The organism is Nonlabens sp. Ci31, assembly GCF_012974865.1.
GTDB lineage: Bacteria > Bacteroidota > Bacteroidia > Flavobacteriales > Flavobacteriaceae > Nonlabens.
This window is the reverse complement of sequence record NZ_CP043633.1, coordinates 3111887-3342572: the sequence shown is the minus strand read 5'-3', so window position 1 is coordinate 3342572 and position 230686 is coordinate 3111887. Positions and strand designations below refer to the sequence as shown.

Below are 230686 nucleotides of genomic sequence, written 5' to 3'. Positions count from 1 at the left end.
GGATATCGCAGAATTAATAGCAAGCGCAAACGATTTATAATGAAGAATTTATTTATAACAGTAGTAGTATTTTTTACAGCAGCAGCGGTAAACGCACAACAGTTTAATGAAGAAGCTGTTCAAGAGTTAGCAGACAAAGTTTGTGAATGTTTACAAACTAAAGGAGAAATTGATACCAAAGAAAAGGCAGAGATGGAATTGGGAACTTGTATGCTTCAAGCTTATTCTAAAAGTCAAAAGTATTTTGACGAAAAAGGGATCAATTTTCTTGATGCAAACAATGCTGAGAAATTAGGGGAACAAGTAGGTGTTAAACTCGCAGGGTCTTGCCCAGGGGCGATACCTCTTTTCATGCTGTTTGCTGATGACATGAAGGATATGGAAATGGAAGAGGAGAATCTTGTTATTACGGGTAAAATTGTAAAAGTAGAAGATGATAAATTCAAATCTTTTGAAATTAAAGAGGAAGATGGCCGCAAGCGTAAAGTATTATGGCTTACCTATGTAGGTAATGATGAGTTGCTAGAAGATGCCGTTAAAGGAAAGACGACTTATACTTTTACCGCAATGGAATTGGATATTTATGATCCACGTATAGGTGAATACCGCAACATGTTGGTGCTTGATCGAGTAGATATTAAACAAGACTAATTGAAAGAAAAACTAGACTATAAAAGTATTGTGCTTTCTGGATCATTTGGTGGTTTGGTTTACGCTATAATAATGTCTATTTTCTATCAATTTACTGGGGATGAAGGGTTCAGTATCATTAAGTTTGCCGTTGACTTCTTAATGTTTGGGCTTTTGGTAGCCGGAATTATATGGTGGTCGATGCGTAAAGAAAATAAGGATAAGGACAAGGGGAAATGAGTTTATTTGATTTTAAAAAAGCCCCTGTTAAAATGAGACTGGTTTATGCTTTTATAAGCTCCACCGTAACGACTTTTCTTTGTTATATTCTTTTTACATTCTTTGATACGGCAGACTTTGGTTTGGGCTATTACCTGTTCTTCTTAGCCTTTATGTTTATATTCGGTTTTTTTAGTGCTGGCTATATAGTTAAGAACACGAAGGGTAAATAACTTTAATACATAAATAGAATCGTGTCATTCTTTAAAAACTTGTTTGATTTTAAAAAGATCAGCTTTAAAACTAGAATAATTACAGGTTTAGTGATGGGTGTTTTAAATACTATTTTTGTTTATGTAATCGACCTTGTTTTTGATTTGTCCGATTTAGGAATTGATTATTATGGCTTTTTCTTTTTGTGGATGACCATTTTCGGTTTTATCTTTTCAGGGATAATGATAAAAAAGAATTTTAATTAATGTACAAAAATCAAAAAAAACCTATTGTTTAAATCATATTAAGGAACTAAATCCCCTGATTCATTTATTTAAATAGGCAGTGGTATTTGAAAGTGTTTTTTAAGCTACAAAATGATTAAAAGAGACTTTCAGTATTAATAAAATTTATATTTAATCTCATATGCTTTTATTTCTTGACGTCAATTGCATTTAGAAATAAAGTTACAAATAAATAAATTATGCATGCAAATTTTAAAGACCTTCCAGACGATTCTAGAGTATGGATTTATCAAGCAAACAGACCATTTACTAACGATGAGATCAATGAGCTAAAACCTCAAATGGATAACTTTTTACAAAAGTGGACGGCTCACGGAATGAATCTTAAAGCAGGAGTAGATTATCCTTACAATCGTTTTATCGTTATAGGATTAGATCAATCTGAGGCAGGAGCTACAGGATGCTCCATAGATGCTTGTGTGCGTTTTATACAATCCATTGAGAAAGCTTATAAAGTAGATTTGATGGATAAGATGAATGTGACCTACAAAAATGGTATATACATCGCCCACAAGGAATTATCAGATTTTAAAATTATGGCAAAAGCAAAATCTGTTTCTCCAAATACGATCGTTTTCAATAACTTGGTAGAAACAGTAGGAGAATATAAAGAGCATTGGGAAGTACCAGCAAGTGAAAGCTGGCATTCTCGATTTTTCTAGAGCAGTTCATACCATTCAGGTGTTTTCCATACCAGTTGCTTGGTGAGCAAACCAAGACTTATGAGGATTGTAAAAATATCAGTGGGTTCTATTTTAAAAGTGCTTTTTGTTGGATTAATAGGTACATGCGCAATAAATAGTACAAACTCTACAAAATGTACAAACTGTGCAGAAATAGCAAATGAAAAATGTCCTGATGGTATCGCATACTATACTCACGAACCTAAATTTTTTGAGGAGGATATTTGTGAATGTGAGTGAATTTGATAGGATCATTTTAATTATAAAATAGTACAAAAACCAGCTTATTTTAAGCTGGTTTTTGTATGTCATCCCTTGGTTTTTCGGTATCTTTCGATTTATATCAAGGAATCCTCAATAGGGTAAATACATCTGTTTTTGTTTTGTCAAAAAGAAGGTACAACTCATTTTAATATGGGAATGATTCTTGATTTCTAATAGAAAATGCTGGAACTATTATATGAAATTTAAATATACTTCATGGCTTTTGGTAGTACTCGCTTTCGCGAACGCGTACACATCACAAGCACAATTAACAAGTCATCAACCTCTCGTTGCTACTGATTCTATCGCGCAAATGCAATGGGTAGATAGCGTATACCAAAGTCTTTCTCAGGAAGAAAAGATTGGACAGCTGTTTATGGTAGACCTGTTTTCTAATAAGGGAAAAGCACATACAGACCAGGTGCGCGACTTGGTTGAAAAGTATAAAATAGGCGGCATCATCTTCTCAAAAGGAGGGCCAGTGCAGCAAGCTTACTTAACAAACGAGTTGCAAGCCAAATCAAAAACACCTCTATTGATCGCTATGGATGCCGAATGGGGACTTGCCATGAGGTTGGACAGTACTTATGCGTTTCCATGGAACATGACCCTGGGAGCAACTCCTGGAACAAGATCCAGTTATGAGGTAGGAAAACGAATTGGAGAGCATTGCAAAAGACTTGGAGTGCATATTAATTTTGCACCAGTTGTAGACATCAATACCAATCCGCAGAATCCTATAATAGGAAACAGAAGTTTTGGTGAAGACATGAATAATGTGACCGACAAGGCCGGTGCGTTTATGAAAGGTATGCAGAGTACAGGTACACTGGCTTGTGCAAAGCACTTTCCTGGTCATGGAGATACAGATCAAGACAGTCATAAAACCTTACCAACAGTAGACTTTAGTGCTGCACGTATCGATAGCATAGAATTAACGCCCTATAGAAAGTTGATTGATAAAGGAATGGCGAGCGTTATGGTTGCCCATTTAAATATTCCGAGTCTTGAATCCAGGTCTGGCTATCCTACAAGTATCAGTAAAAAAGTAGTCACCGATTTATTGAAAATAAAACTAGGCTTTAATGGATTGATATTTACAGATGCTCTGAATATGAAAGGGGCGAGTAACTTTAGTGCTCCAGGAGAAATAGATCTACAAGCCTTTAAGGCAGGTAATGATGTGTTATTGATCTCTGAAGATATTCCTAAATCTATAGATAAAATAGTTGCTGCGATGGCAGCCGGCGATATTACAGATGAGCGATTAGCGCATTCGGTAAAAAAGATATTGATGTCCAAGTACATCGTAGGTCTCAACCACTATAAACCAGTGCTTATTCCAAATCTTATAGAGGATTTAAATACGGAAAAGGATGAAGTAGTCTACGAAAATGCGATTTCTAAAGCCATTACAGTTTTAAGGAATGAGAACAATACGTTACCTATTACCAATCTAGAAACAAAGAAAATCGCTTATGTAGAATTGGGTGATGATTCTGGGGATGTTTTTTATAAGGAGCTTAATAAATATACCAAAGTTGACAAGATAGTGGCTGATAAACTGGATGTATTGCTTCAAATGCTAGAAACCTACAATACGGTTATCGTAGGTTTTCATAAAGGTAACGAGAATCCATGGAAATCATATAGGTTACAAGAACGCGAGTTGACTTGGTTGTATGAGATAGCAAGAAAGCACTGTATTATTTTTGATGGTTTTGTAAGTCCTTATATGCTGGATCAGATCAAGACTGCAAAGAATTTTGAAGGAATCATTATGTCTTATCAAAATAGTGATTGGAGTCAACAAGTGAGTGCACAATTGATTTTTGGCGGTAGAGATGCGGTAGGGACCTTACCAGTAAGTGCCGGCTTGTTTAAAGTTAAGGAAGGTATGGCGGTAAAAAATGTAAAACGTCTTTCTTATGGCAATGATCCCTCTAGTGTAGGGTTAGATTCTGGGATGCTTGCAAAAATAGATAGTATTGCAAATTATACCATAAATGAAAAAGGGGCGCCAGGAATGCAAATTCTAGTGGCCAGACGCGGTAAGGTGATTTTAGACAAGACTTATGGCTATCACACCTATGATAAAAAGGATCCAGTCACCTATAGTGATATCTATGACATTGCCTCCGTTACAAAGATTCTATCGACGCTTCCATTAGTTATGGAACTGGAAGAAAAAAATGTCATCTCTATAGACGATGTTATTTCTAAACTTGATGCAGACTTAAAGAGTACGAATAAAGAGCAAATAACGGTAAAACAAATGCTTTCCCATTACGCTCGTTTAAAGCCATGGATTCCTTTTTATATCTATACACTAGATTCCCTGACGCACCAGCCTTTGTCTCAATATTACAGCAAAGGATCTAAAGCAAATTACAGAACTCAAGTAGCTGACGAGTTGTTTATCAATTCTATGGCGCAGGATACCATATTTAACCGTATTAAAAACAGTGAGTTAAGAGAAGATCTCGAATACAAATACAGCGACCTTCCTTATTATTTATTAAAAAAATATATTGAAAAACATTATCACAAAAACTTAGATGAACTGACGCAAGATCATTTTTATGAAAGTCTTGGAATGAACAGAACGGGTTACTTGCCTCGTAAAAAGTTCCCTATTTCTCAGATCATCCCTACAGAAAATGATACGACCTTTAGAAAACAATTGATTCATGGTTATGTGCACGATCAAGGCGCAGCGATGCAAGGCGGAATAGGTGGACATGCCGGCCTATTTTCAAATGCAAATGACATAGCAAAGATGATGCAAATGTATCTTCAAGGCGGTACCTATGGCGGGAGACAGTATTTTACACAAGAGACCATAGATAAGTTCAATACCTGCTACTTTTGTGAGAGTGATGTTAGACGGGGTGTGGGATTTGATAAACCGCAATTAGAAGAAGAAGGTCCTACCTGTGGATGTGTGAGCAAAAGAAGTTTTGGGCATAGCGGTTTTACTGGTGCTTACACCTGGGCAGATCCCGAAGAAGAAATAGTATATGTGTTCTTGTCCAATAGAATTTATCCAGATGCGGGAAATAGATTCCTCATCGATAAAAATATCAGAACTGATATTCAGCAAATTATCTATGACTCGATCATAGACTAAAACTAAATTAATGAAACTAGCTATAGTGTGTTATCCTACCTTCGGAGGTAGTGGAGTGGTAGCTACCATGTTGGGTACAGTACTTGCTGAACGTGGTCACGAAGTGCATTTTGTGACCTATAAACAACCGGTAAGACTGGACTTGCTCTCTAGGAATATTTTTTTTCACGAAGTAAACGTGGAAGAATATCCGTTGTTTCATTACCAGCCTTATGAATTGGCTCTGTCCAGTAAATTAGTAAATGTGGTACAGGAATACGGTATTGAACTATTGCATGTTCATTATGCGATACCACACGCTTATGCGGGCTATATGGCACAACAAATGTTGAAAGATCAAGGGATTACATTACCTATGGTCACCACCTTGCACGGTACCGATATTACACTCGTAGGAAACCACCCTGTTTATAAACCAGCAGTCACTTTTAGTATCAATAATAGTGATGTGGTGACTTCTGTTTCCGCTAGTTTAAAACGGGATACTTTAGAGCTTTTTGATATTACTAAGCAAATCGATGTAGTTCCTAATTTTATAGATATGTCTTTGTATAAGACAGAGTTTAAAGATTGTGATCGAACGATTATGGCATTCCCGCAAGAGCGCATTATTACCCATATAAGTAACATGCGACCTGTAAAACGCCTTATGGATGTCGTGAAGATTTTTGAAATAGTCGAGAAACAGATTCCGGCGATATTAATTATGGTAGGAGATGGACCAGAACGTTTTGCAGCAGAGGAATATGCTCATGACGCAGGTTTAAAAATGAAGATCAAATGGGTGGGAAACAGTACAGAAATCGATCGCATTCTCTGTTTTTCAGACTTGTTTTTATTGCCTTCTGAAAAGGAAAGCTTTGGTCTTGCTGCTTTAGAAGCCATGGCAAATCGCACTCCTGTGATTTCCACAAACACGGGTGGTTTGCCTGAGGTGAATGAAGACGGTGTTTCAGGTTACACGAGTGAAGTGGGCAACATTGAAGAAATGGCAGCAAATGCTATGAAGATCTTAAAAGACGATCAGGTTTTAAATGATTTTAAGAATGCCGCTTTCGCGAAAGCGGAACAATACGATATACTAAAAATAATACCACAATATGAAAAGTTATATGAAACTGTGCTTGCTGGCACTAAGTCTTTGTAGTCTCAGCTCTTGCTGTAGTAAAAAAGAAATAGCAAATCAGACCAAACAACCCATAGCCGAAAGCTTTGAAATTCTTATCAATGATAGCCACATAAATATTGTTGAGGAGAAGTCAATGATTATTGATACAGAAGAAAAGCTAAAAGAATTTTATGCGGGTCTCAATGCAAAACGATCCCCAGGTTTTGACATTCCAAAGGTAGATTTTGATACCCAATCAGTAATTGTGGTGGCTATGGGACAACAGAATACGGGTGGGTATAGTGTTTTATCGCCTCGTTATAATCTAGAACTGCGCACCTATGAATTTTCTTATTTAAAACCTTTACCAAATGCACCGGTTACTATGAGTATAACTACGCCAGGAACAGTTGTACTGGCAAATCAAGTAGCAGATGCTATTAGCATTATAGTAAACAAGAAGTAAACAAAAAATGGCGGCCAGAAATGGCCGCCATTTTTTTTATTACTATATGGATTGCTTAGAATTGGTACCTAATTCCTAATGCAATATCCAGATCATTCCCATCTCTAAAATCTCCAAAATAAAACTCTGGACGTACGTCTAGGGAAAGCAATAAGGGAATGTTAAAGTTGTATTCAATCCCTACTTGTCCAGCGGCAAAGAAAAAGGTTTCAGAATCATTATTATAATTATCCCTTCCAGGGAAATCATTATCTAGACTTATGGTTCCTACTCCACCACCAGCACCAGCATACCAGTTAAAGCCACCTTCTAGATTCCATACCCACTGATACACTCCAGTTGCTTTAAACCCGTCAAAGTTTTTACCGCTTTCATAACCCAAATCTATTTCCAATCTATTGTTATTTCCTAAGGCTCGTTGGTAGGATATTTCCGTACCAAAACCATCTCCATCTCCCGCTCGGATACCAATGGCATTTTTAGAAATTTCTTGTGCATTTGTTAAACCGATTCCTCCTATTACTATAAGAAGTGTAAAAACTATCTTTTTCATAAATTATTTATTTTGTTGTAAATGTGATATTAAAATAGGACTGAATCCTCTTTTATTATGTTAATTTATACATATATAATAAAAAAAATATTGTTATTGAAAATCATCGTCATCGTCTTTGTTTTTAGATTTTTTTATTTCCTTTTTTTATTAAATACCTACACAATACGCCACTTCATCTGTCGCTATCTTCATCGATATTCAATAGAGCCTATGGCGACAGCGACAACATTATATTTCACCTTTTTACCACTGTTATAGAGTCCATTACATTTTATAAAAATGCCATCTATCCTTCAAATTCGTATTCTTCACCTTCACCACCACGATCGTTGTTTTTCTTTCTTTGGTTGAATGTGTATATAAATGAAAGGGTTACTTGACGCTCTCTCCATTGGAACCTACTGTTAGAAACAAAACTAGGAGTATTGGTGAATGATTCTCGACGTCTTGCATTTAATAAATCACTCACATTAAGAGTAAGTGACCCTTGTCCTTTTAAAATCTCTTTACTAGCTGCAAGATTTATGGTAGCAATACCGTTTTGAGATCCTTGAGCACTTTCTGATGCCCCGCGGTAATTGATACGTGTTTGAAAATCAATTTTAGCCGGCAGCTCAAATTTTTGATTTAATCTTAAAAAGTAAGTGGTATTTACAAAATCAAAGTTTAGATCTTCAAAGTCTCCATCAGTTTCTACTCTAAAAACATTTACATCGCTATTGATGGTCCACCACTTGAAAGGTCGGTAAGTAAGAGTAAGCTCATAGCCTAATCGCTCTTCTGTAGAAAGATTCACTGGAAATCTAAAAACGGCTTGATTTCCATCTACTAACCTGGTAGTTTCAATAGTTTCTACATTATCAGTACTGCGATTAAAATAAAGAGATGTGCTCAATGTCAATTTTTTCCACCTTCTTAAATAACCTAAGTCCACTTGATTTGAAAAGGTCGGATCTAGATCTACATTCCCTTGATAAAAGGAATTTTGACTCGACCTACCTGAAAACGGATTCAATCTACGTCCTCTCGGCCTTCGTACTCTTCGGTTATAGCCTAAGGTAAAATTCTCACCGTCTTGTATTTCATAACCTAGATTTAATGTAGGGAACAAACTGCTGTATTCTTTTTTGCTGGTCACATCTGTGGTTTCTTGGTGGATAGAAATATTGGTTTGTTCAAATCTTAAACCAGCAAGCATGGAAAATTTACCAAACTCCTGACCGTATTGTCCATAGAAAGCGTTCACAAACTCTTCATAACTAAAGGTGTTGTTTAAAGTTACATCTGGAATTAAAAGTCCACTTGGAAAATCTTCTCTTTCTTCAAAGTAGAAACTGTTAGAGATATCTCTGTAGTTACCGCGATAACCTGCTTCATACTGTATGTCTTCACCAACTGGTTTTTCCCAATCAACCTGTATCAAGGCTTCTGTTTCATCTTCTGTTTCTAGAACACGTTCCAAGTCATTGATCGTATTGGAAATAATTTCAGTTTGTAGGATATTTGATTCCTGATCTTCTACAGAGGTTGAAAATTGTGCACTTGCTTTTAGTTTTTGTCCATTCTTATCTAAATCGCTTTGATAATCTAAAGAAAATTGAATATCATTTTCATCTTCAGCTTCTTGCTCTTCTCTTAAGTTAGTTTCATTAAGGGTCGTATCAGAAAAAAATCGCTGGTTGTTATTTGTAGTTACATCATTATCATTACCTAAGCGATAGACGACATTAGCTAGAATACTACTTTCATCATTTATAAAATATTCAGCTCCAAAACTGGTAAAATAACTTCTTCCTAAACGGTCAAAATCACGACTTTCATTTACCCCTAATAAATCTGTGCCTGTTGGAGAAGTGTCAGGAAATTTGTATTCAATGTTGGTAAGAGCATTTCCAGGAGAAGTTCTGTATCGGTAACCTGTATTGGTAAAAAGATTCCATTTGGTGGTACGGAAATTTAAGTTGGTAGAGGCTCCATAACTTTCAGGGTAACTCGTGTTTAAATTAATAGAGCCATTAAAACCTATAATGCGATTTTTTCGCAGGATGATATTTAAAATACCCGCAGTTCCTTCGGCGTCATATCTTGCGCTAGGTGAAGTAATCACTTCAATCCTTTCAATAGCTTCTGATGGAATTTGACGTAAGGCTTCTGCACCGTTAAAGCCTACCAAGGCACTAGGTCGACCATCAATTAGAATACGCACACTATTATTTCCTCTTAAGGCAACGTTTCCTTCTACATCTACAGAAACTGAAGGTACATTATCAAGAACATCACTGGCTGTTCCACCTTGTACGGTAAGATCTTTACCTATGTTATAGATTTTTTTATCCAGTCTGATATCTACAGTTGTTTTCTCTGCAACGACTATAGCGGCATCAAGCTCTGCGATATCTTGAACTAAAGAAATAAGCCCGTAATCTTTGTCTTCTGTAAGGACTTGATTTTCTTTACTGATACTTTTAAAAGTGATGTATTCCCATTTTACGGTATAGGTTCCTGGAAGAACACTGATGCTGTAATTACCTTCTAAGTCGGTAACACCTCCTTGAGGAAGTTGGTCTGGCTTAGTGCTTATAAAAGAAATAGTAGCAAATTCTAAGGGAGCTCTAGAATCTTTGTCAACTAGTTTCCCTTTTACAGTAATGGGATTTGAATTTTGTGAATAGCTAAATGCCGAGGTTAAGAGCAACAATAAGAGTAGAAAATTCTTCATAACAGTCTTTAGGTTTTCTTCTAAGACCGCCAAACTATTTAAAGGATTAACCTAGCCTCACTAAACTTATGTTAAAGCTCGTCACTAGGGACTTCTTTACCATCTTCCATTAAGAAAGCCTTAAGAAAAGCATCTAAATCCCCGTTAAGAACAGCATCTGTATTACCAGTTTCATGACCGGTTCTTACATCTTTTATCAGTTTGTAAGGATGCAATACATAATTGCGTATTTGAGAACCCCATTCTATTTTCATCTTACCGGCTTCTATTTCTTTTCGTGCCGCATTGCGTTTTTGTAATTCAATTTCAAAAAGCTGAGATTTCAACATTTGCATGGCTTTCTCTCGGTTTTCTAATTGAGATCGCGTTTCAGAATTATGAATAATGATTCCAGAAGGATGGTGTGTTAAAATAGCCTTGGTTTCTACCTTATTTACATTTTGTCCACCAGCGCCACTTGAGCGAGCAAAATCCCATTTGATATCTGCTGGGTTGATATCTATTTCTATAGAATCGTCTGCTAGCGGATACACATAAACCGAGGCAAAAGAAGTATGACGTTTTGCATTAGAATCAAAAGGCGAGATGCGCACTAATCTGTGTACACCGTTTTCACTTTTTAACCAGCCAAAACTATAATCTCCTTCTATTTCTATCGTGACAGTTTTAATACCAGCAACATCACCAGCTTGAAAGTTGAGTTCTTTTACTTTATAACCGTTCTTTTCTGCCCACATCATGTACATTCTCATGAGCATCTCTGCCCAGTCACAAGATTCAGTACCACCAGCTCCAGCAGTTATTTGAAGCACTGCGCTCATGTCATCACCTTCGTTAGAAAGCATGTTTTTAAACTCTAGCTTTTCAATAAGGTCTTTTGCGGCCTGGTGCTTAGCCATGACATCTTCTTCACTAGCCTCCTCTTCTTTAAAAAACTCAAAGAGCACTTCTAGGTCTTCTGTAAGCGTCACAGCGGTAGCATAGTCTGTGGTCCATTGCTTTTTGTTACGCAATAGTTTCATGATCACTTCGGCATCTTTAGGTTTGTTCCAGAAATCTGGAGAAAAGGTTTTCTCCTCTAGATTAGTGATCTCAATTTTCTTGGCATCAATCTGTAAGTAATCCTTTAGTTTTAGGACGCGTTCTTGTAATTCTTTAACCTGTTCGGCAGTGATCATAGGGTCATTTTCAACTACTGCAAAAATAGAATTAAATTAGTTGCTTTTATCCATGCTTGTGTGTGGTATAGATATTATTTTTATAGCGCTTTTATGAATATCGCTTTCGCGAAAGCGAAACACATAAAGTTGATGCCGCACTTGCTCGTAATGAGTTTATCGAAGTAATGCGGCACGAAAGACTAACAACCATAAATAAATGATAGATTTAAGAAGTGATACAGTAACAAAACCTTCCAAAGGAATGATGGAGGCCATGTTCCATGCCGAAGTAGGAGACGACGTTTATAAGGAAGATCCAACGGTTAATGAATTAGAAAGGCGAGTGGCAGAGCTATTTGGGATGGATGATGCATTATTTTTCCCTACTGGAAGTATGGCAAATCAAGCCGCGATTAAAATGCACACACAACCTGGAGAGCAGTTGATATGCGATAAATATGCACATGTTTATAATTATGAAGGTGGTGGCGTTTCTTTTAATAGTGGTGTTTCTTGTAAGTTGTTAGATGGATCCAGAGGTATGGTAACCGCTGCTCAAGTAGAAGCAGCGATCAATCCGCCAGATTTTTATCACAGCCCATTGACTTCTTTGGTATGTTTAGAAAACACCACTAATAAAGGTGGTGGCGCATGTTATGATTTTCAAACCTTTCAAGAAATTAAAGCTGTTTGTATAAAACATGGTCTGGGACTGCATCTGGACGGCGCACGTTTATGGAATGCGCTGGTGGCCACTGGACAAAATCCTAAAGAATATGGAGGAGTTTTTGATACTATTTCGGTCTGTTTTTCTAAAGGAATGGGAACACCACTAGGTACCGTTCTTACCGGTAAGAAAGAGATCATGAAAAAAGCGATGCGTGTACGTAAAGTTTTAGGCGGCGGGATGCGACAAATAGGCTTTATGGCAGCAGCAGCAAATTATGCGCTGGATCACAATTTTGATAGACTGGCAGAAGATAACGCTAGGGCACAAGAATTGGGTAACCTACTCGCTTCTCTTGATTATGTAGTAAAAGTAGAGCCGGTAGAGACTAACATTGTCATCTTTGAGGTGAAAGATGAGAAAGCTGTAATGGATTATTGTGTTTCAAAAAACTTGATCATCAGCAATATGGGGCAAGGCAAGTTAAGGTTGGTGACTCATTTAGATTATACTCAGGACAATCACTTGACGGTCCTTCAATATTTTAAAGAATTTAAAAGCCTGTAGTTTTCAACTTGTTTTATTTGTAGCAGTACGTCCTATGTTTTATATACAAGGCCTAAAATTAGTTATGCATTGATTTAAAGACTGCAGGTTTGTAGGGAAGTTTTAAAGGTAGCGGATTCACTTGTGAGAGAGCGAAGTAATGATGGTGGTTTTTTTAAAATAGGAATTAGGCATATCAATTGGTGTTCTTATATTTCTAATCTGCGTTCTTCCACATGTAATTTCAAATCCTCAAAAAATAGTCTGAAATGCCCTTCCAGTTCTTGGTAGTATTTTAGTAAATCAATAGGAGCAAAGTTCATCTTGCTTTTCCCTTTTGTTCTGTGATTCATTTGTTCAAAAATCCTTGAAATACCTTCTACGGTTGCATAATTATACAACCAGTTTTGTTCTAGCATATAAGGTAAGAACCTTTGAACCCGCTCTGGTAATATAGCATGCTGTTCTTGTAGATCATTATAAAATTCTTGCACATAATCTGCTAAAGGTGTTTTATGAAAGTCAGACCAGTTAGCCGCAAGAAAATGATCGTAGTAAATATCTACAATAACACCGCTCCAGTGTCCGTATTTTTCTCTGATCAAGTCTTTGCTTTGCCTTACGACTGCATGTGTATCTGTAAAGGTATCAATATGGCGGTGTAGTATAATTCCCTGTGCCACACGATCTGGAAACATACTGAAGTCTTTTCCTTTAACAGCATCTGCTATAAAATTACCTATTCTCAATTCTTTGTCTTCTTTGGAAAGGTAAATGTGAGCGAGATAATTCATAGATGTAATTGGTAAAGGTTTTTTAGAAAGATTACTTTTGTCGTAAATGTAAACCAATAATTAATGACTCTTATAAAATCTATTTCAGGAATACGTGGAACCATAGGCGGTGCACCAGGTGATAATCTAACTCCTTTAGACGCGGTTAAGTTTGCCAGCGCCTATGCCATATGGATCAAAGAAAACGTCGGTAAAGCGGCTCCTAAAGTAGTTATAGGAAGAGATGCCAGGTTAAGCGGCTCGATGATACAATCCTTAGTACAAAACACCTTGATAGGTATGGGGTGTCATATCGTAGATTTAGGGTTGAGTACGACTCCAACTGTAGAACTTGCGGTACCTAATGAACAGGCAGACGGCGGTATCATTCTTACGGCTAGTCATAACCCAAAACAATGGAATGCTTTAAAGTTACTGAATAGCAAAGGAGAATTTTTAGATGGAGCAGAAGGACAGAAAATTCTAGACAGTGCAGATAAAGAAGATTTCTATTATTCGGAAGTGGACGATCTAGGAACGGTTCAAATCATAGAAGATTATATAGACCGTCATATTCAAATGGTGCTGGATATGGAAGTTACTCAAATAGAGGCCATCAAAGCGGCTGGATTTAAAGTGGTCGTAGATGGTGTGAACAGTACCGGAGGTATCGCTATTCCAGCATTATGTAAAGCACTAGGAGTAGAAGTAGTAGAGTTGTACTGCGACCCTACAGGTCACTTTCCTCATAATCCAGAACCTCTTAAAGAACACTTAGGAGATTTATGTAAAGCGGTAAAAGAACACCAAGCACACTTTGGAATCACGGTAGATCCAGATGTAGATCGATTAGCATTTGTGGATGAAACAGGAGAAATGTTTGGAGAAGAATATACCTTAGTCGCTTGTGCAGATTACATATTAGGTCACAAAAAAGGAAATACGGTTTCTAACCTTTCTTCCTCAAGAGCTCTACGTGATGTGACTGAAAAGCATGGTGGTACTTACTACGCAGCAGCGGTAGGTGAGGTCAACGTGGTGCAAAAAATGAAAGAAAAACACGCGGTTATAGGTGGAGAAGGAAATGGGGGTATCATCTATCCTGAATCACATTACGGAAGAGATGCCTTAGTAGGTGTAGCGATGTTTCTTTCTTTACTTACTGAAAAGAAAATGAAAGTAAGCGAATTAAGAGCCAGTTACCCTTCTTATTTTATGAGCAAGAAAAAAGTACAGCTGGTTAAAGGAATGCCAGTAGACGCTATTCTAGCGGATATTCATAAAAAATACGAAACTGAAGAAGTAACGAGTATTGATGGTATTAAGATCGATTTTGCAGACCAATGGGTGCACATGAGAAAATCCAATACAGAACCTATTATACGTATCTATACAGAGGCGCCTACTCAAAAAACAGCTGATGATTTAGCAGATCGTTTTATAGCTGAACTCGAGGAGATAGCTCAACAGCACGCGTAGTATTACCTAAATTAGATTTCCATCTTTTATGAGACCATAAATAATATTCTGGCTGCTTGATGATTTGTTCTTCGAGCAGTTGGAAAAATGTATCTGTTATTTCCCAGTCTTTTGTTTCTGCTCCGTTTGGGGTAATAGTGACAAATTCTGTCTCGTAATAGCCTCGTTTTACTTTAGCGACTTTAAGAAAAACAACTGCTGTGTGGTATTCTTTAGCAATGCGTTCGGCACCTTTAAAAACAGCACTAGGTACATTAAAGAAGCTGGTAAAATACTGAGCGCGTCCTGCTTTAGGAGATTGATCTGCCACCAGTGCAAATAAAGCAGCTTCTGTTTCTGCAGATTTGCTCATTACTGCGGTAGCTTTTTTCATAGCGACCAATTCACTATTGAATTTCTTTCTAATGTTAACGATTAAATTATTCAACCTTTTGTTCTTTAAAGGTTTATAAATGGCATAGACTTTATAATCCAATACATTATCGAGTACCATAGTCCATTCATAGCTTGCCTGGTGGCCGAACATAGCGATTATGGGTTGATTCGCTTTCGCGAAAGCGTTTACCATTTCAGGATTGCTACAAGTAAATCTTTTTTTCATCGATTTCTCGCTCATTCCCATGGACTTGATCATCTCTATAAAAATATCGCAAAAGTGTTGTGTACTTTTCTTAGCTAGTCGCGTAATTTCTTTTTCATTCTTTTTAGGAAAAGCAATTCTTAAATTATTTTTAATGACCCCTTTACGATAACCGATGACGTAATAAGTAACAAAATAAAAGAAGTCACTCAACAAATAAACAATAGAAAATGGCAAACGTGAAATGATCCAAAGAATAGGATATATAAGATAAAAAGCAACTGCCTGCATGTACTAATTTTAAGCAAATATACTATCTTGTACCTTATAAATTTATTCATGTACCAACTAGATATTGTCACTATAGTTATTATAGCGGCCAACCTGATTATAAGTTTCAAAGGATTTCAAGATTATGCCTTTAAAAGTAAATACCTTTTTAATATAGCTGGGATTCATCGTGGTGAAAAATGGCGATTTTTCACCAGTGGTTTTCTTCATGCAGACCAGCGACATTTATTCTTTAACATGCTGACGCTGTTCTTCTTTTCTAATGTGGTGGTGAGCAGGCTAGGATCTGTGAGTTATCTTATTATCTACTTGACCAGCTTATTAGCAGCTAACTTTTTAAGCTACCTTTTTCATAAAGACGAGTACCATTACAGTGCTTTGGGCGCAAGTGGAGCTGTTTCTGGAATCATTTATAGCGCTATATTATTAGATCCGTCTATGAGGATCTATTTTGGTATTCCAGGATTTGTGTTTGGGATAGGTTATTTGATCTATTCCTTTTATGGAATGAAGAAACTTAATGATAACATAGGGCACGATGCCCATTTTGGTGGAGCAGTGGCAGGTATTTTGGTTACTTTAATTTATGATTTTGACCTGATCTATACCAACACTATTACTGTGGTCACCTTATCGGCCACTATCGTAGTGCTGTTTATATTAATGAGATTTATAAAAAATTGACTTGATTAAGATGGACCTAGTAATTCTTCCAGTTTAAGGTGCAATTGCTGTCCACGTAAATTAGTTGCTATAATGATACCATTTTCATCCAGTAGAAAGGTAGCAGGAATAGCATTGACATTATAAAGCTTTGCAAGTGGCCCAAAATATTGTAATCTAGAAACATGATTCCAGTCCATTTTATCTTTAATAATGGCGTCTTTCCATGCTTTTTCAGCCCCATTACGATCTAAAGAAACACTGAGGATATTAAAACCTTTATCGTGGTATTTATTATAGGCACTTACCACATTAGGATTTTCTCTACGACAAGGGCCGCACCAAGAGGCCCAAAAGTCTATCAGAGTAACTTTTCCTAGAACTTCATGAAGTCGTATGACCTCACCTGAAGGACTCGCTCCCTCAAAATCGGGTGCTTTGGCACCTACAGCCACAGATTCTGCTTTTTTGAGATAGGCATCTATTCTTTGGGCCATTACAGTCTCTCTTACTCTAGGATCAAATTCATTAAAGATGGCTCTAGACTTTTTTTCATCTAGCATTTTGCTGTTCAATAACTCTCCCAGTATCATAGGTGCAATAACGCTAGAATTATGACTAGTTACCATTTGGGAAGCATAATCTCTGAAGTCATTTTCTGCGGTAGACCATTGATTAGTTACCGACATAGCAGCAGCGTTATCACCACTTTTGAGAGCTGCCGCTCTCTCACTGCGGTACCTTTTAGAGTTGGTAGCATAGGTAGATTGACGTTTTTTGAATATTTTCAAATCTTCATTAGACTTACTTCCCACAACATCGCTATCAAAAAGAGAGTCTTTTTTAATTCTCACTTCTAAATGATCATTTTCAATCAATAATAAAAAATTACCTTGACTACCGTCTAAAGTTAAAAACCTTATTTCTTCATTGTTCAATTCTTCTTTTTTATCAAAATAGAATTTTTCTTCCATCACAATACTGGTGTCTACAACAACAGTTCGCCCGTTTTCATCCAGATCATTAAGGTAAACACGCATGCCATTTGCTACTCCTGGTGCATCACCGTCTATAAAATGTGTTTCTTTGTTTTTTTCATTACATTGATTTACAGCTAGAAAGGTTAAAAAGATAATCAGATACTTCATTACTCATATTTTGAGCTAAAATAATTGACTTATGCCTTAATCAGGTTAAAGAAATCAAAAATTATAACAGCAATTTCCTTGCATTCATTATAACAAGTATCTTTGAAACATGGGAAATAATAGCAGTCGTGATCATATGATAGTCAATCTTACTTTTAAAAAGGTGGTCGATCAATACATTGCAAGGCTAGAGAAAGAGGATAGTAATTTTAAAAAACTATACATTTCTTCTGTATTGAGGTATGTAGATGATCATGAGGAGCTTATCGATGGGATTAAGGAAGATGAAATATTTTTACATAAAGAGTCTATAAGCGTTTTATTATCAGATCTTTTTCCTGCAGCTTTAACGCTCAATGAAATAAAAGCGGCTACAGTTCCTTTCTCTAATATATTATTCAATAAAACAGAACGTCTTAGCAACTTGCTTAGGGACGCTGGAAAGGATTTTCATTTGAATATTACGGCATTCGAATCTTTTGATACTTTTAGGATGTCTTGTGGGATCATTTTAAATAAATACTATAATAAATCTATAGATTTAAGCAGGCCTATTCTTGTTAAAATACCTGATATCAAAGGCTATGAGCGAACTTACCGAGTGACTTATAATGCAGATTTTATAGATATAGAGTTAAATAGTGACGAGTATAGATTATCTCAAGAGGACATAAAAAAGCTCTTACGTTCTCCAAATGACGAGCAATTATGGGAAAACTATTTTCTAAATGAGAGTTATACCTTCGATGGTTTTATTATCGTAACCTTCACAGATGTTACCATGGATGCTGCGATTTCAGACTTGAAAACGCTCTTACTTGACAGTGCCCAATCCACTAAAGATCAAACAGATAAAATAAAAGTGATTTTCAGGAAAATTTTTAATCTTGAAAACTTAAGAGTAGGCTTTACCTCTTTTGATCATTATGAAAGAAATTTTGAATCCATGATTTATAATGATTCAGAAAGTTTTTTATTGGGAAGTAATGTTGAAAAAAAATGTAAAGATGCCCTATGTACTGATAGTTACCAGCATCTGATTAAGGATTTTGAGCCATTGGTAATTACTGATGTAGCAGATTACGCTTCAAAAATTGAAAATACATACCTTACCGACAATCTTTTAAGGAACGATATTCACAGTGCTATTTTTTACCCCATCACAAAATCTAAAAAATTAATAGGGGTGCTTGAAATTGTCAGCAAGAAAAAATTTGCGCTTAACAGTTTTAATGTAATAAAAATAGAAAGTGTTGCCGGTTATATAAAAGCAGCATTAGTAAGAACAGAGCAAGAATACGAGAACAGTATAAAAGCTTTAATACAGACCGAGTGTACCTCCATCCATTCCAGCGTTCAGTGGAAATTTGAACGAGAAGCTCGCCGTATTTTAAAAGCGAGATCTCGTAACTCAAAAAATGAACCTTTTAAAGATGTAGGGTTTCAGGATGTTTATCCGTTGTACGGGCAAATAGATATTGTAGGAAGTAGCGATGCCCGTAATCAGGCCATTAAAAAAGACTTGATCAATCAAATGGATCAAATAGGTGAAATATTTGCTTTTGCAAAAAAATATGAGCATTTACCTATTTACGATCAAATTTCTTATCGTGTATTAGAGTTCAGAAAAGAGTTAGAAAATGGTCCTATTGATGCCAATTCACAGCGGGATATCATTAAGTTATTGAATGATGAGATCAATCCAGTTATAAAACATTTGATGAAGCTTTCTCCTAAAATTGAAAGATTAGTGGCGGAATATCAATCTCAGATTGATGAAACGAGTGGTGTCATCTATCAAATCAGAAATGACTACGATAATACGGTCCAGGCTATAAATGAAGCTTTAGCTAACTGTATCGATAGAAAACAAATGGAAGCCCAAGAAATTTTCCCACATTTCTTTGAACGATTTAAAACAGATGGTGTTGAGCATAATATTTATTTAGGAAGCAGTATTGCTGCCGAGCAGGAATTTAACGTAGTTTACCTTTACAATTTAAGGCTGTGGCAATTGCAAACCATGATTGCGATGGAAAATCAGTTTTATTCTGTTCAAGAAAACTTACCTTCTGTTATCGAAGCAGCTAGTATGATTCTCGTTTTTGATAATACCCTGAGCATCAGATACCGTATTGATGAAAAAAGATTTGACGTTGATGGGACTTATAACGCTCGTTACGAAGTGATCAAAAAGAGGATTGATAAAGCCAATATCAAAGGAACCCAAGAACGCATTACCCAAAATGGTAAAATAGCCATCATTTACACCAATAAAGAAACAGAACGGGAATACATGAGATACATCAATTTCCTACAGCACAACCAGTTGTTAGGAAATGAAGTAGAGCACCTAGAGCTAGAAGATGTTCAAGGAGTAGTGGGCCTCAAAGCCTTAAGAGTTAACGTATTGTATGATATAGATGTGGCAAAAGGCACATTGACTTATGAAGATCTCGTTAGGGAATTACATTTGATACAATAGCTTAACCAATAGTGGCATAGTCTATAGTACTAAACGCAATAATAAATGCTAAGACAGAACCAATGATTCCTATCATAAATATGGTGTAGGTCCAACGCAGTAAAGTATATTTTCTGTTCAACACCACTCCTAAGGACCAAAGATCTTTGGTCAAGGATTCATAAATCTCTTCTTTATCGTCAATCAAGCTCATCAGCGCTTTTTGATACCTTTGATATGGTACTTTATGAAAGTTTCCAAAAAACAATAAATTTACGTCTCTATTTTGAACTTGTTCATCCGTAAACTCACCACTAGTTATATTAGGTCTTGTGGACATGATAGACAGAATGATACTTGCTACAGAGAACAATACCAAGATCAAAGTAGGCCATAATAAATGTCGATTACTTACTTGTTCCAGCTTAGGGATTAAATTTGCCAACGCAAGAGATATAATAATAGCATTTACAGACAGCAGTATGTTTGCCTTAGTATCTGCAATATCACTTAGTTTGATGTGGTTGCGTAGGGTCGTTCTAAAAAGGGTTTGTACCGCTCTTTCTGGACTTTGATTTTTAAGATCAACTTTTACTTTTTCTTTATCAAATTTCTTTTTTCTTTTCTTTTTTGCCTTTATAAGTTTTAGGAGGTTATTATTTTTTGAAGTATTCCAGTTTTTTATAGCATAGGCGCTGTAATAGCGATGTTTCTCTGTGAAAACCAAGATGTTTTCTTTACGCCACTCCTTGTTAGTGTACTCACGACCTCTCAATTTCATTTCTTGTTTGAGTAATTCAGAGGTTTCTTTATAATAGTCTTTTGCAAAGTGAGAAGAATCTGCATCTCTCATAATTTCCTCTAGGGGACATTTAGGAACTCCATTAAATTTAGTAGCAAGTATGAGTCTTTTTACCAAATCAATGTTTTCTTGATCTTCTTTTTGTTCTTTTAAAAACATTTCGGCAATCTTAACGCTTTCTTCTTCATGATTTTCAGCACCATGAATATAGCCTGTATCGTGAAGCCATGCTGCTAAAAGCATTGCATTTTGCTCTTTAACACTGATTTCAGAATTGTCGATTATTTCCTGTGTACTTTTAACAACTCGTTTGGTATGTGTATAATTATGATACACATACTTATCTTCGAGTTGATTTTTTAACAAATTCAACACAAAATCATCAGTAATTTTTAAAATATCGCTCATTCTAAATGTTTCAGCTAAAATTAATATGATTAAAAGACTTACAAAGCAAAATAACATTCTTTTATTACTTACAACAATAATTCTTACTGGATGTGCCAGTTTTAAAGCACAGTATAAAGAAGAGGTTCAGCAAAGCTTTCCTACTGACTTAGAAATTGATAAATCTTTTTATTTGATAGGTGATGTAGGTAAATCTCCTATAGGAGGGAAAAGCGATGGATTACTCGCGCTGGAAAACTACCTAAAGTCTCAAACTACAGATAAAGACCACCTTATTTTTTTAGGAGATAATATCTATCCTATTGGAATGCCAGAAAAGGATTCGGAATTCAGGCCTATTGCAGAAAATCATCTGGACGCACAGATCGATGTTGCCAAATCTTTTAATGGATCTACTATTTTTATTCCAGGAAATCACGATTGGTACAATGAAGGACTTAAAAATGTAGAACGAGAAAAAAAATATATAGAAAAAGAGCTGGATAATAAAAACATCTGGGAACCTAAAGTAGGTTGTCCTATAAACAGTATTGACATCAGTAAGCAAATTCAATTAATCATTATAGACAGTCAGTGGTATTTAGCCCAATGGGATAAGCACCCGACCATTAATGATGATTGCGAGCAGATTAAAACAAGAGACCAATTTTTTTTAGAGATAGAAGGTGAATTTAAGAAAAACCAAGACAAAACTATCGTTTTTGCACTTCACCATCCATTGTTTACCAATGGTGTTCACGGTGGGCAGTATGCGGCGATCAAGCATTTATACCCGTCACAATCGGCGATTCCAGTCCCTATTTTAGGTTCTTTAGCGACTCAAATAAGAACCAGTGGTGGGGTAAGTGCTCAAGATAAACAGAACAAACGTTACCAAGAAATGTCCGATAGAATTACCACTCTTGCTCGAGCATCTGCCGCGCCTAGAATTATTTTTGCAAGTGGTCACGAGCATACCTTGCAGTATATTGTCAATGAAGGCATACGTCAGATTGTTTCCGGTTCCGGATCTAAACAAAGTTATGCTACATTGAGTAACGACGGTTTGTTTTCATATGGAGGTAATGGTTTTGCACGATTAGACGTGATGAGAGATGGGTGCAGTTGGGTGCGTTATTACGGCTTTGAAAATGGAAAAGAAAAACTACTGTTTACCCATAAAGCTATAGAAACTCCTAAAGAATTTGATTTGGAGACATTGCCTGATGCGTTTCCCGCTTTCGCGAAAGCGAGCATATACCAATCAGAAAGAATAGAAAAAAGCAGCTTGTTTAAATCCGTCTGGGGAACAAAATACAGAAACCTTTACGGAACAGAAATCAATGCCAAAGTAGCCATCTTAGACTCCATAAAAGGTGGACTACGAGTAGAACGAGCTGGAGGTGGACATCAGACACGTTCCTTAAGATTAGTAGATAAAAACGGCAAAGAGTACAATTTACGGGCATTAAAGAAAAGTGCCGTACAATTTTTACAAACCACAGTGTTTAAAGAAAATACAGTAGCCGCTTCTTTTGAAGATACTGCTGCCGAAGATTTATTATTTGATTTCTATACCGCAGCGCATCCATATGCAGCGCTTACCTTACCTAAATTAAGTGATGCCATAGGAGTTTACCATACCAATCCAGAAGTTTATTACGTACCTAAACAGAAAGCATTAGGAAACTATAACAATGAATATGGAGACGAGTTGTACCTGTTAGTAGAACGCCCTGAAGACCATCATAACGATTTAGAAAGCTTTGGAAAACCAGATGACATAGAAAGCACTGCAGATATGTTTGAGAAAACACGCGAGGATGAAAAGTATAAGATTGATCAAGAAGCTTTTGTTCGAGCGCGCATGTTTGATATGTTATTAGGAGATTGGGACCGTCACCAAGATCAATGGAGATGGGCGCAGTTTAAGAAAAAAAATGGGAGCAGCCTTTTTAAGCCTATCCCTAGAGATAGAGATCAAGTGTATTCTAATTTTGATGGGGCTTTGTTTGCTACCTTGAGAACCATGATAGGTTTAACTAAGCAATTTGCTACCTATGATGAAGATTTGGATAATGTAAAATGGTTCAATACTGCAGCAACTTATTTAGACCGCACACTAGCTCAAGAAGCAGATAGAGATATGTGGACCTCTCAAGCGCAGTACATTAAAGACCATCTATCTGATGAAGTTATTGAGGCGGCATTTAACGAATTACCTCCCGAAATATATACAGATGCCACCACCCAAAAGATCATTAAGAACATGAAAATACGTCGTTCTAACTTAGTACTGACGGCTGAGCGGTATTACGATTACCTTTCTGATCTCGCTATAGTAACTGGAACAGATAAAGATGATTATGTAGTTATTGATCGGGTAGCAGATGGAAAAACTCGAGTAACTATTTATAGAAATAAAGATGGTAAAAAAGCCGATGTGGTGGTGGATCGATTGTTTCTAAAAGACGACACTAAGGAAATATGGGTCTATGCGCTAGATGATGACGATGTCATTGAAGCGGTTGGAACAGGTAAAAACCCTATTAAAGTAAGAATCATAGGTGGACAGAATAATGATATTTATGATCTTGAAAACGGAAACTCTATTTTAATTTATGATCATAAATCAAAGGAAAATACGTTTAAAAATAAGGGGGGAGCTCGAGTGCATTTATCAGACAGCTATAACAACAACTTTTACAATCCTAAAAAAAGCATTACAAATTCAAATGTGCTGACACCAGCCTTAGGATTTAATCCAGATGATGGTTTTAAGATAGGTATCCAAAATACCTTTACAGTGAATGGGTTCCATCGCAATCCTAATACAACAGTGCATCAAATTAAAGCGGGTTATTATTTTGCTACGCAAGGATATGATATCAACTATAATGGAACTTTTGCAGGGGTCTTTAATACTGTCAATTTCACTGTTAAAGGAAGGTTTTCTGGACCTACGTTTGCAGAGAACTTCTTTGGTTTTGGTAATGAAACGCTCAATAATGATGACGACTTGGGTTTTGATTTCAATCGGGTGAGACTCAGTGAACTTTCTGCTGGAGTAGGTGTTAGTTACATAGGAGAATACGGTTCTAACATCAAAGGAGGCATCGAGGTGCAGAGTTTTCAAGTAGAACAAGATGATGGAAGATTTCTTGAAACTCAATTTGCTGACCCTACAACTGATCCTGATTTTTTTGAACGCAAGTGGTTTGTCGACTTGAACGGGGGCTATAATTATGAGAGTTATGATAATAAGTTAAATCCAACTAGAGGTATGATCTTTGACTTGACCGCAGGTATTAATGCTGATAAAGATGACTTAAGGAATACCTTCGGTTATATAAAGCCAAAATTGGGGTTTTATAATGCTTTGAACCGCAGTAGAACTTTAGTCTTGAAAACAATGACTCAAGCTACGGTAAACATAGGCGATAGCTATCAGTTTTATCAAAGCGCACAACTCGGTCAGAATAATGGCTTGAGAGGTTACCGTACACAGCGATTCTCTGGTGGAAGTGCCCTAGCAGGTACTGCAGATGTACGTTATAGTTTTAAGGAATTTAAGACAGGTGTTGTACCCTTACAAATGGGAGTGTTTGCTGGTGTAGATGTAGGACGCGTTTGGGTAGATGATCTAGACAGTAATAAATGGCATAATAATTTTGGTGGCGGATTTTGGGTCAACAGTTCTGAGGCTATAGGTGCGACGGTTAATCTCTTTAGAGGAGAAGAAGGTCTGAGGTTTAGTTTTCAGCTCGGATTTAGTTTCTAATACCTATTTACAGATATTTTTATAAAAGCCTTCTCAGTTATTATCGAGAAGGCTTTATTTTTGGAGCATGAATAAAAAAGGTTCTATTTATTTGATCGCCTTAGGTAGTATCATTGTTTTGGTTGGGGCAGTCATGTTTCTAACAGAGGTGGTAGGCGCTAAAGGAATGATTCTTATCGGTTTTTTTACAGAGCTAGCTGGCGTATACTTTTACTGGCAAAACAAGAAAACAAAGTAAGCACGGAAGAAGGGCCGTGTAAGGGTACTAACGGTACTGTTTAGGTTAATTAATCCATGCCTAAGAGCTATAAAAATTTAGATTTCAATTCTGGTGTAGGAATCATACAGCTTTCTTTTTTACCAAACCATTTGTAACGGTTTCTCGCAATAAAATCATAGACAGTATCTGAGATCAAGCTGGGAATAATGATCAAAGAGTAGAGTAGTGGCCATAATCCAGTCAAGTGTTTTGAGATGCGTAATGCTGCTCCCGCTTTCGCGAAAGCGGAATCTCCACTAACCAATACGATAGAATCTATTTTAGAAGGATCAATTTGATACTTAGCGAGCAACTTTTTACCTACTTCACTTTCCAATGGAGCAAATCTAAACCGGTCGTTTTTATCGCGCTTTATAATGAACAGAATAGCTGCATTGCACAAATTGCAAACACCGTCAAATAACACTATGTCTTTATTTTCATTCATTTATATGGTATCTAATCAACTAAATAATTTTTTCATAAAAGCGCCTCTGTAAACTTCTAGATCTGTAAGACCTAACTTTAATCAACTCCTCAAAAATAGTACAAATCTTAAATGGAGAAAAGAATAGCCAAGTATTCAACTTATTTTTGAACAGACTGCATAGAGTTTTGATTCTAGTGTCTATAAGTGGAACGAAATATGCTATTTCCCTACTTTTTCCAATTGTTCTATAGGTGCAATGGTGGTGAAAAAGCCGTAGTTTATGGTCACTTTCCCCTTTTCAATACTATCAATAGTCCCAACCGATTTTGAATCGGCTAGTCGTACTTTGTCATTTATTTTAAGAGCAACCTGAGGTTTTTTTTCTGTTTCCTTAACCAGCGCCACTTTAGCTTTGATTTTTTCAGTTCTAATTTCCTGAACTTTTTGAATCACTTCTTGTTCCACCTGTTTTTGTTTTCCTTTTTGTTGTTTTACAACTTTAGGAGCTTCTTTCTTTTTGACTGGTTGGCGTTTTACGTTTTCTGTGATGACCATTTTCATCAGTTCATCAAGTAACAATTTTTTCTTTTTATTGTTTTCAAAGTTTGTTGCTAGACTATCAAACTTCTTACCTAGCTGTATAAAACGCTGGTATCCGTCATAGAGCTCTTGGAAATCTTGCAACTTTTGATGTACTCGTTCTTGGGTATCTTCTAGCTTAGTTGCTCGTTGGGTAGCTTTCACTTCTTTATCGCGCAAGCTGTCGTTATTACGTCTCAAATTAGAACGTTCCTTCTGTAAAGCAGCAATGGACTTGTCAAAACGTATTTTCCCACGTTCTACCTTTTTCTTTGCCTTATTGATCAAAGAATAGGGGATACCGTTTTTTTGAGCTACTTCAAAAGTAAAGGAACTACCCGCTTCTCCTAATTGTAATTGATAAATAGGTTCGAGAGAACTAGAATCAAACAACATGTTAGCATTAGTCATTTCAGGAAGTTCGTTTGCGAGCATCTTTAGATTGGTATAATGCGTAGTAATGATACCATAAGATTTACGGTCGTTGAGTTCTTCTAGCATACTTTCTGCTAACGCCCCACCTAGTTCGGGATCAGATCCGGTACCAAATTCGTCAATTAAGAACAATGTCTTATCGTTTGCTGTTTTTAAAAAGCTACGCATATTTTTCAACCGGTAACTATAAGTACTTAGATGATTGTCAATACTTTGATTGTCCCCAATATCGGTTAGTACATAATCAAAAACACAAATCCGGCTCTTTTCATGAACCGGAATCAGCATTCCTGTCTGTATCATTAATTGAAGTAATCCAATCGTTTTTAGGGTGATCGATTTACCACCTGCGTTAGGTCCAGATATAACAATAATTCTATTTTCTGGCGCCAGTCGTATGGTTTGTGGATAGGTTTTTTCTCCTCGCTCATTGTTGGCCACCCATAATAATGGATGGTAGGCATCTACCAATTCCAATTCTTGATGTTCTACCATCATGGGTAAGCAGCCGTTGATTTTACGAGCATATTTTGCTTTTGCCGCAACCACATCTGTATGAGTAAGATATTCCCTATACTCTTTAAATTCTGGAATAAACGAACGTAGAAAATCGGTTAATTCTTTAAGTATTCTCTGGATTTCTTCCAGTTCTTCTATTTCTAATTCGGAGAGCTTTCGCGAAAGCGTCAATACACGCTCTGGCTCGATGTAGGAAATGCTTCCTGTTCTAGAGCTTCCCATTATTTTACCTTTCACCTTGCGTCGGTACATGGCTTTGACAGCAAGTACACGGCGGTTTTCCACCACACTTTCCCTAATGTCATCCAGATAATCCATCTGTCCATAATGACTCAGCGCCTGACCAAAGCTACCATTGAGCTGGCCTCTAACTGCATTCATCTCGCGTCTCAGATTCCTCAAATGTGGAGAAGCATCATCTTTGATCTCCCCAAACCGGTCCATAACAAAATCTACTTGCGTAGGAATGATTTCGTTGAAAACGATGTGTTGTAGTCGCTTGAATAATTCAGGAAAATATTCTTGTAATTTTTTAAAAAACTTGATGTGTTCATTAACGGTACGTGGCAATACCGCTAATTTTCTAATACTTTCTTTATCTAAAGTGCTGTTTTCTATTCCCAGCAACTGAAGTTCTTTTTCTATAAGGTCAAAACCGTGATTAGGAATTCTATGTTCGCTAGAAAAGGACCAAAGGTATTCATTGGTATAAGCCAGTTCTCGATCTATTAAGAACCTTGTGGTCAGTGGTTCTAAGGCGTTGATAGCAGTTTTTCCATCCTCGGTGACACAATAAGTGCTGGCTTGAGCTAGTACTACGTCGAATTCTAAATCCTGAATCGTTTTTGTTGAAATTTTCTTCATATAAGTGACACAAAAATAAGCTAGGTAGAAATGGATAGCGGTGCATTTTACAAGAAATTAAGGAAAGAAGATGAAAAAGAGGGATGAAGGGTGAGGCATGAGGGAAGAGGGGATCGGGATGTGGGATGGTTGATGCGGTTGATGGATGCGGATGATGGATGTGGCATGAGGGGAACGGGATTTGGAATGGTGGATGTGGCATGAGTGATGTGGCATGAGGGGAACGGGATTTGGTATGGTGGATGCGGTTGATGGATGCGGTTGATGGATGTGGCATGGGTGATGTGGCATGAGGGGAACGGGATTTGGGATGGTGGATGGGGTTGATGGATGCGGATGATGGATGTGGCATGGGTGGATCGGGATGCGGGATGAAGAATGAGTAATGAAGGAGGAGGGATGAGGGTTGGTGGATGCGGGATGTGGAAATACCGCCTTGTTTATGAAAATAGAATCAAGAAAAAGAGTTCAGATCGTTTTGCTGCAGGACCAATAGGAATAGGGAAGATAGATCGCTGTCTCTGTAGGAATATGGATCAGAGAAAGAAAAAAGAAGAAAATGTTTGCTCGAGCGACAGCGATGCACTGAGATTTCCCTTCTCCAACCTTTTCATAAATTTTGGATATCGATTTCAAGTTCAAGTTCAAATTCACTCGAGCAAAAGGCTTCTCGCTAGTACTTGCAGTCGACGAGCTTTTTTGCAAGAGAAATGCACAGGACAGATTTTTTCGCAGCTCCAGTCGTTATAAAATCAAAAGTGGTGGATGTGGCCTTTGAAGTTAACGATTTATCCTTCCATGGTATTTGAAATAAATAAATAAAGAAAAGAATCCTACATTTACTCACCCATTCTTAGAATAAATCTATTAGTGCTTAATCAAGAAAGATAAAAGCAGTTTCCTAATCAACTGCGTAAAATCAGAACTTAAATGATCCTTTTATGCAGCAACCTTATTCGTGATGATAAGGTTCGTTTTTCAAGATGGTAAAAGCTCTATATACTTGTTCTACAGCAAATAAACGCACCATTTGATGGGAGAAAGTCATATCGCTTAGAGACAGTTTAGAATTAGATCTCGAATACACATCTGTAGAGAACCCATAAGGACCGCCTATGACAAAAATCAATCGCTTTAATCCAGAAATACTTCTTTTATTGATCAACTCTGCAAACTGTAGGCTGCTGTACTTCTTACCTTTCTCGTCGAGTAAAGTAACAAAATCACTCTTTTCTAGCTTATGGAGGATCAGTTTGCCTTCTTCATTCTTTTGTTGGTCTTCACTAAGGTTCTTTGTTTTCTTAAGATCAGGAATGATTTCTAACTCAAAATTAATGTAGTGCTGTAAGCGATCTACATACATTTGTGTGAGTTGTTCTATACGGGAATCGTCTGTTTTACCAACGGCTAGAAGTGTGATTTTCATGTTGCAAATTTAGGACATGTGTTTGAATACATAAAATGGGTGTTTAGTGGAGTTCTTTTGACCACCTATTAAAAATTATAGGAATCAAGTATGGTATAGATTACACATAAACCATTCTAAAAAAGCCATGAACAAACAAAAGGAATGCCGTATTTTTGAAAAGAAAACTGATATAATGGATTACAATTCTAAAGAGGCTCAAGAAGAAATCACCCGTATTATTAAAAATGCATTGCGAGAAGACTTGGGTGACGGAGATCATAGTAGTTTGTCTTGTATTCCCGCTACAGCCATGGGTAAAGCGCGATTGCTTGTTAAGGACGATGGGATTTTAGCAGGTGTCGCTTTCGCGAAAGCGGTATTCCACGAAGTAGATCCAACATTACAGATCGATGTAAGAATAGAAGATGGGAGTCCTGTAAAATATGGAGACGAAGCATTTTACGTCACCGGTTCTTCACAATCTATTTTAAAAGCAGAGCGCCTTGTACTCAATGCTATGCAACGTATGAGCGCTATTGCTACAAAAACTAAAAAATTTGTCGCCCTTTTAGAAGGTACCAAAACCCAAATTCTAGATACCCGCAAAACGACACCAGGAATGCGTATGCTTGAAAAATGGGCGGTAGTTATAGGTGGTGGTGTTAATCACCGATTTGGTTTATACGATGTGATCATGTTGAAGGATAATCATATCGATTTTGCAGGTGGCGTTTCTAAGGCGATTCAAAAAACAAAACAATATTTAAAAGATACCAATCGCGATCTTAAAATAATAGTGGAAGCTCGAGATTTAGAAGAAATCAAGGAGATCCTAACAAACCAAGGTGTTTACCGTATTTTGATTGATAATTTTAATTATGAAAACACCAAGAAAGCTGTGGAATTGATAGGAGATCAATGCCTTACAGAAAGTAGTGGCGGCATTACCCTTGACACAGCGAGAAAATATGCCGAATGTGGTGTAGATTTTATCTCTAGTGGTGCACTTACTCATAGCGTTTATAATTTAGATTTAAGCCTTAAGGCAGTACATGAGTAAAATTAAAAAAATAGTCGATCGCATACCGATCATCTCTTGGTTTGTCGCTCTCATTGACAAATGGAAGTTACCAGGTTTTGAGGGTATGACCGCTTGGGATTTATGGGAGACCTATTCTGTAGGAATTGTACAAGGAGCTTTTTCTGCAAGAGCCAGTTCCATTTCTTATAGCTTTTTTATGGCTATATTTCCATTTATTCTCTTTATCCTGAACTTGATACCTTTTATTCAGATTGATAATTTCCAAGAAGAAATCTTGCTTTTTGTAAATGATTTATTGCCAGCACAAGCGGCTGGAGCCTTTGATAATATATTCACAGAAATTGCATTAAAAGAAAATACAGGCCTTTTAACCATAGCCTTTTTAACCTCATTATTTTTAATGGCAAATGGAATAAACGCTATATTTAATGGTTTTGAGCGCAGTTACCACACGGAATTGAATCGTGGTTTTTTCAGACAGTATTTTGTCGCCATAGCGGTATCTGTTATGCTGGTGGTTTTTCTTTTTTTAGGGGTAGTTCTAGCAGGAGTGGTAGAATACTGGATAGCAGAACTTAGAGCACGAGATTTTATGACCCAAGATTCTATGGAAGTATGGTTAAAACTAATTAGATACGTGACCTTAATATTTATGTTGTTTATTTTTGTTTGTACCTTGTATTACACAGGTACTAAAGAAGGTAGAACGACTCGATTTTTATCACTAGGAGCGCTGTTAACGACTGTATTAATCATCTTATTTTCTTATCTTTATGGAATCTATATTGAAAACTTTGCCTCTTATAACGAGATTTATGGCTCTATAGGAGCTTTACTTATTTTAATGGTCTATATATGGCTTAATGCTAACCTGTTACTACTGGGTTTTGAATTAAATGCATCGCTTCGTGCATTAAAGGCACGGAATTTGGAAACAGTTTAGTATATTTAAATCTTAAAATTTATAAAAAATGAAAAAATTACTTTTAGCGGCTATGGCACTTTTGGGTACCTATAGCGCAACTGGTCAAAAAACCATTGAAGGTGTAACTGTAGAAAAGAACCTTACCGTTGCTGGACAAGAATTAGAATTGAATGGAGCTGGCTTGAGAGAAAAACTCTGGTATAATCTTTATGTAGGTGCCTTGTACGTGACTATAAAATCTAGCGACGGGAATACACTTGTAGATGCCGATAAAGCGATGGCAATTACCTTAGATATTACTGATGAAGTAGTAACTCAAGAAAAAATGAAGTCTTCTGTAGAAGATGGTTTTGGTGATAGTTGTAGCACTAAGGAGCGCAAAGCCATTCAATCTGAAATCAATGAATTTATAGGTTTCTTTAGTGAAGCTATCGTTAAAGGGGATCATTTTGAAATCGCATACGTGCCTGGAAAAGGAACCTTAGTTTCTAAAAACGCTAAGTATATTGGTACGATAAAAGGTCTTAAATTTAAAAGAGGATTATTCGGCATTTGGTTAGGAAATGATCCAGTGGATGAAGATCTTAAAGAAGGAATGTTAAATCAATAATTATTTAATTCATTAATATATACAGCCCATGTAATTTGCATGGGCTTTTTAATTGGTAATAATATGAAATATCTAATCACCTTTTTTTTAGTGCTTCTCGCTTTTGCGAAAGTGAGCTCTCAAGAAGTCATAGGTACATGGAAAACTGTAGATGATCAAACAGGAGTTGTGAAATCGCATGTAGAGATTTACAAAAGGGATGGGAAAATTTATGGTAAAGTAGCTCAGATTCTTGATAAGAATGCGCTGGCAAATCCTATTTGTAAAAGTTGCGATGGAGCATTAAAAGAAGCTCCAATTTTAGGATTGGAAATTATACAAGGATTAGAAAAAAAAGGTGGTGTCTATAAAGGTGGAGATATCTTAGACCCAGAAACCGGAAAAACATATTCCTGTAAAATATGGCTCAATGAAGAGGATCCTGATAAACTAATGGTACGCGGTTATGTCGCCTTTTTCTACAGGACGCAGACTTGGGAACGCTTGTAACTTAAGCAGTGGTTACCCTAATATAATGCACTCTTTAGGAGTTTTAGGAGATACTTATTCATGACTGTGAAATCTTTATGTATGAGGCATCTATAGCTTCAATTTGTAATTTTAAACGTTCTAAATCGTGTTTATTTGAAATCGATTCTTGAGCATCGTTCATCATTAGCTTTGCTTGATGATGAAGTACAGCGTAATAAGACTGCTGGCAGGTTTCCCTTTTCATACAAAGAGAAAAGAGCTGCAATAGTTTTTGCATGACTAATAAATCTCCTTTGCAGTACTTGCGATAAGCAGCAAATACGGCATACATCAAGTCATCAAATTCTACTACTTTCAGTTTTATCAACACATTTTTATCGGTATCTAAGACCATGTCGTAATCTTGTTTTAGCATTCTAAGGCGCACAAGATCTGTTAAATAATCTATGGTGTCTATGGCAGTTCCCGGATCATTAATTCCTGGAGACATCGCTTTGATTCCTATTTCAGTAATTTGTTTAAAGCCTAAAACATAATTATCACTCACTAATTCAGATTCTGAATAGTGAAAGTTTTTATAAACTTAGTTGAGTTGATCGTCACTTAATTCTTTTTTAGACCTGAACAGCATTTCGTTGTGAAGAATATACTGACCCTTAATAATAAGGAGCTCAAATTTCGTTTCAAAATTTTGTGCGGCTTCCTTTAAGCCATTGGCACTTATATTTTGAATCGTACCGCTTTTTGTCGTTCTATATACGTACCAGCCTTCGGTACTTGGAAAACTTTCTTTTTGATTTTCCATCTCTATTAAATGCTTTAATCGATCAGCAGATTTATTATAGATGTTTTCAAGAATATTATTGATTTGTATACTCGTAGAAATGCTGTGAATAAAATAAACAAAAGCTGCTAGTGCTATAATGGAAATTAGGATTCCTAATAATACCGAAAAGCCAGGCAATTGATAATCATTCCCATAAGGCTCTATGCCTATTATAGTGATAATGTTATACAGAATGGAGGCTATAAAAGTACCTAAAATGTACTGGTGCTTTTTGTTCGAAATCAAATTAGGTAACACTCTAGGAGAATAATTTGCAGCAGCTTGACTTAATAGCAACATTACCATCGAAAAGGAGAAAACAAGCATGGATATGCCGCCAGCTATTAAGGTAGTGATAATGTTTCTAGCGGTATCCGCATTATTTATTACTAAAAAAGGCAATACTTCTTGAAGGCTTCTAGAAATACCTAACTCTTCAGCCCATTTCATTAGAAGTGCAAAAATAATAGCGCTTATAGCATAAAAAGTAGGGTAAAAGGCAATGCTACCAGTAATGGTGTTAAAAAAAGATCGCAGTCTTATCAATATAGTTTTCATATCCTAAATGTAGAGAAAACTGTTTAAGTTAATCCTAACAAATATGTATTTTTACCATCTATTATAATCAGCATGATCTATACGACCAAAGAAAAGAAACATATTATAAGTGAATTGATCCTGATGGCACACGCAGATAATCGTTTGAAAAAGGAAGAGATAACTTTTATCACATCAGTGGGTAAACGTATGAAATTGAGTGATGAAGAGATAAAATATATGTTGAACCATCCAGAAGAGCTCACTATTAAAGTTCCTAAAGATTATACCAAGCGCATTGTTCATTTCCACAGGATGACGTTAATGATGCATATTGACGGTCATGTAGACGAGCAAGAGTTACAACTGTTGCATGAGGTAGCCTTGCAATACGGCTTTAGAAAAACAACGGTAGACATCTTACTTCAAAGCATGATTAAATATCCGCATGGAGAAATACCAGCGTCAGAGTTGATACAAATACACATAAGGGATAGTAATTAATTACGTTTTGTCATATAAAACAACTGTAAAAAGAGAGATTATGTCTCTTTTTACAGTTGGTACTCTGTTTGACAAGTGGAGTTCATAATACTTAAACTTATATTATGAAATTAGCACATAGAACTTCAAACCACTGGTTACCTTCTTTAATAGATGAAATGTTTACTAATGATTACTTAGGAGGAACGCAGCAAACAAGAAAACCTTTTACTCCTTCAGTAAACGTATCTGAAATGGAAGATCAATATGTATTAAAAATGAGTATTCCGGGATTTAAAAAGGAAGAAGGATTTATAGAGATAGATAAAGATCTTTTAACTATTTCTTCGGAAGTAGATGCTGTAAAACAGGAGTCTACCGAACAATTTTCGAGAAAAGAATTTGGCAAAAAATCGTTTAGAAGAAGTTTTCACTTACCAGGAACAGTACATCTAGAAAAAATTGATGCGTCGTATAAAAACGGAGTGTTAGGTATTGCGTTTCCTAAAAAAGAGGAGGCTTTACCACAGCCTAAAAGAATGATTATCTTGAAGTAAGCACTTCAAATAGTTGGTTTTTAAAAATCCGAGCTGCTGATCGTATTTTTTGTTAAAATATTATGATTACACTATTTTTTTATAGTTAAAGATAGTTAATTGTTAAGAAATAAGGACAAAAGATATGTAAGTTTATACCAAATTAACAATTATGAAGAATTTTTGGGTTTTGGGATTTCTAACCCTTTTATTAGTTGGTTGTGCTGCAACTAACGCCATAAAAGAAACAAAAAGGGCAGTGCTTGGCAATTGGGTGCTGACTACAGTTACCTACGACGGTAATGGAGCGTTTAAATCTACGCTGTTACAAGACGTAAGTGCTAGCTGTTTTGAAGGTAGTGAGTGGTATTTTGTAGCAAATAATAATAGAGGAACTTACACAATTACAGATAACGATTGTAAAAAAGGGGAGAGAAAATTTATCTGGTCCGTACCTGGTAATAAAGAGATGACAGAGGGAGATCTACTTTTAAAAATCACTGATGCAAACTATAGATCAGAAACAAATGCTGGTTACCAACTCGAATTGGCCACAATCAATGAAACAAGGATGTCTTGGAGATTACCAGCTCTCGTAAATGGGAAGACTGTTTATATAAATATGAATTTTACAAAATCAACTAAATAAAAATCAACAAAGATGAAAACTAAATTAATAACAATAGCGATAGCTTTAGCACTGATAGCAAGTTGTCAATCCCTTAAAAACACTAATAAACAACAAAGAGGAACTGTCATAGGAGCCGCTGGAGGAACTGTTTTGGGATTGATAATTGGAAATAATGTAGGGGATGGAGATAACCAGACAGAAGGTGCGGTAATAGGCGCGGCTGTAGGTGGTATCGCAGGAAACATAATAGGTCGCAAAATGGATAAGCAAGCTCAAGAAATAGAGGCAAGTCTTCCTGGGGCACAAGTAGAACGAGTTGGGGAAGGTATTGTAGTCACTTTTGATGAAGGTAGCGGAGTGAAATTTGCAACCAATCAATCTGATTTAAATGCGGGCTCCCAAGCGACTTTAGACAAGTTGTTGAATGTGATGAATCAATACTCAGGAACAGAGGTTTTAGTGGCAGGACATACAGATAGCCAAGGAACAGCAGAGTACAATTTAGAGTTATCTAGAAAAAGAGCTGCAAGTGTAAGAAACTACCTTTCTTCACATGGGATTTCTAGCAACAGAATAGCGATGACTTACAGTGGAGAAACTTCTCCTAAAGTTTCTAATGAAACGGCTGCAGGTAGAGCTCAAAATAGAAGAGTTGAGATAGGTATTGTCGCCGGAGAACAGATGAGAAAAGATGCTGAAATGCAGTCAAAACAATAGGAATAATATCATAAGTATTTTTAAAACCAGTCCCTTAAAGGACTGGTTTTTTTATGACCGCAACTGTCGCAGACCTTCATAAGTGATCACAGCCACAGCATTGGCTAAGTTGATACTGCGTATGTACTGGCTGTACTGAGGGATCTTGTACAAATCATTTTTAAATCGATCGGTGATAGCCTTAGAAAGACCTTCGGACTCTTTGCCAAAAACCAGCATGCTTTCCTCTTCATAAGGAATTTCTGTATAGTCTTTAGTTCCATGACTGCTTAAAAAAGCCATTTTTCTATCCTTATTTTTCTCTAAGAACTCTTCGGTGTTTTCATAAATAGAAAGTTCGATATGCTGCCAGTAATCCAGTCCAGCTCTTTTTAAACGTTTATCAGTCAACTCAAATCCGAAAGGTTTTACCAGGTGTAAATGAGAAGCAGTGGCCAGACTTAGACGGCCTATATTTCCTGTGTTGGTATGAATTTCTGGTTCGATGAGAACAATATGTAAGGACATAGAATTTTTTTAAAGGACAAAGATAGGAGTAAAGAGGTTGGTTAAAGTTTCGCTTTCGCGAAAGCGGAATAATTATCAAAAATTTAGATACTTATAGGACTGCTTTAACTCATAATTAACCCCAACAAGCCGTATTAATGAGTATTTTTAATAAAATCAAATAATGGCTGTATTAGAACATCTTTTGAGTCCGCTCCAAGGAAAATTAAATCTTAAAAATAGAGTTGTAATGGCACCGTTAACAAGGTCCAGATCAACATCTTCACATATTCCCACACCTATCATGGCAGCTTATTACGGAGAACGAGCTAATGCGGGTTTGATCATAACAGAAGGTACCTCTCCTTCTATTAATGGAGTAGGTTATCCGAGGATACCAGGGATTTATAATAAAGAACAAATTACCGCATGGAAAACGGTTACAGATGCTGTGCATGCTAATGATGGTAAGATATTTTTACAAATGATGCACACTGGTCGGGTGTCACATCCAGGAAACATGTCTGAAGATGCAGTAATCCTTGCACCAAGTGCTATTGCTCCCGCAAATACAAAAATGTATGTAGACGGACAAGGGGAGTTGGCAATTCCACAACCAAAGGAAATGACATTTGAGGAAATCGAGGCAACTGTTCAAGAATACGTCCATGCAGCAAAAAATGCTATAGAAGCTGGTTTTGATGGTGTTGAAATACACGGGGCTAACGGATATTTATTAGAGCAATTTATCAACCCTTCTTCTAATAGGAGAGAAGACTTATACGGAGGTACTGCAGAAAACAGATGTAGATTTATTCTAGAAGTAGCACGAAGAGTGGTGGATGCCATAGGATCAGATAAAACAGGAATGCGATGGAGCCCTAATGGACAGATGAACGATGTCCAGCCATTTGAGGGGCAATATGAAACATATGATTACCTCTCCAAAGAGGTCAATAAATTAAATATACTATACGTACATTTAGTCAACCATGCTTCTATGGGAGCACCCGAATTACCAGAAGCTATACATAAGATGATTCAATCTAATTTTGATGGTTTGATCATCTTAAGCGGTGGATACAATAAGGAATTAGCAGAAGAGGATTTGATCGCTGGAAAAGGAGATTTAGTAGCTTTCGGAAGACCATTTATTGCAAATCCAGATCTTGTAGAACGATTCTCACAAGATGCCATATTGAATGAACCTAATGCAGCTCTTTTTTATACTCCTGGTAAAGAAGGATATTTAGATTATCCGAGGCTTGAAAAAGCACAGAAATAACAAAACATACAAATAACCTAAAAATAAAATTATGCAAAATATAAAAGCTTACGGTGCTGTAAATAAAGACGCCGATTTAAAGGAAATGACGATCAAACGTCGTGATCTAAATGATAATGATGTTAAGATGGATATCCTTTATTGCGGTGTATGTCATAGTGATATTCACGCAAAAAACAACGATTGGGGAAATGCAAAATATCCTATTGTACCTGGTCATGAAATTATAGGTAAAGTTACAGAGACTGGTGAAAAGGTTTCTAAATTTAAAGTAGGAGATATAGTTGGAGTGGGATGCATGGTAGACTCTTGTGAGACTTGTAGCGCGTGTGAAGATGATCTAGAACAATTTTGTGAAAATGGTATGACCGGCACTTATAATGGTAAGGATCATATAGGTGGAGCAGATAGTGATCATACTTTTGGAGGTTATTCAACAAGCATTACAGTTAAAGAAAAGTTTGTTTTAAGCATTCCTAAAAATCTAGATCTCAAAGCAGCAGCACCCTTATTATGTGCAGGAATCACCACTTTTTCACCTTTAAACCATTGGAAAATTAAAAAAGGTGATAAAGTAGGAGTAGTAGGTTTAGGTGGATTAGGTCATATGGGAATTAAATTTGCCGCAGCAATGGGTGCAGAAACCATTATGATTACCACTTCTCCAGGTAAAGCAGAGGACGCTAAAAGACTAGGGGCTAACGGTGTGCTTATTTCAAAGAACGCTGATGAGATGAAAAAACATCAAGGTTCTTTTGACTTTATTTTGAATACTGTTCCTGTAAAACATGATATCAATCCTTATTTAAGTTTGTTAAAACGCGATTCTACTATGTGTATGGTGGGAGCTATTGAGCCTTTAGAGCCTATGCACGGCGGAAGCTTGATTCTAGGAAGAAAAAGAGTAGCAGGTTCTTTGATAGGTGGTATGAAAGAAACTCAAGAAATGTTAGATTTCTGTGGAGAGAACAATATTGTTTGTGATGTAGAAATGATCCATATTGACGAGATCAACACAGCTTTTAAGCGCGTGCAAGACAATGATGTTAAATACCGCTTTGTTATAGATATGAAATCTTTAAAAAATTAATTTAATCTATTGAATCGTAAAAAAGACCGTTTATAAAACGGTCTTTTTTTATGCTTCGTTAATAACAGTTTTTTTTGTTACTCGAGATATAGTAGTTTTACCACTTAACAATTCCCTTATTTATGCACTCATTTAACATACAACAAATCAACGACATTCTTCAAGGAGAATTGGTCGGAAATACTACACAAACGATTAGTGGAGTAGAAGAGATAAGAAATGCTTCTAATACTGATCTTACGTTTATAGGTAATAAAAAGTATGCAAAATTTTGGGCAGACTCTCATGCTTCTGTAGCGATTATCAATGAGGATATAGTTTTAGAGCCGGGTAGTAACCGTGCTTTTGTAAAAGTAAAAAATGCAGATCTTGCTATGGCTAAGCTACTAGAAGCTTTTCAACCACCAGCCCCTGTTTTTGATATTGCTATTCACCCTACGGCGGTTATTCATGAAACAGCAAGCTTAGGTGATGGTGTGCAAATAGGTGCTCATTGTTACGTAGGTAAAAACGTAGTTCTAGGCGATGGAGTTATTCTATACCACAACGTGAGTGTGTTTGATGACACTACTATAGGGGCTTATACTACCGCTTGGTCTGGCACAGTTATACGAGAACGCTCTCAAATAGGAGCACAGTGTATTTTTCACAATAATGTAAGTATAGGTGCAGACGGCTTCGGATATCGTCCAGCAGATGATGGTCGGGGACTGGTTAAAATACCGCATATAGGAAATGTAGTGATAGGAAATGGCGTAGAAATAGGAGCAAACTCCTGCGTAGATCGTGCAAAATTCAATTCTACTATTATAGGAGACGGTTGTAAGATCGACAATCTAGTACAAATAGCGCATAATTGTATTATGGGAAGATCTTGTATTATGGCTGGACATAGCGGTCTGGCAGGATCGGTAACTTTAGGCGATGGAGTTATTATAGGAGGTAGTGCGAGTATCAAAGATCATACTACTATAGGTTCTGGTGCCGTAGTAGGTGCTGGAAGTGGTGTTATGAATGATGTTAAAGCAGGTCAGACGGTATTGGGCTATCCAGCGGCCGACTCAAGAGACATGTTAAAGCAATGGGTTGCTTTACGGAGGTTAGCTAAATAAATTTTACTGTTTAATAGCAGCCTTATTCCTTTAGAAGTTAGGCATCCTTATATATGGATGTTTTTGGATTATCATTATTTTGATTGTTTAAGCTGTTTATTTTTAAATCTATCCTAAAGACACATGTAATTTTTAAAGCTATTTTTGGCGGTTAGTTCTGATTTTATAGAGGTTAGTTTAGTAAACAGGTCTGCTTGGGTTCCTTACGGAGTTTGTCGAAGTGAAAAGGTAACAGAAACTTAGCTATAATATTCCTTAAAAGACTTTGACCCGATTTCATTTTCAGATAAGTTGCTCACAGGTATCTAAGGTAGGTAAGAGTTCCTTGATTTATAACCTTAAAAGAGACAGTTAATGATAAAACAAAATAGGACTCAAAGAGTCGTGGTTAGTATACTATTGTCATTGATAGTTTTTCTTTCTTACGGACAGTCTAAAAGTGTCAACGGTTTTAAAGATTACTATCCCATATCTGTAAGACCTGATGCTACAGTTGGTATAGGGAATAACAAGTATGAGCAAATATTACTTGAAGCGAGTCCAGTAGTTTATTACGGTTTTTATAATGATTTACGGGAGGCTTTAAATAGGGATACGATAACTAGTGGAGATGCTATCTATTTGTCTGTACAACCCCAGTTTAGGATATATAATGAGGAATCTAAACCTGTGAAAACTCCGAGTTATAAAGTCTTGATAGGATGGCAACGGATTATTAAAACAGACCAAAATAACTTTTTGACAGCAGCAATAGAATCGGGTCATTTTAGCAATGGGCAATCTGGAAGTGCCTTTAGTCCGGAGTTTGAAGACAATTCTGAGGAAAGTACAACACTTTATGAAGAGTTCACTGATGATACTGACCTGGCGGCATTATTGAATAGAAGTTCAGGCAATTTTTCAACTAACCTAACTAGGCTTAGTTTTAATTACAGGGTCAATACATTTAACAGACTTAACGTTCCTCAAAAGATTCATTCCATAACAGTTACCTATCAATTGTACCATAATAAATTTATGGGTTTTGCAGATTTTGGCGGCTATAATCCTGAGGATATCGATATCTACGGAAGACATCAAATAGAATTAGGGTATGAATTTACATCGCATCTCAAGAACATGCGTTATACATTAAGCCAAGAATTTAACTATATGTTTGGTTCACATCCTTCTAGTGTTCCTCATAGATCAGTAACTCAAGCAATTATCTATCCTTGGGAAAATGACTTGGGCTTTTTTACTAGATTTTCATTCGGTAGAGATAATTACAACTTTAGATTTTTAGATAACTTTCCTCGATTGTCATTCGGTATCACATGGGATTGGTTCACTCCTTTTGTGATAAAACCTTCTGAAAATCAGTTGGATCCTTCCTTTATAAATAATTGATAATGCCTATTGATATTTTAACATTTGTTCCCTTTTAAATGATGTACTTTTGCGCGGCCTTAAAAAGAGGAGCACATGAAGCGTATCAATCAGTACAAAAAGATGTTCAACGTAGAGAAAGACATCAATCTTAAAGAGTTAAAGAAAAGTTACCGCAATTTAGTAAAAGAATGGCATCCAGATAAATTCCAAGATGGGGATGAAAAAAAGGAAGAAGCTGAGGTGATGAGTCGTGAAATTATAGATGGTTACCACTTTCTAGTAAGTATTGCTCCAGAAACGAAGGAAGCAAATATCAATGAGTATACAGAAACAATTACCAATACAGGAATTCAAGACTTTGATCATAAAGGTCGAGTATTAGAGGTAGTTTTTACCGATGGTACTACTTATGAGTATTTTGGAGTAGATGTAAAGATGTTTAAGAAATTAATCAATGCAGATAATCGTTATCGATTTGCAAAACGCAATATCTTCAACAACTTCTTATACCGCAAGTCAAAGAAAGATTTACAGGAAGCATAATTCCTGATTCTAAAATACAATAAAAGCTATTTCAGTACTGAAATAGCTTTTATTGTTTAGGTAGTTTAAAGTCCCGCTTTAATCCAGCACAAAATTATGATTGACAGTCTTTTACAGGACGATTTGTAATTTTATATAAAATTATGTATGTTTTTATTGTTTTTTAACTGCTACTTTAAATAAAATGATTACTTTTGCATTATGATTGGAGTATATGGTCATAAAATTTAGTAGGATTTCTTATTTATTTTTTATCATTTTTCTAGTTATATCGAGCTTATCCATGGTGAATACTCTTGTGGAGCGGCTTTTCAAACTAAATAAGAAGTATTATTAATTTAAATTATTACAGATGAGTACAGGTACAGTAAAATTTTTCAATGACGCAAAAGGATTTGGATTTATCACAGAAGAAGGATCAGGTCAGGAACATTTTGCACACGTAACAGGTTTAATCGATGAGATCCGTGAAGGTGACAAAGTTGAATTCGAACTAAAAGAAGGAAAAAAAGGCTTAAATGCCGTTAATGTTAGAGTAATCGACTAATTCGATTCTTTAAATTTCTTACAGAGCCCATCTAATTTAGATGGGCTTTTTTTATGTTCTATTTTCACAGTACTTATCAATTCTTTTAAGTAATATAAAAAGGTTTGAATACTTTTAGTCTTTGTGCTTTAGATTTATATTTAATTCTAATTTTTTAGAAATACCATCTTATTAAGAAGGACCTTTTATGCGTTGTTCTTAGAGCATCTATTAACTCTTTTTATAGATAGTCTTCTTATTTTTTTAACTGGATATACCACTCAATCTGATTATATTTTTGAAAATAATAATTATGAGTGATAAAAAGATTACTACAATTAATCCAGCCACAGGAAAAGATATCAAATCATACGACCGTATGACCGAAAAAGAAGCTCTTTCTTCTTTAGAGTTATGTCATAAAGCTTTCACTAAATGGAAAAATAAATCTATTGATGAACGCGGCGCTATCATAAAAAAAATAGGAGTGAAGTTTCAAGAGCATAAGCAAGAGCTCAGTAAACTCATGACTCAAGAAATGGGTAAGCTTCTAACACATGGTGAGCAAGAAGTAGATCTTTGTACAGCGATTTGCGAGCATTCAGCTCAGATAGCCCCTAAAGAGTTAGCTGCAGAGGAAAAACACCTTGCTAATGGTGGTAAAGGGATCATCACTTATTCTCCTATGGGAGTAATATATGGGATCCAACCTTGGAACTATCCGGCATATCAAGTGGTACGTTATGCTATCGTAAACTTAATGGCAGGTAACGCTATACTCCTTAAACATGCTGAAAACGTAACTGGAAGCGCTATTAAATTGAAAGAGATCTTTGAAGAGGCAGGACTTCCTAAAGATCTATTCACTGTGTTGATTATTAATCACGATGTAAGTGACGCTATTATTGAACATAAATTAATACGCGGTGTCACTTTCACAGGAAGTGCTTCTGGCGGTGCTCAAGTTGCAAAACAGGCTGGCGCGTCTGTCAAGAAAACTGTAATGGAATTGGGAAGTAATGACGCTTATATGGTTCTTGAAGATGCAGATATCGAACTAGCTATAGAAAAATGCATAAATGGCAGAATCTACAATAATGGTGAAACATGTGTCGCAGCAAAAAGATTTATAGTTGTAGAATCTATTTTTGAAAAATTTAAAAAGGGTTTTGTAAAAGGCATGAGCGAGATAAAATTAGGAGATCCGACAGACAAAGAATCTCAACTAGGTCCTATGGCACGACATGATCTCAGAAAAAAAATACAGGAACAAGTTGAAGAAAGTGTTTCCAAAGGAGCCGAAATATTATGTGGAGGAAAAATTCCAGATGGTGAAGGGTTTTATTACCCATCAACAGTTTTAGGAAATGTGCAGCCTGGCCAACCTGCTTATGAAGAGGAGTTATTCGGACCAGTTGCTTCCTTAATCTTGGCAAAAAACCAAGAAGAAGCGATACGCATTGCAAATGATAGTCGTTTCGGGCTAGGTGGTGGGATCTTCAGTAAAGATACTAATAAAGCAGTACGAATTGCTCAGGATCATTTTGATACTGGCATGATATTTATCAACTCCTTTGGAACTGCACAACCAGATATGCCATTTGGCGGCGTGAAAGACTCTGGTTATGGAAGAGAGCATTCAGGTTTTGGAATGAAAGAATTTGTTAATGTAAAGGCGATTAGTTTACTAGACTAACTTCTAAAATCTTATGGAATTAAAACCGCTATTTATTAGCGGTTTTTTTATGCTATGTATAATAATAACTATCGCAGTAAAGATATAAAACACCTAAAAGATTTAGATTTACCAAATGAATAGAAGCACTTTGCTCATTGTATTAGCCTTTTTCTCCATTTATGTGTTTTGGGGCTCTACTTATCTCTGGAACAAGATGGCGGTTAGTGAGTTATCTCCGTTTATGCTTGCCAGTATTCGCTTTACTTCGGCAGGCACTTTAATTTTTATCATAGCCAGATCATTAGGTTACAGCTTGCGTATTACTAAAAAACAGCTGGGAAACTCTGTTCTAGCAGGTTTTCTCTTTCTAGCCTACGGGAATGGTGTATTTGTCTGGGCGTTAAAGTATGTAGACACTAGTTTTGCAGCTTTAATAGCAGCTTTACAACCATTATTTATCTTAGTCTTAATGAGAACTCTTCAGCGCAAAGCTTTACAACCTAAGTCTATTATAGGAGTCTTGTTAGGGTTGTCTGGAATGTATATTCTAGTAAGTCAAAATGATATCACTACCAAAGATGGAGCAGTAACGGGTATTATAATGATTCTCACTTGTATTCTAAGTTGGAGTATAGGTAGTTTATTTGTTGCAAAGGCTGACGTTCCACAAAACTTTTTTGTTTCTACTGGCTATCAAATGATTGCTGCTGGTGTTATTCTTGCCATTGCAAGTTTAGCCTTTAATGAAGTCTGGGTATCTCTTTTAGATTGGAGTTCTGATGCTTATGTAGCACTGACTTGTTTGATTTTGTTCGGCAGTATAGCAGCATTTACTTCTTTTAATTTTTTGCTTAAGAAAATTTCTACAGAAAAAGTGGCTACCTCTTCTTATGTGAATCCTGTAATTGCGATGCTTTTGGGTTGGTATTTTTTGGAAGAAGAAATAACTTCTCAATCCATGATTGCTGCGGCGGTTATGTTAACAGGTGTCTATTTTATCAATAGTCGCAAACGCGATAAAAAAGACATCAAACCATCTCCAAAAAATAGGTAATCCTTATAATTTAGGATAGTACATACCCTTGTTATAGCTCTACATAAAAACGATAGTATAGAACATCAAATTACTCCATGGAATTAGACGTGTTTTAAATCTTTAGCTATATCGCTTTCCTGCTTGCCGACAGGCACAACGCAAATTCAAAATCAAAACAAGCTTTCACCTAAAATAAATGGCTGTTATGAAAATACTATTAAAAAATAGCCTGTCTAAATCACGCTTTTACCATTAAATTTGCGCCTTTAATAAAAAACTATGAGTGAGCCTAAAGACATGGATTTAAATAAGACTTCTACACAAGAAATAGAGGCCTGTATCCAGACACTTCATAAATTCATAGATGATCCCAAACAAATTTTCGAACTGCCGGAAGAACAGCGAGTGGCCTTAATGAAGGCTGCTGGAAAAATATCTAGGCCCACTAGAGAAGAATACAAGCGTTCTAAAAAAGACGCTAAAAAAGCTATCAAAAGAAAGCAAGTAGAACGGGATAAACACGCTCGTAAAGAAACAGGAATAAGAAGTGTTCGAGAGGATGCCATTTTTAAAGCTCCTAAATTACTTACCGCAGCTGACCTGTCGCAAAAAGACCCTGGAGAGCTTTCTTCACCTCGCAATTGTTACGTCTGTAAAACTATGTTTACTAAACTACACCACTTTTACGATCAGATGTGTGCTGATTGTGGGGATTTTAATTATGCCAAACGTTTTCAAAATGCCAACGTAAAAGACCAAGTAGCGGTTATTACAGGCTCGCGTTTAAAAATAGGATATCACATTACCCTAATGTTATTGCGAGGTGGTGCTACGGTGATCGCTACGACGCGATTTCCTCATGACAGTGCATTGCGTTTTTCTCAAGAAGCAGATTTTAAAGAATGGGGGCATCGATTACATGTTCATGGTTTAGATTTAAGACATATACCTAGCGTAGAGATTTTTTGTAATTACATAGAACAAAAGTACGAGCGTCTAGATATTTTGATTAATAATGCTGCTCAAACCGTTAGAAGGCCATCTGGATTTTACTCGCATTTAATGCCTAATGAAGAACTGAGCTTTGAACAGTTACCCGCTTTTGCGCAAGAAACATTGACAGATCATTATATATGTCTTCAGGAACTCCAACAATTAACTCCTGGAGCTTCTTCAAATAAAAATATGCCGGTTACTTGGCATGGTCCAGAGCCTGGAATAGGACTGCGTGCCAGCGCTAAGCTTTCTCAAATCCCTTATAGCTTTGATAAAGCACTGGTAGCACAAGAAGTTTTTCCCGAAGGAAAATTCGATGCCGACTTACAGCAAGTAGATCTTAGAAAAACCAATAGCTGGCGATTAAAACTGGGCGAGATAGAAACTACAGAGATGATAGAGGTCCAACTTGTAAATTCTGTAGCACCATTTGTACTCTGTAACCGTCTTTCTGAAATTATGAAAAAGGATCAAACGGGTCAGAAACACATTATTAATGTAAGCGCGATGGAAGGCAAGTTCCATACCTTCCATAAGGAAGACCGTCATCCACATACCAATATGGCAAAAGCTGCCTTAAATATGCTAACACATACTGCGGCAGGAACACTTGCTAAAGATGGAATTTATATGAATGCTGTAGACACAGGATGGGTTACTGACGAAGATCCAGCACAGCTTTCTAAACAAAAACAAGAAGTACATGATTTCCAACCACCTCTGGATATTGTAGATGGTGCGGCTAGAGTAATGGACCCCTTATTTGATGGAATAAATACAGGGAAGCATTGGTGTGGAAAGTTCTTGAAGGATTACAGACCCATCAGCTGGTAATGTATATTAACATCTTATAACATACATTAATATAGAATTGGGCAGCAGACTTCTTGTTAATTATTATCTTCGGTAAAAAGAAACATGAGACTGACAGCAACCTTTTTATACCTTCTTTTTGCTTTGGCATCAGCGAGTTGTCAAAATAAATCCAACCACGAAGCTCCACAAGTGGTTCTTGATGCTTTTGAACTAAAATATCCAGGTGAAAATGATCCAGATTTTGAGCAAGATGTTCACGGATACTGGGAAGCTCATTTTAAAAAAGGCGGAGAAAAATACCGTGCAGATTTTCATGCAGATGGTACCTGGAGGGAAACAGAAAACTCTATAAAGGACAAAGAAATCCCTGAAGCGATTCAAAAAGCGATTCAAAGAGAATTTCCAAACCTGAAAATAGCAGAAGCAGAGCATGTTATAAGCGCTACTAAAGGTGAATTTTACGATATAGAGTTCAAGCAAAAAGGCAAGAATAAAGATGTCGAATATAGACGAGACGGCTCTAAAGTATAGGGTCGAGAACCACTTGCGCAAAAAGCCTTTTGATTAAAGTCAAAAGGCTTTTTCTTTTTGGGACATCTAATGGATGGATTAAGATATTTTTACCTTCTTAGCAAGATGTACTTTAAATTCTGTCCATTCTCCTAATTGGGATTCAACAGTTATATGCCCATCCATATGCTCTAAAAGTCTGGCCACTGTAGCAAGTCCTATTCCGGTTCCTTGTTTGCCGTTTCTATCTTGTTTTGCTGCCACATAGAACAACTTGAATACAGAATCGATATTCTCTGGAGCAATACCACTTCCATTATCTCGTACGCTTATTTCATACTCTTCTTGATGTGTGATCAGTTTTATATCGATCTTAGTATGGTCTTTATCGCTGTATTTTACGGCATTAGAAATCAAATTGATAAGAATTTGCTGTAATGCTATCTCGTTAGTTATTAAGCTGGTTTCTTTTTCAGGAGTATAGCGTACTTCTACACTTTCATCTACTACAGTCATTGCGACCACCTCTTCGATAAGATCAACATAACTAACTTCATCATAATCTTCACTAACCAATTCTTCACTTCGGTAAAATTGCAGCATTCCGTCTATATAGCGACTCATACTGTTAGAGCTCTCTTTTAAATAACCTAAATATTCGTCAGATTGTTTAGATAAGTTTTTTTCTCCTTTTTGCAATAATTCTGCGATCATGATGATATTAGACAAAGGTGATTTCAGGTCGTGCGATACAATACCAGCAAAATCTTTTAGTTCTTGATTACGCACATCAACCTGCTCTTTGAGCTTTTGCAGTTCAAAAGTTTGAAATCGTTCTTCAAAAAGTGACATTACTTGTTTGGCCATTGCTTTTAGAGCACCTTTTTGCTTCTCTGTAAGAGTTCGAGGTTTGTGATCGTAAACACACAATGTCCCTAACTTATAACCATTTTTATCAATTAGGGAAGCACCTGCATAGAAAATTAATTTAAAGTCATTAACTAAGGAATTTCCTTTAAAACGCTCATCTTCTCTGGCGTCGGGAACAATCATAATATCATCATTACCAGCAATAGCATGACCACAAAAGGAAGTGTCTCTAGGTGATTCTGAAATATCTAGCCCGTTCCTCGACTTGATAAAGTTCCTGTTTTTATCTACCAGTGTTATTAAAGAAATAGGAGCATCGCAAATGGTTGAAATAATAGAAGTGATGTTGTCATAACTCTCTTCTGGCATGGTGTCTAGCAATCGGTATTTTTCAACAGCAGCTTGCCTTTGGAGTTCATTATCTGGAATAGGAGGTGTAATCATTTATGGGTTAATTACTCTTTTTAAAGAAAACATATTATAGGTTGTCTGGGTTCTAACTATTAAGGTTTTAGCCACAATGTAAATATACAAACTCATTACTAATGGGGTCTTATGAACTGTTGTAATTCCGCTTTCGCGAAAGCGTTATTTATTTTCTAAATAGAAATCACTTTCTAAATTCACAGATGTTTACGGTCTGCTATTTGAATCACATAAGATGGTACGCGCATATCTAATGGTTATGTCTTCAAAGTCTTTTTTAGAGCTTATCACAAAATAGGTTACGCAATTTAAATAACTTTATTTTGAATAGTTTAGTAAATCAACCACTCGATATTGTGGCGCTTTACCACAAATAAATGTAGTCAAATTTTTCAACTAGTCCTGTGTAAATAAGTATCTTGCGCTTTTTAAATTGAATCATATTATAGTGTGATATAATGAAAAACATTTTGTACTTTTTATTTTTTCTACCTATTTTCCTTTCTGCCCAAATCAACGAAAGCGATACGCTAAAGTTAAAGGCAAATCTTTCTTTAACTGGGTTTTATCAAGGAGGAAATGTAGAAACCTTGATTTTTAGAGCAAAATCAGATTTCAGTTTTAGGCCTTTAAAAAAATGGGTATTCAAAACACAAAACTCTTATGTTTATCAAGAGTTCGGGAAGGAGAAGGCAGATGAAGATATTTTAAGTCTCAACTTTTTATATTTAAACCCTGAGCGAAAAATATACCCTTTATTACTAGGTTTTGTAAGCACGAATTTTAGAAGGGAAATTGATTTGAGATACTTGGTAGGAGCAGGAGTCACTTATCAACTTCTCCATAAAAAAGAGTACTGGCTTAAAATTGCAATGTCGACCGAATATGAGCAAACAGACTTTGGTAAAACTAATTTTAACATCTCTGAGTATGATGGAAGTGAATCGATCGACACTTTCCGTGCTACGGTATGGGTTAATGGTAAATACCTATTGTTTAAAAAGAAAGTAATTGTCAACCATGAATTTTACTTTCAGCCATCTTTGGAGCAAAGCAATAACTTTCGATGGCAAGCAGATATCAGTTTAGAATTTCCACTTTGGAAATTTTTAAACTTTAAGATCAACTATATTTATAGCTTTGAAAACATAGTGATAGAAAATCAACAACAAGAGGACAACTTCTTGACCTTTGGCTTTACCCTAAAAAGCTATTGACTAGGTTACCACGGTTGCATTATAGCTGCCTTTGTAACAACCTCTATAGCTATTGATACCAACTATATCTCACGTATGCAATCAGCCTAATGGAAGACTTTTATATGATCACGTCTCCAATCATCAATTCCACCAACAATTTCTATTTTTTTATACAATTGGAAATTAGATCGACTTTTCCATTTTTAGAGGAGTCCATCTCTGAAAAGAAATTTTAAGGAACTTTTACGATAACGAATTTCATAACAGATCACAAATTAGTATAGTTATAATCTAATGATTACTTACTAGAAATGATAATCCGTACGCTCATTTTGCTATGTGTTGAGAAAGCGTATGATTGCATCATTATCAAGGTTTTAGTCTGAGTTTAAGAGGGATTAAGCTTAATTTTGTTCCTTATTAAAGTCATTGTTAAGCCATGGATGAATCACATAAATTAGAATTAAGTAAAGAGGAAATGAAAACCTACGGTTATCAGGTAATTGACTCTATAGTGGAACATTTTACGACTCAAAATGAAAAGAGTCCGGTAGCTATAGGAAGTAGAAAGGAAATGGACGATTTGCTTGAAGAAGAAGTTCCTGAATTACCATCAAATCCTAAAGACGTTCTGGACTTTGTTACACAACACGTATTGCCTCACAGCAATATAGTTTCACATCCTAAATCCTATTCTTTCGTTCCTGGGCCCAGTAATTACGTAAGTGTTATGGCAGATACGCTTGCTACAGGTTTTAATATTTTTTCTGGTGGTTGGGCAGCATCGCCTGCAGCTGCAGAGCTGGAGATCGTGACGATGAACTGGCTGTTAAAGTTGTTCAAATTCCCAGCAAAAAAAGGTGGTGGTATTTTTACAAGTGGTGGTTCTATGGCAAATCTTACCGCATTGGTAACCGCAAGAAGACAAGTGTGTGGTGATGATTTTTCTAAAGCGGTCATTTATATGTCTGACCAGGCCCATTCTTCTAACGTGAAAGCGATACGCGTTATCGGATTTAAAAAGGAGCAAATACGTATTATACCTACTGATGGCGAATTCAAAATGGCTATTAATAAATTAAAAAATGCTATTTCTAAAGACAGATTAAGTGGTTTGCAACCATTCTGCATCATTGCATCTGCTGGGACAACTAACACAGGAACTGTAGATCCTTTAGAGCAAATTGCCGATATCTGTAAAAATGAAAAGTTATGGTTCCATATCGATGGTGCTTATGGAGGAGCTGCTATATTATCAACAAAAGGAAGCAAGGCATTAAAGGGAATTGAAAAAGCAGACTCGTTGACGATCGACCCACATAAATGGCTGTTTCAGCCCTACGAAATGGGTTGCTTGTTAGTGCGCAAAAGTAAGTGGCTTCACGATACTTTTGTAGAGAAGCCAGAGTACTTAAGAGATATAGAAGGGAATACTTCAGAGATTAATTTCTATGATCATGGAATCCAGCTTACGAGAAGGTTTCGTGCATTGAAGTTTTATATGTCTTTGAAAACCTTCGGTATGAAAGCTTTTAAAAAAGCAGTAACCTATAACATAGATATCGCTGAAGAGGTAGAAGATATGTTGAGAAAAAGTTCCTTATGGCAGGTAGTGTCTCCCGCAACTCTGGCGATCATTAATTTTAGATACAATCCTATTCATTTGAATTTAGAGGACAAAGAGCTGGACGTTCTTAATCAGGAGATCTCTAAAAGAGTTATTGCATCAAAAGAGGCGCTACTGGTGACCACAGTTTTAATGGATCAAGTCGTATTGCGTATGTGCCTTATCAATCCTCGAACTACCATGCAGCATATCAAAGAGACTTTTGCGAGCTGTGAATATTTTGCACAACAGATTCTAGAGGAGCAATCGCTTGTATGAGTTTAGAAGAGATATAAGGCTTCTGTTTTTTATTTCTTAAAAAACAGAGTCCATCATGGAGTGTTATTCCATATAAATGCTCATATATTGTAAATTTTGTTAAAAATATATTTATTAGCATGAATTTATAACCTACACTGGTTGTTAATTTCTATTTTTAAAAAAAAAATAAAAAAATGGGATTTATCGACATTATAGAAATTATTATTAAACTAGGTGTAGGATTTAGTATTCTTAATGTGTGGTTATTAAATAGAAATAAAAGTACCCCTTGGCGTGGAGCAAATGCCAGTAGTATGGAAGAAGAGTTTTCTGCTTACGGGCTCTCTAAAAATGCGATGATCGCAGTGGGGACCTTAAAAAGTCTTTGTGCGATATTGTTGCTTATTTCTATATTTTTCCCGGTGACAGAATATATAGGTGCAATAGGTATTGCTGTTCTTATGACTGGAGCAATTTTTATGCATTTTAAAATAAGGGATTCCTTTAAAAAATCATTTCCTGCGGCCCTCTTTTTAGTACTTTCTGTTATTACTCTTTTTATAGGTCAATAGATCCTTACTTACTTTGTTTTATAGTAACTATAGATAATGGAGTGCGAGTTTATAAAATAGGCAGGCTTTTCTACTAGCTACAAAACCCTAGACTTAACAGGGTGCTTCTGTTATAATTATAAGGTTACTTATTGACACACAACTCCTTTTATTTAGAGTAATTTTATAAATCTATAGCAAATAATACCGCTAAGGACCATAAAAACAAGAGCGGGGGATGACTTATATAAACTATCTTTTATTCTTATCCGAACAAGTAATCCAGAAAACATTAAAACACATAGGCCTGCAGAGGCAGCTATACCTACTTTGGTATTAAAGATACCATAAAGGAGACCTACAGCGCCCATTACCTGAAAAAACCCAGTGAGTAAGCGCTGTAAGGTGTTCAAGCCGTACCTTGTGAATTCCAACCTCATGCGCGGATTAAACATGCAGTTCATTCCAAAAAAGAGGAAAGAAACTATGGTAAAATAGAGTAGGAGATCAAAAGTTTTCATGATCCCAAATTACAGCATATCCTTAATTGGTTACGTTAATTATATGTTGAAATTAGGGGAGATTGCTCTTTTATTCCATTAATCTAAAACTCTCTATCGTTTTACGTCCTTTTCCTAAGTCTAAGTCATAACAATAGACTGTTATTTCGTAAATTAATTGTTTTGATTTGTTATGTATAACTCCTACAAAGACAGGTATAACATCTTCACCATCAATATCTGTAGCTCTTACATAATATCCACTAGTTAGGTTAGATAATGGAATCGCTTGTTGCACATCCCTGAGCGACAACTGACTAGCGATTGATCTTGTTGTCTTTTTTAAATCATCTAAATAGCTAGAGTTTACCTCAGATAATTCAAAAACTTCAATATCTATCGCAAAATCATCATTTTCAAAACCTAAAACTCGATCTGACTCAGTCTCGTAAACAGCTATATCCTGAGTAGTAGTAAACTGAATGTGATACTTTTCAGATGTATGGGTTATCTGTGACTGCGCGTTCAGGACGCTTACCAACAAAAATGCTAAGCGGCCTATAATTTTAAGATTCTTCATGATGTTTTATATGTATAATGGTAAATAAGGAAGTTTTCCATTCAGTACAATCACCTATTTATAATCCATTCTAAATTATCACTTTTTCCTCAATAGTGCAACAATTAAAAAGTAAGCAAAAAACAGCCATGGCACACCGTGAAGAAAGGTATCCCAATAATCCATGAATCCCATTCCTTTTGCACCACCAGCAATCCATTTCAATTTGCCCCATATATGAGGTTCAGGTCTAAAGGGTGCTAATCCTAAGGTAAGGCAAGCGACGAGTGCAAAAAGAATTTTTGTTTTTAGTTTCATGGCCTTCATTTTGCTATTGCGATTAAAGTGCGTCTCATTAAAGTGCTAATTACTAATTGATTTACTTTCTTATACTATTTGTGCAACTTACCAACTCCTAAACCTAATAAACGACATCGCTATTCATAGCAGTAATACGCTGTTGTAAACTAGGATGCGAATAATGAAACCAAACGTAGGCTGGGTGCGGAGTTAGATTGCTTAAACTTGTTTTAGAAAGTGTTTTTAAACCACTGATAAGCGGTTCTTTCTTGTAGGTATCCTTGGCGTAATAATCAGCTTGATATTCAAACCTTCTCGATAATAAACTCATGACAATACCCGTAAGCGTTGAAATAGGTGCATAGAGCAAACCAAAAGCAACCAGTCCTACATGAAAAGAAGGAATACTAACTCCTAAGGCATCTGATAATAAACTGCTATCAACAAATAAAGAAAATAGCCAAAGTGTAAAACCAGTAGTTAGAGTTCCTGCTGTCAAATTGTAAACGATGTGCTTTCTTTTGTAATGACCTACTTCATGAGCAAGGACAGCGACTATCTCCTCCTCAGTTAATTGTTCTATCAACGTATCGTATAAAGTAACTCTTTTCTCACTACCGAAACCACTAAAATAAGCATTTGCCTTTGTAGAACGTTTACTTCCGTCAATGACAAAAACCTTGTCTAATTGAAATCCTACGCTAGCTGCATAATCACTGATTTTATTTTTCAAGGCCCCTTCTTCTAGCGGTGCCTGTTTATTGAAAAGAGGTACGAATAATTTGGCATAAAACATATTCAGGAATAGGGATATCATAAATATCAAAATCCATACATACCACCAGAAATTAGCTCCGGCCCAGTCATAGCAAAGAATAATTAAAGAAAGGATACCACCACCCAAGAGGGCGGTTAAGAAATAACCTTTAACTTTATCTAAAATAAAAGTCTTTACTGTGGTTTTATTAAAACCAAATTTCTCTTCAATCACAAAGGTTGAATAAATAGAAAAAGGCAATGAAAGAAGCTCACTTGCCAGCATCATAATTCCAAAAAATAATAGAGCCACCAGGATTTGATTAGTTGCATAGCTTCTAGCGATTTCATCTACTACAGCAAAACCTTGGAAAGACAGAAACACTAAAATTCCTAGAAAGGAAAAAGTGCTTGACATCAATCCAAACCTGAAATTAGCTTTTTTATATTCCTGAGATTTTTCATAGGCTGCTTGATCATAAACGTCTGACAGGTCTTTTGGAATAGGCTTGGAGTACCAAGTATAATTAAGAAATCCTAAAATACGTTCTAATAAAAAGTCAAAAACGAGTATTCCTATTATAATATAAAATATGGTGGTTGAAGTCATGTAACTAATTATAGATGTTTAAATAAAATTGCGTTGTCTTTTAGCCTCGAAGATCATAATTGCAGCACTTACAGAAACGTTCATAGAATCTATCTCACCAGACATGGGAATGATGATGTTAGCTTTTGCCGCCGCTCTCATTTCTTCAGATAATCCTGTAGCTTCTGTTCCTACTGCTATAGCACTAGGGTTTCTGTAATCGATGTGATCGTAACGTTCACTGCTTTGCAAGGTCGCTGCATAAAGATTAATGGAGTTGCTTTTCAAGAACTCTATCACTTCTTCTGTGCTTCCTACAGCTGTGGGTACTGTAAAAACACAACCCACACTGGAGCGTATGACGTTGGGATTATATAAATCTGCTGTTGGGTTAGCAATGATTACGGCATCTACCTTTGCAGCATCAGCTGTTCTTAATAAAGCACCTATGTTACCTGGTTTTTCGGTAGACTCGGCAATTAGGATTAATGGTTTTTCTGTTAATTGGAGATCAGATAATTGTTGTGATTTTGTTTTCGCGAAAGCGAGACAGCCTTCAGTTCCACTGCGATAAGCCATCTTTTCATAGACTTCTTCTGTAACAGATATGATTTCAGGATGTTGATCCATTTCAAAAAATGAATACACCTCTTCATTTGTAAATTGATCTTTATGGAGTAGGATAGGGCCACAAATCAATAATTGATCAATCACATACCCCCCACGAGCTGCCAGAGCTACTTCCCGTTGTCCCTCAACAATAAAAAGCCCTTCTTTTTTACGTGCTTTGCTCTTACGCTGCAGTTGTTCTACATGACGTATTATCGCGTTATTGGGACTAGAAAGATGTTTCATATAGCAAAAATAGGTTTTTCAGGTAGATCAAATGTATCTTTGATTGCAAACTATAACATATGAATTTTCATACTAGAAAATGGATCAAACCAGAAGACTTGAATCCTAACGGAACACTCTTCGGAGGAAGGTTACTGGAATGGATTGATGAAGAAGCAGCGCTCTATAGCGTGATCCAATTAGAGAATCAAAAAGTGGTTACTAAGTATATGAGTGAAATCAATTTTGTAGGCAGTGCAAAGCCTGGAGACATTATCGAGATAGGTATAGAGGTCAGTAAATTCGGCAATAGCTCTATCGATTTAAGGTGTGTGGTACGCAATAAAATGACCTATGCGACTATTATTACTATCGAAAGTATCATTCTAGTTAATCTAGGCGAAAACGGAAAACCAGCAGCTCACGGTAAAACTGAAGTAGAATACCAACACAACCGTATGAAAAACAAAGGTTTTGATACTGATTAAGGAATAGCTTTTAGATCTTCTTTTAAGTAGGTATCTTCCATCCAGAACGTCCCAAAAGGAACTACCGACATGGCGAGAACGATTAGCAATTTTTTAAAGTTCCATTTTAACAGTTGGCTCAGCACTATGGCAATAACTACATAACTTAAAAAAAGAATACCATGAGCCATTCCCATTATTTTATTGGGTAAAAGCACACCGCCTAAATATTTAAGAGGCATGGTAAGGAACAGGATGAGTAGAAAGGAATAGCCCTCTACTAAAGCTAAGTATTTGAAGAATTTAAGCATCTTTTGTAACTCGTTTATCTTTAATAGACAAAGGTAAGTCAGATTCACGACCGTATAGCTTTATTTCCTGAATATCTGCTGGTAAATAGAAGCCTTTTTCCATTAATGCCCTTTTTACATTTCCAATCACACGACCACGAGTTGCGTTAGCAACTCTTCCAAAATCAAAAGTATCCACCCAGAAGAAAACCTTTAAGTTTATTGTGCTGGTAGCTAGCTCATTTTCAATAACATAATTGACATGTCCTTCATCTTCAATTACTTTAGAATCTATTTTTAGAGCTTGCATGATGCAATCCTTTGCCAGGTTGATATCGTCTTCATAATCGATACCTACTATAAAATCCCAACGAAAGAATCCATCTTCAGTATAGTTGGTTACCGGCTGCGTGATAACGTCAGAATTAGGAATATACACATCTTTACCATCAAATGTTTTAAGTTTAGTATATCTAAATTCGAGCTCTTTGACCCTTCCAAAATTAGCACCTATTTCTACGGTATCATTCACATTAAAAGGTCGGTTAAAACTTAAAATAATACCTGCAATAAAGTTCTGACCAATATCTTTAAATGCAAATCCTAAAACTACGGCACTGGCTCCAGCTGTAGCTAATATCCCTGCGCTGATATCACCTAATCCAGCTGTTCTAAGCGCTAGCATTACAAATACAATGATGAGCATAAAACGAATTGCTTTTCCCAAGAAACGGCTCATCAAGGGGTCTTGTGTGCGCTTACTCACTCTGGAAGTTGTAAACCTACCAAAGAAGCCAGCTATAAATACTCCTAGTATAATAATGGTAAGTCCTACACCTAGTCGTGGTATGTATTCAATAAATTGTTCGTAATAAGATAGCGTAGTGGACACTATTTTATCTGTAAAACCTACTTCTTGGGTATTTTCTTGCAATAACATGGAGTTGGTGTTTTTGTAAAGATACTTGGTCTTAAAATTCTTTTTGTTAAGCATTGAATAAACCCTTTGAAATCTCCTGCTCTAGATTATTTTTACGCCATGGAAAAAAGCCAACCCCAAATTACTATTATAGGCGCTGGAGTTAGTGGTCTAACTGCTGCTTTAACTTTACAAAACGCTGGTTATAAATCAACCATATATGATGTCAATTCATTTGTGGGAGGACGCGTGAATAGCGTTATTAAAAATGGCTTGATACTCGATCAGGGTTTCCAAGTGATGCTGGATGCCTATCCGGCGGTACATGAATTTCTAGATGTAGAAGCTTTAAAATTGCGCAAATTCGTTCCTGGGTCCATGATTTTCAAAGACGGTAAGACTTATAGGCTTGGTGATGCTTCTAGAGATTACAGTTTCTTATGGAGCACCTTAGTTGCAGGAGTCGGATCTTTAAAAGATAAATGGTTGGTGTTCTCGCTTTCGCGAAAGCTAAAACAAAAAACACTTCAAGAGGTGTTTGCTTCACCAGAAACGACTACAAAAACCTATCTGGAAGAATACGGGTTTTCTCAAAAGATGATATCCAGTTTCTTTACACCTTTTTATGCAGGTATATTCTTAGAAACAGAGCTAGCGACCAGCAGTCGCATGTTTGAATTTGTCTTCAAAATGTTTACAGAGGGCAATGCAACCATACCCGCTGGCGGTATCAAGGCAATTCCAGAGCAACTGGCTTCTCATCTACCCAAAGGTACTATTCAGTTAAAACAAAAAGTAAGTGCTGTCTTAGGAAATAAAATCACATTGGAAAATGGAGAAAAGTTTTTGTCAGATTACACGATTGTTGCAGCCCCAGCGGGAGATGTAGTTCCTAATTTACCTAAAGAAATGATTCCATGGCACCAAGTAACGGTTCTCTATTTTGAAACAGACCACGCCGGTTTTGACGAGGCCATCATAGGTTTAGTATCTAACGGAGAGGTATTGATCAATAATTTTCATTTTTTACAAGATGTTTTTGAAAATCACAGGATTGTAATCAGTGTATCTGTTATTAAAAAGCATCAATTAAGTGATCAACAACTTGCGGAGCGTGTGATCAAAGAATTGAGAGAAGAAACGGGAATCAAAGCATCTGAATTGATTCAATTGCATCACATTAAAAAAGCATTGCCTCAATTGGACTCTTTAAATTATTCTATGACCCCATCAGAAACACAATTGACAGAACATATATTTCTAGCAGGGGACCATTTAAGTAATGGCTCTCTTAATGCGGCCATGTTAAACGGTAAGGCTGCCGCACAGGCTGTGGTGAGTAAGATTGAAAGTGCGGTATTATTGTAATAGAGGCACTTTTTTCTCTTATCATTTTTTACAAAAAAAAAGCAATAAAAATTTGGGGTCATTTTAAGGAGAGGTGAATTTTAAAACAATTCAATTCGAGCTGGTCTCCACGGGTTATTAAGCAACTTTTAATAAGGCCTCAGCCCTAACAAATCCCTATGAATATGCTAGTATATGGAACTATAAAAGCTTTTACCAACCAAAAGCTTCATTGATCTCTTCATAAACTACTTTACCAGAGATGATATTCAATCCTTTTTTAAGGTAGGCGTCTTTTTCACAAGCAGCTTCCCAACCCATATTTGCTAATTTCAACACAAAGGGAAGAGTAACATTAGTCAATGCAATTGTAGAGGTGCAAGGAACTGCTCCAGGCATGTTAGCTACACAATAATGCACGACATCATCAATAATATATACAGGATCTTGATGGGTTGTAGGTTTAGTGGTCTCTACACAACCACCTTGATCCACGGCTACATCTACAATCACTGTTCCTGGACGCATTTCTTTAAGCATATCTCTCGTAATCAAATTAGGAGCTTTAGCACCCTTAAGTAGCACCCCTCCAATGATCAAATCATGAGTTTTGATGTGTTTTCTGATATTAAATTCGTTGGAAAATTCTGTCACTACATGCGGGGGCATGACATCGTTTACATAACGCAATCGTTTCATGTTGATGTCCATAATAGTAACATGAGCTCCTAGACCAGCTGCCATTTTTGCGGCTTGTATACCTACCACACCAGCTCCTAGAACCAAAACTTTACCCGGAGCTACACCCGGTACGCCTCCTAAAAGCACACCGCGACCTTTGACTGGTTTTTCTAAATATTTAGCACCTTGTTGTATAGCTAATCTTCCGGCTACTTCAGACATAGGAGTTAGTAGTGGTAAGCCGCCTTCCTGGTCTTCAACAGTTTCATAAGCAATGCAAATCGCCTTTGCTTTAATCATGGCTTTTGTCAATAGCTCACTGGAGGCAAAATGAAAGTAAGTAAACAGGATCTGACCTTCCTTTATCAAAGCGTATTCCTCGGCAATAGGTTCTTTAACCTTTACGATCATTTCACAACCCCCATAAACTTGCTCAATAGTATCGAGAATTAAAGCTCCTGCCTTTACATAATCATCATTTAAAAAACCACTTCCATCTCCGGCATTTGATTGAACGCATACCGTATGTTTGTTTTTTACTAATTCAAAAACTCCAGCAGGTGTTATACCGACCCTGCTTTCGTTGTTTTTAATCTCTTTAGGAATACCAACAATCATGATGTTACTTTTTAAATTATTTGGGGAAGTTCTGTTATTTATATAAAATCTGAAAGGTTTTTCATATAAAATTTAGGGTGTATCTGTTGGTATGTATCAAAAAAGCAATAGTGCACCCTATTATTTAAAGGGGTGTAGTTAATAATAAAAAATAATTAAGTTGCATCATAGTGATTTCTAAAATGCCTGTTTAAAGAGAACTTTCACGTTAAACGGAGGTATGGAGTGCAGTACAGCAGTACCTCCTTCGGTGAGGGAAACAGAAGAGAGTTTCTTAGCTTTTATTGGAATTTGTTTACTTCTTTAATCAAAGTTTTGATCAAAAACATTTAGAAAGCCCTAACCAAGTTCTATTTTAGAAATAGATTTTGAAACAATCGGACTGCTACTGCATAGTATTTCTAGATGATGATAGGTGTGCAATATATGGTTTAAAATTACGCCTATAGTTGAGGTATTTTTATTGCCGTATAAAATTAAGGTTCCCTATTTAAAAAATAGGGAACCTTAAATAACTCCTAAGCTTTTTTAGATCTTAATGACTTTCACATAGTTGTTTTGAAAAACAACGTTAAAAGTCCTAGGATACTTTTAAAGAATGTAATCGGTACTGACAAAATTGGAAATCCTTGCATCCATCAAATTCTTTAAAATAGCATTGTTGTATTCGTTGTCTTTAGCAGCTACAAATGTTCTAATGGAAAAGGAACGTAAGGCATCATGAACACTTAACGTACCTACAGCAGAATCTTTTCTTCCCGTAAAAGGGTATACGTCAGGTCCACGTTGACAGGAACTGTTCAGGTTTACACGGCAAACTAAATTCACCAACGTATCTATGAGCGGTGCTAATGTTTGCACGTCTTTTCCAAATAAGCTGACTTGCTGGCCGTAATTAGATGCTGCCATGTCATCCAATGGCTCTTCAATATCTGAAAAGGAGATGATAGGTATAATAGGTCCAAATTGTTCTTCTTCGTACACCCGCATATTTTTTGTTACTGGATATACGACAGCTGGAAAGATATAATTATGAGTGGTTACGCCTCCTTTTTGATTGATAATTTCACCTCCTTTTTCTAAAGCGTCGTCAATCAATTCTTGTATGTAAGCAGGTTTATTAGGTTCTGGTAAAGGAGTTAATTTGGCACCGTCTTCCCATGGATTACCGAATTTAAGAGCATCTACTTTTTGAGAAAACCTTTTGTTAAATTCATCAACTATCGATTCATGTACATACAATACTTTAAGTGCGGTACAACGCTGACCATTAAATGATGTTGTTCCTGCAATACATTCGTCTATGGCCAGATCTAAGTCGGCATCTTTTAATACTATTGCTGGGTTTTTTGCCTCTAACCCAAGGACCATACGCAAGCGATTACTTTTAGGATGCACGCTTTGTAGGGCATTTGCAGAATTACTATGCCCTATAAGCGCTAGCACATCAACACGTCCATCTTTCATGATTGGATTTGCTACTGTTCTTCCTCTGCCAAAAATAATATTGACCACTCCTTTTGGAAAACTATTTTGGAAAGCTTCTAGTAGTGGGCATAACAATAGAACTCCAAATTTTGCAGGTTTAAAAACCGCCGTATTTCCCATGATTAATGCGGGGATTAAAAGGGCAAAGGTTTCGTTTAAAGGGTAATTATAAGGTCCGAGGCACAACACAACGCCAAGAGGTCCTCTTCTTATATGTGCGTTTACACCGCTGTGTTTCTCAAATTTTGCGCTATCGCGGTCCATTTGTTTGTAATCTTCAATAGTATCGTAGATATAGTCTACCGTTCTATCAAACTCTTTTTCGGAGTCTGGTAGGTTTTTGCCAATTTCCCACATCAACAACTTCACAATTTCTTCTCGCTTCGTTTTCATTTGTTCCACAAACTTTTTCATACAAGAAATACGGTCTTCTACTTTCATTGTAGGCCATAGACCTTGGCCTCTATCATAGGCGTCAACGGCTGCGTCTAGCGCTTCTATAGCTTCTTTTTCTCCTAAAGTGGGAATGTTACCCAAAAGAGTAGGCTGGTAGGTCTCTGTTGAAGATATGCTAGAAAACACTTCGGAACTTTCACCATTCCATTGTCTTAATTCCCCATTGACGAGGTAGGATTTTTGTATTACTATTTCTTTGATTTGATACTTCTCTGGAATGTTCATGATTAAGTCTTTATAAATGATCTATTAAAAAAGGAATATAGGAATTTTCTTGTTATACTTTTCTCCAAAAATGTTAAACCAATGTCTAAGGTTCCTTGCTTTTACTAGTGGAATGGTTCACTTATCTAAGCTTTCTATTTCTGGCTTGTTATCCATGATATTGGTGTTTTTATCGCTTTCGCGAAAGCGATACCAGTAAATAAATTTATAGCTTAAAGCCCCTATTTATCCACAATTGAATCCTGTAAAAGATTTATATAATGAAATAGTTAAATTAATGATTTACTACAGTTTGTTATTTGTAAATGTTTGTCAATCAATTCCATAAAGCAATAAAAAATCATTTAAAAGTTTAATTAATTAGGATGATGTAGTATCTTTATAATTAAACCAATACCAACGATCAAGAAAAAAACCATGAAATTAGTTACAGTTTTAGCCTTTTTTATTTTAATTATTTCAGCTTGTTCGACTAAAGAAAAGGAAGAAGAAGTGCTGGATATGGATCAGGTTAAAAGCGAAATTCAAGCATTAGAAGATGCTTATGCCGAAGGAGAAAAAGCTCAGGACGCTACCGCTGTAGCAGACTATTACGGCGAGGACGCTGTAACTTACAGTCGTAATCAACAACCTAAAAAAGGTAAAACAGCCATAAGAGAAAACATAGCTTCTAATATGGCAAACGACACATTAGGAAATTATAACGTCTACAAAATTGTAGATCTTTTTGCAGAAGGTGATAAAGCTGTTGAAATAGGTTCTTGGACCGAATTTGATGCTGACGGGAACGAATTACAAAATGGAAATTACATGTCTTATTTTGAGAAACGCGATGGTAAGTATGTGTGTGTACGTGATATGAGTACAACTACAGCTCCAGCTAAATCAAGTATGTAAACTAAACAGGTTAGCAGCATAATAAAAATCACGTGCGTTCTGCTTACTGCTAATAGGGTAGTAGCTTTTACTTTAAAGCTTACCTTCTATAGCTACCATGTTTTATCAACTATAACTTCCCTATGATATAGATTACAGGGAAGTTTGCTTTAAATCTGTTATTTCTTCTTGGTCTGTAAAGATAGAGGTAACAGATTTAAGGTTTAAAAGAAGGAGGTTGATAAGTTTTTATTTATTGTTTTGTTAGGGCAAATTATACAGCTCTTGAAAATATTTTATCAGCACTGTTTTATTTTACTTCGCTTTCTAATTCTATATGTTTTTAAATGCCCTAATCTTTCTAAGAGTGGTGGTAGTTATGTCGTTGCTTATTTTATTTTTATAGTGAGATAAAACAATTAAATAGCTATTGATTTTTTTAAGATGAGCAAACTGTTTTTCACAAAATTTAAGCTCATTAGGGTTGAAAGTGAATACTTACTAAGTATCTTTATAGAAGATATTTTTATTATGAAAAAGCTACTATTATTATTTGTGTGTTTGATAAGTTCTCTTGCTAATTCTCAAGAAGTAAAACGAGTAAATATTGAAGGAAAAATTATAGTCGAAGGAAGCGATATTAGAGGTATAGCTATATACAATTCGTCATCAAAATTAGGTGCAACTACTAATGAAAAAGGAGAGTTTAACCTTTCCGTAGCTTTAAACGATCTTATAGAAGTTAGGGCTTTAGAGTATCAAAACTTTGATGTACTCGTCAATAATTATATTTTAGAATCAAAAAAAATGCGCATTTTTTTGATTGAAGAAGTTGAAAAATTAGACGAGGTTGTAATTACTACTAAGTTACTGACAGGTAACATTGAGAAAGATGTTACTATCGCAAAAACATTTGATTTAAAATCTAATGCAGTTTATTTTGGTATAAAAGATAAAGACGTGATTGAATTTGGGGATGAAAATAAGGACCAAATCGAAGAAATAGGTAATGAATCCATCGCTATTTCTATGGTGACGGGTTTAAATATTACAAATGTGGTAGATCAATTATTAATACCTCTTTTTAGATCTGAAGTAAAAGATAAAAAAGCGGCTGGTGTTCCAGAAGTTCCAGCAAAATCTATAAAATACTATCTAGGATCTACCTTCTTAGTGGAACATTTTAATATTCCGGAGCATCGAGTAGAGGAATTTATTAGATATGTTGAAACCAAAGGTTTTGATTTTAATTTGTTGAATTACGGTAACGAAATAGAATTTCTTGAACTACTTAGTAAAAAAAGTAATGCATTTTTAGAAATTAAAAACAGTACCGATTAAAAAGGTATTTATTACGGAAGGCCACCTCTTACTTGTTTTCTTTTAAATGTTTTTATGCATGTTTAAACTGTGATTTGTTGGATGTAATGAATAATATCATCTTATACAGGTACTAGCCAGATTTATAAAGCCTTTGCGAGCTATATTACCTTACTTCATTTTCTAATTCTAGCTTATTTTCAAATGCTTTGATATTTTCTAGAGTCGTGGTGGTAATTTCTTCCATGGCTTCTTTAGTGAAATATGCTTGGTGCGAAGTAATTAATACATTAGGAAAACCATTAAGTCTTAAGATAAGTTCATCTTGTATGATGCGTTCTGATAAATCTTCATAAAACAGGTTTTCTTCTTGCTCGTATACATCAATTCCTAAATATCCAATTTTCTTATTAGAAAGCCCTTTAATGACATCTACGGTATTTATTAGTGCACCTCTACTGGTATTGATAATCATGATTCCTTTCTTCATTAAAGCGATGGACCGTTCATTTACCATATGTTTGGTATGCTTGTTTAAGGGGCAATGTAGGGAGAGAATATCTGATTGTTGAAAGACTTCATCTAACGTTAAGTATGTCACTCCCAAATCAATCAATTCTTGAGATTTTGAAATATCAAAAGCAATAATACGACATCCAAAGCCCTTGATAATTCGACAAAAGGTTTCACCAATTTGACCAGTGCCAATAACTCCAACTGTTTTACCGTGAACATTAAAGCCGATTAGATTTTTTAGAGAAAAGTTTCCTTCACGAACTCTATTATAGGCTTTATGTGTTTTTCTATTTAGAGTTAAAATTAAGGCTAGTGCATGCTCTGCTACCGCCTCTGGTGAATATGCGGGTACCCGAACCACTTTTATGTTTTTAGCTTTGGCAGTTTCTATATCAATATTATTAAAACCTGCGCATCTCAATGCAATCAGTTCCACCCCATTTTTAGACAGGATTTCAATAGTATCTTTATCAACATTATCGTTGACAAAGACACATACAACCTGAAAGCCTATGGTTAGATTTGCAGTGTCTTTATTTAGAGCAGTTTCAAAAAATGAAAAGTTATAATTGTTCGTATCATTATATTTTTCAAAGTATTCTTGATCGTAAGATTTAGTACTAAATACGGCTATTTTCATTTTTAATGTATCTGGGTTCTTAATAAGTTACTGGTTTTAAGTATCATTTAGCTCGCTTTTTACAGGACTAAAAAATACCTTTTGAAAGTTTATAAATATATTTCCAAGTGAACTGAAACGAGTAATTGATGGTGAGCGTAATAAGCTTTTAGTGCTATTTTAATTCCTTGATGGAAAGATCCCCCTAACGCAAATAATATAATTTAGTCCTATGTTGGGAGTGTTTCTACCTCCATACCTTTACTAATTTTTGCAGCTTCTTTTTTATCACCTACTTTAATCTCAGTATTATCGGTATCGGTATCGGTTGTTTCTATAGGTACTCTGCCTCTTGAGTTAGGTAAGGCAAAGGTAGTACGTCGATCTCCACCGTAGTTGGTTCCAAGGATGGAAAATAATGCTTGGTTTTCATTAATGGAAATTGTTTGTCCCTGACATAATGCCCAACCTTTTGGCGTAAAATTGCCCGCAAATAATTTTACTTCTCCAATAAAAGATTCTTCTGTTTGACTTAGAGCGTTCATGGAAACGAGCAAGAAGGCAATCGCTATTATTTTTTTCATCTTACGATATTTAAAAATGGAACTTATGGTTTTTAATTCCATTTTAAAAATAAGGCATTTTAGGGTATTAAGTAGAACAGCTTGTTTTTTGTTTCAATTGATTTGTTGAGGATCTTTATTTTTTTAAGGTAAATATAAATCTAGCTCCTTTTTTCGGTTCGGATGTTACTTTTATTCTGCCGCCACTATGCTCAACTACTTTCTTTACTGTCGCTAAACCGATTCCGTTACCTTTCTTACCAAACTTATCTTTATTGCCCAAGACCTCAAACATCTCGAATATCTTATTTTGATTTTCTAAAGCGATACCAGGGCCATTATCTTGAACATAAAATTTGTAGTGAGTGGCAGATGCGGTAACACCGATTTCAATTTCTACTTGTTCTTTATCGTTATATTTAATTGCGTTTGTGATGAGGTTAATCAGCACTTGCTCTAGGACTGTTCTATTTACTGATATCTCAGTTATAGAAGAATTTAATTGGAGTTCTAATTGGTGCTCGTAAGCAAAAAGACCGCTAATGTCTTCTATCAAATGTTTTAAATTTATGTTGGATTTTTTTTCATTTAATATAGTTTCGCTTTTACTGTATTCAAGTAATCCGTCAATAAGTTTTCCTAGTTTATTGCTTGAGCTTGTAATGAGACTGATCATTTCTTTTCCTTCTTCATCAATTTCAGAACCATAAACGTCTAAAAATAATTGCGACAGCCCGTTAATATTATTTAAAGGGGATTTAAGATCATGCGCAGCTAAAAATGCAAAGCGCTCCAATTCTAGATTTTTTTCTTCTAGATTTTCTAATGTTTTTTCTAAGGTTGATTTTGTCTTCCTGAGATTTAATATATGCATCACTTGACGCCCTAAGGCTTTCAGAGATTTCACTTGTGTTTGACTCAATAATTTTGGTTTTTTATCAATCACACATAAAGCACCTAAAGGAAGACCATTGTCGCTCACTAAAGGAACACCGGCATAAAAGACTAAAGAAGTCTCTCCTGTTACCAATGGGTTGTCATGAAATCGCTCGTCTGATCTGGCATCTTGAACAATAAACACATTTTCTTGGTCATTGATAGCATGAGCACAAAAGGCATTTTCCCTTGGAGTCTCTTTCAGGTCTATTCCGTGAGCAGATTTGAGCCATTGACGTTTATCGTCAATTAGGCTTATCAAAGAAATTTCTGTCCCACATATTTCTGCTGCAATAGCCGTTATATCATCATAATCAGTTTCTGATAAGGTATCTAAAATAGAATAGGATTGAAGATCTTCTAATCTTTCTTTTTCATTTTTATGATCTGCTGGTTTTATCATCTATAAATTTTTATTTGTGGACAATTGTTCTTTGGTGATTTGCTTAAGTACTCTTGTAAATAAAAGCCCAATAGAAATTCTACAAGGTGTTTATTATGTGAGCTTTTAAGAGCTCATTGCAATACACTTAGAGCTGTGTATTTATGATTTTTTGAGCAACTACATGAGCTGCATATACTGCTCCATCCATATACCCGGGGAATTCTGCAGCTGACTCTGAACTGGAAATAAACAATTTATCATCAAAATAGGAGTTGCTAAAAATTAGGTTTCCATTATTTTGATGTGGATAAAGAAACTCATCAGATGGTTGAAAGGTGTTTTCTTCTTCGCTCCACACACATTCGTTGTAATCAATAAACTCTTCCGCCTGATTTCCAAAAACATCTTTTAGCTGCTTGATCACGCTCCTACGTCTATCAGCATAAGATAAGTTTTTAAAAGATGAATTTATAAATCCGCAGAGGGCGTATTTAGTTCTTTGATGATTGCAGTGGTCATATAATTCGGTAATGGGTCCTGTAGGACTGTAAAAAGTTCCAGAGAGGTTTTCTCCTTCCCAAAATGGTAGACTATAGGTCAGAGCAATTTTAATGGAATCCTCCATCCACGTATGAGTTTGCTGTGCAATATCTATCAATTGTTGAGGTAAAGCAGGCTCAAAAACGATTCTTTTAGACCACAATTTTGGAGGAATGGCCATAATAACTTTATGAACTTCAAAAACCTCATTTGTAATCACTTGAACAGTATTCTCATAGCATTTTATACTCTTTACAGATTGATTCAGCAAGATATCCTTACTATCTAGCTTTTGCAGTAAGCTTTCTATTAGGTGGGAGGTACCGCCAGCGATTCTATGGCTAGGCTGTTGACTAGGGATTTTAATAGATTGTATGGGTGAAGTATTGGAGGATTGAAATAAAACACTACTGTCCGTATGCTGGTCAAAATAATTCAGCTCTAATTCGTTTAACAGCGCTATCAAGTGTTTATGTTGATTGGTGAACCATGTAGCTCCCATTTCAACAGGTGTATTACTAATTCCATAGACCGTGTTGATTCTTCCACCAACTCTTTCTCTCGCTTCTAAAATTTTAAACGGAATGCCTTCTTTTTTTAGAAAATACCCTGTTAAAAGGCCAGATAAGCCAGCTCCAATTATTAGCATCATTATTTTAAATTATTTTTTTTATATTTATTAAGTAATTGGTTGTTTTCAAACTATAATGGAGCAGTAGGGGATAAACTGCTTATTTGTAAAAATATTAACCAAATAAAGGAAAAAATAGAGAATATATTAGAAAACCCTATGGTAGCTTAGATTGCACAATGAATCAAGTTCGTTATTTTTTCTTGGGTACGGAGATTGTTTCTATATTTTACACTTCAACTTTAACCCTCATTTTTACTGTATTTTAATTTGCAGTAGAACATATAATTCATTTGCCTCAATGAGAAGACAGAATTATTTAAGGTCAATTCTCTATTGCAGAGAAAAACTGACCATTTGGTCCGTCATCATCAATTAAAAGAGGTGCTAAGGCACCAGGGAGCACTGCTTCCACTGGGTTATCAGCATGTTCACCACCTAGATCTGTCCTCAACCAGCTTGGATCCATATAATTTATTCGTACAGGTGTATTCTTTACTGCAGCAGCTATATCTTGGGACAATTTGTCAACGGCCCATTTTGATGCACCATAAGGAGCTAGTTGGGGCTGGTCCATTATTCGAGAAGTGGTGTTTACCACTCGTCCAAAATTATTTTCTATCATTAAAGGGACAAATGCACTACAAAGTTTATACATGGCAACAACATTCACTTTGTAGGTTTCTAACCAGTCCTCTGTTGTATGAGACCATATATCCTCCCGATAATCTCTCATTATTCCCGCGTTGTTGTATAATATGTCAATTGGTATTTGTAGCGTTCTAACTTGGTCTATCAAATCACTAATTTGATTTTCATCAGATAGATCGCCATAAACACTATAAGTATTTACTGAATAGGCTTTTAACAGTTCCAACGTTTCTTTATTATTTTCTTCTTTCCTTCCGTGTACGATAACATGACATCCTAGTTGGGCAAGTCCCAATGCAATTTGTTGGCCTACTCCTCGACTAGATCCTGTTATGAGCGCATTTTTCCCTTTTAATTCTATCATTTTATCTTTAATAAATGTTTTAACTATTTACGATGCATTAGTATCCTTAAGTTCAAATAGCCGTGTTCGTCTAATTTTGCCATTATACTTTTTTTGATCACTCTTTTAATTTCTTATGAAGTTGGCAAATTTATCTAAGGTATTTACAATGTTCTCTAATTTAAAATAAAAACCTATTTTTTCTACTTTTCTTATGTTAAAAAAGGTCAAAATAAAAACAAATTTTATCGCTATTGAGTGTCTAATAACCTTATTGAAAATAGCTCTGTATAAAGTAAAATTGTAAGTATCGGTTAAAAAAGGAGAAGTGCAAAAAGCAGTCGGAATTTCCTACCCTCCTACACCTATTTTATATAGGTTTGCTTTTTTAAGGGGTTTTTGAATAACATCTATCACATAAGAATTTTTTTGCTGGGTTAATGTCGATTAGATTCATAAAGGATGACAGGATCGTATAAAAACTATGCTCCAACCAGTAGAGCAAGACATTCTTTAGATTAGGAACAGCTATTTCTACACAGGATCCATAGGTCATAAGCGGACTGTATTAACAGGTAGTTGATTTGATGAGACTTGTAAAAAGTCTAATTCAAGTTTATGATGGTGCCAATATCTTCTTTACTTAATGGTTTATGCAAGAATCTCTTGATAAAGCTATATTGTCGGGCCTTTAAAATATCGCTTTCATCGGTAGATGAAGAAACTATATAAATAAAAAGTTGAGGCAAGTTGTAGAAATGACATTTCTCAATCTGATCCAAAAAACCCCAGCCGTCTAGAACTGGCATGTTGATATCCAATATTACGATGGTTGTATGATTTGAATTCTTTATTTTTTCCAATTTTTCTAAACCTATTTTCCCATTCTCAGATTGATCAACAATCAAAGAGCAGTCTATAATCTCAGCCATTTTCGAAATAATTATTCGTTGAATGGGATCATCATCTATAATAAAAAGTTCTTTTTTCATTTGCGAAGTCTATTTATGATCAAAACGATTTGTTTCATCAACTATTTTTTTTACGATTTCATCCATTTCATTGGTTGAATTTTTTAACTGCTTTAACCAAAATGAAAGTTCATCAAAGTTTTCGGGTTCCTCTTCAATTAAGTTTATAATCCCTAATATTCTGGATAATGGGGCACGTACCACGTGAGATTGGGTCCATGCAATCTCCTTTAATGTAGCATTCTGAAATTCAATGGTATCGATGCGTTTCAAGGTCTCTGATACATCATTGGATTGCACAATCAGCCGGTTGCCTGAATGGGTTTTAATTTCCTGAAAATAGACATCTACTTTGATTTCAGTACCATCACTAAGTAGGTGTGTGAAGTGTTCATCATTAACATCGCGCTCCTTTGAAAGGAACTTGTTTTTGATACGCTGTTTTTCCTCTACCGTATGTAATTGTGTAAACGACATATTTAAAAAATCGTCAATAGAGATCCCATAGGTCGTTTGTGCCGCAATATTTGCATTGAGTACTTTTAAAGACTGAGCCTCTAAGAGCCACGTAGGTTGCGGACTAAAGTTAAAAAGGTTCTCGTAATTGTCCTTTTCAGCTTCAATTTGATGAATAAACTCGCTTCTTTTTAAGGCAAAAACAATGGTTTTATGGAGAACGATTGGGTTGATTTCATCTTTAATAAGATAGTCATATGCCCCAATTTGAAGACTTTGCTTAGCCAATTTAAGATCGGAATATCCAGTTAGAACAATAGTGGGTATATGAAAATTATGGTCTGATAATTTTTTTATCAAATTAACACCTTGCATGTCTGGCAAGTGCAAATCTAACAATATGACAGCAACTTCTTTCTCCCTACTTTTAAGGTATTTTATGGAGCTTTCATAATTGGTCTTATGTATGATGTTTATTTGTTTGAACTTCTCAAGTAAATAATCTTCGATCAAAATAAAATCCCCTTGATTGTCCTCAATAACGAGAACAGTCAACTTTTCTATATAGTTTTCCAATTGTCTGATCATGTTACTTTGCTAATGAAGTGAGTTGCAACCAAAATTGCTCAATTTTCAGTATCGCATCTAGAAATTCAACCATATTAAGAGGTTTTTGCACATAGCTATTGCAGTAGTTTTCATAAGCTTTATTGATATCCATTTGATTAGACGAGGTCGTCAGCATAATTACAGGGATTTTTTTGAGCTTAGAATCGGCTTTAATTTGCTGTAAGACTTCATGTCCATTAAATATAGGCATGTTGATGTCTAATAAAATGAGATCAGGAGTTTTTACATCTTTAAACGCCCCTTTTTTAAAAACAAAATCAAGAGCTTCCTTGCCGTTTCTCGCAACGCTCAATTCTATTTTTAATTTACACTCTTCAAAAGCTTCCATCGTGAGTAGAACATCCCCTTCGTTATCTTCTACGAGCAAAATGTGAGCGAGTTTGTTTTTTTGATTATTCATAATCAGTTGATTTAGGAATTGTAAAGTAAAAAATAGATCCTTTTCCGGGTTCAGATTCTAGCCAAAGTTTCCCTTTTAAAATCTCTACGTGTTTTTTAGCCACAGCAAGTCCAATTCCTGTACCGGCATAGGTTTCATTGTTATGCAGTCTTTGAAAAATAACAAATATTTTATCATGGAATTGAGGTTCTATACCAATTCCATTGTCTTTAATAGCAAATTCCCATCCCTTTTCATTTTCTGTTGCATCTACTTCAATAATAGGATTGATACTGTCTTCTGAGTACTTGAGCGCATTGTCTAATAAACAGTGGAATATTTGTGTAATAGCTGCTCTGTAAGTAATTAAGATAGGTAAAGTGTTAGATTTAAATGCCGCATTTTTCTCTGAAATAAGTTTTCTCCTAAGTTGTTTAAATTCAGAAAGAACCTGATTTACATCTACTGTTTCTGTTCCTTCGGTAAGTTTGCTTGCTCTTGAATAATCTAACAGATCAAGTATAATCTGCTTCATCCTTTTGGCTCCGTCAGTAGCAAAATAAATGTACTGGTTTCCTTTATCATCAAGTTGGTCTCCATATTTTCGCTTCAATAAATCCATAAAGCTAGAAATCATTCTTAAGGGCTCTTGTAAATCATGAGAGGCTACAAAAGCAAATTGTTCTAATTCATCATTGGAGCGTTTCAATTCGAGCGTTTGTTGTTGAAGGTCCTTATTGAGTTCGCTTAATTGAACTGTCATGCGTTTTTGGTCTGAAATATCAGACATAGCACCTATCATGCGCAACGCAATTCCTTCCTTATTTCTCATGATCAAACCTCTGTCTTTTACATAGAGTATTTCTCCTTTTTCATTAATTACTCTGTATTGCAATTCCCATCTATTGCAGGTAGGGTCATTTATAGCTTTGTGAACACTGTAATGAACTTTATCAAGGTCTTCTGGATGAAAGTTGTCTTGCCAGAAGCTGGTAATAGGAGATGATTTGGAAGATTCTTTTCCAAAAAACCGTTCCACAACTTTATGGCGTTTGTTAGTATTTTTTACGAGATCCCAATCCCAAATGGAATCATTGGTTGCATCTATTACTTTTTCAAAGCGTTCATTGGCATCAAGGATCTTTTTCTCTGCTTTTTTCCTCTCGGTAGTATCCCTGATAAATGCACAGAAAAACTCTTCTCCTCCTTGTTTTATCGGTAGTATTGTTAATTCAATGGGAAACTCCTCACCATTTTGCCTGATAGCTGATAACTCCAGTAAGACATTGAGGGCTTTACCTTCGCCTGTTTTAAGATAATGCTTCAACCCCTGCACATGGTATTTGCGTAACGGTAAGGGTATAATCATTTCAGATAGTAGTTTTCCAATTACTTCTGCTTCTTTCCATCCAAAAATAACTTCAGCCTGCTGATTCCAGAAAGTGATCCTTTCATTCGTATCGATAGAAATAATTGCATCTAGCGCACCGTTCAAGATAAGCTTTCTTTTTTCCTCACTGTCTCTAATAGCTAACTCCGCTTTTTTCCGTTCGTTAATATCTTGAAAACTACCATAAATTTTAGTGCGCTTGTTATTTACGACTTCGCTTTTACCAATGGCACGGCTCCATCGTTCATTTCCTTTAGCGGTAACTAGTAATATTTCTTCATCAAACTCAACACCATCACTAATTAAAACCTCTAGTACTTTCTGTATTCGCTCTTTACTTTCCCCTATATGGAATTCTATAGCTCCGGTTAAGGTTGGTTTGTAGTTATCATCCAGTTCCAATATGTCAAATAACATAGGAGACCAGTACATATGATTGTCATCTTGGTTTGTTAAATCCATTTCCCAACTGCCTATACGTGCAATTTTCGCAGTCTGTGCGAGCAACTCCTCGTTTTTGGCCTCTTGTGTTACGTCAAGTATAATGGAGTCAAATAAAATGGTGCCGTCTGCCAAAAAAGCAGGGGTTCCACTTCCTAAATGGGTTCGAAGTTCGCCAGAGGGCATCACATATTTGAAGCGACACGTCCACTTTGTTTTGAATTCGACAGAATCTGTTATACTTTTTTGAACTTTTTCAAATTCTCCTCCAGCTTTTATATTATCCCATACCAACTGATTGTTTTGAAGAACTTCTTGAGAAGAAAAACCCCAGGTTTTTTTTGAACCTTGGGTTACGAAATTCAAAGCATCAGTACCGTCAGGATATATTAAATATTGAAATACTACGCCTGGAATATTATCCGCTAAGGATTTCAGTCTGATTTCGGCTGCTTTAAGGTCGTCAATATCCTGAGTACTGCCATAAATACGTAAGCACTTACCGTCCACAACTTCCGCATTTCCAATGACGCGCACCCACAAATCTTTCTTTTTGGAAGTGATTATAACTGCTTCAATATCAAAAGGCTCACCAGTGGATATACATTTTTCAACGTTCAATTTTACTAAAGGCTGGAAATCCTTACGATAAAAGTTGATACTACTTTCTAAACTTGGAACAAACGACTCTGGGTCTGTTTCATGCAATTTATGAACTTCATTGGTCCAAAAAGTATGTTGATTTAATATGTCAAATTCCCAACTACCAATTTTCCCCAGCCTACCGGCTTGACGGTTCAACTCTCTTAATTTTTTTTCTTCCGTAATGTTCTTAGCAACTGAATACACAGTGGCATATTCGGGCACCGAAATAGCTGTCCAGCTTAACCATACCATGTCTCCTTTTTTTGTGATATAACGGTTTTCAAAATTTCGGAGCGCTTCACCGTTATACAGATTCTGTTGCTTTTTACTAGTGGTCAACCTATCCTGCTCATGCATAAAAGAAAGGATAGGTTTGGAGCGTATTTCTTCTAAAGAATAGCCTAGTAATTCTAAGCCAGCTGGATTCATACGTTTAAAATAGCCATCAAAGCCTGACAGACAAATCATATCAGGGGTAAACTCAAAAATTTGAGCAAGTTCGATTTCTATTTTCTTTCGACTTAGTTCCGTACCAATAATGGACTCTAATTTTTTAAATAGCCCTGAATATGGAGCTAAAGTAGATTTGGCTTTTCCCGTACCTATCAAGAGTACTCCTACAATTTCATTATTGTGCTTTAAAGGCATTCCCAACATGGATTTTATTCCTGCTTTTTTAGCCGCTGCTTTTCTTTTAAAGAATTTCCATTCTTTATCAGTATCTTCCCAAATCTCCGTCGTTTGGTTTTTCCAGACATGGCCTGGAATTGCCTTTCCTAATTCAAAGGAATCTAAATCCTTAGCTGTGTTATAAAATAGACTTCCTACGTTTCCTATAAAATAATTTGCTGCACGATTGATCGTTTTTCCATCTATAGCAGGCAACCAGAGTTCAGCGAACTCAAATTCTCCAAACTTAGTGATGTGTTCACAAAGATCTTTTAGACAACTGCTTAGGTCTTTATCATCAGATTGATTGAAAATCTCGTTTATTTCGTTAACAAGATCTCTTTCCTGTTCTTTGACCTTTTGGCCTGTCACATCTCGTTCTATGGCAATCCAATGAGTGTAATAGCCTTTTTCATTGGCTACTGGAGTAATCGCAAAATTGATCCAGAATTCTTCACCACTTTTCTTGTAGTTGATGGTGGTCATTTCATAAGGCTTCCAATTTTTAAGTGCCTGACGTAGTTTAGCCAATTCTTCTTTATTAGAATTAGGTCCTTGAAGTATTCTAGGCGTTTTACCAATGACTTCCTCCGCTTCATAACCAGTCATTTTAGTAAACGCTTCATTGACATAAATGATCCTAGGGCCTGGTTCGTCAAAAGGTTCGGCCTCTGTAATCAAAACAGCATCTTTGGTGTGTGTAATAACACTTTCAAGGAGCTTTAGTTGCTGTTTTTCTTCTACTCTATCTGTAATATCCCTAGAGTTCGCTACAATACCGTTAACAACGGGATTGTCTAACATATTTGTCATTACCGTCTCCAACCATCTCCATTCGTTTATATGATTTTTGAATCGATAGGGAGCTAAAACCACTCGGTTTTTTGTGGTTAATTTTTGTAAACCCTTTAAAGCTTGATCTGCATCTACTGGATGAATAAATTCAAATGCAGATTTACCTATAAATTCTTCTTTAGGGATTCCAAGTATAGAAATACAGGTAGGACTTCCATAAATATAGTTACCCTTTGCATCAAGTATAGCGATCATGTCAGCACCCTCTTGAACCAGCGCTTTAAAACGTTGCTCGCTTAGGTAAGCCTTTTCTTCTTGCTTAATTAAGTCTTTACCATCTTTGGCTACGCAATACAGTAGTTTAGTAGTATTATCCCATCGTGCTGACCATAAATTGAATGCAATACGGCCATCCTTTTTTTTATAACGATTAGCGAAAGATTTAATTTCGTCACCTCTAAAAATAGCTTCAGTGATTTTACTAGTTTTTGTTTTATCCTCTTCTAAAATTAAATCTATATAAGATGTACCTACCAACTCTTCTGGAAGATAGCCCCAAAGGTTTATAGCACAGGCACTCACGAAAACAAATTTCCCCTGTTCGTTTACAATACAAAAAACATCTAAAGAAGCATCCATTAATTGGCTTGCATGACCTCTTTTTTCTACAATCTTTGTGACATCTTTAGAATGACAAGACACCGCAAAAATCTTAGTGTCATCTCCAGTTAGTGGTTCAAAGGTAATTTGACTGTAATGAATTTCATTGAATTTTTCATTGTAGAAATGTTCTTCTATTTCAAAAAATTCTCCTTCAATCGCTCTATTATAGTAGGCAGTCCACTTTTTTACATCCTCTTTTCCAAAATGCTCGACAAATGCAGACTCATTTAGTTTCTTTTCTATACCGGTCGCTTCTCTCATAAAGTTCAGGTATGATGTATTTGCGTAAATCAATTGAAAGTCTATATCAACCATCCAAAAAAGATCTTTGCTTTGATTCAGATATTTTTCGGTCAACTGAGCTTGCATAAAAAATTTATTTCGTTGTAATTTAAAAAATAATAATCGTTTCAAAAGTGTTATTTGAATCAGAAGACCAAATTTTATCAAAAACATGGAATTCAAGCTATAAGTGTTTATTTTGATTTTGATTTAAAACAATAAAGCACAATGCTTTATGTAAATCGGGAAGGAATTTAAATAATAAATTATTAGACTATCTATAAATGGTATTTAGTTTATTTATTGGCTAAAATCTGATAATTGGAAACCAATTATTGTAAGTTGATAGATACTCTTTAGGAAGATTTTAGCAAAGGAAGGTTAAATTTAAACACACTTCCTTTTCCTAGTTCACTTTCCACCCAAATTTCCCCATTGTGTTTATCCACAAACTCCTTACAAATCAATAAACCTAAACCAGATCCTATTTCATTTGCTGTTCCTAGAGTAGTCGTCGTGGCGCTATTTTGAAACAATTGATCTCGAATGTCTTCCTGCACCCCCATTCCATTATCTGAAATATTAATTTCAATTAAGTCTGGTTTTTGAATGGCGCATACATCAATCTTACCATTGGTATAGGTAAATTTTATGCTGTTAGCGATCAAGTTGCGTAAAATTGTTTTCAACATGTTTTCATCAGCATACACATTGGTTTGAATAGAGCTATCATAATTTAATGATATGCTTTTAGCCTCGGCATTAGTATGCAGTGTTTCAAATACCTCCAAAACTATAGGTTGTAAACCTAATGAAGTCGGGGTAAAACTCATTTGACCTGTTTGTGATTTTGTCCAGTTTAATAGATTATCAAGCAAAACAAGTGTGCTTTTTGCTGTGGTATTTATCATGGTTGCCAGGCTTTCAGATTCTTCTAGATCCTTATTTTCTGTGCTGTACTTTAATAAGTCTGTGAGTCCTATAATGCTATTAAAGGGACTTCTTAAATCATGTGATATAATGGAAAACAACTTGTTCTTGGTTAGATTCAGTTCTTCAAGTTGAAGTTGATCCTTTTTGATCTTTATATTTTTTTCACGTATTGTTTTTTGATCTATTTCATTTAAAAGCATTATAAATCCTATACTGCTGGCAATAATGACAAATACGGTAATGATAAGAAACCAATCATTGATTATCGAACCCTCCATAAAATCATAGGAGTGTTTTATTTGGGATATTCGAAAAGCACGAACCAGCTGAAAAATGGAATAGATGAAAAGCACACCACATAAAAGCAGGGAGAATTTGTACTTATTTTTATTATGATAAAGATAAAAGGAACCGATTCCATAAAAAACAGAACAGGAAATGATGCGTATCACACTCAGTGCTATTTGGTTTTCTTCAACAAACAAAATAGAGCAGTAAAATAGTAACCCTATAATACAGAAGGTCCAGATCAGTTTTTTTCGAACTTTACCATCAAAGGAGACCAGTGCAAAGGATGTCAATGCAAAACTTAAAATCGTAATAAAATTATTGAAACGAACTACATACAATAGAGGCAGACTATCTTTAATACTGTAGATAAAAATCACAATGGTTTGAAACATGATGCCTAAGGCAAATATCAATAAAAACCACTTTTTGTGATGGTAAAAATATTGATAGGCAAATAAGGTGATGATAAATAAATTATTTAGAGCCAAAAAAAACAATATAGAAGGGTAATCTAAGGTCATATAGAATGGACTTTTCTGTATTCTTTTACTATCGAAAAAACTTTTTTCAATTTATTGTCATTTACTTCAAATCTATACCTTAATTAACAATTCCTTTAACTTTTGGATAAAAAATTAAACAGGCTTTACGTTAGCGCTTTTATGGATAACCTTTAAATTATAAATTTTAGTGAGGTTAAAATTCTAATAATACAACCTTGTGTGTTTTCAATGAATTCTTAGAAACAGTTTAGCGAGCATCAGAATTAATGTAGATTATAAATAGGTTTCTGTTTAGATCAAAAATATTTCAGAAATGTAAAGCACTAACTTTTAAGAAATGTATAAACAGGATTCACTAGTTCATCCTTTAGAAGTAGCAATCGGTTCGTATTTCTGTTTTCCTTAAGGGTTTTGTTTTGACGTGCTTTAGAAGGAGTAGTTTGCTGGTCTCGCTTTCGCGAAAGCGAGACCAGCAACAAATAAAAAATAATTGCGCAATAAATCTATGCCTTCCACCCATGTCTGGAAAACAAAACAGAACAACTGCATCCTAAACTTATTTTAATTCCATAAGATGTTAAAATAGGCTTGATTCAAAAAACAACTCCTTACTAAGCCGTTATTTTTCTTGAGCTTAACACATAAATATAAGTTATACATATCATAGAAACAATAAATAAAAATTAATGGATAAATTATATGAAATTTGCCTGGAGTTTATAAAACAGCAATTAAAAATGAATCATGGCTTTTAAAGGAAATTTACGTACTGGTTTTGCTCACGCAAATGAAAAAAATCCAGAGGAGAACTCTTCTCCAACTCTTTCACGAACATTAAGTGTTTTATTATGGGTGTCATTTGTTTTAAACATTTTGACACTTTCTTTTTTTTACCCAAATATCCCAGAAGTAGCTATTGGGGACTTATTTAAAATAAATGGATTTACCATTTTGATCTGGTCTACCGTAACATTTTTCAGTGCCTTGATCAGCACCTATTCTACTAATTACTTGAAAGGCTTTAGGTATCAAAACAGGTTTATGATACTGTGTTTTGGGTTTACACTTGCAGTAATGCTCTTTGTCATTTCGAACCATATTCTTTTTGTAATAGGCAGCTGGTTGTTCATGGGATTTTTAATGTCTCAATTGATAGGGGTTGATAAAGATTGGGGAGAAGCTAGAGAAGCCTCCAAATTTACACAGCGTTATTTTTTATCAGGGACTTTTTTCTTAGCAGTGGGCTTGTTATTACTCGCCTTTCAATTGGACACTTTTTTGGTAAGTGAATTTATTTCTCAAATAGATACAGCGCCTTATTATATCTTATTCATTGCAGCACTTTGTATCATTACCGCTGCAATTATACAATCGGCCATATATCCTTTTCACCGTTGGTTGCTCTCGGCTATGACATCGCCTACACCGGCATCTGCATTAATGCATGCAGGTTTTGTAAATGGGTCTGGAATATTACTGGCTATTTTTGCATCGCTCATCTTTGCTTCCAATACACAAGATGTATTGCTCATAATAGGAGGTTTAACGGCAATAATAGCACAGTTTACAAAGCTTATTCAAGTAAATGTAAAACAGAAACTAGCTTGTTCTACTATTGCCCAAATGGGTTTTATGATCATGCAATGCGGGTTAGGTTTTTATAATGCAGCAGTAGTTCACTTGATACTTCACGGCTTTTACAAAGCATATTTATTTTTATCCTCAGGAGAAGAAATACAACATGCTGCTCCCAAAAGTACCGAGCAAATTCGTATCAAGCCATTACAGGCTTTACTTGTTTTAATTTATGGTATACTAGCGGCTATTCTCTTTTCTTTGATTACAGGTAAAGGAACAGCCTTAGACAGTGGTATCTTTTTAATCCTCATAGTAGCAATTACGGTAGGACAAGTAACCTATAATATAGTAAAAGAAAAGAGTCTATCCACAGGGCAAAAATTAATCGTGCCGCCTGTTATTTTCTTACTGGGTATAGGAGCTTATGGATTGATGTACAATGTGGTTACTGTCCTTATGGGATCTATGCCTAACGTAGCTGAGGCATTGCCACTTTCTGCACTTCAAATCATTTTTGGGATGGTCTTTTTAATAGGATTCTTTATTATGAAACTCGGTATTTATAGACAAATACCTTGGTTGTATGTGAAGCTTATGAACGTATCCCAACCTTATAAAAAAACAGTATTAATGTATAAATCTAACTCGTAATGATAGAAGCAGACATTTTAAATAATATAGAGAAAGCGGCAAAAGTAATTGGTAAGACTTGGCCATTGTACTCTTTTGTAACTTCTAATCCGCTTTCTGGATATGAAAACTCCCACTTTACTGAAGCGGTATGGACAGCAAAGCATTATCTAAAGGCAAGTGTTTTTCCTAAAGCAGCACTTTTTCAACAAGCCTTGCACACTGGAGAAATAGATAGAGAGGTACTCGGTCATTTATTAAAAGAAAATAAATTTACCGAAACTCCAGAATTCTATTTAAGTCAAATGGAAAATGAAAACTTAGAGGAGCTGAATGTACATCATGACTTAGATCGAATGATGGCCAAATGGTTAGCAGCTTTTATGGATGAAGGAATAGCCGAGTGGCAAATGCCTGGAAAAGAAGAGGGCTTTTACAACGCCTGGCGAAAACTAGCAAAATACGATAAAGACTTTAAGATCAAACGCAGTTCTGACATTCCTAAATCAAGTAAAGAGGCTTTGATGGAAGTTTTAAAGGAATATCCCGCAGCTCAGCATCAAGAGATCTTTACGCAACATCTAGCAGCTTTACCAGGATGGACGGGTTATATCAATTATAGGACAGAAGCAGCTTCGGGCTGGCAAAAAGAATTCCCAATAAGTTTGGAGCAGTATTTAGCAGTTCGATTATGGATCGCTAACAACCAAAAAATCTCTTTGGTTCAAAAAACAAATTTGACTGCTTCAAAAAAAGACGCTCAACTCAAATATATATGGTTGAAAGCCTGGGAGCAAAGCTGGCAACACCAAATGCTTGAAACTATAAATAATGCACCTAAATCAGAAGCGGTAACTACAGTGCCAGATGCGCAATTGGTATTTTGTATTGATACCAGGTCTGAACTTATAAGAAGGCATGTAGAAGCCCAAGGGGATTATGAAACTTTTGGTTATGCAGGCTTTTTCGGAATTGCTATGGATTATACAAATCTAGAGGATGACATCACCAGAAAATCTTGTCCTCCGATTTTAGGTTCTGCCTATCAGGTTACAGAAACAGCAGCGGCAGGTCAGAAGGAAAATATGGCGGCCTTTAAAAAGAAAAATGAGGTTTCAAAATTTAAAGAATATTTCTTGAAACGAATGAAAAATATGTTGCCATCGACCTTTGGTTTTGTGGAAGGTGCTGGTTTATTCTACGGGTTTTCATTGTTAGGGCGCACCCTATCTTCTGGCTTCCTGTATAGATTTAAGAATAAAAAGAACACTTCTTTTGAACACCTAGCAGAACCACAAATAAATTGTACGAGCGCAACTCAAGAAAATGAAGGGATTCCATTAGAAGATAAAGTAGGAATTGTAAAATCGGCTTTTGATTTAACAGGGTGGACCCAATTTGCACCCTTAGTAGTTTTTGCCGGTCATGGAAGTCATACGGCAAATAATCCTTTTGCATCAAGTTTGGATTGTGGCGCATGTGCTGCAAGTCCAGGAAGGCATAATGCGCGTATGTTAGCTCAACTGGCCAATTTGAAAGAAGTAAGAGCTGTTTTATCTACCAAGTATCAATTGGTCATTCCTGATGAAACTGTATTTATAGGAGCAGAGCACAATACAACAACAGACGAAATAGAGATTTTTGATGCAGCCGTTCCAGCTTCTCATCAAGAAAAACTAAACCAGTTAAAAGAAGGTTTAAAGAAAGCACAACAAACCGCCACAAAAGATAGGTTAGGAGTGGAAGATGCTGTGGCAACAGCAGAGCGAAAAGCAAATGATTGGGGCGAAACAAGACCAGAATGGGGACTTGCAAAAAACGCTGGATTTATAGTTGCGCCAAGAGCTTTAACAAAGAATACCAACCTGAATAGCAGGTGTTTTTTACACTCTTATGATTGGGAGCAAGACCTAACTGGACAGGCTTTAGAAGGTATTATGCAGGGGCCGATGGTGGTTACTCAATGGATTAATAACCATTATTACTTTGCGACTGTAGATAATAAAACATTCGGCGGGGGTTCTAAAATAACCCATAATGTTACTGGAAAATTTGGTGTGGTACAAGGCAATGGAGGTGATTTAAAAATGGGCTTACCATTACAGTCGGTAAGTGAAACCGATTCAAAAATGTACCATCAGCCACTTCGCTTGTCGGTGCTTATTAACGCACCATTACCCATAATCATAGATATTTTATCTAGAAATGAACATCTCCAATCCTTATTAGACCAAGAGTGGATTTATTTAATGGTTATGGACCCTAGAGATGATAACCGTATCAAAATCTATCAAAAAGGAATGCAATGGAAATTGTCTTCAGATAATACATCAGGCCACAACAAAGTGAAAAAGAAACATACAGCAGTTTTAGAAACTATTTAGTATTGTTTGAAACATCATTCCATACAAAAGATAGGCGATAGGCCTATCTTTTGTTTTTAAGCGCAATTCTAATGATGTCTTGATACCCTAAACTAGAGAATTGCCAGGCAGTCTAATTGTAGATAGAAAACAGGTAAATGTAAATTCTGATATTTCTTTGGACGCTTTCTATGCTAAAACATCAATGCAATTCCATTTCCCAAGGCTCAAATTCTGGAATAACCTTATAATTTTCAGCATTTTCAGCATTTTCATTACATACAGTAATAATGTATTGTGCCGCTCTGTTTATCGCATGTTTTTGATTTAAGACCTTACCATTCTCGTCCATTTTGATATTATTAGTGTATATAGCAAAAACTTGTTCCATATTGCTAGGCTGATCAGCGAGCTTAGCCATATAGTCTGCCTCTGCAAGTAAATGACCATCTGTAACTAAATAGGCAAGTGTTCCATTGGTATAATAGTATACAAATAGTCGTAGAGCTCTTTTAAAATCTGTAGATAATTCCATTCTTTAAGGGTCGTGTGAAGGTATGGTTTAGTTCTGCCGTGTAGGGGTCAAGATAATAAAAGGATTTTTATCAATCACACTTTTTAGTATTTCTTAAAATTCAGGAAACAGGTTTTAGCAGTTCCTAGTAATGCTCGTAAATGTTCGTAGTTTTCTGACTTGATGTATTCCATTATCCTTTTAAATAAGCTTCCAAATAAAAGGTTAGATAAGGTGTCTGTGTTGTTTCTTTGCAAAAAAAATCTGGTTAATGAAATCCCTACAACTCATTCTTTCCAACTTAAAATATTTTGCACCTTCCTGGGTGTTTTCATCAGTTAATATTTTGATAGGAACATGGATACTTTATTTGCCACATATTAAAATGAAATTTGAATTGAACGATTCACAAATTGGTTTGGCTCTATTTTTCACGGCCTGTGGTTTATTAATTTCCATCCCTTTTGTGCCTTATATAAATAACAAAATAGGTACGGGTCGTTCTACTCAAGTAGGTATTCTATTTTTGGCTTTATTTTTTAATTTACCATTAATAGCTCCTAATTATTATTTACTGTGTAGTAGTTTATTGTTCACTGGTATTTTTTCTGGCTTTACAGGTACGTCAATGAACGCTTTGGTTTCCATAATAGAAAAAAGAGATCAGCAAAACTTTATGTCTGCAGCCCATGGCTTTTTTAGTTTAGGTGGCTTTATTGGAGCAGGAATAGGTAGTTTTCTAATCGTCCAGTTTTCAAATCCAAGTTACCATATGTTATTGATGTCTTCCTTTATCATCATATCCACCTTAGTATTATCTCCTAGTTATAAAAACATCGTAGAACTAGAAGAAGATAAGAGCAGTGAAAGCACCAATATATTTAAAAACGTAAAGCCAGTATTAGGATTGTCTATAATAGCTTTTATAATCATGTTTAATGAGGGAGCTGTAGAGCATTGGAGCAATTTATTTTTATTTGATATTGTCCGTGTTTCAGAAAGTCAGGCAGGTTTTGGTTTTGTAATTTTTTCTCTTACCATGACTATTGGCAGGTTTTTAGGAGATGGTGTCAGTAAAAAAATAGGTTCCATCAAGGCGATAAGTTTTGGTTTGATCATCGCAGCGATTGCTTACTCTTTAATATTGGTTTCCAATTTTTACACTTCTATTCTAGGCTTTGGGGTATTAGGTTTGGGGATTTCTGTCATCATCCCTGAAGTTTTCAGGTTAGCAGGTAAAACAAAACATATGAATACGTCTGTTGCTATTTCAGTTGTTTCTGGAATAGGTTTTACGGGGTTTCTTGTCGGTCCTGTTTTATTGGGTTTGATCTCTCATTGGAGTAATTTAATGATGAGCTATGTATTTCTATTGCTATTGATCGCAACAGCTTTCGTTTTGGTTGTATTTCGCTTAAGCCGAAAGTATAGCCACAGATAACCTAAGCGTTTATGAGAGGCTGAATGTCGAAGATCTTTTTTATATAAGGCGGGATAGATGTTTTCTCGCTTCCGCGAAAGCGGAACATTTAAAAGCCTTAGGTTCCTAAAGCAAGTTTTTATCAGTAAAGCATTCTATAAAGCGAGCTAGATTCTTGAAGCGACTCCTTAAGAAATAAATAAACCATCTCGCTGGAGATGGTTTATTGAAACAATCGAGTATCAAGGTTTCTTACTTTGCTAAAGAATGGACCAAATACTCGGTGATAGAAGTGTAACAGACTATTCCCTTACATGACCATCACCAAAAATATAATATTTATTTGTCACCAATTGCTTTAAGCCTAATGGGCCTCTATGATGCAATTTATCGGTACTGATCGCTAACTCTGCACCAACACCCATTTGACCACCGTCAGTAAATCTTGTGGAGGCATTATGGTAGACTGCGGCATTATCTACTTGTTCCATAAAGACTTTAGCTGCTTCTTTATCTTCTGTAAGTATCACAGCTGAATGGCCCCCTGAAAATTTATTAATCATATCAATAGCGGTAGTAGCGTTATCAACCTCGGCAATTAATAGCTTCATGGCCAAAAACTCTTCATACCATACACCATGATCGGATATGACGTTTTCATTAGGAAGAATTTCCCCAATATGTTGATCAACTACCAACTCCACTTTTAAGTTTGTCAAAACAGTCTGTAGTTCTCGCACCTTGTCTTGATAGTTTGGAATGTTTTTATCTATTAAGACTTTATCTAACGCATTACATCCTGAGATTTTATCCGTTTTTGCATTCACAATCACTTTAATTGTTTTTTCCCAATCAGCATCTTTTGCGACATATAGAAAGTTATTGCCGCGACCACTGATGAGTACAGCACAGGTGGCATTATCCTTGACAAATTTGATCAAACGTTCCCCACCTCTAGGGACAATAAGATCTAATTTTTCTGTTGGATTTTTTAAGAACTCTTGAGTTTCTTCACGTTTTAAATGGAGTAATTTGATCCAATCTTTGGAAAGTCCATTTTCCTCTAAAGCTTCGTGCCAGCATTTTTCTAGAATGATGTTGCTATTTAATGCTTCTTTTCCACCTTTTAATAAAATCTTATTATTGGCTTTAAAAGCCAGTACAGCGGCTTCTATAGTTACATCTGGCCTGGATTCATATATAATCATGATCGTTCCAAATGGAGCGGTTTTGTTGGTAATTTTCAATCCGCTATCTAAAGTTAAATCAGATATTTCTTTTCCTACAGGATCCTCTTGAGCCTGAACTTCTTTAATGGCTTGGATCATACCGTCAATTTTGGCATCATTCACCACAAGTCTGTCATAAAGAGCTTGATCTTCTCTATTAAAAGCTTCTAAGTCAGTTTTATTAGCCTCTAGAATAGCTTTACGTTCTCTATCAATAATGGTAGTCATTGAGTTGAGAACTTGATTTTTTATTTCTGAGCTTAATAATTTCATATCTATTTGAATCTTTTTTAGTGTATAAATTTTGTTCCTACTTCTTTATCGTCAACGATATCGACAATAACATTAGCACGTTTACCGTTAGCAATGTAAGTAGGGATATTTTTTTTGGCCGTACTTTTAGCAACCTTTAATTTAGATCCCATACCGCCTCTACCTTCGCCTTCTTTCTTATTAGAAGCTTTTACATATTGTTCTACGTTTTGGTCAGAGGTTACTTCGTTGATCATTTTGGAATCCTTATCATCTGGATGTCCTGTATACAGTCCATCGGTATCAGATAAGATAATCAACTTATCTGCGTCTAATAATTCTGCTACTAAACTAGCCAGTTCATCATTATCTGAAAACATGGACATAGTTAGTGAAACCGCATCATCTTCATTAGCAATTGGGATCACTCCTTCATAGAGCAAACCTTCATAGCAATTGATCATGTTTTCTCTGTGTTTTCCAGGGTCAAAATCACGTTTAGTGGCTAAAACTTGTGCGCATCGCATTCCGTAGTCATGAAAAATACTGTAGTAATGGCGCATCATTCTAGGCTGCCCTACTGCAGAGTACACTTGTCTTCTAATGGCTGGATCTTTTATTTTAGTATCTCCAAGAACTTCTTTTCCCGCTATGGCAGATCCAGAGGATACTAAAACAACCATAATGTCACGCTCGTACAACACGGAGATTTGACGTACCAATTCTTTAATGACAGGTCCTAAGATCCTATTGTCTTTATTAGTTAATACGTTGGTTCCTACTTTTACTACTATTCTTTTTGGTTTCATATTATTCTTTACCAAGTTCTACTGCTCTATCAAATGCTGCATACGCAGCTTCTTTTATAAGCTCATTAACGTTATTATCTTCCATGGAATCAATAGCCGCTCTTGTTGTTCCTCCTTTGGATGCTACTCTATCAATCCACGACTCAGGAGATAAGTTGTTCTGATTGAACAATTCTATAGCGCCTTCAAAGGTGCTGCTTACTAATACTTTAGAGTCGTAATCTGAAAACCCCATTTTAAGGGCTGCATCTAGCATAGATTGCATAAAATAAAACACATAAGCCGGTCCACTACCAGAAATTCCGGTGGAGGCATCTATGAATTTTTGGGTAGTGACATGTATGGAGGTACCCGTTGTGTCTAATAGATTCCTTACCATAAGAAGCTCAATTTTAGTAACTTCTTCAGACTCCGTATACGAAGTAACTCCTTTGCCCACCTGAGCAGGTAAATTAGGCATGGTTCTCACTACTTTTTTAACACCTAATTGCTCTTGAATAGTTTCAATGGTAACTCCAGCCATCAAAGAAACAAATAATTGTTCCTTGTTGACCATTGGTTTCATTTCAGCGAACAAACCTTCGCAGTGATAAGGCTTTACAGCGATAAATACAATGTCTGATTTAGGCAGACAATCTTCTAGTTTGCTGTAAACATTAAACCTTCCATCTTCATTTAGTGTTTTAATTTTATTAGGATCTGTATCGTAGATTCTAAGTTTCTGTTTAGAGAGCAGCGGGGAGCTTGCCATTCCTTCAGAATAAGTGAAGCCCATATTTCCTGCGCCAATTACTAATACTTTCATGTTATAAGGTATTCATTATCAATATTAATTGAACCTTACTTTGTGCAAGTATTGTACAGAAGTGTTAATATGACTTTTTAATTTAAAGAATTAAGGTATTTTTAAATTAACACACTAATAGTTGCAGAATTAAAGGCATAGAGTTAAAAAGATTAATAAATTTACAATATTAATTTTAAATAGACTTGTTTAAGCGTCAATTTGTCGGTGACAGGTTGGGTGTTTTGCCAAATTTTATTAAAAAAAGGCTGATTTTCATCAATTGTTTTCAGTTTTCACCATTTTTTGATGAATCTCAGGTGTTTTTAAGAAAGTAAGAAAGTAGCTGCTAAGAAGTGAATTTATTACCTGTAAGCTCACTTGTTAAATAGAGTTTTTAGAGCGCTTATAGTTTTTCAATAAAAGGAGTAAAATCAGTTATAAATCTAAGACGATTTTAAGACCTTTCTTATTTGTCTGGTTCGATATGTATGAGTACATGTCCTAAATTGGGTAATTCCTTTCTTAAATGATCTTTTAGATGATGTGAGATGTCATGCCCTTGCTTTACAGAAATTTCTCCGTTTATTATGGCGTGTAAATCCACGTGAAATTTCATCCCAGCTTTGCGTATAAAACATTTCTCAGTACCTAAAACACCTTCTACTTCTATCGATTTGATCCTAATATCATTTATGAGATCACCGTAGAGTTGTTCATCCATAACCTCGCCTAAAGCAGGTCTTAAAATCAAATAGCTATTATATAAAATAAATCCAGATGCAAATAGGGCCGCCCAATCATCAGCAGTTTCATAACCTTTTCCAAAAAAGATAGCTATTGAAATTCCAATAAAAGCCATTACAGATGTTATTGCGTCACTTCTATGATGCCAAGCATCTGCTTTAAGAGAAGAACTATTCGTTTGTTTACTTTTCTTTATGACGATTTGAAAAGAGACTTCTTTCCAGATGATGATCAAACCTAAAACAATTAAAGTCCAAGATTTAGGAGTTTTATGGGGAGTCTGAATGTTTTGAATGCTCTCATATGCGATTATGGTAGCTGAGACTACAAGAAAAGCGACTACAGCAAACGTGATTAATGGTTCAATTTTACCGTGTCCATAGGGATGATTTTCGTCTGCAGGCCTCTTGGCATATTTAAAACCTAATAAAACTAAAAATGAAGCGAAAATATCTGTTGTTGATTCAATAGCATCTGCGATAAGAGCATAGGAGTTTCCAAAGAAACCAGCACATCCTTTTATAAGAGCTAAAGCAATGTTCCCGATAATACTGAAGTAAGTCGTTCGTATTGCAGTTTGTTCGTTATTCATTCAGCAGAAAGGGTTTATTAGAAACAAAGTCTGTAAAAATGCGCACATGACAGGTGAACACCTGTTATTATGGCAGCAAATATAAGCACATTTAAAAATTTCACCTCTTGACAAAATAGAAATCATCATCCTTTTCGATATATTTTTTAAGCTTATTGATTAAATCATATTATTGCGCTTATAGAATTACTGATTGGAGAACCAGGCATTTATTTTTATGTGATTACGGGTTAAATATTCGGAAAAAGCACTTTCATTTTTGCGTTCCTATCAAAATAGAAAATCTGAAAACAGGTATACAGACCTAACAGAAGGCTTTGCCGTATGATGCTTTTAAGCTTTATAGCAAAAAACGACTTATAATAGGTAAATCGATAAAGATCTTTCCTATGATTAAAATGACAACATTACTGCTACTGCTATGCCTTTCCAGTATGGCAATAGCTCAAAACACAAGCTCTGAAGATGTTTATACGTATAAAAAAGGAGATCCTAATGGCACTGGTAAGTGGTATATGGGAAGAGAAATAGCTTATGTGATGGGTTATGAGGGAATGGACTGGCTAGATCGCCCAGAACGCGAAAAGGAGGAGAACACTGCCAAACTGTTAAATAATATGAACATCCAACCAGGGGATACCGTTGCAGATATTGGCGCAGGATCGGGTTATCATGTTTTTAAAATAGCTCCATCAGTAAAAAAAGGATTTGTTTATGCCGTGGATATTCAAGAGGAAATGTTAGCAGTAATGGATTATCGTATTGATATTAATAAGATTGATAATGTGGACGTTGTAAAAGGAAGCGAAAAGAGCGTCAACTTAGCTGAAAAATCGGTAGATAAAGTACTGATGGTAGATGTATACCATGAGTTCAGCTATCCAGTAGAAATGATAGCATCTATAAAAAAAGCATTGCGAGCTAATGGGAGAGTTTATTTAATAGAGTATCGAGCTGAAGATGCCAGTGTACCCATTAAGGAAGTTCATAAAATGAGCGAAAAACAAGCTGTTAAGGAATTTAAGGCGGCAGGTTTTAAATTAGAAAGTAACATAAGTAATCTTCCATGGCAACATTGTATGGTGTTTATGAAAGCATCATCTAAAAGCCATTAGTATGTTATAAAACTGCTTTTGGTAGCTTGAATAGGTATGTTTTACTTTTTTGCTGGAGTCCAACTTCATCTTAATTTTATAAAAGATCAACTTATTTATGTTCCTGTTAGGTGCTAAAAAAAATAGGTAGGAGCATAACTAGAATCAACTTGAGGTGGAATGGTATGAGTTATAAAAAATAAAAATAGTTTTAACTCCTTTTTAATGAGGTGCTACTTTAAAAATCCGTCTCTTTAAATAAAAATATGAATCACTCCACATTGATACAAGCTATCAAAAAGCAAAAGCAGGAAATTAGGGTTTCTGTCCTGTTAAAGCAGGAATCACAACGGTTTACTCAATTGCTTTTTAATGCTTTGTTTGATTATGGGACAGATGCAGAAAACACACTTATGGAACTCGAGGCTTTATTTCTTAAAATAAGAAATATAGCTTGTCCAGAAATCGAAGGAAAACCTTGTAAGAAATGGGAAGACTTTACGCAAAGCATACCAGATTTATTTGACAGTTTAAAAAAAGATGCAACAGCTATATATAACAATGATCCAGCGGCTGCATCTATTGAAGAGGTATATCTAGCCTATCCAGGTTTTTTTGCTATTGCCATCTATAGAATGGCTAGGGAGTTTTTTAAATTAGGCTTGCCTCTTATACCGCGTCTAATGACAGAATATGCCCACCAGCTCACAGGAATCGATATTCACCCGGGTGCCCAAATTGGGAATTCTTTTTTTATTGATCATGGAACAGGAGTAGTGATTGGAGAAACCTCAGAGATTCACGATAATGTCAAAATTTATCAAGGTGTGACTTTAGGGGCACTTAAGATTAAAAAACAACTTAAAAATATAAAGCGACATCCTACTATTGAAAAAAATGTTGTCATTTATGCCAATGCTTCTATTTTAGGAGGAGACACCGTAATAGGAGAGAACAGTATTATAGGAGGAAATACTTGGTTGACGGCATCTGTCCCAAAAAATTCTACTGTATTGCATACTCCAGAAGTACAAATATTTACAAAAGCACAGTTATAAAATGAGTCATACATTAATTGATCAAATAGGAAATACACCTCTGGTAAAATCGATGGTGCTCAATACAAATCCTAATGTGACTTTGTATTTTAAAATGGAAGGAAACAACCCAGGAGGAAGCGTTAAAGACAGGGCTGCTTATAACATGATTAAAAGTGCTTTAGATAGAGGGGAAATAGATAGCACATCAAATCTTATAGAAGCAACTAGTGGGAATACAGGCATTGCACTTGCCATGATTGCTGGGATATTTAAACTAGATATAGAACTCGTTATGCCTTCTTCGGCTACTAAGGAGCGTGTTCAAACTATGAAGGCCTATGGAGCCAAAGTCACTTTGCACCCAGATGGTATAGAAGGAGCTCGAGATTATACCACTGCAAAAGTAGAAAACGAGGGGTACTATACATTTAATCAATTTGCAAATGAGGACAATTGGAAAGCTCATTACAAATCCACAGGACCCGAAATATGGAGAGATACCCATGGTGAAGTGACGCACTTCGTTTCTTCTATGGGAACTACCGGAACTATTATGGGAACTTCTAGCTTTTTAAAAGAAAAGAACAACAACATTCAGATAGTGGGCGTACAACCTACAGATGGCTCGAGCATACCGGGTATACGAAAATGGCCTATTGAATATTTACCTAAAATATTTGATGCTAAAAAAGTAGACAGGGTTTTAGAGGTCAGCCAAAAGGAATCTATCGCGATGACTAGAAGATTGGCAAAGGAAGAAGGCATACTCGCAGGAATGAGTAGTGGTGGAGCTACAACAGCAGCACTGAGACTGGCAAACGAATTGAAAAGTGGCGTTATAGTCAGTATTATATGTGACCGTGGTGATCGTTATTTATCATCAGACCTATTTGAATAGGTGTTGAGATCAGACCTTTCCATACTTGGAACGGCGATTTTTATTTTAATTTCCATTGAAATCAATTTGGATATTTTCACCTGCGTTCCAAACGTATTTTTCGTATACCAAAATCCGTGTCCCATTGTGTAACTTCTATAAAACCGAATTTTTTATAGAGCCCAACGGCCGGTCCATTATCCAGACCAGTTTCAACAATAAATAAATTGGAGTCATAAGCATTGAAAACAAATTCTATTAACTGTCCTGCAATACCCTGTCTAAAAAAATGTGGATCTATAACCAGACTAGCAATACGGGTGTGATCATCCTTAGGATTTATTTCAATGACTCCTGCTAATTCTTCTTTCTTAATAAATCCAAAAAAATCTGTTTTACTTTCTCTATAATTTTCTAGAGGTCTCTTTAAAGGCGGAAAATTAAAAGCCTTTAATAATTGGGCCTCTACCGCATAGGACGCTTGAAAAACAGAATGGATTTTTTGGGATACTTCTATATCAGTATTTTGAAGCTTCTTGATCATCTTAATAATAGTTTATCAATAGGTTGCATTAGGCTAGGGCAGGAGTGGTTGATCAGGCCTGTACTTCAACTTTAAGGTATTGACAAGCTTAAATATAACAGCTGAATTTTTAGCGAGATCAAAATCAAAGAGTTTTATCGTCTTAAAGTCTATTATAATTCTTCTCCTATATGTTTTTTGTAAAACTTCCAGTCTTCTCTTGCTACTTTTCTGCCCAATTCCAGGCCTGCAATATTATCTGACTGTATGTGATATCCTCCTAAGACTCTTGAAATTCCAGCCATTTCGGCAGCTTCTGTAAATGTTGGGAACTTCAAAGTAATCGCTTCTCCTAGATGATCAGGCTCTGTCAAAGCACCTGCAACCATTACTGCTTCAGAACCAAATTCTTCACTACCAGTCCAGATTTTTAATGCTTCAGCACAACCACCACTTATGGTGCTATGACCTGAGGTATAGCTTGGAAATGGAGGGCATAAAAATATTGGTGGTGAATAGGGTTGCCATTTTGAGCCGTCCATTTCTATCATTCCTTTCCCTTCTCCTCCCCAAGCTTTAATTTCTTGTCCCTTATAATATTCGTGAACCAATGCATAAGGTCTGGCAGAGTCATAGAACATTTTAGAATCCCAATTGGCGATAAAAGCATCCATTGCTACTATCTGGTTATAGAAATACATCTTTACATCTTGGTCTAGTGTGTGGGCATCTCTTCGGGAAACATCTTGCGCAAACTTTAACCAATGTCCAGCTTGTTGAACAGATTCGGGCCCATCTCGCATGAATTCTACCAAGGCTTTTTGGTAGTCCGTCAGGTTTTTTTGTAAATCAATAACTTCTTGAACCTCTATTTTCATTTGTGGAGAGCCTATTTTTGGTGGCGGTCCTGGACGGAATTGATCGGCCGATTTTAAACCAATAGGCTGGACTTTATCCCAAAAAGGAGTCAAACAGCCTGGCGCATAAGTTCCTCCTTTACCGTCTGAAAAATACTTAGGTTGCCATCTATCGGGATCGATATTTTCATCTGGGGAATTCACAGGAGCATAACCGGTATAGTCAAAATAAGGTGTTCCATTTGACCCCTCTTCTTCTCCATTTTGATTGGACCCATCTCCTTTTCTAGCATCAATAACGGCTATAGCAGCTAAATTTCCAACACCTTCAGGAGTATTGGGATCTAAAGAATTATTGTTGGGATCTAATCCAAGTTCTACCATAAACTCTGCAAACAATTCTTTGTCCGAATAATAATACTCACTCAAGGCTCTAAAAGCCGCGTAGCTAATGGCAATTTCTTTATTTTTTAACGTGGGTTCATTCAGTGGCTTTCTTTCGACTCCGTTGAGGTATACAGGAATTGCTTTTTCATCAAACCTGGTCCACGCGTCAAAGATGGAAATAAATACCAATCCTAAGTATCTAGAAGTGACAGTGGGTCTTGGTTTAAATCTTTCCGTATCCCTTGCTTGGGCTGTTAAAGCCATCTCTCCCCATTTATAGGCTAGGTTTTTAACTCCTTTAGGTTCTGATAGTTCTGTTAAACGTTCAGAAGTTTTTTTTTCTTGTTTACAGCCAACAATAATTAGGATAGTTAAAAAAAGTACGAGGGCACTTTTCATGTTTTTTATAATGATTGTTTCTAAGTGTTCTAACTTTTAGAAGTTGCTTGTTACAAGGTTGAATGTAGGAAAAAAATGAATAAAAAATCAATCGTATTTTCTGAATATATGACGTTCTAAATAATTGATGTCATAGTTTTGTTATTTACTTAGAATTTATGCACCCATCAAAAGGATTAAAAGATGGCATTAAAGAGATTTTACTCGATAAAATCACTGATGATTATGATGTTCTCGCTTTCGCGAAAGCGGAATTGGTATAAAAAAAATAGATATTACAGAGGAGGTAAATAAACAACTTCAAAACTGTTTTTAAGTGAAACGTCGATCGTATATATGATAAACCCGTGTTATTATATACCCCTAATAAGTAAAAAGGATCTGTATAAAAAAAGCTCATAGAATCAAATACTTGAATCTAGGAGCTTTGAATTATAGCGTCTTCCATTAAAGAAGAAAAGTCTTGCTTTTACCTCAGCTCCTTATCGGTCTCAATTTCTTTAAAACGCTATATGTGATTAAAGGCCCTAGCTATTTACTATTTTCAAAAGCATTGATCTTGTTAAAATCAACATCAGTCTTAGTTGCTGGTTCATTTTCCTGAGAATAAATAGAATTAAACTCGGATTTCACCATTTCCAATTTAGAAGGACTCGTAAACATCATGGCATAAGCTTCTTTTAAGGAGCGACTTTTTATGACATCTAATGTAATGTCTTTCCATTCGTGAAAATTTAAAGTAATGGGGTTATAGGAGTTAATTGGTTTCGTAATGCCATATATAGGTTGTTCCTCTTCGGCTTGAAAGGTTCCAAATATTCTATCCCAAATGATAAAAGTCGATCCAAAGTTCTTATCCAGATATTTCTCGTTTCTCGAATGATGAACTCGGTGATGAGATGGTGTAACAAAAATATATTCAATAGGTGCAGGTAATTTTCTAATATACTCCGTGTGAATCCAAAATTGATAGAGTACCTCAATTTGGTGGCATATAAAAAAAAGTACAGGGTCAAACCCCATCAAAACTATAGGAATGAAAAAAATAATTTTAATATGTTGTGTCCAACCTAATCGAAAAGATACCGACCAGTTGTATTTTTCAGAATTGTGATGTGTTACATGAGTTGCCCACCAGAAACGATTAACATGAGTTAATCTATGTGACCAGTACCTACAAAAATCAATAGAAATAATACAAAAAATGTAAGCCCACCATACTCTTGGAATACTCCAAGGAACTGCGTTATAAAAGAATAGAAAAATTCCAAAGATCCCTATTTTTAATAAAGCAGAAATACCAACATTTACTAGGCCAATACAGGTGGCTGATAAGGTATCTAGGCCGTTATAATAATCTTTTTTTTGAATAATGGTAAGGAGCCATTCTAATAAAACAAGTAAAATCATAGGGATTGCTGCAACTTGGATGATTTCTAGGCCTACAAGTTGGTCTAATAACATTTCCATAGTTAAAGGATTTTCTTTCATATAGCGAACAGGATGTTTGTTTGAAGTTTGTTTGAGAATTTTTACCGCTCAGGATTATAAATGGTGCTTCTCTAATGGCTTATTTTATTTTTTAAAAATAAGCTTTTAAATTGCTACATCACTGATCATACTAAGTAAATTATCACCAACCTAGCCTTATCTCAGCATCTTTGTGTGGATCTTCCTTATTTGATTAGGTATTGTTGGTCCAATTAAACCATTAGAACAATGAAGTCTTTATCAAGATCAAGAAACTTATGGTCTCGATGTTATCAAAGCTATTTTTGATATTTTAAGTATTGAAACTAAGTGATCCATTGATTGAATAAGATTGCGGACATTCTCGCTTTCCGGTCGGGGAGCGAAAGCGGAACCAATAACAAACTGGTCTTTAAATAACTAGACTTACACTTTAATACTGTTTTGAGAGTGTGACTGTAGGGAGTATATAAAAACGACATCATCTATAGTTAACGATAAGTATCATATGGAATATGCTGCTACGGCTCTATGTGAACGATAGCTAGAACCTTAGATAGAGGTTTTAAAAAATTAATAAAACGTCTCTTGGTCATCTACGATAGAAGCGCGGTAATGTTCTGTAGCCTTTTTCAGATTTTCGGAAAGAGATTTTAACCAGGCCATATGATTGGCAATCAAATAGGCTTCCTGAAGCGCATGAAGTGTTTCTGTATCTAACTCCAAATGGCCTTGATTGATATTTTCATCTCTCAAATTTGATAATTGCTGGTATTTATCTAACAATTTTTCCTGAGCATCTTCTGCAGTTTCTTCAGCGACTTTTTTATGGAGTTGGGTATGGTCTAAACTATCGAATGACATTTCTAGGGTATTCGCAATTTTTTTCATGAGTATATGAAACTCTATAGAAGCAGGGGTAGTGGTATGATTGCTGATAAAATTACCTATAGAGGCGATGGCCGAAACCATGGTCTGGTTAAGTGTTACAATTTCATAAATGAGTTGAAACTGTCTTTGTTTGGATTTAGGATCCTGAGTCAACCGTTGAAAGGCAGCATTTAAATTACTGATGGCAAGAAATGCTTCTTTCCTTGCGACATTATAGGAGAGCTTATTTTTAGAAGGATCTTGATACAGCTCTTGTGTTGCTAAAAGATAATTTTTATTCATCTTTAAGGCATTGAGAAGCACCTGTTTTAGATTATTTACCTCCCAACTAGGTAACAGCACATAATTAGCAACAACAGCAATAGTCGATCCTATAACGGTATCGATAACACGATATTGAATCACTTCAAAAGCATCAGGATTGATAAAGGAATACACAAAAACAATACTGATGGTGATCAATGCAGCAGCCGACTTATAATTTTGTTGAAGCAATGCAAATGCAAATATCAATGAGACAATTGCCAGTATAGCGTAGACCACTACATTTTGAGTAAGCAGTACAATACCAACTGCAATAGCAGCACCTATTAGTGTGCCGATGATGCGATCTTTTGAACGCTCTTTTGTTAACCCATAGCTAGGTCGCATGATAACAATTATCGTCAGTAAGATCCAGTAGGTATTCTGTATATCAAATACAAAGCCTAACGAATAAGCAAATAAAATCGCGATGCTAAGACGTAAGGAATGTCTAAACATGGTGGAGTCCAAACTGAGATTTTGAACAAGGACGTTGAGCCTGTATTCTTGAAGTGTTAAAAACTGACTCGAATCTTCTCGTTTTAAAGAAACCTTAGACGCCTCTTTGACATTTGCCATTACTCGTCTTATAGTCTTGATTTCTTGAAGTAACTGTTCTTGATAATCGTATAGATTTTTTAACACCAAAGCACCTTCACGTGCTTCAGGTAGCTTGACGGTATTGATATAATTGGTAATTGATTTAGATGCTTTTGATAAGGCATTTATTAGAATTTCTTTATCGGGTACTTTATCATTTTGAATCAATATTTCAGACAAGCGTATAAGATGATTGCCCATAATTTTATTGAGCTTTTTGGAGGCTTTTAGAAATTCTTTATGCGCACCAAAAATACCATCGATCCTTTCATAATCTAAATATTTTGCCTCTATCAATTCGAAGATATTAATAGTGGAGAGTAAGATCAATAGTTGTTTTTCTTCATAACGAGAACGTCCAGAACGTTTACGTGCCGTAAGCAGTGTTTCTCGAAGCGTTTCATGCTTTTCGTTGATTTGATTTTGAAGGACAAAAGTTTCTTTAAAGCGCGCATTACGTTTGTTTTTTCGCGTCAATAATTTTGCTCTTAATTTCAGGTACTTACCAGTGAGAAGAAGCGTATCTGACAACAACTGATTCTGATCCTTTACAGGTGCCAATTTTTGAAAAATAAAGGATACGACCAAATACCAGATACCACCAATTCCCATTAAAGCAACATGAACAAAAATCTCTTGTGCTGTTTCCTTTTGGATAGCAAATGCGATGACCATAGACAACAAGCCAGAAAAGGACACTAAAGACGCTCTAAAACCATAAACGGAAATGAGGGACACCGCAAACGTAATGATCGCAATTACTAGCAAGAGTAATGGCAGGAAAGGCTTTGAAAACAGTATTAAAGTGGTTATCACCATCGTTAATCCAATACTGATTAAAATGGCATTGACCTTACGCTTAAAACTTCCCGGAATATCACCAGGGGCATTTAAAAAAGCACCAACGACTACAGCTGGAGCATACTCAAAATACCCTAAAAAATACAACACCGCAAAGGGCAGCGTAATTCCGATTCCAATCCGAAGTCCACGGTCAAACCTGGAGCTTTTTAGAAATAATTCTAGTTGTTTTAGTTTTTTTTTCAAGTGGGTTTATAATTTAATTCTAAAGCTAGGAGAATTAAGTTCCAATAGCTTCGGGCAATGATATTTTATTTAATTCACTATATTAAAATAGTGCTATAAAGTCTTACCATCACGATGCCTTAAAAGGCTTTTCTAAGCTATTGCATTTGCCTATAAGGAAAATGACTACTGTTTTAAAACATCCACCCTAGAATAGGGAATAAAAAGTCATTTGGTGCAGGGATTGGCATTTTTTTAAGGGATAAGAGGTAAATTAGTCCTTGTTGGTTATTAATGAAGATGGTCTTGTTCTCGCTTTCCTGCCTGTCGGTAGGCAGGAAAGCGAGAACAGACATATAAATAGCTGCTATGATTACCCATAGCTTTCTGTAAGGGAAATTAAAAAAACACTTGGATGGAAATACTTGCTATAGCAGCAACTTTTTTAAGTGACACTAAAGAAAAAAAAGCTTGTTTTTAATTCAACAACTTTATGGTTTGTATCCTGACATCATTCAAAGGCCTGTCTAAAGTATTTGTAGGAACTCTCGCTATGGAGTCTAATACATTCATCCCTTTTATTAATTCACCAAAAACCGTATAATTTTGGTCTAAATGCGGTGTACCTCCAATCGATTTATAGATCTTGCGTTGATAGTCAGGAATAACATAAGATTTAAAGTTTTCTTCTTGGTAGGCCAGCCTTAATACGCTATCCATTAATTGATTATAATGTTCCATGTGCTCATTGTCACTTGCATATTGTATGGAATCTATTAAAGTATTTTTTCTATTATCATTCCTAAAATAATCTCTAGCCCTATTTTTATCAATGCGCTTTTCAACTATCTTCAACAGGCTATCGTTAAATTTTTTCCCTTGTACGATATAGAATTGCATAGCGCTGGATGCCTTTGCATGATTATCATCTCTAGCAGCAGCTAAAACTCCTTTTTTGTGAAATAATTCACTGTGGAATTCTGCATCTATTAGGTATGGAGCATCTCCATTTCCAAGCGTGTCATTAGGTTGTGCCTTTCTACTATCTGGGTCTCCTCCTTGAATCATGAACTCATTTATAACCCTATGAAATAGCAAACTGTCAAATGCTTTATTACTTGCAAGATTAATCATGTTATCTCGATGCAGTGGTGTTTCATTATAGAGTTCGATAATCATAGACCCGTAATTTGTTACTATTTCGATCTTTTTGCGTTCATTTCCTTGAAGATTTAATGGTTCTGCGGGCTGCTTGCATGTACAAAAGAAAAGAATAAGTAGAGTGAAGAAGGAAAATTGTAAGAAGGATTTCATTTTTTGTCTTTTAGAAGGAACGCTTTCGGCGTGTACGATTAATTTTAGTTGGATGATTAAGATACTAATTTAGTATATATAAATCGAATAGAATCTCGATAGCTATCTCGGGTGAGGATGGAGAAATAAGGGGGAAGAAGCCGTGAAATTAGATTTGGTTTTATATACTCTTTCCAATGCTACTTATAAAATTAATCAAGTGATTATAGGTCTGTTTTTGTTGTTCTTCTAACGAAATTTCAGAAGAACTATCCATAAGCAGTTGACCCAAATAACCAAATTGGGAGTGGTTGCCACCAGCTATAAGAATTAATTTGGAGTGTTTAGGTAACTTACTTTTGTTTTCCAATACTTCTTCCACACTAGCTAGTCCGTCATGATCAGCATATAATTTGATACAAGGAATATTTTGATTTGATAAATCAATGTCTCGTGGGTGAGAAGTCCCCATTAAAAATAATCCTTTAAACGGGTTTGGATTTTCATAAACTAATTGAGCGGCTATTTTCTCACCTTGAGAGTGTCCTCTTATGGCATAGTTTCCAGCAGTTGTATCTATTAATTTGAAAACTTTTTGATAATCGTATGGTGGAAGCCTCCAATCCATTTTTATAAGATGACAGGTAAATCCCTTTTCAGCTATTTTCCGGCAGAGTGGGGCATAAGCTTTGGGATCATTTAAACCACCTTGAAAAAAAACAACTTCAAGTTTATTTTCTGAAATTTTAGAGGTAAAAGAGATTTGATCATCAGTTTCTATAACAGAAACCAAGTCAGAATTTAAAAATGTGTTTTCAGGAAGCTTGTGTGATTGGAGGGTATTCCAGTTCTATATAAAGAATAAAGTGACAAGACTAAATCAAATGATTCTAAAGGCTTTTCGTTTGCTCCACTTCTTAGTCATAGGATGTTATGTATTTGATTTACTTTCAAAGGTCTTCTGTATGTGTAATTGCGCAACCATTAAAATCATAAAATGGCAGCATTTACGGTGTAATCATTCCATATTCAGATATTCAACGCTGTTGTAGTCATTAAAATAAAACATAGCTCGGCGGCACAAGTCCCTCTAGTCTCCTATAAACAAGAATTTGGCCTCTGTGGTGAGTTATGTGGTCAGTAAGTATTGAGAAAATTTGTCGTTTGGTCCTAATCAATCCGAAATAGTCCAGCACTTCATCTAACGGAGTTGTATCAAATATTTTTATCAGATGTATGGTTTCATCAAATACTTTGTCAGCTATTGCAATCATTTCTATTTTAGATTTATTGGTAACCTTAGTATGGTATCTGAATTCCAATCCCTTGATTTGGGTCCTCCTAATAATGATTGGCCATACCAATCCATCGCATATCCAATAGGTATCAAATTTTCTGCAAAGCTCATTGATTCTGTAGTAGCTTTATCGTTATAGTTCCCTTCGGGCATGCTTTTTCCTAGCAAAATTAAATATTCTTACGAATTCTCTAATCGCTCTAAATAGTCATTAATAAAAGGATCCAGTTATGCAAACAGCGGTAGTATAAAAGAATTTAACAGCATACAAAGTATTAGAATAGATAAATGTTTCATAGTATTTTTTTAACCATACCAGAGTCAGCTAGCCTCTTTAAGTGTTTATTTATGGTTTTTATTAAAACCCTTGGGGAGATAGGTTTAGAGATATAATCATTAAAACCAGCCTTTAACATCTTTTCTTTATCTCCGGCCATGGCCAAACCTGTTTGGGCAATTACTGGTATTTCTGTATTTATTTTTCTTATTTCCTCTAATGCCTTATCTCCGTTCATTTCAGGCATGTTGATATCCATTAACACCACATCTATCGAAGAGTTTTGATGTACTAATTTAACAGCTTCTTTACCATTAACAGCATGTAAAATGGAGCAATTAACATCTGAAAGACATGCCTTTAAATACAGAAAGCTAAATCGATCATCTTCGGCTATTAATACCGTAAAATGGCTATTGTCCAGAGTCGTACTGCTCGTGTCTAAAACGATATTTGTGTCGGCCATTACATTTTCGTAAGGGATGGTAAAGTAAAATGTGGAACCTACTCCTGCTTGAGAATCTAGCCATACTTCACCACCTAGAATAGTAACAATACCTTTTACAATGGACAAGCCCAACCCTACACCATGATTATGAGTTTGTTCCAATCTGCCTTGCGTAAATCTGTTAAAAATATTTTTTTGTTCTTCCATTTCAATACCGATACCAGAATCCTTTATATAAAATTCAAGTTTGCTTTCAAATAAGGAATATCCAAATTCAATCACACCTTTTTTGGTGAACTTTATGGCGTTTTCTAATAAATTAGATAATACTTGAATTAATTTATTGGTATCTGTTTCCACACCGCTGTGTTGATCGTTTAGTCCTTTTTTAAATTTAAGTTTTACGCCCGTATTCTCTAATTGGAAAGAATATTTTGAATAGAGATCATCAATGACCCCATTGATATTACAAAAAGACTTTTCGATAGTAATGATATTAGATTCAATCTTTGAAATATCTACAATATTCGATATAAAACTCAAAAGACGATTTCCTTCTTTTTCAATATATCCTAAATAGGTGTCTTTCGTTTTATTTGAAATATTCTTTCTTTTCAATAATTCTGAAAAACCTAAAATACCGTTCATTGGAGTACGTAATTCATGGCTCATATTTGCAAGAAATGCTGATTTTAATCGGTCACTTTCTTCTGCTTTTTCTTTAGCCTTGGTGAGCTCCATAGCTAATAATTTTTGCTCGGTGATATCTTGATTGGTTCCTGCAAAACCTATAACTTCTCCGCTAACTTTCTTTATAGGTTGACATATAATTCTTAGTGTTTTTTGCTGATCATTGGGAAGACAAATTCTAATTTCAATATCATATGCAATTCCATGGTGAGTAGCTTTTTCAATAGATCTATTAAACAGTTGTTGATCGTCTTTGTGAATCCGTTGAACCATTGTATCAAAATCAGGAGTAGTATCTTTCTTGGAATCAAACCCCCACATATGAAACGTTTCATCCGACCACTCTATCTTTCTATTGGATAGATTAAATAACCAGCTTCCAACTTTTGCTAATTTCTGTGCTTCATTTAATTCATTCTCTATTTTTTTTCTATCTGTGATATCTTGAGTGACACCAAATACGGTCCCTTCGTTTATTTGTAAAGCGAGTATACTTAGATCTCGTATTTCATTATTAGGTCGAACGATTTTAAATTCAAAAGACTCTGTTACCTCACCTTTGAATAATTGACTAATAGCATGCTCCATCTTATGCCTATCTTCCACTATAATTGCCTTGCTTACATTTTCACTAGTAGGGACAAAACCCTCTTTTTCAACACCATAAATTCGGTACATTTCATCAGACCATAAGGCATGATCAGTCTCCCATTCCCACTCCCAATTTCCTACGTGACTTATTTTTTGAGCTTCTTGTAATTTCATTAAAGAATCTTCTTTTGCTCGTTCAGCCTCTTTTAACGGTTGAATGCTTTGGATCGTCACAGGAACTGACTGCTGTTCTAATTTAGTTTGAGGAATAGGAATTGAAAATAACGCTGCAAACTCATCTCCCTTTAGTGTTTTATAATTTACTTCTGCTGTAAAGGATTTCTCATTATTCCATATGGACTCCAACAGGTCAATAAATACTTTGTTTGCTCCGCCTCCAAATGTGCTCTGTAAATTATTTAAAAACTCTTGATTACTCTCTGCTTTAAATAATCTTAAAGTAGCTTTATTGACACTATTAATCCTTAATTTTTTAATTAAGGAAAGTAAAACCTTAGGATTCTCGATTAAATATATTTTAATATTTGGTATATCGAGTCTTCTAAGCTCTTCTATTTGTTCAAATACTAGCGTTAAATCTTCATTCCAAATAGAAATGGAAGCATTCTCAAATAGTCTCTTATAATCCTGTTTTATTTTGATTTCGGATTGCAATTCATTAATACGATTCTCTAACTCCTTATATGTAGGTTTTTCATTTGATTCCATTAGGTTTTTATGATATTGAATATAAGGTTAGTGGAAAAATTTAATAAATAAAAATAGTGTATTTAGAGTAGATAAAGGTGTCAAATTTTTATGTGTTGTTTTAATCTTGGGGAATCACTTAAAATTTGGTGCATTAAATTGATGGTCAGTATACTAATGGCTACACCTTTTCTTACTTTCTTTATACAGACTAGATGCTTCACCTTACTATGTATAGATATGTATATCTGAAAGGGTAAAGGGTTGGAAGTAAGGTGGCTATAAAGGTGGAATCATAGCCTTTAGCAGTTTGGTGTGGAAAAACAGAGTAATAGTAGTAGTAGTTTCTGCAATTAGTTTTTATTATCATGTGATGTGTGCACTTGTCATTTACCAGTTCTCTTTACTGCCGCCAGGCAGTAAAGAGAACTGCAGCAATATATAAACAAGATACTGGCATGATCACATTATCAAATAAACGTCTTAAAAAAATGTTTTATCGTTGTAAATAAGGAGATAAGGTATCACGACATTTATCTCTTTATAGAGGCAGAACAAGTAAATAGGAATAGTATAAAAAAAGCTTAAAGAGTCAAATTCTTGATTCTATAAGCTTCGTATGATGCTGTCTTAAAATTAAAGAATAGGAGATTTGTTTTTTAAGTCAAGTTTTTTTGGATCCAACTAAACTAGTGCTATTTGAACCGTTATTCGATAGCTTATTGACAAACAAATATCTGTTTTTCCGATTCATCATTAAACGCCTCTTCTTTAAAATCTCCAAACTTATGAATAACATTAAATCCATTCCATTCCAGATAGGCATCTAATTCTTGAGGAAAAAACAGTCTCATATCCAAATTTTGAATCGAATCAAACTCCCCATTTATATAATAATGCCATTCTATACGATTGATCTGAGTTTTATTTTCATATCTCATGACCTGTTTTATCCATATTTCCCTTCCATCATTGGTGGTATATGCTGCAATTTCTTTTTGTTCTTTTTCACCTTCAACAATAAATTGAATATTCGGATTATAGCAATCTAACAGGAATAAACCGTCTTCTTTGAGATGGTTTTTAACGACCTTAAATGCTTTAAATAAATCTTCATTTGTATATAAATGATGAATGGAATTAAATGGAATAAAAATAAGATCGTATTTTTTATTTAATTCTAAATTTCTAATATCTGCTTCAATAAACTCAACCTCTAATCCTTCTTCAGAAGCTTTTGCTCTTGCTTGATCCAGCATTGTAGAAGTGTAATCTACCCCGCTAATATCATATCCATCCTTTGCAATTGGAAGAGTAAGTCTGCCTGTGCCACAACAAAGTTCGAGTATACGGGCATTCTTGTTTTTTGGTAGCCAGCTCTTGTAAAATTGCAAATCAGCTAGGTTGGTGTTCATTCCATCATAAATATGGGCATCGTAAATTAAATCGCCAACTTTATAATTAGCATTTATTTTATCCTTCAAAATCTATTGATTATTTAACTGTTAATTTATAATTAGCGCACTCACAAAAATGTATCATCCCAATGAAAGGTACTCTAAAAAAATTTTCCTGTTTGGTTTGTTGATCCTGTCTGCTCATAGGCGGGTGTTAAAGTAATCCATTTAGACCTTTTGCGGCAGTTAGAAAACCTCAGTAGTTCCAATAATAGCTAACGGTGCTTTTAAACAGGCTGTATTTAGTAATAAGATATTTACGACTTAATTTACGATGCCCATAATTCTTTCTCCAAAGTCTTCTGCTTCCTTATTCAAAATTAGAGATTACTCAATTTCTGTCTCAATAGCGATTGAAAATTTAGTATCAGGTTCCACTGTTTTATAGGTTTTTTTTTGCATTATATCTAAAGATTCATCTTCTTGGTCTGGAAGTCCTAGCCAAGGTTCTATACATATATAATCTGCAGATGGTTTTGACCACAATGCAAGATGCGGATAATCTTTAAATCGAACTATGATTCCTTTTTTCTCTTTCTTTTTATGCAATCGAACCCAATCGCATGCTATGTTAGGAAATATCAATGCATCTTCATTAAATAAGGTATCTGAAAGTGGAAGAATCCCTCCCGTACTCGCAATTTTACGTTTGTGAAGCGATAGCAATCCAGAAGCGCCTAACGTACTTGAAGCAAGGGGCAATGGAGAAGGGAACTCAATTACATAGTCAGATAGCTTTATATTGTCACTTAAAGGGCACGCATATGCAGTATGTCCACCGCAAGCAAATTGTATGGGAGCAGCGTCTCTATTTTCAACGTTGTAAGTCATTATTAACCGATTGCCTATAAGGGTAAAATCTACCGAGAAAGAAAATTTGAAAGGGTATTGTAGGAGTGTTTCCTCCGAATTGTTAAGAGTAAAAGAGCACTTAGAAATACTATATGTTTTAAAGCTAAGGAGTTCGTTGTTTCGAATAATTCCGTGCTTAGGCATGGCGTATTCTTTCCCATCATAAATAACCTTATCTTCTTTAATTTTTCCAATTACTGGAAATAAAATCGGGGAACTGCTTCCCCATATGGATTTGTCTATTTGCCAAATGTACTCCTCGCCAGTTGCCTTATTTTTTAAAGATCGTATCTCTGCTCCACTAGATTCAATGGTGCAAATTAGCTTTTCGTTTTCTATAATGTGTAGCATATTTGTCGTGTGGATAAACAACAAAATTAGTAAACTCAAACGTAATGTAAAATTCGCAATTTTTTTAATGAGTAGGCTAGTAATAGTAATTATTTACACATATCTAGAGTTGTGTAATACGATATTCTTTTTATTTTGAATTGGTTCAACGTTGTTTACAAGCAAAAGATTCAAATAAAAAGTTGATCCCTATCATGATCAGAATTAAAGATAAGGTTCCAGCTGCAATCCATTGCCATTCTTCCGCTTGGCTGTGTTTTAAAAAACCGCTTTCTACTAAAGCAGATAGTCCAACACCCAATAGAGCAGTTCCTATACCTCCAAACCACCAATAGCGTTTTTGCAACTGTTCTTTCGTGTAACTATTCTTTTTCATTGTTGATTTCTAAGTAAATTCGTTTTATAAGTCCGAAGGTATTTTAAAAATATTCCCCGTCGTTTTTGCTCTTATCAATGCAGCGTCCTACTTCAAATTCACCAAGTCATTAAGCTGTTTTTCATACGCGTCTTAAGTTGGACTACTTTTAAACTTAGAAAACATCTAACAGGCTCAAAGAACTATTTTTATGAATCTATGAGCACAGATTCATAGTGGTAGGAAAGGAATAAAGAAAAGAGTTGTTTAAAGTCCGATTATTATGTGCAGGGCACACCTATTTAGTTTTTATCTAGCAATTCTATTCTGTCTGCTGTAATAGCTATTAGCTTTTGCTTATACAGATTTCCTAGCGCTTTCTTATAGGATTTTTTACTCATATTTAAGTGAAAACGTATCGCGTCTGGCGAGCTTTTATCGGTCACTAAAATATATCCTTCCGGACTTTCTTTCAACTTTTCTAAAACTTTATCTACGTTAGTATCAATCACATTTAGAAAGCCTTGTGGTCTAAGGGAGACATCTATTTTACCATCTTCCCTTATGTTTTTTATATATCCAATGACTTCCGTGTCCTCCTCTAAATCAGTAAACACTTCATTTTTATAAAGCAATCCTTCCCACTCTTCCTCTATTAAAACAATATATCCCAAGGGTGTTTCTCTTTCAATAATTAAGTGTACTTGATCTCCTATTTGTAAATCCATTACTGTATTTATTTATCTTTTTTAACGTATTTTTATAAGAATAGCAGGGTGGTAAATACCCATCTAATATTTAATTTAACACAAGTCGAACTTTTAAATTTGACGACTTTGCAAAAATACTTTTAGCATTGGGTTAAGCAACTCATTGCTCTATTATTTTTAATTAAGTTGTTGCCAGTAGTATTTTATGGCATAAATATATCAATTATCTTCTTAATAAGTACCGAATTGATGTTGATGTCTTCCTTTGGTTGAATTGACTTTCCTTTTGTCTTTGATCAGTTAGCTTTCGCGAAAGCGAAACGAGAGGAAAACAGGAACTCAAATAAAGGCTAATAGGAGTGATGCTGTAGGCTATTTGCGAGTACGCGTTGATCAATGAGGTTCTTATTTATAACGCACTTCCAGAAGTAGTTGAGCCACTTATAAGTTCGAGGTGATATTTTAAATTTCAAATAATACCTTTGAGATATGATATGTGAAATGGAGTTTGGAAGAGTCAAATACTTGATTATAAGAGCCTAGAATACTAGTTTCTCAAATTAAAGAAGAAAAGTGTTGTTTTTTACCTCGGTTCATTGTTAACGACTGGCTTTATTTCTTTCATTTGATGGTATTCTATTTAATCTCTATCAAAATAATTACGGATTACAGAAATCGCAATACATTGGTTCTTCAGATGTTTTTTTATGCGGATACATTTCTTCTTTTTCGAAAGGACATTTTTGACAGCTATAAATAAAACTTAACGCAGAATTGGTAGGTGAACCACACCAACTACATTCTAATCCTTTTTTTACATCTGTAACTCCAAAACCTGGAATATTGCATTGAGGACAACAAGAGTTTACTTTATCTACCAATTTTTTGGCCGCATTTTTAATTACAGTCATTCTACTTGGGTTGTACATTGCTCTCATATCGGTTTCTGCGTAAACAGTATTGAATTTTTCAAGCATTAAATGAAATGATTTTTTTAAGTCTTCCAAATTTGTAATGCCTTTGATTATATAGCTATTGTCTGTTTTTGATTTACGAAGTATCAGTCCGTGAGAAGGGAATTTTACTGCGTCAGCAAAGTCCAAAAGTTCTTGTTCATTCTTAATGTCACTTCCATTAAAATTTGTTTCTGTACTTAGTTCTCTGACTATAATCTCTAATTTGTTTTTCTTATCAATAAATATTAAAAACTCATCGTCTGCACTTACAAAAAATATGGAAGGATGCGGGCCAAAAGAACCTTCACTTGCTATTCCTAAATCACAGTTACTTCCTTCCATTGCCATCAAACATTTTTGTCTTGCAGCAGCAATAGGGTCAAGTTCTCTTTCAATTTCTCCTGTAAAAGTGCCAAGAGTATCTGTATCGAAACCTTCTTGTATGAAGCATACTACACCTAATCCCTTCTCCAATAGCGGTGCAATCACTTTTTCCTTTTCGTGTTTTGTCGCTATTACTAAGCCTCTACCTTTGAACATAACGGATTAGTGTGTTACATTTTCTGTGGTAAAATCTATTGCCATACCTTTTTTATCTTCATTCCAAAGACCATTATCATAGACTAAATTTCCGTTTACGAATGTTTGTTTGATTTCCGTTTGAAATATGGTTCCTTCCAATGGCGACCAACCACATTTATAAAGCAGATTATCTTTAGCTACTGTCCACTTGCTATTCAAGTCCACCAAGGTTAAGTCTGCATAATATCCTTCTCGGATAAATCCTCTGTTTGTCATTTTATAGAGAATAGCAGGATTATGACACATTTTCTCAACTATTTTTTCCAATGAAATGAGACCTTTTTTATAAAATTCTAACATACAATTAAGGGAATGCTGAACCATTGGTGCTCCTGACATTGATTGAAAGTAAGATTGTTCCTTTTCCTCTAAAGTATGAGGTGCATGGTCGGTGGTTATAATATCTATTCTGTCATCAAGTAACGCCTTTAATAAGCCTTCTTTGTCTTGCTTCGTTTTTATGGCTGGGTTCCATTTAATTAGCACTCCTAAGCGTTCATAGTCTTTGTCTGTGAACCAAAGGTGATGTACCGAAACTTCCGTAGTTATTTTTTTATCTTTCAGTAGAATATCATTTCGAAATAAGTGCGTTTCTGCCTCAGTTGTTAAGTGTAAAATATGTAATCGAGCGTTATGTTTTTTAGCTATTTCAATGGCACGTTTTGTAGCTTCATAACAGCCTACACTACTTCTAATAATGGGATGAAACTTTGCGGGAATATCATCGCCATATTTTTCTCTAAAAGCCTGTTCATTTGCTTCAACGATCTCTTCTTTTTCTGAATGAATGGCGATAATGGATGTGCAGTTAGCAAATAGTTTTTCCATTTTTTCTGGACTATCAGCCAGTAGATTCCCCTTTTTGGTAAAGTACAATCCGTCATCTGAAACACCAATAAATTGGCTCGTGTCCATTTTTATAACCTCATCAATATTATCCCCATTTACACCAAGAAAAAATGAATAGTTGGCTAAAGATTTTTTTGAAGCTATTTCATACTTTTCCTTCAGACTTTTAACGGTCAAAATATTCGGAACCGTATTTGGCATATCAATGAAGGAAGTCACTCCTCCAGCTATGGCCGCTTTACTTTCGGTATACAAATCTCCTTTGTGCGTAAGTCCGGGGTCTCTAAAATGGACTTGGCCATCAATGATTCCTGGGAACAAATGTTTACCTGTACCGTCAATTACTTTGTAGTTTGGTTCAATTTTAATCCTTCCAATTTTTTGAATAAATCCGTCCGACAACAGCACGTCTTTGATTGATGATATTCCCTCATTCACAATGGTTGTATTCCTAATTAAAATTCTTTCGTTCATTGTTCATTTTCTATAATATTCGAGATGATAAAACCTTTGTTTCTAGAATGGGTTAAATAAGTAAAATAAATGAGCATTAAAAATCTCAAAGATTCAAATACTTGATTCTAAGAGCCTAGAAAACTGTTGTCTTAAATTAAAGAATAAAAGTGTTTTTTTAACCTCAGTTCTATGATTTATAATGGGTTGGATACTGCTTTGTTATTAATTCATAACCTCAAAAACGACAAAATTCCAAATCATCTTTGCTTTATATAATTAATAACACCTCCTTTTAAAATGATTTCAACTTGTCTGTTACTAATGTTGAATGCGAGCTGAATTTTCGTTCCTTTTCCAACTACAGTCGCTGTTATTGAATCATTATTTTTGATGGTCTCTCTAATGTTTTCTAATCGTAAAACATCCCCTTGTTCCAGTTTGTCCCAATCATCTGTGTTTTTAAACTCAAAAGGAACAATACCAAAATTGATTAGGTTTTGCCAACCAATACGTGCATAGGATTTAGCGATAGCGAACTTTTGCCCTAGATACTTGGGAGCCAAAGCAGCATGTTCTCTGCTGGAGCCTTGGGCATAATTTTCACCCGCTATAACACAAAAGCCTTTGTAGTTTTTTTGATTTTCAATGGCACGATCATAAAAGCTTTGGTCAATGGCATAATAAGCAAACTTGCTTATCTCCGGAATATTTGAACGTAAAGGCAGCACATCGGCCCCTGCTTTCAATATTCCATCAGTTGAAATATTGTCATCCATTTTCAACAAAACGGGAATTTCCATTTCATCAGGAAGCTCTTCAAAATCAGGAAGTGTTTTAATATTCGGCCCCTTCAATAATTCAGTAGATCCCCCATTAGGAGCAATTAGCATATTATTGTTTATCTTAATATGGGTAGGTTCTTCCCATTTAGGATAGGATATATTCTTGAGTTTTTTGAGTTCTCTTGGATCAGTAATTTCTCCCATTAGTGCAGCAGCAGCAGCCGTTTCTGGACTACATAGATAGACCTGATCTTCGAGTGTTCCTGAACGTCCCGGGAAATTACGAGGCATTGTTCGGAGACTAATCGTATTGGTAGCAGGTGCCTGTCCCATACCTATACATCCCATACAACCGGATTGATGAAGTCTTGCACCCGCAGCAACCAGTGGCCCCAGAGCTTTCATTTCCATTAAGTTTTCCAAGACCTGACGAGAAGACGGGTTAACATCAAATGAAACATGGGGAGACAACACATTTCCTTTTAGAATTTGAGATACCATCCAAAAATCACGCAGTCCGGGATTGGCAGAAGAGCCAACAACGACTTGGGCTACTTTTAAACCGCTCACCTCTCTTACCGGAACAACGTTTCCTGGGCTGCTGGGAAGTGCAATTAAAGGTTCTAACTCAGATAAATTTATCTCTTCGTAGTGGTCATAGGATGCTCCTTCATCAGCTTCTAGTTTAACCCAGTCCTCTTCTCTTCCTTCTCTTCGTAGGAATTCACGGGTGATTTCATCAGAAGGAAATACAGAAGAAGTAGCGCCCAACTCGGTACCCATATTTGTTATAACATGACGATCCCAAGCACTTAAGCATTTCAAGCCCTCACCATAATATTCTAAGATATATCCTCGCCCTCCAGTCACATCATACCTTCGAAGCATTTCTAAAACAATATCCTTAGCACTTATCCAGTCAGGTAGTTTTCCAATGAGCTTGATGCCCATAATTTTTGGCATTTTAATATAATATGGCTCACCTGCCGAAGCCAGTGCTACATCTAAGCCACCTGTGCCCATAGCAAGCATTCCAATGCCACCGCCAGCAGGAGTATGGCTGTCCGACCCCAATAGGGTTTGACCCGGTTTGCCAAAACGTTCCATATGTACAACATGACTAATTCCGTTTCCAGACTTACTAAACCAAAATCCAAAGCGAGCAGCGGCTGACTGAAGAAAAATATGATCATCCATGTTCTTATAATCCGTTTGAAGCAGATTGTGATCCACATACTGAACTGCTATCTCTGCTTTACTCTTTTTTAATTTAAACGCTTCCAATTCCAGCATTACTAAAGTGCCAGTGGCATCTTGTAACAATACTTGATCGATTTTTAATGCGATTTCGTGTCCGGGATTCATCTTACCTGAAATAAGATGAGCACTGATCAATTTTTGACTAAGGTTTTGAGTTTTCATAATGGAATATTTTATTTTTTAGCCTGTCCAACAACGTCTCTGTATATGGTTCTTGGCGTGAAAATTGTAAAATTCTTTTCGGATAAGCACAAGCCATCCGTCGCGGTGGATTTTTTATGACCTGCCTGCCGGCAGGTCTTTTTCTCCAATAAGCCATACTTCGATAAATTCAGCACGAGCTTTAAAAATTTGGCAACTTCGTAAATGTATCTTTATCATTGAGTTAAGCGACTATTGCCCTATTATATTTATACGTTTTTGCCCAAAGTGCTTCCCGTAATGTTGATCAATAATCTTGTATCCATACTTCTGTTGGAATGTGTAATTTGGCGTTCAATTTTCTAATCATATCCAAAGTAAGTTTGCGTCTTTTGTTCATTATTTTGCTTACTCGACTTTTGAAACCAATCATTTCTACTAAATCTTTTTGTTTCAATCCCATTTGTTCCATTCTAAAGTTAATGGCTGAAATTGGGTCTGGCATTGCAATTGGAAAGTTCTCGTTTTCGTAGTTGTCAATTACGATTGCAAGTATTTCCAATTTGTCACCTGCATCAGTTCCTTTTTTGGCATCAAAGATTATTTCTAAACGCTCAAGTGCTTTTTGGTAATCCGCCTCGTTTCTAATCGGTTTTATATTCATCCTAAATTTCGTTAGCGTTAATTTTTTCATATTCGGCATGTGTTCCGATAAATCGTACACAAGCAAGTTGGTACTCAAAATTAAATTTTACAATCAGTCGGCAATCATGGCCTTTAATAGTAACTACAATACGATTGTCTTTCAAAATACTCGCGTAGGGATATCCCGATTGGAGCTCGTTGATTGATGACCAATTTGATTTTTAAGCTTCACCATACCGCGTTTTCAATTGAAGTTTGCAGTTAGCCTGCTATTCTCAAAAATATCGCAATGTTCGTCTCTAAAATATTTTCAAGCCAAGTTATTTATTTTAAATATATTTAAAAAGTTACCAAAATGATAGCTAATATATTTCTTTAGCATTATGGGCAATTTGTTGGTGTACGATAGTTGGGTAGTGAATCATTAAAGTTAGTAAATAAAAACTGAATAGAAAATTCCAGTGAAATTTTCTTAAGTAGGCAAGAACCAAGTAATTCATTCTACATGGTGTTACCACAGATTTTATTCTATTTATCTGATAGCCAGTGTAAAGTGTTTAAAACAAATTGTGGACGATCCTATTCTTTGAGATTCATTTCGACAGCTTGTATTGAACCATCATCTTCATTAAAAATCATAGCTGTAAAACCATTAGAATCTCCCAAAGCCACGACTTTTCCTTTTCCGATTTCCCCAGCTCAACCTTGGGAATTTCCTTTACCAATTGGTCCAACTCCTGTACTGTGTATAATAGTATCAGAGGTTTCTGATAGTTCTAACAAGTTTGTGTATTCTTTTCCAGTTCTTGCACATTTACCAAAAGTCATAAGTTCGGTTATTTTTTATTTCCTGATTTCTCCCATTTAAAATTGGGTGTTCATTTTTTAACCCTTCATTTTGATTTGAAAATTCAATTCATTCAGTATTTCCTATTTCTTTATTATAATTTATACTATCTATAGTTCTGCCAATACTGGATTCAATTCCAAATCGCTTTTGATGGTGTCGTTCGGATTTTTTTCATTTTGGTTAATAGTTTTTCGAAGACCAAATGGCACCGTTTTCTAAGAACAAAAAATGGTTGTCAATAAGATTATGAAAAGGCCAAAAGTTTGTCTTATAAACTATCGCTAAGGTTCTGGCGGTAGGATATCTGGAGGACCTCAGTGCTAATTTGCTATCAAGACACAAAGAACTTTGATGTGACAACAGTATTTTGTATAACGACTTAATCAACAATGTTTTATGACCGCTTGTTAAGGGCTGGGTATTCAATTTAAATTCAATTGTAATAAATTATGGTTATTGTCTTCATTCATCCAATTCTTTACTATTAATGTCTAACTTTAAAGGATTAATTTTCTCTCCCCAATAAACAGACGTATGTGGGAATGGTATTTCTATATTATTCTCATCGAAAGCATACTTTAAGCGTTCTCTGTATTCCCGACCTACTGCCCATTGTTCACTAGGTTTAGTTTTTAATCGAGCTTTAATAACAAGTGCACTATCTGCAAACTCATCTACGCCAAATATCTCAATTGGTTCAAGAATTTTGTCCTTAAATTTCGAATCATTTTGTATTTTATCACTTACTTTTTTCATTAAATCCATCACTACCTGTGGGTCTTCTTTATAGGCAACACCAATATCAAATACCATTGCCGACCAGTCTTTGGTCATATTTGACATGACATTAATTTTACCATTTTGAATAATATGAACCACTCCTGATAAATCGCGAAGAGTAATAGTTCTAAACTCTACCTTTTCAACGAATCCCCACGTTCCATCTATCATCGCAATGTCACCAGTACGAATCTGATTCTCTAGAATAATGAAAAATCCGGATATGTAATCCCTTACCATTTCTTGTGCTCCAAAGCCAACAGCCACTCCAACAATGCCCGCACCTGCCAATATTGGAGCAATATTTATACTGATTTTTTGAAGCACAATCATGATCAAAATCAGCCAGAGGATAACTTTTATTGCACCATGCAGAATAGACGTTAGGGTATTAATTCTTTTTCCTGCTTCATCTGTATCTGTCCTATCATTTTTCTTAGCATTATTTAAAAGTTTTTTGTTTAATTTTTTCACAGAAAAGCCTACAATTTTATAGGCTAAAAAAAACAGCACTAATGCAATTAACAAGCCAGGTAGTTGGCTAATAAGCCAGTTTTGGCTGGTTTTGAAAAGGTCTGTCCACAAAGAGGATTCAAAAATCTGATTCATAATTATTTCTTTCTTTTTTATTATTAGTTCATTCACTTAGACTTGCCTGTAATGGTTAGTATATGAAAAGTAGGCGATTTAGAAACACTAAACTTTCGGATAAGCACAAAGTTTAACACGAGCCAAAAGCCTTAATTTCAAACCTATTGCTCCTGTTTTTTTATACATTTTAAGTTTCATTCCTTTAAATTTAGATATGAAATAGAAAGAACAAAAGGGAGAATTAAGTTTACTATATAGGGTGAAGCCTGGGCTTTTTTTTCTGTTTTACCTGTTTGTTTGTCCGAAACCTCTATTCCAGTATAGTCTGCCATAGGCTTAAACTTTAAAAAATGAACACTTCCAAATTTCCCTTTTCCTTTAAAATCCTCTTGGATACCATTCCCGGTTTCAAGTGTCGGAAAGAGATATTTTTGGATGACATCCATTTCTTCTGATACCTTTATTGGGTCTTTAACAGTCGTATTTTCTTGCCTGAATGAGAAAAGTACAAATGCAATAGCCAACAATAATATTTGAATGATTTTCATAGTTCTCGTATTATTTTTTAATTTTCAATTTTGCGTCCCCTTGTATTTATTTCAAACTTTTTGTGAATATCTCTTGTGTTTTTATTCATTTTTAAATGAAGTCACGACTTTTTTTAGTTTGTGGTTAACGGCCAACTGTAATAAAAGTAGGGCAGAGGTATGCACATACTTTTCGGTTGAGTTCAAGCCAAAATTTTAAAATTTGTCTATATAAAAAAAGCGATTAGTTCCAATTTAGAAACTAATCGCCCTATTTTTCTGATGTATAGTTAACCATTGGCTTTCTGTATACTGCTTGATTTTCCGAGGTTTTTACGTCCGTCCTGAAGTGAGTTAGTGGCATTGTTTTACAGGATTTTTTACCCAGATTCTAATCTTATCCAGGCAGTTCAAAAATGCTTGATGCTGTCTTAAACAATTCAAAATTCAAATCAATCATTTACTATAAATGCGTGTATCACACCAGGTATCCAGCCAATAATAGTCAGAATTAGACTAATTAAAAATGCTGAGCCTAAACCGTGTTTCAAAAAAACGGCTAACGGCGGCAAAAGTATGTTGAGTATAATAGTAAGGAGCGACATATTATTATCTTTTAAAGATTAATCAAATTTTTCTTCTCTTCTTTCTTCTGATACCGTTAGCAAAGGCGAACCAGTTGCCCCACCAAAAAATGCTGCTAAAGCACCCAAAAAGAATATTATGAATGCAGCTATACTCGCGGTGGCAACAGCTTCGGCAGCTTTATCGCTATATTTAATAGCTTTTTGCTTTGCTTTTGCATAATACATTTCTGCTTTGTCCACAGCTATTTCAATATTTTTGTTCCATTTATTGATTAGTCCGTTGATTTCGGCTTCATCAAGTTCCGTGTTCTCAGCCAAATAGTTCTTTAACTCTTCTTTATCAAAAAAATCTACTTCGCCATCAACGTTAATTTGCAAATCTCCGTTATCATCTATATCAAAAGAGAGGTTGTTTAAAAATTCATCAATGTTTTCGTCGAGGTTTAAATCATTAAAGGCTTGCTCTACATCTTTTTCAGCTTCATTAACTGGCTGCCGCGCATTTTCGGAGGCATCATCTGGAAGTATATTGTATTTTTCTGCTTTGTTGATTAATTGAAATGCTTCTTTTTTAATGTTTTCATAAGAAAGTGTGGTATTATCCTCCCCCTTTTCTTCTGCCTTGTCCAGTATCACTTTAACCCTATCATTTTGCGAACCACCAAACACGCTAGATACTGCGCTCGACAGCCCATTGACCATTGTGCCAACGGCAGTTGTAATTAGGTAAAAGGATACCAATGCAAATAACGCCCACGATAAAAATCCGTGCAGGCCTCCGTCCGATTTAGAGGGATACCCAGACATGCGCCCAGCTACCATACCTCCCACAAAAAGGGCGGCAAGATTTGAAAGTCCTAACCAAATGAGTGCACCCGTTCCTAGCCCGCTTAATGGGTCATTTTCAGTCATAGGGTCTATTGTAGAGAAACCAATTCCCAGACCTAGTAAATTGAGCATCGAAACAACTGCCAAAGCAGTCAAAGTTCCAGCGAGTATAGCTGCCCAAGAAATTCTTGAAACTTTGGCAGTCATATTTCCGAAATTTGTGTCTTGTTTTTTCATATTGTTTGAAGTATTACTTAGGAATTTAATTACTATAAACTACAGTTTTACTTTTGGTCAAGTTAGCGGTTTATATTCTTTGCGATTATAAAACTCATTCTCTGAATCACTTTCTTCATCAAAGTTATTATAAGGGGAATAATGCGTCAAAATCGTTAGCTCATAAGACCTTTCTAAATCAACTCCATTTTTAAATCTTTTTGTCTTTGCAAAAGTTGAATAATCTATTTGTTTAGAATGTACTTTATTATTTTCCTCATCAAGTGTCACCATGCCAATTGGTATAATCAGATGGTTTTCCCCTTCCTCATTCAAAAATTCATGCACACCCTTTTTTGCAGGAGCTGCATAAGTTTCGTGACCGGTTTCAATTAGAGAGGTATCAACTTCCACATCAAGATAAACAACTCGATCTGCCTCTTTGCTAACCAACAGTCCATCCACTTTGCCTATGGTTCTATTGTCTGCATCTATTACTTCCCAATCTCTCACATCAGGATAACTATCAGCTACTTTATAATCTGATATCTCGTGTAAATAATACAGGTTTTTATTTTTGTCTTTCATGATTGTGAATTTGAATGATTAATTCATTTTATTAAGCAGGTCTGCGGCTTTTCTAAAAAAAGATTTAACAGCATCCCGTTGTTCGAGTGTTAATGTTTCAGGCTTAATTGCCGAAGTGGCACTTTTTACATCAGCAGCTTCAGTGCTCAAACCGGGATATTTTGCCTGCTGTATATTCTGTAAGGAAGTGCTTAGCACATCAGCAGCGCTCCTTATTTTATTAGCATGGGTAGTCACAAATGGGGCTTTTGTTATTTCATCTGTAAGCTGTTTTGCCTTGGCTATATCGGCTTCCACATCATAGCCAGATTCCGTAGCCATAGCATCTACAGCATTAGTTAGCTTTGTAAATGCCTCACTGGTAAATACATGGTCGAGACCCATTGTAAGGGTGTCAGCATCAATGAACCTCACATAGGCGGCAACTGTCTTGTTATTCTCATGTATATCTATCAGCACTGTTTCATCTGCTGTTGTTATCAGCACTGTTTCATCTGCTGTTGTTACAGGCTCAGTGTTATTGTTGCGACTAAAGAAGAACCAAGCAGCACAGGCAGCAACAAGCAAAACAAGTGCTAATAAAATCCAAGGCCATACAGCCTTTTTCTTTTCTATTTTAATTTCTGACATGATGAAAATTTTATTTGTTTGTAAATTATTTTTTAATTGGTTGAACCGGATATTGCTCCAAAATATTAACTATCGCAGGATGGATTTCCTCTTTAAGATATCTGGGATTATAAATATCGTTTTCGGCTGTTCCCGTCCAAACCATCTCGTTTGAAACCCTGTCAATCACGTTAATGGTGATGGCGCTTTGCGTATACTTCCTAGCCTTAGTGTTATAGCTTTGATTATAGGAATAATGCGTGCTGTAATTATAATTGTTATAGCGATTGTAGTTGGCATCGTTATAGTACATATTATCGTTATAACGTTTATTGTAAGGGTAATTGTTATATGTGTTATTAGAATAATTGTAAGGATTGTTGATCTGAACTTCTTCTGTTTTCTTTTCACTTTTTAATACGAGCTCCAATAAAACATCCGGCTTCAGAGTATCAACCGTATATCCTCTGTCCTTAAAATAAAGATCAATATAATTTTTAGTATTGTTCTCAACAACATCATTATAATAGGGTGTTGACGCTTGCGGCTTCTGTGAATCTAACCATGCGTACGTTTTATATTTAGTAAAATCAACACTCTTGTCATAGTTGGAAGTTGTGTTATTGTACATAGCGCAACCTGATAATGCGATGAATGCTATTAGACTAAGTTTTGAGAAAATTATTTTTGATTTCATTTTTTTTTGTTTCTAAGTTTTGTAATTAAATTTTAAAATCGATATTTCAAAGGTAAAAGCCTTGTTTAACAATATGTTACACAGTTTTAGGAATAAGTTACACAATTCACAAATTGATGTTGACTAGGAATTGTCCCCGAATCGGGAAGGTGTGTGGGGGCAATAGCAAATGTGGTGGCTTGTGTGGTAGGGTCGCACCGCTTTTACAGAAGGAATAGCCAAACGGCTTTGCCGAAGTTTTTGTCTGCTGTCAATTAACTGCAAACCTGTCCAAGAAGTGGGGAACTTTCTACCCGTTTTTTTTGCTAGTTTGAAGTGTCAAGTTACGGAGTCAGTATTTATGGAGAACTGTCTTTTTTAGGGTTGCCACTAAAAGTTTAGTCTATGTAATCATCTCAGCCCGCAGGGTGCCATGATTACATAGACATCTTAAGTTTGATTACTTTAAATTTAGATATAAAGTAGAAAGAACAAAACAGAGAATTAAGCTTAGTATATAGGGTGAGGTCTAGACTTCGACAACATTGATAATCCTTTCTCTTTTACTACAAAAACCAAGTTCTTTCGATAGTTATCGGGACTGTGAGACTTTAGATCTCGCTTTTAAGCGACGCACTGGGCCTGTCGAAGTGTAGTTGTGATATCAGTAGCTGGTTCTTTCATGAATCAGTTCTTATTAATAAATATAAAGAAACTTATGGAGTGGAGATCAATATTTTTTTTGATGTACATGGCAGTAAAACAGATCATCATCAGTATAAAAATGAGGAGTCTGGCTTCTAGAAGTTTTTAAAGGATCTGCCTGAGGATACATTGGTAGCTATGGAAGCCACTGGTTATTATCATTACAGACTGGCAAAGTTTCTATTTAAAAGTGGCGTAGTTGTTTCTTGGGTGTTCGCTTTCGCGAAAGCGAAACGAGAACAAGACATTAGTTAAGCTAAAGTTTTATAAGAGTCATGCTAAGGCTATTTGCGAGTATACTTTGATCAATGAGGCCCCAATTTACAGCGCGCTCACCGACGTTCCAAGTAACTGTTCACAGCTGTCTAGGTTATTAGACGTTTACGTAAAGCAGCGCACTGCTATAAAGAATAAGATGCATGGACAAGAGACTTTAGGGATCCCTTCCAACTTCGTCTATCGCTCTTTGAAACGCCACAAGAAATGCTTAAATAAAGAGGTTAAATCTATGGAAGAAAAGCTATTATCACTGGTAAAGGAAGATCAATAGCAACAGCAACAGCTTACTAAAGTCTGTTCCAGGTATAGGGTCAAAAAAGGCCTTGTTTTTAATAGTAATTACAGATGAATTTTCAAAATTTGAAAATTCATCACAGTTGTGTAGCTACGCAGGGATCACTCCGACGAAACGGGAGTCTTGTAGTAGTGGCAGAGAGGTAATAAGTAAGTAGGCAATAGAAAACTGAAAAATCTTTTGTTTTATGCTCTTTAAATACTAGTAAACACAATAAGGCATGCAAAAAGATCTTCGAGTGTATTGTTAACCTTGCATCCGACGAGCGAGGTAAAAAGTGAGAGGAATGCGCAACAAGAAACTGGCCTTAATCGCTGTAGCAACAAGCTACTCAAACAATGTTTTGCTACAGCAAAATCCAGTAGGACATATAATGAAAGTTAGGTTTCTGTGTTGCCTAAATAAATAGCGGAAAATCCATTAAAAAAGCTCAGAGAATCAGTTTTATGAACCCATGAGCCTAGAAGATTAGTGTCTCAAATTAATGAAGAAAAAGGTTGCTTATCGCCTCAGTTCTGTGTTGGCAAATCGTATTTTTATTCAAATGTTATATTATGAAAATCTACGTTTTCAGCCATAAAAGATAATTCATTTTCTCCTTTTCCGATTCCTTCACAAATTTCAGATGTTGTTTTAGCCGCCATTCTGGTTTTTCCTTTACTGTCTTTATATGCTACTTTTAAATTCTTTTTGTCGGTTACTGTGTAACCTGTTGAGTTAATTGCTTTCTCAATTTCCGTTTCATTGGTTTTAGTTCTGTCAAATTCAATGATTGCATTTTCATTTTCGTATAAAGCAATTGAGTGCACAATTCCGTTGAGTTTATGTACTTCATGATTAACGTGCTCTTCGCAATTCGCGCAGGTCATTTCGCTGATTTTAAATTCCGTTATTTTAATATCGGATTTATCAACTACGATTATTTGCTTTTCTGTGTTAGGGTAAAAAATTCCTGAATAGTATGGGAAAGCCATCATTACAATTGCAAATACAGTTACAATACCTAAAAATTTTGGTTTTTCATCTGTTTCACATTCACAATCAATAGTATCATAGGTAAATGAGACTCTTATATAAATTTTATCAGCTCCCTTATTAGTATTAAAAATTGACCGATGCTGGATTCATTGCTGTGTGACTGATTCTCCTTAAACATAGAGACGTAGGCTTTTTTCACATGTCCGAACGGGTGAAAAGGACATGCGCCCTTACAACTACCTCAGCAACCTGACTACCCGTGATCTTCGTTTCACCAGACATCGGTACAACTTTTATTAAATTAGGTTATTTAAAACGATAAAACTAAAGTTCAAATTTTTTCAGCAATTTTGCTTCTCTAATTATGAAATTTAATTTCTAATTATTTTGTTCAATTCTTAATAATTTTAAGACACAAAAATTTTATTATAAGTAACATACATATTTAATAAACTTTAACATAACACAAAATGAGACTGCTGTTTCTTTAGTACCTCAATTAGTCATAAAATAAAGATCAAGAATATTATACAAGGGTAATAGCATGGAGTTTTTCTTTACTTAAAGGTTTGTGCAGAAAATGATTCACGAACGGGTATTCATTAATTTTTAGTCAACCTATTTCAGGAAAGTGCAGTTTATTTACTTGTTGTCAACGTTTTATGTGTATGAGCCGTTGCGTGTCTCGCACACGAACCATTAAAAGTACAAAACTGCGCTGGAAAATTCCCAAGAATTTTCCAGAGTAGTACAGACCCAGCAATGGCTTATACAGGTTGCGTGTGCCCAGCATGGGCATCTCTTTAACTACAATAATGTAGTTAATTAATCTAGAGGGTACAAGACATCAGAAAGGGAGCCCTTTATCCCTTTCTTCGTGGATGCGCTGGGGTAACCCTTCGACAAATGCTCAGGGGAGCCCGCCTTGAAGCATTAGTAAGCTGCAAGGTTGTCAACCGAGAGGATAGGACTGAAGGAAGCAGGACTACAAAGCTCGGTTCTGACCCTTCGGCTGCGCTCAGGGTCAACCCAGCAGAAACCGTATACGAGGCATAATTGCACGGGTAAGCAACTGTAGGCTTCCCCTTTTTAGGACACCCTAAAGTTCGATAAATAATTATTATTTAGGTCAGATTTGATGAAGAATTTAAATTCTTCATCAAATCTGGGCATATATTCCTTAGGGGATTTGTTTCCTAGTGATTTATGCGGATGGTTAAAATTATAGTCTTCTCTCCAGTTATCGCTAATCTTTTGTAATTGATATGTGTCATTGAAGTAATAAGCGTCTAGTATATCTTCTCTAAAAAAACGATTAAAACGTTCTATATATCCATTTTGCATTGGTTTTCCAGGTTGTGTATATTTAATTTCTATAAAGTTCTTTTTACACCAATTCATAAAGGTTTTAGATATAAATTCTGGCCCATTATCACACCTTACATACTTAGGTGTTCCTATTTCCTCTTTCAAGCATTCAAGCGTTTCTACAACAGCTCTTGCTGGATATGATAATCCCGCTTGAATAGCTAAGGCTTCTCGATTACAGTCGTCTATAACATTAAATACTCTAAGCTTTCTGCCATCAGTAAGAGCATCACTCATAAAATCCATACTCCAGCACTCATTGAGTACAGCAGGCACTTCTAAAGGTTGTTTCACACGTTTAACCAAACGTTTTTTATGCTTGCGTCTCAAACTAAGTTTCATCTCGCGATAAACACGTAATACACGTTTCCTGTTCCATTTTAAGCCTTCACGACGGATTTTGTGGTAATACTCATCAAAACCTCTAGTGGGATAAGATTCTGCAAGTTCTGTGAGCTTATCAATCACTTCACTGTCATCTTTCTTGCTCTGATAGCACCACATTGACCTACTTAAACCTACAACCTTACAGGCACGTAAAATAGATACGGTGAACTCTTTAACAAGGTATTTGACACGAACTCGCTTGTCGGAAGGCTTTAGAACTTTTTTGACAATATATCTTTTAGCATTTTATTGTCTAAACTAACATCCGCATACATCTGTTTGAGCTTGTTATTCTCTGTTTCAAGTTCTTTTAGACGCTTAAGCTCTTGCTGTTCCATACCACCGTATTTCTTACGCCAGTAATAAAAGGTGCTCTTGTCGATACCCAATTCTCTTGATATATCGCCTACGGTTCTACCTTGTTGATTTTCCTTGAGGGCCTTGATAATTTGACTCTCGTTAAATTTGCTGTTTCTCATTGTGACAGTTTGAATTTAAAGTTAGTAAATTCGAATTTATAACTGTCCTATTTTTAGGGAAGCCTACACAACCACAGTTCTGCTGAGCCTTTGTCGAAGTACCATTGCAACGCCCAAAGAGTACCAAAAGTGCATCTAAGTAGATACGGCAGCAGTGGAGTGAAAGAAGATGCCATTACCTGGAGGACGCAGCGTTAAAAAATGATTTGGTAAATCATTTTAGCGAACGGGCCAGCAGGCGCAGAGGGATAAACACGAGTTGGTATAATGGAGAAGTCAGCAGAAGTCATAGTACTTAAGGGAAACGAGGTAGGAAAAACCTACAGGTCTCACAATTGAGGAAGGACGGAACGTAATTCTCTTCAAAATTCGCATAGGAGCACAAGTTGTAGCTTATGCTTAAATTAGGGGATAGTATCAAGGGTGAAAAGAGCTTTGGTGTGATGAATTACGAACCGCCGTATACGAGACCCGTATGTACGGTGGTGTGAGAGGCGTACTGGCAGTTATTTCACTGTCAGCCGTCTACTCGATTGGCAACTGCTTTTTATTCATATGCAAATGAAACGGGTTCATTATGTTCCTTTTTCAAATGATTATTTACTTCCAAGTAATTCATCCATTCTTTAGCCCTTGAACGTGGATTACAGGCGTACATTCCGTCTGAACTACAAAGTTTATCTGGAAAATCTAATGCTGTATTAAAAGTAATTTCAAGAACCTTTATTATAGCTTTACACCATTATCTTTTGTACTTCCTCCGCCACCAACAAATGCTGTTTTAATATCATATTTAAGAATGTCATAAATTTTATCAAAATCAAGATTTTCGTTAGTATTAGTTATTTCGATTCCACGATTTTTTAAATAATGCTTATGAAAATCTAGTTCGCTGAATTTACCATAATTAACTAGGAATTCTTTTCGAACTTCAGATTGCTTAAAATCTCCAATAAATGAAAATCCAAAATCTCTATCCAAAAACGAATATTTAGTAAAATCTTTAAGAGGAAGTTTCTCAACGGTTTCTAATGCTTTTTCTATTTGAGAATACTTGATTCTTGATAGTAGAGATAAGACTTCATCTTCAAATACTTCTAAACTGTCAGACAGTTTTTTTATTTTTTTAAAGGATTTGTCAAAATCATCAACTCTATCAAATGTATTTCCATTCCAAGTTTTCTTTTCCTTTGCTTTGAATTCAATTGTCTTTTTAGCAATTGCTAATGCTTTTTCAATTTGACCTTGCACTTTTGAATTTGTCGAACTTAAATTTTGAATAGAAGCTTCAGTTTCTTGAGATGAATCAAGAAATTTGATTAAATAATTGTTACAAAACCCAATTATCCCAAGGTCATCAAATAACCTAGATTTAAGAAAATAGGTTTCAAGATGTTTAGAGTTAGTTATTAATTCGTTCCAGTTTTTTGAGTAGAATTTATCCAAAACTCTTCCAGCCGAGTAAGTCAATGACCAAGATTTTTGATAAATCAAAGACCAGTATTCAAACGCTGTAATATTGTCCAATGTCAATGAGTTGATAAGTTGGTCTTCTAATTCTCTGCGTTCGCTAAAGGTTAGCTGTGTTTTTAGAAGTTCAATTTGGTTTTTAAGCGTATCATTTCCCTCAAAGTCAATATTATTATCTTTACTGTAATTCGTTAATTGAACCAATTGTTTTAAGAATCTAAAAGAGAATTGAGGTAGAACATAATTTTCTGAAATATCCGCTTTCCTGTATTGGTCTGATAGTTCGATGACTCTTTGTGGCTCTAATTTTGTTAAACTTATGTACGAATTTTGTGCTATCGTATCATTTTCACTAGACAGCATTTCAAAAAGTATTTTTTCTTTATCTATTTCTTTAAGATTTAATTTATCGTTACTAAATGCGTTAATTGATTCATCCCATCTATATTGTTTATAATTGTTTGCAAAAAAAGTAACTAAATTAATTTTTGACTGTTCATAAAAGTCTTTATCTAAATGATAGCTCAATTCTCCACTCTCGTTTGGGACAGCAATTTGAGATTTCGTTAATAATTGAATTAAATTAATTACATCTTCATTGTCGTAATATTCGTCAAATCTATATCTGTTTTTTAGCAGAACTGAAGCTATTTTTAATAAGGCTAAAGGATTTCCTGAATTTACTAAACTATCGATTCCATTTTTTCTTACCCAATCAAGATTTAATAATTCATTACGCTTAACTTTCAAATTATTCCATTTGAAGTCTGTTATTTCGATAATTTCAAAGTCTGTTTTTCTTTTGTCAAATGGTGTTATTAAAAAAGCATTTGCAAGATTAGAAAAGGTTATATTATTTCTGTTGTTTTTTAGAAAATTTTTAAAATCAGAACTTGTTGTTGTCGAGTCTATAATTATCTCTGAATCAAGAAATAATGAATTTTCCCGAACAAGTCTTTTGGCTAAATTTGATTCATTGCTTTTAAGAATGTGATATCCTAAATATTCATTTAATTCAGTTTTACTGTCAAAATATTCAGCTACTTCATTTAGTGCATTAAAATCTCCCTTTCGTAATTGATAATCCAAAAATTCAAATCGCTCATTTTGTGCAAATATATTCGCAGAAATAAATATTAATATTATCAGTAAGTTTCTTTTCAATCTCGATGTTTTTTAAAGTTGTTGCCAACGTTTGGTATAAGCGCAGTAGCGGGATTTATGCACTTACTTTTCAGTTTATAACTAACCTTTAATTTATAAAATTACTTTTGGTTTTTGCACTTACCCGCTATTGTGTTTATACTCGTGTGTGTGCCCAGTATGGGCATCTTTTTTAACCACAGGAATGTAGTTAATTAATCTAGAGGGTGCAAGACATCAGAAAGGGAACCCTTTATCCCTTTCTTCGTGGATGCGCTAGAGTAACGTCTGGAAGCATTAGTAAGTCGCAAGGGTGGTAATCGTGAGGTTACATCTGAAGAAAGCGAGACTACAAAACTCGGTACTGACCCTTCGGCTGCGCTCAGGGTCAACCCAGCAGAAACCGTATACGAGGCATAATTGCACGGGTAAGCAACCACAGTTCTGCTGAGCCTTTGTCGAAGTACCATTGCAACGCCCAAAGAGTACCAAAAGTGCATTTATGTAGATACGGCAGCAATGGAGTGAAAGAAGATGCCATTACCTGAAGGACGCAGCGTCAAAAAATGATTTGGTAAATCATTTTAGCGAACGGGCCAGCAGGCGCAGAAGGATAAACACGAGTTGGTATAATGGAGAAGTCAGCAGAGTCATAGTAGTCAACTACCTGATAGGTTGGCGAAGCACAGAACGATAATGGTCTTTAATAAACTTGGGAGTGGTTTTACGTTACGGATAGTCTTCCAGTAAAACAATAGCCTTTGATTAAGCGAGACAGCAAGTCAGATTTAGTAGTAATGATTAAACAGTTAACAAGTAAAAAGAATCTAAACGATGCCTACCAGCGGGTGTATCGCAACAAGGGGTCAGCAGGGATAGATGGAGTTCACATAACTGAACTTAAATCCATACTGCAGACTCAGGGTAAACGATATATCCAGCAGATAGAAGCAGAGACGTATCAGGTGTCTGCGATACTGGGCGTTGAGATCCCCAAAAGCAACGCCAGGAAACGATTACTCGGCATTCCCACAGTTGTGGACAGGGTCTTTCAACAAGCACTACACCAAGTACTGCAACCCGTATTCGAGCCAGACTTTCAACAGCATAGTTATGGATTCAGACCAAAGCGCAGTGCCCATCAGGCAATCGCACTGAGCCTTGAAAATATCAATTCAGGTTATAGGGATATAATAGACATGGATTTAAAGAGTTTCTTTGATGAAGTGGAACACTATAACCTCTTGGAATTGATCTACAGAAAGGTGAAGTGCAGACCAACGATAAGGCTACTGCGTTCATTTCTCAAAGCTCTGATACTAATCAACGGTAAATTACACAAATGGAAAAAGGGTGCGCCACAAGGCTCGCCCTTAAGTCCATTGCTCTCCAATATCCTGCTCAATGAGTTGGATAAAGAATTAGAGAAACGAGGACACCGATATGTAAGATATGCCGACGATTTCAGTATCTATGTTAAGAGTAAAAAGTCAGCAAAACGTGTAGGTAACAGTATCTACAAGTTTCTGAAAGACAAACTCCAACTGCCGATAAACAGGGAGAAAAGTGGCATACGTAAACCTTTAAGTTTCCAAGTACTCGGGTTTGGTTTTGTGCCGACCTATAAGAAAGGAGAAAAAGGTAGATATCAACTAGTGGTAAAACCGTCCAAATGGAAGGAATTCAAAGCAAAGCTTAAATACCTTACCAAAAAGACAATACCCGCAAGTTTTGAAAAACGTATCGACCGTATCAATCTGTTGATACGTGGTTGGATAAATTACTTTAGACCGGATCCATTCAAGCTAAACTTAAAAAGTTAGAAGAGTGGCTAAGAAACCGATTACGGTATTGCATCTGGCATCATTGGAAGAAACTAGAACGGAAACGGAAAAATCTGATTCGTTTAGGAATTGACCAAGAACATGCCTATGCATGGAGTCGTACACGAATGGGAGAATGGGCGGTTGCCCAAAGTCCTATCCTACGTACCACTATTACCATCAAACGGTTGAAGAGGAAGGGTTATGTTAGTTTAACTGAATACTATAAACGATAAGTTTCATTATCGAACCGCCGTACCTGCCTGCCGGCAGGCAGGTACGAGACCCGTATGTACGGTGGTGTGAGGGGTGCACTCCGTCATTTGATGGCGGAGCCATCCACTCGATTGCCCTTTGTTATTTTTCAATTCGCCAGTTTATAGTTGTTCACAAGCACAGAAGCAGATATTTGTAAGATTTGCTCCAATTCCCTAATCATATCAACAGTCAATCTTTTCTTACGGTTTAAGACTTCTGATACTCGACTTTTCCCGCCGATAATTCCAACTAAATCTTTTTGTCGCATATTCAATTCTTCCATTCGGATTTTTATCGCTTCGATTGGGTCAGGTGCTTCAATTGGATAATGTTCGTTTTCATAATTCTCGATAACCAATGAAAGAATTTCCGCTTCGTCGCCTTCCTTTGTGTCCATTGGCGCATCGAAAATCACTTCCAAACGTTCGAGAGCATTCCGGTAATCTTTGTCAGATTTAATTGGCTTTACATTCATAATATTATTTTTAAATCGTGTCTGCATTTATTTTGTCATATTCAGCGTGTGTGCCGATAAAACGAATAAACGCCCATTGCTTTTCATAATTGAACTTTACAATCAGTCTGTAAGAATTTCCTTTAATATTGAAAACTACTCGACTATCTTTTAGAATGCTTGCGTTGATGTAAGTTTGTTTTACATCATTTGGTGAAAACCATTTGGCACTTTTAGCTGTATCATACCAAGTTTTCAAATACTGTTCGGAATCAGCGTGTATTTCCCAATATTCCCGAAGTGTACTTTTTGCAATTATTCGTTTCATCAATTCAATTATAGCACAAATATATGATTAGTTCTCAAATGTTGAACTACTGATGAATGTTTTTTTAATAAATGGTAACGGTCTCGGCTATGAGTAGTTGCGTGGTTTAGCAATAAACTTCGCAAGTACACACCAAGATGGGAATTCCGCAGGAATTTCCAAACTAAGCGAGAACCAGCAATTACATATAGCCATTGTGTGTGCCCAGTATGGGCATCTTTACCTTACTGTAAAGTAAGTTATTAATTTATAGGGTGCAAGACATCAGAAAGGGAACCCTTTATCCCTTTCTTCGTGGATGCGCTGGAGTAACGTCTGGAAGCATTAGTAAGTCGCAAGGCTGGTAAGCGTGAGGTTACATCTGAAGAAAGCGAGACTACAAAACTCGGTACTGACCCTTCGGCTACGCTCAGGATAAACCAAGCAGAAACCGTATACAGAGGCCTATTTACTTGGGTAAGCAAGCACATCATTGTAACGCCCAAAGAGTACCAAAAGTGCATCTATGTAGATACGGCAGGAATTGAGTGAAAGAAGATGCCATTACCTGGAGGACGGAGTGTCAAAAAATGATTTGGTAAATCATTTTAGCGAACGGGCCAGCAGGCGCAGGGGATAACCACGAGTTGGTATAATGGAGAAGTCAGCAGAAGTCATAGTACTTAAGGGAAACGAGGTAGGAAAAACCTACAGGTCTCACAATTGAGGAAGGACGGAACGTAATTCTCTTCAAAATTCGCATAGGAGCGCAAGTTGTAGCCTATGCTTAAATTAGGGGATAGTATCAAGGCTGAAAAGAGCTTTGGTGTGATGAATTACGAACCGCCGTACCTGCCTGCCGGCAGGCAGGTACGAGACCCGTATGTACGGTGGTGTGAGAGGCGTACTGGCAGTTATTTCACTGTCAGCCGTCTACTCGATTGTAAGTAGTGTTTTTTGCGTTCTGTTATGCCGTTTGTAATAGATTTATTCCGCTCAATTCCTGTCCAATTTGGTGTATTCCGTTTAAAATTTTTTCGGTCTGTTTCGCTGATGGTTTTTTAGTTCCTGAAACATATTGAGAAAGTAGGGTAGCGTTCATTCCAATTTTCTCGGCAAGAAATTTAGCGTTTAAAACTTTATAAAATTTAAAGAACTGCTTAAAATCTATTTCAAATCCGATGTCGGTTGGGTCAACTTTTATTTTTTCGTCCTCAAAATGTAATTCGGTCGCCTCGTAAGTATTGTTAATCAATTCGGGAATTGATTGTCCAGTCGTAAATATTGGATAGTCCGCTGAAAAGGCAGAAAATCCAGTATTTGTTTTTTCAACTGTCATTGTTATTTTTTTCTTCTTTGCCATAATACTATTTTTTAATTCCAGCGTCTTTTAGAATTTTATTTTCCAATCCTTTACCTATTTCTTGACTTCCGTGGTTCGGAAAAATAATCGTTCCTTTTTTCGTTTCGTGTCGCATTTTAGCGTGCGAACCTTTTTGCGATACCGCATACCAACCGTCTTTTGTTAATATTCGATAAAGTTGGGAACATTTCATTCAGTTTCGCTTTGATTCAGACTCCAAAGGTAAACTATTATTTACTTTTTTTTACAAAACAAATTTTTATGCGAAGACGGATTTCGAGCATTACTTACAAGGTTTATGTATATGAGCTGTGGCGTGTTTCAGCACGAACCTTTCCAAATATAAACTAACTTTAGGAAATCCGAAAATTTTCCAAATGGGCAAAGACCAAGCCATAGCTTATATACATCCTAAGTTTGTTTCCCTTTAATTATCATAAATTTAAAGTATAAACAGAAAAGAACTAAGCAGCAGAAAAAGGTTAGGATATACGCTGAAGCATTAGACTTCGTCAACAATGATAATCCCTGCTGCTTTTATCTATTAATCCGTTTAGTTCTGTGAGGCATAGACCTCGTTTTTAGGATGTTGGATAACAGATATTTATTCTTTTCGTAAAACATATAATTATGAATAAATATAAGAGAATTTACGGAGTTGACATTAGTAAAGATTCATTTGATGTAGTTGATAATGAAGGGAATCATGACCAGTATGGTAATCAGGCGAAGGGATTTTCGAAGTTTAAAAAGATTTTGGATGCAGAGTCGCTAGTAGTAATGGAGGCAACGGGTTATTATCATTATAGTTTGGCTCAGTTTCTTTCGGCTTCAGGAATATCTTGCTCGGTTGTAAATCCGTTATCGGTTAAGCGATTCATTCAGATGAAATTGGCCAAGGTTAAAACCGACAAAGCTGATGCTGCGGCAATTTGTGCTTATGCACAGGTCACTGATGTAAGTATATACAATCCTTTAAATGATACACAAGCGGAATGTTTACAGCTCTATAGTCTTTTAGAACACTACGAGAAAAAACGAACAGCCATAAAGAATAAGCTGCATGGAGAAGAAACCTTGGGTAAACCTTCAAAAGCTGTCTATCACTCTTTAAACAGAGTATTAAAGGTTCTCAAGGTAGAGATCACATTAATGGAGCAGCGGCTTATGGAATTGGTAAAGCAAGAGCATAGCCTGCAAGTCAAGTTGTTAAAAAGTATACCTAGAATAGGAATAAAGACAGCGTTGTTTCTAATTGTTGTGACCGATGGTTTCTCAAAATTTGAGACGGCCTCACAACTTTGTAGTTATGCCGGAATTACTCCTACGGAGCGCAGATCAGGCACTAGTATAAGGGGAAGGAGCAGAATTTCCAAAGTAGGCAATAAGCGCTTGCGCCACCTGTTATTCATGTGTTCATTTTCAGCTTGCAAATATAATCAGGCTTGCCGTTGTCAGTATGAACGGATAGTCACAAAGGGGAAAAGTGAAAAACTAGCTTTACTTGCAGTAAGTAATAAACTACTTCGCCAGAGCTTTGCCATTGCAAAGTCAGGCATCCCCTATGATGCAACTTATCGCAGTGCTCTAAAAAATTAGATGTTGTTAAATAAAAATGATGTTGTTAAATAGCTTGTTGAATTGGCAATAAATCGACAAAGGAGATTTATGCTACTTCAACAATGCCAGGCAATTTTTTTACCCAAAATTAAAATAGTATTTACTTGGATTTAAACTTAGCTCTTTGTTGTAGCCAGTTTTTCTATTGGATTATTTTTTTCATTATCCATTCTACAGGTCCATTTTCTCTGCTTTTCAGCCAATAAGTTGCAAACAATACACATAATATACTAAAAATTAAAGCATACGCTACTGAAAATTCTATTGGATAATTTCCCATTTTTCCTGGGTTAATTGCTTCAATAATTCCCATTCCAATAATTACGTGTGCCACATAAAAAGTTAAAGCAAGTTGCCCAGTTTTATTTAGAGCCAAAAGTATTTTGTTTGTTGAAAATCTTTTTCCGATTATGATACAGGCTGATATTATTGATATGGAAATTGCAATTCCATTAAACATATAAATTGGCAATGGTGGCATTGGGTTGGTTCCAATAATTTCTGATAATTCACTTATTGTTTGTTCGTTTCCATCTGATAAAAATGAAATTGACAAGTGTGATAAAATTTGAATTACAATAAAAGAAATTGAACTAATCCAAAATGCTTTTTTGATAAATTGGTCACTTTTCAAGTCTTGTTTGCCAAACCAAAAACCAAAAAGCATAAAAGCAGTCCAAGGAATTACTGGGTGAAAACCATTGAAGAATAGATTTCTAAAAAATCCATTAAATGTCCAAAAATCGAAATAATCTAAAGTGTCAAAATTCCAACCTGTTTCGTAATTCCAAAAGCCAATTAATAATGGATAAAGCAGTATTAATGCAATTGCCGACATTAAAATAGTCTTTTCATTGCTTGTTAGTAAAAGTAAAATAACAAGCATATAAATTCCATAAAAATGCAGAATATCCGCTGGCCAAATTACAATATATGAAAGACCAACAATGAAAAGAAACAAGGCTCTTTTTGCAATTCTTATTCTGGAAGTTTTTAATTTTTGGCTATCATTATTTTTCAATGCAGAATTTGTCATTAAAGCAAGTCCAACGCCTGCTAAAACAACAAAAGTGGCTGCTGCCTTTCCATCAAAAGCACTCGCAAATGATTTTACCCAACTCAATCCATTTTCGCCAAGTACGACTTTAAAATTAACGATTATCATTCCGATAACTGCTAATGCTCTTGCGATATCAATTCCGATTATTCTTTCTTTCACGGTCTTATTTTAAATGTTCGTTAAGGCACATAGTTTACAAAGTTAAAGTCACATGCTTTACACTAGATTTTGACTTAGTCTAATTGATACTTGTTTATCTCTTATTTTATTTTCATTAAAATAACCTAAAAATACATCTCTATAAAATACTCTCCAAATTCCATTTCCTTGATCTTCAGCACCGACGTATTTTCCCTTAAGTCCAGCAGTTAAATATACCCAATAATATGACTTCCACCGCATGGCTCCATTTTGGCATACCTTCATCACTTTCATTTTTGATGGGTAATCATATTTTGAGATTTTCTCAGGGTATGGTCTATTAGAAAAATCATGGCAATCTGCGGGGGTTTTCATTCCTAAAGCTTCATGAGGTCTAATGTGATTATATTCTTTTACAAACCGATTTAAGCTACGTTGTTGTGCCTTCAAATCAAATGATGAGGGTTTGGCACAAGCTGCCTTTAAATCACGGTGCATACGTTCGTGTCTTCCGTTTTGGTCTGGTCGTGCTGGGTCGGAATAAACCGGGTCTATTCCCAATTCAATAAACCAATAGGATAGCCTGGTATATCTTTGAATAGCAGCTACAGATCCAAAGGGACTTCCGTTGTCGGTATGTATCTGTTTAGGAATGCCATACTTTCTAAAAACCTTTGTAAACTCTTGCTTAACAGAGAGAAAGTTTTCTTTATAATGCCCTTTTGCTGTAAACAAAAACCTACTCTTTGAATCGGCAATAGTGAGCGGATGGCAGTATATTTTATTTCCCATTAAAAACTTTCCCTTATAGTCTGCGCTCCAAACTTCATTACATTTCTTAGGGTCGAAAATGGGAAATACAGGCTTGACTCTTCTGCTTCGCTTTTGAGGTTTAACTAGGCCATTTTTAGAAAGGATGTTGTGAACAGTAACCACACTTGGAATAAGTTCTTCAGTATACTGTTTAAACAACAAAATGCGAATTTTCTTCGCTCCCCAAAGCATGTGTTTATTTTTTAATTTTAAGATTGAATCTTCAACTTTATGATTGGTTCTGTTGGGGTGATTAATTGGAGCTCTTTCTTGCTCAATTAATCCCGATAGTCCCATTTTTTCATACCTAGAAATCAACTTGTAAGCGGTAGGTCGAGATATATTAAATGACCTACGAAGTTCTGTGATGGTGTACTTTTGAGTTAACCATTCGTGAATAAATTCTACTTTTTGTTCCATTTTAGTTTTTGCTTTCCAGACCATGATAAATTACTTTTTCATGTAATTTATGAATCTTAAAAGTGTAAACTATGTCCCTTTAACTTTGTAAAGGATGTCCCTTTACCGTACCTATATGCACCCTAACGTCTCTGTATATGGCTCGTAGCGTGCAAATTAAACAATTAGTTTCGGATGAAGCACGAGCCGAATTTTTAAATTTTTCTTATTATCTTTTTTTACTAATAAGCCAAATTTAAAAATTTGGCGACTTTCCAAATATGCCTTAACTTCGATTAATTAACTGACTAGCTATGAGCTATATACGTTGTTGGCAACAGGCTTTATTCGGCACAATGTTTTTTTACTGCCTCCAAAACCATCCAATTGTCATCTCCAAGCGAAACAGCTTTATTCAAATCTATACAGACTTTGGTTAACTCCGATTTTGGAATTTCAGTTTCTTTTGAAGCAATTATTTGAATGTCTTTCGATTTTGATAAAGTCCGACTATTTCCAAATTCATATTTTCTAATTATCGCAAAAGCTCGATTAGAATAAGCATTTGTGAAATATGGTTCAATTTCTAGTGTTTTATTAAAATCACTTATTGCATCATCAAACTCTAAATTATTCATTTTTGCAGTTCCGCGCGCAAAATATCCGTCAGCCCAATTTTCTTGTAATACGATACATTTTGTATATTTTTTTATTGCTGATTTAAAATTTCCTTGTTTGTACAAATCTTGGGCTTGATTGTAATATTCGTATATCTTAACAGTTGTTTTATCTTTTTGATAAATTCCATTTTTATAAGCATTATTTCCTTTTTCCTTTCCCGTCGAATAATAAGAAAGAAATTCTCCATCCATTTTTCCATTTTCATTAAATGTAGACCTCTGTTTTAATTGTCCGTTTTGATGATACATTTCCCAAACTCCAACTTCTTTACCATTTTTAAAACTGCCTTTTTGCATTAATGTTCCATCTTCGTAGAATCTTTGTTCAAGTCCATTTGAAATACCGTTTTGATATTCAATTTCGTCTGAAACATTTCCATTTATATGATAGAGTAGGCGTTTGCCTTTTAATTTACCATTAAATAACATTCCTTCGCCTTGTTTTTTTCCAATCAGATAATAGTCAATAAATTTTCCAGAATATGGTGTTGAACTATCTTTTAAATACCAAGTGGCATTATTTTTAGTCATTGATTTAGTTGTCGGAATTGCTTTAATACTATCAGGTCTTTTCGCATATTCTTTTGTAAAGACATATATTATTCCGTCCAAATCTTTGTACCCAGCTTTTTCTATAGCTTGTTTGTCTTTCAAAACATCAACTCTATCAATTTCATTTTCAGTCAAAGTCCCAAATCCTTCTTTTGGTTCTTCAATTATTGGAATTGAGTCCACTATATAAAGTGTCCTTTCATTTTGACTTATTCCAATTGTTGAGATTAGTGTAAGTATTAAAATTAGTATTATGTTTTTCATTCGAATGTTTCTTTAGCTTGTTGCCAACGGTTTGTATAAGAATAGTAGGGCTGAAAAAACGCAACTACCATTCGGTTAAACACAAGCCGAATTTTTAAATTTTTCTTATTATTATTTTCTAAATAAGCCAAATTTAAAAATTTGACGACCTCGTAAAAGTATTTTTACCATTGGTTTAAGCAACAATTGCCCTATTATTTTTATACGGCTTAAGTTTGATTTATATTAAAACACCTAGTTTTAGTTATTAATCAGAAAGAACAAAGGAGAGAATTAAGGTTACTATATACGGTGAAGCTTCAGACTTCGACAACATTGATAATCCTCTCTCTTTTACTACTTTAATTACGATCAGTTCTGTGAGACTTTAGATCTCGTTTTCAAGTCGATGTAATACCAGTAGCTGGTTCTTTCATAAATCAATTCTTATGAATAAATATAAAGAAACTTATGGAGTTGACATCAGTAAAGATGTTTTTGATGTGCACGGCAGTAGTTCGGGGCACAATCAGTATAAAAACGATGCGACTGGCTTTAAGAAATTTCTTAAAGACTTACCTAAGGAATCCTTAGTAGTTATGGAAGCTACGGGCTATTATCATTATCGACTTGCTCAGTTTCTTTACAAAAATGAAGTGGTAGTCTCTGTTGTTAATCCTTTGTCTGTAAAGCGTTTTATACAAATGAAATTAGCAAAAGTTAAGACAGATAAAAGCGATGCAAAGATGATCTGTGAGTATGGAATAATTAACGAGGTTCCTTTGTATAATGCCTTAACAGATGTTCAGAGTGAATGTTTGCAATTATTTAGAACCCTAGATAATTATATAAAACACCGCACTGCTACAAAGAATAAAATGCACGGAGAAGAGGTTTTAGGGATACCGTCAAAGTTCACATATCAATCTTTGAGAAGAACTAAGAAGTATTATGATACCGAGATTAAAAAAATTGAAGCAAAGATTCTCTCCCTAGTAAAAGAGGAGCAGCAAGAACAGCTCACCTTGCTAACTTCTGTACCAGGAATAGGCCAGAAGACTGCTTTATTTTTAATCATCGTTACAGATGGTTTTTCTAAGTTTGAAACAGCCTCGCAGTTATGCAGCTATGTAGGCATTACACCAACGACAAGAGTCTCTGGCAGCAGTGTTAGAGGCAGGGCACGGATAAGTAAGGTTGGTAATAGAAAGCTTCGTAATCTATTGTTTTTATGTTCTTTTAATGCCTGTAAGTACAACAAAGCGTGTCGAGAACTTTATGAGCGAATAGTGAACAAAGGTAAAAGCAAAAAACTAGCGCTAATTGCTGTTGCAAATAAGCTAATTAAACAGTGTTTCGCTATCGCAAAATCTGGAAGACCTTATGACGAAACTTACGTTTCTGTCTTGCCTAGATAATTAGAAAAATTTACAATAAAAAACTCAAAGAATCAATCAATTGAATCTCTGAGTCTAGGATAATAGTGTCTCAAAATTAATGAAGAAAAAGGTTGTTTTTTACCTCAGTTCTTTGTTAGGGTGCGTTTTTATTTCTTCTCAAATCAACTCTCATTTTCTTTTTAGCGATAAAAACTTTTGAAACGAATAAGTCTAATCCTTGATCTACGACCAAATTATTCTGAAAATCGGAGTATTCATAACCCGCTTTTTGTAATGATTCTTTTGGTAGTATAGCAATAATGGATTCATCAATTTTTACCTTAACATAATGTTCTTGTATTTCACAAACTTTACCGTGGATTTCTTTACCGATAGGATAGGCAGTGTGTATGTCTGGCCAAGGGTCAGTTACTAACTCCCTTTTACTAACAATAATTTCTTTCTTATCTGTGTCGACCTGAATTACTTCAACAATTAATTCCGTACCAATCAAATCTATTACTTCACTGTCAATGTTATTGGGTTGCCATGATAGTTCCGTTATTGGGAGTAAAACAGGTAGTTTTTCATCGTAGAAACAAAGCAGTCTGTTGTTAAGCTTTGAATAAACTTTTATTTTTATTTCATCACCATTACTTGGTGGGGTTTTTAATGCCCAAGGATCTAGTTCTAAGAATTTTCTGCTCAAAAATATCGTCCCCGTTTCCCACTCAATTGTTTCAACTTCAAATTCGTATTCTTTGTTTAATTCCAAAAAATCCTTACAGCTAGTTGGATAGTTCCATGAACAGTTTCGATATTTAATGTATGCTCTTAAACCGTGCAGGTTAATTAGGGCCTCTTTTTCAGAAACATCTTCGACAGTACCTTCATATCTTTTTCCTTCTTCAATATTATTTGTTATAATTCTTTCTTTAAAACTGTCATTTGAGAAAATGTTATTGCTACTTATAATAGCTATTTTGAAATTTGTTTTTTTATTAGTTTCATTAATTGTGTAATCAACGGTATTAATTAATTTTTCGATATTTAGAGATTCGTGACTCCTCAATGTTTTGATTAGTTTATCAAAAAATACATAGGAATTTGGAAATGAAATTATGTAAATGCTTTGAATCCCTTTGTCAATTTTGATTTGAAGGCGTTTGAGATACGGTCTTAATCCTTGTGTATCTGCTCTATGAGATTTAGCAAGTAGCATAGTTCCTACAGAAAAAGGTTTTTCAGTATAGTTTAATTCGATTTCATCACCAATTTTCCTGTTTACAATTTCTAATAAGTATTCGAGAAATTTTATTGCTTCCGAAGTATAGTCGTTAGGGTTTGAGTCGGCATAGAGACCTTCTCCTATAATTTCTAATTCATTTAAGACAACAGGTATAAAAAAACCATGATTATCAAGCTCTACTAACCTTTGAATAAGCACTCCTAGTGTCTTATCTTGTGATGTCTCTGGATCTAAGAAGTATTGTTTAAATATTGCTTTCCCATGTCTCCCCATATTGTTTGACAACTTTTTCATTAGTGTCAAATCTAATGCAGTACTGTAACTATGGTGAATATTACTCCTAACTAGTGGACAAATTATTAATGGTAATGAGAATTTTGCAGCATTGAGAATGTTTCTTGTTTGGTCTTTTTCTTCTTTAAGGCGTAGTATAATATTGCCCTCTTTTGTGAAAGCAGGGTCTTCCGACTCGGTAACCCATTTAATTTTTATCTGAGGTTTGTTTTTGTCAACTAAAAGATTGAAAATTTTGTTGTTATAGAACATGTTTAGTGAAGAAGAAACTTCAGAAGAAATGTGTGTCTTTGAAAACCATCTACACATTCTATAGAATGGTTTGGTTACTAAAGCTTGTAGTTTCTCGCCACGTGTTGGGTCTTGGACGATTAAAAACAGAAATACAATTAGGCAAACTGTAGGTAATCCATAGACTCCAAATAGTTTTATAAATTCATTCATTGTTCTAAACATTCTGAGTTGTCACAAATTAACTTTGGGGAATTTTCAATGATTTTGATTCCTCCTATATTTTCAAATGTAAGTAGCTCATTGCAATTAATACAGTTAGCTTGTTTTGATTCTATCGATTCAAATAATCCTAAATCTTTCAGAATAGTCATGAACTCTTTGTCGTGAATCGCTGGTATTTCAATTTTTTCTTTCATGTCTTTTTAAATGCACCCTAACGTTTGGTATATGGTTTGTTGCGTGTTTAAGTAACTAATTTAGCAAACAAATCACAGATAGAAAATTCCAGCGGAATTTTCGTAAATAGGCGAGAAATAGCAATAAATTATATACGGTGTTGGCAACAGTTATTTCATTTTTTTATCTATCGTAGTTTTTATCGCGTAGTAATTCATTTCGTGACAAACTCTACCTAGTAAAATAGCTGGATTAATTCTATGTTGATCTCCTAAACCTATAATTTTTTCGTCATTAAGTGGATTGTGATTTTCTAAAATATCTTGCCATATCTGTTTTGAAATTAATTTTTCTTGAGCGTAATTATCTGCTTCCTGTTCGCATTTATTTAAATTCTGTTTTCTAGTTAAGTCCATAAATTTTCTGTCCTTATCATTTCTCAAATGCAAATCAATATGTCCAATTTCGTGCATAATTGTAAAAGCAAAATTATCAATCCGATTATGTCTTAAAGTCAATGCAATCACTGGATTTTGCTCTGACCAAAAAGAGAATCCGTCAATAGGTGTTTTCTCTAGCTTATCAATTAGCAACATTTTAATTCCAAATTGATTAAGTACAGTTTTAACTCTTTCTGGTGTTTCAGAATTATCGTAAAATATGTTATTTAGATTTTTACAGAGTTGGTTTAGATTGTCAAAATTAAAAGTATTCGTTTTTTGATTTTTAGCTTCATATTGAGCTAATGAACTCCAAGCGAACATATTTTTATCATCAATTTTTAATTTATCCGATTTACGATAATATGCAAATTTATCTTTAGAAAAGGAAGATACTAGACCATCAATAGTTTCTACTTCATAGATGTTCTTTATTGTTTTTATATCACTTTCAATATTGTCATTTAAATATTTATGTTTTTTAAAATATCGAACAGGAACATATTCTTTGATAATGCTCCATAGTTCAATATTTCTTACTTTTTTAATGTTTTTTTGCTTAACTCTTGCCTTATCAATCTCGTATTGAGATTGAAATTTCATCCAATAATCCGCTGAAATACCTAATATCTTTTCTAATAAAATTGCTATATCTGCTGTTACTGGTCGTTTTCCTTTGATGATTTCATTTAAAAATGATGGTTGTACATCTAATTCCTTTGCCAATATTCTTTGGTTTAAATCAGGTGTCGCGTCTAATTCATCTTTAATTAAAACTCCTGGATGTGTCGCTAGTGCTGGTGTTAAAACTTTGTTTGTTGCCATTTTCCCTGTGTTTTCTTGTAGTAATTACTTGTAGTGATTACTCAATTCAATAATTGAGCATATTGTAATACTATTAGGTTCTTCTCCTTCTAGTGTGGTAATAAATTCTATTCGATACTTGCCATCCACTCGAACAGACTCCAATCCTTTTTTATCGCCAATAAGTTTTTCATAATTTAAACTTCTAATTGGATATAACTCTTCTGTGTTTTTTGCAACTCTTAATTTATCTATTGTTTGTATGAACTTTTTGATAACATTCGGTTGAAACCTATGCTTTTTGCTTCGAGCCTTACCATTTTCGTATAGTTCTTTGAGATAATCTTTCTCGAAATTTATTTCCATAGTTTTCTGTTATCATAGTGCAAAGATACAAATAAATAACAAAAGTTCACTAATTAAGTGAACTTTTGTTATTTATTCCGTAATTGTTGCCAACGTTTATGTATATGAGCTGTGGCGTGTTTTAACACAAACCTCTCCAAATATAAACTAACTTTGGGAAATCCATAGATTTTCCAAATGGGCACAGACCAAGCCATAGCTTATATACGGTGTTGGCAACTGGCTTTTGTTTGTTCGGTCAAATTCATTTTCTCCAAATTCCTAATTCAGTTTTATAATGTTTTAAATTTAGAAATTCAGATTGATTTTCATTGCATTTTTAATCTGCTATTTCTACTAATTCTAATTCTTTAATAATTTGGCTAATATCAAACTCAAAATTTTTTGGAATATTCACAGTTGCAATACTTCCAAAATCAACTTGCCAAAATCCGCCTCTTTTTGTTAATTCCTCTCCGAGCATTCGATAATCAGATTCTTTATAGTTTGGTGTTAGTCCAAATCTTCGGGTAATAAATTCCGATTTCTTTATGATTTTTACAACTTCGTGTTTGTTTTCAGAGTTGATTTTAGTTTCAAATTCCGCTCCTAAAGTCAATTGATTATTAAATAAGTCGTTGTCAATCATCCGAAATTGGTTTTCAGATAATTGTTCAACATAAAGAGAAGTCGTAACTTTTTCTTTTTTGTCGTAGACTTCAATTTTGACTTCTATCATTTTTCAGCGTTCTGTTTTTCAGCTTGTTGCCAACGTTGATGTATATGGCTCGTAGCGTGCAAATGAGCTGTTTCCATTCGGTTAAGCACAAGCCACATTTTTTAATTTTCTTTTTATCTTATTTTCAAAAAGTTAAATTAAAAAATGTGGCGAACTTCGCAAATAAACCTTAACTTCTATTAAGCAACTGTCTAGCTATGAGCTATATACGTTGTTGTACACAGTATATTCAGCACAAACCTTGCGGTTAGCACAGACTTTTCATTTATACTTTTACTTACGGTTTTATCACAAGCCTTTCATTCCAATTTTAATCTGCTTTCATTAAATTTTCTTTAAAAGTACTAAAGTTTCTCAAAAGTTTTCTTGCAAAATGTTTCTTTTACAATGTAATGGAATACTCTTTTTTGCGTTGGCTTATGTAGGTGGCGTAAAAGTGTATGGAATGGTAATCGAAGTCACAAAATTTAATACCTTGCCGAATGTTAATTAAAATAAATGCTTAAAACTCTCCAAATTATTGCTTTGTTACAAGGTCTTTTTGTCCTTTCCGTTTTGTTTATCAATCGTAAAGACTACAAAAAAGCTACATTTTGGTTACTATTTGGTAGTCTGCTTTCCGTTTTGCTTTACATTGCTGGTGACGATGAAAACAATATTTTCGTTCAAGACACAGATTGGTTTCTATTCGATAGTTCACTTTTTGTAACATTTCTATTTTTATTTTTTCGCTATTATAAAAGTGGAAAGGACAAATTTGCCAAACTTGATTGCCTTTTCTTTATTCCAAATATTATCTATTTTACAATTGAGGGAATTGAAATCAACCTTGTTAAAGAAAATCTGCTCGTAGAAATCTTTGAGATTGCATCTGAATTGGCATTTTTGTTTTATTTATTAGCGATTATTTACTCGATAATCACGAACAAAAATAAACATTGGATTATATATTTTGCTATTCCCATTGCAATTTTATTTGCGCTTTCATCGGTAAACGATATTCTAAAGACTTTTGGAATGGCAGAATTGCCTTTATTCAATGACCAAAACTTCAACACCTATCTTTTGTTGGTCATTGCATTCTTATTTTATTTTATAGCTTTTAAGTTATTAGGAAAAAACAAAGATATTTTACCAAGAACGGAAATGAGCAAATACAAAAATTCCAATCTCAATTCAAAACTTATAGAACAATACAAAGCAGATTTAGTTCGCTCAATGGAAATCGATAAATTATATCTCAACAACAAATTATCCATTGTCGATGTTTCCGAAAAATTGAATATTCCACGTCAATATATTTCTGAAGTTTTGAACGAGTATATGGATACAAGTTTTCAAGATTTTATAAACGAATATCGTGTTGAAGAATTTATAAATCGCCTAAAAAACGACCAGAATAATCATTTTACACTCTTGGGAATAGCCACAGATGTTGGTTTCAACTCAAAGTCCTCGTTTAATGCAATATTCAAGAAATACAAGGGTTTAACACCTACTCAATACAAGAAAACACTTCTCTAAAAAGTGCAATTTGTGCAGATAAATTGTTCTGCACCTATGTGTTAAAATTTACTTCAAAAATCTTACGTTATTTGAACTAACAATTCAAACACGTATTAATGAAATACAATTTTTCGCTTCACATTCTAACGATAATTGGATGCTTATTTTTAAGTTTTGCAACCTTGCAACTACAAGCGCAGGACACAAGCGAAACTAAACCCGAAATTGGAACTACTCAAAAAATAGGTGATGTCATATTAATTGCTCTACCAGCAACAACTTTAGCTACAAGTTTTATAATTGGAGATGAAAAAGGTGCTTGGCAATTTACAAAAGGACTTTTGCTTACTGTAGGAGTTTCTTATGGGTTAAAGTATGCTGTAAATAAACCACGTCCAGATATGAGTAACGATAACTCGTTTCCATCAGGTCATACTTCAACTGTTTTTCATAGCGCAGGTTACGTGCATAGACGTTATGGTTTTAAATATGCCATTCCATCTTATGCTTTGGCAGGATTTACCGCAGCAAGTAGGATTGACAGTAAAAAGCACGATATACTTGATGTTGTGGCTGGCGCAGCTATTGGTTTGGGAAGTAATTTGCTTTTTACAACAGAGTATCAACAAGAACATATGGAATTGACATATTCAAATTTTGAAGGCAATCATATGATAGGTTTCACTTATAAATTTTAACAAAATGGCATTACAAGAAGAATTAAAAACACAAGGCGATTTTCTATTTAAAAACAGAAGTTATCTGCCATTACTAATTTTAGGAATTGGATTATCCGTTTATATCCATACTGAATATTTTGAAATCGAAGCACCCGAAACGTGGTTTTCTGAAAGTTTTGAATACATCTGTCTCGGTATTAGTTTACTCGGTCTTTTCATCCGAATTTTTACCGTTGGGCATACGCCAAAAAATACGTCAGGCAGAAACACAAACGATGGGCAATTAGCTGATGAGCTGAATAGTACAGGAATTTATTCAGTTGTTCGTCATCCTTTGTATCTGGGTAATTTCTTTATCTGGCTTGGTGTAGCTATGCTTACTGAAAATGCTTGGTTTTCAATCGCGTTTGTCTTTTTCTACGCTTTTTATTACGAACGAATTATGTATGCCGAAGAAAATTTTCTGCGGAATAAATTCGGGCAAACATATTTAGATTGGGCAGAAAATGTGCCTGCATTTGTTCCATCATTTAAAAATTATGCAAGACCAAAATATTCATTTAGCATCAAAAAAGTGCTTAAAAAAGAAAAGAATGGCTTGTGCGCTATCTTTCTACTCTTTTGGATTTTTGATTTGGTTGGAGATTTTGTTGAAAAAGAACCTTTTGAATTTGAAATGGGATTTTGGTTTTACAGCGCAATCATCACAACAGTTATCTATTTAATCTTGAAAGTGATGAAGAAACGCAAATTGTTAGACGAAACAAATCGTTAAGATGAAAGCTATAACTATTGAAACGGAAAAGTTAAACAAAGTTGCAAAAATCACTTTGCTTTTTTGGATAATGAAAATTATTGCTACGACTTTAGGCGAAACATTAGGCGACCTTTTAGCACACACGCTTAATCTTGGTTATGCTATTGGACTTGCAATAACTGGAATATTTTTTCTTATGGTTTTAGCAATACAGCTTAAAGCGAAAAATTATAGTTCCATTCTATTTTGGTTAGTAATTGTTGGTACAACAACTGTTGGTACCGAAATATCAGATTTTATGGACAGAACACTTCATTTAGGTTATCTCGCAGGTTCACTAATTTTAATAACGCTGCTTTTGAATACGCTTTGGATTTGGAATAACAAGATTGGTGAAATTGAGGTTTACCCAATTTTTGATAAAAAAGTAGAGCTTTTTTATTGGGTTGCTATTCTATTTTCAAATAGTTTGGGAACAGCTTTTGGAGATTTTTTAAGTGATAATGTTGGATTGAGTTATTTGCAAGGTGCAATGGTAACTGCTGGTGTAATTTTAATAGTTGTGTTTTTACATTACGCTACCAAAATCAATCACGTAATTCTATTTTGGGTTGCGTTTATATTCACACGTCCATTTGGTGCAACCTTTGGCGACTTGCTCACAAAAACAAACGCCGAAGGCGGTTTAGATTTAGGAACAATTCCCGCAACGTTGGTTAGCGTTACTTTTTTGGGGTTTTTAGTTTATTACAGTCATAAAAAGGAATTAGTTTAAATATTACAAAAAAAATAGTAAATGAATAAAATAAAAATAATTTTAAGTTTAGCATTCATAGTATCAGTTCAATCAATATTTGCGCAAGTACAAGATTCACTTTCTTTCATCAAATCGAGAAAAATGTCTGATGAAGACCTCGCAAAGAAAAGAGAAGGAACATTTATAACTGGAATTCCAGATTTTTCGTCAGACCCAGTTACAGGTTTTGGTTTTGGTGTTAGAAGTAATGTGTATTGGAATGGAGAAAGAACAAACCCTTTATTTGCTTACACACCATATTTGGCGAAACTAAAAGCAAATGCCGCTTATTATACTTCAAATGCGAGAGAGTTGGTTTTGTCTTTGGACGTTCCTTATTACAAAGGAACACGATGGCGTTTTAAAATTGATGTAAAGATTCAGCAAAATCCAGCCAATTTATATTTTGGACTTACTGAAGCAACTCTCGATGATTTGAGCTTACTGTCAGACCCAACTACGACATTTGCTACGTATGATGAATATGATAGTGCAAGAAAAACGTTACGTCCAGGAGGTACAGGAGAGGCAGCTTTTGTAACAGATGCATTATCCAATAGATTTAGAGAAACCGAATATATGCTCAACTTAAAAGCTGATTATGCCATCGGTGATGGAAGATGGCGCATAATGGGTGGTTATGAAATACAAAACTTACAATATAAAACTTTTGAAGGAGAGGAAGCTGAAGCTGTAAACCCAATTACAGGAGAGGAAACTATGGCTCCAAATGGATTTTCATTGTTGCAAAGAGATTTTGACCAAGGTAAAATTTCTGGATTAGAGGGTGGTTGGGTTTCTATTTTTCAAACTGCTTTAATTTACGATACAAGAGATTTTGAACCAGACCCAACAAAAGGATATTATTTTGAAATTGCTAATGAATATTCAAGTAAATATATAGGTTCAGAGTTTGAATTCAATAAACTTTTTGTTCAAGGAAGAGCTTATAAAAAGTTACCATTCGGTAAAAGAACCGTTCTTGCAGGTCGTGTTGGAATCGGTCATATTTTTGGCGATAACGCACCATTTTTTGAATTTCAAGACCAATGGAGTCCAGAAGGTAGTGTTAACGCTCTTGGTGGTAAACAATCTTTGCGAGGTTACAGAGCTAATAGATTTTTAGCACGTTCACTTTGGTTTACTAATGTTGAATTGAGATATAGAATTGCAGAAACTAAATTTTTGAAACAAAACTTTGCTTTTGGAGTAGCACCATTTTTTGATGCAGGAACTGTAAGAAATAAATGGCAAGATTTAAGTTTTGATAAAATTAGATTTTCCTATGGGTTAGGTGCAAGAATTGCTTGGAATCAGTCAACAATTATATCTTTTGATTATGGAGTTTCTAAAGAAGATAAATTATTTTATATAGGAATTGGTCAATCGTTTTAAAAAATAGGTTTTAATGAATACTGAATTGATAAATAACGTTAGAAAACATTGCCGAGATTTGCTGAATAAAAGCAGGTGCAAATCATTACAATTCCATAATTATCAGCATACTTTAAACGTTGTTCATAATGCTGAAATGATTGCGATTAAATCCAAAATTAGCGATGAAGAAACTGAAATCGTTTTAATTTCTGCTTATTTTCACGACGTTGGAAATATGGAAACAAGTAAACAACACGAAATGTTGAGTTGTTCCATTGCTCGAAGTTTTTTAGAAAAAGAAAACTATCTCGAAGCAAAAATCCGAATTATTGAGAACATAATTTTAGCGACTGAAATTAACAGAGAGCCAACAACACTTCTGGAAGAAATTATTTGCGATGCAGATTTGGGTCATTTAGGAAAGAAAACATTTTTAACTCAAAACAAACTTTTGCGTGAAGAATGGTCAAATTTTTTAGATATGACTTTTACCGACGAAGAATGGCTCAATTTAAATTTGAAATTTTTAGACAATCATCATTTTTACACAGAAGCTGCTCGTAAACTATTCTTAAAACAGAAATCAGAGAACATTATTAAATTTAAGGAAGTGATTTAGTTTTTTGCGTAATCCAAAAAATGTTCAATCGAAGGACTAAATTAGTAAGTGTATAAAATTTTAAGAAGGGCAGATGTGGCTGGAAAATTTTATACTCTTACGGGACGCCTTCCCAAAATATTCTGAAAACTTTTATAGCACAATGTTTCTTAAAATGGTCTTTTCTTACTACTTTTTAATTAGCAGAATGTTGTTTTTTATATTGTGTACAACGTCTCTGTATATGGCTCGTAGCGTGCAAATTAAACAATTACTTTCGGATGAAGCACGAGCCGAATTTTTAAATTTTTCTTATTACCTGCCTGCCGGCAGGTAGGTCTTTTTTTATTAATAAGCCAAATTTAAAAATTTGGCGGACTCGCAAATATACCTTAACTTCGATTAAACAACTACCTAGCTATGAGCTATATACGTTGTTGTGCAACGTATTTTTGCTATTGTTTTTTCTTGTGTAATTCCTGTATTTTCTTCATTTTCCAGCTGGTAGAAAACGAAATAACTAAAGGATATTCTCCGTCATTTGATTGGTCAAAGTAAAAACTGATTTTCGGTATTTCAATTTCCTTGTTAATTTGATAAACTACAACTTGGGATTTAGTTTCGTAATCTTCATTTTGAGTTGTTTCAATCAAAGTTTTCGAACTGTATTTTTCATAATCCGCTACCAACTTCTCGTATTCGTCTATTTGGTCATATTCATTTTCAAATCTCAAAACAAGTATAGTTTCGAAAGTTCCATATTCTAATTCCATTTCATCGTAACTTATACGGAAGTCTGATTTTTTGATTTTGGTATTTAAAATCGGTAATTCATATATTTCTGTTGAGTAGGTGTGATGATTTCCGCCAATACTTTGGGTTATTGAATATTTGAATTCGAATTTAGATTCTTTGGTTATATTTTCAGGACTTTGATTTAGATTAAGTCCAAAAAATATTTCATTTATTTTAGTTTCCATATCATTCACTTGTGCGCTTATCTGCATATGCACAAACACCATTAAACAGCAGATTATAAATTTCGTAGGATGTTTTTTCATATGTTGCACAACGCTTTGTATATGAGCAGTGCGGATGAAGAATGGCAAAAGCCATTCGGAAGAGCACAAGCTGATTTTTACAAATTCCGCTTTTTATTCTTTCTTTGTATTAAAAGTCGGATTTGTAAAAATTCGGCGACTTCCAAATATACCTTTACTTTTAATTAAGCAACTACTCCCGCATTGATTATATACTTTGTTGTGCTCTGGCTATCTGCGCTCTAATTCCGTTTCTACTATTATTTCGAGTTCAGCTTTTTTAAAATCAAACCATTTTTTTCTATAATCTGAATTGTCTATTACGTGCTTAAAATTTTGAAAAGGCTTTCTTTTTTGTAAAATAATTTCTAATTCCGATTGCAACTCTACATTATCAATTTGGTGAGTAAAAAGCTCCATTATTTTAAACGATTGATAACTTTCTAAAACCCCAAATTTTATAAATTCCGCTTTATTTTGCTTTACTTTTTTTAATTCCGCACTAAAAGCATCTTGAAATTCTTCCTCGTCATTTACTTGTCCAAGATTTGGAATTGTGATTATCTCTTCATTTTTTGGATTATAATAACAGTCAAATCCGCAATCAATTTCCTCAGCAATCTTCTTGATTATTTTTGATTTGGAATTTTCCATATTCAGCAAAAAATTAGTTTTTATAAGTTATAATTTAATCATTTCGTAAATCTATATGTTATTTTCAAAAACCGAACTTTGATGTTTAACGATTTTTTTTAGCTTGAGCACAACGGTTGGTATAAGAATAGTAGCCGATTTCGGAAGTAGAATTTTTCAATTCACTACTAATGTTTATGCGAGCTACAATGCTCATATTTACTATTGTTTCGGCTATTATTTTTATACTTTGTTATGCACTTTTATTTATTTTTCACAGTTTTCTTTTATCAATTGAACTACGTTTTTATCACCTAATTCTAATGCTTTTCTAAAGTCTCTACAGGCTTCCGGAAACTTATTTAAGTTCAATTTCGCAAGTCCTAAAAATCTCCATAACTCTCCTGATTTTGGGTCAAGAACAACACATTTCTCAAAGTCCAATTGCGCTTTTTCAAATTCATTTAATTCCATTTCTGTAATTCCTCTATTTACTAAAGAACTAATATAATTGGGATTCAATTCTATTGCTTTTGAATAGTCATCAATTGCTAATTGATAATTTCCTAAAGTTTGATTCAAGTAGGCTCTATTGTTGAAAGTCATAGCGTCTTTTGAGTCAAGTTCAATTGCTTTGTCATATGCAAGTATAGCTTCCTCTGCTTTTTTTGATTGCATTTGGAAATAGCCTATTTTCTTATAAGCAAAAGAATTTCTCGGATTTATTTTTGTTATTTTATCGTAGGCTTTAATTGTTCCTTTAATATCATTAAGTTGTTCTTTACAATCGGCAATTCGTTGATAGCATATTTCGGCTCTTTCATTTTTCACATCCTTTTCTAATCCTATTTTGTAAAATCGGTTTGCTTCTTTTGTCTTGTCTTGCATTTCTAAGAGTGAAGCAAATCCAAAATATGAGTCTGGAAATTCAGGATTTAATAGCCAAGCTTGGTTAAATCTTTTCATTGCTGTTTCCAAATCATTATTATAAAAGTATCTCCAAGCATTGTCGATTTGAACATTAACTGAACTGTCAATTGAGCCAAACTGATTTAAGCAATCTTGAATAAAATCTTTGTCTATTTCTTTATGTTCTTTGTTTTTTTTAACTTCTCCGTATAATGGTTTTGTATTATCAACTTGACTTTCTTGCGATTGACAAGAAGTGAGAATTAATAGAAGTAAAATGGTTGTAAATAATATTCTCATTGTCGGTTTTCTAATTGTGCATAACGTCTCTGTATATGGCTCGTAGCGTGCAAATTAAACAATTAGTTTCGGATTGAACACGAGCCGAATTTTTAAATTTTTCTTATTACCTTTTTTTATCAATAAGCCAAATTTAAAAATTTGGCGGTCTGGCAAATATACCTTAACTTCGATTAATCAACTATTTAGCTATGAGCTATATACGTTGTTCTACACCGTTTTTTACTCGAATTTATTGGTGTTTTCAGTCCAATATTTATCTATGAATTCATATTTTCCTTTCCAATATCCTTGTTCTCTTTTCGTGTAATTTAATAATTTTTCGTCAGTTCCATTTACTTTGTAAATGTAAATTCCGTTTGTGTCATTTTCTAAACAACCTAACCCTTTTATTTTTCCAATCAAGGTTATACTTGTTCCCGTTAACCTATATAATTCGCTTCCCCAATCATTATCAGCACATCCACTTCCGTGATAGGAATAATAGAGGTTTGATTCCTTAATTCTTTTCGAACTTGGATAGCTGTTAAAAAATTCAACAGCATCAAATTCATTAGTTTTTATATTAAACAAAATCAATTCTTGAGTTCCTGGTGAATTTGAAACGTAATTCATTAAAATATCAAAATATCCATCTCCATTAAAATCAGTAAATTTAAAATCAAATGGATTGTCTTCGTGACTATAAATCACTTGTCCGTTTGAATTTTTCACAGTAAATATTCCCGGACGTTTTATGCAAGCTTCATATTCATTTCCGTTTATTAATTGTTTTTTGCAATCAAAATAATATCTCTCTTCGGTTTCAATTTCAGTTTGTTCCACGAGAGTGTTATTCTGTTCACTCTTTTCTTTTTTGCAAGAATTGAATGAAATTAGAATAAATGATATTGCTATGACGAATGTTTTTTTCAAATGGTGTAGAACGTCTCTGTATATGGCTCGTAGCGTGCAAATTAAACAATTATTTTCGGATGAAGCACGAGCCGAATTTTTAAATTTTTCTTATTATCTTTTTTTTACTAATAAGCCAAATTTAAAAATTTGGCGGACTCGCAAATATGCCTTAACTTCGATTAAGCAAATACCTAGCTATGAGCTATATACGTTGTTATGCACTGGCTTTTTCTTTCCATTTTTCCAATAATAGTAACGATAGTATTACAATTCCCAATAAAGGATATACTAATGCAGAAATACAAGTCAGAATTATATGATTCAGTTTATGTTTCTTAAAATCAAATATTAACAACACAGTAATTATTATGCGTATAAAATAGTCAACATATTTGGATATAGATTTTATCGAATTAAATAATTCAAAATCATTTGAAGCAAAAATGTCACTTATCACATATTGCCAAACTATACTAAATAGAGAACTCACTATCAATAATGCAATATATTTATTCAGTATTTTCAAAAGTTTATTCATTCAGTTCAATTTGAGGTTTAATGACTTTATTACTCGCAACTGTTAATAGAAAGAAAATAACACCTATAAATGCAAAGAAAAAAGTCATTATTAGAATGAGTGGTGAATTTATTTTTTCCTTTTTCATATCTTTTGCTAAAATGATTATAACAAGAATATTAAATAAATGTTCAAGTCCATCACTCAAATAACCAGCACTTAAAGTCGAAGTTCCGCCATCAGCAAATTCAGATGCCAATATATTTGGAAAAATAATAAGAATTAGTCCAGCCAAAATTCGGGAAAGAACTATTCCTATTATTAGTAGTATAGAATATTTTTTTAATAAATCAATCATTTTTTTGGTTAGCGGGATTTTTTTTCAGCTTGTGCATAACGTGTTGGTATATGCTTAGTGCTTGTTAAAAATACAATAATTTTCGATTTAGCACTTAGCGAAATTTTTAATTTTATCTTTCCAATTTTAACGCAAAACTGAAAATTTTGCGGACTTTATAAATAAGCCTGAACTCTCTGTTTAGCACAGACCTAAAGCATTAAGTATATACCGTGTTGTACACCGTATTTTTTTATTCCGCTGTTGCTTTTTTTGCTCTTTCCATTACAGATTCAGTCAATTCATACATTGAGCAACTTGCTTCGCTCATATTCCGTTTTCCTGTTCGTTTTATTTTGGCATTGTCATTTTTCCAATCAAAAACGTAAATTATTTCTCGATATACTTCGTTTAATTCCTCATAATTCAGTCCGTCATTTGTGTGTCCAAAGTTTTCTTCTGTTTCGAGTATTTTGATTGGAATTCCATTTTTCAAATATATAGTTGTTCTTATTCTCCCATAAGAAAGTCCGATTTCCTCAACTATTTTACAAATCTGTTTTTCATTCCGCCAAACTTTTAAAATTCCGCCTCCATCTGTAGTAATTCCAGTCAGTTCCACCCAATCAAATTCAGTCTTTATAAGAGTTGAATCCGATTCAATAGATTTCACTTCGTTATTAATTCGGTCAAGGTTATTTTCTTGTCCAAATGCTAAAAATCCGATTAAGGTTAATATGGTTACGAATGCTTTTTTCATATGGTGTACAACGGAATTGTGTATGGTTAGTGGCGTGTTTAAGCACCTAATTTAGCAAATAAAAACCGAATATAAAATCCGATAGGATTTTCGTAAGCAAGCTCGAACTAGCCATTAATTATACACGGTGTTCTACGCAGTTTTTTATTCAATATACCATTCTGTCGTAAATATAAATTCCTTTTTGTCCGAAACTTAATTCTCGGCTAAATTCATATTTTGGGTCAACGAAATCGATTTTTATCTCTCTAAAAGCCTTTTTTAAAATCCGTTTACATTTTTTATAGTCTTTATCAGAAAGTCTTTCCCAAAATCCCATATCAACTTTCATATTTTTCAGTTTACCATTTTTTGAAAAAGTTAAACTATAGTCATCGTAACAATTCAGTTCTGTCGAGTTTGGAATTAATTCATTGAGTTTATATTCTAAATAGTTGTCTATTGTATCTTTGATTGATTTTTTGTAATCTCTAATTGGTTTCCCATTTCTCCAACCTTCGCCTTGTTTGTCAGTCATTATATACATATTAATCCAACCATCTAATGTGTATGATTTCCCTTTTGGAAGCCGACTTTTGAAATTATCATAGGCTTTCTTTAAGCCAAGTATTTCTTGTAAAGTATCTGTTGTTTTTTTTATTTTAACAACAAAATCCAAACTGTCTTTTTGATTCTTTGCACAGGTATACGATTTGTGATGGAAATTTGTTTTGACTTTATAATCAAATGTTATCGCACCACAATCAGACCATCCAGAACTCCAATTATTGATTAAACTGTCTGTTGGTATGGAATATGATTTTTCAGTCAAAATTAATTGTCCTGCTTTTGTCGCCTCTGAAATTGAAATTTCTTTTTTCTCAAATAGATAATTAAAAGCACGAGAATCTTTTCCGTAATCAGTTTTTATTGTTTTATTTTCTTGAATTATATTTATTAATTGGCCTTTAAAGTCGATTCCGTTATCACTATATAAGTCAATTATTTGACTTGATTTCTCATAACGAAAATGATATTCTGAAGTTGAATGGTTTAAAGAATCAATTCCGAAATAGTATTTATTCCGTTCATTTTGGGATGAGTTATTCCAAGAATATTTTTCATTTAGTTCTTTTCTTTGAAATTCGTTTTGAGATATTGCTTTGACACTCAATAGAAAACAGAATATGGTTAGTAAAGATTTGTAAAAATTCATTTTTTCTGATTAGTTAAATTCTAAACTAATTCATTTTAATTTTGGGTTAAAGCATCATTTAGTAAATAGTCCTTTTCATTGAGTGAATTACTTACTTCGGTTAGTCTGTTCAAATTGCGTAGAACGTTTGGTATATGGTTTGTTGCGTGTTGAAGCAACTAATTTAGTAAACAAATCACAGATAGAAAATTCCAGCGGAATTTTCGTAAGTAAGCTAGAACAAGCAATAAATTATATACGGTGTTGTGCACTGCTTATATTGTCTATTTTTTTTCAATACTAGAAGGATTATCTCCCCATATTCCATTCAATAATATATTGCTAATCTGTGGAATACTATCACTAACAGAGACCCAAGAAATATGATCAAATTGGCCTTTTTCAAATTCTAGTGTACTCGCTCCGCCAGTTGTTGCTAATCCATAATAGTTGTGACCATTTGCTGTAGCTTTGGAATAAGTGTGATGATGACCAGCAAAAACGGTTAATGCTCTATTCTTAGTTAGTTCTTCTATTTTTTTCCAATCCTTATTGTTTTCATAAAGCCACATTGGTCGATGAAGAAAAATGAAAGTCCAACTTGCAGAAGCATTCTCTTTTAAGGTCGTTTTAAGCCAATTCATTTGATGTTCACTTATTTCTCCATATTCACTTCCTGGTTTGTCTTCAGAGTTCAAAACAATGAATAAAGCAGTCTTATGTTTAAAATGATAATATGTAGATCCAAATTGTTTAATCCAATGAGCTTCCATTTTACTATTACGAAGATCATTGTTTCCAGCTACATAGAAAAAAGGAACTTTTAGTTGTTTAGTGATATTGTTAAATTCTAGCCATCTTTCTTTAATTAGTTTATCGTCAAATTTTGTTGAATCCAACTTAAAGTCTTTTGTGTCAATTAAATCGCCTACAGATATCACAAATTCGGGTTTCAGTTTATTTAATTTTTGAATTGCGTCTTCAAATACTCCTGGTCTGCGTCCTCCAGAATTATCACTAACAATTGCAAAATTAAAATCCTTTGTTTGATCTTTAAAATCAAGATGGGTCCAGGGACTTGCTTCTGTTAGCTTGTGGTCGGGGTCAGTTTTATGATTAAAATTGCAAGAAAAAAAAGAAATAGTAAGACAGAAAATGAGTAGATATTTAAGTATGTTATTCATTTTTCAATATTTATTTCAGGTGTGTCTAAAGTGTTCGTTAAGGCACATAGTTTACAAAGTTAAAGTCACATGCTTTACACTAGATTTTGACTTAGTCTAATTGATACTTGTTTATCTCTTATTTTATTTTCATTAAAATAACCTAAAAATACATCTCTATAAAATACTCTCCAAATTCCATTTCCTTGATCTTCAGCACCGACGTATTTTCCCTTAAGTCCAGCAGTTAAATATACCCAATAATATGACTTCCACCGCATGGCTCCATTTTGGCATACCTTCATCACTTTCATTTTTGATGGGTAATCATATTTTGAGATTTTCTCAGGGTATGGTCTATTAGAAAAATCATGGCAATCTGCGGGGGTTTTCATTCCTAAAGCTTCATGAGGTCTAATGTGATTATATTCTTTTACAAACCGATTTAAGCTACGTTGTTGTGCCTTCAAATCAAATGATGAGGGTTTGGCACAAGCTGCCTTTAAATCACGGTGCATACGTTCGTGTCTTCCGTTTTGGTCTGGTCGTGCTGGGTCGGAATAAACCGGGTCTATTCCCAATTCAATAAACCAATAGGATAGCCTGGTATATCTTTGAATAGCAGCTACAGATCCAAAGGGACTTCCGTTGTCGGTATGTATCTGTTTAGGAATGCCATACTTTCTAAAAACCTTTGTAAACTCTTGCTTAACAGAGAGAAAGTTTTCTTTATAATGCCCTTTTGCTGTAAACAAAAACCTACTCTTTGAATCGGCAATAGTGAGCGGATGGCAGTATATTTTATTTCCCATTAAAAACTTTCCCTTATAGTCTGCGCTCCAAACTTCATTACATTTCTTAGGGTCGAAAATGGGAAATACAGGCTTGACTCTTCTGCTTCGCTTTTGAGGTTTAACTAGGCCATTTTTAGAAAGGATGTTGTGAACAGTAACCACACTTGGAATAAGTTCTTCAGTATACTGTTTAAACAACAAAATGCGAATTTTCTTCGCTCCCCAAAGCATGTGTTTATTTTTTAATTTTAAGATTGAATCTTCAACTTTATGATTGGTTCTGTTGGGGTGATTAATTGGAGCTCTTTCTTGCTCAATTAATCCCGATAGTCCCATTTTTTCATACCTAGAAATCAACTTGTAAGCGGTAGGTCGAGATATATTAAATGACCTACAAAGTTCTGTGATGGTGTACTTTTGAGTTAACCATTCGTGAATAAATTCTACTTTTTGTTCCATTTTAGTTTTTGCTTTCCAGACCATGATAAATTACTTTTTCATGTAATTTATGAATCTTAAAAGTGTAAACTATGTCCCTTTAACTTTGTAAAGGATGTCCCTTTACCGTACCAAAGTTGTGCACAACGTCTAGTATATGAAACGTAGCGTGTAAATAAACGCTATTGTTTCGGATTATACACGAGCCGAATTTTTAAATTTTTCTTTTTCTCTTTATTTTACTAAAAGCCAAATTTTTAAATTTGGCGGTCTTCGCAAACACACAAAAACCTTTGGTAAAGCCTTTAATAGCTATGTTTTATATACATTGTTACCTGCAGGCTTTCCGCACGATAATCATTCTTTGCTCTATTCAAAAAGGTCAAATTGGCTTTCATCAGCCTCTTTTTTCTTTCTATGTTTTTTTCCTTCGCTCGTTTCTATTGGTTTTTCATTTTGAAAGTATAAATTAACTCGAAGTACATCGTATCCAACAATTGTTTCAATTCCTTCATTATTAACTTTTTTTCTAATATTTAAGAAACAATTTATAGACGAACCATTTTTAAATTCAATTTGTCCGTTTTGAACGAGCGTTTTAAATTCGTTTGATTTCATATAAAATGAAATAGGTTCTCCTTTATAATAACCTGTCCACTTATACTTTCCTTTTTTCAGAACAGGTGATATTATTTCAATTTCTGCTTCTTCAATTTCCAAAGGTTCTAAGTCATCAGATACTAAAATATATTTTTTAAACTCTTGTTTAGTGACAAATCTTTCCTCTATAACAGTTTCTTTATCGTCATCTGTTATTGTATAAGATACTTTTTTGACTTTAGGATAATTTTCTAACGTTTCGTAAAAATTAGATTTCTTTTTCTTAATCAGATTGTTGTTCTCAATTTCTTGAGCATCTTTTAGGGCATTTCTTTTCAGTTCTTCAATTTCTAATTTTTGTTTTTCTTTCTCTCCTTCAATAAATTCTGTGTCTTCAAAAATTTTGTCAATTAAATTTTCTGTTACTTGGGCAATTGGTGTAGTTAATAAAACTGTTAGAAATGCAACTATTACTGCTGTTGAAATGGTTGCGGATTTATTTTCTCCTTTATTTACAACCTTTAGCCATTTTTTTAATCCGCCATTTGCTATTGGTTCAGTTTCTATTGTAATGTCAACAGCAAAAAGTCGTGATACTTCTTTAATAATTCCGAGTACTTCATATTCGCACCTGTTTTGAACATTGGCGTTCATAGAATGCGATTTGTCATCAAAATAATAATGGATTTCTAAAGTATTGCTATACTTTCCATTTTTCGAGAAGTTTAAAGCCATTTATTTTTTCTTACAAAATACAATTATTCTTTTTAGTTCGGATTTTTTTTCAGCTTGCAGGTAACGTTTGGTATATGGTTTGTTGCGTGGTTAAGCAACTAATTTAGTAAATAAAAACTGAATAGAAAATCCGCGAGTATTTTCGAAAGTAGGCGAGAAGCAAGCAATAAATTATATACGGTGTTACCTGCCGGCTTTTAACTTTTCCATTTCCATTTTCTGCTTTTCAGTCAACTTTATGTTATATAAAGAAATTGACATTGTAAAGTCAGTGATTTTTTCGAACGAAATGTTCTTTATTTTCTCTTTTTTTAGTAGTTCTACTACTTTTTCGGTGCAAAACCTAAACATACTCGTTTGTCCTTTTTCATCTGGATTGCACATAAATAAATCCGAACCATCCCAAAAGTCATGTTTAAAATAATATCCTTTTGAATGAGGTTCTGTCGTTATTCCAATTGTGTCCATGACGATTGAACTCGTCGAATAATCTCTATATCCACAACGTCCTGTTATAATCAATCCGTAATATTTATGGTCAATTAATTCGTCCTTTTTAGAATGAATGGTAACATCATAAGTTTTCCATCCAGTAATTGAGTTTGATTTAAATAGTTCAATTATTCTTTCACTGACAATTAAAGGGAATGCGTTAGTTGTCCAAATAAGATCATAAAGTGTTTTTCCTCCCATTGAATGTTTGACAGGAACAATTTCGGTCAAGTTTTTTTCTCCTCTAGAAATTTCAGGTTCGGCAAAGTCAAAATTCTCGATTACTCCTCGGAAAGGTCTGTTCGAATGTGATTCTCCAATCAGAAATATTTTATCGTAGTTCAACATTTTTTTTAGCTTGCTGGTAACGTGATTGTGTATGATTAGTGGCGTGTTTAAGCACCTAATTTAGCAAATAAAAACCGAATAGAAAATCCGCGAGGATTTTCGTAAGTAGGCGAGAACCAGCCATTAATTATACACGGTGTTGCCAGTAGTTTTTTATTCATAAATGCATTAAATTCAGTTCAATTGTATTCGATAAAGTGTCTACTTTAAAATAAAACGGTTCGGCTCTATTAATTTCGTTTCCGTTATGTTCAAAGTCAAATCCGCTTAAATTACGTTTCCAAATTCCTTTTTCAGATTTAGATTTTATTCCGTTGTGAATTTGCTCCGTAATATGTTTTTCTTCGGATTCTTGGTATTTAAATTTAAGTCCGATTGAATAATCAGAGTCAAAAGCTCCTTCTGTATGTTCGATTAAATTTTCCAAAATCTCAAAGTCATTCGGAATGGTCAAATCAGTTTTTTCTCTGATAAGTGGCTCAATTCTTTCTGAAGCTAATTTTTCATCAGGTTTGTTCATCGTTCCTGCAAATAGATAAACCATAAATCCAAGAGCGAAAATTGGTGTTAATGAAGTTGATAATAGCGCAAAACCAATCATTTTTTTACCTTTGATTATTTGCCAAATAGATGAGATTAATAATATCAGAACAGAAAAAGCAAATAAATTAAACCCAAAATCAGTATTTGGAAATACCATTCCAGTTATAAAAATAATGAAAGATATTCCAAAAAACAGAAGTGGAATCCACCATTTAATAACTAAATATTTCTTTAATAGTTCGGTCATTTTCAAATTACTGGCAACGTCTCTGTATATGGCTCGTAGCGTGAAAATTAGCAATTATTTTCGGATGAAGCACGAGCCGAATTTTTAAATTTTTCTTATTATCTTTTTTTATTAATAAGCCAAATTTAAAAATTTGGCGGTCTGGCAAATATACCTTAACTTCTATTAATCAGCTACCTAGCTATGAAATATATACGTTGTTAGTAGCCGTTTTTTCGCTCCAATTTTAAAACTTATATTCCAATTTCAAAAGTACAAATCTTGGCAGTAGTCTATATTCCGTAGTTGAACTTCCAATATCGCTTATTGAGAAATTTCTAAAACTTTCTGTATTGAACAAGTTTTTACCAGTAATACCTAAAGTCAGTTTATTTTCAATTAGTTTATATCTCGCATCAAAATCTAAAAAGTAATAGGTATTATCTGTTTGTAAATTTCCAAAATAATAGCGTTCTGATTGTAATTGAAAATCTAGCTTTTCATTAAGCACTAAATATAAATCTAAAAAACTAACGTTGTCAGTAAATGAATTATTAATAGTAGTTTCTATTTCCGTTGTACTCCATTTTGTACCGATATGATAATTAAAAATACCACTAAAACCAGAACGCAGTTCTAAACCGTAATTATAATTATTAGACTTTACTTGTCTTAAATCTGAATTATTTACAATATTTTTAAATTCACTTTGAGTATAGCCTAAGTCAATTTTTAAATTTGAAGAAATAAATTTAAAATAATAGTCTAATTTAGAATTAACACTTATAAACTCACGGTCTTGGATTAGTATTTTTTCAGCTTGTGTGAAGTTTTGATTTAAAGTTGTGTTTGTTGAAAAGAAATCGTGATTTTTACTATATAAAATAAATGTATTCGCAAAAAATCTATCGCTCCAGTTCCCAAGTTGATAGTTGAAAACAAAACTTGAAGCATCTAATTGATTAAAATCTCCTGTTCCTTTGGCGAATGAGCGAAAACCTGTAGGCACAAAATCACTAAATACATCTTGTGCTCTTGCATTTGTGTTGTTATAGGAATAAGAAGAAATTATTTTGTTGTTAGCGTTAATCTTCCAATCTAAACCCAAGCTTGGATTAACAAAAAATGGACTTTGATTACTTATAATTCCATTGTTCTCTAGTTGATTAAATAGTTGATGGACGTTTAGCTTACCAACAATTCCAAAATCATTAATGTTTAAACGGTATTTACTTTTAAGATATAAATCATTAACCTGATATGCTGTTTGGTTTTGGTAATCCGTTGGATTGTCTAAAACTAAATTATCTTGTAAAAGTGAAAACGTGGTTGATAATTTATCTTTTCTGTATTCATTACCAATTTGAAGTTCTAATAAATGACCATTTGTTTTACGGTCTAGTAAATGTGAATTAATTCCTGTAAATTGCATTTGATTTGTACTTTGTTGAGATACGTTATTTGCGCTATTAAAAGACGGAAATAAATCTTGATAAAAGAATTGATTTACAGCATAGTTTTGCGGTGTTTTTTCATCAATATATCGTATGGTCAGAAGAAAGACTTTTTTGTCTTTAAATCTATTGGTATAGCTTATTTTTTGGTCAAAAAGTGTGTTTTGATGTTGTAGATTTTCAATGGTTGAATTTCCATTAAAAATTAAATTAGAATTATCATTGAAGTTTCCGTTGTTATATTTTGTAGTAGCCTCTAGCATTTTGGTTTTAGAAATATTGTAAGTGAAATCTAGTTTGCCAAAAGCAACTCTATTTTTGTTTCTTAGTTCAAGGTTTTGAGTATTAGTAAAATTTGTACCATTAACATCTGTAACATCAATACTATTTCTAAAAAAGTCAGTTTCGTCCCAATTAAAAAATCCTAGGGTTTTAATTTTTAATTTTTCGGTTGGGTTAAATATAGCGTTTAGTGATATTAATTCAGCGTTGTTAAAATTGGTTCTATTTTGCTTGAAATTTAGATTGTCTGGTGATAAATTAAGAAGTGAATTCACACTTTGATTATCTCCAATACTTGCTGGTTCATTAATACGAAAAGGGCGTACCAAATTTTCTATGTCGCCTGTGGCATCATAACCAATAGAATTAAGATTGGTAAAAAAATAGTATTTATTTTTTTTGCCAAAGTTCATCAAATTTCCTTTCAGTTGATAGAAATTATTGTTTCCTACACTTGTCTCAATATTACCAAACCAAATACGTTTAGAATTTTCATCTAGTTTTAAATTTAAAGCGACTTTGTTGCTTTCTTCAACACCTTTTAACAATGGATTATTGGAATAATTCTTTAAAACTTCAACTTCTTCAATAGGATATGCTGGCATATTTTTAGACAGAATTTTATATCCTTTTTCAAAAAGGTCATCGCCATCTACCATTAATTTTTCAATTTCTTGATTACCAATTTTTATTGTGCCGTCATCATTTATATTAATGCCGGGAATAGTTTTTAAAAGTTCCTCAACAGTTTGCTCTGTACCATTTGTAAAAAATTTGGTTTTAAAGGAAATGGTATCTTGTTTTATAGACATAGGCAAATCTGCCTTAATTATAACTTCATCTAAATCCATTGGTTTATCCACTAAAACAATATCAAATTTTAGTTCCTTTTGTTCTTTATTTATGTCTAATGAAATGGTTTTATGTTCATAACCTAATGAGGTAAATATTAATTTGAATTTACCTAGCTTTTCAGTTTTAAGAATAAAGTTTCCTTTATCATCAGAATATGTGTAACCAAAAATACTTTTTGATAAACTATCTTTCAAAATAACGCTAACTGAATTTAAATTAGTAGAACTATCTCTAATTGAACCATAAATAGTAGTTTGAGCCAAGGATAGATTTTGAAGAAGAAAAAAAACGATTATTGTTAAACTAAAGTTTAATCTTTTTTTGTTTCTTCTATTTCCCATTCAAATTTAGTTTCTCTTCCTCTGTTATATTCACTTTTTACCACTTCTGATCCTCTATTAACAAATTTTAACATCATTCTATCGGTTTTTGAGTTTTTAGATTTTTCATTTTTTTCAACAAACTCTCTTAGAGAAATTATTTTTAAATCATTTTCTATTATAAATTTTTCTTCAGTTTTTACTTGTTTGATTTTGGTAATTGACCAAGAAAATGAACCAGTCTCATCATAAATTTGTAAGATAGCGCCTGGTAAACCGTTAAATTTCCAAGGTCCTAATTTAATGGGTATATCTGTAGAATACCAAGCTGTATAATTTCTACCTCTAAAAAATGTAGTAGCCTTATTACAAATATAGTCTTCTATTTTTTTAGTTTCATTTTTAATTTGCCAATCAATTCTAGGGAACTTCTCATAATTTATTATCTTTTCATCTTCTAGATAATCTACATTAAATAAAGTGTCTTTTTGGTTTTTATACAATTGGTATCTTTTGCGGTTTTTGCTTTTTCCTAAAAAGAATGTTTTATTCACAGTCTCATCTTCATCTTTTTTTTTATTTTCATTTTTTTCTTCAATCATTGTTTCATAATAAAATGATTCTTCTGTATTGTTAACAATTAAATATCCACTTCTTCTTAAAACGTTTAGGGAAACATCGTACTCAATAATATATGACTGAGATAAACTCACTAATGGGCAGAACAATAATAGATAAATTAATTTCTTCATTTTTTTTAAAAATTAAAGACCTCTTTTCAATATTTATTGAAAAGAGGTCTTGTTTAATACCTTACTCAAGAATTTCAGCACAGCTTACACCTCTTACAAGGACTGTTCTAGTAGTTGAGCTACCATCCTCAAAAATAAACGTAATTGTCAACAAACAATCAACTAACGATTCTTTTTCGACTAATTCATAACTTGAAGAGCTTTCAATTAATTCAATTGCCTCTTCCAAGTTTACTGTTTTTACTTTTTCAGCATTGTTTGCAAAAGCAAACGTTCCTACTAGCATAAAGGCTAGTGCAAAAAATACATTTTTCATAATTTTGTTATTTATGAAATTATCCAACTTTACAAAAGCTGGGGCGCGAAATATTCCCTTTGGGTAATCATTTTAAACCTAATACTCGTTCGTAATTGAAGCTTTACCTCTTTAAGCGAATGACTTACGTTGTTCTAAATATACAATTTTTTTGATTTTATCAACTTCTAATTTTAATGCAATATTTTTTTTCAAATGGCTACTAACGTCTCGGCTATGGTTAGTACGGGAATTAAAAAGCGATTAATTTCCGATTAAGCACATAGCCAAATCTTTTTATTTTGTTTTATCTTTTTATTTCTAAAGCCAAATCAAAAAGATTTGGCGGACTTCCTTTAAAGCATTAAACTTTGAGTTAAGCACCGAAACCCGTATTAATTATAGCCATTGTTGTACACCGTATTTATTATTCCGTAATTGTTTTTTTAGCACGCTCAATTGTCGGCTCATAATCAAAGGTTGAACACGAACCTTCGCTTAAAACTCTTTTTCCAATTCGTTCTATTTCACTCTCATCATTATCCCAATCAAACACATAAATAGTTGCTCTAAAGACTTCGTTGAGTTCTTTGTAATTAAGTTCTCCGTTTTCGTGTCCAAAGTTTTCTTCCGTTTCAATTATTTGTATCGGCAATCCGTTATTCAGATAAATAGTTGTTTTTATTCGTCCGTAAGAAAGTCCGATTTCCTCAACTATTTTATAAATCTGATTTTCATTCCGCCAAACTTTTAAAATTCCGCCACCATCTGTAATAATTCCAGTAAGTTCAACCCAGTCAAATTCAGTTTGCACCAAAGAAGAATCCATTTCTATAAACTTCACTTCGTTTTCAATTCGGTCAAGTTTATTTTCTTGTCCAAATGCTAAAAATCCGATTAAGGTTAATATGATTACAAATGCTTTTTTCATATGGTGTACAACGGTTTGTATATGGAAAGTAGGCGATTACGAAGCACAAAACTTTCGGTTAAGCACAAAGTCTGATACGAGCCAAAACCCTTGAATTTAGCACCAATTCGCCTATTTTTTATATACGTTGTGTGTGCCCAGTATGGGCATCTTTACCTTACTGTAAAGTAAGTTATTAATCTATAGGGTGCAAGTCCCTTATGCGCTGGAGTAACGTCTGGAAGCATTAGTAAGTCGCAAGGGTGGTAATCGTGAGGTTACATCTGAAGAAAGCGAGACTACAAAACTCGGTACTGACGAACAGAAACCGTATACAGAGGCATATTTACTTGGGTAAGCAAGCACATCATTGTAACGCCCTAAGAGTACCAAAAGGGTAAGTATGTAGATACGGCAGGAATTGAGTGAAAGAAGATGCCATTACCTGGGGAGGTCTCCATAACCACGAGCTGGCATAATGGAGAAGTCAGCAGAAGTCATAGTACCTACAGGAAACGAGTTGCCATCAGATAGGCATAGGTCTCACCATTAGGGAAGGACGGAACATTAAATCAAGTTGAAATTCGATTAGGAGGCTTTGCTAGCCTAATCTTAAGCCAACAGAAGTAAACATTTTTTTTTATTTATTTTATGATTGCAGCAGTATTAAAAGCCAGTAACCTTTATAAAGCAGCGCACAAAGTGATGCAAAATAAAGGCGCGAGTGGAGTAGACGGTATGCTGGTTTCAAAATTGCCCTTATATATACGGGCAAATCGAGACCGAATAAGCACGTCTATCCACACCAATGGCTATATACCTGAAGCAATTTTAGGAGTATCCATACCCAAAAAGAAGGGCAAACCCCGTCTTTTAGGTATCCCCACCGTAGTAGACAGGTGTTTACAGCAGGCAGTAAGCCAGATACTAATGATCAAGTTCGAATATGAATTCGAGCCATTTAGCTATGGTTTTCGCCCTAAAAAGAATACCCAAAAAGCGGTATTACAAGCACAGGAATACATCAATGATGGCTTCCAAGACATTGTAGATATCGACTTAAAGGGATTCTTTGATGAAGTAGATCACAGTCTATTACTACAACTAGTCTACAACAAGGTAGATTGTCCAGTAACCCTGCGATTAATCCGCAAATGGTTACGAGCGCCCATACTTATAAAAGGTCGCTTAGTCAAACGACGAAAAGGTATTCCACAAGGAAGTCCATTAAGTCCTTTATTATCTAATATCATGTTAGATGTTTTAGATAAATTTCTTAGCAATCAAGGTCTTCGTTATTTGCGTTATGCAGACGATTTTAGTATTTACACAAAATCTAAAACAACCGCAAAGCAAGTAGGAAACGAGCTGTATAATTTTCTCAAAGAAAAACTGCACCTACCTATAAACCGAGCAAAAAGCGGGATACGTCGACCAGTAAATTTTGAACTGCTAGGGCATGGCTTTGTACCCATTTATAAGAAAGGTGTAAAAGGACAGTATCAACTTGTAGTAAGCAAAAGTGGATGGGAAAAAAATTCAAACGGAATCTAAAACTTTTAACCAAGAAAACCAATCCAGTATCGGTATCAGAACGATTAAGCAGACTCACACAAGTGTGTAGGGGATGGCTTAACAATTATCGGTTAACAAACATTTATACAAAGCTTAAAAAGCTAGATGAATGGCTGCGCAACCGTCTGCGATACTGCATCTGGCATCATTGGAAGAAAGCAGACAGGAAACGCAAGAATTTAATATGTTTAGGAATAGAAAAAGGTCAGGCGTATGCTTGGAGTAGAACCCGAATGGGAGGCTGGGCAGTAGCTCAAAGCCCTATACTAGGTACTACAATTACCCTATCTAGATTAAAACGAAAAGGCTACAAACCTATGATAGATTATCTGAATAGAACGCAAACTTCGATTTTTTGAACCGCCGTATACGAGACCCGTATGTACGGTGGTGTGAGAGGCGCACTGGCAGTTATTTCACTGTCAGCCGTCTACTCGATTAGCACCAGTTATTTTTTAAACTTCAAATTTTTAACTCTTCCTGAATCTAATTCAAAACCTGAAATTAGTCCATCTTTTCTTTGAAATCTTACTAATCCTAGTTCCGTTGAAAATTGGTCTAAGTCACTAATTATGCATTCAATATTAGATGATGTATTTTCAATTCTAACAAATAAAATTTCGTTTTCTATTTCAAAATTATAATTCACATCTAATTCTTTACTATAATAACTTCCTACGTAATCTTTTAAATTAATTCCTGAAGTATCAATCTCTTTTTTTCTTGCTGCGATTGTCTCACTATCACCTTGTAAAACTTTAAGCGTTTGTGTAAAACCATCTTTTAAATTAGAAAATGAAAAACTTAAATTTTCATTTCCTGATATTTGGAAAGTATTCCCACTTACTTTTAAAATATTATAAGTTGATTTATCCCAAGTTTGTAGGACATTTAATGAGTCATTCTTGATAGATAATCGAGCAACAACACCTGGTTGTATTTCATAATCACCTATTAATTGGCTTAGTTGAAATTCATCTTCTGTAACATCAAACTTTACTTTTTTATCTTTCTTATCAATGTTTTCAATTAGTTTGTCTTTCAGTAATATATCAGCAACTTGATTAGCCATTCTTGAAGGATTGGCATCACCTCTGTTGGCAAATATTGCAATGGATAGTTTTTGTTCTGGAAAGCGTAATATTTCCGCTCTAAAACCAACAAAAGCTCCTCCGTGTCTAACAGTTTTTAATCCTTTGTATTTATTTATCATTAAACCAGAAGCATAGTCAATAACTTCTCCATTGTTTAATACACCTTGTTGTGTCATCACATTCCAAAACTCTCTACTTAAAACAGCTGACTCATAATAGGCGTCATCCCATTTCTTTATATCATTTATTGTAGTAAATATTCCACCATCACCAATCATATCTAATGTAGTCATACTGATTTTATAGTTCTCGTTATTATCAGGAACGTATCCAGACGCTCTGTTTTTTACTATTTGCGTATGGTCATTATGAAAATGAGTATTATTCATAGCAAGAGGCTCAAATATTTCTTTCTTCGCAAATTCTGCCATATTCATTCCTGCTACCTTTTTTACGATTTGACCAAGAAGCCAATATCCAGAATTGCTGTATAAATATTCTTCACCAGGTGCAAAGTTTAAATCAGTTTGATTTATTAGCCATTTCATAACATTGTCATCTGTATAATAGTCATCATCTCCCAATCCTTTTAGATAACTAATTTGCAAGTAATCTCTGATACCGCTAGTATGATTTAGTAAATGTCTAATTGTAATCTTTTGTGCATAATCAGGAAAATCAGGGAATAGACTTTTCAAATTATCATCAAGACTTAGTTTGTCTTTTTCTGCAAGTAGCACAATAGATGCAGCCGTAAACTGTTTGGAAGTTGAACCGATTCTAAACACAGAAGTAGCAGAGTTCGGAATATCATATTCCATATTTGCCATTCCGTATCCCTTGGCATAAATTAATTTTCCTTCTTTTATTATTCCTAACGCACATCCTGGGACATCTGTCTTATTCCATTCCGTGAAAATGCTGTCTATCGCTTGACTTTCTTTAATTTGTCCAAACGAATAAACTGTAAAAGAAATAAGAAATAATAGTAGAAAATATTTTTTCATAGTTGTGTGTTTTTTATTGGTGCTAACGGAATTGTGTATGGTTAGTTGCGTGGTTAAGCAACTAAATTAGTAAACAAAAACGGACTAGAGAAAATTCCAGCGGAATTTTCCAGATAAGCACTAGCCTAAGCAATTAATTATACACGGTGTTACCCAACGTTTTTTATTCCTATTTTATATTTTTCCGCTGTTTGTTTATTAAATACGATTGTCAAATGGTCTTGCATTCCAATTGCTCCATTTTCTTTAATTTCAAGTGCTGAAATCCATATTTCTTTTCCATTCTCAAATTCAATTCGCACGTCTTGTGGATAGTAATTCCGTTTTTTATCATTAATTAAACTCCAAAATGACCAATAACTCTCAATTCCGCTTATTTTTTTTCCAATTAATTACGTCCAGTTTTGATTTTCCTTTACGTTATATTTTTTAGCTCCATTTTCAGCACTAAATTCAGATAAAATATTTCCCTTTCTAAACTTAATATCAAATTGAGTAAATTCATTTCCCCAAACAAAATAGTAAGCATTTTTATCCGATAATATTATTTCAATTCCGTAATCCAATGAGTGAAATTCAGTTTCATTCCACAATGGTTTCCGTAATCAATTTCGTAATAATTCACGTCAGAAATTGTCTTTCCAATTAATTCCTTAATCGGCTTTTCGTAATCGTTAATTTCTATTTCGAGTGTTTTTTTCAAATGTTCGTTAAGGCACATAGTTTACAAAGTTAAAGTCACATGCTTTACACTAGATTTTGACTTAGTCTAATTGATACTTGTTTATCTCTTATTTTATTTTCATTAAAATAACCTAAAAATACATCTCTATAAAATACTCTCCAAATTCCATTTCCTTGATCTTCAGCACCGACGTATTTTCCCTTAAGTCCAGCAGTTAAATATACCCAATAATATGACTTCCACCGCATGGCTCCATTTTGGCATACCTTCATCACTTTCATTTTTGATGGGTAATCATATTTTGAGATTTTCTCAGGGTATGGTCTATTAGAAAAATCATGGCAATCTGCGGGGGTTTTCATTCCTAAAGCTTCATGAGGTCTAATGTGATTATATTCTTTTACAAACCGATTTAAGCTACGTTGTTGTGCCTTCAAATCAAATGATGAGGGTTTGGCACAAGCTGCCTTTAAATCACGGTGCATACGTTCGTGTCTTCCGTTTTGGTCTGGTCGTGCTGGGTCGGAATAAACCGGGTCTATTCCCAATTCAATAAACCAATAGGATAGCCTGGTATATCTTTGAATAGCAGCTACAGATCCAAAGGGACTTCCGTTGTCGGTATGTATCTGTTTAGGAATGCCATACTTTCTAAAAACCTTTGTAAACTCTTGCTTAACAGAGAGAAAGTTTTCTTTATAATGCCCTTTTGCTGTAAACAAAAACCTACTCTTTGAATCGGCAATAGTGAGCGGATGGCAGTATATTTTATTTCCCATTAAAAACTTTCCCTTATAGTCTGCGCTCCAAACTTCATTACATTTCTTAGGGTCGAAAATGGGAAATACAGGCTTGACTCTTCTGCTTCGCTTTTGAGGTTTAACTAGGCCATTTTTAGAAAGGATGTTGTGAACAGTAACCACACTTGGAATAAGTTCTTCAGTATACTGTTTAAACAACAAAATGCGAATTTTCTTCGCTCCCCAAAGCATGTGTTTATTTTTTAATTTTAAGATTGAATCTTCAACTTTATGATTGGTTCTGTTGGGGTGATTAATTGGAGCTCTTTCTTGCTCAATTAATCCCGATAGTCCCATTTTTTCATACCTAGAAATCAACTTGTAAGCGGTAGGTCGAGATATATTAAATGACCTACAAAGTTCTGTGATGGTGTACTTTTGAGTTAACCATTCGTGAATAAATTCTACTTTTTGTTCCATTTTAGTTTTTGCTTTCCAGACCATGATAAATTACTTTTTCATGTAATTTATGAATCTTAAAAGTGTAAACTATGTCCCTTTAACTTTGTAAAGGATGTCCCTTTACCGTACCCAAATGTTGGGTAACGTCTCGGCTATGGTTAGTACGGGAATTAAAAGTAGTGAACTTTCGATTAAGCACTTAGCCAAAACTTTTTATTTTGATTTATCTTTTTTGTTCTAAAGCCAAATTAAAAGATTTGGCGGACTTAGTTTAAAGTTCTAAACTTTGGGTTAAGCACCAAAACCCGTATTAATTATAGCCATTGTTGTAGCACGTTTTTTTATTCCGTTCAAATTGATTTTCGTTTTCCAATTCCTTTATAATCTTGTTCAATTTCTTATCTAATTGTATGATTTTTAATTCATTATTTGATTTAAAATTCAGATTTTTCGTTTCGCCAGTTAAATTATAAATGTCAAATTCGCTTTGATATTTTGTTTTTCTGTCATTGATTATATAATTCCGAAAGCAAGAATGAGAAACTGAAGAAAATGTTTCTTGGTCAATTTTATAATTTCCAACTTTTCCAGTTTGTAATTCCAACGTGTATTTTTTAAGAAATTCATTTGCTTGAAAATCTAAAATCTCCACAATATTAAACTCACTACAATTATCAAATTTTTGGACATATGATTTTCCTTTTTCAGTCCAGAAAATATAAATGTCATTTTCGGAATAGCAATTTTTACAATCTTTTGCATTCGGCATTTCAATCCGAATTCCACCTACGCAATATTTTTTAAGTCCGATGTAATTTACTTTTTTCGCATCAAAAATTTCCGTTATATTTTGAAAATTATTTTCCAATATTCCCTTTCGTTCAATACTTTTTTTAGAAGCACAAGAGCTAAAAATTAGAATTAATATGAATTGGATTGCGGTTTTCATAAATGTGCTACAACGGTCGTGTATAAGAATAGTAGGGCGGAAAAAAGGCGACTACCATTCGGTTAAACACAAGCCGAATTTTTAAATTTTTCTTATTACCTGCCTGCCAGAGGCACGACAGGCAGGTCTTTTTTTTCTCAATAAGCCAAATTTAAAAATTTGGCGACCTCGAAAAAGTGCCTTTACCTTTGGGTTAAGCGACTAATTGCCCTATTATTTTTATACGTTGTTACCTACAGTTATTCCTCCACAAACTTGAATGTTTTCCATATTTCACTTGTCAATCCATTCTTGCCGAAATCTGCTTTTTTCTTTATATCGGAACTCCCATTAGCAGTCCAACTAATATTAATTGGGTTTAAATCAGTCGAATTTGGATAGTAATGAGTTTTAAACATTTGATAAGTACCGATAAAATTCTGTGGTGTCTTATTTTCTATTTTAACTTCTGCATTTAACAGATAATTTTCTTGACCGTAAAATTCCGCCATTCCGCTAAATAGCTCTTTTGAGTCTGGCAAGCTCTGTTTCAAACTCATCATAGTTTTTTCAGCTGTTTTTTGTCCAATTTCCTTTTCGAACATCTTTCTTGCGTCTGAATATCCGATTGAAAGTTCTTCTATTACGACGCCGTTTTCAATAACTTGAAAACTAATATAATCATAGTTTTCAACTCCGATTTTTGCAGTATCAACTTTTACGTTGTTCGGATATTCAATTTTGAAACGTGTAATTGGTAAATTCCATTTTTCACATTTATTTTCGTCAACAATAAATATATTTTCAAATGTTGTTCGCTCAACTTTCGGAAATGGTTTTAATTCCGCGGTTTCCTTTTTCGGTAAATTTATCTTCGCGTTGAAGTTGCAACTTGATATAAAAACCAAAATTAAAAATAGGAACGGAATTTTTTTCATAATTGTAGGTAACGGTTTGTATAAGAATAGTAGGGCGGAAAAAAAGCGACTACCATTCGGTTAAACACAAGCCGAATTTTTAAATTTTTCTTATTATCTTTTTTATCAATAAGCCAAATTTAAAAATTTGGCGACCTCTAAAAAGTGCTTTGTCCATTGGGTTAAGCGACAATTGCCCTATTATTTTTATACGTTGTTGCCCACAGTGTTTCTCGGCTTGATAACTCCAGCCTTAATCCAATTCAGCTCACTTTCGTAATTCTTTTTTATAAAAATATTCCAATCATCCCAACTAAAAAAATTACTCGTGTGTTTTATAAAAAGTAATTTAATTTCTTTTCCATTAGACTGCTCAATAATTACTTCTCTTGGAAATGTTCCATTGATTTTTTCTGATTTTTTAAATTCCTTGATTTTAAATTCAGTTTTCTCAATTGCTTTTTTAAGATAATCAGAAGCTTGTACTCCAATGAAAAGACAAAAATCTGGTTTTAGTATTGGCAACAATTTAAAATAATTTGACCAACCTTTTAAATAATCACTTTCATTCGGTCTGCTTTTTCGAGTGTGCATTGAACTCTGAACAAAATTATAAAACGCTAATTTTCCCCAAAGAATTTTTGTGTCAATTTTGCTGTCATTTCTAAATAGCGCACGATTTAAGTAATAAAATACTTTAGTTCGGTCATATTTTTTGTCGAGTGCAATTATGGAATGAATATCTCTAGTAAATGTCAATTTATTATTCCAGTCGATTGATTTCTGATTATCATCTCGATAATGACTTTCGCCAATAATCATTACTTTTTTGTCGGAATCAAAATAATTTTTGCCGATAAATGGCAACCATTTCAATTCGGCGATTTCTTTAAAATCCGAATCTTTTGATTTATCCATTAATTAATTTTTTCTTCTGACATATTACCTGAATTAGTCAATTTTCCAACATCAATATTGTATTTGCTCATAAATGCTGTTTTAATTGCATCTTTTCCTTTTGCATTTCCCATTGGTTTGTTTGTAGATACTACTTCTACACTCATCCCCTTTTCGATTTTAATCATATTTATTGTAGCAGTTCTTTTTATCGATACTTTGTAAAGTCCCATATTCTGAATTTTTTAATTAATTTCTAAATTTATGATGTTTCCCAACATTGTGGGCAACGTTTTGGTGTATGGTTAGTTGCGTGGTTAAGCAACTAATTTAGCAAATAAATCACAAATAGAATATCCCGCAGGAATGTTCGTAAGTAGTCAGTGACCAAGCAATTAATTATACACCGTGTTGTACGCAGGCTTTTTCCTCCGTTTTATTATTCTTATAAAACTCGGAATAATTGAAATGATTGCACTCGCTCCTAAAATCAGTCCGTAGTTTATTCCATTCCAATGTAATTTTCTAATTCCGTCGTCACAAGCTGTACATTGCACGACTTTCATATTAGCGTCAATAGCTGAAATTCCGATTAGTAATATTCCAAAAATCAGAAGACATATAATCCCGCTTTTCAACACTTTAGTCAGTTTTTGATTCAGATTTTCGAGCGTTAAAATCAGAGAAACGATTCCGAATGTGATGTAGTAAAGTTTGCTAGAGAAAATATACATATTCTTTCCAACAAATTTAATATTGTCAGATGTTGACCACTTAAAAACATCTTGAATTATTTCACGAAAAAATGATTCAGAAAAGAGTGCGATTCCAATTCCGATTATAACCGCTAAAATTCCAAATATTATTCTTTTTTTCAATTTGAGTGAGTTTTTTTAGCTTGCGTACAACGGTTTGGCTATGGTTAGTACGGGAGTTAAAAAGCGATTAACTTTCGATTAAGCACTTAGCCAAAACTTTTTATTTTGTTTTATCTTTTTTGTTCTAAAGCCAAATCAAAAGATTTGGCGGACTTGGTTAAAAGCACTCAACCTTTGGGTTAAGCACCTAAACCCGTATTAACTATAGCCATTGTTAGGGTGCGTATTTTCCGTCTTTCGTTCCTTTCGATGAAACATTTACACCTTTGAATAAACTTATAAGCTTATCGTTAAACTTCAGAGTTTTTAATGATTCTTCTTCTGAGACCGAATTCTTTTTGTAATAATTTGCAATAATTATCCATGCAAAACTTTGTGCCTTTATTGTTTCTTGTCTTTGCGTATGAAAAGATAACTCTCCAAAGCTATGAGCTGACTTATTTCTTAATTGAAATAAGTCGTAGTAATAATCTAAATATGATTGGCCTGAGAGCCTAAACTCGTCATCGGGATTTATTAAAATATTCTTCGACCACCTTTCCTTAATTCTACTAAGTTTTGCTTCCGTATCTCTTTTTCCTGGTTTACCTAATATTGCTTCTATACTTCTCGTGGCTTGAACAATTGCAGCTTCCATTTTTGGAAGAAGATTTATTTTTTCCCATATCTCGGGCTCATGGTCTCTATGTTTCCTTAAATGTTCAGGTGTCAAAGCACATATTTGACAGAATTCATGATTCTGTTTAGCAGCGATAATGTTTTGACATGCAATAAAAAATTTGTCATCCCTGTTTAAAATCTCTATTAAAACAGCTAAATCATTGAATTCATTAATTCTACGCATACTTTTCCAATTCAAAGTATGATGCCTGTCTTTGAGATAGTGTAATTCGTCTATTGATTCATTATGATTGAATCTATAAACCCAATCATATGCAAATTCATGGGAAGATTCAAGTTCACTGGACATTGTAAAAGCAATTTCAAGAATGGATATGGCTGTTTTCCATAATTCATTTTCTTTAACCGCTGTATTTACTTCTACAACAAGAATAGAGTTTTCGTCAGTTTCATATGTCCAACAATAGAATTTCTCATGACCAATTGTAAAGAATTCAAAAAAGTCTCCTTTTGAAAGAATAAAATCATTACTAATACCTATTCCTTCAATTAGCGCATGTTTTAAAACCTCATTTGGCGCATCTACAGGATTTTCTTTATAATAATCGATTTTTGCTTGGTGCTGTTCTTCTAGTAATTTTTGAAGCAAAGACATACTTTTTTCTTTATCACCCTTGATATATTCTTCGGTGAAAAGTTTGATTTTATCTTCTTCTATACTAGGTTTTTTCATTTTGTTATATGCACCCTAACGTGTTTGTATATGGTTTGTTGCGTGTTTCAGCACCTAATTTAACAAATATAAACCGAATAGAAAATCCGCGAGGGTTTTCGTAAGCAAGCTAGAACCAAGCAATAAAATATATACGGTGTTGGCAAATCGTTTAATTTTTCATTATCTTCTTAGTAATAATATTACCGTTAATCGTTAGTTTAAGAAAATATAATCCGTTTGATAAATTATTGATATCTAGTTTGAGTTTACTTTTATTCAAATAGTTAAATTCCATAACTTTTTGACCTCTTATATTGAAGAATTTAATATTCAAGTTTTCAAATGTCTCAAGTAAATTAATATATAAATATTCAGTTACAGGGTTTGGATATATTTCAAAAGAATGCTCATTATAATCTGTAATACTCAAAGGTTGACAAAAATCATATGTATCAAATTCATTGAAATAATTATCAATATAATTTGGTAAACCTAATCTAGATTCTCGATTATTTAGTGCTAATCCATCCAAGATAAAATTACTATTTTGACCTAACAGATTTGGGTTATTTATAACGCCTAAAAATGTCTCATTCCACCTTGCTAGATAAATCTTGCCATCTGGAGCTATTTGTAGGCTTCCAAATGGACTAGTAACAGCGCCCGAATTAGGAAAGGTCTCAGTAAAAATAGTAACTTGAGATTGAGGTATATCTGTACTTTCTAAATTATATTGATAAAGCCTATTAAAAGCTCCGCCTGTTTGTATATTATATATAGTTGATATGTATAATTTTGAACTATTAGGGGAAAAAGATATGCCATACTGACTTTCACTTGTGCTTATATTTCGTGGCAAATTAGAATGAAATATTATTTCTCCAGTTACATTATTAAATGTGTATAATTTCGAATCTCCACCACTATTAGAGTTTTGATTTGTATATGCTAACCAATTTCCATCAGGTGAAAACTTCATTGTTTCACAACACTTAGGGAATATTGAGTGGTTTATAGGTGTTATGACAGGTGAAGATATTCCTGTATTTGTTATTAGATAATTATAAAATGAAGTTGAAGAAATATTCATTGTTAATAACCAAATTCCGTTTTTATCAGAATTATAAGTTGCAGTCATTCTTTCTGAAGAGTTAGAATGTAATAATGTGTTTTTACTAGTAGACTTTATATCTCCTAATCCTCCATTTAAATTAGCATCAAATTCTGAATATCTTAACCCATTAGAACCTCCTTCATTATCAGAATAAATAATAAAATAATTAGTTTCTGTTTGTGGAATTATAAGAATTTGACTCGTGAAGATATGTCCTAAAAGGCCATCTCCGTTAGGAGTGATACTATGAGTAGAATCCCATACACTTACTCCATTTGTATAGAACAGTATATTTCCTGCACAATCTGTAATAGATGTATTAGCTTCAAATCCGTCCATTGAGCTATTTAATAGAATTGAAGGAACTCCAGATGAAAAATCTATTCCTACTTGTTCACCAAAATACCAAATATCAGCTCTATCTTGACTAAAGATTGTTTGTGTAAAAAATAGAGAAACAAAAAAGAGTAAAGTTTTTTTCATTATATTAAATGTGGTTTTACGTAAAGATTGTCAAAATGTTTGCCAACGTTCAGGCTATGATTAGTACGGGCTTAAAAAACGATTACTTTCCGATTAAACACTTAGCCAAAACTTTTTATTTTGTTTTATCTTTTTTGTATTAAAGCCAAATCAAAAAGATTTGGTGGACTTTATAAAAATACTCTAAACTTTGGGTTAAACACCAAACCCGTATTAATTATAGCCCTTGTTGTGCGTAGGCTTTTTTCCACTAACTGCAAGATGAATAATTATTTGCACAAAGTTTTTCAGATTTAATCCATCCAGTAATCCGTTTTCCATCAAAGTCAACAGAAACCTTAGTCCATTCCTCATTACATTCCTCAATAGTTACAAATCCAGCTTTCCAATTTTTTAGTTTTATCAGTTCCGATAACTTGTCATTCGGTTTACTATACAGAGCTAAATCCATATATTCCTTTTCGTGTTTCATAAAAGCGCCTATGTATTCGCTTCTTTCAATCCAACCGTTATAAGTCATACTGTCCATTGCTAAACTTATTTCAACATAAAAATAGTTGTCTTCAATTTCTTTGATTTTTAATGCTGCAGAATTTTCATTTTCAATATCATTTTGTAATGATGTCAATTCTAAACCATTTGGTTCGTCATAGATTTTTATAATTCCTTCGTATTTCCAGTAAATAACAGCATCGCATAATTCTGTTTGTCCAAATCCAATTTGACAGATGATAAAAAGCAAGAAAGATGTTAATATATATTTCATTTTTTTTAGCTTACGCACAACGTTTATGTATATGGAAAGTTGCGGGTTTGTCTGCGAGGATTTTCCGAAGGAAAATCAGACGTAACAAAACAAGCAACGACCTTTATTTAAGCCAAACATCCGCAATTTTTTATATACGGTGTTGTGGTTAGTTTTTTTATTTTTTTAGATACCAAGATTTTGCATTCAATCCAGATAATTCTGTTAAATCAGTTGCTGGAATACCATTCAATTCCTTCATCTTATTGCAAATTTGTTCAAAATCTCCTCCATAAATAGCAATATCTCCAACGATGTCAGTTTCTCCAAATCCGCCTGCTCCAATTAGCACTTTATCTGATGACCTAAATTCATTAGATAATTCTAAAAGAATTTTAAACAACTCTTTTGATATGTTTCTATCTTCAAAATACAAACTTGAAAATCTTTCTACTGAACCAATACATATTGTTTTGTCGTAAATATCAATACTAAAACTATCTCCTTCTCCTGTAATATATTCAGGATTTCCATTTTCAGCTGGAATAAGGCTAATCCACCATTTTCCATTCACGTTTTCTGTGAAAGTTCCGTGTTTTTCTAAATGTAAATATTCAGGTTTTAGTCTGTCAAAAACATTTTTTAGTTTTTGTTTTATTTCCTCAATTGGGTAGTCCTTTTCTTTCGGAATGAAACAGTCAATATGTGTTCCCATAGTTTGTTCTCAAATTAACCACAACGGAATTGTGTATGGTTAGTTGCGTGATTAAGCACCTAATTTAGCAAATAAATCACAGATAGAATATTCCGCAGGAATGTTCGTAAGTCGGCAGTGAACCAGCAATTAATTATACACGGTGTTGTGTGTATTGCTTTCGTCACATTTTTGTTCCTATATAATATACTTTTTTCTCTTTTGGTATTACAAAGATTAATTCCGCTCCAGTTGGGTCAATTCCGTTGCAATAAATACTCCAAGGATAAACATAAACATCTTCTTTTTGTAAATTTTCTAATTTAGGAAACCACGGAATTTCATATTGCCATCCGCTTGTCATTTTTACTGCTTTATCTAAAACTTCGGGCAAACTATCTAATCGGTAAAATCCTTCTTTATATTTCAGTTCGTCAATTGTCACTTTTGATATGTCAATAGCATAAGCGTCAAGATAATCGCCCGTAAATGAGCGACCAGATTCGTAGCTATTCGTTACTTTTTCAATTCTTTCGTCTCCAAGTCGGCACCAATTTAATACAAATCTTACATCAGATTTCGTGGCTTTATTTTCAACAGTTTTATTTCCGATTGAAGTAGAGTATGCGAAATATCCGAAAATCAGAATAAGTCCAGTCAGAGATATTCCACCCCAAATCATTAGTGCTTTTTTTCCTAAATTATAAATCTTATTCTTCAATTTGTTTTTAGTTCAGATGTATGTCTCGCATTACACACAACGTTTTGTGTATCTTTCAGTGGCGACCAAAGAAGCGATACACTTCGTTTTCAGTCGTAAAGTTAGAAAATAAATCCCAGACTTTTGGTTCAACTCCCAAACCTCGCCATTGAAGATACATATTGTGTGTGCCCAGTATGGGCATCTTTACCTTACTGTAAAGTAAGTTATTAATCTATAGGGTGCAAGTCCCTTATGCGCTGGAGTAACGTCTGGAAGCATTAGTAAGTCGCAAGGGTGGTAATCGTGAGGTTACATCTGAAGAAAGCGAGACTACAAAACTCGGTACTGACGAACAGAAACCGTATACAGAGGCATATTTACTTGGGTAAGCAAGCACATCATTGTAACGCCCTAAGAGTACCAAAAGGGTAAGTATGTAGATACGGCAGGAATTGAGTGAAAGAAGATGCCATTACCTGGGGAGGTCTCCATAACCACGAGCTGGCATAATGGAGAAGTCAGCAGAAGTCATAGTACCTACAGGAAACGAGTTGCCATCAGATAGGCATAGGTCTCACCATTAGGGAAGGACGGAACATTAAATCAAGTTGAAATTCGATTAGGAGGCTTTGCTAGCCTAATCTTAAGCCAACAGAAGTAAACATTTTTTTTTTATTTATTTTATGATTGCAGCAGTATTAAAAGCCAGTAACCTTTATAAAGCAGCGCACAAAGTGATGCAAAATAAAGGCGCGAGTGGAGTAGACGGTATGCTGGTTTCAAAATTGCCCTTATATATACGGGCAAATCGAGACCGAATAAGCACGTCTATCCACACCAATGGCTATATACCTGAAGCAATTTTAGGAGTATCCATACCCAAAAAGAAGGGCAAACCCCGTCTTTTAGGTATCCCCACCGTAGTAGACAGGTGTTTACAGCAGGCAGTAAGCCAGATACTAATGATCAAGTTCGAATATGAATTCGAGCCATTTAGCTATGGTTTTCGCCCTAAAAAGAATACCCAAAAAGCGGTATTACAAGCACAGGAATACATCAATGATGGCTTCCAAGACATTGTAGATATCGACTTAAAGGGATTCTTTGATGAAGTAGATCACAGTCTATTACTACAACTAGTCTACAACAAGGTAGATTGTCCAGTAACCCTGCGATTAATCCGCAAATGGTTACGAGCGCCCATACTTATAAAAGGTCGCTTAGTCAAACGACGAAAAGGTATTCCACAAGGAAGTCCATTAAGTCCTTTATTATCTAATATCATGTTAGATGTTTTAGATAAATTTCTTAGCAATCAAGGTCTTCGTTATTTGCGTTATGCAGACGATTTTAGTATTTACACAAAATCTAAAACAACCGCAAAGCAAGTAGGAAACGAGCTGTATAATTTTCTCAAAGAAAAACTGCACCTACCTATAAACCGAGCAAAAAGCGGGATACGTCGACCAGTAAATTTTGAACTGCTAGGGCATGGCTTTGTACCCATTTATAAGAAAGGTGTAAAAGGACAGTATCAACTTGTAGTAAGCAAAAGTGGATGGGAAAAATTCAAACGGAATCTAAAACTTTTAACCAAGAAAACCAATCCAGTATCGGTATCAGAACGATTAAGCAGACTCACACAAGTGTGTAGGGGATGGCTTAACAATTATCGGTTAACAAACATTTATACAAAGCTTAAAAAGCTAGATGAATGGCTGCGCAACCGTCTGCGATACTGCATCTGGCATCATTGGAAGAAAGCAGACAGGAAACGCAAGAATTTAATATGTTTAGGAATAGAAAAAGGTCAGGCGTATGCTTGGAGTAGAACCCGAATGGGAGGCTGGGCAGTAGCTCAAAGCCCTATACTAGGTACTACAATTACCCTATCTAGATTAAAACGAAAAGGCTACAAACCTATGATAGATTATCTGAATAGAACGCAAACTTCGATTTTTTGAACCGCCGTATACGAGACCCGTATGTACGGTGGTGTGAGAGGCGCACTGGCAGTTATTTCACTGTCAGCCGTCTACTCGATTAGCACCAGTTATTTCTCCAATTCTTTGTTAAATCCAAGTTTTATATATTCCTTTTCCCTTTGATTGAGCTCACGTTCTTTAAATTCGGAAAATATCTTATAAGCATCTTCTAAAGTGTTTACTCCATTCTCGAAATTCGCTCGTCCCCATTGATAAAGTGCCATACCCAATTTAGTACTAAATACGCCAGGCTTAATTTGAATTCCGTCATATTCTTGTCCTTTTATCTCTGTAAAATAATCAAGTTTTCCGCCTTCTTTAGTTTCAATCAATATGATTTTTTTCAATTCTTCTTGAGATAATATTTTGACTTCTGAAGAATTTGATTTCCCTAATTCCTCTTTATTAATTAATGATAGAACAGCTCTATTAATATCTGCATTTGATATGATTCTGAATTTTTTATTATTGAAGTATAGTTTTCCTCTTTTGATTTCAGCATCGGTATCATAGTTTATTTTAATTATCTCATTTGCTCGGTTTTCAGTTATATCTCCACGCAATTTGAAATTATATTCGGATTGCTTATTAGTCGCCATATCCATAACTACGAAAGTCATTTTTGGTTTACTAATTATCAAAATCATATTTAACATTTGTTGATTTTTTGTGATAAGAAAAAAATCAGATGGAAGTTCAGTTGCAAACTTTTCTACTTTGTCAAGTGTCGGATTTTCACTAATATAAACCGAGGAATTTTTATTTTCAATATTATTTTCAAGAGTGTAATAATTGGAAACTAAATCGTATTCGTCAAATACTTGCTCACTTGTAATAATAGAGTTAAAGACAGGATTTCCGTTTTGGTCAGTTTGCGAATAAATAGTTCCGAAGATTAAAATTGCAAATATTGTTATTATGTTCTTCATTTTTTTTATAATTGGTGCTAACTTGATGTGTATGGTTAGTTGCGTGATTAAGCAACTAAATTAGTAAACAAATACGGACTAGAGAAAATTCCGAAGGAATTTTCCAAATAAGCACTTGCCCAAGCAATTAATTATACACCGTGTTGTGCGTAGTTTTTTATTCCGTTTTAATTAAGTCTATTTCAGTCCTTTTTTCAGGAAACTCAAAAAGTTTGTTTTTGATAATATACATTTCGGCTTCAGAGTCTTTTAATATTAAACTATCTCCTTTTTTTTCATATTTGCCAACATAAACTCTTCCGTTATTATTTTCGTCACACAAATAAAAGTATTCATTATTCTTTCCGATGCTCAATTCATAAACAATATCGTTTACTGAGAATTTATATTCCGTATTATTTCTTTCGTGATAATTCATAAACCACAAACTCCAAAAGGCGTAAAAAATTAATGGACAAATAATAGAGTTAGCAAAAAAAAAATTCGACAATGGTCTTTTTAGAAAATAGAGGATAAGACCTATTATCAAGTTTATTCCAAAAAGAATTGGTACAATTAATATTATTCCAATAGAAACGCTTGGGTCAGGTTTCATTGCATAAATCCATAATCCAAGAAGAATAATTTCAAGAATGAGAATTCCAATTCCGTATTTTATTTTTGTTTTAGAGTTCATTACTCAAATTACGCACAACGTGTTTGTATATGGTTTGTTGCGTGTTTCAAGCAACTAATTTAGTGAATAATTACCGACCAAGAAAGTCCGCGAGGACTTTCGTAAGTAGGCGAGAAGCCAGCAATAAATTATATACGGTGTTGCCACCAGTTTTCTATTCATATTGGACTTTCACTCCTTTTTGTTTAAACTTTTCAATTGTTTCTTTTATTTCCATTTCGTTAAAATCATTTTCCCTTATTAGCAAATAATTTAGTTTCGGTAAAGTCAATAACGTATCAGGAATTGAAGTCAAATCATTTCCATTTACTGCAAGACTTTCTAAACTTTTAATTCCGCCAATCCATTCAGGTATTGTTTTAATTTCATTATATCCAATTGTCAGTCTTTTTAGTTTCGGAAACTCTAAAACACTTTTAGGAAATACTTTCAGTTTATTAGAATGTAAATTTAAATACTCAAGATTTCTCAACTCTAAAAGTCCGTTTGGAAGTTTAGTCAAATTCTGATAATTTATTAAAACCTCTTTTTGGTTAAGATAATTTCCGGTTTCATAACCTACTTTTAGATTGTTTTTAAAATCTTCATTTTTGAGTTTTTCACAAATTAAATCTCCAATTGAATCTCTGTATCTATAATCAACTTCTCCCAAGTCACTAATTGTTCCAACAACATAATTAAATTTGTAATTTTTTACTCCGTAACAATTATATTGCTCAAAGTAAGTCGCTGAAAACTTTTCTCCACTACCAACTACAGGAAATCTATATCTATGTTTAAATGTTTCCTTTTTTGAAGAAGTAAGTAAAATTCCATTTTCTGGAATAAGTATTTTATTGTTTGTAAAATAATTACTTTCAAGTTTTGGTTGTTTTTCTATTCCGAAAACTATTATGAAACTTTGATTTTTTCCAACAAATGGTTGATTTTCATTGGCAAAATAAATTTCACTTCCAACGTCCCAATTTAAATGGTACAAAGTATGAGAAAGGACGTAAACAAATATTAAAGTCCATTCAATAATTTGTCTGTATTTGACTTTAAATTTTTTAAGTATAAAACTTGTTAATATTAAAATTGAATAAATTCCGAATAACCAAAGTATTGCTCCAACTCCCCAAAATCCCATAATAAAGAGTATGAAAATTCCGAATAGAAAGACTATAATACTGAAAATATATATTGGATTTCTGATGTTCATTCAAATTGGTGGCAACGTGATGTGTATGGTTAGTTGCGTGGTTAAGCATGAAATTTAGTAAATAAAAACCGAATAGAAAATTCGCGAGGATTTTCGTAAGTAGGCTATAACGAAGCAATTAATTATACACGGTGTTACAAACAGTATTTGTTCGGATTTAATCTTTTATCTTTTTCTCTTTTACTTTAATTGTTTCTTTTGGCTTTTCTCCGATTTGAATTGTTCCCATATTTCCACTATTCATCATTTCTTTGAATTGGTCAAAAGCTGACCAAAAACTCCTGCTTAATTTTCCTTCTTCTATTTCTTTGTTTATTAAAGGTCTGAAGTAATTCCATACGTAATTATCCTCGTCGTGATTTCCTCTTTGATGCCAAAGAATTATCCAGGCTCTTTCTTGCCAACCGTGTTCTTTTATAATTTCCATAAGTCTCTCAATATTCAGAGAGTCCACTTTTCGCATTAATTCATTTTGTAGTTCTTTATATTCTTTATTTGGTTTTGGAAAAAGTAATTTTTGATATTTTTTCGCAGCAATAGTATCATTCTTTTCTTTTGCAACTTGCCAGCCTTTCATTGCATTTTCCATATCCTTTTCAGTTCTACCACTAATATAATCGTCAATTTTCCTTACGAATTGGTCTCTTGCTGTTAATTCTTCTATTTCAAGGTAAACATCTATGTTCTTAATAGTTGAAAAATATTGTTGCCTTAAATTATTATAGTCATTAATAATAGTTTGATAAAACTCGTCATTTTGAATATCACTAAATCCTTTATATTTTCTCAAATATTCCATTTGTGCTCCACCTTCTGAAATTCCTTTTCTAATCCATTCATCAGCTAATTTATTATTCTTTAACTTCAATGCACATTCGGATAGATTGAAAAATGGTGTGCTTGAATTCGGTGTTAATATCTCAAGTGCATCTTTGTATTTTAAAATCGCTTGTTCATAAATTTCATCAGTTCTAAAATTATTTGCTTCTGAAATTAGTTTGTCGAAATCATCATATTTGGTCTGTCCATAGCTGAAAGACGTAATGCTTAATATAAGTAGTAGCGTTTGTTTCATATTGTTTGTAACGATTAGTATATGGCAAGTAGGGCAGTAGAAAGCGATAACCTTTCAATTTTGCACTGAGCCAAAGCGTTGTATTTTGTTTTTAACTTATTCATTTTAAAAGCCAAATCAACGATTTGGCGGTATTTCAAATAACCACAGGACTTTCTTAAACCACCGAACGCCCTATTTGCTATATACAGTGTTACCACACGTTCTTTTTAATTGTTTTCTTCGCAATAGGAGTACTTTATAATCCTTTCGTCTCCTTTAAAAATTAGCTTAAAGTTCCCGCCACAATTAAATTCAGGGTTTCCTTTTGAAGTTCCATAAATCAAGTATTCTTCATCTGCTTTCCAAACGCTTTTAATTTCCATTTCAAGTCCTAGTTTATTAGACCTTGAATAAAGCAGACGTTCATCATTGTCAATAATCAATAATGTTATGATTTTAGTGTATTCAAAGTCAACTGAATGTTCAAAAACGGCAAGAGTAGCAGTACCGAATCTATAGCAAGTTTGATTAGTCAGTTTAGCCGTTGCATTTTTCGAAATTCCTTCATCCGCATACAACAACTTTAAATTTCGTAATTGTCTGTCAGTTTCTTCTTTTATAATTGCTTTGACTGTATCATCAAAATTGATTTCCATTTCTGTCATCTGAGAATAAGGAATTTCAATCTTGTTCATTTTAAGCGAACCATTATACGCAGTTGAATCCCATTCTTGGTCGATTTTTTCCACATAGTCAAAATTCACTCCATCCGTTTTCTGTCCAAGGACAATTTGGGTCAAAATGCAGAATATTGAAATTAGTATCAGTCTCATTTTTTTAATGTGTGGTAACGGTCTTGTATATGGCTCGTAGCGTGTAAATTAGCTGTTTCCTTTCGGTTGAGCACAAGCCATATTTTTAATTTTTATATTTTAACTTTTTTATAAATATAATCAAATTAAAAATATGGCGACCTCGCAAATAAGCCTTAACTTCGTTTATGTAACTATCTAGCTATGAGCTATATACGTTGTTGTGCATAGTGCTTTTCCGCAAACTTGCTAGCGTTGGCAGAAGACATACTCTTTTACAGTTTTGGTGGCGCGTTGGCTGATGCGACTGGAAATGTGTATGGCTTTGAGCGTTGGCTATTCCGCTATGATTTTTATTTCTCTACATAAATTCAAGTAGTTATCTTCTAACTCTTTAAAAATTTTCGGTGTTGGTTTATTGATTGTTGCCTCTTTAGCTAAAAGCATTATTTTTTTATGATATTTGTTTGTATTGTCATATTCTGGCATTTTAATATTGAAATTTATACTAAAAGACCTAGTACTGTAAGTGAATTTAAAATAATCTCTCACGATAGGTGTGTTCAAAATTCCGCATAAAAAATATGCCTCATCCTCTGTTATATCTCTTCCTTTTTTAGTCTTACTGATGTAAGGACAATGTTTAGCACAAATTGGCATTACTTCTTCTCCCCAAGGTGTAGTTACTTTAGAAACAACACTAGCACTTAACTTTGTATTATCTCTAAATGTTACTTTAAAAGGCGAGTAAGTATATTTACCAACCTTTGAAAGTGAGTAAAAAGCTTTACCTCTCGAAATGGTTAAACTTCGTTTTGATTGTTTTCCTATTAATGACTTATTTGTCGATAAATATTTGAAAAGGCTTGGACTCTCCTCAATTAATTTGTCCACTTCAATAGAAACGGTTTCATTGTCTGAATATGGGAATACACAATAATTATTGTTTTGTTTAAAACCGAAAGGAATTATTTCTGGTGCTTTAATAACGGGCTTTATAAATTTGGTTTCTAATTTTACTGGTAATGAAACCATTGATTTATACTTCGAGTTATTGAATTTTGTAGGTAAAAACATAAACGAACCTTTTTCGTCAATACTGTTTGTTGGTTCTATAAAATATGTTTCTGCTGGCGTAAATTCGACACCACTTCTGGCTTTATAAAAACAATTTCCGATTATTGAACTAAAATCATCCTTTCTATCAATATATTCTTCTTGAAAAGTTGTGTAACCTGTTCTTTCTTCATCCATTTGAAACGCTTTTGAAAAAGTTTTTTCAAAAGCATTACTAACCTCATTGAAAGTTTGTTTAGTATTTATATCAGTAATTTTAACACCTCTTTTCTTACTGAAAACGGTAATTGGAATGCCATCTTCAAAATAATCTACAAAATCATTGCTGTAGTAATAAGTCATAAATTTTTCTTGTGTATCAACAAATGGATTTCCTGATTTTGTCCAGTCATCTAATTTTTGTAAATACATTCGTTTGTTTGAAGCTACATCTGAATAAAAATCTCGAAAGCCAGCATAAGAATCTTGTGTCATTAAAGTTTGTGGCATTAGAAAAGCAAGTATACCATTTTTTGATAACCAAGTGGATGCTGTTACATTTGCTATTAAAGCGCAAATATTTAAACTAATAGCTCCCATATAAGTCTGACCAGAAAATAAATGTCTATCTAAACATAAACTCTTTATTTTTTCTGCGTATGCTTGTGGAAGAAATTCCCATTTAATCCAAGGTGGATTACCAATAACTATATCAATGTTTTTAATTCTTGCAACTAACATAAAATTAGCAACAATTCTTATCCAGATACCATCCCAATTATTTTTATGAAGCCTAACAAGTTGCTCTGATAATGATTTGATATATTCTTTTATTTCATCGTTAACATCAGTTGTAGAAAAATTTTGTAAAAACTTATTATAAACGAGTTCTGAATCTTCTGTTTCTATAATAGCTTGTATTTGATTCATTAAAGAAAAGAAGTCTTTGCTTTCCACAAATTTACTAGGTAGAAGAACTTGAATATTTTCTTGCTTTGTGCTTACTATATATTCGTAGCATAATGAATTACCAATCTCTACTTTATTTGGAATGTTGGCAGAATCCCCTAAATATATTGGAATTTCAATATCATCATTATTAATCAATGGTTTTATAGATAGATAAAAGCAAACTTTGGCAGTTAAAACTGACAACGGATTTATATCTACACCTTTGACTCGTTCCAATATTGAATATAGCAATTCTCGTTTTTCAGAACTGGAAAGACTTATTATGTCTTTTTTTGCGATAATATTTCTTATAAGAGCCATTACAAAAACTCCACTACCACAACAAGGGTCAATCGCAGTAAAGTCCTCAATATTAACTAGACTTTTACTTTGTTTAACAACATAATCGGCTAACCAAGAAGGTGTAAAGTATTCGCCTAAACTATGTCTTACTTGAGATGGCATAATTTCCATATACAAGTCTATAAAAATATCTATTGTGCTATAACCGTGTCTGTAAAAAGAAATAGAATAACCTTCTAAAATGTGAATGATTTTTAGAAGTATTTCTGATTCTTCTTCACTCCATATATTTTCATCACAATACCAAGAAAAGAAATCTCCTTCAAGTAAATTTCTTATTCCTCCTGTCTGGAATACATAACCATTTTCTATATATTGAATAAATTGACGTAAGGTGTCAGAATCTATATTTGAAAGGTCAGAGAAATATTCAATATCCTTATTAAATTCAATTTTCGTAACAACTTTACAAGCTATTAGTTTAACAATTATTGCATAGGTAGTTTGTAAAGCAAACAACGCTTTATAGTCCGTTTCACTATCATTAATTGTAGTTCCAAATAATTTACCAAGTGCTTTTCTTCTTTTAACAATATCATCATTTTGTCCTTTGTCTGTTTCAGACAAATGAAATAAGACTTCCCATTCTTGAAAAAGCATAGAAGTTTTATCTGACTTTTTTTCATTTAAGCTTTTAAATAAATAGTTTGCCAATTCTGCTGTTAATCCGTTTCTTGAATTTAACTTGAAATCATCGACAATGTTTTTTGGTACAAATTTTTTGTTATTTAAGTCTACTAATGATTGAACAATTTTATCTAAATCATCTTCATCAATATTTTTGAATGAAGTTGAGTGTAATTCTCCTTCTTGAAAATATATGTAACGAATTTTAATACCATCGGTTAAAACACCGTGATATTCATTTCCGTCTTCTTCTTTTAGCTGTAGTAAATATTCGGAAAGTTGTTCGGTAGCTTTATCTTTATCTTTTTCCTTGTCTAATTTTCCAAGTCTTTTATACTCGATGACTAAATTATTGCAAACTGCGTCCATTCTTCCAACAAATTTGTGTCGTAGAGTAGATTGGCTTTCTTCCTTTTTAAAATTTATATCTATTTTAAAAACAGTTCTTACAAAAAAGTAAATTTCAGATTCGAATGCAAAAGATGTAGTTGCCTCTGTTTCTGATGCTTTAGTTCTTTTTAGTAAAGATGTAAGATGTTCACTTAACTTGCATTTGTATTCGTTACTATTTAATATGCTTTCAATATTCATTTATTCCAATAGGATTTATTCAGTTCACGAATTTAATTAACTATGTCAAGCGTTGGCAAAAAAACAGCTCTTTTATTTTTTTTGCGTTGGAAGATGTGTTGGCAAAAAAATAAATGTGCTGTTTGCGCGTTGGCTTTTTTAGTTCAAATGTTGATGTTTAGCACGATTTTCCGCATTATGCACAACGTGTTTGTGTATGATTAGTTGCGTGATTATGCACGGAATTTAGTAAATAAACACCAAATAGAAAATCCGTGAGGATTTTCGTAAGTAGGCGAGAACCAAGCAATTAATTATACACGGTGTTGTGCAACGTTTTTATTTCTTTTTCAGGTCAAATCCTAAATTCAGTTGTAACATAATTGGCCAAATATTCCCATTTCCGTTTGTGTCAATATAGTATTGTGGTCCAACGTCAAAAAGTAAATGAAAATTCTTTCCATATTTTCTTTGAATTCCCCAAGTTGGTCCAAAAGCAAAGTCAAAGTCAGAAGTTCGGTTTACATTTTCCGCTATTGAATTTCCACGAGTTATAAATCTCAACGAAACAAAATTTCCAGAGTTATTTTCCGTGTTTCGGTTTTTTCCACTTCTCTTATTTAAGTTATAAAACCATTTTTGTTGAAAATCAGCGAATGGACTAATTATGTAAATAAATCCACTTCCTCCAAAAGTCAAATCAGGATATCCTCCACCATAACCAATTCCGAGAGCCGAAGAAAAAGTTGAGTATTGTCCTGTCGGAATTTCCAATTCAATTGCAGGATTCAAAAAATTCACACGCCAAACTTTTTCAGTTCCAATGTCGTTTTTTTCTTGAGCATAATTCAGGGTTGTTAATAGTCCGAATGTTAAAATCAGTAAGCTTTTTTTCATTTTATTCAATTTTTGTTTAATGTTCTGGTTTTTTTTTAATGTTGCACAACGGTCTTGTGTATGAAACGTAGCGTATAAATAGACACTAACTTTTCAGGTTTAGCACAAGCCGAATTTTTTATTTTTATGTTTAATTTTCTTTTCTAAATATAACCAAATAAAAAATTTGGCGGACTTTATAAATATACAAAAACCTTGCGGAAAGCCTGTAATAGCTATGTTTTATACACGTTGTTAGCCACTGGCTTTTTTTCGCAAACTTGCTAGCGTTGGCGGTTTAAGCTCTTTTATTTTTTTGTGCGTTGACTTTTAGCGTTGGCAAAAAATAAATGTGCTTGAACCTGCGTTGGCTATAATTCATTTTCAATTATCGTATGTGAATTAACTAATTCCTTTTCCGCTTTCTTTATAGTTTTGTCATAAGTAGATAATGCTTTTTCAAACACTTTACTTTTATTTTCACGTTCAACCTTATTAGAGACTGGAAAATCCAGTTTTTTAAAGTCATCTTCACTCAATCTGTATCTACTTGGTGTTCCACCTCTCGTTTTAGAATACATATATCTTAACATCATATCTGTTCTTAAAACTCCAGTAATGTAATAACTGTCAATTTTTGAATGAGGTCTGATTACAATAAACTCTGGCGAAGCAATAATACATTTTACTTTTTCTGTTACTTTTGGAACTACCACAATTTTGCGATTCATCATACTTGGACCCAATCGTGCTAAAAGTATATCTCCTTCTTCAACGATTTTAAGATTTCCTTCTATTTCACTTCCCATACAATATATAATACTGTCTATTGCTACTGGATTATTTGGAAGTTCGTCCATTCTAATTAATGCGTAATTTTCGTATAGATTTTCCTCTTTTGATGGTTTCTCTTTTACATCAATTATATCTGCAATTTCAGTTACGTTTTCTGTTAGATTGTTGAAAGTTGGTTTCCAAACGTAACGAGTAGCATTAAAAGGTCCTTCTTTGTTTAAATCAGACAATTGGATTGAATAGCAATTTTCAGTCCTTTTGTATGAATTAGGATTCTTTTCATAAATTTTATACTGCTTTAGAATTGCTTCGTCAGTATCATTTACTAATTCATTTTTTTCTTCTCTTCCCGTTGCATCAATTCCAATTTGTTTTGCAACACTCATAAAAATCGGATAATTCTTTTTAGGCTTTTCACTTTTACCATACTTGCGTAAATACAAAACGGAAGATTTTATACCTGCACCAAAATGACTAAAAGCGCTTTCTGGTAAAGAAAAGGAAGCTAATAATTCACAGTTTTCTAAAATATAGTTTCTAATATTTTGTAATGAAGTATTGGTTAAAACACCAGCAGGTAAAACAATAGCGATTCTACCAGTTTTTGGTTTACAAAATTTGATACACCTTTCAATAAAAAGAATTTCTGTTTTTTGTGTCTTTTTAGTGTCTTTTTTTGCATCTTTTGCTAAATCAAAATTTTCAAGATATTTAACTTCTTTTTGCTTAATTGTCGCACCAAATGGTGGATTTGAAAAGACAATATCAAAATAGTCTTCTTGAAAATCTCCATTAAGTTTTTGTAGTTCACTAAAGTTTTCTAAAGCATCTGCACCAATAACATTTGTGTGACCATCATCGTGAATTATCATATTCATTTTACATACACGAGCAATTTGGTCATTGATTTCAATACCATATAAATTGTTCTCTGCAAATGAATGCCAATGTTTCCAAGCTTCTATTTCATCATAATTTGCATCAGCAAACTTGCGAACATTATCCATAGCATAAAGTAAAAAACCACCACTTCCACAAGAAGGGTCAATTACATTTTCTGATTTTTTTGGATTTAATAAAGTAGTACAGAATTCTACGACTGGTCTAGGTGTAAAATATTGTCCCATTTTACCTATGAAAAAGTCTTTCATAAATAACTCAAAAGCGACACCTTTTGTGTCAAGGTCAATATTATTTAGTGATAATTGTTGTAAATGCTCAACAACATTATATACAATTGAAGCTGAAAGATTTATACCTTCTTTGAATACTTGAGGGTCGTCTTTTTTTGCTTCAATATAAATTTTTGAAATACGTTCATAAACTTCTTCTTCGGATTCGTTTGTTCCGATTTGAAATTTATAATGATTATTTTTTGGTGTGTCTTTTTCGTCTTTTAGTTTGCAAAAAAGTAGTTTAGAAACTTCATCAAATGCTGCTGTTGGTGCAAGTTTACCACTTTGCCAAACTGAACTTTGCGCCTTGTTTAAAGTGCTAATTAAATCTTCTCTAAAGACAACAATTAAATCATTGCTTGAATCTCCTTTTTTAAATTTGTATTTAGGTGCTTTTCCATATTTTACAGGAATATCAGAAATAACATTTTTTTGCCTTTCGTCTGCTTTAAAACCTGAAGTATCAAAAGCTGTTCTTGTATTTCCAGCAACTACAATTGCATAAGGTGCTCTTTTATAATTTGCATATCTAAATGTTTGCTCGATAGCTTCTTGAAATTCATTATCTGAAATCCCGTCTTTTTTAGTTTCAACAATTAGATATGGTGATAAGCATTCTTTGTCAGAATATATGATTATATCGATTCTATCTTTGTCTGGTTTTGTTTTTACCTCAAAGTCAATTCTGTCTTTTGGATATTTATAATCTAAAATTAATTCAGTTAGATATGCTGCTCTAACCTTTTCTTCTGGATTTTTGAAAGATGTATTATAATCCCTTTTACAATGATATGTAATTCTTTCAGTAACCTCATCTATTGTAATAAATCCAGCTTTTAAACCTCTTTCTGTTGTTTTTAGAAATATATTTTCACTCATTTATTTAGCTTCTTTTCTTTCGATTAATAATTCTTTGACTTCTACATTTAGAATTTCCGCAATCTTGTATAAGTCTTCCAAACTCGGTTGCCTCTTATTTTGAGCATAAGAGTGTACCATATTGTAACTCTTACCAAGTTGTTCAGCTAACCAAATTTGTTTTTTTCCTTTTTGTTCTAAAACCTCTTTTATTCGGTTCATTTTTGAATTGTTTTCATTCAGTCCACTAATGTAAGCAGATTTTCAAATATACTCACTAAATGAGTATTAAAATTATCATTCCGTATGAGTGAGTGATGGGAAAAGGCAAGCTCTTTTTATTTTTTGAGGCACGAGAAAAATAAAATGTGCTTGACTGTGCGTTGGCTTTTCAGCTTGTGGCTAACGTGTTTGTGTATGATTTCGTTGCGTGTTGCAGCAACTAAATTAGTAAACTAAAACGAACCAGAGGAAATTCCGAAGGAATTTCCAAGTAGGCTAGAACCAGCAATGAATTATACACGGTGTTGTAAAATCGTTTTTATTCAGGCTTTCTGTTTTTCAGCGTTTCCCAATTCACAGTTTTTATTTTTTCAGCGTCTTTTTTGATTGTCTCAATTCCAACTTTATTCAGCCAAATGTCAACTTGTTCATCAAGGTCTAAAAATTCAGGTATTTTTTCCAAATCTTTAGGACTATCAGAGTAAAGCCCGATTACAGGATATGGTTCTCCAAATGGATTACCTAAAGGTATAAGTTCATATTTCACGCTTTTCGGAAATTCAGAGAACAATTCAGGTAATTGAGTTCGGATAACTTCTAAACACGATACAATGAAATCCATACTCCAATTCAATTCCTCATAAATTGCTGGTTCAATAATTCCGTAACCTCGTGGTTCTTTTTCTTCTGTACTCAATTTTTCTTAAATGTTTTACAACGGTTTGTACAAGATTAGTTGCTGTTGTTGAGCACTAAACTTAATAAAAAGTAACTGAATAGAAAGTCCGCGAGAACTTTCCTAAAAAGCCAGAACCAAAGCAATTAATTTTGTACGGTGTTGTGTTTAGTGCTTTCTAACATAGTAATTGAATTCGAACTAATAATTTTTCCAAAATTCTCCACTTAATCCATCCAGTTTTTCTTTCAGCATTATCATCCGGGTATGCTTCGCAATTAGTTGCAAAAGAAATTTCAATCCAAAATTCCCCATTCTGTTCAATTATATCTATAACTTTCATAGATTCATATTTACAGCTATTGATAATAATTTTTTCATCTTTTTCTGTTGGACTATTCCTTATTAAGTTTTGTTTGTCAATTCGTGCAACTGAAGCAGACATTAAAATTGTTTCCCAAGTTTTAAAAATATACTTTTCATTATTCGGTATAAATCCAATTTCCGAATCGTTAATTAGTATTTTAAAATATTTGCTATTTTTTTCAAGACATATAAAATGATAAAGTCCATAATCTGGTTTATAGAAATAAGGAAATATTTTGTTTGTCTGAATTTTGTTTGTCAATTCACTATTTGAGAAAATATCTTTCGGATGTGACATATTTTCATACAAATACGGATTTACGGTAACAGCAAATCCAATTCCTAATTTTTTCGGTTGTTTATTTTGCCCGTAAATTACAGAAATTGATAAACTCAAAATTAATATTATCCAAATTTTCATTATAATTCTAAATTTCGTTTTGCATTAAACACAACGACTCTTGTATGGTGCGTTTGCATCCCGCAGGGTGCATATGCATTATACAAATTGTTGTAGGTAGTTTTATTTGTTTTCAAAGTAATCCCAAGCAAGTTTAGCTATATCTGCTATTATTTTTTCATTTACATTACTATCCTCTTTTGAATCACTTACCAAAACACTCAAATAAAAATGTTTCCCGTTCGGTAAGAAAATTATTCCTATATCATTTTGAGCACCAGTTAAACCAGTGTCATTTTTTCCTGAATGACCAGTTTTGTGAGCAACCACAGTTTCTTTAGGTAGATGACCTCTAATACTGTTTTTTCCAGTCCAAGAACTCTTCATTGTCTTCCACAGAAACGTATGACTTTCAAGAGATAGTTGCTGTTTTGAGTTTTCAAAAAAAAGTCTCAATGCTTGGTTGGCAGATTTTGCAGTTGTCCAATTCATATATTGAAGTTCCCATTTACTTTGTTGGGTTGCTTCATTATATTCAATGGCTACATCTGATATACCTACTTCATGTAAATATTTCTCTACTACTTTAGCTCCTCCAACAAGTTTGAATAACAAATCGCAACCGACATTATCACTTGATGCAACAGTATATTTCAATATATCAGCTAAGGCCAAATCAATTCCTTCTGGATACTCTTCGCGTATAGGGCTCCATAAATTGTTATTTAAATCTTCCTTGGTAATTGTAATTTTATCGTTCAAATTAAACTTTCCTTTATCAACTTGATTCAAAACAGCTAAAGCCAGATGGTATTTAAATACACTTTGCAATGGGAGTTTTTTGTCTCCATTAATTGAAAGAGAATCATTAAGATTAACTCCACTAATTGCAATTCCGACAGTAGCATCTTTGTCTACTAAAATTTTATTAATTGCTTCTTTTAAGGTACTAATTGATTGTCCTTTTGAAAAGTTAAAACTCAATAGAAGTATTAGAGTCAAAAGGATTGGTTTCTTTCTCATAATTATTTTTCAGTTATTACCTACAACGTCTCTGTATATGGCTCGTAGCGTGCAAATTAAACAATTAGTTTCGGATTGAACACGAGCCGAATTTTTAAATTTTTCTTATTACCTTTTTTTATCAATAAGCCAAATTTAAAAATTTGGCGGTCTGGCAAATATACCTTAACTTCGATTAATCAACTATTTAGCTATGAGCTATATACGTTGTTCTACACCGTTTTTTACTCGAATTTATTGGTGTTTTCAGTCCAATATTTATCTATGAATTCATATTTTCCTTTCCAATATCCTTGTTCTCTTTTCGTGTAATTTAATAATTTTTCGTCAGTTCCATTTACTTTGTAAATGTAAATTCCGTTTGTGTCATTTTCTAAACAACCTAACCCTTTTATTTTTCCAATCAAGGTTATACTTGTTCCCGTTAACCTATATAATTCGCTTCCCCAATCATTATCAGCACATCCACTTCCGTGATAGGAATAATAGAGGTTTGATTCCTTAATTCTTTTCGAACTTGGATAGCTGTTAAAAAATTCAACAGCATCAAATTCATTAGTTTTTATATTAAACAAAATCAATTCTTGAGTTCCTGGTGAATTTGAAACGTAATTCATTAAAATATCAAAATATCCATCTCCATTAAAATCAGTAAATTTAAAATCAAATGGATTGTCTTCGTGACTATAAATCACTTGTCCGTTTGAATTTTTCACAGTAAATATTCCCGGACGTTTTATGCAAGCTTCATATTCATTTCCGTTTATTAATTGTTTTTTGCAATCAAAATAATATCTCTCTTCGGTTTCAATTTCAGTTTGTTCCACGAGAGTGTTATTCTGTTCACTCTTTTCTTTTTTGCAAGAATTGAATGAAATTAGAATAAATGATATTGCTATGACGAATGTTTTTTTCAAATGGTGTAGAACAATTGGATATCGTCATTGACGATATATCCATTATAGATAGCAATATATTTCATATTTAAAAGCTATCCAAAGGACTACTAACTTTTTTATTGTTTATGGCAATCGTTTTGGTGTAAATTTCGGTGGTTTTTGAAGAATTATGGCCCAACATTATTTGTACGTGCCTCATATTAACATTGTTTTCTATGGAATGTGTCGCAAAGCTGTGTCTTAATGTATGTACGGTTGCCCATGGATTGCTATTAGTTCCTGCTACCGCTTTTCTAAAGATCGCCCTAATACTGCTCACACTGTATTTACCGCCAGTTTGTCCTTCAAAAAGCCAATAACTGGGACGGTACTCCTTATAATAAGTACGCAATAAAGGCAAAAGGGCATGAGCCAGAATCGTGTGCCGGTCCTTTTTTCCTTTACTGTTTTTTACAAAAATATAACCTTCCTTAGAATGTATGTCAGCCACTCTTAAGTTAACGAGTTCTGATATACGTAAACCAGCACTGTATATAGTAGTAAGTATAGCACGATGCTTCAAATTAGTAGGGTGTTTGATAATTGCAGCTATTTCATCCCGTGATAAAATATCAGGTAATTCTATAGCTCTTTTGGGTCTTGTTATGTTATAAAAGGTGCGTTCTCGGCCCAAGACATGTTCATAATATGCTTTGATAGCGTTTATAAGTTGATTTTGATAACTGGTACTTATATCATGGGAGGCAATGAGATGGTGTAGGTATTCCTCAATATCGGCAGTAGTAATGTCGCTACTGTTTTTATGCGCAAAAGCATTTAAAAACACACCTAATAAATTTTTGTAAGAACGTATGGTAGAATCGCTGTAACGTTTTAAGGTTAAGGTTTTATGAAGTGCCAGCAACTCGTCATTTTGTTCTATACTTAACTCACTTTTCTCCACTTGCTTAGGCATAGTTGTTTTTTCTATTCTAAACGTATTTCCTAATATGGATTCTAAAAAACGCCTATTGTCTGGTGTGTTGATCACACTCCATAGTTTTTGATCTTTATGCCAGTAACTGCTATTCATAGCCTTTATTTGTTCCCTTATCGCAGTCAAATCATAAGGGATATATACTTTAATACGTTTGGAATTCGGTAATGGCTCGTATAGTATGGCTCTCATAACTTCTTATTTTGTAGTAAACCTCAGTGTTTTTTTTGTTTTAAAAAACATAAAACCTATAACAAGAGTTGAAAACCGTTAAAAACGTTTATATTTATAAATAGACTGAAAATGAGCGACTTTAAAGCTTATTTAAACTCTGGTGTTCCCTTGAAATTAAGTTTGCAGATGGTTTTAATCAATTTATTTTTAAAGACCATACCTGTTGCTTTCTGTGAAAACGGTAAAAAAAATGAAGGATAGAATTTGTAAAATTTGCAGTCGTAAAATTATAGGAAGAAGCAATAAAATATTCTGTTCGCTAAGATGTAAAAATTATTATCACATCAATTTAAGAAAGGTAACGCTAGAGGCAACTGCTCATTTAGATGAGATTCTACATCGCAACCGTGCCATACTATTAGAAATTATGGGTAAGAAGCAGCTTAAATTAAAAGTGCAACGATTGCTCCTCGAATCTAAAAACTTTACCTTTAAATACCACACGCATACACATATAAATAAAGAAGGTAAAACCATGCACTGGGTATATGACTTTGGATGGATGCAATTTTCAAATGATCAAATTTTAATAGTACGCAACCTTTTAAAATAAAACTTCTTGTCGCTCGCAATGGGGAGGCGTGTGTGGTAGTAATGCCCTTACTATGCGCATAACATATAATTTAACAAATAGACGTATGATTCCTATAACCCTATGAATCGTGGAGTTTTGAAAGATTTGTATACAGCTCCTCACATCTAATGCACCTCAACAGTCATTAGTCGTTAGCCCTGTAAAATAAGTTTTTCCAACATCTTTTTTATTTAACTCCTTTCTAACTTATCGTAAATGGAACATTAAAACTCCTTATAAATTGTTTCACTTAAAGGAGTAGGGCGCAGGCTTTTTCTTATTCCATCGTTTAAAAATAAAATACAACTGTTGAAGGCCTTGCAAGGTAAAATCACTTTATTAGAATTTTTGTACCTTTTGAATATGGAAAATATCAAACGCCATTACTTAAATATTTTAGTATTACTTATTACTTTAATCGTACTGACAAGTTGTAAAGAATCAAAACAAAAAGACACCACAACTATTACAGTAACCTCTACAGCCTATAACTCTGTAGAAAGCCAAACCAAAAAAGGAAATACAGGTCTTGCAGCTTGGGGTGATACCTTAGTACCCGGCCAAAAAGCCATTGCAGTATCCCGTGATCTGATAGATATGGGTTTAGGACATAACACAGTAGTACTAATTGAAGGTATAGAAGGTAGCTTTATAGTCAAAGATAAAATGAATAAACGATGGGAAAAGAAAATAGATATCTATATGGGACTAGATCAAGAAGCCGCCATTCAATGGGGTAAAAAAGAAGTGGAGATAACATTTGTTGCAACCACAGTGGAATAAGACCAATTCCAATCTGCTTTTTGCCCTAGAATGCAAGTATAGGTTATTTACCGCAGCACCTACGCAGAATACAAGTCAGAAGAGCAGGTCTAAAAACAACCTTCACCAGATAGGTATTTTCAATAGAAATAAAAAAGCAGTATCGATTACTAAAACTATTCAAAAAAAAAGCGCCTCTTTTTAAGGAGGCGCTTGGTATACTAACTGTAGAAAGATAGTTTTATCCTAAATAGGATTTAAGGATCTTACTTCTCGAATTCTGACGTAGTCTTTTGATTCCTTTTTCCTTGATCTGGCGCACGCGCTCACGAGTAAGGTCAAAGGTTTCGCCGATTTCTTCTAGGCTCATAGGTTGCTGATTTCCAATACCGAAGTATAGCGAAATCACGTCTGCTTCTTTCTGAGATAAAGTTTCTAATGCACGTGTGATCTCTAAAGTTAGAGATTCATGCATCAATTCTCTATCAGGATTAGGAGACTCACCACTACGTACAACGTCGTAAAGGTTAGAAGTCTCTCCTTCTTTAAGAGGCGCATCCATGGATACGTGACGACCTGCATTCTTAAGGGATTGCTTTACATCGCTTACCGTCATGTCCAGTTCTTTTGCAAGTTCTTCTGGAGATGGTGGACGCTCATGCAATTGCTCAAGATGAGAAAAAGCCTTGTTAATCTTGTTAATGGAACCAATCTTGTTCAATGGAAGTCGCACGATACGTGACTGCTCTGCTAGTGCTTGAAGAATGGACTGGCGTATCCACCATACCGCATAGGAGATGAATTTAAAACCACGAGTCTCATCAAATCTTTTTGCAGCCTTTACGAGTCCGGCGTTACCTTCATTTATGAGATCGGGAAGCTTAAGCCCTTGATTTTGATACTGCTTTGCAACAGATACTACAAAACGTAAGTTTGCAGTAGTCAACTTCTCAAGAGCTCTCTGATCACCTTTCTTAATGCGCTGTGCCAGTTCCACTTCTTCCTCTGCTGTGATCAAATCAATTTTAGAGATGTCTTGTAGGTACTTGTCCAGCGATTTTGATTCACGGTTTGTAACCTGCTTGGTGATTTTGAGTTGTCTCATTTAAATAATAAAGATTAAAAATTAATGACCTGACATCCTTTGTCAGATGATATTACTATAGCAAAAATCATACCAAAACAGCTATTCTGACAGCTTATCAGGCTAGTAATAGGGAGACTTCTTAGTAGAAAACATAAGTCGCTATACACGGTTTTTTGTTACAAGTACCACTTGCTTATTCTTATAAAAATGTTAGCATTAGGAGATACACCCCACTAGAATAAGCCCATAAAGGCTCAACAAAAAATAAAAAAAACAACTCCTTTGTTTCTCCATATGCCAGCTAACACCTTAAATTACTCCTTTTCTAAAAGCACAATTTATTTTAGGAGTATTAGCTTCGTATTCTCTCGCCTTATCATGTCAGGTGCCTGCTCTCCGTCATAAACAAAAATTAGGGAGACAGGTCTGTGGTCCCAATACATGTATAAAACACAGCTAGCTAAGCCTTGGGTCGTTGCTGAAGATGTTCAATGCCGTACCTATAAATTAGTATCTGTCTTCCAGCAATTTATAGCTCGAGCTGCCGTTTCTTACAAGCGCTACATACCATGATCGTTCTGCAGGCAGGCTATGCTTATTTTACCCGTCAGCCATTCGGTGCAGCAAATGATGCGACTATGGAGCATCGATGGCATCAAGACCTTGGGTTGGAAAGCAAAATAAACAACCGTTTTGAACTCAAACACCGCATCAGGATAGAAGAGCGCTTTGTAAAAGGTCAAGATTTTAGAACGCGTTACCGCTATACCTTATTCCTTAAATGTGCCCTTTTACCGTAAAACAATCACTGACCATAACTTATATGCCGCCTTGCGGAAGGAGTTATTTATCAATGGGCAAACCAATACCGGTACAGGAACCCTAGAATATGTTGATCACAATTGGGCCTTTGCAGGTTTGGTCTATCGTTTAGGGTATGGTTAATTGCTGTGTACTAAGACAGCAAAAAAAAGTAGGGAATTGTTGGGATTTGCTGGAAATCCTTTAGAGGCGCTTAAATACTCTCAAGCAATTAATTATATACCATGTGTGTGCAGTTTTTATTCCGTTATTCTTTTCTTAAGATCCATTCTTTCGTGCAAAATTCTTGCTATTTCCATATAGTTTTCGCTTTCAATTCTGTAGAATATTATGTGTCGATTTGCTTTCATTCCGAAAAGTTGCGTTGATATTCCTTCGTAATTTTTTCCTAAATCTGGGTTTTCAGCAATTTCTTGACCATTAGAAATTAGTCCATCCTAATATTTGTCAGCTTGTTTTTCTGACCTAACCTCAAATGTATAATCCCAAATCTCAGATAAATCCTCAACAGCTTTGTTCGTCAATTTATATGCAGCCATTCGAGTTTTTTTTCGCTTTAAGGGATTCAAGATGCTTTTTTGGATCAAAGTCGTGAGCTATTCCGCTGTCAATTCCTTCTTGAATTGCGTTTTTTAAAGCAATTACTTTACTTTCTTCTTCTTCTTAAAGTCTTAGTCCTGCGCGTATGACTTCACTAACATTTTTAAACCTTCCTTCACTTATGCTACTTTGTACAAATTGGTCAAAATAATTTCCGAGCGATATGGATGTGTTTTTGTTCATTTGAATACTATTTGACTCAAACATACCAAAAATTGGTACATTTAGAAAATTTCCTCCCATTGCACACAACAATGAACTGCTACTTTTTAATTTCAAGCCGGTTATATGCGAGAGCTTACACCTTTCACTAATTAGGCACAGCTGGTCATTACCGTCTTTCATCAGCTCTAGCAATTCTTTTTTATTCCTGTAGGGCACCAGTTTTAATTGATGGCTTGACTATCCTTTCAAGTATGGTAACTTCGCTAAATTGATATAAGGCGCCATGTTTGGCTAGATAGGTAACATCACTTTATAAAATTTTAAAAAGCCTTTTCATAAAATTAATGGACCTTAAAGTGACTGTCCGAGAGCTTTTAGATACTTTGGAAGTCCGTGGTCATAAAATGGATCATATGCACCATAAACACCAAACAGAACAACAACACACGCCACCAGTTGAAGTAAACCAAGCGCAGCTGTACCTTACGATCATCAGAGTCGGTATCAATTTGTTCGTGTAATGGAATAAAAACAAACATCGTAATAAGCCAATTCACAGAAATGAATACAAGCGCAATGATTTCAAAAATAGCAAATTCGCCTTTGATCACTAACAAGTATGCAGCTAGTGCTATTTGAGCAATCATTAGTGGGGCGACGATAACCGTAATTCTGCCGGTATAAATTTTATGCCATTTGCCTAGGGAATTACTATCGTAATAAAGAAAACTAGGATAAATAATCAGCTGTACGATCCATATGAGAACCACCAGTCCAAAATCTACCAAAAGCTGTAACAGATCTAAAAAATTCATAAACGAGATATTTTCCAAGCCCAATATATCAATAAGGGATGAATGATAACAAGGCGCAGCCAGCCTATCCAAGAAGGAATACAAAAGGTTCCTGCACAACTGTCATTCTGTAAAAAATATACATGAGAAATGGAGAAGGCGAGGAGCATGACCATAGTGACCATTCCTGCTATCTGGCGAGTTTTAGGAAAAAGAGCCATCCCAGCAACCAGCAATTCGGCAACTCCTGCTGCATAATTGATCCATAACTTATCTCCCAACCAGTCCGGTATGACTTCTAAATAAATCTCTGGAGTCACAAAATGCATGATCCCAGCAATAGCATACAGGACTATAAAACTATATAAGAGTGCTTTTTTCTTCATTTCTTTATTTTTCTATGTGCGTTTCTAAATATTTAAACTCCTCCATATATGATGCTAATGCGGTAATTGAAAAGGAAACCTATTAAGAAAGTTTCCATTTATAATCAGTATGTACTTTTTTAAGTATCAAGAAAAAAGGGATCCACCAGATAAAATCATTGGTGATCAATGTAAAAATAAATTCAAAAGGAACTATATCCTGAACATAGTTGAACAAAAAGCCTAAAGGCCCAAATATCTTCCCTAAAAAACCGACGGCTACAATAGGCCAGTGCTTCATAGGATTGTAGCTCGCCCACCAGTACCCCAGTCCGTAAACACCTATTACCATTCCCATTCCTTGCCATACCATAGGATGATTGAGTGGTTCCATACCGACCAATTCAAAAAAATGATGGGGAAATAATACCACCCAAGCACCCCAAATAAGATTGTAAATAGCAGCGAGTTGTAAAGTGAGTTTCATAGCAGTTTTATGCGGTGAGTCTTCTGGGCAAAGATAACATTACAAAATATTTTATAGAACCTTTATAGTGGTAGTCCCACTGAAAATTTAAGAGCTATAATCGGCGCATTCTTGTTTATAAAGCACAGGTATGGGTATTTGCTGCAAATGCGATTTCTTCTTTATAAGTTTGGAAACCCTAGAGCTTTACAGGGCTCTATAATAAATCTGTTACTTTTTGTGATATGTAGTTGGATTCCGCTTTCGCGAAAGCGAAACAACTAGTATCTTTAAAACATGAAAAAGAGCTTAGAACTATTGATCCAGTCCCGTCGCAGCGTGTTTCCTTCCCAATATACCGGTGGAAAAATTCCTCGCCATGACCTTTTGAAAATTTTAGAAAGCGCCAGATGGGCTCCCAACCATAAAAAAACAGAGCCCTGGCGCTACAAAGTCTTGCAAGGAAATGCCCTGACTGATTTAGGAGTCTTTATGGGAGATCAATTTGTAAAATCGACGGGAAAACCACTCTCTATAAAACTAAAAAAACTACAAGAAAAACTGGCGGTTACCAGCGCGATGCTGCTTATTTTTAAACATAGAGATAAAAAAGAATCCCTTCCAGAATGGGAAGAAGTGGCAGCGGTAAGTATGAGCGTTCAAAACATGTGGCTGACCACTCATGACTTAGGCTACGGTTGCTATTGGAGCTCGCCAAAAGACTTTGTAACTATGTCAGAGTTCCAGCACATCACTGTAGGAGAACGAGAAGAATTCTTAGGCTTTTTCTATATAGGGACTTACGATAACCAGGCAGTAGCTGTATTGCCTGAAAGAAAAAATATCAACGAGTTTACCGAGTTTGCAGAATAGGTTATTAACAAGATTTCCTTATAAAACCAGCTGGTGGACGGGTTTGCGATCCTCGATAATATGTTTTATTAACAGTATCAAGCTTATAAACCTGGTCACCCGTGCTTCGTAAATTCCGTCTGTGTTTTTGAGATACTTAAAAGAATCTCTTGGGACTTGTCTTTCAAAACGAACCAAGTCCAGAACATATCTTATCTTTTCTAAAACTTTTTTGTCTGGAGCTTTATAAAAATCAGCAAAGTATTCTTGGCATACTGTCACTTTTCTTATCACATGACAACTTTAACCTTGATGTATATGGGCCGTTGCGTGTCTCATACAGGAACCATTAAAAGTGCAAAACTCATCTGGAAAATCGGAAAATCCCTAAGAATTTTCCAGATGAGCACAGACCCAGCAATGGCTTATACAAGGCGTTTTGAGCCGTTTTCTATATTTCAATTAGCAATTTATCAAATATTTCGAAATGGTGTTTTTCAGTTCTCATTTCGATTTTTAGTTTGTCATTCCGATGCTCAATTTAGAAATTAGTGGCGGTTTGCCGTTTTTTGATTTCCAAAACATATTTGTCACATAAATCCAAATCAGATAAAGATTTATTTATAATTTTCCTCAAAGAATCTGTTGATGTTTTTTTCCTGATTTCAAATTCTGAATTATGAGTTTCCTTTCGGTCAGTTTCCCATTCGGCAAGAACTAATAAAGGCTGACTTTTAGAAGAAAGCAATAAATTACCTGATGTGAATGTTCACTTCTTATAGGTTAAAGTCCAATTTTTTGGTGAATATACCTTTCCTAAAATAAGATAAGACCAAGCATTATAATTTCCTTTTACTTTACCATTTTTGCTCGCCATGTAATTTTCAAAATCCGAGCAAAATTTTTCATTTATTAAATAAAATGGCGATGAAAGTTCATTAGAAGCAGCATTTGGTTTTATTTTCATAGGATTCTCTAGGTTTTTGAGTCAAATGGCTCACAACAGTTGGTATAAAATTAGTTGCGGGTTTTAGTGCGAGGATTTTCCGCAGGAAAAATCAGCTGTAGTAAACTTGCAACGACCATCGATTAAGCCCGAAATGGAGTAATTATTTTATACTTCTTTGTTGTGGCAAGTGCTTCTGCGTTCTGCTATGCAATTTGCAACAAATTTAATCTGCTTAATTCTTGTCCGATTTGATGTATTCCGCTCAAAATTTTCTCGGTCTGTTTCGCTGACGGTTTTTTTGTACCTGAAACATATGGAGAAAGTAAGGCAGCGTTCCTTCCTATTTTTTCTGCAAGAAACTTAGCGTTTAAGACTTTATAAAATTTGAAAAATTGCTTAAAGTCAATTTCAAATCCGATACCACTTGGTTCAATTTTTACTTTCCCGTCTTTAAAATGAAATTCGGTCGCCTCGTAAGCCTTGTTAATCAGCTCGGAAATCGACTGTCCGGTCGTAAAAATCGGATAGTCTGCTGGAAATGCAGAACATCCAGTACCTGTTTTTCAACGGTCATCGTAATTTTTTTCTTTTTTGCCATAATCTTATCTTTTAATTCCAGCGTCTTTTAGGATTTTATTTTCCAATCCTTTACCCATTTCCGAGCTTCCGTGATTTGGAAAGATAATTGTTCCTTCTTTAGTTTCGTGGCGCATTTTTACGTGCGAACCTATCTGCGACAATCCATACTAGGCATCTTTGGTCAATATTCAATAAAGTGGAGAACATTTCATTCAGTTTCGCTTTGGTTTCACAACTCAAAGGCTAATTATAATTTACTTTTTACAAACTAAATTTCAATACAAAGACTTATTTTTTTGCATTTGCCGCAACTAATTAGTATGCTCCATTCCTATGAAAGTTGCCATATTGAATAAAAATAGGGAAATTTCCTTATTGTCGGCAACTTCTTAAAAATAACTCCTTTTACTATGAACTCGCTATTCCTTAAAAAAAACCTGTGTTTTGATAAGGTCCAATTCTAATGGATTTTGAATGTATGCGACCACAAGGAAAGTACACCATAATATTTTCAAAAAGGGATAACAGGAGCCTATAACAGAGTTAATTAACGTCCTATTTATTTATATGATAACTATTTCATATTAAAGTTGTATTTTTGCAAAATATTTAAAAACAGTTATTTGAAAAATTTTGAAGCCTTAGGGCTTACTCAGCCGTTATTAGACGGCCTTGCTGAAATGGGATTTGTGAATCCAACAGAGATTCAACAGCAAGCAATTCCAATCTTGCTGAAGCACGATGGAGATTTTATAGGTCTGGCGCAGACCGGTACAGGGAAAACAGCAGCTTTCGGTATACCGTTACTAGAGCTAATGGATACCAACTCAAAAGACACGCAGGCATTAATTCTAGCCCCAACGCGTGAACTAGCACAACAAATTTGTCGTCAGATAGAAGCGATGTCTCAAAAAATGGGAAGACTTAATGTCGTACCCGTTTTTGGAGGAGCAAATATCATGGGCCAAATCAAAGACATCAGACGTGGAGCACAAGTAATTGTGGCCACTCCAGGACGTCTTATGGATCTTATGAAACGTCGCGAGATCAAACTCGATGCGTTGAAGTTTTTGATTCTTGATGAAGCAGATGAGATGTTGAACATGGGTTTCCGTGAAGACATTGATTTTATACTTTCTAAAACAGACGTAGGTCGCAATATCTGGTTGTTCTCTGCTACTATGGCAAAGGAAATCAAGAAGATTGTAGATACCTACATGAAAAATCCTGAAGAGGTGCGTATCAACCGCGAGGAAATTGTAAATAACAATATCTCTCACCAATATGTTCAATTAAAAGCACGTGATAAAACCGAAGCTCTAAGAAGAATGTTGGATTTTGATCAAGATATGTTTGGTGTGGTTTTTTGTCGTACAAAAAGAGATACACAACAAGTGGCTGATGAGCTCAATAACAATGGTTATTCTACTGAGGCACTTCATGGAGATATGTCACAAGCACAGCGTGATGCTGCAATGAAACGTTTTAGAAATAAAAATCTAAAATTATTGATCGCAACAGATGTTGCCGCTCGTGGTATTGATGTAGAAGATATAACACACGTTATCCACTTTGCTTTACCAGATGATCCTGAATTTTATGCCCACCGTTCTGGTCGTACCGCTCGTGCAGGTAAAAAAGGAGAATCTATTGCCTTAATTACTAAAGGTGATATGCGTAAATTGAAGTATATGGAGAGTAAACTCTCTATAAAGTTTGACAAGGGAGAAATTCCAGCTCTTGAAGCAATTACTGCAAAACGTATTTCAAGATGGACTAATGGAATAAAAGATTTAGAAGTAAACAATAAGATTACTGACGAACTTTTTGATGAAGTTAAAGCAAGTCTTGAAGAGGTAACCAAAGAAGAACTTATTGGCAAATTCTTAAGTCAAGAATTTAATAAAATATATAAACGTAACTCTATTACAGATCTTAATGACCGATCTAAAGGTCGTGAAGATAGTGGTGAATACCGCGAGAGAAAACCTAGATCTAGAGGTAAAGAAGAAGGGATGAAAACCTACTTTATCAATGTAGGTCGTAAGGATGACATGAACAAAGGGGCTTTATTAGGCTTTGTATGTGATGTTACTGGTATTACAGGAAACGACATAGGTCGTATCGTATTAGATGGAGCGCACTCCTTTATGGATGTAAAAGAAGAAGTAGCTTCTCAAATGGAGAAACTCAACGGTACAGAGCGCAATAATCGCGAAATAAGAGCAAATATTCACGAAGGTGTAGTAACAGAATCTAGAGATAGTGGCGGTCGCGGTGGTAGAGATAGTGGTCGCGGTAGAAGCAGCGGTGGCGGTTACAAAGGAAATCGTGATGGCAACTCTAGTGGTGGTTATAAAGGAAATAGAGATAGTGATTCCCGTTCTGGCGGTGGCTTTAAAGGAAGAAGCAGCGACGGCGGTGGAAGCAGTCATAGAGGACGTCGTGATGATGACTCTAATTCTGGTGGTGGCTTTAAGGGTCGCAGCTCTAGATCAAATGATGATTCTAGTTCTAGTGGAGGCGGTTTTAAAAACCGGGAGTCTAGACCTAAAAGAGAAGAGTCTGATTCAAACAGCTCTTCTGGAGAAAAAAAAGGAAGTCGTTCTAAGTTCTTTGGTTCTAAATGGGACTAATCAATTAGAGATTTAAATACAAACTTAAAAATCCCATCTCGGTTATCGGCATGGGATTTTTTCTGTTTTATTAAATTTAAGATTATGAATACTGCCTTAATAACTATTAGAAACGATAACCAAAGTTAATACCTAAGCGTGGCTCTACATTACCTAAATCTGCATTTTCCTTTTCTAAGTTTTTACCCAAGTTCCTCGCAACTTCTCCAAAAACCGTCACTGTGAATTTATCTTGAATCAACCATTTGTTACCGAGACCTAAACCAGCTGAAAAGCCACTTATATCATAATTACGACGGTCGGTTTGTTCAAAATCACCCTGATCATTGTAAATATATACGTCGTAATCACTGGTAACTTCACCTGTTCGTATCTTTAGTAATGGGTAAAAATACAGTCCTTCAAACTGACGGCGTTTGCTGACATAGAAGTTTGCTGAGGCGCGGAAGGAAACTGCATTAGTCGATTCTAGGTAACCTGCATCGTAATACCCATAGGTGTCAAAAAAAGTAGCGCTACCAGCAAGACTGATGTTATTATTTAACATTCGCTCATAAGTCACGTTCAAAGAACCTGCGATAACTAAATCGAGAATATTTGATGAAATTTCATTTTTTGCAAGACGTATTTCAGAAACGTCCTCGCTTTGTGCCATAACGCTATATCCCATAACGCAAACACAAAAAAGTAATACAGTTTTTTTCATTGGATAAATATAGCAACTAAAGTCCCTGTTTTCTAATTGTTATTAAATTCTATTGTCGCTTTTATTCCCGCTATGTTGTGATTTAACTTAAGTACTTTTAAATGAATGTTTTAGATGGAATCATTGTAATTTTTTAGGCTTTAAGCCAGATTTAATAAACCGTACTATGGGCAAATTAACTCAGGCCATACTTTTATACCATCACTAGTAGTAGAGCACTATACATCATTGGAACTAAATCATATTAAGCAGCTCTGTCATGCTGAGAAACTTGGGATTGGGAGTTTTAAGTGAATGAAAAAGGTAGAACTCAAATTTGTTCCGCATCTAGTAGCGATTACACTCTCGCATTATAAATGCGCGCAATTTGCAATCATTATGCCTTTTAGGGAGCTTTTTATATCTTTCTATTCCGGCTTTGTAGTTCAATTATAAGAATTTTGAAAAGTTTTTAAGTCCGCAAGGAACAAATTCCTCAGAACGGCTCTAGTTGCCAACTAGCACTAACGTGCATTTGTTGGTGCTATTTTTCATTCTATTTTGATAAAAGTTTATAGAGAAGAAACCCAACAACCAGACAAAAAAATACCTTCCATTATAACAGCTCTAAAAAAAACCTCCCGTATCTACACCAGAATAAGTGGGAAAATAACGGTCTAACAATCCAAAAAAAAACAAGAGGACATTTATAAGACTTGGGGTAATTATAGGTGAACTTCTTTTTTATTTTCCACAAGAACTGTCTAGCTATTTATCTTTTGCTAGCGCTAGTTGGCAACGAGTGCGCACATGTATTTCTTTTTATTATTTTATAAAACTAATAATAACTGGCCGGTTCACCTCACCAACAGTTTCTCAACCCTAGTCTGATTTCCTTTTTTAAAATGTACGAGATAGATTCCAGATTTAAGATCGTGGTAGATAGTGGTATCTTGATTCAATTCTTGCGTAAGCACCATTCTTCCGTATGCATCGTAAATAAAAAGCGCTACCGGACTGATAATATGCGCTAGCCTTAATTCATTGTTAGTCGGGTTAGGGGTGCATACAATTTGAGAAAGCACTTCTGTCTCTTCGGACAAAGTAAAGATTTGGCCTACCTGGTTGCCATAAATAAACTCCACCAAATCTGGTAGATCTATAAATGGGTTTCTATTGATTTGCCAATTATAGACCACATTATTGCGATTCATTTCAAAATCATCTGGCGGATCATTTCTGTGCCACTGTATCAAAGTAGCAAGATCTCCTAGTTGTCCAATAGTACTATTTGCCGGGTTTCCATTTACTAAGGTTAAATTGTTGTAGCGTAAATCCATGTAAAATAGCGCACGAGCTACATCGCCATGCCAACTGCCTTGTGAACTAATAGGGCCGTTGTATTCTGGATAATCGCTATTTCCTCTGGAACTGTTTTCTGGTCCATCAGTAGCTCTAAGATGATGTGCATCGCTTTGACCGTGACGCAAACTGTCTGCATTGGTTTCTGTCCAGATGGACATTCCATCACTAAGCCCATCGTACTCAATGTCTGTAAAGCGACCTCGTGAGCGCGACCAAATGTGCTCTCTATTCCACTTACCAATGCTGGAACTACTGGTTTGAAAATTTATAACTCTTCGTTCCTGCTCCGTATACATCAGCCAGACCTTGTTGGAGTTTAAAGGAGAGACATCTGCCTCTTTTAAAATGTCTGTTACATCGCTATAGGTGTGTATACGTACTATATTTTCTTCGGCAATTAATGTCGTAATTGCAAGCTCTAGTTGTGGTGAAGCAAGCTGGTTGATAATGTTGTAATAATTAGCAGGCGCGCTGCTGGACACATTTCCATAAGTAGGCGCTAGTGGTGTCCCATAACCGGCAACTTGGAAGTCGTTGTCGATCACAAATAGTTCTTCGCGGTCTTTTAATCTTTTAAATCCTACTGGTAAATTATTATCTAGGTCTATAAGCAAGGACTCATCTCCTTCATCGAGGGCATCATCCACGATCGTGTAACTGAGTGTGGTACTGTTCTGTCCCGCGGGGATGGTAAAAGTAGTTGCTCCAGTATAGTCTGCTGTGTTAAAGCCAAAATTATGGAAGCTAAACCCCAATGTAAAAGCTGCTGTAGGAGCTTGACTAAGTGTAAAAATGACATCAAAGCTGTCTGGCTCCGTCAGTTCCAGCTTACTAGTGGTAAAACTTAGTCCTATATAGCTGGGAAAGCTTGCGTCATTAAGAGCATGTGGGGTTGGTGCTTTTACTTCAAATGTACCGTCCATTTTAAGCTGAAAGGATTCTGTATCATTATTCCCATTAATAGCTTCATTATATACGGGTTGTTGGCCTAATAAATTGATAAGATTTTGAATGCTGTTTGCTTGGGTTCCATAAATTACTGATTGAACTAAGTTGGAGGGACTAGCAAAAGTAAATTCTGGCCAGTCGGTATCATTTCCTAAATATAGTGCGATAGCATCTGTACCGTTTTGGATGGTATTGTTTAATAGGAGTACGTCTGCAACTGGTGACACATCTGATCCTCCAATTACAAAAAGACCGTTGGAATCGGTGGTATAACTATCCAGATCTAATGCGTAATAACTCCTTCCCATACCTGTAGTAAAGCTAGAAGAGCCATTGAATAAAACGAGTACATATCCATGTAAAGAGAAGAATGGAGCGTCTGATTTTAATTCGATAAATTCGGCAGTATCTGTGCTAGGAGTATTGGCATCAAACTCGTTAATAACTACTTGTGATTCCGCTTTCGCGAAAGCGAAAACCAAACCAACTACCAAACATAACTTTTTTAAAAGATTCATCTAACGTAAAAATAAGAATTTAAAATGGTTTTAATGGGCAGAGGGGAGGAACTGATTTTAGCGATTCCTAGCATAGATATAAGCGGAATAACGTAAGTTTGAAGATGTCGTATAAATACAGTTCCTTTTATTCCCAATTACACCTCCATTATGGCGCACTGCACGAGTTGCTCTTAGAAAAGACCGCCTTTACAGAGGTGCCTAATGAATGGAATATCATCGTGACTGATATAAAGAATTCTACTCAAGCAGTACAGGAAGGGAAACAGCAATTAGTAAATCTTGCCGCCACAGGCTCTATAGTAGCTTGTTTAAATATTTCTCGAGCTAAAGGCATTGATATCCCGTTCTTTTTTGGTGGTGATGGAGCTACTTTACTGGTTCCAAATGAAATCCTAGCAGATTGTTTATTTGCATTGCAATTGCATCAAGAACGTTGCAGCCTTTCTTTTGATTTCTTTTTGCGTGTAGGTCATCGCAATGTGGGAAAAATGAAAGAGCAAGGGGCACAACTTAGAATAGCTAAATACAAGCACAATGATTTACATAGAATGCCTATTATACTAGGCGATGCGCTACAAATGGCAGAACGTTCTATAAAAGCAAGTGAGCCACAAAAGACTATGGAACAGAGGACTTATAATCTAGACCTGCAAGGAATGGAGTGTAAATGGGATAAAATAAAACCACCTCAAAAAGGTAATGAAGTCTTATCGCTCATCATAAGCGCCGCTGCGGTAGCATCACAATCAGAACTGTACAGTGAGGTGTTGAAAAAAATGGATCTCATTTACGGAGAAGATACGATAAGGCACCCTATCTCTGCTGGTAAGTTAAAAATGGTACACCACTTAAGCAGATTTAAAAATGAGGTGAAAATGAAATATAAGGAGGTAACTGGAGGGAAAATAGCTGCCAGCTGGTGGCGTAGTATCGCAGGAAGTATTTTTACTACATATACCAGGCCTGGTAAGAACTATCTCAATGATTTGATACAACTGACAGAGACCTTATTACTCGATGGTTCTATCAACACAGTTATCACAGGAGAAGCATCTCAACGGGATGAATTACTTGCCTACCTGGACGAGTTAGAAGGAGCAAACAAGTTGAAGTATGGTTATTATACGAGTTCGAGTAGTATTCTATCTTGCTTTGTCACCGCGGTAGATGATTATCACATCCATTTTCTAGATGGAGATAATGGCGGTTATACCCAAGCTTCCAAAGTGTTGAAGGCAAAAATGTAAATTGCAGTCGCAACCTTCTTTAGGCTTTATTTACACTTATGTCGTATCATCCTATTTAAAGGAACTTCAAAAAAACGATGGCTTATTCCTGCACCAATAATGGAAATCGATAGCAGTATGCTTATAATGATATAATCGTTGGTCACCCATTCCAACTTCCCGTTTCCTAAAGTGAAATAACGCAACACCAAATGATGTATCATATAGAACCCAAAGCTTATTTCACCTAGCCAGAGGGCATATTTATGACTTAAAATTTCTGATATTTTACCTTTTTGAAAGGCAAAAACAAGAATCATCCCCATCATTGGAATCCAATAAAACACACTGTAAAGAGCTGTTTCTGAAACCTTATTGCGCAAGCTGAAAAACAACATAAAAACACCAATGCTCAACAGTTCAAGTCTAGTGAAATGAATCAGGGGTTTTTTACTTTTGAGGTGCACGTATAGATCGTACAAAACGATTCCAAGTATAAAATCAACTATTCTAAACAACGGATTGATATAAAACAACCCGTGATGCCATTGGGAATCAATAAAATGGGGAAGTAGTAAAATTGTCAAAGCCAATGCTGCAGTGAGGTAGTATTTCAATTGACCTATCTTAACAAAAAAGCGGAGTAAAAATGGAAAGCACAAATAGAAAAATACTTCACAGGAAACACTCCAGGAAGGGCCATTGAAAGAGAAATACAACTCTTTAAAAGGTAAATAACTCTGTGTGAGCGTAGCGTTGGATAACCCAAGTAGCCATCCTTTTGCATTGATTTCCTGTCCCCAAAACATCAACGGAATCGCAATTAAAAATGTCACAAAATGCAACGGATAGATGCGCGCTAGTCGGGCAATAAAAAACTTCTTACGCTCTTTTTTACTAGCATCGATTTGAGAATGATAGACATGTGTCAATATAAAACCACTGAGAATAAAAAAGAAACTCACACCTATATAGCCATGAACTAAAATATCTTGGTATACAGTTCTCAACCATTCATAATTGCTTCTCCTTAAAAAATCAAGATGAGAGACAAAAACCATCAACGCAAATAAAAATCGTAGGGAAGTAAGAGGTTTTAAGTGCATGTATCTATTTAGAAATCGTGAAGCTACTACATTTTAGTATGTAAGCAAACCAACTATTCTCTGACTTTAATAATGTCAAACGAGTTTAAAAACTTTTGAATACTCGAGTTGTTGTCTTTCTCTGTTTCGCAAATAACTTGGGCAATAAACATGGTATTATTTACCAGTATCGCATTCATGTAAACATAGGCTCCTGGTATTTCGATTTTAATATACCTTCCAGGAAAACCGTTAAAAGTAACACTTCTATCAAAAACCATAGTACCATTTAGATTGCTACGAGCACCTTCAACGGCACCATCGAGTATTTCAAGGTACCTTGCCTCATCAGCGTCTGTAAATGAATCCTCTGGATAATCTGAGCGTATGATGGAGTAAACGGCGTTATCATCATTTGAATTAGGTGCATACATGATCATGTGCATGTCCAGTTGTCCAACAGCAGTAGCTACTTTTTGAACTGTCTTATCAGGAGTATCCGGATATTCTGCTCTAAACTCGAGCGTTTCATTTTTATAAACTTCCCATTCTTGGGCATTTACAGCAGCAATAGAAAGTAAAAAAGCAAGTACTAATAAAGTAAGTTTCATAATTAAAACGGTTTTAAGTAAAAGACAATAGTAAATAAATGCTGCAACAGCTTTCCTAAGTATTGTTGTGATTTTTACAATGGTAAAGTTAAAGAAAACTTAAATAAAAAAGAATACCAAGTTAATACAAGCACAAAGCTTGGTTAAACTATGCAACCTCCCAACAAAACACAGTCCATTTCCCTATATTAAGATTATGGAAAAAGTACTAATAGCAGGCGCAACCGGCGCAACAGGAAAAAAAATTGTAAACTTTTTAAAAGAATCTCAGTATTTTGAGCCTATAGCGATGATACGTAAAGAGGATCAAAAATCTTTTTTTGAAGATCAAAATGTCCAATGGATTATGGGAGATCTCTCTGAAGACCTTTCTCATACTTGTAAAAATATGGATAAAGTCATATTTGCAGCTGGGTCTGGTGGTAAAAATGTAGTAGAAATAGATCAAGAAGGAGCAAAGAGGTTTATAGATGCGTCCATGGCTAACCATATCAAGAAGTTTGTCATGTTAAGTTCTATGGGGGCTGATCAACCAGAAGAAGTGAAAGAATTGCATGAATATATGGTAGCAAAACACCATGCAGATATCTATCTTAGAAACAGCGGTCTTAATTATACCATTGTAAGACCAGGGGCATTAACTAATGACGGAGGTACGCAGCATATCCAATTGTCACATAAATTAAGTGAGCAAGGATCTATTTCCAGAACAGATGTAGCTCAGGTATTGACCAGAGTATTGCATGATGATACAGCAAATAAGGAGACCTTTGAAATTATAAAAGGAGATACTCTAATTGGTAAAGCGCTGGAAACGATGAGTACTGTAAAGTTTTAGTACATTTTCAAAATATAATATTTATCAAAAAAGCCATCTCAGATAGAGATGGCTTTTTCACGTTTTAGAAAATTTCAACAAGAATTTTTAACTTCTAGTAATAGGTAAATCTTCTCACCTTAGCAATATATTTAGCCAGTCGTATGACCTGATGACTGTAACCGTATTCATTATCATACCATACATAAATCACTACATTTTTACCGTCAGGTCCTACGATGGTAGCGTTAGAATCATAAATGGAGGGCGCATTAGATCCTATAATATCACTGGAAACCAACTCGTTATCTATAGAGTATTTGATTTGTTCTACCAGATCACCTTCTAGTGCATATTTCTTAAGAGTAGCGTTAAGCGCATCTTTAGAGGTAGCAGTTTCTAATTCTAAGTTTAAAATTGCTAGAGAACCATTAGGTACAGGGACACGTATGGCATTAGAGGTTAATTTCCCTTCAAAAGAAGGAAGCGCCTTGCTTACCGCTTGGCCAGCCCCAGTCTCTGTAATTACCATGTTCAATGCAGCAGCACGACCACGGCGGTACTTGCTGTGCATATTGTCTACTAGATTCTGATCGTTGGTATAGGCATGTATGGTCTCTAAATGTCCTTTTTTTACACCAAAACTATCTTCTATCGCCTTTAAAACAGGAGTAATGGCATTAGTCGTACAACTGGCAGCAGAGAAAATATCTACTTGATCTGGATCGTATTCCAAATGATTGACACCGTGTACGATGTTAGGTATTCCTTTACCAGGTGCAGTAAGCAACACTTTATGAGCCCCTTTTGCTTTTAAGTGACGTGCTAAGGCAACATCATCTCTAAAAGCTCCCGTATTATCAATAATAAGAGCATTATGTATACCGTAAGCCGTATAATCTATTTCTTCAGGCGCAGTAGCACTGATCAATTTTACAGTGGTTCCATTTACAATAAGAGATTCCTGCTCTACATTGTAACCCACTGTTCCAGAAAAATCACCATGAACACTGTCTTGGGCCAGGAGTGAAGCACGTTTTTCTAAAACAGATTCTGTAATTGCTCCACGAGTAACAATAGCACGCAATCTGAGTTGGCTTCCTTTTCCTGCTTTGGACATTAATTCGCGGGCAAGTAACCTACCTATTCGACCAAAACCATAAAGAACCACATCTTTAGGAGTGATTTCTTCTGATTTTTGAGCATCTCCTAGTTTGTTCATCACAAAACTCATGGCGTCTTGCATTTCATTTTCCTCCAAATGGTACTCATAAGTAAGTTTACCTATATCTAGTTTAGAAGGCGGTAAGTCTAAGGATAGAATTGCTTGAGCAATTTCCACACTATCAAAAACCGAAATAGGCTTTTGAACAAATTGGCCAGCATATTCATGTAAATTAATGATTTGGCTCACGTTTCTATCGATCAATTGGTTTCTAAAAAGAACCAATTCTATAGAACGGTCGTACCATAAATCGCTTACAGCTTTTATAAAGGCGACAGCTGCACGTCGTCTGTCGGTTTGAAAAGCGAGCTCTTTTTCATAAGTATCTATCGGGTTACTCATAAATGTGGGTTTAATGTGTTTAAAATTTTTGCAAAAGTAATCATACTATAACGTTATAGTGAAATTAATTATGACTTAATTCTAAATTTTTTCATACGGTATCTTGATGGCTGTTCGGGACCAGTTTGATGTCAGCTCCGCTTTCGCGAAAGCGGCCTTATAAAAAATATAAATAAACACAAAGCAAACAAAATATATACGGTGCTCACTTCACTGAACTGTTAGCTGTCCATAGATTAAAACTTTTAAATATTTAACTAGAATGTATCTTCTCAGACTCCTGTATTCTGAAAACAGGAGTAGATAAAAAGTCTGGATCCTAAAGAATTCTACAAATCTAAAAAGTAGAAAGAAGACAATTTTTACCAGATTGATTTGCTTGCCTAAGATTCTTATGTATATTTACACCTAAGAATCTTAGGTATGTCAAATAATCAATTATACAGAGGTAGTTTAACCACTATTATCATGCGATTACTCGAGCAAGAAGGCAAAATGTACGGTTATGAGATCACTCAAAAAGTGAAAGAAATAACCGGGGGCCGTATGGATATTAAGGAAGGGGCTTTGTACCCATCACTTCATAAATTAGAGTCAGAAGGGCATTTGAAAGTTGCTGCTGAGAAGGTAGAGAACCGAATTCGCAAATATTATTCGTTGACACCACAAGGAAAAAAACAAACCGTTGCCATGCTTGCAGAGCTTAAAGAGTATATGGAAAACATGCAAGCCATTATTAATCCTAAATTAGCTTATTAGTATGAAGGTAAATGCCATCCAAATTGAACAACTGTTTAGCTTTACTAGAAAACACTACGTAGAATGGTATGATTTGCAATCAGAGCTAGTAGATCATCTAGCAAATGGTATTGAGCAACAATGGGAAGAAAACCCTATGTTAAGCTTTGAAGATGCCCTACAAAGGGAGTTTAAGAAATTTGGAGTTTTTGGCTTTATGGATGTAGTAGAAGAACGCCAGAAGTCGTTAGGTAAAAAGTATTCTAAATTGATATGGAAACACGTTCTAGGTTTTTTTAAAATACCTAAAATATTTATGTTGGTTTTATTCAGCTTTTTGGTTTTCTATTTGTTGCGATTGCTGACTATAACCCCAGATTATTTTCTAGGCATTTTAGTTATATTATGCTTTGGTTATTTTGCAATCTTGATCGTTTCAAATTACCGCAAAAGAAAGCGAGCTGAGGAAAGTGGAGAAAAAAAATGGTTGTTTAAAGATATGATTATGCAGCAAGGTGTTGGCCTTGGCTTTGGCTTAATACCTATACACATTTTTAATATTATTATGCCTAATACAGAGTCATTAGCAACTAGTAATGATTACGTATTAGGTGGCATAAGCTTTCTGTTTGTACTTATGTGCATCATGATCTATGTCATGCTCGTGGAAATACCTAAACGAGCAGAAGAATACCTCCAAGAGACCTACCCAGAATACCAACTTGTGGATTAGGTAGCAATCAAAGCCAAATACTCTTCTGGAGTACGAATTGATAATTCACTTTCTTTATAATCTTTTACATGGCCAGTAATAATGATGCTATGATTATTTTTTGAGGCACAGAAATTTTGGAATCCATCTTCAAAATCTTTAAATTTAGATAGATGGGATGGATTTCTTTCTGCCCGACATTCAACACATTTACTAAACTATTAATTTTTGATATTTTTAAGTGGGCAGATTTCCTGTTTTTGGCTTTTGCGATAATGTAGTTGATATTTTGCAAACTGATAGAAGCAACATCTAAAACTAGATCAGAATTTGATAAGTGATTTAAAAAAACTGCAACATCTCTACTAAAAGGCTTTCTGTCCAATAAAAAGTCTAACAATAAATTAGTATCTAAAATAACTTTATTCCTTTCAGATATTTATCAGTCACGGCTTCATCACGCAATTCTTTGTAGCTTCTTTCTTCGTTTATGGTCACAGATCCTAACACTAAACTAACTTCTTCATTAAGTTGGACTTGCGTTTTTTTCTTAGGTACAGTAATCGCTTTCAAGTACTCTTCTATCACAGCAGATAAGCTACTACCGCTTGAAGATGCGTAAGCTTTTGCTTCTTCTATAATTGCTTTGTCAATAGCCAATGTTAGCTTTGTATTCACCCGTATTTATCTTTTATAATGACACGTAAAAGTCCCTAAATGTTTTGAGATCATTTGGAGACTTTAGAATTTATAACCGGCACAATAAATTCTACTTTGTTATCGGAGATATAAATTCTTAACCTTTTCAATGCTCACCAGCGGAATAAATTGCGCCGTTAAGAATCTATTTTGTCGCCTACAGTGTGCTTTCTATTGAGCAGACGGAAGTCTGCTTTTTTGTAGGAGAATTTAAATGGCATTTTTTGATAATTTAAAGTCCCACCAACTAAATAAATGAAGCTTATAGGAATTCATCATACCTCATAACTAATTCATTGTATATCTAAAACGTTCCAATTCTCCGGCACTATTTTACATCTGTGTAATAACTTGGTATTAGAATTCACTTTTTTTTACTTTATCTATAGGAGCGACTAAGGGAACCATATTCATTAAAAAACATTCAGCCCCCCATCAAGAAGGCCTTGATACTTTTCATCTTTAGAATTTTAAGAGATCCCAAAAGCTTCCTAATTTCTATATGGATTTTTTATTTTTAAAATAATTACCTGCTGAGTCTAATTTAACGAGGAATTAATTTAAAAACTAAGCGGATTCGTAAATAAATTTTAAGTTATATAAATAACTACCTCGTTATTAGGTGTATGTTTTATTGTGCTTAATTTAACTTGTTTTGCTTAATATCAAATTCAATATCCCATTGCTTTACATATTCGTTTAGAGGTTCAAGTCCAACGTCAGCTCTTCTTCGGTCGACACTTTCTGGATTTTCTAAGTCATATAACATCCAGCCGTTTCTTTCTTCATTATCAGTAATTTGTGAACCATAAATTTGTGGTTTTCTATCATCCATTAAGATTCTATCTTCCATAAGCGCCATTTCACTTTTTCTTAAATCGCCATTTTCGGCAGATTTCTTTAATTGGGGTAAATATTTTTTGCGATGGTAATTATCAGCGTGTTGAAAGACCAGCCAAATTGCTAACAGTTCCTTTTTATTTACATTTTCTAAAGTAGGCATTCCACAATTTTCAATTAAGCTTATCACTTTGACCAAATTTTCACGGTCTATGCTAGGATCAAATGGACTGCCATCCATTCTCATATTTTGGTCTAATGAGTACACTTCGATTAATATTTCTTTAATTTGAGCGCAATCAATATCTATTATGAGGACGGGCTCAACTACTTCTTGGTTGTAGATTGCTGCTATCTGACTTATAAAATCTTTGTCATGCTCTGTAGCTCGGCGAATTATAATAATTTCTGGTTCGTTACTTTTATTTAAATATACATCTGAAGCAAAATTCTCATCAGTGGATATTTTAGCTATGGAGTCTGCTGTAATCGTTTCCCCAGCTTCATTTTTGTAAACAACAGTATCATAATTGTAATTCATTCTTTTCTCAGCGATTTCAATTTGTTCTTTTTCTGATAGTTTTCTCAAATTATCAGGAACAATTTTTTTATCGTTGTTACAAGAAGCAATTAATAGCACAGTTAATAAATAAATGTGGGATTTGTACTTCATTTAGCTTGTTTTTCCCAAATATAATTATAGTAAAATAAAAAAATCTCCAAATGAGCATCTATGCCATCTGGAGATTTTTAAATTTCACCTAATCACCTAATCACCTAATCACCTAATCCACTAATCACTTAATCCACTAATCACCTAATCCACTAATCACCTAATCACCTAATCAACCTAATCACCTAATCACCTAATCACCTAATCAACTAATCACCTAATCACCTAATCACCTAATCAACTAATCCACTAATCAACTAATCACCTAATCTCCTAATCCATTGTATATCTAAAACGTTCCACTTCTCCGGCACTATTTTTCATTTGTATCAAGATGGTACCATTAGGAGGTAACCTTCTTAATAGTTGTTGTACGTCATCAATATCATTTACATCCTCCTCATTAATTTTAGTGATGATGTAATTTCTTAAATCATACTTGGAAAGGCCGCCAGTAGTAGCAACGATTTTCACTCCGTCAGTTACTTTAAATTGCCTGCGATCTTCTTCTGTAAGATTGCGCAAATCCATATCGATAGAAGGTATGCTTACGGTACTGTTTTTGGTTAGTTCGATCGTTACGTTCATCACCTTCTGATCTCTCAATACAGTAGCAACGACTTTATCTCCAGGGTTTTTACTGTTGACATATCCTGTCAGATCTGAAAACTTCTTCATTTTGATATCATCAATCCTCGTAATCACGTCACCACTGCGCAGTCCAGCACGTGCAGCACCACTATCTTCTAAAACCGCAGAAACGAAAATCCCTTCACTTTCATTTATGTCTAATTCATCTGCAATGTTTCCATTGAGATCGCCACCGCTTATTCCCAACATTCCTTTTTGAACAAAACCAAACTCCATGATATCGTTAATGATTTTACGAGCATTGTTAGAAGGTACCGCAAAGGAGTAACCTACGTAAGATCCGGTTTTAGAAGCAATCGCCGTATTGATCCCTATTAACTCCCCATTAGTATTGACTAGCGCTCCACCAGAATTCCCTGGGTTAACAGCGGCATCAGTTTGTATAAAGCTTTGTACGTTAGCGTCTGTTTCATCGAGATCACGACCTTTGGCACTTATAATTCCCGCAGTCACCGTGCTGGTCAGGTTAAATGGATTTCCTACGGCAAGTACCCACTCGCCAATTCTAGTCTGGTCAGAATTGCCAAATACAATATAAGGCAAGGCTTCATCAGCATCAATTTTTAAAAGAGCAATATCGCTATTAGGTTCTGCTCCTATTAACTTTGCTTTGTAAGTCTTATTGTTATTTAAAGTCACTTCTAGCTCACGAGCATTCGCGATCACGTGATTATTGGTCACGATATAACCATCTTCTGTGATGATAACACCACTTCCGCTTCCTATAGTTTCTCTGTACGGCACGCGGCCAGACCTTAAATCTGACCAAGATTGTCGTACTCTTGAAACAGTTTTGTTTTTAACGTGAACTACGGCATGTACGGTCTTTTCTGCAGCTTCTGTAAAATCAACTCCTGCTATGGAGGTGCTAGCCACATAATTTACGGGCGAAACAGACAGCGTATCTTCTATTTGTGTTTGTTTTGTGTACGTGCGTTGTAGGGGATCTTCCTCAAAAAAGAATTTATAAGATCCTAAAACAACTGCGCCACCAAGGATGGCTATCCCTAATGTCTTGATAAATGATTTCATGTGCTTTTTTTTTTAATTAAGAACAATTTTTCGGTAATTAGAATGAATTGTTACAAATTCTGGCTCCACAACCTAAATTACAGATTAAATTGTGTTTAATAAATAGGTTTAACGCTGTTTAACACTTAGAAAATTCAATCACTTACTGTATTTTTGTAGCAATGGACACAATCTCATTCTTTAAGTATCAAGGCACGGGTAACGACTTCGTTATCATCGATAACCGCAAGCATTCTTTTGACAAAAAAGACACGGAGCTTATCGCTCATCTCTGTGATCGAAAATTTGGAATAGGAGCAGATGGATTGCTGCTGCTAGAAAATCACGACAGCCTTGATTTTACTATGGTCTATTACAATGCAGATGGTAAGGAAAGTAGCATGTGTGGAAATGGTGGCCGTTGTTTAGTAAGTTTTGCGCAGTTTTTAGGAATTATAAAGGATCATGCCAGCTTTGAAGCCACAGACGGAGTGCATCATGCACATTTATTTGATAAGGGTTCGGTCAGTCTGCAAATGAGTAATGTGCCTGCGGTACAAGTTTTTGATGGACATGTTTTTACTCATACTGGATCGCCACATCATGTAGAGTTAACAGATGATCTGGACCATATCGATGTCCTTACTCAAGGCAGGTATTTAAGGAATAAATTGTACGGTAAAGAAGGTGCCAATATCAATTTTGTAGAGCCGCAAGGAGGTCATGTGTTCAAAGTACGCACTTACGAACGAGGCGTAGAAGACGAGACATTGAGCTGTGGTACAGGAGTTACCGCAGTGGCATTAGCGATGCACAGTACCCAGCAAACTAAAAATAACGAAGTAATTCTTCACACACCAGGTGGTGAGTTAAAGGTGAAATTCCAGCCTACACCACAAGGATATGAAGATATATGGCTTACTGGTCCAGCAATACAAGTTTTTAAAGGCGAGATCAACCTATGATGTTACAAAATGACATATGTAGCTTACGAGCCGTTGACCCAGAGGATTTAGATTTTATTTATCAACTCGAGAACAATCCAGATTTATGGGAGTTTGGTCACACCATCACTCCTTTTTCTAAATTCACCATCAGGGAATACTTAGAGAATGCACACCGTGATATATACGAAGTAAAGCAATTGAGACTTGCTATTTGTACTAGACAAAATGAAATAAAAGGAGTGGTAGACCTGTATGATTTTGATCCGTATCACAAACGCGCTGGAGTAGGAATTGTGATCTCTCAAGAATCAGATCGGTCACAAGGCCTTGCTACTTCTGGGTTGGAATTGATCATCGACTATGCTTTTAAACATTTAAGACTACATCAATTATATGCCAGTATTAGTGAAGATAATATGGCAAGTCGCAAACTGTTTGAAAGGGTTCGCTTTCGCGAAAGCGGAATTAAAAAAGACTGGATTGCCACAGAAAAATCTTATAAAAACGAACATCTTTATCAACTGATCAATGAATAGTAATTACAAAAAAATCATCCTTGGAATAGTGCTGGTAGGGCTTGTTATCATGGGATTCTTTGCCTATAACGTATGGGCGGTACTCTTTTCACCAAACACTAATTTTGAGTCAGAAACCTACGAAGTTTTTATTCCAACCGATGCCGATTACAACACCGCTTTTTTGATCATTGCAGATGGAGTTAAGAATCGGGAGGATTTACATACTACCGCTGTAAAAAAGAAGTATCATGAAAACGTAAAATCAGGTCGGTTTCTCATCAAAAAAGGCTCTAATAATAACGAGATCATCAACACGGTACGTAGTCAAAATAGGCCTATTAAAGTCACTTTTAATAACCAAGAACGTCTGGAAAACCTCGCTGGAAGGTTATCACAACAAATGGAACCGGACAGTCTTAGTTTTTTAAACGCGATGCGTGACCCAGAATTTTTAAAGGAGAATAAGCTGAATGCCCAAAACGCTTTGAGTTTGTACTTATCCAATTCGTATGAGACCTATTGGAATACGACAGCAGCTCGTTTTAGAGATAAAATGTTGGATTATCACAATCAATTTTGGACTGCCGAAAAACGTGCTAAAGCAAAAAAATTAGATCTTTCACCTAGTGAAGTCTACACACTGGCTTCTATAGTTCAAAAGGAAACCGCTAAGGTGGACGAAATGCCGAGAGTTGCTGGAGTCTATCTCAACCGACTTTCTAGAGGTATCAAACTAGATGCAGATCCTACAGTGATTTATGCAAAGAAAATAACAGAAAATGATTTTGACCAACAAATTAAGCAGGTACTTTATGTGTATCTAGAGATTGATAATCCCTACAATACCTATAAGTATGCTACTTTGCCACCAGGTCCTATTGTGACTCCTGATCTATCTGCCATTAATGCGGTGCTCCACCCAGAAAATCACGACTACTTATATTTTGTAGCCGATGTACAGAATTTTGGTTACCATAAGTTTGCTAAAACGCTCGCACAGCACAATCGCAATGCTGCAGAATATAGAAGGTGGATTGCAAAGAATAACAAGTAGTTTGCCTAATTCATGTTTCCATCATAAGGCTGTCTTTACTCTAGACCTATTATATAGATAGAGCCATTCCTTATTTAAAAGGAGTACAAAGCAGGTGGATAAGCCTTCGGTTAGCTACGGTTAGGCACACGCCATAAGAATCCCATAGAATTCTTCGAGGATCAAAGCTTTGTTAGAATGAAACTGTAGAGGGAGCTTTTTTTGAAAGATTTCTTTTATCAATTCTATTAATTTACCCTTAATTATTTGATTTTGAGAGAGTAAATGTTATTTATTGTTAATAAAAGGCTGTAAATCAATAACAAAACTCTTGATTAGGGTTATCCTAAGTTAATCATTAGGATAGTTTACAAGACCAACTACCTTCTTTCCATGTAGGCTGAGACCAATAGTCCTCTTAAGGTGCTATTAAACGTTTTTAGAGGCATTAATAACTTCTTTAACAGTTCCCAAGATTTTAAGTGAGATAGTGTCGTAAATTTGCGCCGCTATAGAAAGAAGTGACAGAAACTTTCGAAAACAACATCTATGAGATCACAATATGTGAGTTTTATAGCTTATCCAGCAATACTGCTGATGAGCTTTTCGGTTTTTAAGTATGTTAAAGCCGATTCTTACACTGACGACACTGCAACAGCAGCTGCAATAGAGGTAAGAAAAGTGGGGCCTTTTAAGGTCACTGAAGAAGAAGAAGACGTCAGTCTTCGTGACTATTCGCTGGCAACTTCCAGTGCCGATAGTTTTGTATCCTTTAAAGAAGCACTTGCTTTTAAAGAATCCAGAGGTCAACACTGGCGAGTGAATACCTTAGGCTATATGGGTAAATATCAGTTTGGTGTGGTGACATTAGCTCATTTTGGTGTTACGGACACCACAGCATTTCTCAAGTCTATAAGACTTCAAGAAAGAGTGTTTATTCAAAATTTACGTTATAACAATAGATCGCTAAAATCTTACATAAAGAAGTATGAAGGTAAAACGATCGCTGGTGTAGAGGTTACCCAAAGTGGTATGCTTGCTGCAGCCCATCTTTCTGGACCAGGAGGTGTAAGAAAGTTTTTAAAATCTAATGGACGCAAAAGTAACAAAGATGCTTACGGGAGTAGTGTAAGGTCTTACATGAAAAAATTTGGCGGATATGATTTGAGCGAAGTGCTTAAATAATAATCACTCTTGTCGCATAATAAAAAGGGAGGAATCAGCTGATTCCTCCCTTTTTTTATTCCAAAATATTTTAAAAAGCATCAACTCTTCCTCCCTATACTTTGCAACTGAACGCTCAATGCTTTTGTAGAAAGTTGCACCTCGATTAAAGATAAAATGAGCGAGATCATTAATGCTACTAGACTTGTTCCAAAAACGATTTTTGCCCAAAAGCCTTGTTCGATATAAATCAAGAACATGGTAACTACTGCGAGCAGGAAACTCAAAATAGCAACCGCTTGCATGTTCTTTATAATGGTCAATCGTCTTCTTAATTGGCGTACTTGAACTATTATTTTGTCAGATTCATTTTCTTCATACTTGCTAAATAAACTCCTAATTAATGCAGCAATAGCTAGATACCTTGCATTGTAAGCGAGCATCGTTAAGGATATTGCTGGAAAAAGTAGTGCGGGTATGCTTAAGGTAAGATTCATCAACAGGTTTTAAATTCATAGAGTAAGATACCTACAAATAGGAGGTGTTTTCTAAATAACTATTTTAACATCAATTTCTACTCCCAAAAATAGCACTTCCTATACGCACCATGGTAGAGCCTTCTTCTAAGGCAATTTGATAATCGCCTGTCATTCCCATAGACAATTCTGTAAAATCGTGTCTGGAAGACAACAATTCTTCTTTTTGTATTTTTTTATACAAATCAGCAAGGGATTTGAATTCTGCTGTTACTTGATCTTTGTTATCCGTAAAAGTGGCCATTCCCATGAGTCCTTTGATTTGAACATGCTCGTAATCCTTAAAAGCTTGATCCTTTAGTAAAGCGATCAATTCTTTCTCATCAAATCCAAATTTAGAATCTTCTTGTGCTATATGTATTTGCAGCAAGCAATTGATAATTCGATCGTTATTTTTTGCTTGTTTATTGATTTCCTTAAGCAATCTCGGGGAATCCACACTGTGTATCAAATGCACATAGGGCGCCATATACTTTACTTTGTTGCGCTGTGTATGGCCTATCATATGCCAGTGGATGTCCTTAGGAAGTGCTTCCCACTTTTCAGTCATTTCCTGGATTTTATTCTCACCTAAATGTCGTTGCCCAGCCTCATAAGCTTCTTGAAGATCGCTTATAGGTTTTGTTTTACTGACAGCTACTAGAGTGGCTTGTGGTTCTACGCTTTCGCGAAAGCTTAACAGTGATTCTTTAATTGTGCTCATTTCTAAAATTCATAAATTATCAAACCGCTAGGCAGTTTGGGACGGATAAAAGTACTTTTGGGAGGCATTCTCAGATCTGCATCTGCAATGGATTTCATTTGTTCTACAGTTGCTGGAAATAGGCCAAAACCTACTTCAAACTCCTTTTTATCCACACGCTCTTTGATTTGAACCATATCGTGTTTCCCATAGCTGTACTTGATCCTATCATTAGTACGTAGATCATCTATTCCCAAAATAGGTTTTAAAACCAAGTCATACAACATTTGGGTGTCCAGATCTTGCAATGGAGTCGTGATTTTATATAAACTCTTACGCAAATAAAGACTGTAAAAATCTCCATCTAAATACATACTGAAATGATGTTTCTTAGAGGGTTTGTACAATTCTTGACCTCGATTCTGAATTCTAAAATGCTGATCCAGTTGCATCAAAAACTCCTGTTTGCTCAGTCCGTTTAAATCGGTTACCTGCCTGTTAAATTCATATATATGAAGCTGACTTTCGGCAATAAGCAGACTCATAAAATAATGATAGCTGTCTTGTTTGCCCTGCATTTCTTGAGAAAGCAAACTAGAGCTAGCACTGCGGTGGTGACCGTCTGCAATATAGGTTTCTGGAATTTTTCTAAACTCACTTTCTATAGATTGGATCAATTTTGGGTCTGTAACAGCCCAAATTTTATGCGAATTAAAATCAGTAGTAGAAAAATGCTGGTCTGGCAGATGTGATTTCACTTCTTTGATGATCTCATTAATACTAGGCCGGTCCTTATAAGTTAGCAAAACAGGCTCTGCATTAAAACCTGCTGCCTTAAGGTAATCTTTAAAGAGAATCTCTTTAAGGCTTAAGGTATCCTCATGTTTTTTAATCTTATTGTCTTGGTAGTCTTGTGTGCTTGTTCCAGCAATAATACCCGTATAAGAATGATGTGGGTCTGTATTTTCATACACGTAAAAAGCAGGTTGCTCCTCTTGTACTAAATAAGCTTCTTCCTTAAATTCTAGAAACCTATTTCTCACGAGATTAAATCTATCTATACCCGTAATCTCTTGTTGGAATTTATAGCCAGGATTTAGGATATGTAAAAAGCTATAAGGATTGTATTTGAGCTGAGCTTTAAGTTCCTTTTTACCGTAATCTTGATAACTACGCGAGATGACATGTGCAGCTATATCTGTTGCAGCTCGTACTCCTTTAAATGGTTTTATCTTTGGCATTTAGTTGTTTATTTGATTTGACCCAGCCAAAGATTTCCTTTATTAAAAGCTCGGTAATCGATTCCAGGAATTGTAGTATCTACTATTTTACGGTGTTTATTTTTACCCATTTTAGTGTACCATTTTTTCTCTTCTAGATAATCTTTAAGCTCGTAGTAATCATCAGGTGATCCTAATTTGTTGAAATCTACCAACTCCTCATCGAGGCGGTGTTCCCATTCAAATTCTGGATATTTAATTGCAATATTATTTATGGCGGAGTTTTCAATAGGTAAAGGGTGTTCTGACTTTGCGTGAGTCTTCTCGTAGAAATCTATCATACCATCTACAGCACAAACAACCTGCGATTCAGAAAACCTACGGTCGTGTAACCATATTTTTAAATAATAAGGTTTCCCTAGCTCATCCAATTGCTTCTTCCTCGCCTTGTAAATTGTTATTAAACCTTCCGTTATCAAGCGTCTTGCTTTCCCTTTGGGCTCTATCACTTGGTTGTAAGAAGATATGTTACTATCGGACCATATATCCATCTTCACCCAATCCCGCTGCCGGTATTCCAGGTATTCTAAGTCTATATGATTATACTCAGAAACCCATTCTTCAATGTCCTTCCACAAATTTTGATACCCCCTTAGTTTGCCCATTAACGTGAGAGGTGTTTTATAGGAAGCTCTTGCTCACTACTTCTGCTTTTCTGGATGCTGAATAATCATAGAATCCTTCTCCAGATTTCACTCCTTTTTTACCAGCCATAACCATGTTGACTAATAAGGGGCATGGTGCGTATTTTGGATTTTTGAATCCGCCGTGCATTACATTAAGGATGCTTAAACATATATCTAGTCCTATAAAGTCAGCTAGTTGAAGTGGTCCCATAGGATGCGCCATTCCTAATTTCATTACGGTATCAATTTCTTCTACACCAGCAACACCGTTGTACAATGTCTCTATAGCTTCATTAATCATCGGCATTAAAATTCGGTTAGCTACAAAACCGGGGTAATCATTTACTTCAGTTGGTGTTTTACCTAATTTCTTTGAAAGGTCCATGATGGTTTTTGTTACCTCATCGCTAGTAGAATAACCTCTGATGATTTCTACCAATTTCATGATAGGCACCGGATTCATGAAGT

The 230686-nt window shown here is 34.7% G+C and carries 211 protein-coding genes and 4 pseudogenes (2 of these 215 cut by a window edge); 71 read left to right on the top strand and 144 right to left on the bottom strand.

Features of this window, described 5'->3' with window-relative positions; all coding sequences use genetic code 11:
- The 7 genes from F0365_RS14770 to F0365_RS14740 all read left to right on the top strand — a co-directional run.
- Positions 1–40, top strand: partial view of a (Fe-S)-binding protein gene (locus F0365_RS14770; RefSeq protein ID WP_169934402.1) — the final stretch only. Its footprint begins 752 nt before the window's first position; 40 of the gene's 792 nt are visible here — the last part of the coding sequence; its start codon lies off the left edge, out of view; the stop codon is at positions 38–40.
- Entirely contained in the window at positions 40–651 is a 612-nt protein-coding gene (locus tag F0365_RS14765) for a hypothetical protein (protein ID WP_169934401.1), read from the top strand. The genes F0365_RS14770 and F0365_RS14765 overlap by 1 nt, the downstream gene beginning before the upstream one ends.
- Positions 652–870: a hypothetical protein gene (locus F0365_RS14760; RefSeq protein ID WP_169934400.1), complete on the top strand. Its 219-nt coding sequence runs from the start codon at positions 652–654 to the stop codon at positions 868–870. It abuts the gene before it with no gap.
- A gap of 676 nt (positions 871–1546) precedes the next feature.
- A complete protein-coding gene (locus F0365_RS14755) occupies positions 1547–2029 on the top strand; it encodes an ABC transporter ATPase (protein WP_169934399.1) in 483 nt (160 codons plus the stop codon).
- Positions 2030–2510: 481 nt separating this feature from the next.
- Complete coding sequence (locus F0365_RS14750) at positions 2511–5444, top strand: glycoside hydrolase family 3 N-terminal domain-containing protein (RefSeq protein WP_169934398.1); 2934 nt, start codon at positions 2511–2513, stop codon at positions 5442–5444.
- A 10-nt stretch (positions 5445–5454) separates the two neighbouring features.
- Complete coding sequence (bshA, locus tag F0365_RS14745; RefSeq protein WP_169934397.1) at positions 5455–6591, top strand: N-acetyl-alpha-D-glucosaminyl L-malate synthase BshA; 1137 nt, start codon at positions 5455–5457, stop codon at positions 6589–6591.
- Positions 6557–7018, top strand: coding sequence for a protease complex subunit PrcB family protein (locus F0365_RS14740; protein ID WP_169934396.1), 462 nt, complete (start codon positions 6557–6559; stop codon positions 7016–7018). The genes bshA and F0365_RS14740 overlap by 35 nt, the downstream gene beginning before the upstream one ends.
- A gap of 55 nt (positions 7019–7073) precedes the next feature.
- On the opposite strand, the gene F0365_RS14735 is transcribed toward F0365_RS14740, so the two are convergent.
- From F0365_RS14735 to prfB, 3 genes are all read right to left on the bottom strand, one after another.
- On the bottom strand, positions 7074–7571 hold the full coding sequence (locus F0365_RS14735) for a hypothetical protein (RefSeq protein ID WP_169934395.1): 498 nt from the start codon (positions 7569–7571) through the stop codon (positions 7074–7076).
- Between the two features lie 289 nt (positions 7572–7860).
- Positions 7861–10293 carry an outer membrane beta-barrel family protein gene (locus F0365_RS14730; protein WP_169934394.1) on the bottom strand — a complete coding sequence of 811 codons (2433 nt, stop codon included), beginning with the start codon at positions 10291–10293 and terminating at the stop codon, positions 7861–7863.
- A 71-nt stretch (positions 10294–10364) separates the two neighbouring features.
- A complete protein-coding gene (prfB, locus tag F0365_RS14725) occupies positions 10365–11471 on the bottom strand; it encodes a peptide chain release factor 2 (RefSeq protein WP_169934393.1) in 1107 nt (368 codons plus the stop codon).
- A 199-nt stretch (positions 11472–11670) separates the two neighbouring features.
- Between prfB and F0365_RS14720 the strand changes: the two genes are divergently transcribed.
- Positions 11671–12687 carry a threonine aldolase family protein gene (locus F0365_RS14720; RefSeq protein ID WP_169934392.1) on the top strand — a complete coding sequence of 339 codons (1017 nt, stop codon included), beginning with the start codon at positions 11671–11673 and terminating at the stop codon, positions 12685–12687.
- A 188-nt stretch (positions 12688–12875) separates the two neighbouring features.
- Here F0365_RS14720 and F0365_RS14715 read toward each other — a convergent pair whose 3' ends face one another.
- On the bottom strand, positions 12876–13460 hold the full coding sequence (locus F0365_RS14715; protein ID WP_169934391.1) for an ACP phosphodiesterase: 585 nt from the start codon (positions 13458–13460) through the stop codon (positions 12876–12878).
- Positions 13461–13523: 63 nt separating this feature from the next.
- On the opposite strand from F0365_RS14715, the gene glmM reads away from it, so the two are divergent.
- On the top strand, positions 13524–14918 hold the full coding sequence (gene glmM / locus F0365_RS14710) for a phosphoglucosamine mutase (RefSeq protein ID WP_169934390.1): 1395 nt from the start codon (positions 13524–13526) through the stop codon (positions 14916–14918).
- Here the strand turns inward: glmM and F0365_RS14705 are convergent.
- Entirely contained in the window at positions 14878–15789 is a 912-nt protein-coding gene (locus F0365_RS14705) for a lysophospholipid acyltransferase family protein (RefSeq protein WP_169934389.1), read from the bottom strand. The genes glmM and F0365_RS14705 overlap by 41 nt on opposite strands.
- A 48-nt stretch (positions 15790–15837) precedes the next feature.
- On the opposite strand from F0365_RS14705, the gene F0365_RS14700 reads away from it, so the two are divergent.
- Positions 15838–16473 carry a rhomboid family intramembrane serine protease gene (locus F0365_RS14700; protein ID WP_169934388.1) on the top strand — a complete coding sequence of 212 codons (636 nt, stop codon included), beginning with the start codon at positions 15838–15840 and terminating at the stop codon, positions 16471–16473.
- Between the two features lie 5 nt (positions 16474–16478).
- Here the strand turns inward: F0365_RS14700 and F0365_RS14695 are convergent, their stop codons facing one another.
- Positions 16479–17600 carry a TlpA disulfide reductase family protein gene (locus tag F0365_RS14695; RefSeq protein ID WP_169934387.1) on the bottom strand — a complete coding sequence of 374 codons (1122 nt, stop codon included), beginning with the start codon at positions 17598–17600 and terminating at the stop codon, positions 16479–16481.
- A gap of 109 nt (positions 17601–17709) precedes the next feature.
- Here F0365_RS14695 and F0365_RS14690 point away from each other — a divergent pair, with 109 nt between their 5' ends.
- The gene (locus F0365_RS14690; protein ID WP_169934386.1) at positions 17710–20085 is read left to right on the top strand and encodes a GAF domain-containing protein; all 2376 of its coding nucleotides are present in this window, start codon (positions 17710–17712) and stop codon (positions 20083–20085) included.
- A gap of 1 nt (position 20086) precedes the next feature.
- Here the strand turns inward: F0365_RS14690 and F0365_RS14685 are convergent, their stop codons facing one another.
- Entirely contained in the window at positions 20087–21274 is a 1188-nt protein-coding gene (locus F0365_RS14685) for a Pycsar system effector family protein (protein ID WP_169934385.1), read from the bottom strand.
- Positions 21275–21299: 25 nt separating this feature from the next.
- On the opposite strand from F0365_RS14685, the gene F0365_RS14680 reads away from it, so the two are divergent.
- Together F0365_RS14680 and F0365_RS14675 are read left to right on the top strand one after the other, a co-directional pair.
- A complete protein-coding gene (locus F0365_RS14680) occupies positions 21300–25034 on the top strand; it encodes a metallophosphoesterase (protein WP_169934384.1) in 3735 nt (1244 codons plus the stop codon).
- A gap of 67 nt (positions 25035–25101) precedes the next feature.
- Positions 25102–25272, top strand: a complete 171-nt coding sequence (locus F0365_RS14675; RefSeq protein ID WP_169934383.1) for a hypothetical protein — start codon at positions 25102–25104, stop codon at positions 25270–25272.
- A gap of 67 nt (positions 25273–25339) precedes the next feature.
- Here F0365_RS14675 and F0365_RS14670 read toward each other — a convergent pair whose 3' ends face one another.
- From F0365_RS14670 to rlmH, 3 genes are all read right to left on the bottom strand, one after another.
- Positions 25340–25741 (bottom strand): thiol-disulfide oxidoreductase DCC family protein, encoded by a 402-nt coding sequence (locus tag F0365_RS14670; protein WP_169934382.1) that lies wholly within the window; start codon positions 25739–25741, stop codon positions 25340–25342.
- 201 nt (positions 25742–25942) lie between these two features.
- Positions 25943–28120 carry an endonuclease MutS2 gene (locus tag F0365_RS14665; protein WP_169934381.1) on the bottom strand — a complete coding sequence of 726 codons (2178 nt, stop codon included), beginning with the start codon at positions 28118–28120 and terminating at the stop codon, positions 25943–25945.
- Between the two features lie 952 nt (positions 28121–29072).
- A complete protein-coding gene (gene rlmH / locus F0365_RS14660; RefSeq protein WP_169934380.1) occupies positions 29073–29546 on the bottom strand; it encodes a 23S rRNA (pseudouridine(1915)-N(3))-methyltransferase RlmH in 474 nt (157 codons plus the stop codon).
- Between the two features lie 175 nt (positions 29547–29721).
- Between rlmH and nadC the strand changes: the two genes are divergently transcribed.
- From nadC to F0365_RS14640, 4 genes are all read left to right on the top strand, one after another.
- Positions 29722–30588, top strand: coding sequence for a carboxylating nicotinate-nucleotide diphosphorylase (gene nadC / locus F0365_RS14655; protein WP_169934877.1), 867 nt, complete (start codon positions 29722–29724; stop codon positions 30586–30588).
- A complete protein-coding gene (locus F0365_RS14650; protein WP_169934379.1) occupies positions 30581–31513 on the top strand; it encodes a YihY/virulence factor BrkB family protein in 933 nt (310 codons plus the stop codon). The genes nadC and F0365_RS14650 overlap by 8 nt, the downstream gene beginning before the upstream one ends.
- Before the next feature lie 28 nt (positions 31514–31541).
- A complete protein-coding gene (locus tag F0365_RS14645; protein ID WP_169934378.1) occupies positions 31542–32105 on the top strand; it encodes a chalcone isomerase family protein in 564 nt (187 codons plus the stop codon).
- A gap of 63 nt (positions 32106–32168) precedes the next feature.
- Positions 32169–32594 carry a DUF2147 domain-containing protein gene (locus F0365_RS14640; RefSeq protein WP_169934377.1) on the top strand — a complete coding sequence of 142 codons (426 nt, stop codon included), beginning with the start codon at positions 32169–32171 and terminating at the stop codon, positions 32592–32594.
- A gap of 58 nt (positions 32595–32652) precedes the next feature.
- Here F0365_RS14640 and F0365_RS16610 read toward each other — a convergent pair.
- Positions 32653–33960 (bottom strand): annotated as a pseudogene (locus F0365_RS16610) (DUF2254 domain-containing protein).
- Positions 33961–34032: 72 nt separating this feature from the next.
- On the opposite strand from F0365_RS16610, the gene F0365_RS14630 reads away from it, so the two are divergent.
- From F0365_RS14630 to F0365_RS14615, 4 genes are all read left to right on the top strand, one after another.
- Complete coding sequence (locus F0365_RS14630) at positions 34033–34443, top strand: TerB family tellurite resistance protein (protein WP_169934376.1); 411 nt, start codon at positions 34033–34035, stop codon at positions 34441–34443.
- A 104-nt stretch (positions 34444–34547) separates the two neighbouring features.
- Complete coding sequence (locus F0365_RS14625) at positions 34548–34979, top strand: Hsp20/alpha crystallin family protein (RefSeq protein WP_169934375.1); 432 nt, start codon at positions 34548–34550, stop codon at positions 34977–34979.
- A gap of 151 nt (positions 34980–35130) precedes the next feature.
- Positions 35131–35607 (top strand): lipocalin family protein, encoded by a 477-nt coding sequence (locus F0365_RS14620; RefSeq protein ID WP_169934374.1) that lies wholly within the window; start codon positions 35131–35133, stop codon positions 35605–35607.
- Between the two features lie 12 nt (positions 35608–35619).
- The gene (locus F0365_RS14615) at positions 35620–36306 is read left to right on the top strand and encodes an OmpA family protein (protein WP_169934373.1); all 687 of its coding nucleotides are present in this window, start codon (positions 35620–35622) and stop codon (positions 36304–36306) included.
- A gap of 51 nt (positions 36307–36357) precedes the next feature.
- Here F0365_RS14615 and F0365_RS14610 read toward each other — a convergent pair whose 3' ends face one another.
- Complete coding sequence (locus F0365_RS14610) at positions 36358–36813, bottom strand: tRNA (cytidine(34)-2'-O)-methyltransferase (RefSeq protein WP_169934372.1); 456 nt, start codon at positions 36811–36813, stop codon at positions 36358–36360.
- A gap of 163 nt (positions 36814–36976) precedes the next feature.
- On the opposite strand from F0365_RS14610, the gene F0365_RS14605 reads away from it, so the two are divergent.
- The 10 genes from F0365_RS14605 (at position 36977) to F0365_RS14560 (ending at position 47776) form a co-directional block, all read left to right on the top strand.
- Positions 36977–38077, top strand: a complete 1101-nt coding sequence (locus tag F0365_RS14605; protein WP_169934371.1) for an alkene reductase — start codon at positions 36977–36979, stop codon at positions 38075–38077.
- A gap of 31 nt (positions 38078–38108) precedes the next feature.
- Positions 38109–39167, top strand: coding sequence for an NAD(P)-dependent alcohol dehydrogenase (locus F0365_RS14600; RefSeq protein ID WP_169934370.1), 1059 nt, complete (start codon positions 38109–38111; stop codon positions 39165–39167).
- A 122-nt stretch (positions 39168–39289) separates the two neighbouring features.
- Complete coding sequence (gene lpxD / locus F0365_RS14595; RefSeq protein WP_169934369.1) at positions 39290–40279, top strand: UDP-3-O-(3-hydroxymyristoyl)glucosamine N-acyltransferase; 990 nt, start codon at positions 39290–39292, stop codon at positions 40277–40279.
- A gap of 354 nt (positions 40280–40633) precedes the next feature.
- Complete coding sequence (locus tag F0365_RS14590) at positions 40634–41668, top strand: hypothetical protein (RefSeq protein ID WP_169934368.1); 1035 nt, start codon at positions 40634–40636, stop codon at positions 41666–41668.
- A 75-nt stretch (positions 41669–41743) separates the two neighbouring features.
- A complete protein-coding gene (locus F0365_RS14585; protein WP_169934367.1) occupies positions 41744–42193 on the top strand; it encodes a KTSC domain-containing protein in 450 nt (149 codons plus the stop codon).
- A gap of 352 nt (positions 42194–42545) precedes the next feature.
- Positions 42546–42740 (top strand): cold-shock protein, encoded by a 195-nt coding sequence (locus F0365_RS14580; RefSeq protein WP_015363839.1) that lies wholly within the window; start codon positions 42546–42548, stop codon positions 42738–42740.
- Between the two features lie 292 nt (positions 42741–43032).
- Positions 43033–44415 (top strand): NAD-dependent succinate-semialdehyde dehydrogenase, encoded by a 1383-nt coding sequence (locus tag F0365_RS14575; RefSeq protein ID WP_169934366.1) that lies wholly within the window; start codon positions 43033–43035, stop codon positions 44413–44415.
- A 115-nt stretch (positions 44416–44530) separates the two neighbouring features.
- Positions 44531–45451: an EamA family transporter gene (locus F0365_RS14570; RefSeq protein ID WP_169934365.1), complete on the top strand. Its 921-nt coding sequence runs from the start codon at positions 44531–44533 to the stop codon at positions 45449–45451.
- Positions 45452–45712: 261 nt separating this feature from the next.
- A complete protein-coding gene (locus tag F0365_RS14565; protein WP_169934364.1) occupies positions 45713–47263 on the top strand; it encodes an SDR family NAD(P)-dependent oxidoreductase in 1551 nt (516 codons plus the stop codon).
- An 84-nt stretch (positions 47264–47347) separates the two neighbouring features.
- A complete protein-coding gene (locus F0365_RS14560) occupies positions 47348–47776 on the top strand; it encodes a PepSY-like domain-containing protein (protein WP_169934363.1) in 429 nt (142 codons plus the stop codon).
- Positions 47777–47854: 78 nt separating this feature from the next.
- On the opposite strand, the gene F0365_RS14555 is transcribed toward F0365_RS14560, so the two are convergent.
- Entirely contained in the window at positions 47855–49069 is a 1215-nt protein-coding gene (locus tag F0365_RS14555) for a GAF domain-containing sensor histidine kinase (RefSeq protein WP_169934362.1), read from the bottom strand.
- 440 nt (positions 49070–49509) lie between these two features.
- On the opposite strand from F0365_RS14555, the gene F0365_RS14550 reads away from it, so the two are divergent.
- The 3 genes from F0365_RS14550 (at position 49510) to F0365_RS14540 (ending at position 52689) form a co-directional block, all read left to right on the top strand.
- Entirely contained in the window at positions 49510–50268 is a 759-nt protein-coding gene (locus tag F0365_RS14550; RefSeq protein WP_169934361.1) for a DUF481 domain-containing protein, read from the top strand.
- 421 nt (positions 50269–50689) lie between these two features.
- The gene (locus F0365_RS14545; protein ID WP_169934360.1) at positions 50690–52135 is read left to right on the top strand and encodes a pyridoxal phosphate-dependent decarboxylase family protein; all 1446 of its coding nucleotides are present in this window, start codon (positions 50690–50692) and stop codon (positions 52133–52135) included.
- Between the two features lie 176 nt (positions 52136–52311).
- Entirely contained in the window at positions 52312–52689 is a 378-nt protein-coding gene (locus tag F0365_RS14540) for a DoxX family protein (protein WP_169934359.1), read from the top strand.
- Between the two features lie 152 nt (positions 52690–52841).
- Here F0365_RS14540 and F0365_RS16825 read toward each other — a convergent pair whose 3' ends face one another.
- The 5 genes from F0365_RS16825 to F0365_RS14515 all read right to left on the bottom strand — a co-directional run bounded on the left by F0365_RS16825 (position 52842) and on the right by F0365_RS14515 (position 56227).
- Positions 52842–53189, bottom strand: a complete 348-nt coding sequence (locus tag F0365_RS16825) for a DoxX family protein (protein WP_169934358.1) — start codon at positions 53187–53189, stop codon at positions 52842–52844.
- A gap of 70 nt (positions 53190–53259) precedes the next feature.
- Positions 53260–53748 (bottom strand): hypothetical protein, encoded by a 489-nt coding sequence (locus F0365_RS14530; RefSeq protein WP_169934357.1) that lies wholly within the window; start codon positions 53746–53748, stop codon positions 53260–53262.
- 78 nt (positions 53749–53826) lie between these two features.
- Positions 53827–54045 carry a hypothetical protein gene (locus F0365_RS14525; protein ID WP_169934356.1) on the bottom strand — a complete coding sequence of 73 codons (219 nt, stop codon included), beginning with the start codon at positions 54043–54045 and terminating at the stop codon, positions 53827–53829.
- A 103-nt stretch (positions 54046–54148) separates the two neighbouring features.
- The gene (locus tag F0365_RS14520) at positions 54149–55393 is read right to left on the bottom strand and encodes a M48 family metallopeptidase (RefSeq protein WP_169934355.1); all 1245 of its coding nucleotides are present in this window, start codon (positions 55391–55393) and stop codon (positions 54149–54151) included.
- Between the two features lie 18 nt (positions 55394–55411).
- Entirely contained in the window at positions 55412–56227 is an 816-nt protein-coding gene (locus tag F0365_RS14515; protein WP_169934354.1) for a TrmH family RNA methyltransferase, read from the bottom strand.
- Between the two features lie 59 nt (positions 56228–56286).
- Between F0365_RS14515 and F0365_RS14510 the strand changes: the two genes are divergently transcribed.
- Entirely contained in the window at positions 56287–56694 is a 408-nt protein-coding gene (locus F0365_RS14510; protein WP_169934353.1) for an acyl-CoA thioesterase, read from the top strand.
- Here the strand turns inward: F0365_RS14510 and F0365_RS14505 are convergent.
- Entirely contained in the window at positions 56691–56984 is a 294-nt protein-coding gene (locus tag F0365_RS14505; protein WP_169934352.1) for a DUF3817 domain-containing protein, read from the bottom strand. The genes F0365_RS14510 and F0365_RS14505 overlap by 4 nt on opposite strands.
- Positions 56977–57903 carry a mechanosensitive ion channel family protein gene (locus F0365_RS14500; RefSeq protein ID WP_169934876.1) on the bottom strand — a complete coding sequence of 309 codons (927 nt, stop codon included), beginning with the start codon at positions 57901–57903 and terminating at the stop codon, positions 56977–56979. The genes F0365_RS14505 and F0365_RS14500 overlap by 8 nt, the downstream gene beginning before the upstream one ends.
- Before the next feature lie 99 nt (positions 57904–58002).
- Between F0365_RS14500 and F0365_RS14495 the strand changes: the two genes are divergently transcribed.
- Positions 58003–59250 carry an NAD(P)/FAD-dependent oxidoreductase gene (locus F0365_RS14495; protein WP_169934351.1) on the top strand — a complete coding sequence of 416 codons (1248 nt, stop codon included), beginning with the start codon at positions 58003–58005 and terminating at the stop codon, positions 59248–59250.
- A 192-nt stretch (positions 59251–59442) separates the two neighbouring features.
- On the opposite strand, the gene ald is transcribed toward F0365_RS14495, so the two are convergent.
- Positions 59443–60528 (bottom strand): alanine dehydrogenase, encoded by a 1086-nt coding sequence (gene ald, locus F0365_RS14490; RefSeq protein WP_169934350.1) that lies wholly within the window; start codon positions 60526–60528, stop codon positions 59443–59445.
- A gap of 591 nt (positions 60529–61119) precedes the next feature.
- Positions 61120–62697 (bottom strand): NADP-dependent glyceraldehyde-3-phosphate dehydrogenase, encoded by a 1578-nt coding sequence (locus tag F0365_RS14485; RefSeq protein WP_169934349.1) that lies wholly within the window; start codon positions 62695–62697, stop codon positions 61120–61122.
- 417 nt (positions 62698–63114) lie between these two features.
- On the opposite strand from F0365_RS14485, the gene F0365_RS14480 reads away from it, so the two are divergent.
- Both F0365_RS14480 and F0365_RS14475 read left to right on the top strand, forming a co-directional pair.
- Complete coding sequence (locus F0365_RS14480; protein ID WP_169934348.1) at positions 63115–63594, top strand: YybH family protein; 480 nt, start codon at positions 63115–63117, stop codon at positions 63592–63594.
- 510 nt (positions 63595–64104) lie between these two features.
- Positions 64105–64914: a carboxypeptidase-like regulatory domain-containing protein gene (locus tag F0365_RS14475; RefSeq protein WP_169934347.1), complete on the top strand. Its 810-nt coding sequence runs from the start codon at positions 64105–64107 to the stop codon at positions 64912–64914.
- Between the two features lie 145 nt (positions 64915–65059).
- Here F0365_RS14475 and F0365_RS14470 read toward each other — a convergent pair whose 3' ends face one another.
- The 11 genes from F0365_RS14470 to F0365_RS16690 form a co-directional block, all read right to left on the bottom strand.
- Positions 65060–66049 carry a 2-hydroxyacid dehydrogenase gene (locus F0365_RS14470; protein ID WP_169934346.1) on the bottom strand — a complete coding sequence of 330 codons (990 nt, stop codon included), beginning with the start codon at positions 66047–66049 and terminating at the stop codon, positions 65060–65062.
- Between the two features lie 209 nt (positions 66050–66258).
- Positions 66259–66612: a phage tail protein gene (locus tag F0365_RS16820; RefSeq protein ID WP_410505457.1), complete on the bottom strand. Its 354-nt coding sequence runs from the start codon at positions 66610–66612 to the stop codon at positions 66259–66261.
- Positions 66613–66727: 115 nt separating this feature from the next.
- A complete protein-coding gene (locus tag F0365_RS14460) occupies positions 66728–67930 on the bottom strand; it encodes a sensor histidine kinase (protein ID WP_169934345.1) in 1203 nt (400 codons plus the stop codon).
- A gap of 127 nt (positions 67931–68057) precedes the next feature.
- The gene (locus tag F0365_RS14455; RefSeq protein ID WP_169934344.1) at positions 68058–69104 is read right to left on the bottom strand and encodes a flavin monoamine oxidase family protein; all 1047 of its coding nucleotides are present in this window, start codon (positions 69102–69104) and stop codon (positions 68058–68060) included.
- A gap of 304 nt (positions 69105–69408) precedes the next feature.
- A complete protein-coding gene (locus F0365_RS14450; RefSeq protein WP_169934343.1) occupies positions 69409–70098 on the bottom strand; it encodes an SDR family NAD(P)-dependent oxidoreductase in 690 nt (229 codons plus the stop codon).
- A 584-nt stretch (positions 70099–70682) separates the two neighbouring features.
- On the bottom strand, positions 70683–71069 hold the full coding sequence (locus F0365_RS14445; protein ID WP_169934342.1) for a response regulator: 387 nt from the start codon (positions 71067–71069) through the stop codon (positions 70683–70685).
- A 9-nt stretch (positions 71070–71078) separates the two neighbouring features.
- Positions 71079–72092, bottom strand: coding sequence for a response regulator (locus F0365_RS14440; protein ID WP_169934341.1), 1014 nt, complete (start codon positions 72090–72092; stop codon positions 71079–71081).
- 1 nt (position 72093) lies between these two features.
- Complete coding sequence (locus F0365_RS14435) at positions 72094–72534, bottom strand: response regulator (protein ID WP_169934340.1); 441 nt, start codon at positions 72532–72534, stop codon at positions 72094–72096.
- Entirely contained in the window at positions 72527–77485 is a 4959-nt protein-coding gene (locus F0365_RS14430) for a PAS domain S-box protein (protein ID WP_262889045.1), read from the bottom strand. Before F0365_RS14430 ends, F0365_RS14435 begins: the two co-directional genes overlap by 8 nt.
- Before the next feature lie 269 nt (positions 77486–77754).
- Complete coding sequence (locus tag F0365_RS14425; RefSeq protein WP_169934338.1) at positions 77755–79143, bottom strand: sensor histidine kinase; 1389 nt, start codon at positions 79141–79143, stop codon at positions 77755–77757.
- A 408-nt stretch (positions 79144–79551) separates the two neighbouring features.
- Positions 79552–79674 (bottom strand): hypothetical protein, encoded by a 123-nt coding sequence (locus F0365_RS16690; protein WP_262889013.1) that lies wholly within the window; start codon positions 79672–79674, stop codon positions 79552–79554.
- Positions 79675–79869: 195 nt separating this feature from the next.
- On the opposite strand from F0365_RS16690, the gene F0365_RS14420 reads away from it, so the two are divergent.
- The gene (locus F0365_RS14420) at positions 79870–81354 is read left to right on the top strand and encodes a proton-conducting transporter membrane subunit (RefSeq protein WP_169934337.1); all 1485 of its coding nucleotides are present in this window, start codon (positions 79870–79872) and stop codon (positions 81352–81354) included.
- Positions 81354–83717 (top strand): DUF2309 domain-containing protein, encoded by a 2364-nt coding sequence (locus F0365_RS14415; RefSeq protein WP_169934336.1) that lies wholly within the window; start codon positions 81354–81356, stop codon positions 83715–83717. The genes F0365_RS14420 and F0365_RS14415 overlap by 1 nt, the downstream gene beginning before the upstream one ends.
- Before the next feature lie 181 nt (positions 83718–83898).
- Here the strand turns inward: F0365_RS14415 and F0365_RS14410 are convergent, their stop codons facing one another.
- Entirely contained in the window at positions 83899–84231 is a 333-nt protein-coding gene (locus F0365_RS14410; protein ID WP_169934335.1) for a hypothetical protein, read from the bottom strand.
- 250 nt (positions 84232–84481) lie between these two features.
- On the opposite strand from F0365_RS14410, the gene F0365_RS14405 reads away from it, so the two are divergent.
- Positions 84482–85651, top strand: a complete 1170-nt coding sequence (locus F0365_RS14405; RefSeq protein ID WP_169934334.1) for an MFS transporter — start codon at positions 84482–84484, stop codon at positions 85649–85651.
- Positions 85652–85932: 281 nt separating this feature from the next.
- On the opposite strand, the gene F0365_RS14400 is transcribed toward F0365_RS14405, so the two are convergent.
- The 4 genes from F0365_RS14400 to F0365_RS14385 form a co-directional block, all read right to left on the bottom strand.
- Positions 85933–87132 (bottom strand): glutamate-5-semialdehyde dehydrogenase, encoded by a 1200-nt coding sequence (locus tag F0365_RS14400; protein WP_169934333.1) that lies wholly within the window; start codon positions 87130–87132, stop codon positions 85933–85935.
- A gap of 17 nt (positions 87133–87149) precedes the next feature.
- Positions 87150–87920, bottom strand: coding sequence for a glutamate 5-kinase (gene proB, locus F0365_RS14395; RefSeq protein ID WP_169934332.1), 771 nt, complete (start codon positions 87918–87920; stop codon positions 87150–87152).
- A gap of 1 nt (position 87921) precedes the next feature.
- The gene (proC, locus tag F0365_RS14390) at positions 87922–88725 is read right to left on the bottom strand and encodes a pyrroline-5-carboxylate reductase (protein WP_169934331.1); all 804 of its coding nucleotides are present in this window, start codon (positions 88723–88725) and stop codon (positions 87922–87924) included.
- Positions 88726–89173: 448 nt separating this feature from the next.
- On the bottom strand, positions 89174–90043 hold the full coding sequence (locus tag F0365_RS14385; protein WP_169934330.1) for a cation diffusion facilitator family transporter: 870 nt from the start codon (positions 90041–90043) through the stop codon (positions 89174–89176).
- A gap of 389 nt (positions 90044–90432) precedes the next feature.
- On the opposite strand from F0365_RS14385, the gene F0365_RS14380 reads away from it, so the two are divergent.
- From F0365_RS14380 to cysM, 3 genes are all read left to right on the top strand, one after another.
- The gene (locus F0365_RS14380; RefSeq protein WP_240961706.1) at positions 90433–91158 is read left to right on the top strand and encodes a class I SAM-dependent methyltransferase; all 726 of its coding nucleotides are present in this window, start codon (positions 90433–90435) and stop codon (positions 91156–91158) included.
- Between the two features lie 245 nt (positions 91159–91403).
- Positions 91404–92195, top strand: coding sequence for a serine O-acetyltransferase EpsC (gene epsC, locus F0365_RS14375; RefSeq protein WP_169934329.1), 792 nt, complete (start codon positions 91404–91406; stop codon positions 92193–92195).
- Position 92196: 1 nt separating this feature from the next.
- Positions 92197–93075 (top strand): cysteine synthase CysM, encoded by an 879-nt coding sequence (gene cysM / locus F0365_RS14370; RefSeq protein WP_169934328.1) that lies wholly within the window; start codon positions 92197–92199, stop codon positions 93073–93075.
- Positions 93076–93151: 76 nt separating this feature from the next.
- On the opposite strand, the gene F0365_RS14365 is transcribed toward cysM, so the two are convergent.
- The 24 genes from F0365_RS14365 to F0365_RS14250 all read right to left on the bottom strand — a co-directional run bounded on the left by F0365_RS14365 (position 93152) and on the right by F0365_RS14250 (position 120483).
- Entirely contained in the window at positions 93152–93598 is a 447-nt protein-coding gene (locus F0365_RS14365; protein WP_169934327.1) for a GNAT family N-acetyltransferase, read from the bottom strand.
- A gap of 152 nt (positions 93599–93750) precedes the next feature.
- On the bottom strand, positions 93751–95220 hold the full coding sequence (locus F0365_RS14360; RefSeq protein WP_169934326.1) for a vanadium-dependent haloperoxidase: 1470 nt from the start codon (positions 95218–95220) through the stop codon (positions 93751–93753).
- Positions 95221–95751: 531 nt separating this feature from the next.
- A complete protein-coding gene (locus tag F0365_RS14355; protein ID WP_169934325.1) occupies positions 95752–96711 on the bottom strand; it encodes a sterol desaturase family protein in 960 nt (319 codons plus the stop codon).
- Between the two features lie 552 nt (positions 96712–97263).
- Entirely contained in the window at positions 97264–99531 is a 2268-nt protein-coding gene (locus tag F0365_RS14350; RefSeq protein WP_169934324.1) for an FUSC family protein, read from the bottom strand.
- Between the two features lie 456 nt (positions 99532–99987).
- Positions 99988–100824 carry a peptidylprolyl isomerase gene (locus F0365_RS14345; protein ID WP_169934323.1) on the bottom strand — a complete coding sequence of 279 codons (837 nt, stop codon included), beginning with the start codon at positions 100822–100824 and terminating at the stop codon, positions 99988–99990.
- A 160-nt stretch (positions 100825–100984) separates the two neighbouring features.
- Entirely contained in the window at positions 100985–101596 is a 612-nt protein-coding gene (locus F0365_RS14340) for an alpha/beta hydrolase (RefSeq protein ID WP_169934322.1), read from the bottom strand.
- A 262-nt stretch (positions 101597–101858) separates the two neighbouring features.
- The gene (locus F0365_RS16605; protein ID WP_240961704.1) at positions 101859–102077 is read right to left on the bottom strand and encodes a DinB family protein; all 219 of its coding nucleotides are present in this window, start codon (positions 102075–102077) and stop codon (positions 101859–101861) included.
- Positions 102078–102393: 316 nt separating this feature from the next.
- Positions 102394–104835, bottom strand: coding sequence for a response regulator (locus F0365_RS14330; protein WP_169934321.1), 2442 nt, complete (start codon positions 104833–104835; stop codon positions 102394–102396).
- 698 nt (positions 104836–105533) lie between these two features.
- Positions 105534–106298 (bottom strand): class I SAM-dependent methyltransferase, encoded by a 765-nt coding sequence (locus F0365_RS14325; RefSeq protein WP_240961702.1) that lies wholly within the window; start codon positions 106296–106298, stop codon positions 105534–105536.
- A gap of 300 nt (positions 106299–106598) precedes the next feature.
- Positions 106599–107474, bottom strand: a complete 876-nt coding sequence (locus F0365_RS14320; RefSeq protein WP_169934320.1) for an aldose 1-epimerase family protein — start codon at positions 107472–107474, stop codon at positions 106599–106601.
- 145 nt (positions 107475–107619) lie between these two features.
- Positions 107620–107850, bottom strand: coding sequence for a hypothetical protein (locus F0365_RS14315; protein WP_169934319.1), 231 nt, complete (start codon positions 107848–107850; stop codon positions 107620–107622).
- Positions 107851–108131: 281 nt separating this feature from the next.
- Entirely contained in the window at positions 108132–108557 is a 426-nt protein-coding gene (locus F0365_RS14310; RefSeq protein ID WP_169934318.1) for a DNA-binding protein, read from the bottom strand.
- A gap of 641 nt (positions 108558–109198) precedes the next feature.
- The gene (locus F0365_RS14305; protein WP_169934317.1) at positions 109199–110035 is read right to left on the bottom strand and encodes a DUF6671 family protein; all 837 of its coding nucleotides are present in this window, start codon (positions 110033–110035) and stop codon (positions 109199–109201) included.
- Positions 110036–110041: 6 nt separating this feature from the next.
- Entirely contained in the window at positions 110042–111400 is a 1359-nt protein-coding gene (locus tag F0365_RS14300; protein ID WP_169934316.1) for a dihydroorotase, read from the bottom strand.
- Between the two features lie 239 nt (positions 111401–111639).
- Positions 111640–113586, bottom strand: coding sequence for an aconitate hydratase (locus tag F0365_RS14295; RefSeq protein ID WP_169934315.1), 1947 nt, complete (start codon positions 113584–113586; stop codon positions 111640–111642).
- 286 nt (positions 113587–113872) lie between these two features.
- Positions 113873–114229: a type II toxin-antitoxin system HigA family antitoxin gene (locus F0365_RS14290; RefSeq protein ID WP_169934872.1), complete on the bottom strand. Its 357-nt coding sequence runs from the start codon at positions 114227–114229 to the stop codon at positions 113873–113875.
- Between the two features lies 1 nt (position 114230).
- Positions 114231–114374, bottom strand: coding sequence for a type II toxin-antitoxin system HigB family toxin (locus F0365_RS16600; protein ID WP_240961694.1), 144 nt, complete (start codon positions 114372–114374; stop codon positions 114231–114233).
- A gap of 1148 nt (positions 114375–115522) precedes the next feature.
- Positions 115523–116449, bottom strand: coding sequence for a mechanosensitive ion channel family protein (locus tag F0365_RS14280; protein WP_169934314.1), 927 nt, complete (start codon positions 116447–116449; stop codon positions 115523–115525).
- 176 nt (positions 116450–116625) lie between these two features.
- On the bottom strand, positions 116626–116979 hold the full coding sequence (locus F0365_RS14275) for a hypothetical protein (protein WP_169934313.1): 354 nt from the start codon (positions 116977–116979) through the stop codon (positions 116626–116628).
- A gap of 431 nt (positions 116980–117410) precedes the next feature.
- Positions 117411–117563 carry a YqaE/Pmp3 family membrane protein gene (locus F0365_RS14270; RefSeq protein WP_169934312.1) on the bottom strand — a complete coding sequence of 51 codons (153 nt, stop codon included), beginning with the start codon at positions 117561–117563 and terminating at the stop codon, positions 117411–117413.
- A gap of 18 nt (positions 117564–117581) precedes the next feature.
- Entirely contained in the window at positions 117582–118610 is a 1029-nt protein-coding gene (locus tag F0365_RS14265; RefSeq protein ID WP_169934311.1) for a hypothetical protein, read from the bottom strand.
- Positions 118611–118667: 57 nt separating this feature from the next.
- Entirely contained in the window at positions 118668–119177 is a 510-nt protein-coding gene (locus tag F0365_RS14260) for a PRC-barrel domain-containing protein (protein WP_169934310.1), read from the bottom strand.
- Between the two features lie 18 nt (positions 119178–119195).
- Positions 119196–119807: a phage tail tape measure protein gene (locus F0365_RS14255; RefSeq protein ID WP_169934309.1), complete on the bottom strand. Its 612-nt coding sequence runs from the start codon at positions 119805–119807 to the stop codon at positions 119196–119198.
- Between the two features lie 25 nt (positions 119808–119832).
- Positions 119833–120483, bottom strand: coding sequence for a DUF4136 domain-containing protein (locus tag F0365_RS14250; RefSeq protein ID WP_169934308.1), 651 nt, complete (start codon positions 120481–120483; stop codon positions 119833–119835).
- Positions 120484–121769: 1286 nt separating this feature from the next.
- On the opposite strand from F0365_RS14250, the gene F0365_RS16595 reads away from it, so the two are divergent.
- Positions 121770–121898 carry a transposase gene (locus tag F0365_RS16595; protein WP_240961692.1) on the top strand — a complete coding sequence of 43 codons (129 nt, stop codon included), beginning with the start codon at positions 121770–121772 and terminating at the stop codon, positions 121896–121898.
- 529 nt (positions 121899–122427) lie between these two features.
- On the opposite strand, the pseudogene F0365_RS14240 reads toward F0365_RS16595, so the two are convergent.
- From F0365_RS14240 to F0365_RS14225, 4 genes and pseudogenes are all read right to left on the bottom strand, one after another.
- Positions 122428–122787: pseudogene (locus F0365_RS14240) on the bottom strand (cation transporter); the annotation flags it as partial.
- Positions 122788–123808: 1021 nt separating this feature from the next.
- Positions 123809–124705, bottom strand: coding sequence for an IS3 family transposase (locus F0365_RS14235; RefSeq protein WP_169934729.1), 897 nt, complete (start codon positions 124703–124705; stop codon positions 123809–123811).
- Positions 124687–124953, bottom strand: coding sequence for a transposase (locus F0365_RS14230; protein WP_169932151.1), 267 nt, complete (start codon positions 124951–124953; stop codon positions 124687–124689). Before F0365_RS14230 ends, F0365_RS14235 begins: the two co-directional genes overlap by 19 nt.
- 726 nt (positions 124954–125679) lie before the next feature.
- Positions 125680–127587, bottom strand: coding sequence for a hypothetical protein (locus tag F0365_RS14225; protein WP_169934307.1), 1908 nt, complete (start codon positions 127585–127587; stop codon positions 125680–125682).
- Between the two features lie 740 nt (positions 127588–128327).
- Between F0365_RS14225 and ltrA (F0365_RS14220) the strand changes: the two genes are divergently transcribed.
- Positions 128328–129389: a group II intron reverse transcriptase/maturase gene (gene ltrA / locus F0365_RS14220; RefSeq protein ID WP_317169829.1), complete on the top strand. Its 1062-nt coding sequence runs from the start codon at positions 128328–128330 to the stop codon at positions 129387–129389.
- A gap of 364 nt (positions 129390–129753) precedes the next feature.
- Here ltrA (F0365_RS14220) and F0365_RS14215 read toward each other — a convergent pair whose 3' ends face one another.
- The 4 genes from F0365_RS14215 to F0365_RS14200 all read right to left on the bottom strand — a co-directional run bounded on the left by F0365_RS14215 (position 129754) and on the right by F0365_RS14200 (position 131964).
- A complete protein-coding gene (locus F0365_RS14215; protein WP_169934306.1) occupies positions 129754–130122 on the bottom strand; it encodes a type II toxin-antitoxin system HigA family antitoxin in 369 nt (122 codons plus the stop codon).
- Between the two features lie 10 nt (positions 130123–130132).
- Positions 130133–130429 carry a type II toxin-antitoxin system HigB family toxin gene (locus tag F0365_RS14210; RefSeq protein ID WP_003436237.1) on the bottom strand — a complete coding sequence of 99 codons (297 nt, stop codon included), beginning with the start codon at positions 130427–130429 and terminating at the stop codon, positions 130133–130135.
- A gap of 946 nt (positions 130430–131375) precedes the next feature.
- Positions 131376–131771 carry a helix-turn-helix domain-containing protein gene (locus F0365_RS14205; RefSeq protein WP_169934305.1) on the bottom strand — a complete coding sequence of 132 codons (396 nt, stop codon included), beginning with the start codon at positions 131769–131771 and terminating at the stop codon, positions 131376–131378.
- 4 nt (positions 131772–131775) lie between these two features.
- The gene (locus F0365_RS14200; protein WP_169934304.1) at positions 131776–131964 is read right to left on the bottom strand and encodes a type II toxin-antitoxin system HicA family toxin; all 189 of its coding nucleotides are present in this window, start codon (positions 131962–131964) and stop codon (positions 131776–131778) included.
- 437 nt (positions 131965–132401) lie between these two features.
- On the opposite strand from F0365_RS14200, the gene F0365_RS14195 reads away from it, so the two are divergent.
- Positions 132402–133370, top strand: coding sequence for an IS110 family transposase (locus F0365_RS14195; protein WP_169934303.1), 969 nt, complete (start codon positions 132402–132404; stop codon positions 133368–133370).
- 163 nt (positions 133371–133533) lie between these two features.
- Here the strand turns inward: F0365_RS14195 and F0365_RS14190 are convergent, their stop codons facing one another.
- From F0365_RS14190 to F0365_RS14180, 3 genes are all read right to left on the bottom strand, one after another.
- Positions 133534–134610, bottom strand: a complete 1077-nt coding sequence (locus F0365_RS14190) for a DUF418 domain-containing protein (RefSeq protein WP_169934302.1) — start codon at positions 134608–134610, stop codon at positions 133534–133536.
- 57 nt (positions 134611–134667) lie between these two features.
- Complete coding sequence (locus tag F0365_RS14185; RefSeq protein ID WP_169934301.1) at positions 134668–135849, bottom strand: integrase core domain-containing protein; 1182 nt, start codon at positions 135847–135849, stop codon at positions 134668–134670.
- Between the two features lie 299 nt (positions 135850–136148).
- A complete protein-coding gene (locus tag F0365_RS14180; protein ID WP_169934300.1) occupies positions 136149–137300 on the bottom strand; it encodes a tetratricopeptide repeat protein in 1152 nt (383 codons plus the stop codon).
- A gap of 428 nt (positions 137301–137728) precedes the next feature.
- Here F0365_RS14180 and F0365_RS14175 point away from each other — a divergent pair, with 428 nt between their 5' ends.
- A complete protein-coding gene (locus tag F0365_RS14175; protein ID WP_169932342.1) occupies positions 137729–138697 on the top strand; it encodes an IS110 family transposase in 969 nt (322 codons plus the stop codon).
- Positions 138698–138812: 115 nt separating this feature from the next.
- On the opposite strand, the gene F0365_RS14170 is transcribed toward F0365_RS14175, so the two are convergent.
- The 5 genes from F0365_RS14170 to F0365_RS14150 form a co-directional block, all read right to left on the bottom strand.
- Positions 138813–140645 (bottom strand): S1 RNA-binding domain-containing protein, encoded by a 1833-nt coding sequence (locus F0365_RS14170; protein WP_169934299.1) that lies wholly within the window; start codon positions 140643–140645, stop codon positions 138813–138815.
- On the bottom strand, positions 140642–140851 hold the full coding sequence (locus F0365_RS14165) for a hypothetical protein (protein WP_169934298.1): 210 nt from the start codon (positions 140849–140851) through the stop codon (positions 140642–140644). The genes F0365_RS14170 and F0365_RS14165 overlap by 4 nt, the downstream gene beginning before the upstream one ends.
- Positions 140852–141001: 150 nt before the next feature.
- Positions 141002–142096, bottom strand: coding sequence for a HigA family addiction module antitoxin (locus F0365_RS14160; RefSeq protein ID WP_169934297.1), 1095 nt, complete (start codon positions 142094–142096; stop codon positions 141002–141004).
- A 24-nt stretch (positions 142097–142120) separates the two neighbouring features.
- Entirely contained in the window at positions 142121–142441 is a 321-nt protein-coding gene (locus tag F0365_RS14155) for a type II toxin-antitoxin system RelE/ParE family toxin (protein WP_169934296.1), read from the bottom strand.
- A 319-nt stretch (positions 142442–142760) separates the two neighbouring features.
- A complete protein-coding gene (locus F0365_RS14150) occupies positions 142761–143159 on the bottom strand; it encodes a hypothetical protein (RefSeq protein ID WP_169934295.1) in 399 nt (132 codons plus the stop codon).
- A gap of 498 nt (positions 143160–143657) precedes the next feature.
- Between F0365_RS14150 and F0365_RS14145 the strand changes: the two genes are divergently transcribed.
- From F0365_RS14145 to F0365_RS14120, 6 genes are all read left to right on the top strand, one after another.
- Entirely contained in the window at positions 143658–144683 is a 1026-nt protein-coding gene (locus F0365_RS14145; protein WP_169934294.1) for a helix-turn-helix domain-containing protein, read from the top strand.
- 98 nt (positions 144684–144781) lie between these two features.
- Positions 144782–145363, top strand: a complete 582-nt coding sequence (locus tag F0365_RS14140; RefSeq protein ID WP_169934293.1) for a phosphatase PAP2 family protein — start codon at positions 144782–144784, stop codon at positions 145361–145363.
- A gap of 4 nt (positions 145364–145367) precedes the next feature.
- On the top strand, positions 145368–146120 hold the full coding sequence (locus F0365_RS14135) for a methyltransferase family protein (protein ID WP_169934292.1): 753 nt from the start codon (positions 145368–145370) through the stop codon (positions 146118–146120).
- Position 146121: 1 nt separating this feature from the next.
- A complete protein-coding gene (locus F0365_RS14130; protein WP_169934291.1) occupies positions 146122–146877 on the top strand; it encodes a hypothetical protein in 756 nt (251 codons plus the stop codon).
- A gap of 21 nt (positions 146878–146898) precedes the next feature.
- Positions 146899–148293: an Omp85 family outer membrane protein gene (gene omp85, locus F0365_RS14125; protein ID WP_169934290.1), complete on the top strand. Its 1395-nt coding sequence runs from the start codon at positions 146899–146901 to the stop codon at positions 148291–148293.
- Between the two features lie 13 nt (positions 148294–148306).
- Entirely contained in the window at positions 148307–148894 is a 588-nt protein-coding gene (locus F0365_RS14120) for an HD domain-containing protein (protein ID WP_169934289.1), read from the top strand.
- A 434-nt stretch (positions 148895–149328) separates the two neighbouring features.
- Here the strand turns inward: F0365_RS14120 and F0365_RS14115 are convergent, their stop codons facing one another.
- The 16 genes from F0365_RS14115 to F0365_RS14040 form a co-directional block, all read right to left on the bottom strand.
- Complete coding sequence (locus tag F0365_RS14115; RefSeq protein WP_206071284.1) at positions 149329–149934, bottom strand: hypothetical protein; 606 nt, start codon at positions 149932–149934, stop codon at positions 149329–149331.
- Positions 149935–150144: 210 nt separating this feature from the next.
- Positions 150145–150567, bottom strand: a complete 423-nt coding sequence (locus tag F0365_RS14110) for a UPF0158 family protein (protein ID WP_169934287.1) — start codon at positions 150565–150567, stop codon at positions 150145–150147.
- Positions 150568–150813: 246 nt separating this feature from the next.
- The gene (locus tag F0365_RS14105; protein WP_169934286.1) at positions 150814–151755 is read right to left on the bottom strand and encodes a tetratricopeptide repeat protein; all 942 of its coding nucleotides are present in this window, start codon (positions 151753–151755) and stop codon (positions 150814–150816) included.
- A 222-nt stretch (positions 151756–151977) separates the two neighbouring features.
- Positions 151978–152580, bottom strand: coding sequence for a hypothetical protein (locus F0365_RS14100; RefSeq protein WP_169934250.1), 603 nt, complete (start codon positions 152578–152580; stop codon positions 151978–151980).
- 602 nt (positions 152581–153182) lie between these two features.
- Positions 153183–153527, bottom strand: a complete 345-nt coding sequence (locus tag F0365_RS14095; RefSeq protein WP_169934285.1) for a hypothetical protein — start codon at positions 153525–153527, stop codon at positions 153183–153185.
- Between the two features lie 232 nt (positions 153528–153759).
- Positions 153760–154266: a hypothetical protein gene (locus tag F0365_RS14090; protein ID WP_169934284.1), complete on the bottom strand. Its 507-nt coding sequence runs from the start codon at positions 154264–154266 to the stop codon at positions 153760–153762.
- Positions 154267–154414: 148 nt separating this feature from the next.
- A complete protein-coding gene (locus tag F0365_RS14085) occupies positions 154415–155461 on the bottom strand; it encodes a hypothetical protein (protein ID WP_169934283.1) in 1047 nt (348 codons plus the stop codon).
- 263 nt (positions 155462–155724) lie between these two features.
- Positions 155725–156624 (bottom strand): metallophosphoesterase family protein, encoded by a 900-nt coding sequence (locus F0365_RS14080; protein ID WP_028873229.1) that lies wholly within the window; start codon positions 156622–156624, stop codon positions 155725–155727.
- Positions 156625–156698: 74 nt separating this feature from the next.
- Positions 156699–157880 carry an integrase core domain-containing protein gene (locus F0365_RS14075; protein WP_169934273.1) on the bottom strand — a complete coding sequence of 394 codons (1182 nt, stop codon included), beginning with the start codon at positions 157878–157880 and terminating at the stop codon, positions 156699–156701.
- A 324-nt stretch (positions 157881–158204) separates the two neighbouring features.
- Positions 158205–159170 (bottom strand): hypothetical protein, encoded by a 966-nt coding sequence (locus F0365_RS14070; RefSeq protein ID WP_169934282.1) that lies wholly within the window; start codon positions 159168–159170, stop codon positions 158205–158207.
- A gap of 183 nt (positions 159171–159353) precedes the next feature.
- Complete coding sequence (locus tag F0365_RS14065; RefSeq protein ID WP_169934281.1) at positions 159354–160010, bottom strand: imm11 family protein; 657 nt, start codon at positions 160008–160010, stop codon at positions 159354–159356.
- A gap of 157 nt (positions 160011–160167) precedes the next feature.
- Positions 160168–160800, bottom strand: a complete 633-nt coding sequence (locus F0365_RS14060) for a hypothetical protein (RefSeq protein ID WP_169934280.1) — start codon at positions 160798–160800, stop codon at positions 160168–160170.
- 226 nt (positions 160801–161026) lie between these two features.
- Positions 161027–163711 carry a carboxypeptidase-like regulatory domain-containing protein gene (locus tag F0365_RS14055; protein ID WP_169934279.1) on the bottom strand — a complete coding sequence of 895 codons (2685 nt, stop codon included), beginning with the start codon at positions 163709–163711 and terminating at the stop codon, positions 161027–161029.
- Positions 163681–164442, bottom strand: coding sequence for a GLPGLI family protein (locus tag F0365_RS14050; protein WP_169934278.1), 762 nt, complete (start codon positions 164440–164442; stop codon positions 163681–163683). Before F0365_RS14050 ends, F0365_RS14055 begins: the two co-directional genes overlap by 31 nt.
- 61 nt (positions 164443–164503) lie before the next feature.
- Positions 164504–164758, bottom strand: a complete 255-nt coding sequence (locus F0365_RS14045) for a hypothetical protein (RefSeq protein WP_169931760.1) — start codon at positions 164756–164758, stop codon at positions 164504–164506.
- Between the two features lie 406 nt (positions 164759–165164).
- Positions 165165–165668, bottom strand: coding sequence for a hypothetical protein (locus tag F0365_RS14040; RefSeq protein WP_169934277.1), 504 nt, complete (start codon positions 165666–165668; stop codon positions 165165–165167).
- 630 nt (positions 165669–166298) lie between these two features.
- Here F0365_RS14040 and F0365_RS14035 point away from each other — a divergent pair.
- Positions 166299–167201 carry a reverse transcriptase domain-containing protein gene (locus F0365_RS14035; protein ID WP_240961684.1) on the top strand — a complete coding sequence of 301 codons (903 nt, stop codon included), beginning with the start codon at positions 166299–166301 and terminating at the stop codon, positions 167199–167201.
- The gene (locus tag F0365_RS16590; protein ID WP_240961682.1) at positions 167174–167581 is read left to right on the top strand and encodes a group II intron maturase-specific domain-containing protein; all 408 of its coding nucleotides are present in this window, start codon (positions 167174–167176) and stop codon (positions 167579–167581) included. The genes F0365_RS14035 and F0365_RS16590 overlap by 28 nt, the downstream gene beginning before the upstream one ends.
- A gap of 89 nt (positions 167582–167670) precedes the next feature.
- On the opposite strand, the gene F0365_RS14030 is transcribed toward F0365_RS16590, so the two are convergent.
- From F0365_RS14030 to F0365_RS13965, 14 genes are all read right to left on the bottom strand, one after another.
- Positions 167671–169323, bottom strand: coding sequence for a serine hydrolase domain-containing protein (locus F0365_RS14030; protein ID WP_169934276.1), 1653 nt, complete (start codon positions 169321–169323; stop codon positions 167671–167673).
- Between the two features lie 149 nt (positions 169324–169472).
- A complete protein-coding gene (locus F0365_RS14025; protein ID WP_169934275.1) occupies positions 169473–169625 on the bottom strand; it encodes a hypothetical protein in 153 nt (50 codons plus the stop codon).
- 90 nt (positions 169626–169715) lie between these two features.
- Complete coding sequence (locus F0365_RS14020; RefSeq protein WP_169934274.1) at positions 169716–169889, bottom strand: hypothetical protein; 174 nt, start codon at positions 169887–169889, stop codon at positions 169716–169718.
- A 181-nt stretch (positions 169890–170070) separates the two neighbouring features.
- The gene (locus F0365_RS14015; protein WP_169934273.1) at positions 170071–171252 is read right to left on the bottom strand and encodes an integrase core domain-containing protein; all 1182 of its coding nucleotides are present in this window, start codon (positions 171250–171252) and stop codon (positions 170071–170073) included.
- A 268-nt stretch (positions 171253–171520) separates the two neighbouring features.
- The gene (locus tag F0365_RS14010) at positions 171521–172159 is read right to left on the bottom strand and encodes a hypothetical protein (RefSeq protein WP_169934272.1); all 639 of its coding nucleotides are present in this window, start codon (positions 172157–172159) and stop codon (positions 171521–171523) included.
- A 239-nt stretch (positions 172160–172398) separates the two neighbouring features.
- Positions 172399–173076: a hypothetical protein gene (locus F0365_RS14005; protein ID WP_169934271.1), complete on the bottom strand. Its 678-nt coding sequence runs from the start codon at positions 173074–173076 to the stop codon at positions 172399–172401.
- A 186-nt stretch (positions 173077–173262) separates the two neighbouring features.
- Positions 173263–173973, bottom strand: a complete 711-nt coding sequence (locus F0365_RS14000; protein ID WP_169934270.1) for a hypothetical protein — start codon at positions 173971–173973, stop codon at positions 173263–173265.
- Positions 173973–174185, bottom strand: coding sequence for a DUF6140 family protein (locus tag F0365_RS13995; protein WP_169934269.1), 213 nt, complete (start codon positions 174183–174185; stop codon positions 173973–173975). The genes F0365_RS14000 and F0365_RS13995 overlap by 1 nt, the downstream gene beginning before the upstream one ends.
- Before the next feature lie 162 nt (positions 174186–174347).
- Complete coding sequence (locus F0365_RS13990; protein WP_169934268.1) at positions 174348–174830, bottom strand: L-rhamnose/proton symporter RhaT; 483 nt, start codon at positions 174828–174830, stop codon at positions 174348–174350.
- 214 nt (positions 174831–175044) lie between these two features.
- Complete coding sequence (locus tag F0365_RS13985; RefSeq protein WP_169934267.1) at positions 175045–176184, bottom strand: hypothetical protein; 1140 nt, start codon at positions 176182–176184, stop codon at positions 175045–175047.
- Between the two features lie 151 nt (positions 176185–176335).
- Positions 176336–177763, bottom strand: coding sequence for a T9SS type A sorting domain-containing protein (locus F0365_RS13980; RefSeq protein WP_169934266.1), 1428 nt, complete (start codon positions 177761–177763; stop codon positions 176336–176338).
- A 250-nt stretch (positions 177764–178013) separates the two neighbouring features.
- On the bottom strand, positions 178014–178529 hold the full coding sequence (locus F0365_RS13975) for a hypothetical protein (protein WP_169934265.1): 516 nt from the start codon (positions 178527–178529) through the stop codon (positions 178014–178016).
- Between the two features lie 157 nt (positions 178530–178686).
- Positions 178687–179223: a hypothetical protein gene (locus F0365_RS13970; protein WP_169934264.1), complete on the bottom strand. Its 537-nt coding sequence runs from the start codon at positions 179221–179223 to the stop codon at positions 178687–178689.
- Between the two features lie 163 nt (positions 179224–179386).
- Entirely contained in the window at positions 179387–179923 is a 537-nt protein-coding gene (locus F0365_RS13965) for a hypothetical protein (RefSeq protein WP_169934263.1), read from the bottom strand.
- Between the two features lie 665 nt (positions 179924–180588).
- Here F0365_RS13965 and ltrA (F0365_RS13960) point away from each other — a divergent pair.
- Complete coding sequence (gene ltrA, locus F0365_RS13960) at positions 180589–181869, top strand: group II intron reverse transcriptase/maturase (protein WP_169932823.1); 1281 nt, start codon at positions 180589–180591, stop codon at positions 181867–181869.
- Positions 181870–181958: 89 nt separating this feature from the next.
- Here the strand turns inward: ltrA (F0365_RS13960) and F0365_RS13955 are convergent, their stop codons facing one another.
- The 14 genes from F0365_RS13955 to F0365_RS13890 all read right to left on the bottom strand — a co-directional run bounded on the left by F0365_RS13955 (position 181959) and on the right by F0365_RS13890 (position 198590).
- Positions 181959–182819, bottom strand: a complete 861-nt coding sequence (locus F0365_RS13955) for a hypothetical protein (protein ID WP_169934262.1) — start codon at positions 182817–182819, stop codon at positions 181959–181961.
- A gap of 157 nt (positions 182820–182976) precedes the next feature.
- Positions 182977–183495: a hypothetical protein gene (locus tag F0365_RS13950; RefSeq protein WP_169934261.1), complete on the bottom strand. Its 519-nt coding sequence runs from the start codon at positions 183493–183495 to the stop codon at positions 182977–182979.
- A 154-nt stretch (positions 183496–183649) separates the two neighbouring features.
- Entirely contained in the window at positions 183650–184624 is a 975-nt protein-coding gene (locus tag F0365_RS13945; RefSeq protein WP_169934260.1) for a leucine-rich repeat domain-containing protein, read from the bottom strand.
- Positions 184625–184853: 229 nt separating this feature from the next.
- Positions 184854–185771, bottom strand: a complete 918-nt coding sequence (locus tag F0365_RS13940) for a hypothetical protein (protein ID WP_169934259.1) — start codon at positions 185769–185771, stop codon at positions 184854–184856.
- Between the two features lie 209 nt (positions 185772–185980).
- Positions 185981–186586 carry a hypothetical protein gene (locus tag F0365_RS13935; RefSeq protein WP_169934258.1) on the bottom strand — a complete coding sequence of 202 codons (606 nt, stop codon included), beginning with the start codon at positions 186584–186586 and terminating at the stop codon, positions 185981–185983.
- A gap of 315 nt (positions 186587–186901) precedes the next feature.
- Positions 186902–190153, bottom strand: a complete 3252-nt coding sequence (locus F0365_RS13930) for an Eco57I restriction-modification methylase domain-containing protein (RefSeq protein WP_169934257.1) — start codon at positions 190151–190153, stop codon at positions 186902–186904.
- Positions 190154–190471: 318 nt separating this feature from the next.
- The gene (locus F0365_RS13925; RefSeq protein WP_169934256.1) at positions 190472–191029 is read right to left on the bottom strand and encodes a hypothetical protein; all 558 of its coding nucleotides are present in this window, start codon (positions 191027–191029) and stop codon (positions 190472–190474) included.
- Between the two features lie 350 nt (positions 191030–191379).
- Positions 191380–193857: an N-6 DNA methylase gene (locus F0365_RS13920; protein ID WP_169934255.1), complete on the bottom strand. Its 2478-nt coding sequence runs from the start codon at positions 193855–193857 to the stop codon at positions 191380–191382.
- Positions 193858–194058, bottom strand: coding sequence for a helix-turn-helix domain-containing protein (locus F0365_RS13915; protein ID WP_169934254.1), 201 nt, complete (start codon positions 194056–194058; stop codon positions 193858–193860).
- A 319-nt stretch (positions 194059–194377) separates the two neighbouring features.
- Positions 194378–194755, bottom strand: coding sequence for a hypothetical protein (locus F0365_RS13910; protein ID WP_169934253.1), 378 nt, complete (start codon positions 194753–194755; stop codon positions 194378–194380).
- Positions 194756–194912: 157 nt separating this feature from the next.
- On the bottom strand, positions 194913–195521 hold the full coding sequence (locus F0365_RS13905) for a hypothetical protein (RefSeq protein WP_169934252.1): 609 nt from the start codon (positions 195519–195521) through the stop codon (positions 194913–194915).
- Positions 195522–195623: 102 nt separating this feature from the next.
- Entirely contained in the window at positions 195624–196523 is a 900-nt protein-coding gene (gene bla, locus F0365_RS13900; RefSeq protein WP_169934251.1) for a class A beta-lactamase, subclass A2, read from the bottom strand.
- 224 nt (positions 196524–196747) lie between these two features.
- On the bottom strand, positions 196748–197350 hold the full coding sequence (locus F0365_RS13895; protein ID WP_169934250.1) for a hypothetical protein: 603 nt from the start codon (positions 197348–197350) through the stop codon (positions 196748–196750).
- A 157-nt stretch (positions 197351–197507) separates the two neighbouring features.
- Positions 197508–198590: a tyrosine-type recombinase/integrase gene (locus tag F0365_RS13890; RefSeq protein WP_169934249.1), complete on the bottom strand. Its 1083-nt coding sequence runs from the start codon at positions 198588–198590 to the stop codon at positions 197508–197510.
- A gap of 111 nt (positions 198591–198701) precedes the next feature.
- Between F0365_RS13890 and F0365_RS16685 the strand changes: the two genes are divergently transcribed.
- The 3 genes from F0365_RS16685 to F0365_RS13880 all read left to right on the top strand — a co-directional run bounded on the left by F0365_RS16685 (position 198702) and on the right by F0365_RS13880 (position 199989).
- Complete coding sequence (locus tag F0365_RS16685; protein ID WP_262889012.1) at positions 198702–198833, top strand: hypothetical protein; 132 nt, start codon at positions 198702–198704, stop codon at positions 198831–198833.
- Entirely contained in the window at positions 198823–199185 is a 363-nt protein-coding gene (locus F0365_RS13885; RefSeq protein ID WP_169934248.1) for a hypothetical protein, read from the top strand. Before F0365_RS16685 ends, F0365_RS13885 begins: the two co-directional genes overlap by 11 nt.
- Before the next feature lie 384 nt (positions 199186–199569).
- Positions 199570–199989, top strand: a complete 420-nt coding sequence (locus F0365_RS13880; protein ID WP_169934247.1) for a 3D domain-containing protein — start codon at positions 199570–199572, stop codon at positions 199987–199989.
- Positions 199990–200209: 220 nt separating this feature from the next.
- On the opposite strand, the gene F0365_RS13875 is transcribed toward F0365_RS13880, so the two are convergent.
- The gene (locus F0365_RS13875) at positions 200210–201073 is read right to left on the bottom strand and encodes an RNA polymerase sigma factor RpoD/SigA (protein WP_101014111.1); all 864 of its coding nucleotides are present in this window, start codon (positions 201071–201073) and stop codon (positions 200210–200212) included.
- Between the two features lie 551 nt (positions 201074–201624).
- Between F0365_RS13875 and F0365_RS13870 the strand changes: the two genes are divergently transcribed.
- Positions 201625–201855 (top strand): DUF2490 domain-containing protein, encoded by a 231-nt coding sequence (locus tag F0365_RS13870; protein ID WP_169934246.1) that lies wholly within the window; start codon positions 201625–201627, stop codon positions 201853–201855.
- A 261-nt stretch (positions 201856–202116) separates the two neighbouring features.
- Here the strand turns inward: F0365_RS13870 and F0365_RS13865 are convergent.
- The 5 genes and pseudogenes from F0365_RS13865 to F0365_RS13845 all read right to left on the bottom strand — a co-directional run bounded on the left by F0365_RS13865 (position 202117) and on the right by F0365_RS13845 (position 204288).
- Positions 202117–202416 (bottom strand): annotated as a pseudogene (locus tag F0365_RS13865) (type II toxin-antitoxin system RelE/ParE family toxin).
- Positions 202403–202660 (bottom strand): annotated as a pseudogene (locus tag F0365_RS13860) (type II toxin-antitoxin system ParD family antitoxin). Before F0365_RS13860 ends, F0365_RS13865 begins: the two co-directional pseudogenes overlap by 14 nt.
- A 356-nt stretch (positions 202661–203016) precedes the next feature.
- Positions 203017–203457, bottom strand: a complete 441-nt coding sequence (locus tag F0365_RS13855) for a hypothetical protein (protein WP_169934245.1) — start codon at positions 203455–203457, stop codon at positions 203017–203019.
- Positions 203454–203822, bottom strand: coding sequence for a hypothetical protein (locus tag F0365_RS13850; protein WP_169934244.1), 369 nt, complete (start codon positions 203820–203822; stop codon positions 203454–203456). The genes F0365_RS13855 and F0365_RS13850 overlap by 4 nt, the downstream gene beginning before the upstream one ends.
- A gap of 82 nt (positions 203823–203904) precedes the next feature.
- A complete protein-coding gene (locus F0365_RS13845) occupies positions 203905–204288 on the bottom strand; it encodes an alkyl hydroperoxide reductase (protein ID WP_169934243.1) in 384 nt (127 codons plus the stop codon).
- A gap of 276 nt (positions 204289–204564) precedes the next feature.
- Between F0365_RS13845 and F0365_RS13840 the strand changes: the two genes are divergently transcribed.
- Positions 204565–205140: a nitroreductase gene (locus tag F0365_RS13840; RefSeq protein ID WP_169934242.1), complete on the top strand. Its 576-nt coding sequence runs from the start codon at positions 204565–204567 to the stop codon at positions 205138–205140.
- 748 nt (positions 205141–205888) lie between these two features.
- Here the strand turns inward: F0365_RS13840 and F0365_RS16585 are convergent.
- Both F0365_RS16585 and F0365_RS13830 read right to left on the bottom strand, forming a co-directional pair.
- Positions 205889–206086 (bottom strand): hypothetical protein, encoded by a 198-nt coding sequence (locus tag F0365_RS16585; RefSeq protein WP_240961680.1) that lies wholly within the window; start codon positions 206084–206086, stop codon positions 205889–205891.
- 584 nt (positions 206087–206670) lie between these two features.
- Positions 206671–206808, bottom strand: coding sequence for a type II toxin-antitoxin system HicA family toxin (locus tag F0365_RS13830; RefSeq protein ID WP_262889011.1), 138 nt, complete (start codon positions 206806–206808; stop codon positions 206671–206673).
- Between the two features lie 462 nt (positions 206809–207270).
- Here F0365_RS13830 and F0365_RS13825 point away from each other — a divergent pair, with 462 nt between their 5' ends.
- The gene (locus F0365_RS13825) at positions 207271–209283 is read left to right on the top strand and encodes a DEAD/DEAH box helicase (RefSeq protein ID WP_169934240.1); all 2013 of its coding nucleotides are present in this window, start codon (positions 207271–207273) and stop codon (positions 209281–209283) included.
- 106 nt (positions 209284–209389) lie between these two features.
- Here the strand turns inward: F0365_RS13825 and F0365_RS13820 are convergent, their stop codons facing one another.
- Together F0365_RS13820 and F0365_RS13815 are read right to left on the bottom strand one after the other, a co-directional pair.
- Positions 209390–209989 carry a DUF3575 domain-containing protein gene (locus F0365_RS13820; protein ID WP_169934239.1) on the bottom strand — a complete coding sequence of 200 codons (600 nt, stop codon included), beginning with the start codon at positions 209987–209989 and terminating at the stop codon, positions 209390–209392.
- 836 nt (positions 209990–210825) lie between these two features.
- On the bottom strand, positions 210826–212799 hold the full coding sequence (locus F0365_RS13815) for an endonuclease (RefSeq protein ID WP_169934238.1): 1974 nt from the start codon (positions 212797–212799) through the stop codon (positions 210826–210828).
- A 104-nt stretch (positions 212800–212903) separates the two neighbouring features.
- Between F0365_RS13815 and F0365_RS13810 the strand changes: the two genes are divergently transcribed.
- Positions 212904–214049, top strand: coding sequence for a DUF3095 family protein (locus tag F0365_RS13810; RefSeq protein WP_169934237.1), 1146 nt, complete (start codon positions 212904–212906; stop codon positions 214047–214049).
- A gap of 26 nt (positions 214050–214075) precedes the next feature.
- Here F0365_RS13810 and F0365_RS13805 read toward each other — a convergent pair whose 3' ends face one another.
- Both F0365_RS13805 and F0365_RS13800 read right to left on the bottom strand, forming a co-directional pair.
- Positions 214076–215134 carry an acyltransferase family protein gene (locus F0365_RS13805; RefSeq protein WP_169934236.1) on the bottom strand — a complete coding sequence of 353 codons (1059 nt, stop codon included), beginning with the start codon at positions 215132–215134 and terminating at the stop codon, positions 214076–214078.
- A gap of 53 nt (positions 215135–215187) precedes the next feature.
- Positions 215188–215724, bottom strand: coding sequence for a hypothetical protein (locus tag F0365_RS13800; protein WP_169934235.1), 537 nt, complete (start codon positions 215722–215724; stop codon positions 215188–215190).
- Positions 215725–215920: 196 nt separating this feature from the next.
- Here F0365_RS13800 and F0365_RS13795 point away from each other — a divergent pair, with 196 nt between their 5' ends.
- Positions 215921–216562 carry an SDR family oxidoreductase gene (locus F0365_RS13795; RefSeq protein ID WP_169934234.1) on the top strand — a complete coding sequence of 214 codons (642 nt, stop codon included), beginning with the start codon at positions 215921–215923 and terminating at the stop codon, positions 216560–216562.
- Between the two features lie 94 nt (positions 216563–216656).
- Here F0365_RS13795 and F0365_RS13790 read toward each other — a convergent pair whose 3' ends face one another.
- Entirely contained in the window at positions 216657–218108 is a 1452-nt protein-coding gene (locus tag F0365_RS13790) for a glyceraldehyde-3-phosphate dehydrogenase (RefSeq protein WP_169934233.1), read from the bottom strand.
- 423 nt (positions 218109–218531) lie between these two features.
- On the opposite strand from F0365_RS13790, the gene F0365_RS13785 reads away from it, so the two are divergent.
- Together F0365_RS13785 and F0365_RS13780 are read left to right on the top strand one after the other, a co-directional pair.
- Positions 218532–218867: a PadR family transcriptional regulator gene (locus F0365_RS13785; RefSeq protein WP_169934232.1), complete on the top strand. Its 336-nt coding sequence runs from the start codon at positions 218532–218534 to the stop codon at positions 218865–218867.
- A 1-nt stretch (position 218868) separates the two neighbouring features.
- Positions 218869–219579: a hypothetical protein gene (locus F0365_RS13780; RefSeq protein ID WP_169934231.1), complete on the top strand. Its 711-nt coding sequence runs from the start codon at positions 218869–218871 to the stop codon at positions 219577–219579.
- Positions 219580–219643: 64 nt separating this feature from the next.
- Here F0365_RS13780 and F0365_RS13775 read toward each other — a convergent pair whose 3' ends face one another.
- From F0365_RS13775 to F0365_RS13760, 4 genes are all read right to left on the bottom strand, one after another.
- Positions 219644–219958 carry a hypothetical protein gene (locus F0365_RS13775; RefSeq protein WP_169934230.1) on the bottom strand — a complete coding sequence of 105 codons (315 nt, stop codon included), beginning with the start codon at positions 219956–219958 and terminating at the stop codon, positions 219644–219646.
- An 11-nt stretch (positions 219959–219969) separates the two neighbouring features.
- Positions 219970–220236 (bottom strand): DUF6364 family protein, encoded by a 267-nt coding sequence (locus F0365_RS13770; protein ID WP_169934229.1) that lies wholly within the window; start codon positions 220234–220236, stop codon positions 219970–219972.
- A gap of 661 nt (positions 220237–220897) precedes the next feature.
- Positions 220898–221770, bottom strand: coding sequence for a DUF6624 domain-containing protein (locus tag F0365_RS13765; protein WP_169934228.1), 873 nt, complete (start codon positions 221768–221770; stop codon positions 220898–220900).
- Between the two features lie 273 nt (positions 221771–222043).
- The gene (locus F0365_RS13760) at positions 222044–223453 is read right to left on the bottom strand and encodes a trypsin-like peptidase domain-containing protein (RefSeq protein WP_169934227.1); all 1410 of its coding nucleotides are present in this window, start codon (positions 223451–223453) and stop codon (positions 222044–222046) included.
- 161 nt (positions 223454–223614) lie between these two features.
- Between F0365_RS13760 and dapF the strand changes: the two genes are divergently transcribed.
- The 4 genes from dapF to F0365_RS13740 all read left to right on the top strand — a co-directional run bounded on the left by dapF (position 223615) and on the right by F0365_RS13740 (position 227115).
- Complete coding sequence (gene dapF, locus F0365_RS13755) at positions 223615–224397, top strand: diaminopimelate epimerase (RefSeq protein ID WP_169934226.1); 783 nt, start codon at positions 223615–223617, stop codon at positions 224395–224397.
- Positions 224394–224915, top strand: a complete 522-nt coding sequence (locus tag F0365_RS13750) for a GNAT family N-acetyltransferase (protein WP_169934225.1) — start codon at positions 224394–224396, stop codon at positions 224913–224915. Before dapF ends, F0365_RS13750 begins: the two co-directional genes overlap by 4 nt.
- The gene (gene mltG / locus F0365_RS13745; protein ID WP_169934224.1) at positions 224908–225951 is read left to right on the top strand and encodes an endolytic transglycosylase MltG; all 1044 of its coding nucleotides are present in this window, start codon (positions 224908–224910) and stop codon (positions 225949–225951) included. The genes F0365_RS13750 and mltG overlap by 8 nt, the downstream gene beginning before the upstream one ends.
- 528 nt (positions 225952–226479) lie before the next feature.
- The gene (locus F0365_RS13740) at positions 226480–227115 is read left to right on the top strand and encodes a peptidoglycan-binding protein LysM (RefSeq protein WP_169934223.1); all 636 of its coding nucleotides are present in this window, start codon (positions 226480–226482) and stop codon (positions 227113–227115) included.
- A gap of 80 nt (positions 227116–227195) precedes the next feature.
- On the opposite strand, the gene F0365_RS13735 is transcribed toward F0365_RS13740, so the two are convergent.
- The 5 genes from F0365_RS13735 to F0365_RS13715 all read right to left on the bottom strand — a co-directional run.
- Complete coding sequence (locus tag F0365_RS13735) at positions 227196–227591, bottom strand: DUF2721 domain-containing protein (protein WP_169934222.1); 396 nt, start codon at positions 227589–227591, stop codon at positions 227196–227198.
- Positions 227592–227661: 70 nt separating this feature from the next.
- Positions 227662–228333, bottom strand: a complete 672-nt coding sequence (locus F0365_RS13730; RefSeq protein WP_169934221.1) for a YggS family pyridoxal phosphate-dependent enzyme — start codon at positions 228331–228333, stop codon at positions 227662–227664.
- A 2-nt stretch (positions 228334–228335) separates the two neighbouring features.
- A complete protein-coding gene (locus F0365_RS13725) occupies positions 228336–229553 on the bottom strand; it encodes a DUF1015 domain-containing protein (RefSeq protein ID WP_169934220.1) in 1218 nt (405 codons plus the stop codon).
- An 8-nt stretch (positions 229554–229561) separates the two neighbouring features.
- Positions 229562–230197, bottom strand: coding sequence for a hypothetical protein (locus tag F0365_RS13720; RefSeq protein ID WP_169934219.1), 636 nt, complete (start codon positions 230195–230197; stop codon positions 229562–229564).
- 16 nt (positions 230198–230213) lie between these two features.
- Positions 230214–230686 carry the 3' portion of a 3-hydroxyacyl-CoA dehydrogenase family protein gene (locus tag F0365_RS13715; RefSeq protein ID WP_169934218.1) on the bottom strand. Its footprint extends 415 nt past the window's final position, so only the last 473 of its 888 coding nucleotides appear in the window; its start codon lies beyond the right edge, outside the window; it ends in the stop codon at positions 230214–230216.

Coding starts and splice junctions, on each gene's coding strand:
- F0365_RS14765 (WP_169934401.1), top strand. CDS start 40: ATGAAGAATTTATTTATAACAGTAGTAGTATTTTTTACAGCAGCAGCG.
- F0365_RS14755 (WP_169934399.1), top strand. CDS start 1,547: ATGCATGCAAATTTTAAAGACCTTCCAGACGATTCTAGAGTATGGATT.
- F0365_RS14750 (WP_169934398.1), top strand. CDS start 2,511: ATGAAATTTAAATATACTTCATGGCTTTTGGTAGTACTCGCTTTCGCG.
- bshA (WP_169934397.1), top strand. CDS start 5,455: ATGAAACTAGCTATAGTGTGTTATCCTACCTTCGGAGGTAGTGGAGTG.
- F0365_RS14740 (WP_169934396.1), top strand. CDS start 6,557: ATGAAACTGTGCTTGCTGGCACTAAGTCTTTGTAGTCTCAGCTCTTGC.
- F0365_RS14735 (WP_169934395.1), bottom strand. CDS start 7,571: ATGAAAAAGATAGTTTTTACACTTCTTATAGTAATAGGAGGAATCGGT.
- F0365_RS14730 (WP_169934394.1), bottom strand. CDS start 10,293: ATGAAGAATTTTCTACTCTTATTGTTGCTCTTAACCTCGGCATTTAGC.
- prfB (WP_169934393.1), bottom strand. CDS start 11,471: ATGATCACTGCCGAACAGGTTAAAGAATTACAAGAACGCGTCCTAAAA.
- F0365_RS14720 (WP_169934392.1), top strand. CDS start 11,671: ATGATAGATTTAAGAAGTGATACAGTAACAAAACCTTCCAAAGGAATG.
- F0365_RS14715 (WP_169934391.1), bottom strand. CDS start 13,460: ATGAATTATCTCGCTCACATTTACCTTTCCAAAGAAGACAAAGAATTG.
- glmM (WP_169934390.1), top strand. CDS start 13,524: ATGACTCTTATAAAATCTATTTCAGGAATACGTGGAACCATAGGCGGT.
- F0365_RS14705 (WP_169934389.1), bottom strand. CDS start 15,789: ATGCAGGCAGTTGCTTTTTATCTTATATATCCTATTCTTTGGATCATT.
- F0365_RS14700 (WP_169934388.1), top strand. CDS start 15,838: ATGTACCAACTAGATATTGTCACTATAGTTATTATAGCGGCCAACCTG.
- F0365_RS14695 (WP_169934387.1), bottom strand. CDS start 17,600: ATGAAGTATCTGATTATCTTTTTAACCTTTCTAGCTGTAAATCAATGT.
- F0365_RS14690 (WP_169934386.1), top strand. CDS start 17,710: ATGGGAAATAATAGCAGTCGTGATCATATGATAGTCAATCTTACTTTT.
- F0365_RS14685 (WP_169934385.1), bottom strand. CDS start 21,274: ATGAGCGATATTTTAAAAATTACTGATGATTTTGTGTTGAATTTGTTA.
- F0365_RS14680 (WP_169934384.1), top strand. CDS start 21,300: ATGATTAAAAGACTTACAAAGCAAAATAACATTCTTTTATTACTTACA.
- F0365_RS14675 (WP_169934383.1), top strand. CDS start 25,102: ATGAATAAAAAAGGTTCTATTTATTTGATCGCCTTAGGTAGTATCATT.
- F0365_RS14670 (WP_169934382.1), bottom strand. CDS start 25,741: ATGAATGAAAATAAAGACATAGTGTTATTTGACGGTGTTTGCAATTTG.
- F0365_RS14665 (WP_169934381.1), bottom strand. CDS start 28,120: ATGAAGAAAATTTCAACAAAAACGATTCAGGATTTAGAATTCGACGTA.
- rlmH (WP_169934380.1), bottom strand. CDS start 29,546: ATGAAAATCACACTTCTAGCCGTTGGTAAAACAGACGATTCCCGTATA.
- nadC (WP_169934877.1), top strand. CDS start 29,722: ATGGATTACAATTCTAAAGAGGCTCAAGAAGAAATCACCCGTATTATT.
- F0365_RS14650 (WP_169934379.1), top strand. CDS start 30,581: ATGAGTAAAATTAAAAAAATAGTCGATCGCATACCGATCATCTCTTGG.
- F0365_RS14645 (WP_169934378.1), top strand. CDS start 31,542: ATGAAAAAATTACTTTTAGCGGCTATGGCACTTTTGGGTACCTATAGC.
- F0365_RS14640 (WP_169934377.1), top strand. CDS start 32,169: ATGAAATATCTAATCACCTTTTTTTTAGTGCTTCTCGCTTTTGCGAAA.
- F0365_RS14630 (WP_169934376.1), top strand. CDS start 34,033: ATGATCTATACGACCAAAGAAAAGAAACATATTATAAGTGAATTGATC.
- F0365_RS14625 (WP_169934375.1), top strand. CDS start 34,548: ATGAAATTAGCACATAGAACTTCAAACCACTGGTTACCTTCTTTAATA.
- F0365_RS14620 (WP_169934374.1), top strand. CDS start 35,131: ATGAAGAATTTTTGGGTTTTGGGATTTCTAACCCTTTTATTAGTTGGT.
- F0365_RS14615 (WP_169934373.1), top strand. CDS start 35,620: ATGAAAACTAAATTAATAACAATAGCGATAGCTTTAGCACTGATAGCA.
- F0365_RS14610 (WP_169934372.1), bottom strand. CDS start 36,813: ATGTCCTTACATATTGTTCTCATCGAACCAGAAATTCATACCAACACA.
- F0365_RS14605 (WP_169934371.1), top strand. CDS start 36,977: ATGGCTGTATTAGAACATCTTTTGAGTCCGCTCCAAGGAAAATTAAAT.
- F0365_RS14600 (WP_169934370.1), top strand. CDS start 38,109: ATGCAAAATATAAAAGCTTACGGTGCTGTAAATAAAGACGCCGATTTA.
- lpxD (WP_169934369.1), top strand. CDS start 39,290: ATGCACTCATTTAACATACAACAAATCAACGACATTCTTCAAGGAGAA.
- F0365_RS14590 (WP_169934368.1), top strand. CDS start 40,634: ATGATAAAACAAAATAGGACTCAAAGAGTCGTGGTTAGTATACTATTG.
- F0365_RS14585 (WP_169934367.1), top strand. CDS start 41,744: ATGAAGCGTATCAATCAGTACAAAAAGATGTTCAACGTAGAGAAAGAC.
- F0365_RS14580 (WP_015363839.1), top strand. CDS start 42,546: ATGAGTACAGGTACAGTAAAATTTTTCAATGACGCAAAAGGATTTGGA.
- F0365_RS14575 (WP_169934366.1), top strand. CDS start 43,033: ATGAGTGATAAAAAGATTACTACAATTAATCCAGCCACAGGAAAAGAT.
- F0365_RS14570 (WP_169934365.1), top strand. CDS start 44,531: ATGAATAGAAGCACTTTGCTCATTGTATTAGCCTTTTTCTCCATTTAT.
- F0365_RS14565 (WP_169934364.1), top strand. CDS start 45,713: ATGAGTGAGCCTAAAGACATGGATTTAAATAAGACTTCTACACAAGAA.
- F0365_RS14560 (WP_169934363.1), top strand. CDS start 47,348: ATGAGACTGACAGCAACCTTTTTATACCTTCTTTTTGCTTTGGCATCA.
- F0365_RS14555 (WP_169934362.1), bottom strand. CDS start 49,069: ATGATTACACCTCCTATTCCAGATAATGAACTCCAAAGGCAAGCTGCT.
- F0365_RS14550 (WP_169934361.1), top strand. CDS start 49,510: ATGAAAAACATTTTGTACTTTTTATTTTTTCTACCTATTTTCCTTTCT.
- F0365_RS14545 (WP_169934360.1), top strand. CDS start 50,690: ATGGATGAATCACATAAATTAGAATTAAGTAAAGAGGAAATGAAAACC.
- F0365_RS14540 (WP_169934359.1), top strand. CDS start 52,312: ATGGGATTTATCGACATTATAGAAATTATTATTAAACTAGGTGTAGGA.
- F0365_RS16825 (WP_169934358.1), bottom strand. CDS start 53,189: ATGAAAACTTTTGATCTCCTACTCTATTTTACCATAGTTTCTTTCCTC.
- F0365_RS14530 (WP_169934357.1), bottom strand. CDS start 53,748: ATGAAGAATCTTAAAATTATAGGCCGCTTAGCATTTTTGTTGGTAAGC.
- F0365_RS14525 (WP_169934356.1), bottom strand. CDS start 54,045: ATGAAACTAAAAACAAAAATTCTTTTTGCACTCGTCGCTTGCCTTACC.
- F0365_RS14520 (WP_169934355.1), bottom strand. CDS start 55,393: ATGACTTCAACCACCATATTTTATATTATAATAGGAATACTCGTTTTT.
- F0365_RS14515 (WP_169934354.1), bottom strand. CDS start 56,227: ATGAAACATCTTTCTAGTCCCAATAACGCGATAATACGTCATGTAGAA.
- F0365_RS14510 (WP_169934353.1), top strand. CDS start 56,287: ATGAATTTTCATACTAGAAAATGGATCAAACCAGAAGACTTGAATCCT.
- F0365_RS14505 (WP_169934352.1), bottom strand. CDS start 56,984: ATGCTTAAATTCTTCAAATACTTAGCTTTAGTAGAGGGCTATTCCTTT.
- F0365_RS14500 (WP_169934876.1), bottom strand. CDS start 57,903: ATGTTATTGCAAGAAAATACCCAAGAAGTAGGTTTTACAGATAAAATA.
- F0365_RS14495 (WP_169934351.1), top strand. CDS start 58,003: ATGGAAAAAAGCCAACCCCAAATTACTATTATAGGCGCTGGAGTTAGT.
- ald (WP_169934350.1), bottom strand. CDS start 60,528: ATGATTGTTGGTATTCCTAAAGAGATTAAAAACAACGAAAGCAGGGTC.
- F0365_RS14485 (WP_169934349.1), bottom strand. CDS start 62,697: ATGAACATTCCAGAGAAGTATCAAATCAAAGAAATAGTAATACAAAAA.
- F0365_RS14480 (WP_169934348.1), top strand. CDS start 63,115: ATGAAATTAGTTACAGTTTTAGCCTTTTTTATTTTAATTATTTCAGCT.
- F0365_RS14475 (WP_169934347.1), top strand. CDS start 64,105: ATGAAAAAGCTACTATTATTATTTGTGTGTTTGATAAGTTCTCTTGCT.
- F0365_RS14470 (WP_169934346.1), bottom strand. CDS start 66,049: ATGAAAATAGCCGTATTTAGTACTAAATCTTACGATCAAGAATACTTT.
- F0365_RS16820 (WP_410505457.1), bottom strand. CDS start 66,612: ATGAAAAAAATAATAGCGATTGCCTTCTTGCTCGTTTCCATGAACGCT.
- F0365_RS14460 (WP_169934345.1), bottom strand. CDS start 67,930: ATGATAAAACCAGCAGATCATAAAAATGAAAAAGAAAGATTAGAAGAT.
- F0365_RS14455 (WP_169934344.1), bottom strand. CDS start 69,104: ATGATGCTAATAATTGGAGCTGGCTTATCTGGCCTTTTAACAGGGTAT.
- F0365_RS14450 (WP_169934343.1), bottom strand. CDS start 70,098: ATGATAGAATTAAAAGGGAAAAATGCGCTCATAACAGGATCTAGTCGA.
- F0365_RS14445 (WP_169934342.1), bottom strand. CDS start 71,069: ATGAAAAAAGAACTTTTTATTATAGATGATGATCCCATTCAACGAATA.
- F0365_RS14440 (WP_169934341.1), bottom strand. CDS start 72,092: ATGATCAGACAATTGGAAAACTATATAGAAAAGTTGACTGTTCTCGTT.
- F0365_RS14435 (WP_169934340.1), bottom strand. CDS start 72,534: ATGAATAATCAAAAAAACAAACTCGCTCACATTTTGCTCGTAGAAGAT.
- F0365_RS14430 (WP_262889045.1), bottom strand. CDS start 77,485: ATGCAAGCTCAGTTGACCGAAAAATATCTGAATCAAAGCAAAGATCTT.
- F0365_RS14425 (WP_169934338.1), bottom strand. CDS start 79,143: ATGACCTTAGATTACCCTTCTATATTGTTTTTTTTGGCTCTAAATAAT.
- F0365_RS16690 (WP_262889013.1), bottom strand. CDS start 79,674: ATGCAGTTGTTCTGTTTTGTTTTCCAGACATGGGTGGAAGGCATAGAT.
- F0365_RS14420 (WP_169934337.1), top strand. CDS start 79,870: ATGGCTTTTAAAGGAAATTTACGTACTGGTTTTGCTCACGCAAATGAA.
- F0365_RS14415 (WP_169934336.1), top strand. CDS start 81,354: ATGATAGAAGCAGACATTTTAAATAATATAGAGAAAGCGGCAAAAGTA.
- F0365_RS14410 (WP_169934335.1), bottom strand. CDS start 84,231: ATGGAATTATCTACAGATTTTAAAAGAGCTCTACGACTATTTGTATAC.
- F0365_RS14405 (WP_169934334.1), top strand. CDS start 84,482: ATGAAATCCCTACAACTCATTCTTTCCAACTTAAAATATTTTGCACCT.
- F0365_RS14400 (WP_169934333.1), bottom strand. CDS start 87,132: ATGAAATTATTAAGCTCAGAAATAAAAAATCAAGTTCTCAACTCAATG.
- proB (WP_169934332.1), bottom strand. CDS start 87,920: ATGAAACCAAAAAGAATAGTAGTAAAAGTAGGAACCAACGTATTAACT.
- proC (WP_169934331.1), bottom strand. CDS start 88,725: ATGAAAGTATTAGTAATTGGCGCAGGAAATATGGGCTTCACTTATTCT.
- F0365_RS14385 (WP_169934330.1), bottom strand. CDS start 90,043: ATGAATAACGAACAAACTGCAATACGAACGACTTACTTCAGTATTATC.
- F0365_RS14380 (WP_240961706.1), top strand. CDS start 90,433: ATGATTAAAATGACAACATTACTGCTACTGCTATGCCTTTCCAGTATG.
- epsC (WP_169934329.1), top strand. CDS start 91,404: ATGAATCACTCCACATTGATACAAGCTATCAAAAAGCAAAAGCAGGAA.
- cysM (WP_169934328.1), top strand. CDS start 92,197: ATGAGTCATACATTAATTGATCAAATAGGAAATACACCTCTGGTAAAA.
- F0365_RS14365 (WP_169934327.1), bottom strand. CDS start 93,598: ATGATCAAGAAGCTTCAAAATACTGATATAGAAGTATCCCAAAAAATC.
- F0365_RS14360 (WP_169934326.1), bottom strand. CDS start 95,220: ATGAAAAGTGCCCTCGTACTTTTTTTAACTATCCTAATTATTGTTGGC.
- F0365_RS14355 (WP_169934325.1), bottom strand. CDS start 96,711: ATGAAAGAAAATCCTTTAACTATGGAAATGTTATTAGACCAACTTGTA.
- F0365_RS14345 (WP_169934323.1), bottom strand. CDS start 100,824: ATGAAATCCTTCTTACAATTTTCCTTCTTCACTCTACTTATTCTTTTC.
- F0365_RS16605 (WP_240961704.1), bottom strand. CDS start 102,077: ATGATTGCAATAGCTGACAAAGTATTTGATGAAACCATACATCTGATA.
- F0365_RS14330 (WP_169934321.1), bottom strand. CDS start 104,835: ATGGAATCAAATGAAAAACCTACATATAAGGAGTTAGAGAATCGTATT.
- F0365_RS14320 (WP_169934320.1), bottom strand. CDS start 107,474: ATGCTACACATTATAGAAAACGAAAAGCTAATTTGCACCATTGAATCT.
- F0365_RS14315 (WP_169934319.1), bottom strand. CDS start 107,850: ATGAAAAAGAATAGTTACACGAAAGAACAGTTGCAAAAACGCTATTGG.
- F0365_RS14310 (WP_169934318.1), bottom strand. CDS start 108,557: ATGGATTTACAAATAGGAGATCAAGTACACTTAATTATTGAAAGAGAA.
- F0365_RS14305 (WP_169934317.1), bottom strand. CDS start 110,035: ATGTTCAAAGGTAGAGGCTTAGTAATAGCGACAAAACACGAAAAGGAA.
- F0365_RS14300 (WP_169934316.1), bottom strand. CDS start 111,400: ATGAACGAAAGAATTTTAATTAGGAATACAACCATTGTGAATGAGGGA.
- F0365_RS14295 (WP_169934315.1), bottom strand. CDS start 113,586: ATGAAAACTCAAAACCTTAGTCAAAAATTGATCAGTGCTCATCTTATT.
- F0365_RS14290 (WP_169934872.1), bottom strand. CDS start 114,229: ATGAATATAAAACCGATTAGAAACGAGGCGGATTACCAAAAAGCACTT.
- F0365_RS14280 (WP_169934314.1), bottom strand. CDS start 116,449: ATGAATCAGATTTTTGAATCCTCTTTGTGGACAGACCTTTTCAAAACC.
- F0365_RS14275 (WP_169934313.1), bottom strand. CDS start 116,979: ATGAAAATCATTCAAATATTATTGTTGGCTATTGCATTTGTACTTTTC.
- F0365_RS14270 (WP_169934312.1), bottom strand. CDS start 117,563: ATGTCGCTCCTTACTATTATACTCAACATACTTTTGCCGCCGTTAGCC.
- F0365_RS14265 (WP_169934311.1), bottom strand. CDS start 118,610: ATGAAAAAACAAGACACAAATTTCGGAAATATGACTGCCAAAGTTTCA.
- F0365_RS14260 (WP_169934310.1), bottom strand. CDS start 119,177: ATGAAAGACAAAAATAAAAACCTGTATTATTTACACGAGATATCAGAT.
- F0365_RS14255 (WP_169934309.1), bottom strand. CDS start 119,807: ATGTCAGAAATTAAAATAGAAAAGAAAAAGGCTGTATGGCCTTGGATT.
- F0365_RS14250 (WP_169934308.1), bottom strand. CDS start 120,483: ATGAAATCAAAAATAATTTTCTCAAAACTTAGTCTAATAGCATTCATC.
- F0365_RS14230 (WP_169932151.1), bottom strand. CDS start 124,953: ATGAGAAACAGCAAATTTAACGAGAGTCAAATTATCAAGGCCCTCAAG.
- F0365_RS14215 (WP_169934306.1), bottom strand. CDS start 130,122: ATGAATGTAAAGCCAATTAAATCTGACAAAGATTACCGGAATGCTCTC.
- F0365_RS14210 (WP_003436237.1), bottom strand. CDS start 130,429: ATGAAACGAATAATTGCAAAAAGTACACTTCGGGAATATTGGGAAATA.
- F0365_RS14205 (WP_169934305.1), bottom strand. CDS start 131,771: ATGGCAAAGAAGAAAAAAATAACAATGACAGTTGAAAAAACAAATACT.
- F0365_RS14200 (WP_169934304.1), bottom strand. CDS start 131,964: ATGAAATGTTCCCAACTTTATCGAATATTAACAAAAGACGGTTGGTAT.
- F0365_RS14195 (WP_169934303.1), top strand. CDS start 132,402: ATGAATAAATATAAGAGAATTTACGGAGTTGACATTAGTAAAGATTCA.
- F0365_RS14185 (WP_169934301.1), bottom strand. CDS start 135,849: ATGGTCTGGAAAGCAAAAACTAAAATGGAACAAAAAGTAGAATTTATT.
- F0365_RS14180 (WP_169934300.1), bottom strand. CDS start 137,300: ATGAAAAACATAATACTAATTTTAATACTTACACTAATCTCAACAATT.
- F0365_RS14175 (WP_169932342.1), top strand. CDS start 137,729: ATGAATAAATATAAAGAAACTTATGGAGTTGACATCAGTAAAGATGTT.
- F0365_RS14170 (WP_169934299.1), bottom strand. CDS start 140,645: ATGAATGAATTTATAAAACTATTTGGAGTCTATGGATTACCTACAGTT.
- F0365_RS14165 (WP_169934298.1), bottom strand. CDS start 140,851: ATGAAAGAAAAAATTGAAATACCAGCGATTCACGACAAAGAGTTCATG.
- F0365_RS14160 (WP_169934297.1), bottom strand. CDS start 142,096: ATGGCAACAAACAAAGTTTTAACACCAGCACTAGCGACACATCCAGGA.
- F0365_RS14155 (WP_169934296.1), bottom strand. CDS start 142,441: ATGGAAATAAATTTCGAGAAAGATTATCTCAAAGAACTATACGAAAAT.
- F0365_RS14150 (WP_169934295.1), bottom strand. CDS start 143,159: ATGATAGAAGTCAAAATTGAAGTCTACGACAAAAAAGAAAAAGTTACG.
- F0365_RS14145 (WP_169934294.1), top strand. CDS start 143,658: ATGCTTAAAACTCTCCAAATTATTGCTTTGTTACAAGGTCTTTTTGTC.
- F0365_RS14140 (WP_169934293.1), top strand. CDS start 144,782: ATGAAATACAATTTTTCGCTTCACATTCTAACGATAATTGGATGCTTA.
- F0365_RS14135 (WP_169934292.1), top strand. CDS start 145,368: ATGGCATTACAAGAAGAATTAAAAACACAAGGCGATTTTCTATTTAAA.
- F0365_RS14130 (WP_169934291.1), top strand. CDS start 146,122: ATGAAAGCTATAACTATTGAAACGGAAAAGTTAAACAAAGTTGCAAAA.
- omp85 (WP_169934290.1), top strand. CDS start 146,899: ATGAATAAAATAAAAATAATTTTAAGTTTAGCATTCATAGTATCAGTT.
- F0365_RS14120 (WP_169934289.1), top strand. CDS start 148,307: ATGAATACTGAATTGATAAATAACGTTAGAAAACATTGCCGAGATTTG.
- F0365_RS14115 (WP_206071284.1), bottom strand. CDS start 149,934: ATGAAAAAACATCCTACGAAATTTATAATCTGCTGTTTAATGGTGTTT.
- F0365_RS14110 (WP_169934287.1), bottom strand. CDS start 150,567: ATGGAAAATTCCAAATCAAAAATAATCAAGAAGATTGCTGAGGAAATT.
- F0365_RS14105 (WP_169934286.1), bottom strand. CDS start 151,755: ATGAGAATATTATTTACAACCATTTTACTTCTATTAATTCTCACTTCT.
- F0365_RS14095 (WP_169934285.1), bottom strand. CDS start 153,527: ATGATTGATTTATTAAAAAAATATTCTATACTACTAATAATAGGAATA.
- F0365_RS14090 (WP_169934284.1), bottom strand. CDS start 154,266: ATGAAAAAAGCATTCGTAACCATATTAACCTTAATCGGATTTTTAGCA.
- F0365_RS14085 (WP_169934283.1), bottom strand. CDS start 155,461: ATGAATTTTTACAAATCTTTACTAACCATATTCTGTTTTCTATTGAGT.
- F0365_RS14080 (WP_028873229.1), bottom strand. CDS start 156,624: ATGAATAACATACTTAAATATCTACTCATTTTCTGTCTTACTATTTCT.
- F0365_RS14075 (WP_169934273.1), bottom strand. CDS start 157,880: ATGGTCTGGAAAGCAAAAACTAAAATGGAACAAAAAGTAGAATTTATT.
- F0365_RS14070 (WP_169934282.1), bottom strand. CDS start 159,170: ATGGCTTTAAACTTCTCGAAAAATGGAAAGTATAGCAATACTTTAGAA.
- F0365_RS14065 (WP_169934281.1), bottom strand. CDS start 160,010: ATGTTGAACTACGATAAAATATTTCTGATTGGAGAATCACATTCGAAC.
- F0365_RS14060 (WP_169934280.1), bottom strand. CDS start 160,800: ATGACCGAACTATTAAAGAAATATTTAGTTATTAAATGGTGGATTCCA.
- F0365_RS14055 (WP_169934279.1), bottom strand. CDS start 163,711: ATGGGAAATAGAAGAAACAAAAAAAGATTAAACTTTAGTTTAACAATA.
- F0365_RS14050 (WP_169934278.1), bottom strand. CDS start 164,442: ATGAAGAAATTAATTTATCTATTATTGTTCTGCCCATTAGTGAGTTTA.
- F0365_RS14045 (WP_169931760.1), bottom strand. CDS start 164,758: ATGAAAAATGTATTTTTTGCACTAGCCTTTATGCTAGTAGGAACGTTT.
- F0365_RS14040 (WP_169934277.1), bottom strand. CDS start 165,668: ATGAAAAAAGCATTTGTAATCATATTAACCTTAATCGGATTTTTAGCA.
- F0365_RS14035 (WP_240961684.1), top strand. CDS start 166,299: ATGATTGCAGCAGTATTAAAAGCCAGTAACCTTTATAAAGCAGCGCAC.
- F0365_RS16590 (WP_240961682.1), top strand. CDS start 167,174: ATGGGAAAAAAATTCAAACGGAATCTAAAACTTTTAACCAAGAAAACC.
- F0365_RS14030 (WP_169934276.1), bottom strand. CDS start 169,323: ATGAAAAAATATTTTCTACTATTATTTCTTATTTCTTTTACAGTTTAT.
- F0365_RS14015 (WP_169934273.1), bottom strand. CDS start 171,252: ATGGTCTGGAAAGCAAAAACTAAAATGGAACAAAAAGTAGAATTTATT.
- F0365_RS14010 (WP_169934272.1), bottom strand. CDS start 172,159: ATGAAAACCGCAATCCAATTCATATTAATTCTAATTTTTAGCTCTTGT.
- F0365_RS14005 (WP_169934271.1), bottom strand. CDS start 173,076: ATGAAAAAAATTCCGTTCCTATTTTTAATTTTGGTTTTTATATCAAGT.
- F0365_RS14000 (WP_169934270.1), bottom strand. CDS start 173,973: ATGGATAAATCAAAAGATTCGGATTTTAAAGAAATCGCCGAATTGAAA.
- F0365_RS13995 (WP_169934269.1), bottom strand. CDS start 174,185: ATGGGACTTTACAAAGTATCGATAAAAAGAACTGCTACAATAAATATG.
- F0365_RS13985 (WP_169934267.1), bottom strand. CDS start 176,184: ATGAAAAAACCTAGTATAGAAGAAGATAAAATCAAACTTTTCACCGAA.
- F0365_RS13980 (WP_169934266.1), bottom strand. CDS start 177,763: ATGAAAAAAACTTTACTCTTTTTTGTTTCTCTATTTTTTACACAAACA.
- F0365_RS13975 (WP_169934265.1), bottom strand. CDS start 178,529: ATGAAATATATATTAACATCTTTCTTGCTTTTTATCATCTGTCAAATT.
- F0365_RS13970 (WP_169934264.1), bottom strand. CDS start 179,223: ATGGGAACACATATTGACTGTTTCATTCCGAAAGAAAAGGACTACCCA.
- ltrA (WP_169932823.1), top strand. CDS start 180,589: ATGATTGCAGCAGTATTAAAAGCCAGTAACCTTTATAAAGCAGCGCAC.
- F0365_RS13955 (WP_169934262.1), bottom strand. CDS start 182,819: ATGAAGAACATAATAACAATATTTGCAATTTTAATCTTCGGAACTATT.
- F0365_RS13950 (WP_169934261.1), bottom strand. CDS start 183,495: ATGAACTCTAAAACAAAAATAAAATACGGAATTGGAATTCTCATTCTT.
- F0365_RS13945 (WP_169934260.1), bottom strand. CDS start 184,624: ATGGGATTTTGGGGAGTTGGAGCAATACTTTGGTTATTCGGAATTTAT.
- F0365_RS13940 (WP_169934259.1), bottom strand. CDS start 185,771: ATGAAACAAACGCTACTACTTATATTAAGCATTACGTCTTTCAGCTAT.
- F0365_RS13935 (WP_169934258.1), bottom strand. CDS start 186,586: ATGAGACTGATACTAATTTCAATATTCTGCATTTTGACCCAAATTGTC.
- F0365_RS13930 (WP_169934257.1), bottom strand. CDS start 190,153: ATGAATATTGAAAGCATATTAAATAGTAACGAATACAAATGCAAGTTA.
- F0365_RS13925 (WP_169934256.1), bottom strand. CDS start 191,029: ATGAAAAAAAGCTTACTGATTTTAACATTCGGACTATTAACAACCCTG.
- F0365_RS13920 (WP_169934255.1), bottom strand. CDS start 193,857: ATGAGTGAAAATATATTTCTAAAAACAACAGAAAGAGGTTTAAAAGCT.
- F0365_RS13915 (WP_169934254.1), bottom strand. CDS start 194,058: ATGAACCGAATAAAAGAGGTTTTAGAACAAAAAGGAAAAAAACAAATT.
- F0365_RS13905 (WP_169934252.1), bottom strand. CDS start 195,521: ATGAAAATTTGGATAATATTAATTTTGAGTTTATCAATTTCTGTAATT.
- bla (WP_169934251.1), bottom strand. CDS start 196,523: ATGAGAAAGAAACCAATCCTTTTGACTCTAATACTTCTATTGAGTTTT.
- F0365_RS13890 (WP_169934249.1), bottom strand. CDS start 198,590: ATGAGAGCCATACTATACGAGCCATTACCGAATTCCAAACGTATTAAA.
- F0365_RS16685 (WP_262889012.1), top strand. CDS start 198,702: ATGAGCGACTTTAAAGCTTATTTAAACTCTGGTGTTCCCTTGAAATTA.
- F0365_RS13885 (WP_169934248.1), top strand. CDS start 198,823: ATGAAGGATAGAATTTGTAAAATTTGCAGTCGTAAAATTATAGGAAGA.
- F0365_RS13880 (WP_169934247.1), top strand. CDS start 199,570: ATGGAAAATATCAAACGCCATTACTTAAATATTTTAGTATTACTTATT.
- F0365_RS13875 (WP_101014111.1), bottom strand. CDS start 201,073: ATGAGACAACTCAAAATCACCAAGCAGGTTACAAACCGTGAATCAAAA.
- F0365_RS13870 (WP_169934246.1), top strand. CDS start 201,625: ATGATCGTTCTGCAGGCAGGCTATGCTTATTTTACCCGTCAGCCATTC.
- F0365_RS13855 (WP_169934245.1), bottom strand. CDS start 203,457: ATGAATTTTTTAGATCTGTTACAGCTTTTGGTAGATTTTGGACTGGTG.
- F0365_RS13850 (WP_169934244.1), bottom strand. CDS start 203,822: ATGAAGAAAAAAGCACTCTTATATAGTTTTATAGTCCTGTATGCTATT.
- F0365_RS13845 (WP_169934243.1), bottom strand. CDS start 204,288: ATGAAACTCACTTTACAACTCGCTGCTATTTACAATCTTATTTGGGGT.
- F0365_RS13840 (WP_169934242.1), top strand. CDS start 204,565: ATGAAAAAGAGCTTAGAACTATTGATCCAGTCCCGTCGCAGCGTGTTT.
- F0365_RS16585 (WP_240961680.1), bottom strand. CDS start 206,086: ATGAAAATAAAACCAAATGCTGCTTCTAATGAACTTTCATCGCCATTT.
- F0365_RS13820 (WP_169934239.1), bottom strand. CDS start 209,989: ATGAAAAAAACTGTATTACTTTTTTGTGTTTGCGTTATGGGATATAGC.
- F0365_RS13815 (WP_169934238.1), bottom strand. CDS start 212,799: ATGAATCTTTTAAAAAAGTTATGTTTGGTAGTTGGTTTGGTTTTCGCT.
- F0365_RS13810 (WP_169934237.1), top strand. CDS start 212,904: ATGTCGTATAAATACAGTTCCTTTTATTCCCAATTACACCTCCATTAT.
- F0365_RS13805 (WP_169934236.1), bottom strand. CDS start 215,134: ATGCACTTAAAACCTCTTACTTCCCTACGATTTTTATTTGCGTTGATG.
- F0365_RS13800 (WP_169934235.1), bottom strand. CDS start 215,724: ATGAAACTTACTTTATTAGTACTTGCTTTTTTACTTTCTATTGCTGCT.
- F0365_RS13795 (WP_169934234.1), top strand. CDS start 215,921: ATGGAAAAAGTACTAATAGCAGGCGCAACCGGCGCAACAGGAAAAAAA.
- F0365_RS13790 (WP_169934233.1), bottom strand. CDS start 218,108: ATGAGTAACCCGATAGATACTTATGAAAAAGAGCTCGCTTTTCAAACC.
- F0365_RS13785 (WP_169934232.1), top strand. CDS start 218,532: ATGTCAAATAATCAATTATACAGAGGTAGTTTAACCACTATTATCATG.
- F0365_RS13780 (WP_169934231.1), top strand. CDS start 218,869: ATGAAGGTAAATGCCATCCAAATTGAACAACTGTTTAGCTTTACTAGA.
- F0365_RS13765 (WP_169934228.1), bottom strand. CDS start 221,770: ATGAAGTACAAATCCCACATTTATTTATTAACTGTGCTATTAATTGCT.
- F0365_RS13760 (WP_169934227.1), bottom strand. CDS start 223,453: ATGAAATCATTTATCAAGACATTAGGGATAGCCATCCTTGGTGGCGCA.
- dapF (WP_169934226.1), top strand. CDS start 223,615: ATGGACACAATCTCATTCTTTAAGTATCAAGGCACGGGTAACGACTTC.
- F0365_RS13750 (WP_169934225.1), top strand. CDS start 224,394: ATGATGTTACAAAATGACATATGTAGCTTACGAGCCGTTGACCCAGAG.
- mltG (WP_169934224.1), top strand. CDS start 224,908: ATGAATAGTAATTACAAAAAAATCATCCTTGGAATAGTGCTGGTAGGG.
- F0365_RS13740 (WP_169934223.1), top strand. CDS start 226,480: ATGAGATCACAATATGTGAGTTTTATAGCTTATCCAGCAATACTGCTG.
- F0365_RS13735 (WP_169934222.1), bottom strand. CDS start 227,591: ATGAATCTTACCTTAAGCATACCCGCACTACTTTTTCCAGCAATATCC.
- F0365_RS13730 (WP_169934221.1), bottom strand. CDS start 228,333: ATGAGCACAATTAAAGAATCACTGTTAAGCTTTCGCGAAAGCGTAGAA.
- F0365_RS13725 (WP_169934220.1), bottom strand. CDS start 229,553: ATGCCAAAGATAAAACCATTTAAAGGAGTACGAGCTGCAACAGATATA.
- F0365_RS13720 (WP_169934219.1), bottom strand. CDS start 230,197: ATGGGCAAACTAAGGGGGTATCAAAATTTGTGGAAGGACATTGAAGAA.